Origin of the sequence: Acidovorax sp. Root568 (assembly GCF_001427445.1) — a bacterium.
Taxonomy (GTDB): Bacteria; Pseudomonadota; Gammaproteobacteria; order Burkholderiales; family Burkholderiaceae_C; genus Acidovorax; species Acidovorax delafieldii.
This window is the reverse complement of sequence record NZ_LMGP01000001.1, coordinates 1-223,880: the sequence shown is the minus strand read 5'-3', so window position 1 is coordinate 223,880 and position 223,880 is coordinate 1. Positions and strand designations below refer to the sequence as shown.

Sequence of the window (223,880 nt, the reverse complement as noted above, 5' to 3'; positions counted from 1 at the left end):
GGGCCCACGGCGGGGGGCTCGAACTGTCGCATCAGGATGCCCTCGCGCGCCTCGATGCGCCGCTGCATGGCGGCGCGGGTGCGTTCGGACAGGCCAAACACCTGCGCGAACAGGCGCGTGTATTCGTGCGGCGAGGCGGGCGGCGCCAGCAGCACCAGCCGCTCGGTGGCCAGGCCCCGGCTGGCCGCATGGGCCGCTGCGTTGGCCGCCAGCGAATGGGCCACCACGGCGTGGGGCGCCGAGTCCTGCGCGTGCAGGCGGGCGGTGGCGTATTCGATGGCACGGGCGAACTGCGGCAGGTTGCTCACGCGGCCCCGGCTGCCGCCGTGTGCGGGCAGGTCCACCAGCACCGGGCGCAGGCCGCGGGCGGCCAGGGCGTCGGCCAGCGGCAGCATCTGGCGCGCATGCCCGCCCCAGCCGTGCAGCAGCAGCACCGTGGGGCCGTGCGGCTGGGCCTGGGGCAGGTACAGCGTGATCTCGGCGTCTTCAAACGCCAGGCGCTCCGTGCGCCAGTGGCCCGGTGGCACGGCGCTGCGGCCCGGTTTGCGCAGGGGCAGGGGCGTGCCAAACAAGCGGTAGGCCGCGCGCACGGCCAAGGTGGGCCACAGGCGTTCGGCCGTGCCCAGCGCCACACGCAGCAGGCGCATGCCGGGGTGCTCGCCGTAGAAGCTGGACGTGGCCTGCAGCGCGGCGGATGGGGAGGTGTTCATGGTGGGACTCCAGGAGGGAGATGGGGGTAGATGGGGGAGGTGGACCGGGTGGACGGTCAGTAAAAGATCCAGTCCCGGTTGCTGCGCGGGAGGCTGGTGAGGGTGCTGCGTAGCGACCGGATGGCGCCCACTGCGGCCGCAATGGCGGCAATGCCCAGGATGATCAACATGGTGGTTCCTTTCTTCGCACGGTTGTGCGAAATTGGGACATAAAAAAACAAGAGCACTCCCTGGCACACCACCGCGTATCAAGCGGGGGAGGGGAGGTAACTCTTGACGATGCGCGCCCAGGACGCCTCGGTGCGTGCCACTGCCTGCGGATCGCGCAGGAAGCGAACGTCGTGCAACAAGCCCATGATCAGGCCATAGATCTCGCCCACCAGCTGGTCGGGGGATGTGTCGGCCGCCAGGTGCCCGGCCTCGATGGACTGGATCACGGTGCGGCGCAATGCGGCGCGCCAGCGGGTGATTTCAGCGTGCAGCAGGTCGCGCAGTTCGCCCTCGCGGTCGTCCAGCTCGAAGGCGCCGGCGGTGTAGATGCAGCCCGTGAATGCCTCCACGTCGCGCGTGCGGGCAATCCAGCGGCGCAGGATCTCCTGCAGGCGCGGCAGGCCCTTGGGCTGCTGCATGGCGGGTACGAACACGTCGACCAGAAAGCGGCGGCCAAACTCCTCGATCACTGCTTTTTGCAGCGCCTCGCGCGAGCCGGCCCGCGAGAACACGCCGCTCTTGGACAGGCCCACGCGGTCGGCCACGGCCTGCAGCGTGATCGACTCCAGCCCCTCGGCCGCAGCCAGGTCCAGCGCCGCGCCGACGATGGCGGCGCGGGTGAGTTCGGCTTTCTGGGTTTTGGCGTCCATGGCTGCAATTTAGCACGATTGTGCGAAACAAGGCAATCCCCGCGCTGTCAACCGGGCGACGGGTGTGGCTGGCCTCTGCCGGGCGCCGCTGGTACGCTGCGTCGCCATGGAGACAACACACAACACCCCGCCCTACATTCCCCAGATCCGCCTGTACCAGAACTGGCTGCGCGACCAGCGCGGTCTGCAGTTCGACAGCTACGACGCGCTGTGGCGCTGGTCCACCACCGACCTCGACGCCTTCTGGCAGAGCATCTGGGACTACTTCCAGCTGCAGTCGCCCACGCCCCACACGGCTGTGCTGGCGAAGAACACCATGCCCGGCGCGTTGTGGTTCCCCGGTGCGCAGGTCAACTACGCACGCCAGGCGCTGCGGCATGTGGATGCCGCCCACGCGGCGGACCTGCCCGCCATCATCAGCCGCAACGAAAAGGGCCAGCACCGCGAACTGAGCTGGCCCGAGTTGCGCCGCCAGGTCGCGTCGCTGGCGCTGCACCTCAAGGCCCAGGGCATCCAGCCCGGCGACCGCGTGGCTGCCTACCTGCCCAACGTGCCCGAGGCCATGATCGCCTTCCTGGCCACGGTGAGCATCGGCGGCGTGTGGAGCATCTGCGCGCCGGACATGGGCACGCATGCGGTGCTCGACCGCTTCCGCCAGATCGAGCCCAAGGTGCTGATCGGCGTGGACGGCGTGAGCTATGGCGGCCGCGACCACGACCGCCGCCCCGTGCTGGCCGAGCTGCGCGAGGCCCTGCCCAGCGTGCAGCACGCGGTGCTGCTGGGCAATCTGGATGCTTCTGTTTCGATAGCAGGCTGGGCAAGCTGGACTAGCGCTACCGCCCAAAACGATGCAGAAACGGCTGCCTTCGAGCCGATGTGGCTCCCGTTTGACCACCCGCTGTGGATCGTCTACTCCAGCGGCACCACCGGCCTGCCCAAGCCCATCGTGCACGGCCATGGCGGCACGGTGCTGGTGGCGCTGCAGCTCAAGGTGCTGCACAACGACATCGGCTGCAGCTACGAGGCCAACAGCTTTGGCGAGCGCTACCACTGGTACAGCTCCACCGGCTGGGTGATGTGGAATGCGCAGCTCAGCGGCCTGCTGTCAGGCACCACCTGCGTGATCTACGACGGAAACCCGGGCGGCAGCAAGGAGCACCCGGACTGGGGCGTGCTGTGGCGCTTTGCGGCCGAGACGGGCGTGACCTTCTTCGGCGCGGGCGCGGCGTTCTTTGCCAACTGCATGAAGGCGGGCATCACGCTCACCGACTACGGCGACCTCACGCGTGTCCGCGCGCTGGGCACCACGGGCTCGCCGCTGTCGCCCGAGGTGCAGCAGTGGGGCACGGCGCAGTTCGAGGCCATTGGCACGCGCGACATCTGGTGGAACAACATATCCGGGGGCACCGACTTTTGCGGCGCCTTCATCGGCGGCAACCGCGAGATGCCCCAGGTGCCCGGCGAGATGCAATGCCGCATGCTGGGCGCGGCCGTGGAGTCCTGGGACGCCGAGGGCCGCCCCGTGCAGGACGCGGTGGGCGAGCTGGTTTGCGCGCAGCCCATCCCGTCGATGCCTTTGTTTCTGTGGGGCGACAAGGACGGCAGCCGCTACCTGTCGAGCTATTTCGACATGTACCCCGCAGGCCACGGCCGCCAGCCCGGCGGTGGCGATGGCCCCGCGAGCATGGGCGCGGTCTGGCGACATGGCGACTGGCTCAAGATCGGCGCCAACGGCGGTTGCGTGATCTATGGCCGCTCTGACGCCACCATCAACCGCCACGGCCTGCGCATGGGCACGAGCGAGATCTACAGCGCGGTCGAATCGTTGCCCGAAGTGCTCGACAGCCTGGTGGTGGACCTGGAGTACCTGGGCCGCGAGAGCTACATGCCGCTGTTTGTGGTGCTGCGCCCCGGCAGCGTGCTCGATGATGCCCTGCGCGCCCGCATCAACGGCGCGGTGCGCATCGCTTTAAGCCCGCGTTTTGTGCCCGACGACATCTTTGCCGTGGCCGAGGTGCCGCGCACGCTGAGCGGCAAGAAGCAGGAGCTGCCCATCAAGAAACTGCTGCTGGGCCAGCCCATCGAAAAGGTGGTCAACAAGGACGCGATGGCCAACCCGGGGTGTCTGGACTGGTATGTGGCGTTTGCGGCGCAGCGGGCGAGTGCGCTCCAAAAATAATAGCTGCTAGCGCTTATTCAATAAGCGCTAGCGCCTTGTTTGGATACAAGGTTGAGTGCGACACCGAGGCGGGCTGCGCCCCAGGGGGTCAGTCCAGCTTTGCCCCCGATGCCTTGATCAGCCGCTCCCACACCGGGCGCTCCTTGTTCATGGCCGTGGTGAACAAAGCCGGTGAGCTTTTTTGCACGTCAAAGCCCATGGCTGTGATGCGCTGGGCCACATCGGGATGCTCGGTGGCTTTGCGGACCTCGGCCGCAACGCGCTCCAGGATGGCGGGCGGTGTGCCTGCGGGGGCTCCAAACGCCAGCCAGCCCGCCACGCGGTAGGCCTCGTCGTTCAGGCCCTGTTCGCCCAGCGTGGGCACGTTGGGCAGCGTGCCCATGCGGCGCTCGCCGCTCACGCCAATGGCCTTGAGCTTGCCGGCGTCGATGTGTGCCTTGACCTGCAGTGCGCTCGCAAAAGCAATCTGGATCTGCCCACCCAGCAGGTCCTGCACCATGGGCGCCTCGCCCCGGTAGGCCACATGGCTCATGTCGGCGTTCTGCGACTGGCTCATGTACGCGCCGGCCAGGTGCGGGTAGGCACCCGTGCCGTACGAACCATAGGCCACCTTGCCTTTGTTGGCGGCGATGTATTTCAGCAGCTCAGGCCCCGTGGCCACCGGCACGCTGGGGTGGGCCACCAGCACCAGGGGCGCGATGGCGATCTGGTAGATGGGCGCGATGTCCTTCTCGGGGCTGTACGGCAGCTTGGTGTACAGGAACTGGTTGGTGAGCATGGAGTTGCTCAGCGCCAGCAGCAGGGTGTAGCCGTCCGGTGCGGCCTTGGCCACCGCGTCGGTGCCGATGATGCCGGCCGCGCCGGGCTTGTTGTCGATGACCATGGGCTGGCCCAGGCCCACGGCCATCTTCTCGGCCAGCACGCGCGCCAGCACGTCGGTGGCGCCGCCGGGGGCGAAGGGCACCACCACCTTGATGGGCTTGTTGGGATAGGCGGCCTGCGCCCAGGCGGCGGTGCCGGTGCAGGCGGTGGCAGCGGCCAGCGCGGCGGCGCCGAGCCAGGAACGGCGGGTCAGGGCGTGGAAGGGCATGGGTTTGTCTCCTGTCATGGTTATAAAAATCACTCAGCGGGCTCCGCGATGCATGGTGGCGGGCCGGGGCCTGGCTGTCACGCCATGGGCCTATGCGGTCTGGGGGCTCCCTGGGGCGGGGCCGGTGGTGACGTGCACGGTGAGGGGCAGGGGCGCGAGCACTTCGCGCAGGCGGGTCTGCAGCGCGTCGGCGTCGGGGCCCGGGGCCACGGTCACGCGCACGGTGTTGTCGCCCTCGGGCTGTACCTGGGGGCAGGGGCTGCCTGGGGCTTGTCCGCACACGCCATCGACCAGCGCTTGCACCGTGTGGCAGGCCGCGCGCTGGCGCAGCTCGGGCTTGTAGATCTTGCCCACGTTGGTCACGGGCATGGTCTGCAGCACCTGCACCCAGCGCGGGCGGGCCACGGCCTCGTCCACGCGTTCGGCGGTGAAGGCCAGCAGTTCGGCCTCGGTCACCGCCGGTGCACCGGGCACCAGCGTGGCGTAGACCACGGGCAGCTCGCCCGCATAGGCATCGGGGGCGCCCACGGCGGCGCACAGCTGCACGGCGGGGTGGGCGCCCAGCGCGTCCTCGATCACCTTGGGGTCGATGTTGTGGCCGCTGCGGATGATGAGGTCCTTGGAGCGGCCACTCAGGTGCAGGCGGCCTTGCTCGTCCACAAAGCCCAGGTCGCCGGTGGCCAGCCAGCCGTCCTGCGTGAACGCCTTGGCCGTGTCGGCTGCGTCGAGAAAGCCCGAGAACAGGTTGGGCGACTGGAACAGCACCATGCCCGGCTGGCCGGGCGGCAGGTCCTGGTCGGACGCGTTGCCCTGCGCATCGAGCGCTACCACGCGCAGCTGGGTGTACGGCAGCCGCCAGCCCACGCAGCCTGCGGGCGCGTTGACGCCCGGTGGGGTGATGGTGGAGATGCCCGCCATTTCCGTCATGCCCAGGCTTTCGTGGATGTGCAGGCCAAACAGACGCTCAAACCGCGCCGCCAGCTCGGGCGCCAGGATGGCCGCGCCGGTGCGGCAGTAGCGCAGCGTGGCAATGTCGGCCCCATCCAGCGGCACGTTGGCCAGCGCCGCCAGCACCGTGGGCACGGCCGAGAGGTAGGTGCAGCGGTAGCGCTCCACGAGCCGCCAGTAGTTCGCAATCACCTCGCGGTTGCGGAACAGGCCGGTGGTGGGGATGATGGTCTCCACCCCTGCCGACAGCGCCGCCAGCGAGCCGGGCAGCACGCCCGCCACATGGAACAGCGGGTAGCCGTTGATGCCCACGTCCTCGGGCCGTATGCCCTGCATCTGCACGCTGCCCCAGGCGGTGAACACCTGTGCGCCGTGGCTGTGGCGCGCCAGCTTGGGCGCACCCGTGGTGCCGCCGGTGTGAAAGTACGCGGCGATGTCAGTGGCCACAATGCGGCGGCCGCTTACCAGGTGGTCGCCCGGTTGCTGGTGGCGCGCGGCCAGGTCGAGCACGCCTGGGGGCAGGGCGGGCGTGGTACCCGTTGCCTCATCGTGCGGAGCAACGCGCAGCACCGTGGTCAGGGTGGGTACCAGGGCGCGCAGGCGCAGGGCCTTGCTCCAGTAGCCCAGGTCGCCCTCGCCGCCGTAGGCAATCAGCACCTTGGCCCGGGCCAAGGTCATCATGGCCGCGATCTTCTCGTCGGTGAGCATGGGGTTGAGCGGCTGCACGATGCCCGCCGCCTCGCCGCCCCACAGGGCCAGGTGGTATTCGAGGCAGCCGGGCAGCAGCACGGCCACGGCGTCCTGCGGGCCCACGCCCAGGTGGTGCAGCAGGTTGGCCGTCTGGTGGATGCCGGTGAGCAGCTGCGCATACGACCAGCGGATGGGCTCGGCAGCCGGGTCGGCGGTGGGCAAAAAGGCCAGCGCCGTCTTGTCGCCAAACGCCGCCGCCGAATTCACAAAAATTTCGTAGGTGCTTTGCACCGGTAGCGCCTCGGCCAGGGGGCGGGCTTCGAGCCGTTCCACATCCTGCAGGCTGCGCACCGGGGCGCCCGGGGCAAAAGGACTGTGCAGGGGGGGCAACGAGGGGTGGCGCATGGGGTTGTCTCGGGTCTTGTGGGGAATCAGGTCGGTCACCGACGGTGCACATATGCGGCGTCGTCCTACCTGGCGGCGACCGCCGCTTGCCCACAGTCTGTCCGTGTGCCAGCGCAAAAGCAGTCACGCAGATGTCAGGGCAGGTTTTCAGGGCATACAGGCGATCCGCTGCGCGATGGACAACAGGCTCTTGACGCGCTGGTGGCGCTGCAGCACACCCATAATGGACCTTGTTGATTTCCACTGCGCGCCCCGCTGCGCGCCTTTACTTCATGAACACACCGCAGCCGCCCAAACGTTTTTCGATGATCCGTGAGTTCCACCTGGCCGACTGGTTCACGCTGGGCAACGCGGTCTGCGGCGTGGGCGCGCTGTTCTCGGTCATGTCGTACCTGGAGACCAGCAATGTGGTGCATGTGTACTTTGCATGTGCCCTGGTGCTGGCCGCGCTGATCTTTGATGTGCTGGACGGCCGCATCGCCCGCTGGCGCCAGAAAAGCTCGGCCATGGGCCGCGAGCTGGACTCGCTGGCGGATGTGATCTCGTTCGGCGTGGCCCCGGCCATCATTGCCTATGGCTGCGGCATGCAAGGCCTGTACGACCGCATCGTGCTGGCCTACTTTGTGGCCTGCGGCGTGTCGCGCCTGGCACGCTACAACGTCACGGCCGAAACGCTGTCGGGCGACGATGGCAAGGTCAAATACTTCGAGGGCACCCCCATCCCCACCTCCATCGTGCTGGTGGGCCTGCTGGCCCTGGCCGCCTGGCTGGGCGCAGTGCGCGAGAACCTGTGGTTTGGCAAGCTGCTGATCGGCGGCTTCACGCTGCACCCGCTGGTGCTGCTGTTTGCGGTGTCGGGGTCGCTGATGATCAGCCGGATTCGCATTCCGAAGCTCTGAGCCGCTGGCTAGCGCGTCCTTTCTTTGTGGATGTTGAACACCATGGCACTCCAAAAAATCGCAGCGTTCTCCGACGGCACCCAGGGCGGCAACCCCGCCGGTGTATGGATCGGTGACGCGTTGCCCAGCCCCGCAGACATGCAGCGCATCGCCGCTGAGGTCGGTTTTTCTGAAACCGCGTTCGCCGCCCCGCTGGGCGATGGCCGCTGGCGGGTGCGCTACTTTGCGCCCGAGAGCGAGGTGCCCTTTTGTGGCCACGCCACGATTGCCCTGGGCGCCGCGCTCGCGCAGCGCGAGGGCGACGGCGTGTTTGCGCTGTCGCTGAGCCAGGCCGAGATCACGGTCGAAGGCCGCCGCGCGGGCGATCTGGTGCAGGCGGCGCTGCAGTCGCCCCCCACGCGCAGCGGGCCTGTGCCTGCGGCGCTGCTGGCCGATGCGCTGGCCCTGTTTGGCCTCAGTGCGGTCGATCTGGACCCGCGCATTCCGCCCGCGCTCATCCACGGCGGTGCGGACCACCTGGTGCTGGCGCTGCGCAGTCGCGAGGCTCTGGCGGCCATGCACTACGCGCTGGACGTTGGCCGCACGCTGATGGTGAACGCCAAGCTGGTCACCATTGTGCTGGTGTGGGTGGAGTCCGACCGGCTGCTGCACACCCGCAATGCCTTTGCGTCGGGCGGCGTGCTGGAAGACCCGGCCACGGGTGCCGCCACGGCCGCGCTGGCGGGCTACCTGCGCGACCTGGGCTGGCCGCACGGCGGTGCCATTGACGTGGTGCAGGGCGAAGACATGGGCATGCGCTCGCGCCTGCGGGCCGAGATCGGGCCGGTGGCTGGCAGCTCCATCCGCGTGTCGGGAACGGCGCGGTGGATGGGCGATGGCGAATGATTTTTGCTATTGAAAATATAGCTGCTGGCACATAATTCACTAGCGCTACCGCCCGATTTGTGCAGAAAGCGGGCCAGCCGAGCACGTGGGGCTCTGTGCGCCCTGCCCGGTCTCCCGCTCAGGCGCTGATCTCGTCCTGGAGCCACTGCACAAAACGCAGCGTCTCCGGTGACGGGTCCGGCGCCATGCCCAGGTAGTGCCGCGTGAGCGGCAGCCGCAAGCTGGGCAGCGGCGATACCAGCCGCCCCGAGGCCAGATCGTGGGTGATCAACGACACCGGGGCCACCGCAAAACCCAGCCCATCCACGGCGGCCTGCAGCACAAAGTGCAGGTGGTCAAACTGCAGACAGCTGGCGGGCTGGAGCCTTGGCGCGTTCACCAGCCTCTTCCAGCTTTCCCAGTCCTTGCTGCGCGATTTGGACAGCAGCAGCACATGGGCCGACAGCGCCTCGGGCTGCGCCACCGGGCGCTGGGCGAACAGGGCAGGCGCGCCCACCACCAGCGCCTCGTCCTCCAGAAACGGCTGCACCTGCATGCCCGGCGGCCAACCGCGTGGGCCGCGCCGCAGGGCCAGGTCGAAGGTCTCGGTGGCATGGTCCGGCGCCAGCGTGCTGGTGATGACCTGGGGCTCAATGTCCGGATGCTGGGCCACAAAACCCGGCAGCCGAGGGATCAGCCACCGCACCGCAAAGCTGGGCCGCACATTGATCTTCACGCTGCGCAGCCCGGCATCGCCCCGCAGCGACTGGGCGGCAGCGCCGATCTGCGCGAGTGCTGGCCCGACCTGTGCGTGGAACTGGTGGCCCGCCGCGGTGAGGAGCACCTGCCGGGTCTTGCGCTCGAACAGGTCCACGCCCAGGTGGGCCTCCAGCGCCTTGATCTGGCGACTGATGGCGCTGTGGGTGACGTGCAGCTCCAGCGCGGCGTGGGTAAAGCTCTGGTGCCGCGCCGCCGCCACAAAGGCGCGGACGGCGTTCAGCGGGGGCAGGCGGGGTGGCATGCGTGCAATTTTGTCACGCATGGCGCGCAGCAATATCGTTTGTCGCGCCCGGCACTGCCGCGCACCATGCGGGCCATGCCACAGCCTTCAGACCACACCTTGGCCTCAGACCACCACTCGCGCCGCGCTGCCTTGGCGCTCGGCCTTGCACTGCCTGGGGACACGGTGCTCTACCTGCTGCTGCCGATGTTTGCCCCAGCGTTTGGCGTCACCCTGTTCGAGGCGGGCATTCTGCTGGCCGCAAACCGCCTTGTGCGCATTGCGGGCTACAGGGCGGTGGCGCGGTTTTATGCCCGCCATGGCGAGCGTCTCACCTGCTCGCTGGCCGTGCTGGCCGCCGCCGCGTGTGCGCTGGGGTACGCCACCCTCAGGGGCTTCATCGCCCTGTTGGGCCTGCGGCTGCTGTGGGGCCTGGCCTTTGCGGCGCTGAACCTCGCGACGCAGGCGCTGGCCACGGGCGAGCCTGTGGGCGCAGCGCGACGCGCCGGGCAGTCGCGCGCCTTTGCAGCGCTGGGGCCCATGCTGGCCCTGCCTGCGGGGGGTGTCTGCGCCCTGTGGTGGGAGCCCCGGGCGATCTTCTGGGTGTTTGCCGCCGTCGCGTTGTGCGCCTTGCTGGCCACGCGGCATTTGCCCGCCCAGCCGCATGCTCTGCCGCCACCGCCAAAGCGCTGGGGCAAGTTGCCGGATCGCCTGGACCGCTTTTCGTTCGTTGAGGGGTTGGTGCTGGACGGCCTGTTCATCATCGGCCTGTCGTACCTGGGCCGCGATGTGCTGCCAGGCCATCCGGTGGTTGTGGCGGGGATGCTGCTGTCGGTCCGCTATCTGGCCGAGATCGCGCTGAGTGTGGTGGGTGGCGACCTGGCCGAGCGCTATGGCGCCGAAGTGCTGCTCGTGGGTTTTGCGGTGCTCACGTCGCTGGCCCTGGTGGGTTTTGGCCTGGGGTGGCTGTGGACCAGCGCACTGGCCATCGTGATTTTGCGAGCCCTGCTGCTGCCGCTGTTGCCACCACTTGTGGCGCGCCGCACACCGGGGCCCGGGCGCATCCGGGCCCTGGCAACGCGGTCGGTCTGGCGGGACCTGGGCGCTGGTGCAGGCCCGGTGCTGGCGGGTGTGCTGCTGCCCATTGCGCCGTCCGCCTGGGTGTATGGCGTCGCAGCCTTGCTGCTGTCGGCCACGGCCATCGCCTGCTGGGCGCCGCGCGGCGATTGATCGTCTGCGCATCGACCATCGCTTTTTCTCACAAATCCTCTTTTTTTGGAGAACTCCCCTTGGACATCCACACCACCCTGATCCGCTGTGCCGGTGGCACGGTCGACCTGCCCGTGCGGCCCATGAACCACCGCAGCGATGGCGGGCATGTGCTGGTCCACCCGCCGCGCCCCGTCTGGGAACGCAGCGAGCTGACGCCCGAAGAGCTGGGGCATTGGTCGTGCCTGGTGGCTGCTACGGGTCGGGCCATGCTCGACACCTTGCCGCAGCTCGCCGGTGGCTGCCTGAACTACTGGGAGGCGGGCAACAACGCGCTGAACCCGCTGGCCCATCCCCAGGGGCCCAAAACGCCCGCACTGCACCGCAAGATGCACCTGCATGTATTTGGGCGAAGCCCCCGGGCCGCCCACCCGGACTGGCTGTGGGGCGAACCACCCCGGTTCCCGAATTTTGCGCAGTCTGAGGCCTGGACCGCGCAGTTCACACGGCTGGAGGACGATGAAGGCGCCGCGCTGGGTGCGCGCATTCAAGTGTTGCTGGATACGCGGTACGCACTGAGTCGGGTTGGCTGACAACACACGTCTGCAAAAGAATTGCTATCAAAATGGCAGCATTGAGCGCCTGTTGGTAAAGCGCTAGGCCGTGTTTTTATGAAAACTCTTTTGTCACGGGTACTACGCGACCACAGGCCGCCGGTTCACCAGCACGATGCCTGCCGCCACCAGCACCAGCGCTGCCACCAGCCCGGGCGTCACGGGCTCACCCAGCCACAGCGCGCCAAACAGCAGCGCAAACACCGGCGTGAGGAACACAAACACCGAGATCTTGGTGGCCGGGTAGTGCGCCAGCATCCACATCCAGGCGAGGTAGCTCACAAACGCACCCACCAGCGCCTGCACCAGCAGCGAACCCCAGGCAAAGCCGCTGAACTGCCAGACCCAGGCCTCACCCAGGCCCAGCGATAGCACTGGCAATACCGCCGTGCTCACCGCCACTTGATAGAAAAGCTGCTTGGCAGGCGCCACGCGTGCCAGGGGCGTTGTGCGGATGACCACCGTGGTCAGCGCCCACATCAGGCCCGCAGCCAGTCCCAGAAGATCTCCCAGCCAGCCTTTGGGCAGCGCCGTGCTGGCATGGCCCAGCAGCCCGTCGCCCAGCGCCAGCCCCACGCCCACAAACGCAGCGGCCAGTCCAAGCCACTGCCAGCCCTGCAGGCGCTCACCGGGGATGAAACGCGGCAGCAGCAATGCCACCCAGAAGGGCGACGCATACAAAAACACTGTGAGCCGCGAGGCGGTGGTGTACTGCAGCCCCAGATAGATGCACGCGAACTCGCCCGCAAAAAGCGCCCCCGCCAACAGCCCGGCACGCGTGGCCCCGGCGGGCTCGCCCGCGCCGGAAAGGCCTACACCACGCCACAAGCACCAGGCCGCTACCGCGACCGTGGCCAGCGCAAAGCGCACAAAGGCCTGGAACACGGGCGCCACCTCAGCCACCGTGGCCTTGACCAACACCTGCTGGAAGCCCCAGAACATGCAGCAGGCGAGCAGCAGGGAGATGGCGAGGGCGTCGAGATGGGGCTTGCGGTCATGGTGCATGGTGCGGTGTTTCGCGGATCACGCGGTTAAGGGCAGGTCCAGGTGCCGCCGCTGCGGGTGAATTGCGCGTTGCCGTAGAACAGGGCGTTGCCGTCGCGAGCCAGTGCCCAGGTGCCGCTCAGGCCGCGGGACACGGCGGTCTGTCGCTGCCAGGCACCACCGCTGCGGGAGTACAGCCCGATGTACCAGCCGTCCGCAGCCAGGCCCGGGCAGGTCAAATCGGACGGCTTGAGGTCGAGCTCGGTGGTGGGATGTCCCGGCACGTTGCTCGCGTGCACGGCCAGGGTGCTGCCATCGCTGGACAGCGCGAGGTTGCTGTACACCAGGCCCGTGATATCAGTGCTGCTCACGATACCGGCCGTCAGGCGCGCCTGCTGGGTCCAGGTGCCATTGCTCTGCTGGGCAAACACCCGCACCGCCGGAGTGCTGGCGGTTCTCAGGTCGCCGAGACGCCACCCGTCTTCGTTCATGGCCAGGGTACTGCCGTCGCTCGACAGGGCCATGGACGACACGAACTTGCCTCCCGACTCCACCAAGGCCTGGGGCGTCCAGGCACCTGCATTGCGGGTGTAGGTGGCCACGCCTGACGCCGTGCTGAAGCTCACAGATGCGGCCAGCAGGTTACCGTCTGCTGACAGGGCCAAGAGGCTGGCAAAACTGCTGCTGCAGGGCTGCGCGCAGGCCGCCGGGGCGCTGGGAGCTTCGACCTGGGCCTGAAGGTTCCAGGTGCTGCCGCTGCGCTGGTAGAGGTACACGACCGCTTTGGTGGCGCTGCTGCCGCTGCCCGTCGGCCCGCTGACCTGCACTGCCAGTGTGCCGCCATCGGCCGACAACGCGATCTGGCCCCCAAAATTGGGTTGGTCGTTGCGCAAGACAGCGTGCTGCTGCCACGGCTGCGCACTGCTGCCGCGCGTGAACACGTACACCACGGAATCTGCGGCGTTAATGCTCGGGGAGCTGATGGCGAGCGTGAGCGCATCCTGGGATAGTCTGGGGACAAAATCGGCGCCCAGCGACGACCTCAAAGGCACCCGTCCAGAGGCGAATTCGTGGCTGACGCCGTTGACGATGTCCAGCGACTGGGGCGTGGAAAAGGCGCCACATCCATTGGCGTCGCAGGCGCGCAGCCGGTAGCTCGCGTTGAGGCGCGCCGTCAGGCTGAGCACATCGCGGCCGTAGATGGTGCCCTGCACTTCTGAAGCTCCGACGGCAACGTATTGAAAGCCGGTTCCCGTGGCAGGGTTGTAGTCGGCCAGCTTGGCTTCGGTCAGCGGCCCCGAGCCGTCGGGGTCTGCATGCAGTTCGTAGCGGGTGGCGCCGGGCGTGGCGTCCCAGCGCAGGTATTCGAGGCTGCCGAGCCTGACTTCGAAGTTTGTCGGGGCGGCCAGGGGGGTTGGGGGAGGCGCGTCGGATGACGACCCGCCTCCACAGCCTGCCAAGGCCAGTGCTGCACCGCCTAGTGCCAATGCGGTGCGCACGGTGCGCATGGTTCGAGCGCCCCGTCGGTAGGCGCCTTCCCGGGCAAGGGTCAAGGTGTTGTCATGCATACATGCTCCTTCTTGGAAGTGTGAAGTCGTGTTCTCGTATTCGTAGCGGGAGATTGCAACCTTTGTGAAGGTCTTTCCCCGCTTGCGGGTGCCAGATAGTTTTGTACCTCTGACTATCAAAAGGATAGCTGTGAGTGCCGAACAAATAAGTGCTGCAGTACAGTTTGATACAAATATCGGCCCGTCGTGTCGGTGGATCAGCCCGACCTCCCTGCCTTCAGCGACTGTCCCAGCAGCGAGCCCTGGGCAAAGTCGCTGAACTGTCAGCTCCAGGCATCATCCAAGCCCAGCGATGGCACCGGCAGTAGCTGCGTGCTTTCGCCCACTTGGCCGGGCAGTGTTTTGGCGAGGCTCAGCAGCTAGCCAACCAGGAAACGACGAGGAAGTCGCTGTGTGTTTTCGGGTGGAGGGCGTTGAAACCATCCAAGGGACGCTGCGTGCGTGCGTGCGTGCGGTCCCGGTGCGGTGCCGCCAGGCCACTGCCAGAGGAGGTTGAACAGGCGCTTACACCTACCCACGGTACACTTTGCGCCTTCTGAAACAGGTTACCGCGCTCCTTTTTCCTATCCCCCCTCATGGCCCTTACGACGGCGGCGCAGTCCCGCTCCAGCTTTGACCTCAAGAGCGCCTCGCTGCCAGTGGTGGCGGTGTTGCTCAAGACCACTGACGCCGCCCAGTTCGTAGCCGATCTGGCCGAGCGCGTGGCCGACGCCCCGGGATTTTTTGACAACGACCCCGTATTGATCGACCTGGCGCCCGTGCGTGAGGCCGAAGCACCCATCGACTTTGCCGCCATCGCAGCCGCGCTGCGCCAGCACAACACCCTGCCCGTGGCCGTGCGCGGCGGCAGCACTGCCCAGATGGAGGCTGCGCGCGCCGCGGGGCTGGCCGCCGCACCCGACGCGCCTCCCGCGCGTGCCGAGGCGCCAGCGCCGGTGCAGGAGGTGGTGCGTGAAGTGATCCGCGAGGTTGAGGTGGAAGTGGTCCGCGAAGTGCCCATGCCCGGCCCCGGCACCGTGGTGGTGGACAAGCCCTTGCGTTCTGGCCAGCAGGTCTATGCGCGCGGCGCCGATCTGGTGGTGATGGCCGTGGTGAGCTTTGGCGCCGAGGTGATTGCCGACGGCAACATCCACGTATATGCCCCGCTGCGTGGCCGCGCAATTGCCGGTGCGCGGGGCAACACTGAAGCCCGCATCTTTTCGACCTGCCTGGAGCCCCAGCTGGTCTCCATTGCAGGCATCTACCGCACCACCGAGACCGAGCTGCCTGCCGATGTGCGCGGCAAGCCGGCCCAGGTGCGGCTGGAAGGCGAGAAGCTCCTCATCGAGCCGCTGGCCTGACCCCTTCATTCCCCATTCGTACCAACCCCACAGAGAATCAGCAACACATGGCCAAAATCGTCGTCGTGACCTCCGGCAAAGGTGGCGTGGGCAAGACCACCACCAGCGCCAGCTTTGCCACCGGCCTCGCCCTGCGCGGCCACAAGACCGCCGTGATCGACTTTGACGTCGGCCTGCGCAACCTGGACCTCATCATGGGCTGCGAACGCCGCGTGGTGTACGACCTCATCAACGTCATCCATGGCGAGGCCAACCTGAACCAGGCGCTCATCAAGGACAAGCAGTGCGACAACCTGTTTGTGCTGGCCGCCAGCCAGACACGCGACAAGGATGCGCTCACGCAAGATGGCGTCGAGAAGGTCCTCAAGGACCTGGCCGCGATGGACTTTGAATACATCGTCTGCGACTCGCCTGCCGGCATTGAAAGTGGCGCCCTGATGGCCATGCACTTCGCCGACGAGGCGCTGCTGGTGACCAACCCCGAGGTGTCTTCGGTGCGCGACTCCGACCGTATCCTGGGCATGCTGGGCAGCAAGACCAAGCGTGCGATTGACGGCGGCGAGCCCATCAAGGAACACCTGCTCATCACGCGCTACAACCCCAGCCGCGTGCAGGACGGCCAGATGCTGAGCCTGGAAGACATCCAGGACATCCTGCGCATCAAACTGATCGGCGTGATTCCCGAGTCGGAAGTGGTGTTGCAGTCGTCCAACCAGGGCACGCCCGCCATCCATGCGCAGGGCAGCGATGTGAGCGAGGCATACAAGGACGTGATCGACCGCTTCCTGGGGCAGGACAAGCCGCTGCGTTTCATTGACGCCGAAAAGCCCGGCTTCTTCAAACGCCTGTTCGGGAGCAAATAGCCATGGCTTCTTTTCTGTCCTTCCTGCTCGGCGAGAAGAAAAAAACCGCCAGCGTTGCCAAGGAGCGGCTGCAGATCATCCTGGCGCACGAGCGCAACGGCCGCAATGCGTCCGAGCCCGACTACCTGCCCGCGCTGCAGCGCGAGCTGGTGGCGGTGATCTCCAAGTACGTCAAGATCAACCCCGACGACCTCAAGGTGCACCTGGAACGCCAGGACAACCTGGAAGTGCTGGAAGTCAAGATCGAGCTGCCCGATACCGTGCGTTAGGCAGCCAATGCCACCGGGCCACGCACTCCCATCGCGCCCCGGTATCGCCCCAGACCCTGCCCCGCAACCCTGCGCGGCAGGGTTTCTTTTTGGGCCGGCGTGGCCTGATTTGGCCTGACAATTGCTAGATGTACTAGGGTAATCCCTAATCTCTCGGCAACAAGGCTCCTGTGGACACAACCTGGAAACTCAGCTGGCAGCGTGCACGCAACCACGAAGGCGTCACGCGCGGCGCGCGTGCCTTGGTGGCCCTGGCCGCCGTGCTGGCCTATGGCTGGTGGGCCGACTGGCAGGCCGAGTTGATGCCGGTGCTGCTGGGCGTGATCGCCAGCGCGCTCACCGAAACCGACGACAGCTGGCGCGGGCGCCTGCGTGCGCAGTGCCTGGCGCTGGCGTGTTTTGGCCTCATGGCGGGGGCCGTCTGGGCGGCGGTGTCGTGGCCCTGGGTGCTGATGGGGGTGATGGCGCTGCTGGCCTTCGGCATCACCATGCTGGGGGCGCTGAGCGAGCGCTACCGCGCCATTGCCTTTGGTTCGCTCATCCTGTTCATCTATGCGGGGCTGGCCGCCCACAGCAGCCGTGCGGGTGCGGGTGACGCCATCCCCCGCATGCTGGCGGGTGCGGTCTGGTACGGCGTGGTGTCGGTGCTGTGGCATGCCGTGCTGCCGCGTGCACCGGTGCGCTACCGCCTGGCCAAGCTCTACGCCATGCTGGGCGAATACCTGCGCCTGAAGGCGCTGTTGCTGGAGCCGGTGCGGGATGTGGACCTGGAGCGCCGCCGCATGGCGCTGGCACTGCACAACGGCCGCGTGGTAGACGCCCTCAACGCCACCAAGGAGAGCCTGATCAGCCGCATGGGTGCGGGCGCACCCCCGCTGTGGCTGCAAACGGCCATGCACCAGTACCTGGCTGCGCAGGACGTGCACGAGCGCGTGAGTTCGTCCCACGAGCATTACGACCTGCTTGCCCAGTCGTTCTTTCACAGCGACGTGCTGTACCGCTGCCAGCGCGTGCTCACGCTGCTGGGCGAACAGGCGCTCAAGCTGTCGGTGGCCATCGAGGCGCAGTCGGTGCCCCAGCACTGGGGCGTGACGGCCCGTGCCATCGAGGACATGCAGGCCGCCGTGGCGCACCTGCAGTCCCAGGCGCAGCCCGCCGGTGCCGCGTCCCTTCCCGCCCAGTCCCGGGCGTTGCGGTCACTGCATGCGTTGGCCGACAACCTGACCGCGCTGGCCGGGGTGTTTGCCGGTGCGCTGGCGCTGCCAGCTGGCAACGCCGAAGTGGCGGTGGACCACGCACTGTTTGACCGCGAGCCCCGCAGCCTGCGCGATGCCTGGACACGCCTGCGATCGCATTGGCAGCTGCAGTCTCCCTGGCTGCGCCACAGCCTGCGGCTGAGCCTGTCCCTCATGGTGGGCTTTGCCCTCATGCAGGCCACGGCCGATCCGCACGGATACTGGATCTTGCTGACCATCGTGTTCGTGAGCCAGCCGCAGTACGCGGCCACGCAGACGCGGCTGATGGAGCGCGCCAAGGGCACTGCCATGGGGCTTGCACTGGGGTGGGCGGTGATCCAGCTGTTTCCGGGCGAGCTGGTGCAGGCCGCCTTGCTGGTGCTGGGGGGCGCGGTGTTTTTTGGGGCGCGGCACACCCGCTATACCTTGGCTACGGCGGCTGTCACCACCTTGTTGCTGCTCAGCTTTCACCAGATGGGCGCGGCCAGCGGCGTGATCTCCGCGCGCCTGCTCGATACCGTGGTCGGCTGCGTGATCGCCGCCGTCGCCTCATGGCTGGTGCTGCCGTCGTGGCAGTCGCGCCACTGGCCCCGGCTGGCCGCCCAGGTGCTGCAGACCCAGGCGTTGTACCTGCGGGAGATTCTGGCGCAGTACCAGGGTGGCAAGTGCGACCATCTGGCCTACCGCCTGGCCCGGCGCAATGCCCACAATGCGGATGCCGCACTGTCCAACTCGTACAGCGCCATGCTCAAGGAGCCCTTGCATGTACGTGGCAACGCCGAGGTGGTGGGGCATTTCCTGTGCCTGTCGCACACCCAGCTCAACTACCTGTCGGCCCTGGGTGCCCAGCGCGGTGGTGCGGCGGCCCAGCCCATGGACGAGGCCACGCGTGAGCTGGCGCAAAGCCTGCTGGCGTCCCTGCAGCAACTGGCGCTGGAGCTGGGGCGCGCGCAGCAGTCAGGCCGGGTGCGCAAGTCCCACAGCGCCCCGGCAGTGGCCCAGGTGCTGCGCGAGTGGGGCACGGTACCGGCAGCGCCCAGTGCGCACAGCCTCATGGCGGCGCAGCTGCAGCTGGTGGGCAAGGTGTTCCCGCAGCTGCAGGCGCAGGCGCGCCAGCTGGTGACCACGGAATAACCTGGGTGGAGTGCGGCGCGCGAATGCTGCCGCAGCCGGGTCAGCGTGCGTGCTTGGCGAACTTGCCCGCAAATGCCTGGGCAATGCTCAGCCCGCGTTGCCCCGAGACCAGCGTGGCGGTCTGCCCGGCGACGATGGTGCCAGGCCGGTCCACCGCCAGGTAGTAGCCGCAGCAGCCCGCCACCGCCATGGCGCGGCCGGCCTGGGCAAAACCCATCACGGCATTGAACTTGAAGCAGGGCTCGCGGGGGGCCGTCACGCGCAGCACGCAGTCCGGGAAATGCCACTCGTCGCCCACAAACACCTCATGCTCCAGCGGTCCGTCAATGGTGAGGTTCTCGCCCATGAAGCCTGGTGGCAGCGCCTCGTCGAACAGGCTCACGCCCCGCTCGCGGCGTTGGGCCTGCCAGAACGCATAGTGCGCAGCGGGGTAGGCATACACCGCCTTGGCCAGACCGCCGTGCACGCTCAGGTCGGCCTGCTCGTCGCCCGCCAGCCCCAGTGGGCCCACAGCCACGGGGTCGGTGACGGATGTTTTGCCGATGGCGGTGAGCACCGACCGCTCGCCCACCTTCAGGCGGCGGGCGGAGCCGACGTTCACGTGGCGTACGACGATGAAGGGCGCCGTCACAGCGGGTGCTCGGTGTAGAACTTGCCGCCGTGGTACAGCAGGGGCGACGCGCCCTCGCGGTGCTCGCAGCGCTCCACCTCGCCCACGAAGATGGTGTGGTCACCCTCCTTGTACTGGCTGCGGTTGAAGCACTCGAACGTGGCGGCGGCACCGGCCAGCAGCGGCGCGCCGCTGATACCGGGGCGGTGCTCCAGGCCGGCCCAGCGGTCGATGCCGCGGGTGGCGAACCGTTCGGCCAGGTCTTTCTGGTCCGCTGCCAGCACATGGATGGCGTAGTGTGAGCCGTTGGCAAACGCCGGCATGGTGCTGGCGCCATGCGACAGGCTCCACAGCACCAGCGGGGGCTCCAGCGACACCGAATTGAACGAGCTGGCCGTGAGCCCCACCAGTTCACCCGCGGCATTGCGGGCGGTCACGATGGTCACACCCGTGGCGAACATGCCCAGCGCATTGCGGAATTCGCGGGTCGAAAAGCTCGGCGGCAGGGCGAGGGCGGGGCGGGGGAGCGATGGGTTCACAAAAGCGGCGCCAGCGGTGGCGGCGTGGGGGCAAGCAACAGGACCTATTATCAGGCGCCACCCTCCGCCGCGCTGTTGCGGGGTTTACTTCTGCTTTTCACCGCATGGCTGCACTGCTCCCTACCTTCACCACCCTCGGCTCCGGCCCCACCGTGCTCATGCTGCACGATGCCGACGGCGACCACCTCACCTTTGCGCCCCAGGTGGAGACCCTGGCCACCGCTGGCTACCGGGCTGTGGCCTGGGACATGCCAGGTTATGGCCGCAGTGCGCCCGTGGAGCCCTACACCTTCAAGGCACTGGCACAAAGCTGCCTGGCGCTGATCGATGCGCTGCGCTGCGGCCCCGTCACGCTGGTCGGCCACGGTATGGGCGCCATGGTGGCGCTGGAGGCCGCCGTGCGGGACGTGTCCAAGGTGCGCCGCATGGTGCTGTGCGCGGGCGGTCCGGCGCTGGATGCCCAGGCCGTGCAAGACTGGGTGGCACCGCGCGAGCAGGCCCTCAAGGCCCTGGATGCGGGTGGCAGCATGGAACAACTGGCCCAGACCCTGGTGCCGCAGTGCATCGGCACCGGCGCCTTGCCTGAAGGTGTGCGGCTGGCGGGCCATGCGCTGGGCCAGGTGTTCCCGGGCGCTTACCGCCGCGCCCTGGAGGCCCTGCCCACGTTTGACCGGGGTGTCGCCGCGCTGGCGCACCTGGCCATGCCGGTGCTGCTGGTGGGCGGTGATCAGGACCGGTGCACACCCCCCGCAGCCTTGCAGGCGCTGGCCCAGGTGTTGCCCGATGCGCAGACGTTGCTGCTGCCGCATGTGGGGCATTGGCCCCAGCTGGAAGACCCCGAGGGGTTTGACGCTGCGCTGCTCGATTTTCTGGCCCACCGGCGCACGCTGCACTGACCCTTTTGATCTTGGCTCGCCTGGCCGCCGCGCCCGGGCATGAACGCTGCCTTCTTTCTCCATGTTGTTTGCCCTCAAGAAAATTCTGTCTGCGCTGCTGTTGCCGCCGGTGTCCAGCATCGTGCTGGCGCTGTTTGGTCTGTGGCTGGCGCGGTACCACCGTCGCACTGGCAACACGCTGGTGGTGCTGTCGCTGTTGTCGGTGCTGGTGTTGTCCTGGCCGCCGGTGTCGGACGCGCTGGTAAGCAGCCTCGAGCGCTACCCCGCCGTCACGCCGCGCCAGTTGCCCGAGGCGAAGGTGCAGGCCATCGTGGTACTGGGTGGCGGCGCCGACACCGTGGCGCCCGAATACGGGGTGGACGTGCTCAGCCGCGGCGCACGCGAGCGGGTTCGCTATGCCGCCTACCTGCAGCAGCAGACCGGCCTGCCCATTCTGGCCACGGGGGGCTCGACGGGCGGCACACGGGCCGAGGCCCTGGTGATGAAGGATGTGGTGGAGCGGGAGTTCAAGGGCCGCGTGCGCTGGACCGAGGTGGAGTCCCTCGACACCCGCAACAACGCCGAAAAATCGGCTGTCCTGCTCAAGGCCTCGGGCATCGAGCGCATTGCGCTCGTCACCCACGGCTGGCACATGGTTCGGGCGGCGAAGGACTTTGAACACGCCGGGCTGCAGGTGCTGCCTGCGCCCATGGGCTTCAAAGGGGGGCAGTCACGCAAGCTCTATCGCGTGCTGCCCCGCGCCTCGGCCCTGTCCGACAGCAGCCTGGCGCTGCACGAGTGGCTGGGCATAGTGGCCCAGCGTGCTTCGCTGGACCGCTGAGAGCTCGTTGACGATCCCCTGCGAGATCGTCCACAGGCTCTCAGATCAGCCTGCAGCGGGTGTGACCAGGAAGCGGCTGGCCGCCTCCACCGCCTGCGCATCGGCCTGCACGGCGCCCGGGGGGCCGCCCTTGCCCCACACGGCGCCGCCCCAGGTCATGGACAGGAACTGCGCACACAGCGCCACCGAATCGATCATGGGCTGGGCCTTGGTGCGGTCGCCGCTGGTGGTGATGAGCGACAGCGTCTTGCGGCCCATGGCGTCCTTGAAGTCCACGCCTGGCACACGCATCCAGGCACTCCAGTGGTCGAGGTAGGTTTTGAGCGGCGAGGGGATGCTGTACCAATACACCGGCGCCACCCAAACGATGTGGCTGGCGGCCAGCGTGGCGTCCAGCAGGGTTTTCATGTCGCCCTCGGGGGGGGCGTAGGTGCCGCTGGTGTGGCGCTGGTCCACAAAGGGCGGCAACTGCATGCGCGCGAGGTGGTGCCAGGTTTGCTCCGTGCCCGCGGGCAGGGCGGCGGCGGCCTGCCGCGCCAGCCATTCGGTGTTGCCGAGGTGGCCGGGTTCGCGGGTGGAGGTGGTGAGGAAGAGGTAATGGGGTGCAGACATGGCCGGCATCGTAGCGGCACCGGCCCGTGTCTGCAGGCGCAAGGTGGGCGCCGCCCCTCAGGCCGGGACCACAGCGCGCGGCGCGCGCACGGCTTCGGCACCCAGAAAACCAAAGTTCATCGCGGGCTGCTCGCCGCTGATCAGCTCGGCCAGAGCCTTGCCCGAGCCCGCACCGTGCGTCCAGCCCAGCGTGCCGTGGCCCGCGTTGACCCAGAGCTTGCCCACGCGGGTGCGACCGATGAACGGGATGTTGGTGGGCGTGGCGGGGCGCAGGCCGGTCCAGTACTGCGGGTTGCCGCCTTCCTCGGGCGTGCGGGTGTCGCACACGCCGGGCAGGATGGCCTCGATGCGGCGCGAGAGCATGTGGCAGCGGGCGCGGGCCAGCGAGCTATCGAGGGTCAGGTCCCAGCCATTCAGTTCAATGGTGCCCGCCACGCGCAGGTGGTTGCCCAGGCGGCTCATGGCGATCTTCTTGCCGTCGTCGATGGTGGAGACCATGGGCGCGCCCTCGGGCTTGAGCAGCGGGAACGTGGCGCTGTAGCCCTTGCCAGGGTAGATCGGCAGGTCCACTCCCACGCTGCGCAGCAACGGTGCGCTGTACGAGCCGCAGGCCACCACGATGGCGTCCGCCTTCAATATGAAGTCTTTTTTGCCGCTTGCGCTAGTGGAATTTGGCATGACTGCTACTGAATCAATAGCATTACCAATCTTGTTCAGCCGCAGCACATCGTGGCCGTACAGGAACTGCACGCCACGCGCTGCGCAGCGGCGGGCCAGCTCCTGGGTGAAGACCCGTGCATCGCCGCTCTCGTCGGTGCTGGTGTAGGTGCCGCCGGTGATCTTGTCGCCATAGGCCTTGAAGGCCGGTTCGATCTGCAGCAGCTCGTCGCGGCTCACCAGGCGGCGCTGTACGCCGTGCTTGCGCATCAGTTCGACCGCATGGCCTGCGGCGTCGAAGGATTTCTGGTCGGTGTAGAAGTGGGCAATGCCGCGTTCGAGCCGGTTGTATTCGATGCCCGTGGTTTTCACCAGGTCCTTCAGAGCCGCATGGCTGTAGGCGCCCAGCGCCACAATCTGCTGCACATTGCGCTCGAACGCCGCGTCGTTGCACTGCGCCAGGAACTGCAGGCCCCAGCGCCATTGCTGCCAGTCCATCTGCGGGCGAAACAGCAGCGGCGCTTCCTTGTCGAACATCCACTTGAGCGCCTTGAGCGGCGCCTCGCGGTTGGCCCAGGGCTCGCAGTAGCTCACCGAGATCTGCGCCGCGTTGGCAAAACTGGTTTCGAGTGCTGCATCGGGCTGGCGGTCGATCACGATGACTTCGTGACCGCGTTCCAGCAGGTGCCACGCCGTGCTGATGCCGATGATGCCGGCGCCGAGAACAATGGTTTTCATATGCGGAATGCCTTGTGAGCCTTTGCGTGCCACACGCCCCAGTGCGGGACACGATGTGGCGCAGTGTGCGCGACATTGCATTCAACTAAAAGCAAAATTAAACTTACTCCAAAAACATCAGCGCACCTAATGAATAGCGCTGCGGAGACAACCCTCTTTTGTTCGAGTCCGAGACCATGAGCACCTACGATCCCGCCGCCCTGGAATGCCTTGCCGCCATCGTCGAAGAGGGCGGCTTCGAGCGCGCCGCGCAGCGCCTGAACGTCACGCAGTCGGCCGTCTCGCAGCGCCTGCGCGCGCTGGAGGCGCAGGTGGGCTCGGTGCTCATCGTGCGCAGCCGCCCGCTGCGGCCCACCTCGGCCGGGCAGCTGCTGCTCAAGCACACCAAGCAGATGCGCCTGTTGCGCGCCGACCTGGAGCGCGACCTGCAGGAGCTGGCGCCCAGCGCGCCGGGGGGCTCGCGCGAAGACGAGCGCATCTCGATCGCCATCAACGCCGACAGCATCGCCACCTGGGCCATGGGCGCGCTGCACGACCTGGTGCGCCAGCGCCTGCCGCTCGAAATCATCGTGGACGACCAGGATTTCACGCAGGAATGGCTGCGCTCGGGCCAGGTGCTGGGCTGTGTGACCACGCTCAAGCAGGCGCTGCGTGGTTGCAAGATGGTGCCGCTCGGCGCCATGCCCTATGTGGCGGTGGCGTCGGCCAGTTACGCGCAGCAGTATCTGCCGCAAGGGCTGACGCCCCACAACTTCCGCGACGTGTCGTTTCTGTCGTTCAACCGCAAGGACGACATGGCGGCCGAGTTTGTGGCCCGTGCGTTCGGGCTCAAGCGCGTGGCGCTCAACCACCTGTTTGTGCCGGGCTCTGAGGCGCAGATGCGTGCGGTGGCCGCTGGCTGGGCCGTGGGGGTGATGCCCGAGCTGATGGCGCGGCAGGCGCTGGCCGACGGCAGCATGGTGGACCTGGCCCCAGGCCGCTCACTGCCGATCCAGCTCTATTGGCATTGCTGGAACCTGGAGTCCGAGCTGCTGGATGCATTGTCGGCAGCGCTGACGGGCGCCGCGGCCCAGGCGCTGGTGTCCTGACACGGCCTTGCTGTTCGCCACATGCGGGGCGCAAGGCACGGTTTGTGCTGTCAAAAACGTGAACGACGTAGTTGCATTGCAACTTAGTCATTTATTTTTTTACTGCAATGTATAAAATGGACGCCATGCAAACGCCGCAACCCAAAGTCTCTTTCAAGGAGCAGATGCATCAGGCCCGCGAGGATGCCATCCTCCAGTCCGCCTGCCGCCTGCTGGGCGAAAAAGCCTTCGACGCCATGACCATGGACGACGTGGCCAACGCCGTCGGTATCGCCAAGGCCAGCCTGTACAAGCATTTCTGCAGCAAGGAAGAGCTGTGCAGCGCCGCCATGGTGCAGATCCTGGGGCGCGTACAGGCTTATCTGGCAGGGTTGCCGGCCGACATGCCCCCGCTGGAAAAGCTGCATGCGCTGGTGCGCTGGTCGCTGGAGCGCCTGCTGACCAACGAGATGCCCCTGCTGCCCAGCCGCAACTCCACGCTGCGTGCGGTGCTCATGGCCAACAAGGACTACCTGAACGGACTGGTGGCCGTGAGCGACCAGATCGGTGAATGGATCACCGAGGCCCAGGCCCAGGGGGTGATCAGCCCCACGCTGCCACCGCTGGTGGTGCTGTACACCCTGTATGCGCGTGCGTGCGACCCGGTGGTGAGCTTCCTCAAGGAAGGCGGGCAGTACTCGGACGCCGAAATCGTGGACCTGGTGGTGCGCACCTGTTTTGACGGCCTGGCGGCGCGTTGAGCCGGGCGGCTTCATAGGCCACACAGCAAAAAGCCCGGCACGCCGGGCTTTTTGCTGTGTGGGTGCTGCGCCGGTGGGGCCGCGCAGCACCTGGGGCCCTGTCACTTCGGCAGGATCACCTTGTCCACCACGTGGATCACTCCATTGCTGGTGAACACGTCGGTGGCCACAATGCTGCTGGTGCGCATGTTCTGGTCGGTGATCACCAAGCTGGAGTTGATGGTGAAGGTCTGGCCCTGGACGGTGGTGATGGCGGTGTTCACAGGCACTTCGGCCTTGAGCACGCGCGCGGGCACCACGTGGTAGGTCAGCACCTGGGTCAGCAGGGTCTTGCTGGCCAGCAGCGCGTCCTTGGTCACGCCCAGCTCGGTCAGCAGCGCCGCAAACGCCGCGTTGGTGGGGGCAAACACGGTGAAGGGGCCAGCGCCTTGCAATGTGCTCACCAGCCCGGCGGCCACCACGGCCTCGACGAGGATGCTGAAGTCAGGCAGGGCCGAGGCCGTGGCCACGATGTCCTTGTCGGCAGGCAGCAGCACCTTGTCCACCAGATGCACCACGCCGTTGCTGGCCTGGATGTCGGTGCTGGTGATGGTGCTCACGCGGTTGCGGCCGTCGGTGATCTTCAGGCCGTTGTTCGACTCGATCTTGAAGAAGCCGCCCGACACCGGCGTGATCGCCTTGCCCAGAGGCACATCAGCCCGCATCACCTTGCTGCCCAGCACGTGGTAGGTCAGCACGGCGGTCAGCAGGGGCTTGTTGGCCAGCAGCGCTTCCTTGGTCACGCCCAGTTCGGTCAGCAACGCCGCAAACGCCGCGTTGGTGGGCGCGAACACGGTGAGCGTGCCTGTGCTCAGCGTGGGCGCCAGGCCGGCTGCGACCACGGCTTCGACCAGGATGCTCAGCTCGGGGGTGTTTTGCGCCAGTTCGACGATGTTGCGCTGGGGTTCGTCGTCGCTGCCCCCGCAGGCCTGCAACAGGGTGGTGCTGGCGCCCAGGGCGGCGGCCATCAGGACGGTGCGGCGATTGAATACGGTGTTCATGGCGGCTTCTCCTCGTGAATGGATGGTGGGTGAAAAGAGCGGTGGTGCCAGTGGCTTACTTGGGCATCAGCACCGTGTCGATCGCATGGATCACGCCGTTGCTGGCGGCCACGTCGGCGGCGATGACCTTGGACTGGTCCACCATCACGCCCATGTTGGTGGTGACGGTGAGTTCCTGGCCTTGCACGGTCTTGACCTTGCCCGCCTTCACATCCTTGGCCATGACCTTGCCGGGCACCACGTGGTAGGTCAGCACCTTGGTCAGTGCGGCCTTGTCAGCCAGCAGGCCGTCCAGCGTGGCCTTGGGGATCTTGGCGAACGCTTCGTCGGTGGGGGCAAACACTGTGAACGGGCCGGGGCCCTTGAGGGTGTCCACCAGACCGGCGGCCTGCACGGCGGCTACCAGGGTCTTGAAGTTGCCCGCCTTCACGGCGGTATCGACGATGTCTTGCGCCATGGCGCTGAAGGTGGCGCCAGCGGTCAAAGCGAGTGCAATCAGGGTCTTCTTCATGGGTCGTTCCTCTCGGTTTCGATGGAAATGACACGCCAAGATGGGCGTGGCGCGAATGTATAACCATTTGGTACGAAAGTAAACTAATTGGTTATTCAATAACCATTCAGTCGTAACGAGATGAAAAAAAGCCCTGCACGGCAGGGCTTTGGGGTGGGCGTTGCGCCGTTGCGCGCTGTGGACCTGTGCGTTCAGCGAACGATCAGCAGCGGCACCTTGCTGTGGGCCAGCACCTGGGTGGTCACCGAACCCATCACCAGCGTGGCGATGGCGCCATGGCCGTGCGAGCCCATGACCAGCAGGTCGAACTTGCCGGTGTCTGCCACCTTGGCAATGGTCTCGCCCACCGCGCCGACCTTGACGCTGCGCTTGGCATCCACCCCGTGGCGGCCCAGGAACTTGCACACCGGGGCGAGGATTTTTTCGGCTTCTTCAGCGTGGTAGTTGTCGACCACTTCCTTGCCCAGCGCGGCGCGTGCACGGGGAGGCAGCGGGGCCTGCACCGTCAGCACGGTGTAGGTGTGGGTGCCGCCCAGCAGTTCTTCGTGGGTGGCCAAGTAGGCCAGCATTTTCTTGGTGTAGGCGCTGCCATCGACAGCAAGCAGGATGTTCATGGTGTTCTCCGAAAAAGGATGAAGCAGACTACTCTGCGCGGGTGCCTGTTGTCTTGACCTGGGTCATGTTGTTCTGTTCGGCGCGTGGCGGATTCGTACGAACCGCGCACCGATCATACGGTGACCATGCAGCGCGGCTGAAACGCTATCTGCTCGCCCTTGCGCGCATAACCCAGCGGGTTGGCCACCACCCGGCACTGCCAGGCGGAGCCATCGCTGTGCGTGCCCTGGGCGGTGTAGTCGCTGGGCGCATGCAGGTGGCCGTGCAGCCACAGCGGGGTGTACATCAGCAGGTCGTCCAGCGCGTTGCAAAACCCCGCCGTGCCAGGCACCAGGCCGTAGCGGGGGTCGGCGCTGCGCAGGCTGGGCGCAAAGTGGGTGACAACCACGGTGGCACCGTCAAATGGCTGCTGCAGCGCATCGCGCAGCCACTGCTGGCAGACCAGCGCCTGATCGCGCATGGGTTCGGCCAGAAACGGCTCCGCGTGGCGCGTGCCGCCGGTCTTGCGCAGGTAGAAGTTGGCCGCGCGAAAGGCCTTGTCGCGCAGCTTGAGCCGGCGCGTGAGGTCGGTGGTGCCCTCATGGTCGGCCAGCGCGTCGAAATCGCTCCAGAGCGTCGTGCCGACAAAGCGCACGCCTTGCAGCACCAGGGTTTCACGTTCGAGCCACGCAATGCCCAGGCGGTCGCAGGTCCGGCGCAGCCGCAGGTGCGCGGCATCGAAGTCCTGGGCGTCGTACTCATGGTTGCCGGGCACAAACAGCACGGGGGTCGGCCAACCTGCATATTGGGACAATGGCGAAAACCGGGCCAGGCCGAAGTCGTCGTCGTCCAGTTGAGAGCCCTGCTGGTAGGAGCCCACGTCCCCCGCCAGCACCAGCACATCCGCGCCAAGGGCGGGCTCGGGCACAAAGTGGGGGTGTGCCTCCAGATGGAGGTCGGACAAAAGCTGGATATTCATCAGCCGTGCAGTCTAAGGCGTGCCGTGCAGGTCCTGCCCCGGAAAGGTGCGCCGTGCTGACCGTGCAAGCGCCTGCAGCAGCCAGGTCATTGCAGCCTGCTGGGGGCCGCGCCGGCGCCACAGGGCATCCACGTGCACGGCGGGCACGTCCAGCGGCAAAGCCCGTTGCACCAAGGCGTCGGCGATGCCGGTCACTGGCACAAAGTGGCGCGGCAGCACGGTCAGCAGGTCCGAGCCCGACACCACCCGACCGGCCGTGAAGAATTGGTTGACCGTGATCACCACCTTGCGCTCGCGGCCCAGCGACGCCAGGGCTTCGTCGATGAAACCAAAGGGCCGGCCCGAAAAACTCACCAGCATGTGCCGCGCAGCGCAGTAGGTGTCCAGTGTCAGGGGCGCGTCGGCCAGAGGGTGGCCCTGGCGCATCACGCACACGTATTCGCCGTCGTACAGCCGGCGGCTTTCAAAGGCGACCACGCCGCCTGATTGCGCCCGCGCGGTGAGGTCGGCCAGTGCCGCTGGAAAGTAACCCACAGCCATGTCGGCCGCCTCTTCTTCGAGCAGACGCCGGGGGTCGCGCGTGGTCAGCGGCAGCACGCGGATGGAGATGCCGGGGGCTTCGCGCTCGATGATCTCCACCAGGGCCGGCACCAGCGTCGCCGCCGTGGCATCGGCCATCGCCAGCACAAAGGTGGACTCCGCCGTTGCCGGGTCAAAGTGCCCCGGCGCCAGGGACTCCTGCAAATGGGCCAGCGCCTCGCGCACGGGCGGCCACAGGGCCAGCGCACGTGGTGTGGGCTCCACCCCCTGGCCGCTGCGCACCACCAGTTCATCGCCCACCACATCGCGCAGGCGCCGCATGGCATTGCTGACGGCCGGCTGGGTGATAGACAGCTTGTGCGCAGCCCGGGTGAGGCTGCGCTCTGCCATCACCTCGTCAAAGACGCGCAGCAGGTTCAGGTCCAGGGAGCGGAAGTTCAAGGGAATCATGGTCACCCGAGAGCATATTCATCACTGATATGAATATCAATGATTCAAAATATAAACTTGAACATGCAAAGGGTAAACCCTAATATCACCCCATCGCCCGGCAATCTCGCCACAAGCGTTAGAAAAGGGAAACCGAAATGACCGCCTTTGCACACGTTGAGTACCCCACCGAACACCCCGGCGTTGTCCGCGCCGAAAACGCAGCCGCCGCTCTGAAGAGCGCTGCCGCCCATTTTGACGGCGCGCGTGGCGCAGCCTCCCTGCTGTTGGCCGCCGTGGTCTCCGCGCTGCTGGTGGTGGCCAACCAAGTCATCGACACCTGGACCGAAGGCCACCTGCTGGCTGCCTGGATGGTGCTGTGGCTCGTGGCCTTTGCGGCCCTGGCGCTCCTGACCAGCCCCGCCCGCCGCGCCGGTGTTGCGCTGCGCGGCACTGCGCTGGCATGGGCTGAAAGCCGCCGCCGCGCTGCTGAAGATCAGCGCACCTGGCAAGTCGCCCTGAAGGACCCACGGATCATGGCTGAACTGAACCATGCCATGGGCATTCCCACGGTGAACAGCATCCGCAAGTACTACTGAAGCATTTGCGCGGCGCACGCTGCGCAGAGACTCCCATTCAAAGCCGTGGCCAACGCCACGGCTTTTTTTATGCCCCGTTGCGCCCCGCGTGCAGTCTGTTCTTGCAGTGTCCGCACGAAAAAAAAGCCGCCCCGCAAGGGCGGGACGGCTTTGAATGGTCAGCTTCCTTGACTGAACGTCGCAGCGTCAGGCTGCCAAACGCTTTTGCAGTTGCGCCTTGGTATCGAGCAGCGCCTTTGGCAGGTGGTAAGCCAGCTGTTCGAAGTGCGCATCGTGCAGCTTGAACTCTTCGGCCCAGGCCGCCTTGTCGATGCTGGTCACGGCGTCAAACTTCTGGGCGCTGAAGTCCAGGCCCGTCCAGTTGATCTCTGCGTACTGCGGGGCCATGCCGAACATGGTTTCCTGGCCTTGGGCCTGGCCTTCGATGCGGTCAATCATCCACTTGAGCACGCGCATGTTGTCGCCATAACCGGGCCAGACGAACTTGCCAGCCTCGTCCTTGCGGAACCAGTTCACGCAGAACACCTTGGGCAGCGCCTTGCCGGTGGCGGCAATCTTGCCTTCCATGTTGAGCCAGTGCTGGAAGTAGTCGCTCATGTTGTAGCCGCAGAACGGCAGCATGGCGAACGGGTCGCGGCGCACCACGCCCTGGGCGCCAAACGCAGCGGCAGTGGTCTCGGAGCCCATGGTGGCAGCCATGTACACACCTTCGGTCCAGCTACGGGCTTCGGTCACCAGCGGCACCGTGGTCGAGCGACGGCCGCCGAAGATGAAGGCATCGATGGCCACGCCATTGGCGTCGTCCCACTGGGCGTCCAGTGCGGGGTTGTTGGTGGCAGCCACCGTGAAGCGCGAGTTGGGATGGGCGGCCTTGGCGCCGGTTTCCTTGGCGATCTGGGGCGTCCAGTCCTTGCCTTGCCAGTCGATCAGGTGGTCGGGCAGCTTGCCCGTGTCCTTTTCCATGCCTTCCCACCACACGTCGCCGTCGTCTGTCAGGGCCACGTTGGTGAAGATCACGTCCTTGTCCAGGCTGCGCATGCAGTTGGGGTTGGTGTGCATGTTGGTGCCGGGAGCCACGCCGAAGTAGCCAGCCTCGGGGTTGATGGCGTACATCTTGCCGTCGGCATGGGGCTTGATCCAGGCGATGTCATCACCGATGGTGGTGACCTTCCAGCCGGCAAAGCCCGCCTCGGGCGGCACCAGCATGGAGAAGTTGGTCTTGCCGCAGGCGCTGGGGAAGGCTGCTGCCACGTGGTACTTCTTGCCTTGGGGGTTGGTCACGCCCAAGATGAGCATGTGCTCGGCCAGCCAGCCCTGGTCGCGGCCCATGGTGGATGCGATGCGCAGGGCCAGGCACTTCTTGCCCAGCAGCGCGTTGCCGCCGTAGCCCGAGCCATAGGACCAGATCTCGCGCGTTTCGGGGTAGTGCACGATGTACTTGACCTTGGGGTTGCAAGGCCAGCTGGTCGTGTCCTTCTCGCCTTCGGCCAGGGGCGCGCCCACGGTGTGCATGCAGGGCACGAACTCGCCTTCCACACCCAGCACGTCGTACACGGCCTTGCCCATGCGGGTCATCAGGCGCTGGTTCACGGCCACGTAGGCGCTGTCGGTCAGCTCCACGCCGATGTGGGCGATGTGGCTGCCCAGTGGGCCCATGCTGAACGGCACCACGTACATGGTGCGGCCCTTCATGCAGCCGTCAAACAGTGGCTGCAGCGTGGCGCGCATTTCAGCGGGAGCCATCCAGTTGTTGGTGGGGCCGGCGTCTTCCTTGGCGGCCGAGCAAATGTAGGTACGGTCTTCCACACGGGCCACGTCCGATGGATCGGACCAGGCCAAGAAGCTGCCGGGGCGCTTGGCGGGGTTCAGCTTCTTGAATGTGCCAGCATCGACCAGCTGCTGGCACAGGCGGTCGTACTCTTCCTTGGAGCCATCGCACCAGTAAATGGTGTCGGGTTTGCACAGGGCGGCCATGTCGGCCACCCAGGCGAGCAGCCGGGCGTTTTTGACGTAAGCGGGGGCGTTGAGATTCAGGCCCTGCATCGTGGGTGCGTTCATCGGGGAGCTTCCTAAGTTGAAAAAACGTTTTTTCAAAGGAAGCGGACCGGGCGGGTCACGGCGAGGCCTGGCGCAGTTGCGGTGCTGAGCGCTGCCTTTGAAAAAACGGCTTTCGTGCTCAGTCGGCGGGCGGGAGCGTGTGTCAGCCCCACGGGTGGAGGCTAGTTCCACGGATTCCGCGGGTCGGCTGGGATGTCAATTTTATGAATCTGCCGCCGGTTTGTCTGTCAGACAGGGGTCAAAACCATGCAAAAATAACATAGGTTTATGCATGGTTCTTGCCCCCATCTTCGTGGACTTTGGGACTAGGCGGTCGTGGCACCGCTCCAGTGCTCATAGCCGCTTTTGCGCAGCGCGCAGGCCGGGCAGGTGCCGCAGCCGTAGCCCCACGCATGCAGCGTGTCGCGCACGCCGTGGTAGCAGGTGTGCGAGTCGTTCACGATCAGATCGACCAGTGCCTGCCCACCGAGGGCCCGGGCCAGTTCCCAGGTCTCGGCCTTGTCCAGCCACATCAGCGGGGTATCGAAGGTGAAACGCTGTCCCATGCCCAGCGACACGGCCACTTGCAGCGCCTTGAGCGTGTCGTCACGGCAGTCGGGGTAGCCCGAAAAGTCGGTCTCGCACATGCCGCCCACCAGGGTGTGCAGGCCACGCCGGTAGCCCACGGCGGCCGCCAGCTGGAAGAACAGCAGGTTGCGCCCGGGCACAAAAGTGTTGGGCAGGCCGGCGGCGGTCATCTGGATCTCGGTGTCGCTCGTCAGCGCCGTGTCGCTGATGTGGCCCAGGACCGCCAGGTCCAGCATGTGGTCATCGCCCAGCCGGGCGTTCCACTGTGGAAACTGTGCGCGCAGCGATGACAGCACGGTCTGCCGCGCCTGCAGTTCGATATGGTGGCGTTGGCCATAGTCAAAGCCGATGGTTTCGACATGGGCAAAGTTCTCCAGGGCCCAGGCCAGGCAGGTGGTGGAGTCTTGGCCTCCGGAAAAGAGGACGAGTGCGTGTCCGGGTCTCATGGGGGTTCTCCAGGTCAAACGAGGATGAGAGTGGGGGCTGGACGAAAAAAAGCCCCGCACTGCGGGGCTGTGGGTTATGCCTGCCGGAGCGGTCAGGCCATCATCACGGCGATGAACGCCAGCAGGAACATCATGATGCCGCCCACCACCGGCAGCACCACGGGGACCACGTGAACGACGTTTTCCACAGGGTCGTTCGATGGTGTTGCGGGGGCGTGCGAGGTGTTGTGGTCAGACATGGTGGGCTCCAGATGCTTAAAACTTGCGCAATTCTAGCCGCGAGAACCTGCGTGGGGCGCAAAACCCTGTGGTCTCAGATCAGGTCGGCCTGCATGCCCGCCGTGCGGAGCTGTCCCAGCACCTCATCCACATGGGGCTTGCCCCGGGTTTGCAGCACCAGTTCGATCTCCACGTTCTGCGCGGCCAGCATGGTGAAGGCGCGCTGGTGGTGCACTTCCTCGATGTTGGCGCCCGCATCGGCCACGGTGGCGGTGATGCGCGCCAGCACGCCCGGAATATCGCGTGCGCTGACCTTGATGCGCGCCAAGCGCCCCGAGCGCACCATGCCGCGCTCGATGATGGCCGCCAGCAGCAGCGGGTCGATGTTGCCGCCACACAGCACCAGGCCCACGCGCTTGCCCTGGAAGCGTTCGGGGTAGCGCACCAGCGCCGCCAGGCCGGCGGCGCCTGCGCCTTCGACCAGGGTCTTTTCGATCTCCAGCAGCATCAGCACCGCTTGCTCAATGTCGCCTTCATCCACCAGCACCAGGTCGTCCACCAGGCGCTTGACGATCTCCTGCGTGATCTTGCCCGGCGTGCCCACGGCAATGCCCTCGGCTATTGTTGATGTGCCCTGCGGGTGGTGCGTGCCCTTGACCGCGTTGACCATGGCCGGGAAGCGCATGGTCTGCACGCCGATGACCTCGATGCCGGGCTTGATCGCCTTGGCCGCCGTCGCCACACCCGAGATCAGCCCGCCGCCGCCCACGGCAATCACCAGGGTGTCCAGGTCGGGCACGGCCTGCAGCATCTCCAGGCCCAGCGTGCCCTGGCCCGCAGCCACTCCCTCGTCGTCGTAGGGGTGGACAAAGGTCAGGCCTTGCGCATCGGCCAGCGCGTAGGCGTGGGCGCGGGCTTCTTCCAGCGTGTCGCCATGCAACACCACCTCGGCACCAAACCCGCGCGTGCGCTCCACCTTCACGCCGGGCGTGAAGCGCGGCATCACGATGACTGCGCGCAGGCCCAGGCGCTGCGCGTGGTAGGCCACGCCCTGGGCATGGTTGCCGGCGCTCATGGCCACCACACCCCGCGCACGCTCCTCGTCCGTCAGCAGCGTGAGCCGGTTGCAGGCGCCGCGCTCCTTGAAGGACGCGGTGAACTGCAGGTTCTCGAACTTGAGGAAGACCTGCGCGCCCACGATCTGCGAGAGCGTCTTGGATTCCACACAGGGGGTGTCCAGCACCTGGCCTTGCAGGCGGGTGGCGGCGTCGCGGATGTCTTGGAGGGTCAGCATGGGCCGATTGTGGCGCAACGCGGGCCGGTGGAGCACTGTGGCGGGTGCCGGGCAAGAAATTGAATGAAAAGTGCCGCAAGCGCTAGAAATTCATGCACTGTTTGCTATCAATTTTGATTCTCTATTTGAGGCCCAGCCTGCTCGCCAGTTTGTGCAGGTTGCTCGCGTCCACCTCCAGCGCACGCGCGGCCTGGGCCCAGTTGCCCTGGTGGCGCGCCAGGGCCTGCGTGATGGCGAGCCGCTGGCAGGCATCCACCGCGTCGCGCAGCGGGCCTTCGGCGGTGGCGGGGGGCGGCGGCGTGGTGGCCGCAGCGGGGGTGCTGGCGTCCAGGGGCGCGTGGGCCACGCTGGCGGCGTCGGCGTCCAGGTCGAGCAGCGCGGGCTCCAGCGTCACGATGTCGGCGCGGTTCACGCCCCGGCTCAGGGCCTTGAGGGCGGCGCGGCTGACCACATGCTCCAGCTCGCGGATGTTGCCGGGCCAGGGGTAGCGGCGCAGTGCCGCCTGTGCCGAGGTGGACAGCCGCAGGCTGCGCAGGCCCAGGCGCGCGCGGTTGAGTTCCAGAAAACGGCCCGCGATCAGCAGCACATCGTTGCCCCGTTCGCGCAGCGGCGGGATGGGCACGGGGTACACCGACAGCCGGTGGTACAGGTCGGCGCGGAACGCGCCGTCGCGCACCTGGTCGCGCAGGTTGCGGTTGGTGGCGGCGATCACGCGCACGTCCACGCGGCGCGGTCGGTCGGCGCCCAGGCGCTGGATCTCGCCGTTCTGCAGCGTGCGCAGCAGCTTCGCCTGCACGGCCAGCGGCAGCTCGCCCACCTCATCAAGGAACAGCGTGCCGCCCTCGGCCGCCTCGAAGCGCCCCGGCCGGTCGGCCACTGCGCCGGAGAACGCACCGCGCACGTGGCCAAAGAGTTCGCTCTCGGCCAGGGACTCGGGCAGCGCCGCGCAGTTCACGTGCACCAGGGGCTTGGTGCGGCGCGTGGATTGGCGGTGCAGCAGGCGCGCGAACAGCTCCTTGCCCACGCCGGTTTCACCCAGCAACAACACGGGCAGGTCCGAGCCCGCCACCACCTCCAGCTCGTGCAGCAGGCGTAGCAAGGGTTCGCTCTGGCCAACGATCTCCATGTCGCCATCGCCCGCGCGGGGGGTGCGCTCGTCGTCGGCGCTGCGGGTGTGGGGGGCGCTGCGCAGCGCCTGCACCTCGCGCTCCAGCCGCGAGATGCGCACAGCCGCCTCCACCAGCACCTTGCAGTCGGCCAGCGCGGCGCGTGCGGCCTCGCCGAAGGTGCCGGTCTGCAATGCGTCCAGCGTCAGCACGCCCCAGGGCTGGCCGTCCACCCACAGGCTCGCGCCCATGCAGTCGTGCACGGGCAGGGGCTCGCCCACCAGGGTGTCGAGCAAGCCGTCGTAGGGGTCGGGCAGGGTGCTGTCGTGGTCGAAGCAGGTCACCTCGCGCCGCGCCAGGATGGCCGCGAGCCGGGGGTGCTGGCTGACCACAAAGCGCCGGCCCAGCGCCTCGCGCACCAGGCCTTCCACGGCCATGGGGCGCAGGTGGTCTTCCTCCAGCTGCAGCAGCGCCACCGCGCCGGAATGAAAGCGCTCCCGCAAGTGGGCGACTAGGCGCTGCAGGCGCACGGCCTGGGGCAGATCGGTGGCCAGGTCGGCCAGCAGGGGGCGGTGGTCCATGGTGATATTTACCTTTAATGGGTGGATTAGACCCTATTTGAAAATGGTAAAAAAGACCACGACTGGTGTAAGTGGTTGATTTGATAGGCCTACAGCCCTGGCCCGGCGCTTGCAATGTGGGCAGTGACACCGATTCACTCGTTCCAAAAAGCCATGACCACAAGACCCCGACCCCATGCCGCCAGCGCACGCTGGCGCCGCCCCTTCGTTGTTGTTCTGTTGAGGCAGGAGGCCCGCCATGGGTAACTACCGCAAGCTCTGGTTCACGCTGATCGGCGTGCTCATCGTCACCTTCAGCCTGTTGGGCTATTACGGCGCCGAGGTCTACCGCACCGCGCCGCCCATTCCCGACAAGATCGCCACCGCCGGAGGCGAAGTTCTCTACACCCACGACAGCATCCTGGACGGCCAGACCGCCTGGCAGTCGGTGGGCGGCATGCAGCTGGGTTCCATCTGGGGCCACGGCGCCTACCAAGCCCCCGACTGGACGGCCGACTGGCTGCACCGCGAACTGCTCAACTGGCTTGACGTCGCCGCCGAGCGTGCGCACGGCAAGCCCTTTGCCGAGCTCGACGCCGCCGCCCAGGCCGTGCTGCGCGACCGCATGAAGACCGAGTACCGCACCAACACCTACAGCCCCGAGACGGGCGTGGCCACGGTGTCCTCGGTGCGGGCCGACGCGATCGCGATGACCGCGCTGTACTACGACCAGCTTTTCAGCGACGTGCCTGCGCTGCACAAGACCCGCGAGCACTTCGCCATGAAGGAGAACACCCTGCCCAGCGCCGAGCGGCGCGCGCAGATGACGGGTTTCTTCTTCTGGACGGCCTGGGCCGCCGCCACCGAGCGTCCCGGCACCACGGCCACGTACACCAACAACTGGCCGCACGAGCCACTCATAGGCAACAAGCCCACGGCCGAGAACATGGTCTGGTCGGTGATGAGCGTGGTCGTGATGATGGCGGGCGTGGGCTTCCTCGTGTGGGGCTGGTCCTTCCTGCGCAAGCACGACGAGGTGGAACCCACGCCACCCCAGCACGACCCGCTCTCGCGTGTGCCGCTCACACCGTCGCAGCGCGGGCTGGGCAAGTATTTGTTCCTCATCGTTGCGCTGTTCAGCTTCCAGGTGCTGCTGGGCGGCTTCACGGCCCACTACACGGTGGAAGGCCAGCAGTTCTACGGCATCAACGTGTCGCAGTGGTTCCCCTATTCGCTGGTGCGCACCTGGCACATCCAGAGCGCGCTGTTCTGGATCGCCACGGGCTTCCTGGCGGCGGGGCTGTTCCTCGCGCCGCTGATCAACGGTGGCAAGGACCCGGCCTGGCAGAAGCTGGGCGTGGACATCCTGTTCTGGGCGCTGGTCGTGGTGGTCGTGGGCTCGTTTGTCGGCAACTACCTGGCCATCGCGCAGATCATGCCGCCCGAGTGGAACTTCTGGCTGGGCCACCAGGGCTATGAATACGTGGACCTGGGCCGCCTGTGGCAGATCGGCAAGTTCACCGGTATCGCCTTCTGGCTGGTGCTCATGCTGCGCGGCATCGTGCCGGCGCTGCGCACCCCCGGCGGCGACAAGAACCTGCTGGCGCTGCTGACGGCGTCGGTGGTAGCCATCGGCCTGTTCTACGGCGCGGGTTTCTTCTACGGCGAACGCACCCACCTGTCAGTGATGGAGTACTGGCGCTGGTGGGTGGTGCACCTGTGGGTGGAGGGCTTCTTCGAAGTCTTCGCCACCACGGCGCTCGCCTTCATCTTCTCGACGCTGGGGCTCGTGTCGGTGCGCATGGCCACCACTGCCAGCCTGGCCTCTGCCTCGCTGTTCATGCTGGGTGGTGTGCCCGGCACCTTCCACCACCTGTACTTTGCAGGCACTACCACCCCGGTGATGGCCGTGGGCGCAGCCTTCAGCGCGCTCGAAGTGGTGCCGCTGGTCGTGCTCGGCCACGAGGCCTGGGAACACTGGCGCCTGCAGCACCGCACGCCCTGGATGGCCCGCCTGCGCTGGCCGCTGATGTGTTTCGTGGCCGTGGCCTTCTGGAACATGCTGGGCGCGGGTGTCTTCGGCTTCATGATCAACCCGCCCATCTCGCTGTACTACGTGCAGGGCCTGAACACCACGCCGGTGCATGCCCACGCCGCGCTGTTCGGGGTGTATGGCTTCCTGGCGCTGGGGTTCACGCTGCTGGTGCTGCGCTACATCCGGCCGCAGTTGGTGTTCAGTGAGCGGCTCATGACGACGGGCTTCTGGTGGCTCAATGCCGGCCTGGTGCTGATGATCGCCACCAGCCTGCTGCCCATCGGCTTGTTCCAGTTCCACGCCAGCGTGAGCGAAGGCCTGTGGTACGCCCGGGGTGAGGCCTTCATGCAGCAGCCTTTCATCCAGACGCTGCGCTGGGTGCGCACCTTCGGCGACGTGGTCTTCATTGTCGGCGCGCTGGCCATGGCCTGGCAGGTAGTAAGCGGCGTGTTTGGCTCGCGGGCCCCTGCTGCCAACGCTGGCGCCTACCTCGCGGAGACCCGCCGCTGATACGCCACCGACCTGCGCCGCGCGCCACCACCCCCCTCGGCGGCAGCGCAGGTCCTTCATTCATCCCACAAGGACTGTCCATGAACCTCGAAAAATTCAAGCACCAGCACACCGACATCCTGCGCAGCATCGCCACCTTGCGCGCCCTGGCCCACGCAGGCGTGGAGGCCAACGCCACGGCCATCGCCCAGGGCATTGTGGCGATGAGCGGCACCATCAAGCTGCACTTGGCCGTGGAAGACCAGGTGCTGTATCCCGCGCTGCAGCGTGGCGGCGATGTGGAACTGGCGCGCCTGGGCCGCCAGTACCAGAGCGAGATGGCCTCGATTGCCAGCGCCTACGACGCCTTCGCGCGCCGCTGGAACACGGCCGAGAACGTGCGCCGCGATGCGCAGGATTTCCGCAATGAGGCCAACGTGGTGCTGCGCCGGGTGTTCGAGCGCATGCAGCGCGAAGACCATGACTTCTATCCCCGCATCGAGGAGGAAGAAACCGCCGCCTGCCATTGAGCACCAACGAGAGCGCCCCCCTGCCGCAGCGGTGTAGCCCCTGCAGCCCACCAAGAAAGACACCCACCTTTTCCACGCACACCCCCTTGTGCTCCAGCGTGCCACAACACGCACCCCCATCCATCGGTAGGGCCTGACGGCACCTTCCTTTTGCCGGCCTTTGTGCCGGCATTTTTTTACCCCTGCTTACCGCCTCGATTGTGTTGGGTCAAACTACCTATAGTGTTTGATGGGTATCGTGGACACCATAGGTAGTGTTTTTAAACCGTTCCATAGATTGGTCGAACCCATGGTGCCCACCCTTGTGACCCTGCCCCGCGATGTTGTGTTGCGCAGCGGCCAGCGCGTTCCTTTTGATGCCGAACGCATCCGCGCTGCGCTGGCCAGTGCAGGCCAGGCCTCGGGCGAATATGGCGCCGAAGAAGCCGCGTTGCTCACCGCGCAGGTCACCAAGGTGCTGATCCACCGCTTCCATGGCGACGCGCCCACCGTCGAGCAGATCCAGGACGTGGCCGAGCAGACCCTCATCGCCGCCAACCACCTGGCCACGGCACGGGCCTACATCGTCTACCGCGAGCAACACGCCACACTGCGCATCGACAAACAGACGCTGGTCGATGTGGAAAGCTCCATCAACGAATACCTCACGCGCGCCGACTGGCGCGTGAACGCCAACGCCAACCAGGGCTACTCGCTGGGCGGGCTGATCCTGAACGTGGCAGGGAAGGTCACGGCCAACTACTGGCTGTCGCACGTCTACACGCCCGAGATCGGCGAGGCGCACAGGAGCGGCGACCTGCACATCCACGACCTCGACATGCTCAGCGGTTACTGCGCTGGCTGGTCGCTGCGCACGCTGCTGCACGAGGGGCTCAACGGCGTGCCGGGCAAGGTGGAGGCGGGGCCGTCCAAACACATGAGTTCCGCCGTGGGGCAGATCGTGAACTTTCTGGGCACGCTGCAGAACGAGTGGGCGGGCGCGCAGGCGTTCTCGTCGTTCGACACCTACATGGCGCCGTTTGTGCGCATCGATGCCATGGACTACGCCGCCGTGCGCCAGTGCATCCAGGAGCTGGTCTACAACCTCAACGTGCCCTCGCGCTGGGGCACGCAGACGCCGTTCACCAACCTCACCTTCGACTGGACCTGCCCCGAAGACCTGCGCGAGCAGGTGCCCGTGATCGCGGGCCAAGAGATGCCGTTCAGCTACGGCGACCTGCAGGTGGAGATGGACCTCATCAACCGCGCCTACATCGACGTGATGACCACGGGCGACGCCAAGGGCCGCGTGTTCACCTTCCCCATCCCCACATACAACATCACCAAGGACTTCCCGTGGGAGAGCGAGAACGCGCAGCGCCTGTTCGACATGACGGCCAAGTACGGCCTGCCGTACTTCCAGAATTTCATCAACTCCGAGCTGGAGCCGAACATGGTGCGCTCCATGTGCTGCCGCCTGCAGCTCGATTTGCGTGAATTGCTCAAGCGCGGCAACGGCCTGTTCGGCAGCGCCGAGCAGACGGGCAGCCTGGGCGTGGTCACCATCAACTGTGCGCGGCTGGGCTACCAGCATGCCGGGGATGAAGCGGGCTTGCTCGCCGCGCTCGACCGCCTGATGGAGCTGGGCAAACAAAGCCTGGAGACCAAGCGCAAGCTGATCCAGCGCCTGATGGACCAAGGACTGTTCCCCTACACCAAGCGCTACCTTGGCACCTTGCGCAACCACTTTTCCACGCTGGGCGTGAACGGCATCAACGAGATGGTGCGCAACTTCACGGCGGACCAGCACGACATCACCAGCGAATGGGGGCATGCGTTTGCCGTGCGCCTACTCGACCATGTGCGCGAGCGCATGACGGCCTTCCAGGAGGAAACCGGCCACCTCTACAACCTGGAGGCCACGCCTGCCGAAGGCACCACCTACCGCTTTGCCAAGGAAGACAAAAAGCGCTGGCCTGCCATCTTGCAGGCGGGCACGGCCGAGCAGCCGTACTACACCAACTCGTCGCAGCTGCCCGTGGGCTTCACGGACGACCCGTTCGAGGCCCTGATGCGCCAGGAGGCGCTGCAAGCCAAATACACCGGCGGCACCGTGCTGCATCTGTACATGGGCGAGCGCTTGTCCAGCGGCGCGGCCTGCCGCGACCTGGTGCGGCGCGCGCTCACACGGTTTCGCCTGCCCTACATCACCGTCACGCCGACGTTCTCGATCTGCCCCAGCCACGGCTATCTGGCGGGCGAGCACCCGTTTTGCCCGCGTTGCGATGAAGAACGCCTGGCCGCCAAGCGTGCGGCACGGGCGGCCTGAACGCAGGGTTGCTGCGCATTGACGTCAAACAGCCCGTTGGTGCCAGTTTTATAAGCACAGACAGCTATTGATTTCATAGTGAATCAATGGGGCAGGCAGAACCCCGTTCAACCTTTGCCCCGTTGCCCTCGGCGGCGCAGCACCCGCTGCGGCACGCCCGTTTATTGACCCCAAGGAGCACACACCCATGAGCCACTTTTCCGCCACCGAACACACCGCCGTTGCTGACATCCAGCTCACCGACGCCGAGCGCCAGCCCTGCGAGGTCTGGACCCGCGTGATGGGCTACCACCGTCCGGTGGCGAGCTTCAACGTCGGCAAGCAGGGCGAGCACCACGAGCGCCGTTTTTTCTCTGAGCAGTCGCGTGGTTGCAGCAACATCTGCTGAGGCGCTGCGTGTGGGGGGCCTCACGCCGCTCACCACCATCGACTTCCCGGGCCGGCTCGCGGCGGTGGTGTATTGCCAGGGCTGTCCCTGGCGCTGCAGCTACTGCCACAACCCCGAACTGCTGGACGCCACGGCACCCGCCGCGATGCCGTGGCCGCAGGTGCGGGTGTTTCTCGAAAGCCGCCGGGGTCTGCTCGACGGTGTGGTGTTTTCTGGCGGCGAGCCCACCTTGCAGGCCGCGCTGCCCGCAGCCCTGGCGGAAGTTCGCGCCATGGGTTTTGCTACCGGTCTGCACACCGGGGGCATGTACCCCGAACGACTGGCCGGTTTGCTGCCGTTGCTGGATTGGGTGGGGCTGGACATCAAGGGGCCCCAACATCGGTACGACGCCATCACGGGTGTGCCGGGCAGCGGGGGCCGTGCATGGGAGTCGCTGGGTCTTCTGGTGGCCAGTGGCGTGGCGCACGAGTGCCGCACCACCTGGCATGCCGGGCTGTTCCCGACCGAGGAACTGCAGGTGCTGGGCAACACGCTGGCCAACGCGGGGGCCGCGCGGTGGAAGGTGCAGCCCTGCAACGTTGGGGGTGACCCCACGGCGGCGCGCCCGCAGAAAAGCGAACAGGGCAGCCACGTCGTGTCGTAGGCCGCCCTGGTCGCGTCGGCTCAGCGCTGGTTTCAGCTGCGGCCGGGCACCCAGCCGAGCAGGCCCGGTTCCTTGCGCCATGCATCGGCAAAAACGACCAGGGAGGCCACGGCCCAGAACACCAGGTATTCCACCCCGGACTTGTTCCAGTACCAGCCCACACCGTTGACGATCATGATCGCACCCGCAGCCATGACCATCAGGCCGGCGGACAGGAGCGCCGCGTACTTGGTGAACACGCCCACAAGCAGCGCCACCCCCACCGCGAGTTCCATGCAACCGGACAACACCACAAACACCTCCGGCGGCTGGAAGCCGGCCTTGCCGAAGAACACCACGGTGCCTGCAAAGCCGACGATCTTGGACAGCACATGGGGCAGGTAGAAAAAGCCCACAAGCATGCGCAGGACGCGCATCAGGGGATCGTTCGCCTCACGGGAGGCGAACGAGGAAGCAGTGAGCGGGAGCGATGACATGATGACCTACCTCGACAACGGTGCACCTTCCACGTGCGAGGCGGCGAAACCTTTTGGGCCTTTGCCTGGCAACCCCGTTCGTACAGAAGATGAGGTCAGTGTATTGGTCGAGAATTTGTTAATAAATCAGGCAATACGGGACACACTGGTGCGCCATTGGTGCTGATATTGCGCCCAATGATTGATGCATATCAAGCACGGCGGGCGCGTGTTGCGCTGGTGTTTTGGGGCCTCCACGGCAAGGCATACAAACTGCTCTCCCCCGGCTACCCCACCCAGCCGGGCTAGGTGCTTGTGCACACCCTCAACACCTCCGCCCCATACGCCTCCAGCTTCTTCGCTCCCATGCCGCTGATGCCTTGCAAGTCATCCAGCGACCCTGGGTTGCGCTCGGCAATCGCCGCCAGGGTGGCGTCATGAAAGATCACATACGCGGGCAGGTTGTGCTCGCGTGCCACTTCGGCGCGCCAGGCCTTGAGGTTGATGAAGCGCACCTGTGCGTCGGGTCCCAGATTGGCGGCAGCGGCGGGCGGTGCGCTGCCCTTGCGGGTGCGCTTGGCGGGGGCGGACGACACCGATTCGCGCAGCTGCACCGGCACCTCGCCCTTGAGCACCGCACGCGAGCCCTCGGTGAGGCACAGGGTGTCAAAGCTGTGACCGCTGTCCAGCATCACCTTCTGCAGGCCCAGTGCGCCCGTGGCGATCAGCTGGCGCAGCACGCCGCGCAGCTGGGGCTCGGTCAGGTCTGCGCCAATGCCGAAGGTGGAGATTTTTTCGTGCCCGAACTGCGCGACCTTCTCGGTCTTCTTGCCGCGCAGGATGTCCATGATGTGCCCCGTGCCAAAACTGATGCCGCTGGCTTGGTTCACGCGGTAGATGGTGGACAGCAGCTTGCGGGCGGCATCGGTCGCATCCCACACAGCGGGCGGGCTGATGCAGTTGTCGCAGTTACCGCACGGCGTGGACTGCTCGCCAAAGTAGGCCAGCAGCCGCACGCGGCGGCAGTCGGTGGCCTCGGCCAGCGCCAGCAGCGCATCGAGCTTGCCGCGCAGCGCCTGCTTGAACTCCTCGCCCGCGGGGCTCTCGTCGATCATGCGGCGCTGGTTGACCACGTCGTTCAGGCCATAGGCCATCCAGGCATCGGCGTTCAGGCCGTCGCGGCCGGCGCGGCCGGTCTCCTGGTAGTAGCCCTCGATGTTCTTGGGCATGTCCACGTGCGCCACAAAGCGCACGTCGGGCTTGTCGATGCCCATGCCGAACGCGATGGTGGCCACCATTACGATGCCCTCCTCGCGCAGAAAGCGGTCCTGGTTCTTCTGGCGCACTTTGGTGTCCAGCCCCGCGTGGTAGGGCAGGGCTGTGATGCCCGCGTCGCTCAGGGTGGAAGCCAGCTCCTCCACGCGCTTGCGCGACTGGCAATACACCACGCCCGCCTCGCCCGCGTGCTCGCGCTCGATGAAGCGCAGCAGCTGGGTGGTGGCGTCCTTCTTCTCGACGATGGTGTAGCGGATGTTGGGCCGGTCAAAGCTGCTGATGAACAGGCGTGCGTCTTCGAGCTGCAGGCGCTCGATGATGTCCGCCCGGGTGAGCGCATCCGCCGTGGCCGTGAGCGCAATGCGTGGCACGCCCGCATAGCGCTCGTGCAGCACCGTGAGCGCGCGGTATTCGGGGCGAAAGTCGTGGCCCCACTGGCTCACGCAGTGCGCCTCGTCGATGGCAAACAGCGAGAGGTGGCCGCCTTCGTACAGGCTATCGAGCAGGCCCAGAAAACGCGGCGTGTTCAGCCGCTCGGGCGCGGCGTACAGCAGGGTGATGTCGCCAGTCTGCAGGCGCAGCTCCACATCCTGCGCCTCGTCAAAACTCAGCGTGGAGTTTAAAAAGGCGGCATCCACCCCCGCCTCGTGCAGCGCGCCCACCTGGTCGTGCATCAGTGCGATCAGCGGAGAGACCACGATGGTCACCCCGCGCCCCTGTCGCTGGCGCACGATGGCCGGCACCTGGTAACACAGGCTCTTGCCGCCGCCGGTGGGCATGAGCACCAGCGCATCGCCACCGGCGATCACGTGCTCAACAATGGCCTGCTGCGGGCCGCGAAACTGCTCGTAGCCAAAAACGTCCTGCAAAACGGCATGGGCAGGGGACAGCGCGGGAGACGGGCGAGAGGACAAGCGGATACTCTGAAATTAATAGCATTTATCGCTTGCTGATTAAGCGATAACGGTCGGTTCGACCCATATTCTGGCGACGGGAGTGCTCGCTAGCGAGCGCGCCTATTGTGCGCTGGGTGGGAGGCCTAGCGCATGGAACCGTACGACGGATGCCCCGCCAAATCGCTGAAAAAGTCCAAGCTTTGCGGTCACTTCGCCGGAGGGCCTGTCGTTCCCAGCGCCTTGATTACTTGATTGGTGATGTCCACCTTGGGGCCGACCAGAAGGGCATCCTGGAGGATCAGGTCGTACTTCTCTTCCCGGAAGATCCGCCGGATGGCGATGTAGGCCTGTGAATCCAAACCGGCACGTTCCTCGTTGACGCGTTGGGCAAAATCTTCATTGAACTCACGGCGCTTGCGCGCCAGGTTCCGATCTTGCTCGAGCAGTTCCCGCTGTCGGCGTCCGCGCTCGGACTCGGGCAGTGTGGGGGCGATCTTGTCCAGCTCTTCGGCCGCGGCTCGCAGACGCGCTTCCTGCTCCCCCAGCTCCGTCTCTCGCTTGCTGAATTCGGCGTGCAGTTTGGCTTCTATCGTTTTGGCAGGGAGTGATTCGACCCTCACGCGTTCGCGGTCCACGTAGCCGATCTTCAGGTCCTGGGCCCGAGCCGACAGTGGGCTCAGCGAAAGCACGCAGGCCGCAACCGTGCAGGTAACGATGACAGCAGCCCGGCAAGCTATTTCCCGACGGTTCGCTGAGAAAGCAGTCAGATGGAATGTGTTCATGAGAATGCCTACTTGAACGCGCACGAATGGGATGGTATCCGTGATAAACAAAAAGCCCTCCCCGGGCACAGACACTGCTAAACCCTCAGAGATCAACATCCGCAGGTTCTCTCGCGTCCGCAGAGGAGGAGCGGAAGGCCATGTGCGGAAACCTAAAGATAAGGTCAGGGATTCCGGCGAGTGATTGCTTTGAGATAACACCTCCCCTGTGGCTTGCGTTGTGCAGCGCATGCGCGCTCGTCTTGCGGAGCGCCAGCTTTCTACAATAGGGGCCTATGCAAGCCCTCCACTACACGCGCGCTGCGCAACTGCCCGACATCCTCGCCCAACGCATCGTCATCCTCGACGGCGCCATGGGCACCATGATCCAGCGCTTCAAGCTGGGCGAGGCGCAGTATCGGGGCGAGGGCTACACCGGGCCGGATGGCGCGGGGGACCGGTTCAAGGACTTTGCGTACGACGTGAAGGGCAACAACGAGCTGCTCAGCATCACCCGGCCCGACGTGATCCGCGATATCCACGAGCGGTATCTGGCCGCTGGCGCCGACCTCATCGAGACCAACACCTTCGGCGCAACCACTGTGGCGCAGGAGGACTACCACATGGCCGAGCTGGCGCGCGAGATGAACCTGCGCTCGGCCCAGCTGGCGCGCGCGGCTTGCGACAAATACAGCACGCCCGACAAGCCCCGCTTCGTGGCCGGCGCCCTCGGCCCCACGCCCAAGACGGCCAGCATCAGCCCCGATGTGAACGACCCCGGTGCGCGCAACATCGACTTTGAAACCCTGCGCGCTGCCTACTACGAGCAGACCGAGGCGCTGGTCGAAGGCGGCGCCGACGTGCTGCTGGTCGAGACCATCTTCGACACCCTGAACGCCAAGGCGGCGCTGTTCGCGATTGACGAGTTCTTTGAAAAGAGCGGCGAGCGCCTGCCGCTCATCATCAGCGGCACCGTGACCGACGCCTCGGGCCGCATCCTGTCGGGCCAGACCGTCACCGCCTTCTGGCACAGCGTGCGCCACTCGCGCCCGCTGGCCATTGGCCTGAACTGCGCCCTGGGCGCCACACTGATGCGCCCCTACATCCAGGAGCTGAACCGGGTGGCCGAGGACACCTTCATCAGCTGCTACCCCAACGCCGGCCTGCCCAACCCCATGAGCGACACCGGCTTTGACGAAACGCCCGAGATCACCAGCCGCCTGGTGCACGAGTTTGCGGCCGAGGGGCTGGTCAACATCCTGGGCGGCTGCTGCGGCACCACGCCAGACCACATTGGCGCCATTGCCAGGGCGGTGGCCGATGTGCCCACGCGCAAGATGTTCTACCCCGCAGAAGCCTGAATTTGAGTCGAATTGGCTGCTAGCGCCTGTTCCATATGTGCTGGTAGCTATAAAAATAGTAGTCAATGCCGTACCAGCGCAGTGCGGCAGCCCATTGCAAGGCGCCGCTGGGTGCGGCAACCTTGCAATCCCCCCTTCATTGCGCCATCCCGTTTCGCCGTCTGGTCCGTCCATTCCATGCTTGATACCGCCACCCCGCCCGCCTCTTCCTTTGTGGAGGGCGACGACGCTGCCGCAGCGGCTGCCAAAGCCGCCGCCCACGCCGCGCTCAAGCTCGAAAAGCGCCTGGTGCGCCAGGTCAGCCAGGCCATCACCGACTTCGGCCTCATCGAAGACGGCGACAAGGTCATGGTCTGCGTCTCGGGTGGCAAGGACAGCTACGCCATGCTGGACGTGCTGCGTTTGCTGCAGCAGCGCAACGGCAACAGGTTCGAGCTGATCGCCGTCAACCTCGACCAGAAGCAGCCGGGTTTTCCGGCCCATGTGTTGCCCGAGTATTTGACGAAGGTGGGTGTGCCCTTCCACGTTGAAACGCAGGACACCTACAGCGTCGTCAAGGAGCACATCCCTGAAGGTAAGACGATGTGCAGCCTGTGCAGCCGCCTGCGCCGGGGCATTTTGTACCGCGTGGCCGACGAGCTGGGCTGCACCAAGATCGCCCTGGGCCACCACCGCGACGACATGCTGCAGACGTTCTTTCTGAACATGTTCTTCGGCGGCAAGCTCAAGGGCATGCCGCCCAAAGTGCAGAGCGACCGGGGCGACCACCTCATCATCCGCCCGCTGGCCTATGTGGCCGAGGATGACCTCACCCGCTGGGCCGAGGTTCGCAACTTCCCCATCATCCCTTGCACCCTGTGTGGCAGCCAGGAGAACCTGCAACGCAAGCAGATCGGCCATATGCTGCGCGACTGGCAGCAGCTCTACCCCGGCCGCATCGAAAACATGGCCGTGGCGCTGCGTAACCTGGTGCCCTCGCACTTCGTGGACCCGCGCCAGTTCGACTTCAAGGGGTTGGTACCCAATGGCGTGGCGGATGCCGATGGCGACAAGGCCTTTGATGCCGAAGAACTGCCTGCGCAGGCCGTCGGCATGCTTGCGGGCTTGCCGCTGATGCCTGCCGCGCCCCGCTGAACCTGACCCCGACGATTTTTAGATTGGGCCACCCCATGACCACCCTCAAAGCCCCCGAACTGCTCCTGCCCGCCGGCTCGCTCGACAAGATGCGCGCCGCCTACGACTTTGGCGCCGACGCGGTGTACGCAGGCCAGCCGCGCTACAGCCTGCGCGCGCGCAACAACGAGTTCCGTCTGGAGCAGATCAAGCAGGGCATTGACGAGGCCCACGCACGCGGCAAGAAGTTCTTTGTGACCAGCAACCTGATTGCGCACAACGACAAGATCCGCACCTACCTGCGCGACATCGAGCCCGTGATCGACTGCCAGCCCGACGCGTTGATCATGGCCGACGCGGGCCTGATCATGATGGTCAAGGAAAAGTGGCCCGAGCAGGTGGTGCACCTCTCGGTGCAGGCCAACACCACCAACTGGGCGGCGGTGAAGTTCTGGCAGAAGATGGGCGTGGAGCGCGTCATCCTCTCGCGCGAACTGAGCCTGGACGAGATCGAGAAAATCCGCCAGGAATGCCCCGACATGGAGCTGGAAGTGTTCGTGCACGGCGCGCTGTGCATTGCGTATTCGGGCCGCTGTTTGCTCAGCGGCTACTTCAACCACCGAGACCCCAACCAGGGCACCTGCACCAACGCCTGCCGCTGGAACTACGCCACGCACGACGCGGACATCGACCCCACCACGGGCGAGGCCATCGCGCAAAAGATGGAAGGCGACTTCAACTTCGAGGCCGCGCAGCAGAAGGCCGAACAATCGTTTGCCTCCACCACCGGCAACGGCGAGCGCCACCCCAAGGCCGACAAGGTCTACCTGATCGAAGAGGCCGGCCGCCCTGGGCAGATGATGCCCATCATGGAAGACGAGCACGGCACGTACATCATGAACAGCAAGGACCTGCGTGCGGTGGAGCATGTGGCGCGCCTGGCGCAGATCGGCGTGGACTCGCTCAAGATCGAAGGCCGCACCAAGAGCCTGTACTACGTGGCCCGCACTGCCCAGGTGTACCGCCGCGCCATCGACGACGCCGTGGCGGGCCGCCCCTTCAACCCCGAGCTGCTGATCGAGCTGGAAGGCCTGTCCAACCGGGGCTACACCGGCGGCCTTCTGGAGCGCCGCCCCAGCAACGACTACCAGAACTACCTCAGCGGCCACTCGGCCACGCAGCGCAGCCAGTATGTGGGCGAGGTGCTGGGTGCCGAAGGACAGGCCAATGTGGGCCTGTCAGGAGATTGGGTACAGGTCGAAACCAAGAACCACTTTGCCGTGGGCGACCTGGTCGAGGTCGTGCACGCCAGCGGCAACACCACCGTGCGCCTGCAAGAGATGCGCAACGTGGAAGGCCAGCCCGTACAGGTCGCCCAGGGCAGCCCGGTGCGCGTGTGGATCCCGCTGCCCGGGCGCTACAGCGGCGCGCTGCTGGCGCGGGTGATTGAATCGCAACCGCCTGCTGCAGCGGCAGAGCCTGCATTGGCGGTGTAACTCTCTCGCAGGGGCTGGAGCATGAAGACCTTGGTGCACGCCACACGGCCTCGCCACTGGACCATGGCTGCTTTGCTGGGCGCAGTTCTCGTAGGCCCGGTCAATGCCCAGACGCCGGCTGTGGCGCCCGCCAAGCAGCGTTATGTGCAGGGCTCGTGGGTCAACCTGCGCGAGTCGGCCCAGTCGCAGGCGCGCGTGGTGGCCCAGGTGCCCGCCAACACCGTGCTGCAGCAGATCACCGAGCGCGACGGCTGGTGCGCCGTGCTCTACACGGGCGATGCGCGCCTGGGCCCGCCTTTGCCTGAGCCCCTGCAAGCCCATGTGGCCTGCAACCTGCTGGCCGACCAGCCCCTCACCCTGGCCCAGGCGGGCAAGGACGCCGCCCGCGCCTTCTGGGTGGCGCCGTCCGCCAACCGCATGCGGGCCTATGGCAACGCCCTGCCGCGCCCCGCTGCATTGCAGTTGCCCGCGTTGGCTCAAAGCCACACGCCCCAGATGCCCGTGCAGTACCCCCTGCGCCCCGAATGGGAGGCTGCCAAAAAGCTCATGCGCGGCGGCGTGTTGCTGCGGCCCGAGCAGGAGATCGACCGGGGCCGTCCCGTCAACCCGCTGGACAACTTGAAGCTGGCCACCCGCGCCGTGGACCATATCCCGGCCGTGGCGCCCCTGGCATCCGCCCCCACGCTGCCTGCCGTTGCCCCGTCGTACTTCCGCAGCCACACCCGCGTGGCCCTGCTGCACGAGACCGAGGCCGACGGCATCGCGGCCGTGGCGGGCAGCCGCATTGCCGTGGAGCCCACCGCTGTGCCCTACGGCAGCTTCAACCGCCACAGCGGACCCGAGATCGAGTTCGTGACTGGCTTCTGGGACGTGGGCGGTGCCGATCTGGCCTTTGCCCCGGCGCTCACGCTGTACGCGATCACGCACCAGGGCCTGGTGGGCGCCCGCACCATGGGGCGGCGGTATTGGGACATCAGCAATGCAGACCACTATTGCGGCGGCCACTACCCGGGCAAGGGCTTTGACGACCCGCGCAACGACGAGACCACTGCCGTGCGCGGCTATGCCAAGGTGTCAGATTCCGCTGAAGTGCTGGTGCGCCTGGTGGTGCCTGGCAGGCTGCCGCCCGATGCGGTGAAGGTGCGCTCCAGGCGCTACGCCACCAGCTGGATGATGCCTGCCGACCCGCCCATCCGCGACAAGCCCCAGCGAAAAAACACCGCCGTGATGGTGCACGAGATCGACCTGGACCGCGACGGTGTGGCGGACATCCTGCGCATCGACACCCCTTCGCCAGGGGGTATGAGCTTTGAGCCCATTTTTGAATGGCGCTGGTACCTCAATATCAACGGTCAATGGTTTCCGGCGGGGTATTGGGTGGATCAGGAGTGCACGTGAGGGGATGCAGTTGGACTGCTTTGGGTCAGGATCGGCAGCGCTTAAGCCGTAGCCCCCCGCGCCGGTTGCATGACAATTCGCCTATGACGCTTTAAAAGGTGTCACTGCATGCTTTACTGGAAGCACTCATGGCGGAAAAACTGAATCCGGACGGCTGGCTTGACCTGCGGCTGTATCACGCGGTCTTTTTCGATCACATCATTTCCGACATCAAGTTCTGCCTTGAGAACAAGCGTATGGCCGCTGGAGCGCAGCTGCTGATGAGCGCCATCGACATAGCATCCGGAATCGAGCGACCACGCGAGAAAATGGATACAGACCGGGAGGACTTCATCTCCTGGGCAGACCGCTACTTAACCTTGTCTGGGCCAGAGTACACACTCCGTGGCGTTGATTTGTACGCTGCGCGATGCGGTCTCCTTCACGGCTACACATCGCAGGCCAAGCTCATCCGGCAGGGTAGGGCAGTGATGCTCGGATGGCTTGACGATATGCTGCCGCCCGTCCGCGCCAATGAGGACCAGTCACTGGTTCTTGCAAGTCTGGCCGCCCTGTTCGTGGCCTTCAATCATGGCTTGGCAGATAGCATTGGCCGCATTAACAGAAACGAGAAGCTTGCCGTTGTCGTCAATGAGCGCCTGGCGTTCATGTTCCAGACTTCCGACATTGACGCTGACCTCAAGACATCGATGGGGCAAGCAGCTGAGAAGTGGCACGAGGCTTTGAAGGCCAAAAAAAAACCGCGGAATGAATAACGCTCCTGTGAGCGGAGCGTATTTCGTCGTCAAGCCTTCACTCCGTTCGCTTCTTATCGCAACCCCGGCTGACGCAACAACGCCCCCAGCACCAGCGCCTCAGCCACCACTTCCAGCCCTTCTTCCAGCGTGGCCAGAAGGGCGGGCAGCTCGGGCAGACTGGGCCAGCGCGCTTGTACTTCGGGCCATTGGTCCACACCAATCGCCAGCCAGCCCACAGCCAGGCCCGCCCACAGCAGGGCGCGGGTGCCGGTGTGTAGCAAGGCGCGGTGCAGCCAGGCCATGGTCAGCAGGCCCACCACCGCCACGGCGAGCATGGGGGCTTCGCGCACGGGAGCCCAGCGGCAGGCGTCCGTCCATTCATGGCAGCGGAACTTCCACAGCTCGTGCAGCATGAACTGCTCGTCCAGCGCCAGTACAAAAAACGAGAGCGCCAGCCAGGCACCCAGCCGCCGGGGCAGGGCGCGGTCCCCCACCATCCGCAGGGCCGTGATGCTGAGCGCCAGCAGCAGCGCACTCGACAGCCACGACACCGGCGAGCCGTCCGAGCGGAAGGCGCGCTCCCACTGCGGCGCATACATCCACCCACTGAACAGCAGGAAGCCCAGCACGGCCATCAGCAGTGCAGGCGCAACCCCGGTGTGGGGTGTGGGGTGGCGATCAACAAGGCGCGAGCGGGCGGTGGTGTGCGGGGGCATGGCGGGGAGGTGGCTGCGCACTGAGAGGCAAGGCGGCGGGCGGTGGAACCGGATTGTGGGCAAAAAGTGCCGGTAGCGCCGGACTTTATTGCACCTTTTGCTATGTAGTTGATAGCTGATGCGGGCAACAGGTTTGCCCGCACCATGGCCTGTTCACGCTGGACGAATCACTACAGAATCGGGCATCCATTCCCCAGGCAACCCGGCATGACCCTCCCGATCGATCCGTCCCGCACGGCACTGCCGCCCGTGGCCCAGTTCCTGGCCGAGGCGGCGCTGCAGCGGCAGACGGCGTTGCTGGGGCTGGACAAACCCAAACCCAAACCCGCTGTACCCGCCGCACCCTCGCCGTTGCCCACGGCAGACCCCAGCGCGCCGCCGCCCTCGGTCACCTCACCCAGCCCGCCCGGCGGGCCGTTGCCTGCACCGGCGGACCTGGCCAGCATCTCGCCCCAGGCGCGCGAACAGTTGGCGGCGGGCTTCGACCCGCGCCGGGCGGGCGGGGCCGATGGCAGCTTGCCGGGCGCAAGGGGTGAGGGGGCCGCGCGGGCTGCCCCCCCGGGGGCATCGGCGCTGCCTCGTGGCGCAACCCTGGGTACGTCTGGCAATGTGGCGGCGTCCGCTGCCTCCGCCACAAGTGGCACGGCCTGGCCTGCGTCGGGCCTCAGCGCACCGCTGCTGCGGATGGTGAGTGCCCTGGTGGCACAGGTCACCGCCCAGGCCGGGGTGCCGCAGCGCGTGGTGGCCGCGCAGCCCTGGCCCATCGGCATGGCGCAGGCGCTGGAGAGCGGGGCGCTGGATGCCGACCAGCCGCCGCTGCAAACCTGGCTGGTGCGCCAGGGCGTGGTGTCGACGCCCGAGGGGCCGCGCGGGCTGGCGCTCACCTTGCGTGCCCCGGTGCCGTGGCTGGCGGCCCAGGCGTCACCTGCCGCTGTGGGCGCTGCGGCGGCGCAAGGCAGCGCAAGCCTGGGCGCGGGCGCCAGTGCTGCGGGTGGCGCGCTGCAGGTGCCTTTTGCGGGCGGGGGCCAGGCGTTGCAATCGGGGGTGATGGCCTTGGTGTTGCAGGGCATGGATGCTGCCGCGCCGCGCACCAGTGCGCTGCTGGTGCTGGACCTGCAGCCGCAACTGGCCGCCACCGTATACGGCCGCGACATGCTGCAGCAGGCCACCGGCCGCCTGGACCCCTGGACGCAGATGGCCGTGCTGCAGGCCAGCGGCCAGGTGCCGCGCGAGGACGCGCGGGCGCGCAACGGGGATTCGGGCCTGTGCGAGACCGTGGGCTGCCCGTATGCAGCGCGCGCTGAGTGTGCGCAGCCCTTCTGTCTGGCGCTGCGCGGCGTGTTGCCGCCCGAACCGGTCGGGCCAGCGCCGTCTGCCTGAGGGCGCTCCCGGATGTTCTCTAACGACTGTGTGCGAAGTCGTGCCCACCACCGGGCAGGGTGCGTGAGGGCTCCCACGCAGGGCGGGTGGTGTGTTCGCTCTGGCGCACAGGGGTTGCGGCCACTGCTGCCGCACTGGCCGTCTCCGCCGGGGCGGCAGCGCCCACGCTGCGCACCAGGTCTGCATGGCGGGCGCGGGTGATGGGGTAGGCCATCAGCAGCGGGATGGCCAGCACCAGGCACAGCGCCGGCAGCAGGCCCGTCATGGCCGTGATGCCTTGCAGCGCCTGGGCCGACTGGGCCACGTTGGGCACATACCCGGTCAGCTCCAGCATGCCGGCCACCAGCACCGTGGCCAGGGTGCGAGCCAGCTTGTCGACCAGGCCATACAGACCGTAGTACATGCCGGTCTGCCGCTCGCCCGCTTGCATGTGGCCGTGGTCGATGGTGTCGGGCACCATGGCAAACGGCACGATCCAGTGCGCGCCCATGCCAATGCCCACCACCACCAGGATGCCAGTCACCAGGGCCTGCTGGCCTGGGCCCACCCAGTACAGCGCTAGCAGCCCCGCACAGCAAAACACCAGCCCGAGGATGTAGGCCCGGTTCTTCTCCCAGCGGTCCACCACGCGCTTCCAGACGAACAGCGAGACGCCCACCACCGCGAGCAGGATGCCCATGAAGCGTGGCAGATCGCCCTTGTCGCCCTGCAGCTGGTAGATGACGAAATAAGCGAGCGAGGCCTGCACCAGCGTGAGGCCCAGCCGCACCAGCCCGGCTGCGCTCACCAGCATCACAAACGGGCGGTTGCGCAGCGTGGCCAGCAGGGTGCTGCGCACCGACGCCCAGCCGGGTGTGGCTGCTGGAGGGTTTGGTGCGGCAGGCGATAAGTCGCCGGTGGTGGCGGGCTCGCGCACGCGCCAGGCCACCACGGCCACAGCGACCCCGGCGGCCAGGCCGAAACAGGCGCCTGCCAGTGCGTAGCCCGTGCGCGCATCGGGCGCGGCCCGCACCAGCAGGGGCATGAACACGCTGCCCGCAAAAAACCCCAGCAGGGCACCCAGGGATGCAAAAGCCGTGAGGCTGGTGCGCTCGTCGTAGTCCTGCGTCATGTTGGCGGCCATGGCCTGGTAGGGCAGCTGCACCAGCGTCATCACGGTGTCGAACAAGGTGTAGGTGACGGCGATCCACACAAACGCTGCCCAGGGGCTCAGGCCTGGCGGCACCATCCACACGGCGGCGGCCACCACCGACAGCGGCAGGGCGCCATAGATCAGGTACACGCGGTGGCGGCCGTGGCGCGAGCGCGTGCGGTCGGTCAGCCAGCCAAACAGCGGGTCGTTGATGGTGTCCCACACCTTGCCCACCAGCAGCGCCGCACCGGCCACGGCCGGAGGCACCAAGGCCACATCGGTGTAGAAGATCATGAGCAGGAAGCTCATGGCCGCAATCAGCATCTGCAGGCCGACGTTGCCCACGGCGTAGCCGAGCTTGGTGCCCAGGCTCAGCCGGATGTGTGGGGTGTGCTGCATGTTCATGGGGGCTGTCATGGGTGTGCGTATGCCATTGCTTCGGCCTGGGGAGCAGTCGACATCGAGCCCGCCACAGGGTCTGCGCGCGCCGTGTGCGCCGCGCTGCTGCGCGGCGGCATGGCCTCCAGCATCAGGCGCACCTCGCGCCGCAGCATCTTGTTGAGGAAGCTGCGCGGAATTTCGGTGACCAGGCGCACATCGTCGGGCCGCATCTCGGGCGGCAGGTGTTGCACCAGGAACTCCGCCAGGTCGTGCTCCAGGGCCTGGGTGCCCCGGTCGTTGCGCCAGCTCTGCCGCAGGCTGGCCACCAGCACGGCGGCGGTGCCATGCTGCACCAGACAGGCCTCTTTGACGGCCGGGTGGCAGTGCGCCACTTCCTCGATCTCGCGCGGGTTGAGTGCCTGGCCGTGGCGCACCACGCGGTCGGCGCTGCGACCCAGCACATGCAGATAGCCCGCAGCATCGAAATAGCCCAGGTCGCCCATCACCACCCAGCCGTCGCGCAGGGTCTCGCTGGTCTTTTCCGGGTCCAGCCAGTAGCCATCAAACCGCACCGGCGTCTGCACGGTGATCAGGCCCATCTGGCCCAGCGGCAGCGGCGCAAACTGCTCGTCGCGGATGACCACGTCCACGCCCGGCATCACGCGGCCCACGGTGGAGAGGATGTCGTTGCCCAGCGGGTTGCCTTGCGCGTCCACATGCTCGTGGGGCAGCAGCCAGGTGATGGGAGGCAGGGCCTCCAGGCAGCCGTAGCCCTGCTGGAAGATGGGCCCGAAGCGGCGGATGGCCTCGGCGATCTTGGGCGCGGGCATCATCTCCGAGCCGTAGGGCACATGGGTCAGCGACGACAGGTCGTACTGGCCCAGCGTGGGCTCGTCCAGCAGGTCGATGATGGCCGAGGGCGAAAGGAAAGCGCGCGACACGCGGTGCTTCTGGATCAGCCCGGCCAGCGTGGTGGCGCGGAAGTCCTCGGGCATCACCAGCGCCGCACCCGCCAGCAGCGTGGGCAGCACCAGGCCCGAGCCCGGGCCGGTGAGCGGCAGGCCCAGCATGTTCACGTCCGGCCCGTTGGCGGGCGGCTTGAAGTCGATGGCGCGGGAGATCAGGCGCACGCTGTCCAGGTACTTGCGGTTGCTGTAGCCAATGGACTTGGGCAGGCCCGTGGTGCCCGAGGTCATGTGCAGCGCGAACACATCGTCCTCGTGCACGTCGGCCGTTCCCGCAGAGGGGGTCTGCTGCGCCAGGGCGCGCTCGTATTCATCCCCCAGCGCCAGCACGCGCAAGCCGGGCAACTGCTCGCGCACGGCCTGCAGGATGGGCGCGCTCAGCAGCGGGTCGTGGATGAACACCGTGGGCTTGACGCGGCCCATGGTGGTGAGCGCTGCCTCGGCCGGCAGGTGCTTGTGAAAGCTGGCAAAGATGGTGCCGTTCTCGAACGTGGCCAGGCGGGTTTCGTACTGCTCACCGGTCTCGGGCAGCCAGGTGAAGACCACATCGCCTTTCTTCACGCCCTGGGCCTGCATCCAGGCCTGCAGGCGGTACACGCGATCCTGCAACTGCGCATAGGTGAGGGTGCCGCGCCGGTCGATGAGCGCGGGTTTGTGGGGATTCAGGCGGTACGCCAGACGGGCCACGGAGCGCGCGGTGCGCAGGCGGCTGAGCAGAAAGCGCGCCAGCAGGCTGCGCAGGGATGGAAGGGCCACCAGAATCTCCCGAAGACGGCGTGAGTGCGAAGTCCAGGCAGTTTTTCACGCAAGGTCCGGTGGAAAGATCACCATTTGTATGTGTGCGTATCTTTTGGTTTCTGCGGCGGCTGCGCGGTCGTTCTGGGGCCTTGAACGGCCGTTGCGCGCGCTTGCTGCGTCGCCACGGCGCAACAGCCGCGGTGGCTGCGCAAGGCCTGGGCAAAGAAAAACCGCCAGGGCTGGATCGCAGCGGCTGGCGGTGGTGTGACGGCCTGCCCCGGGTAAGGGGCGGGCCGGTGGGGCGGGCGAGGGCTTATGGATACAGGCCGCGCATTTCGCGGGCGTGCAGGATGCGCTGGCAGGCCACGATGAAGGTGGCAGTGCGCAGGCTCACCTTGTGCTCTTGCGCCACTTGCCAGATGCCCGCAAAGGCCTCTTGCATGATGCGCACCAGGCGGGCGTTGATCTCGTCCTCGCTCCAGAAGAAGCTGGAGAAGTCCTGCACCCACTCGAAATAGCTCACCGTCACGCCGCCGGCGTTGGCGATCACATCGGGCAGCACCAGCACGCCCTTGTCGTGCAGGATGTCGTCGGCCTCGGTGGTCGTGGGGCCGTTGGCGCCTTCGATCACGAGCTTGGCCTTGATCTGGCCCGCGTTGTCTTTGGTGATCTGCCCTTCCAGCGCGGCAGGGATCAGGATCTCGCAATCCACGCCCCAGAACTCTTCGGCCTTCATCACATCGGCGCCGGCAAAGCCGCCCACGCCACCACGGGTCTTTACATGCGCCAGCAGTGCGGGCACATCCACGCCCTTGCTGTTGAAGATGGTGCCGGTGTGGTCTTGCACTGCCACCACCTTGGCACCCGCCTCGGCAAACAGCTTGGCGGCAATGCCACCCACATTGCCAAAGCCCTGCACGGCCACGCGGGCACCGTCGAGCGCCAGGCCGGTCAGCTTGGCGGCTTCCACGCCCACGGTGAACACGCCACGGCCGGTGGCTTCCACACGGCCCAGCGAGCCACCCAGGTCCACGGGCTTGCCGGTGACCACGCCGGTGGCGGTGGCGCCCACGTTCATGGAGTAGGTGTCCATCATCCAGGCCATGATCTGGCCGTTGGTGTTCACGTCGGGTGCGGGGATGTCTTTGGACGGGCCGATCAGCAGGCCGATTTCGCTGGTGTAGCGGCGCGTCAGGCGCTCCAGCTCACCCATCGACAGCTTCTTGGGGTCCACGCGGATGCCGCCCTTGGCACCGCCGTAGGGCACGTTCACCGCGGCGTTCTTCACCGACATCCAGGCCGACAGGGCCATCACTTCCGACAGCGTCACGTCCTGGTGGAAGCGCACGCCACCCTTGCCGGGGCCGCGGCTCAGGTTGTGCTGCACGCGGTAGCCTTCGTAGTGGGCGATGGTGCCGTTGTCCAGCTCAATCGGCACGTCCACGATCAGGATGCGCTTGGGGCGCTTGAGCGTTTCCACCCAACGCGCCAGGCTGCCCAGGTAAGGGGTGACGCGGTCCACCTGCTGCAGGTAGTTGCCCCAGGGGCCGAGGTGGTCGGCCTGCAGGTACGAGGGCAGGGGGTGGGATTGTGCGGCGGGGGCGCCGACGGGGTTTGACATGGTGAATTTCCTTGTGGGATCAGTTCAGACTGCGAAGCTTATGCCTCGGCCCGGGCACTGTCCAAGGCCGGTGTGTTTGTGGGTTATGCATTTGATGCATAGTTTGGCGTAACCCAATCCCATGCTGCAGTGCGGCAATCTACCGGCGGGGCAGCGGCCCGTGGGCCCGGACCTTGCCGGGCGGCCCGTTGCGCCTAGACTCGGCCAGCCCGGCGCAGAACCAGGCGCTGCACCGGGCACACACCGGACGCACCGGACCGCCGGGCCCATGAAAAAAGAGAGGGAAATCCCATGAGCGTGACCTACACCGCCTGCCCGCAGTGCCAGGCGCCCAACCACCCTACGGCGCGTTGGTGCGTGAAGTGCGCCCACCCCCTGGAGGCAGAGGCCAACCTCGCCACCCCCGCTGCCCCGGCGCCGATGGAGTTTGTGTTCGATGACGACGAGCACCCTGCTGCGGGCCCGGCGCGCCAGCGACCGGCCATGGCCTACGCAGGCGCCGCAGTGGCCCTGCTGGTGGTGGCGGGCGCCGCGGCCTGGTACCTGCGGGGCCGGCCCGATGCCGTGCCGCCCCCGCAGCAGGCCCCGGCCGTCGCAGCCCCTGCCGCCGTGCCCGTCATCGCAGGCACTGCGGAGTCTGCACCTGCCCGCGCCGAGCCGGTGGAGGAAATCATTGAATCCGAACGCGCACGCCCGGCAGCCGCTGCGTCCGCACCAGGCAGTACCGCTGCTGCACCGCCGTCTGCATCTGCGGCCTTTGCGCCGCCTTTCACGCCTGTCACCGCGCCCCGCGTGGCCGATGCGGCATCGCTGCCTGCCACCGGCAAGCCACGCACAGTGGCACCGGTCGACAACGCACCGTGGCCGCCGCCCGCAGCGCCCGCGCCGTCGCCCGGCGACAGCCTGGCCCGCTTGCGCGGCGCGCTGGCCCAGTGCGCGGCCATGAGCAACGAGCTGTCGCGCGCAAGCTGCCTCACCCGCACACGGCAGAACTTCTGCGGCGACGCCTGGGGCCGCATCCCCGAATGCCCGCCGGGCCAGTGATGGCATGCGCAGCCTGTCTCCGCGCCGCCCGCTGCCGTGTCCGCAGCGGTGCGGGGCCTATTCGATGCGGATCTTCTGCAGCGCCGGGTCGCCCGGCGGGTAGCGCAGGTCCAGGCCGGTGAGCACTTCGCGCACCAGCGTGGCGATCATCAGGTTGCGGTGGGTCTTGGAGTTGGCAGGCACGATGGTCCACGGCGCCCAGGGCGTGTGCGTGGCGGCCAGCAGCATTTCGTAGGCCTTCTGGTACTGGCTCCACTGCTTGCGTGCCTCGATGTCGCTCATCGAGAACTTCCAGTGCTTGGCCGGGTCGTCCAGGCGCTCCTGCAGGCGTTCGCGCTGCTCGTCAGCGCTGATGTGCAGCATGAACTTGAGCACGATGGTGCCGGTGTGCGTGAGCATGCGCTCGAAGTCGTTGATGTGGCCAAAGCGCTGGTGGTGCTGCTCGGGGGTGATCCATCCGTTCACGGCGGGCACCAGCACATCCTCGTAGTGGCTGCGGTTGAACACCGTGATCTCGCCCGCGCCGGGCACCTTCTGGTGGATGCGCCACAGGTAGTCGTGGGCACGTTCGGCCTCGGTGGGGGCGCTCCAGCCCACGGCGTGCACGCCCAGCGCGCTCATGCGGCCAAATACGCCCCGGATGGTGCCGTCCTTGCCGGCCGTGTCCGTGCCCTGCAGGATCACCAGCAGTTTGTAGCGCTTGTCGGCGTAGAACAGGTTCTGCAGCGCGTCCAGCTCCTGCGCAATCGACTCGGTGGCGGCCTTGTCCTTGAGCTTGTCGCCCAGCGAAAACGGCTTGGCCGACGGATCAAAGTCCTTGAGCGCCACCGTGCGGCGGTGTTTTCCGGCCTTGCGCCGCTCGGGCTGGCCGTCGAGCCGCTTCTCGTCGTCGTGCTGCGGCGCGTCCGGCTGCCACTGCGACCAGCGCTGGGCCACGTCTTTGTTGCTGCTGTGAAACGGGTGGTTCATGCGGGCTCCTCGATGGGCCATCGTACGTCAGCAGTGGGGGCGCGGTCTCATCTTCTACGAAAACATGATGCTATCAAGTAGATAGCTGATTGCGCATGATTCACTGGCGCTTGGGGCAGATCGGGCTTGAAAATTGGCGCAGGAGCCGTTTAGGGACCCTCTGCACAAATCACCGCGCCGTGTGCAGCTGCGGTCTCGGGCGGTCTGCGGCGTTGCAAATACTCGCAATAGCTGCGGCTATTGCTGCGTTTTGCGCCTTGCAGCCCATCCCGATCCGCAGCGCCCACTTGCCGCTCGATTCGTGCAGAGGATCCCTTAGCGCGCGCCATGTGCCATGCGGTAGGCCAGCGGCGTCTGCCCCGTGGCCTGGCGGAACGCGCGGTGCAGCCCGGCCTCGCTGGCAAATCCCAGGTCTTCGGCAATGCGCTTGAGCGGCAGCGGCGTGTCGCACAGCGCCTCGCTGGCCTGGCGCAGCTTGATGCGGCGCATCCACAGCGCCGCCGTCAGGCCCGTGTGGGCCTGCACCCGCCGCGCCAGCGTGCGGGGCGAGAGGCCCAGCGCCTGGGCCAGCGCGGGCAGTCGAAGATCGGTGGCGGGGCTGCGCTGCACCCACAGCATGGCGCGGCGCAGGTCGGCGTCGGCCAGCGTCATCAGGTCATGCCCGGCAAATGCGGGGTGCGCCGTGCGGGGGCGGGGCAGCATCAGCAGCTCCTGCAGGTCGGTCAATGCCTGGGGCGGCAGGCGGGCGGACAGCGCGTGCAGCATCAGCGGCAGATAGCCGTTGGCCCCGGCGGCCGTGGTGGCAGTGGGGCCGGCCACCAGCGGCTCGTCAAAGCGCCAGTCCACCGGCGCAAACTGCTGCTCCAGCGCCGCACGCAACCACCAGGTGGCTGTGGCGCCCTGGCCGCGCAGCCGCCCGCTGGCAGCCGCCAGCACCACGCCCGCGCAGTAGCTCCACACCTTGGTGCGCCGAGGCAGCGCGCGCAAGGCCTGCACCACCGGGGCCAGCTGCTGCAGCGGCCCCTGCAGCTGGTCAGGCGACGAGAGCCACAGGCCCGGCACCAGCACCACATCGGCCTGGGCATGCTGCAGCGCCACGGTGGGGGCCAGCGCGGGGCCTTGCCAGGTGGGCACCGGCAGCAGGTCCACCCCCGCCCAGCAGATGTCCATCACGCTGGCCTGCGCACGCAGGTTGGCGGCGCGTGCCATGTCCGCCGCAGCAAACAGGCCGGCGGGCATGCAGCCCGGGTAGAGCAGCAGCGCCACGCGCAGGGGCGGCTGGGGTGGAGAGGTCGGTGAAACCATGGGTGGCTTAAAAAGGAAAGAAATTGTCAATCTGCGCCATTTTCGGGGGAGGCCTGCTTTTCAACAATGGCAACACCCCTTCCCACTGAAAGCACCCCATGCTCATCACCCAATTGCGCAACGCCACCGTCCTGCTGGAGTTCCAGCACGCGGGCCGCCCTGTCGGCCTGCTGGTGGACCCCATGCTCGCGCCCCGGGGCAGCCTGCCTGCGCTGCGCTACCTGGGCACCCGGCGCCAGCGCAACCCCCTGGTGGATTTGCCCGCCGAGGCCGACGCGGCGCTGCAGCGCGTGACCCACGCGCTCATCACCCATTGCCAGCGTGGGCACTTTGACCACCTGGACCGCGCGGGCAAGCGGTTTTTGCGGGAGCGCCAGATTCCCGTCCTGTGCATGCCGCGCGACGCCGCCTACCTGGCGCAGCGCGGCCTGCAGGTGCTTCCGCTGGCGGGCGAGGGCCGCCAGCCCTTTGCGCTGGGCGGGCAGGTCACGCCCGTGGCTTGCACCCACGGCCGGGGCTGGGTGGCGCGCTTCATGGAGCACGGCCACGGCTACCTGCTGGAGCTGCCGGGCGAGCCCAGCGTGTACCTGGCGGGCGACACGGTGCTGACGCCCCCAGTGCGCGACTGCCTGCAGCGTCTGCAGCCCGGTGTGGCCGTGTTGCCCGCAGGTGGCGCCCGGTTCGACCTGGGCGCGGACATCCTGATGGACGCCGCCGAGGTCGCACAGGCTGCCGCGCTGACGACGGGCGCCGTGGTGGTCAACCACCTGGAGGCGCTGGACCACTGCCCCACCACCCGTGCTCAGGTGCGCGCCCTGGCGCAGCGCGGCGGGTGGGCGCACCGCCTGTGGGTGCCCGAGGACGGCGAGTGCCGTGAATACCCCGGACCCATCGCCCAAAAAAATGCTATGAATTTGATAGCTGTTACGGCATGATCGACTAACGCTACCGCCCAAAAGGGCCATAAATCACGCCAGCTCGGTCTCCAGCGCCCGCTGGTCCCGCATCAGCGCCACAAACCGCGCAGCGCCCAGGCCCAGCGGCCGCTCCTTGGACCACACCACGTCCACCCACAGCGCGGTGCCGTTGCTCAGGTTCTCGAACGGCATTTCCACCAGCCGCCCTGCCTCGATGCGCGACTGCACCAGCGCGCGCGGCTGCCAGCCCCAGCCCAGGCCGGCTTCGATGAGGCCCAGCGCGGCCAGGTGGTTGTCGGTGCGCCAGTGGTGGCGGGCAAACACAAAGCGCGGGTCGGTCTGTGCCAGGTCGCGGCTGGCCACCACGATCTGGCGCGTGGTGGTCAGGTGCTCTTCGCGCAACATGGCGTCCTCGGGCGGGGCGCCGCGCGCCTGGGCGGCGGCGCGGGCGGCCACCAGCACCGGGTGCTGCGGCGCCATCACCGCCACCAGGGTTTCGGTGCCCACTTCCTGAAAGCCCTCGCGCCCATCGATGCTGGGCCGCTCGAACACCAGCGCCAGCTGCGCGCGGCCGCTGTGCAGCAGCGCCAGCGCATCCACCTGCGGCGCGGCCAGCACCTCGATCTGCAGCAGCGGGTGTTCTTGCGCCAGTGCCGCCAGCGCCTCCGTCCAGCGCGAGGCCAGCAGCTCGGGCGCAATGGCCAGCGTGAGCCGCTCCTCCAGCCCCTGGGTGAGCGCCAGCGCCTGGGCGTTGAGCTGCTGCAGCTGTCCCGCCAGCAGCCGGGCCTGCGGCTCCAGCGCGCGGGCGGCGGCGGTGGGGCGGGGCTCGCGTCCGCTGCGGTCAAACAGCTGCACATCCAACTCGGCCTCCAGGTGGGCGATGGTCATGCTCACGGCCGACGGCACACGCGACAAGGCCCGCGCGGCGGCCGAGAACGAGCCGTGGTCGAGCACGGTCAGAAACACCTGCACGCTGTCAGAGTTGAAGGCCATGGCGGTTTGATCTGTCAATAAAACTGAAATAAGCTGACTTTATATGTCAGTACGGTGAATATAAAGTACCGCCCATGGACAAGACACCCACTCTTTTTGGCCTGCAAGGCGTCAAACGCCGCGTGATCTACGTGACCCTGTACGAGCTGATCGCCATCGGCGCCGCCACGGTGGGCCTGGCGCTGCTCACGGGCCAGGGCGCGGGGCATTCGAGCGTGGTGGCGGTGGCAGCCTCGGTGATCGCCATCGTCTGGAACATCGTCTTCAACTGGGCGTTCGAGCGCTGGGAGGCACGCCAGCCCGTGCGCGGGCGCAGCGTGGCGCGGCGCGTGGCGCACGCCATCGGGTTTGAGGGCGGCCTGGTGTTCACGCTGGTGCCGCTGTTTGCCTGGTGGTTTGGCGTGAGCCTGTGGCACGCGTTCGTGATGGACCTGGGGCTCATCGTGTTCTTCCTTTGCTACACCTTTGTCTTCAACTGGGTGTTTGACCACCTGTTCGGCCTGCCCGCATCGGCCATGGCGGCGTCGTAGCAACAGCCCAGGGCGCGCTTCTTCAAACAATGTCAACCGCCGTTCGCCGGCGGGCTGGGGCGCTCAGCGGCCACCCATAATCGGCCCCATGCGTAGGCCGTTTTTATTGCTGCTGCGGGGGGTGCGGGGTCGGTGGGCTGGCGTGGCGGCCTGCTGCGTGCTGGCAGGCTGTGCCAGCAACGCCCCCACGCCGCGCGGCGAGGTGAAGGGGGCGCCCACCCATGCCGCCGAACTGGCCCAGTCCGACGCCAATCGCATGGCCACCCTGGCCATGCAAGAGAACCTGGACGGCCTGCTGCGCCTGGCCGACAAGCTGTACCGCCGCAACCCCGCCGAATGGCGCAAGGGCGCCGCCACCGGCCGCGAGCAGGCGCTGGAGCAGCTACGCACCGCCGTGCTGCAGCGCCAGCCCTGGGCCCCACTGCAGGGCCGCCGTGACATCGCCGCCATGGCGCTGGCCCTGGCGCCCGAGTTCTCAGGCGACCGCGTGGCGGCCTTCATTTACGCCACGGCCGACATGATCATCACGGCCCACGGCGGCAAGACCGAGTTCTTCTTGCTCGACGGCATGGATGCCCAGCACCTCTACAACGCCGCGCGCAACGTCGAGACCGCCGTGTGGCTGCTGGCGCAGCGCCGCAACGCCCAAGGCCAGCCCCTGCTACTGGCCGACGAGATCGGCCAGCAGGGCCGCAACCTGAGCTTCGAGCGCGAGTTCGGCAAGATCATCGCGCGGCTGGACCTGCTGGCCGCGTTCACTACCGAAAAGTACCGCCGCGCCGCCATCAGCTATGTGCAGGGCATTGTGGGCGGCACCTTTTTGCAATTCCTGCCGGTGCGTTGAGCCGATACCGGGCCCCGCTGCTGGCCTGCCGCGGGGTGTATGCGAATGCACAACATCCCGTTACACTGCGGCGCTATTCCTATTCAAACCTGAGGGGATCTCGCCATGCTGCAACGTGTTGTGTCCTGGGTGTCTGTGGTCTTTTTCATGATGATGATGGGGGCCACGGCCGCACATGCGCAGTCTTCCGACCTGGCCATCACCAAGACGGACGGCGTGACCACCGCAGTGCCGGGTGGTTCGGTCACCTACACCATCACCGCCAGCAATGCGGGGCCGGATCCCGTGACTGGCGCGACGGTGGCCGACACCTTCCCAGCCGCGCTGACCGCCACCTGGACCTGCGTGGGCGCGGGCGGCGGCACCTGCACAGCCTCGGGCAGCGGCAACATCAACGACACGGTCGATCTGCCGGTCGGCGGGTCGGTGACCTACACCGCCACGGCGTCGATCAGTGCGGCGGCCACGGGAAGTTTGTCCAACACGGCGACGGTGGCACCGCCAGGAGGCGTGACCGACCCCAATCCGGGCAATGAAAGCGCCACGGATACCGATACGCTCGATCCGCAGGCCGACCTGGCCATCACCAAGACTGACGGCGTGACCACCGCAGTGCCGGGGGGGTCTGTCACTTACACCATCGTCGCCAGCAACGCCGGGCCGTCCGACGCCCCGGGCGCCACGGTGGCCGACACCTTCCCGGCCGCACTGACGGCCACCTGGACCTGTGTGGGCGCGGGCGGCGCCACCTGCACGGCCTCGGGCAGCGGCAACATCAGCGACACAGTCAATCTGCCTGCGGGCGGCTCGGTGACCTACACCGTGAGCGCCACGGTGAGTGCGGCGGCAACGGGCACGCTGAGCAACACGGCGACGGTGACGGCGCCTGCGGGCGTGACCGACCCCACCCCGGGCAACAACAGCGCCACGGACACCGACACCATCACGCCCCAGGCCGACCTGGCCATCACCAAGACCGATGGGGTGACCACCGTCACGGCCGGCGGGACGGTGACCTACACCATCACCGCGAGCAACGCCGGCCCCTCCGGTGTGGCGGGTGCGACGGTTTCGGACACCCTGCCTGCTGCGCTCACCGGCGGCACATGGACCTGCGTGGGCGCGAGCGGTGGCACCTGCACGGCCTCCGGCAGCGGCAATATCAGTGACTCGGTCAATCTGCCCGTCGGCGCCTCGGTGATCTACACCGTCACCGCCACGGTCAGCGCTTCGGCCACAGGCACGCTGAGCAATACAGCCACGGTGTCGGCCCCTGGCGGCGTGTCGGACCCCACGCCGGGCAACAACAGCGCCACCGACACGGACACCATCACAGCGGCGCCCAGTGCTATCCCGACGCTGTCCGAATGGGCGCTGCTGGCGCTCGCGGGTCTGGTGCTGCTGGCAGCGGCACGCAGCCGTCGCATGCTGCGCTGATCCCCGGGCTGGCAACTACAATCGCTCCTCGGTCCAAGGAGCGTTGCAGCGGCCCGCCGTGCCTTTCATGGGGTAGGGCGGCCCGTCAGGCTTGGGCCGCGCACGCCCCCGCCTTCCATCGACAACGACGCTCACCTGAACCCCTTGTGCCGCGCAGGTGAGCCTTATGTCCGATTTGTCCATTCCCCCCCTGAAGCTGTCCGGCCTGGAGCCCGTCTCCATCGGTGAGGGCACGCTGTTCGTCAACATCGGCGAGCGCACCAACGTCACCGGCTCCAAGGCGTTTGCGCGCATGATCTTGAACGGCCAGTACGAAGAGGCCCTGGCTGTGGCGCGCCAGCAGGTAGAGAACGGCGCCCAGGTCATCGACATCAACATGGACGAGGCCATGCTCGACAGCAAGGCCGCCATGGTGCGCTTCCTGCAGCTGATCGCCTCCGAGCCCGACATCGCGCGCGTGCCCATCATGGTGGACTCCTCCAAGTGGGAGGTGATCGAAGCCGGTCTGCGTTGCATCCAGGGCAAGGGCATCGTCAACTCCATCAGCATGAAAGAGGGCGTGGAGAAGTTCAAGCACGAGGCGCGCCTGGTCAAGCGCTATGGCGCTGCGGCCGTGGTGATGGCGTTTGACGAAGTGGGCCAGGCCGACACTTACGCGCGCAAGATCGAGATCTGCGAACGTGCCTACCGCGTGCTGGTGGATGAGGTGGGCTTTCCGCCCGAGGACATCATCTTCGACCCCAACATCTTTGCGGTGGCCACCGGCATCGAGGAGCACAACAACTACGCGGTCGACTTCATCGAGGCCGTGCGCTGGATCAAGCAGAACCTGCCGGGCGCCAAGGTGTCGGGCGGTGTGTCGAATGTGTCGTTCAGCTTCCGCGGCAACGACCCGGTGCGCGAGGCCATCCACACCGTGTTCCTGTACCACGCCATCCAGGCGGGCATGGACATGGGCATCGTCAACGCGGGCATGGTGGGCGTGTACGACGACTTGGAGCCCGTGCTGCGTGAGCGTGTGGAAGACGTGGTGCTCAACCGCCGCCCCGACGCGGGTGAGCGCCTGGTGGAGATCGCCGAAACCGCCAAGAGCGGCGCCAAGGACGAGAGCAAGAAGCTCGAATGGCGCGGAACGCCCGAGCACCCCAAGACCGTGGGCGAACGCCTGTCGCACGCGCTGGTGCATGGCATCACCGACTTCATCACCGAAGACACCGAAGAGGCCTACCGCGCCATCCTGGCCAAGGGCGGCCGCCCGCTGCACGTGATCGAAGGCCCGCTCATGGACGGCATGAACGTGGTGGGCGACCTGTTCGGCGCGGGCAAGATGTTCCTGCCCCAGGTGGTGAAAAGCGCGCGCGTGATGAAGCAGGCCGTGGCCCACCTGATCCCCTACATCGAAGAAGAAAAGCGCCAGGACGAGCTGGCCGGCCGCGACGTGCGCAGCAAGGGCAAGATCGTCATCGCCACTGTGAAAGGCGATGTGCACGACATCGGCAAGAACATCGTCACCGTGGTCCTGCAGTGCAACAACTTCGAGGTGGTGAACATGGGCGTGATGGTGCCCTGCCACGAGATTTTGGCGCGCGCCAAGGTCGAGGGGGCCGACATCGTGGGCCTGTCGGGCCTGATCACCCCCAGCCTCGAAGAGATGCAGTACGTGGCCGGCGAGATGCAGAAGGACGACCACTTCCGCATCAAGAAGATCCCGCTGCTCATCGGTGGCGCCACCACCAGCCGCGTGCACACCGCCGTCAAGATCGCTCCGCATTACGAAGGCCCTGTGGTCTACGTGCCCGATGCGTCCCGCAGCGTGAGCGTGGCGCAAAGCCTGCTGGGCGACGGCGTGCAGAACTACGTGGACGAGCTCAACGCGGACTACGACAAGGTGCGCACCCAGCACGCCAACAAAAAGGCCACACCCCTGTGGCCCTTGGCCAAGATCCGCGCCAATAAGACGCCGATCGACTGGTCGGCCTACCAGCCCGCCGTGCCCCGCGCGCTGGGCCGCCGCGTGTTCAAGAACTTCGACCTGGCCGAGCTGGCCAAGTACATCGACTGGGGCCCGTTCTTCCAGACCTGGGACCTGGCCGGCCCGTACCCCGCCATCCTCACCGACGAGATCGTGGGCGTGGAAGCCACGCGTGTGTTTGCCGATGGGCAGGCCATGCTTAAGAAGATCATCGAAGGCCGGTGGCTCACGGCCAGCGGCGTGATTGCCCTGCTGCCCGCCAACAGCGTGAACGATGACGACATCGAGTTCTATACCGACGACACCCGCACCGAAGTGGCCATGACCTGGTACGGCCTGCGCCAGCAGGCCGAGAAACACACCATCGACGGCGTGACCCGCCCCAGCCGTTGCCTGGCCGACTTTGTGGCGCCTAAGTCCAGCGGCATTGCCGACTACGCCGGTATGTTTGCCGTGACGGCGGGCCTGGGCATCGAGAAGAAGGAAAAAGCCTTCATCGACGCGCTGGACGACTACTCCGCCATCATGTTCAAGAGCCTGGCCGACCGCCTGGCCGAAGCCTTTGCCGAAGCCCTGCACCACCGCGTGCGCACCGACCTGTGGGGCTACGCTGCCGGTGAAGCGCTGAGTAACGACGACATGATTGCCGAGAAGTACCAGGGCATCCGCCCCGCGCCCGGCTACCCCGCCTGCCCGGACCACAGCGCCAAGACCGACCTGTTCCGCGTGCTGCAGGCTGGCGAGATCGGCATGTCGCTCACCGAAAGCCTGGCCATGATGCCCGCCGCCAGCGTGAGCGGCTTCTACATCGGCCACCCCGACAGCGTGTACTTCAACGTCGGCAAGATTGGCGAAGACCAACTGCACGACATGGCCCAGCGCCGGGGCATGGAGGAGAGGGTGCTGGAGCGGCTGCTGGCGCCGAACCTGTGATGCTATGAATTGAATAGCTTCCAGCGCTTTTTCGATAAGCGCTGGAAGCCTGTTTGATTCAAATGTTCCGGCCCATCAGCCCTTATAGCCAGGCAGCTTCGCGATCACCTTGATCTCGAACTGGAACCCGTACAGCCAGGTCACCCCGATGCCGGTGAGCGTGGGGTAGGGCGCCTCCCCCCAGAACTCGGGCACGACGCCCCAGACGGTCTCGAAGTTCGCCTCCGGGTTGACCACGAACATCGTCACGTCCACCACGTCATCAAACGTGCAGCCTGCAGCGTGCAGCACGGCGTTGAGGTTGCTGAACGCCAGGCGCACCTGGGCTTTCAGGTCGGGCTCGGGCGAGCCGTCCTCGCGGCTGCCCACCTGGCCCGAGACAAACAAAAAACCGTTGGCGCGCACGGCGGGCGAATAGCGGTTGCGCTCGTACAGCGCCTGGCGGCCTGCGGGGAAGACAACATCACGGTGGGGCATGGGATTCCTTTCGTTCTGCAGGGCAGATGATTGCGATGAAGGCACTGTAGAAGCGCGCGTTGTTCCGATAAACCGGCTAATCTGTGCACCACTGTTCCTGATCGCCAAACAATGGCGGGCATGCCGCCCCTTCGGCACGCCTCAACTACCTGTACGCCATGGACCGTTTTGACGCCCTGCAGGCCTTTGCCCGCGTTGTGGAATCCGGCAGCTTCACCAAGGCTGCCCTCACCCTGCACCTGAGCCGCACCACCGTCACGCAGCTGGTGCAGCAGCTCGAAGCGCGCCTGCGCGTGAAGCTCCTGCACCGCACCACCCGGCGCGTGCAGGTCACGCCCGATGGTGCTGCCTACTACGAGCGCGTGGTGCGCCTGCTGGCCGACCTGGACGATGCCGATGCCAGCGTTTCCACCGCCGCCGCCGCGCCCCGGGGCCGCCTGCGGGTGGACGTGCCCAGCCCCCTTGCGCGCCTGGTCCTCATCCCCGCGCTGCCCGCGTTCCACGCGCAGTACCCCGACATCCTCCTGCACATGGGCGTGAGCGACCGCCCAGTGGACATGGTGGGCGACAACGTGGACTGCGTGGTGCGCGGCGGCGCCCTCACCAACCCGGCGCTCGTCGCACGCCATGTGGGCGACCTGCAATTGCGCGTGTACGCCGCCCCCAGCTACCTGCAGCGCGCGGGCACGCCCGAGCACCCGCAGGCGCTGGAAGGACCTCACCATCGCACCGTGGGTTTTCTGTGGGCGCGCACCGGCCAGCCTCTGCCTTTCGAGATGCGCCGCGGCACCGAACATGTGCACGCCCAGGGCCACGACATCTGCGCTGTGGACGACGGCAACGCCTACCTGGCCGCAGGCCTGGCGGGCCTGGGCGTGCTCTGGCTGCCCGACTACATGGCCCGCCCCCACGTGGCCACAGGCGAGCTGGTGCCCCTGCTGCAGGACTGGACGCTGGAGCCGATGCCGCTGTACGTGGCCTACCCACCCCAACGGCATGTGAGCGCCAAGGTGCGGGTGTTCATTGAATGGGTGGCAGGGTTGATGGCGCTGCATGCGCCGGTGATGGGGCGCAGCAGGTAAATTGCTATTGAATAAATAGCTAAAAGAGATTACTGGACAGGCGCAAGGCAGGGTTTTGAGTCAAAAATTCACCACACCAAGTGAAAAATCTGCGGCACCGCCATCACCCAAGTCACCCACGCCACGCCGCCTCAATGGCCGCCACATCAATCTTGCGCATGCCCATCATCGCGTCAAAGGCCCGCTTGGCTGCCGCGCGGTCCGGGTCATCGATGGCCTGCGTCAGCACCCGTGGCGTAATTTGCCACGACAGCCCCCACCGGTCCTTGCACCAGCCGCAGGCGCTCTCCTGCCCGCCGTTCCCCACAATCGCGTTCCACAGCCGGTCGGTTTCAGCCTGATCGTCCGTCGCGATCTGGAACGAAAACGCCTCGCTGTGCGTGAAGGCCGGGCCGCCATTCAGCCCCAGGCATGGGATGCCCAGCACCGTGAACTCCACCGTCAGTACGTCACCCTGCTGGCCTGCGGGGTAGTCGCCGGGCGCATGCATCACCCGCCCCACGGCGCTGTCGGGAAAGGTGGCTGCGTAGAACGTCGCCGCCTCCAGTGCCGTGCCGTTGAACCAGAGGCAGAGGGTGGTTTTGGGGGACATGGGGTGCTCCTGTTGGGAACCGGAGGATGATCGGGCTGAGCGGGATGGAGCCGAGATTTTGGCAGTTTGTGCGGTGTCGAATAGCTCTTTGAGATTGGGATGGAATGGGCCCGAAGCCGACGGTGGGCTTTGGTTCCCCAAAGCGGTCTGTGATTCAGGTTGCCTTGTAAATCAACCGCAACTGAGAGTTACTATAAAAATGCGTCAATGAACAACCCCGATTACCGCGCGGCTGTCTTCGCAGCAACAGCCAACGATTACGCTGCTGCCAGAGTAGGCTTTGAGAAGCTCATCGCTCAATCGCGAGATGCAGGCGACAACGAATCTTTGGGGTTCCTGCTACACAACCTTGGCGAAGTGGAGGCTCGTGCTGGTTACCCTGACAAAGCACACCAGCTGTACCGAGAAGCGGCTTTGCTTGATCCGTTTAGTCCGCAACCACTGCTCTTCTATGCACAGAGTTTGATCAAGGCATTTGCAGCGCCAAATTTAGTTGAGAGCGTGCTTCAAGAAGCTGAGCAACGTCTAAATTCACCGGCCTTTGACATTCAGCAAGAGCTTCCACGCTCCTACTACGTGCGCCAGTTTGAGCTGCTTCGCGAAGAGCTACGCCGTGCGGCGCCGGCCCCCTGAGCATCAATTGCTGAGTGAATGCTTATCCGTGATGCAACCGACGGCTCTTGGCCGTTGTCTGCCGTTGGTTGTCTGAACCGATAGGCCTTTAACCGTGCTTGGAGCCGCAAATTGTCTTGCCCTTCAGCGCGACCCCGTCCCACTCGCACTCTCCGCCATCTCCAACTGCATCATCACCATGTTGACCAGCGTGTGCACCGAAGGCCGTCCGGTTTCGATCACGTAGTGGGCGGTCTCGCGGTACAGGTGATCGCGCTGGGCGTAGAGGTCGCGCAGCTTGTCCATGGGGTTACCGCCTTGCAGCAGGGGGCGGGTCTTGTCGTGTTTGACGCGCTTGAAGATTTCTTCGGGCGAGGCGCGCAGGTACAGCACGTTGCCGAACTGGCGCAGCACCTCGCGGTTCTCGGGGCGCAGCACGGCGCCGCCGCCGGTGGACAGCACCATGCCGCCGGGCTGCTGGGCCACGTCGGCCAGCACCTGGGATTCGATGTCGCGAAAGCGGGCTTCGCCTTCGGCCTCGAAGAAGCTGCGGATGGTGGTGCCCAGGGTCTGTTCCAGCCGGTGGTCCAGGTCGATGAAGGGCACACCCGCCCGGTGGGCCAGTTGCCTGCCAACGGTGGATTTGCCCGAGCCGGGCATGCCGACCAGTGCGCAGCGAATCTGCATAGGTTCAAAAAAGAGATCTGGGGGACGGGTTTGCGTGCTGCGGGTGGCGCTGCGCCGCGTGCCGTGACTGGACGCCGAGTGTAAGCCGGGGCCTCTGTTGCCATGCGCAGCGGTTGGAACTGGCGCTGCCCCCGCCAGAGACGCCGAGCAAGGGCCGCCCCGCAGCGAGGGCGTCGTCCCCCTGCCCGCGCGCAGCGCGAGAGCGGGGGGAAGCGGCAAAGCCGCTCAGGGGGGTGTCCGAATCACAGTGCGGCGTACACCAGCGCCGGGTACAGCTCGCACAGATACCGCAGCTGGCCGGGCGCCTGGGTGAGCAGGATCGCGAACAGGTCTTCCGCAGGGTCCACAAAAAAGAAGGTGCCGCCCAGGCCGCTCCAGCTGTAGTGCCCGGCCGATCCGGGGCGCGTGGCCTGGCCGGTGGCGGTGCGCACCGCCACGCCCAGGCCAAAACCGTAGCCGGTGGGCAGGATGTCGCCCGCCACGGGCAGGCTGCCCAGGTGGTCGGAGGTCATGAAGTCCACGGTGGCGCGGCCCAGCAGGCGCACGGGGGCGCCAAGGCCGTCGGGCCCGGGGGCGGTGCCCCGGCCCAGCATGAGCTGCAGGAAGCGCGCGTAGTCGCTGGCGGTAGACACCAACCCGCCACCGGCCGATTCGAACATGGGCGGTGCGGTCACGTCGATCAAGGGCATGCCGAGCCCGGTCTGCGGGTCGCGCTCAAAGGCTTCGGCCAGGCGGTGCTGCTGCGCGGCGGGCACCGCAAAGCCCGTGTCGTGCATGCCCAGCGGGCCGAACACGCGGCGTTGCAGGATGGCGCCCAGGCTTTCGCCCTCGATCACCTCCAGCACCGCGCCCAGCACATCGGTGGCCCGGCTGTATTCCCAGCGGGTGCCTGGCTGGTGGACCAGGGGCAAAGGGCCCAGCGCCGCGACCAGATCCGCATTGCTATGGCGGCGCGAGCCGACGCGGGCGGCGCGGTAGGCGTCTGGCACGGTGCCGGCCTCCCACGCGTAGCTCAGGCCGGCGGTGTGGCGCAGCAGGTCGTGCACTGTGGCCTCGCGCTGCACGGGGGCGGTGGTGCCGGTGGCTTCGTCGTACACGCGCTGGCCTGCAAACGCGGGCAGGTAGTGCGCCACGGGGTGCGACAGCAGCAGGCGGCCTTCTTCCATCAGCATCATCGCCACCAGCGAGGCGATGGGCTTGGTCATGGAGTAGATGCGGAACACCGTGTCGGGCGCCATGGCGGGCACCGCCGATGCGGCGCTGGGCGGGCGCTGGTGGCCCACCGCCGTGTGCAGCACGGTGTGGCCCTGGTGATGGACAAGGGCCACGGCACCGGGCAGCAGGCCCTGGTCCACATGGGTTTGCAGCACGGAGCGCAGGCGGGCGAGGGCAGAGGGGTTCATGGCGGCTGGAGGAGGGATTTGAGGCAATTTGGGCCGGTAGCGCTAGTGCATATTGCGCTGGAAGCTATCAAAAAGAGAGCGCACGGGGTAGGCCTTTAATGGGGCTCAGGACGTCGTGCCAGCGGCATGGCTGCGTTCTTGCTCCTGCAGCTCGCGCCACTGCACCTTGCCCGTGCCGGACTTGGGCAGGCTGTCCACCAGCTGCACGATGCGTGGGCTTTTGTAGGCGGCCATGTGTTCGTGGCTCCAGTCGATGATGGACTGCTCGCTCACTTGGCCCTTGAAGGCGTCGCGCAGCACGACCAGGGCCTTCACCGTCTCGCCCCGGCGCTCGTCGTGGGCGGCGATCACGCACACCTCCTGGATCGCAGGGTGGGCGTACATCATGGCCTCGACCTCGGCGGGCCAGACCTTGAAGCCCGAGGCGTTGATCATGCGCTTGAGTCGGTCCACCATGAAGAAGTAGCCGTCCTCGTCCACCTGCGCCAGGTCACCCGTGCGCAGAAAGCGCTTGCCGTCCAGCGTGATAAAGCTGTCGGCGGTGGCCTGTGGGTTGTTCCAGTAGCCCAGCATGACCTGCGGGCCATGCACCACGATCTCGCCAATCTCGCCCGGGGGCAGTTCGGCGAACGTGGCCGGGTCCACCACGCGCGCATCCACATCGAACACCGGGATGCCCAGGCACTGCGGCTTGGGGCGGTGGGGCGGGTTGATGTGGGTGGCGGCCATGGTTTCAGACATGCCGTAGCCCTCCACATAGTCGAGCCCGGTCAGGTCCTTCAGCTGCTGCGCCACGGCCTTGGGCATGGCCGCGCCGCCGCCACGTATGGCCTGGATGCTGCTGATGTCGTAGTCGGCAATGCGCGGGTTGGCCAGAAAGTCCACCACCATGGTCGAGATGGCCTGCCAGATGGTGACCCGGTAACGCTGGATGAGCTGGGCGGCGGCATCGCGGTCCCAGCGCGGCAGTACGACCACGGTGGCGCCCACAAACAGCGGCCCGTTCATGCTGCCCGACATGCCGGTGACGTGGAACAGCGGCAGCACCGTGAGGTAGGTTGAATCCTGCGTGCGCGCAAACCACTGCACGCCGCCCACCAGCGTGCTCATCGCACTGCGGTGCGTGTGCATGCAGCCCTTGGGATGGCCCGTGGTGCCCGAGGTGTAGGGCATCACGCACAGGTCGTCCGGCCCGGTGGTGATGGGGCCGGGGGTGCGCTGCTGCGCGAGCATGTCGCTCCACAGCGTGACGCCCGGGGCATCAATGGCCTGGCGCGGTGCCGACACGAAAGCGGGCACGGACAGGTCGGTGGGCACCTGCAGGTAGTCGCTGTACGCGGCCACGATGAGGTGCTGGAGCTTGCCCTCACCAGACTTCTCGCCCGCCACATCCACCAGCGGCTGGGCCTGTGCATGCAGGTCCTGCGGCACAAAGGCCACGGTGGCGCCGCTGTCGTGCACATAGTGGCGCAGCTCGTCGGTGCGGTTCATGGGGTTCACCGGCACCACCACCGCGTTGGCGCGCAGGATGCCGTAGAACGCCAGAATCCACTGCGGGCTGTTCTGCATGTACAGCAGCACGCGGTCGCCCGCCTTCACGCCACACACCTGCTGCAAGTAGGCCGCAATGTGCTCGGCCTGTTGCTGGAACTGGCGGAAGGTCACCAGCGTGTCGTAGAACACCAGAAAAGGCTTGTCCGGGTAGCGCGCGGCCGACACCTCGGCGTTGTGGAACAGATGGGTCTGCGGCAGCGTGAGGTGGCGCGACAGGCCGGGCGGCCAATGGGCGAGGTGGCGGTCGGACATGGTGACGGAACTCTGGGTTGGTTCGTGCAGGGTACAGGCCGGGCAAAACAGGGCGTAACCCAGGCGAGGGACGGCCAGCAAGGGCCGCCCCGCAGCAAAGGCCGTCGTCCTCCTGAGGGGGAAGGCGCCCAGCGCCTCAGGGGGCTCAGATCAAACTGGCACCACCGTCCACCACGATGCTTTCACCCGTGATGTGCCGCGAGGCGTTGGACGCCAGGAACACCACCGCGCCCTTGAGGTCCTCTTCGCCGCCAATGCGGCGCAGGGGCGTGCGCTCGATCATCGCAGGGCCCAGCTTTTCAATCAGGCCGCTGGCCATTTTGCTGGGGAAGAAGCCGGGGCAGATCGCATTGACGCGAACGCCGTAGTGCCCCCATTCGGACGCCAGCGTGCGCGCAAAGTGCAGCGCGGCGGCTTTGGAGGTGTTGTAGGCAATGGTGTTCATGCCCGGGGGCGTGCCCTTGAGCGCGGCCACCGAGGCCGTGACGATGATCGAGCCCTTGCCGCGCGGGATCATGCAGCGCTTGCCCACTTCGCGCGACAGGAAGAACGGCGCGCTCACGTTCAAGTCCATCACCTTGTGCCAGGCGGCGTCGGGGTAGTCCTCGGCCTTGGCGCCCCAGGTGGCGCCCGCGTTGTTGACCAGGATGTCAATGGTGCCAAAGCGCTCGACCACCTGGTCCACCAGGCCGGGGATGTCCTCGGTCTTTTGGAGGTCGTTCACCACGGTCAGCACCTCGTAACCCTGCGCCTCCAGGTGCTTCTTGGCCTCGGCCAACTCATCGGCCTTGCGCGCGGTGATGGCGAGTTTGGCGCCCATTTCGCCCAGGGCCTCGGCCATCTGCAGGCCGAGGCCGCGCGAGCCGCCGGTGACCAGGGCGACCTGGCCGGTGAGATCGAAGAGTTGCTTGACGCTCATGGAAAAAACGCTTTCGTGCAGAGAGGGGTGAGTTGAGTGAATGCCAAGACCAGCCCGGCGGCTTGTGGCCCGCAGGCTGGGTGAGGAGGTGCGGCTGGGGCGGCGGTGGCCGCTGTGTCAATGGCGGTCGAGTCAACCGACAGCGCCCCATGCTAGCCCTGCCCAGGCACCGTGTAAAACCGGTGCTGTCACCTTTGAAACTCTGTGCGATGCATCCGGCACGGTGCGTGTGGGACAGCGCCTACCCCGCCTCGCGGCTGCGGCGGATGGATGGGGCCGCCGCCAGGCCTTACGCTCGCGGGGATGACCGCGCCCCCTCCGTCCCTGATGGCGACTTCGCTTGCCCGCATCGCCCAGCCCCTGTTGCCCCTGTGGCGCCTGGTGCAGCCGTTCTGGCGCGCCGCGCAGATGTGGCTGGACGCCGATGGGCTGCGCATGAGCGCGGCCATGTCGTTCTACGGCATGCTCAGCCTGGCGCCCCTCCTGCTGCTGTTGGTGGGCGTGCTGGGCTGGTGGGTGGACCGCAGCTACCTGGAGAGCAGCCTGGTCGCCCAGGTGCAGTCGGTGATGGGCCAGCAGGTGGCCGATGTGGTGCGCCAGGCCATGGCCAGCGCCCAGGCCCCGTCCGAGGGGCGACTGGCATCGGCCATCGGGTTTGTGGTGCTGGTCTCGGGCGCCACCGGGGTGTTTGTGGAGTTGCAGTCGGCGCTGGAGCGGCTGTGGCGCCGGGATGGCTACACACCTCCCCAGCGGGCCGCGTGGTGGCGCATGGCGTCGCTGCGGCTGCGGGGGCTGGCCTATGTGCTGGCGCTGGGCTTTTTGCTCATGGTGTCGCTGGCGCTGTCCACGCTGATCCACCTGTTGGCGGGCTGGGCGGGAGAGCGGCTGACCGTGGCACACCTGCCCACCTTGGCGCCCCTGGCACCGTTGCTGCAGGTCGTCAACGAAGCCATTGCCTTCGGGTTTGCGGTGGCCCTGTTTGTGGGGCTCATGCGCATCGGCGCGGGCCCCAAGCCGTCGCTGCGCTACCTGGTGATGGGCGCCGTGGTGGGGGCCACGCTGTTCACGGTGGGCAAGCAGCTGCTGGCGTGGTACCTGTCCACGGCAGCCGTGGTGTCGGCCTACGGTGCGGCGGGCTCGCTGGTGGTGCTGCTCATGTGGATCTATTTTTCATCGGCCATCCTGCTGTTTTCTGCCAGCTGCGCCCAGGCGCTGGAGCAGGCCTTGCACCCCGGGCCGCGCCGACCGGTGGGCTGGGCCCGGTGGACGGCCGCAGCCCGCGCGCGGGTGCAGGAGCTGTAAATGTTGGCAACAGCGCACAACAAGCGGGGGCCAGCGCGGCGCCCGGGTCGTTCGGGCCGCTGCGATGGTGCCCGTTGCGCTGCTGGGCTGTGCGGGCAGGGGTCATACGCGGGGCCTGGCGCCGCAAGTGCTGGCCAAGGTGGTTTACCGCTGCTTACTGCCGCTTACAAACCGGCCACACCGCAGCGCCCCCCGCTGTGTACCTTTGCACCATCCAGGCCGTTGAAACACCACGGCCCCATTCCGTAGCGGGCGTGCAGCGCACATCTACCTGCCGCCCCGTGCGGATTTCTCCGACATGAACAAGGACATGACCATGAACCTGACTGTTTCTTCTCCTGCCTCGCCCGTACCCGCAGCAGCCCCCGCCGGACCAGCCCTGAAATGGATGTGGGCGGCCATTGGCGCGCTGGGCGTGAGCGTGCTGGCCTTGGGCGCCACCCTGGTGATGCAAAACCGTACGCCCTCGGCAGCAGCCGATGCGACAGCCCCCGCCACCCTGGCGGCGGCCCCCCGCACGCCCGAATCCGAGATCATTGAAGAAAAACGGGCCCAAGCGCCGGTTGTACCTGCCCAAAGTGCTATGAATAGCGGAGCAAACTACCGTCCGCAGACCGGCGGCAGCGCAGGCCGATCCGGTGACGTGGCGGGTGGCATGGCCCCAGGGGGCGCTGCGCAGCCCGTGCGCGCTGCAGCCCCTGTGTGCCGCAGCTGCGGCCGTGTCGAATCGGTGCAGGCCGTCCAACAAGCCGCCCCCGCCACGGGCGTAGGGGCCGTGGCCGGTGGTGTGCTGGGCGCCGTTGTGGGCAACCAGATCGGCAAGGGCAGCGGCCGCACCGCTGCCACCGTGCTGGGCGCTGTGGGCGGTGGTTATGTGGGCCACAAGGTGGAAGAGCGCACGCGCACGACCACCGTGTACCAGGTCGCCGTGCGAATGGAGGATGGCTCGCTGCGCCACTTCCAGCGCGCTGAACCCACCGCCGTGGGCACGCCCGTGGTGCTTCAGGGCAAGGGCTTCCGCGTGGACCAGGGCGGCTCGGCCCGTGCTGCAGACCCCTATGCACAACCGCAGCCCCAGCCGGGTGCGGTGCGGGTGTCGGACACCTACTGAGCCCGGCAGTCGCTTCCCCCAAAAAAAAGCCCGCAAACGCGGGCTTTTGTTTTGTTCAGCCGTTGGCTGAGTGCCGCTTGGTGGGCGGGCTACAGCACCACCGGGATCTCGGTCGCAGGCGGGGTGTTGCGGCTGCGTCCACAGCGCACCAGGCCGTCGATCATCACCATGCCAATGCCCGGGATGTCGCCCAGCTGCACGCTCTCCAGCAGCGTGGCGCCGGCGGTGTGCTGGGCGCGGTCCATGAACACAAAGTCCGCCGCGCGGCCCACCTCGATCAGGCCGCAGTTCAGGTTGCGGATCCGCGCCGTGTTGCCCGTAGCAAAGCAGAACACCAGTTCGGCGGGGATGTCGGCAAAGCTCGATATCAGCGCAATCATGCGCAGCATGCCCAGCGGCTGCACGCCCGATCCCGCCGGGCCGTCGGTGCCCAAAATCACGCGGTGCGGGCACTTGAGTTCGATGGCCGCCCGCGCGGCCTGGATGGCAATCTTCTCGTTGCCGTTGTGCACCAGCTCGATCGCGCGGGACGACTTCTCGCACAGCTCGCACACATGCTTCCAGGGCAGCGAGGTGTGGCCGCCGTTGATGTGGCCGATCACGTCGGCATCGGCCTCCAGCACCACGTCCTTGTCGATCAGGCCCGAGCCTGGGATGGACGGTCCGCCCGTGTGGATGGTGCTCTGGATGCCGTGCTTGCGCGCCCAGGCCACCATCTGCTGGGCCTCGTAGCCCGCCTTGACGGAGCCCAGGCCCACTTCGCCCAGCAGCGTCACGCCGGCGTCGGCCAGGTCCTTGAAGTCCTGCTCGGTCATGCCTTTCTCGATGACCGGGGCGCCTGCAATCACCTTCACGCCGCCGGGGCGGAAGTTGTCGAACGAGCGCTGCGCGGTGATGGCCAGCGCCTTCAGGCCCACGATGTCCTTGGGCCGGCCGGGCAGGTGCACTTCACCGGCCGAGACCATGGTGGTCACGCCGCCGTTCATGGTCGAGTCGATCCAGCCGATCTGGTTCTGGCGCGGCGTCCAGTCGCCAAACACGGGGTGCACATGGCTGTCGATCAGGCCCGGCGCCACACAGGTCTGGCGTGCGTCGATCACGGTGTTGGCGTGGTCGGTATCGCAGTCCTTGTAGTGGCCCACGGCCACGATGAGGCCGTCATTCACCACGATGGTGTCGGCGTCGAGGATGGGCCTGTCCAGGTCGCCCGACAACAAAAGACCGATGTTCTGGATGACGACCTTGCCCGATTTGCCGCCTGCTGCTGCTTCTGCCATGGATTCTCCTTGTGGGGTGGTGGGCGGGGCACCACGCGGCACCCCGCAGGGAAAAATCTCTTGTTGATTCAGGCCGCTGCCCTGCCCTTGGGCAGGCTGGGGCCGGGTGCCACGGTGCGTAGCACGCTGTCGATGACAAACGATTCCCAGTGCGCCAGCGCGTCGGGCGTCTCCAGGTCTTCGCCCAGAAAGGCCGACAGCGTGTGCCGGTTGGACATGTAGAAGTAGCCCGTGGCGGCGATCAGCAGGTACACGTCGCGCGCCGACACGTCCTTGCGGAACAGCCCTTGCGCCTGGCCGCTCTCCAGCACGCGGCGGATCACCTCGATGGCGGGTGACGAGTATTCGCGGGCGCGCATCGACTTGGAGATGTGCTTGCCCTTGTGCAGGTTCTCGGTGTTGAGCAGCGTGATGAACTCGGGGTTCTTGCGGTAGTAGCCCACCACAAAGCGGATCACCGCCTGCAGCGCCTCGACCGGCTTGGCGGTGTCCAGGTCCAGTTTGGATTCCGCGTCGTTCATGCGCCGGTAGGTTTCCTCCAGCACTTCGATGAACAGGCCTTCCTTGCTGCCGAAGTAGTAATAGATCATCCGGTCGAAGGACTTGGCCGCCTTGGAGATCTTCTCCACGCTGCCGCCTTCGTAGCCGTAGCGGGCGAACACCTTGGTCGCCGCCTTCAGGATGTTGTCGCGCGTGGTCTGTGCGGCCTGCTCGCGCACGCCCGTCTTGCGGGCAGAGGCTGCGCGGGGGGACGCGGTCCGGGTCTTGGTGGGAGTGGCAGACATGGCGGGTCCTGGTGGATGAGGCGGGCCCCCGGTAAGGGGGCCGCCGGGGGATCACTGCTCTGCGAACGCGCGCTCGATCACGAAGTCGCCGGGCTTCGTGGTGTTGCCTTCCTTGAAGCCACGCTCTTCCATCATGTGCTTGAGGTCGCGCAGCATTTCGGGGCTGCCGCAGATCATCACGCGATCTTCGGTGGGGTTGAGTGCGGGCAGGCCCAGGTCGCGGGCCATCTGGCCGTTTTCGATCACGGTGGTCACACGGCCCTGGTGCTTGAAAGGCTCGCGCGTCACGGTGGGGTAGTACTTGAGCTGCTTGGTGACCATCTCGCCCAGGAACTCGTGTTGTGGCAGCTCCTGCGTGATGTAGTCGTGGTAGGCCAGCTCCTTCACCTCGCGCACGCCGTGCACCAAGATGACTTCCTCGAACTTCTCATAAGTCTCGGGGTCGCGGATCAAGCTCAGGAACGGGGCCACGCCCGTGCCGGTGGAGAGCATGTACAGCCGCTTGGCGGGCAGCAGGTAGTCGATCAGCAGGGTGCCTGTGGGCTTCTTGCCGACCACGATGGTGTCGCCCACCTTGATGTGCTGCAGGCGCGAGGTCAGCGGGCCGTCGGGCACCTTGATGGAGAGGAACTCCAGGTGCTCTTCGTAGTTGGGGCTCACGATGCTGTAGGCGCGCAGCAGGGGTTTGCCGTTTTCGCCGCGCAGGCCAATCATCGTGAAATGGCCGTTGGAGAAGCGCAGCGCGGTGTCGCGCGTGGTGGTGAAGGAGAAAAGGCGGTCCGTCCAGTGGTGGACCGTCAGGACGCGTTCGTCAAGAAAGGCGCTCATGGTGCGTTAGATGGAAAAGTTGGAAGCAAATAAGGAATTTGGCTGAAGAGCAGGGCCCCGTGCGCTCTACAGCGCAATGTTCAGGCCTGAAAGCTTGTGGCTCACAACCCTCCATTGTTCCGCATCTGGCAAAGCCGCTTTTCTTTTGGTGATTGTGGGGAGTGTGGGCGCCAGCTTTTTGTTGAACTGCAGAAAGATTTCCATGCCTTCGGGCAGGTCGTCTTCGGCATAGATGGCGTTGGCCGGGCACTCCGGAATGCACACCGCGCAGTCGATGCATTCGTCCGGGTCAATGACCAGGTATTCCGGCCCTTCCTTGAAGCAATCGACAGGGCACACATCGACGCAGTCGGTGTACTTGCACCGAATGCAGGCGTCTGTCACAACGTGCGTCATTTTGGGGCTCCTCATGCACCATTTTTGGGGGCGCAAAAACACCATTGCAGAGTCTGGTTGATTCCGCTACATTGACATCGAATGTAGTGTTCACAACATTTAAGTTAAGTGAATGCTACACAAAATGCAATGCGCGTACAAGCACTTGCCACAATGCAATGAATGGGCCGCCACGATGACTGAACACACCAAGACCGACGGGCTACCTGGCATGGATGCGCCGGATCTGCCGCAGGTGCTCGAGCGCGCCCGGCCCCGCAACGAGCGCATGAACGCTGCCAAGGTCGAGTGCAATGCGTGTCCGGTGCTGTGCCAGATTTCCGAAGGCCGCGCAGGGGCCTGCGACCGTTATGCCAACCACGCGGGCGTGCTTGTGCGGCTGGACCCGGTGGTGCTGCTGCGCAAGACCCTGGAGGCGGGCGAGGCCACGCTGGTGCCGTTTGCGGGCCGCGCCCCGGCTGCACAAGACGCTGAGACCGCAGTGGCTTCAGAACCCGCATGGAACGGCGACCTGCTGCTGTCTGAAGAGGTGTTCGTGACGGGCGTGGGCTCGTCCACCACCTACCCCGACTACAAGCCGGCGCCCTTCATCGTGGGTTCCCAGACCGATGGCGTGGACATGGTCACCGTGGTCACCGAGGGCATCTTCAGCTACTGCAGCTTCAAGGTGAAGATCGACACCGACCGCTTCCTCGGCTCCGAGCAGGCCAACGTGCGCTGCAAGGGCGAGGTGGTGGGCCATGTGACCACGGCAGAGTACGGCTCGCAGATGCTGTCGCTGGGCGGTGTGCACCACCTCACGGGTGGCACCAAGAAAGAAGGCCGCATCACCGCCGAGATGATGCAGGCGCTGGGCAACAAGCAGGCGGTGGAGTTCACCATCGACGGCGGCTCGCAGCTCGTGATCCAGGCGGGGCGTGCGCCCATCGTCAACGGTGTGGCCGAGCAGCGCATGCGCGTCGGCTGCGGCTCTGCGGCCATTGGCATCTTTGCGCGCCAGTTCTTCGGCCATGCGGACGAGGTGGTGGTGGTGGACGACCACATCACCGGCGTGCTCACCGAGCACCAGGCGGGTCGTTGCCTCGACATGAAGCCTTCGGGCATTCAGATGCGCGGGCGCAAGTCCACACCGGGCCGTTACTTTCAGGTGGCCAACCCGGGCACCGGCTGGGGCGGCACCGACATTGCCGACCCGCTGTCCATAATTGAGGGCTGGGACGAATCCGTGGCCTGGCCGGGGCTGCGCTTGTTGATGACCTCCACCACCGGCGAGCATGCCTCCTGGTACGTGCTGGACGAGCAACTCCATCCGGTCGAAGCCGAAATGCCTGCCGAGGTGCGCCGTATCGTGGACCGCATCGGCGAAAACTGCGAGCCCTCGCTGGCGTCTGTGCTGTTCCTTGGCGGAGCCGGCGGCAGCCTGCGCGCGGGGGTCACCGAGAACCCGGTGCTGCTCACGCGCTCCATCAAAAACGCGCTGGTCAACGTGACCTGTGGCGGTGCCCCTGCCTATGTATGGCCGGGCGGCGGTATTACCGTGATGGCCGACGTGCTGCGCATGCCGGACAACAGCTTTGGCACCGTGCCCACCCCCGCTATCGTGGCGCCCATCGAGTTCAGCATGCGCCGTGCGGACTACGAAGCGCTGGGCGGGCACACCGAACAGATTCGCAGCCTGCGCGACGTGCTGGAGCGCGGTGCGTGGCACAACGATGGTGCACCGCAGGCGCGCGTGTGGCAGACCTTGCCCGCCGCCAATCCGTGGCCGCTGGGTCGCCCACCTCTGCTGGGTTGATATGAAACACCCCCTTAGTCGCTTCGCGCCTTCCCCCTCCAGGGGGACGACACCCTCGCTGCGGGGCGGCCCTTGCTCGGCGTCTCTGGCGGGGGCCGCGCCGGTGTTTACGGCTGCCGGCGGTGCGCCCTGCGGTGAGTACTGAAACGCACATGCAAGCCGCTCGCAAGCTCCTGTCCGATCGCCGCTGGCATTTCCAGCATGGTCCGATGGACCTCATCCTCCAGGCCGAAGGGGCGCGCGACGCCGTGGCCCAGGCGCACGAACGCGCGTGGCAACGTTTTGAAGGGCTGCTGCAGGAATTGGTTAATGAGCTCCCCAGCCTGCGCGCGCCAGTGGGTGCGCGCTGCACGTTGCAGGGCGTGGTGGCGCGTCGCATGTGGGCCGCCTGCAGTCCCTACCGCGCAGGCTTCATCACATCGATGGCGGCGGTGGCGGGTGCAGTGGCGCAGGAGATTCTGGCCTGCTACGAGCAGCCGGGCATAGACCGCGCCTGGGTCAACAACGGCGGCGACATTGCGCTGCACCTGGCGCCCGGCCAGTCGGTCACGGTGGGGGTGTACGCTGACATCGCCGCACTGAATGCGGCACAGTTGCGCAACGGTTTGGTGCTGGATGGGCAGATTCGCATCGACAGCGCCATGCCGGTGCGCGGTGTGGCCACCAGCGGCTGGCGGGGGCGCAGCCAGTCGCTGGGCATTGCGGACAGCGTGACGGTGCTGGCGCGTACGGCGGCGCAGGCCGATGCGGCGGCAACCATCGTGGCCAACGCGGTGGATGTGGCCGATGCGCGGATTGTGCGCAGGCCCGCGTGGCAGGTGCGGGACGACAGTGACCTGGGGGCCATTCCAGTCACCGTGGAGGTCCCTGCCTTGCCCAGGGAGCTGGTGGCCCGGGCATTGCACCAGGGGCTGCAAAAAGCGCAAGAATTGCAGTCCAGCGGCCTGCTGTGGTTTGCGCTGCTGGCGTGCCAGGGGCAGTTCGTGGCGACCTCGGCGCCCCAGGCGCTGGCGGATGTGGTGTGGCCCCGGGATCCGGCGGTGGAATCGGAAGTTGGTTCAGTATTTGCTTAACGAAATGCACAGGTCTCCAGAATGATCCAGATACGACGCGTTTTCACCCATCTTGAGGAAATCCGGCACGAATTCGGGCCGGTGGCCGACGTGCCGCTGCTGCGCGGCGCCATCGGCGCGGTGCTGACCAACCCGTTTGCGGGGCGGTACGAGCCCGACATCCTCCCCATGATGGACGCGCTGCAGGACGTGGGGCTGGACATGGCCCTGCGCCTGCTCAAGGCCATGGCGGTGCCTGCCGAGCGCATCGAGACCTATGGCAAAGGTGCCATCGTGGGCGCGGCCGGTGAGCTGGAACACGGCGCGCTGTGGCATGTGCCCGGCGGCTACGCCATGCGCGAACTGCTGGGCTGGAAGGGCGACCGCAACGCCTACGCCAAGGGCCAGGCCGAAGAGAAGACGGGGCAGCCCGCGAATGCGCTGTCCATCGTGCCCTCCACCAAGAAAGTGGGCGGCCCCGGTGCAGCGCTGGATGTGCCGCTGACCCATATCAACGCCAGCTACGTACGCAGCCATTTCGACGCGATCGAAGTGCGTGTTCCTGGCGCGCCATCCGCTGATGAGATCGTGTTCATACTTGCCATGACAACGGGCCCGCGCATCCACGCCCGCGTCGGAGGGCTCAAGGCGGCAGACATCAGCCAGTGGAACGGCCTGCGCTGAGCCGCCCGCCGACCCGCACACCATCGAACAAGACAAGATCCCAAGGAGCCAAAAAATGCCAGCCAAGATTCGAAAGATCATCGTCCAGACCGACGAGGTCCGCGTGGAAATGGGGCGTGACGTTCAGCCCCCGGTGCGCAAGGCGCTGGCCATGGCCGTGATCGAGAACCCCTTTGCCGGACGTTATGTGGAAAACCTCGACGAACTCATCGCCATCGGTGAGGAGCTGGGAGGCCTTCTGGGCGCCCGCTGCGTGCAGGCCCTGGGCATTGCCCCGGGCGATGCGCACAGCTACGGCAAGGCCGCCATCGTGGGCGAGGCGGGCGAGCTGGAGCACGCCGCCGCCATCCTCCACCCCAAGCTGGGCGCACCACTGCGTGTGGCTGTCGAGAAGGGCGCCGCGTTGGTCCCATCCAGCAAGAAGATGGGCGGCCTCGGCACGGCCATCGACGTGCCCCTGGGCCACAAGGATGCGGCTTACGTGCGCAGCCATTTCGACGCCATGGAAGCCCGTGTAGCCGATGCACCGCGGGCCAATGAAATCGTGGTGGCCGTTGTCGTGACCGACAGCGGGCGGCCATTGCCACGTGTCGGCGGCCTCACGGTCTCTGAAATAAAAGGCGTTGACGGCCTGCGCTGAGCCCGGGGCGCGTACAACACACACCTGTTCTGTCTCACCCCCGTTCGATCTCTCTCCAACCATCCTTCAGGAGTCTCCCCATGACGATGCGACGAAACCTCATGCGTGCCACGGCTGCGGCTGCATTGGCCCTTACCCTGGCCCCTGTTTTTGCCCAGGGCGTGATCAAGATTGGCGAGGTCAACAGCTACAAGGCGCAGCCCGCTTTCCTGGAGCCCTACAAGAAAGGCATGGAGCTGGCGGTCGATGAGATCAACGCTGCGGGCGGCGTCAATGGCAAGAAGATCGAACTGATCACGCGCGACGACAACGCCAACCCCGGCGACGCCGTTCGTGTGGCCGAAGAGCTGGTGTCGCGCGAGAAGGTCGATGTGCTGGCTGGCACCTTCCTGTCGAACACCGGCCTCGCAGTGGCCGACTTTGCCAAGCAGAAGAAGTTCTTCTTTCTCGCAGGCGAGCCTCTGTCCGACAAGATGACCTGGCAGGGTGGCAACCAGTACACCTTCCGCCTGCGTCCCGGCACCTACATGCAGGCCGCCATGCTGGTACCCGAGGCCGCCAAGATGAAGAAAAAGCGCTGGGCCGTGGTCTACCCCAACTATGAATACGGGCAGTCTGCCGTGGCGGCGTTCAAGCAACTGCTCAAGGCCGCCCAGCCTGATGTGGAGTTTGTGGCTGAACAAGCCACGCCACTGGGCCGGGTGGACGCCGGCAGCGTGGTGCAAGCGCTGTCGGATGCCAAGCCCGACGCCGTCTTCAACGTACTGTTTGGCGCAGACTTGTCGAAGTTCGTACGCGAAGGCAACACGCGCGGCCTCTTCAAGGGCATCGAGGTGGTCAGCGTGCTGACGGGCGAACCCGAATACCTGGACCCCCTGAAAGACGAGGCCCCCAACGGCTGGCTGGTGACCGGCTATCCCTGGTACGGCATCAACACCCCCGCACACAAGGCGTTCGAGCAGGCGTACCAGGCCAAGTTCAAGGACTACCCGCGCCTGGGGTCGGTGGTGGGCTACAGCATGATCAAGTCGGCTGCAGCCGGTATTGCCAAAGCCAAGAGCACTGACACCGACAAGCTGGTCGCAGCCTTCAAGGGTCTGCAGGTAGACACCCCGTTCGGCAAGATCACCTACCGTCCTGAAGACCACCAGGCCACCATGGGCGCGTTTGTTGGCCGCACCAAGAACGAAGGCGGCAAGGGCGTGATGGTGGACTACGTCTACCTGGATGGCGCCGATGCCAAGTACCAGCCGTCCGCTGCCGACGTGAAGAAGTCACGAAGCGCTGATTGATTCCCCTAGGAGTCTGAGGCGCCTGCTGCGCCTCGGTCCCAGCAGACGCTACCGGCAGTCCGGCACAGCCGGATTTCTGGTGGCGCTGGCGGGGGCGCGCCTGGCTTCTTTCATGTGCTGCGAGCGATGCGCAACACGGGTGGTGATGACTTGAGGGTTTTTCGAACATGAGTTTTTCGGGTTTCATCGTCCAGCTCATCAACGGGCTGGCGAGCGCGTCGTCGCTGTTCCTCGTGGCGGCGGGTCTGTCGCTGATCTTTGGCGTCACCCGCATCGTGAACTTTGCCCATGGCTCGTTCTTCATGGTGGGCATCTACGTCGCGTACTCGCTGGTCGAGCGTCTGAGCGGTGCGCTGGGCTTCTGGGTGGCCTTGCCGCTGGCCGCGCTGATCGTTGGCGTGCTGGGGGCGCTGATCGAGGTGGTGCTGCTGCGCCGCATCTACAAGGCGCCCGAGCTGTTCCAGCTGCTGGCCACGTTTGCCCTGGTGCTGGTCATCAAGGACGCGGTGCTGTGGCTCTGGGGCCCCGACGAACTGCTGGGCCCGCGCGCGCCGGGCCTTTCGGGTTCCGTGAACCTGCTGGGGCGGCAGTTCCCCAGCTACGACCTGTTCCTCATCGTGGTCGGTCCGCTGGTGCTGGGCGCGGTCTGGCTGCTCCTCACGCGCACCCGGTTTGGCACGCTGGTGCGTGCCGCCACACAAGACCGCGAGATGGTGAGCGCCCTGGGCGTCAACCAGGCCTGGTTGTTCACGGCCGTGTTTGCGCTGGGCGCGATGCTGGCCGGGCTGGGTGGCGCACTGCAACTGCCGCGCGAGCCCGCGACGCTGGAGATGGACCTGCACACCATCGGTGCCGCCTTCGTGGTGGTGGTGGTGGGTGGCATGGGCTCCATTCCGGGCGCGTACGCCGCCGCCCTGCTGATCTCCGAGATCAAGGCCATCTGCATCTGGCTGGGTGTGGTCGATGTGTTTGGCCTGAGTGTGTCGTTTTCCAAGCTGACTCTCGTGGTGGATTTTCTGGTGATGGCGGTGGTGCTGGTCTGGCGCCCGTGGGGCCTGTTCGGCAGGCCGCAGGCGCCCAGCCGCTACGTGGGCATGCAGGAGGAGCCGCTGCGTCGGCCTGGCAGGGCCTACCTGGTGGCGGCCGCCGTGCTGGGCCTGCTGCTGGCGGCAGCCCCGCTGCTGACCGCGCAGTCGCCGTACACCACGGTGTTGCTGATTGACCTGCTGATCGCAGCGCTGTTTGCGGCCAGCCTTCACTTCATCATGGGGCCTGCGGGCATGCACTCCTTCGGCCATGCCGCCTACTTCGGGCTGGGCGCCTATGGCGCGGCCCTGCTGGTGCGCTCGCTCGGGCTACCGATGGAGGTCGCACTGGTGGTGGCGCCGCTGGTGGCGGCGGCCGGGGCGTTTGTCTACGGGTGGTTCGCAGTGCGGCTGTCGGGTGTGTACCTGGCCATGCTGACGCTGGCCTTCGCCCAGATCACCTGGGCCATCACGTACCAGTGGGACAGTTTCACGGGTGGCAGCAACGGCCTGACCGGTGTCTGGCCTGCGGCGTGGCTGGCAGACAAGCGCATGTATTACTGGCTCACGCTGGCACTGGTGGGGGCAGGGGTGTGGTGGCTGCGCCGCGTGCTGTTCTCGCCGTTTGGCTATGCGCTGCGCGCGGGGCGCGACTCTGTGCTGCGCGCCGACGCCATCGGCATCGACGTCAAGCGCATGCAGTGGGCGGCGTTTGTGGTGGCGGGCACGGCTGCAGGGCTGGCAGGGGCGCTGTATGCGTTCTCCAAGGGCAGCATTTCGCCGGAGTCGCTGGCCGTGGGCAAATCGGTGGACGGGCTGGTGATGGTGCTGCTCGGCGGCATCCAGACGCTGGCGGGCCCCGTGGTGGGCGCGGTCACCTTCACCTGGCTGCACGACACCGTGGCGCGCAACACCGACTACTGGCGCGCCATGCTGGGCGCCATCATCCTGATCCTGGTGCTGCTGTTTCCGCAGGGCATCGCTGGCACCATCAAACAGATTTTTGACAACATGCGCGACGCCAAGAACACCAAGGAGGGCGCAGCATGAGCCTCCTCAAAGTCACCGGTCTGGGCAAATCGTTTGGCGGCGTCAAGGCGGTGGATGGCATCCACTTCGAACTGGCGGCTGGCGAGCTGCTGGCGCTGATTGGGCCCAACGGCGCGGGCAAGTCCACCACCTTCAACATGGTCAACGGCCAGCTGCCTGCCGATGCAGGCTCCATACAGCTCAACGGCCAGGAGCTGGTGGGCCGCAAGCCCCGCGACATCTGGCGCATGGGGGTGGGCCGCACCTTCCAGATCGCTGAAACCTTTGCATCGCTGACGGTGGTGGAGAACGTGCAGATGGCACTGATCTCCAACGACGGTCTGCTGTTCTCCCTATGGCGCAGGGCTGCCGACCACAAACGCGAAGAAGCCCTGGCGTTGCTCGACCAAGTGGGCATGAAGTCGCAGGCCGACCGGCCCTGCAGCGTGCTGGCCTATGGCGATGTGAAGCGTGTGGAGCTGGCGATTGCCATGGCCAACGCTCCCAAGCTGCTGCTCATGGACGAGCCCACCGCCGGCATGGCGCCCAAGGAGCGCAACGAACTCATGGCGCTGACCAAACAGCTGGTGATCGACCGCAATATGGCGGTGTTGTTCACCGAGCACAGCATGGACGTGGTGTTTGCCTATGCCGACCGGATGATCGTGCTGGCGCGCGGGCGGCTGATTGCCGAGGGCAAGCCGCTGGAGTTGCGCGACCACCCCAAGGTGCAGGAGGTCTACTTCGGCACCGGCAAGACGTTTGAGAAGAAAGCCGCAGCCAATGCGGAGGCGGCATGACCATGACGACCCACAACCCCAAAGAACTGCTGCTCCAGGCTAAGGGCCTGCAGGCCTGGTACGGTGCCGCGCAAATCCTGTACGACGTGGATCTGGACGTGCGCCGGGGCGAAGTCGTGGCCTTGATGGGCCGCAACGGCGCAGGCAAGTCCACCACGCTCAAGACGCTGATGGGCATGCTGGCCAAGCGCAAGGGCAGTATCCAGTTCATGGGCAAGGACCTGTCCAGAACCGACCCGCACGACGCTGCCCGCCTGGGCTTGGGCTTTGTGCCGGAAGACCGCCGCGTGTTCACCGACCTCACGGTGATGGAGAACCTGGAAGTGGGCCGCCAACCCGCCCGCACCTGGCCCGATGGCACAGCCGCCCCGGTGTGGACGCCCGAGCGCCTGTTCAAGCTCTTCCCCAACCTGGGTGAGATGCCCCAGCGCCCGGGCGGCCGCATGAGCGGCGGCGAACAGCAAATGCTCACCGTGGCCCGCACGCTCATGGGCAACCCCTATCTGGTGCTGCTGGACGAGCCCTCTGAAGGTGTGGCGCCTGTCATCGTGGAGCAGATGGCGCACATGATCCTGGAGCTGAAAGAGCAGGGTGTGAGCATCCTGCTGTCGGAGCAGAACATGCACTTTGCCGAGTTGGTCTCCGACCGCGCCTATGTGCTCGAAAAGGGCCAGATCCGTTACCAGGCGAGCATGGAAGAGCTGGCCGCCAACGAAGAGGTGCGGCGCGCCTACCTCAGCGTGTGAAGCAGAAGTTCCCCGGCCCTGGTCCTACCGGGCCATGGCCGATGTGTCAGTGCGTTCCCAACCGGAGTGTTCACCATGCAAACTGCGCAACGTCGTCGCTTTCTTCTTCAATCGGCCGCGCTTACCGTGGCCGGGGCCAGCTTCCCCGCCAGCTGGGCGGCAGGCAAGATCAAACCCGGTGAGCGAGCGGCGCTCATCGTGGTCGATGTGCAGAACTGTTTTGTCCCGGGCGGCACGCTGCCCGTGGCCAAGGGGGATGAGGTGGTGCCCGTCATCAACCGCATTGCTACAGCGTTTGAAAACGTGGTGGTCACGCAGGACTGGCACACCCAGGGCCACGCCTCTTTTGCCAGTGCTCACGCGGGCAAGAAGCCGTTTGAAACCACCAAGCTGAGTTACGGCCAGCAGGTGCTGTGGCCCGACCATTGCGTGCAGGGCACCGACGATGCCGCCCTGCACAAGGACCTCCAGGTGCCCAAGGCCCAGGTCATCCTGCGCAAGGGCTTTCACCAGCATGTGGACAGCTACTCGGCCTTTGAAGAGGCCGACCGCAAGACCTCTACCGGCCTGGCGGGCTACCTCAAGCAGCGTGGCATCAAGACCGTGTTTGTCACGGGCCTGGCCACCGACTTCTGCGTGGCGTGGACGGCGCTCGACGCCAAACGCCTGGGCTTCGAAACCTATGTGGTCGAAGATGCGACCCGCGCCATCGACCTCAACGGATCGCTCGACGCTGCCTGGAAAAACATGAAGGCCAAGGGCGTCAAACGCATCCAGTCCAGCGACATCGATGTCGCCTGACGGCGCACCGCCCCGGTGCTTCGGCGCCGGGGTTTGACGGATTCACAACACCCCGCAGAAATGGTTGCGCAGCCGCTCCGCTTGCAGGGAAACTTGCGCCTTTGATGTAAGGAGCGTTTCATGAAATGTCGTGGGATGGAGGAGGGCAGCATCGACCGCCGTGTGGTGCTGACGGCCCTGGCCGCCGCTGCTCTGGGGGCCGCGGGCCCGGCTGCTGCCGAGACCGGGGTGACGGACACCCGCATCAAGGTGGGGCAGTCGGCCGTGTTCACCGGCCCGGCCAAGGATTTCGGGGTGGACTACAAGGCGGGCATTGCGCTGGCGTTCGACAAGGTGAACAAGACCGGCGGCGTGCAGGGGCGCACGCTGGAGCTGGTGTCGCACGATGACGCGTACGAGCCCAAGAAGACCGCCGAGAACACGGCCAAGCTCATTGACGAAGACAAGGTCTTCGCCCTGATCGGCTATGTGGCCACCGGCAATCTTATCGCCGCCATGCCCCTGGCAGAGAAGGCGGGCGTGCCCATGTTCGCGCCGCTGGTGGGCACCACCTCGTTTCGCACCACGCACAACCGCTACCTGTTCCACGTGCGCGCCAGCTACGAGACCGAGCTGCGCAAGATCGTGGGCCACCTCGCCACGCTGGGCATCAACAACATCGCTGTCATCTACCAGAACAGCGCGTTTGGCAAATCCAACCTCGACACCTGCCTGCAGATCGCCCAGGGCCTGAAGGTCAAGGTGGTCGATTCCGTGCCCATGGAGATCGCAGCCACCGACGCCAAGCCCCAGGTGGCGCAGCTCACCAAGGCCCAGCCGGGCGCGGTGGTGATGATCATGGCGGGCAAGATGGTGGAGGTGTTCCTGCGGGACTACCGGGCGGCGGGCGCGGCGTCGCCGCTGTACACCATCTCGGTGGGCATCACCGATGCACCGGGGTCTGCCCAGCGCCTGAACGGCGGCATCGAAGGGCTGGTCACGGCCAGCATCGTGCCCTCGCCGCAGGCCAGCCGCCTGGCCATCGTGGCCGACTACCGCAAGGACCGCGCGGATGCAGGCGAAAAGATCGACAGCTACACCATGCTGGAGGGCTATATCGCCGCGCGCGTGTTTGTGGAGGGCCTCAAGCGTGCAGGCAAAGCGCTCACGCGTGAAGGCTTCATCAAGGCCATGGAAGACATGGGCACCACCAAGATCGGCGACTTTCCGCTGCAGTACGGCCCGAACAACCACAATGGCTCCAACTTTGTGGACCTGGAGATGTACACGCGCAGCGGGTCGCTGCGACGCTGACTGAGAACAACCCACCGAGACATGCACGCGCCCGCTTCACCCTCCCCGGTCGTCGTCAATGGCCAGCCGTTTGCCCTGCCGCAAAGCACTTTGGCCAGCGCCACGTTGCTGCACGTGCTGCGCAACGACCTGTCGCTCAACGGCCCCAAGTACGGCTGTGGCCTGGGGCAGTGCGGGGCGTGCACGGTGCTGGTGGATGGGATTGCCGCGCGGGCCTGCGTGATCCCGGCGCATGGCGTGGCGGGCCGCGAGGTGACCACGCTGGAAGGGCTGCCCGGGCGCTGCAGCCGCACCGCAGGACTTCACCCGGTGCAGCAGGCCTTTGTGGATGAACAGGCCGCGCAATGCGGCTATTGCCTGAGCGGCATGGTGATGATGGCCGTGGCCTTGCTGGAGCGCAATCCTGACCCCGACGAAGCGGCCGTGCGCCGCGAGCTGTCGGGCAACCTGTGCCGCTGCGGCACGCATGTCGAAATCATCCGCGCCGTGCTGCGCGCGGCAGTGCTGATGCGCGAGGCCCAGGCATGAACACGCCTCCATCCCTGCGCGCCCACAGCCCGCTCACCCGCGCCGACTTCCGTGCCGCCCAGGGCGTGCTGCTGGTGGTGCGCAACCCACCGCCCGCACCACCGCCCGTCAAGGGCCAGCCCGCGCTCGTGGCGGGCAACCCGGCCGAGGGCGTGGAGATACTGATCGCCGTGTGGGACGACGGCAGCGTGACCGCACTCAACGGCCATGTGGACCTGGGCACGGGCATCCGCACCGCACTCGCGCAGATCGTGGCCGAAGAGCTGGACGTGCCGCTGGCGCAGGTGAACATGGTGCTGGGCGACACCACGCGCGCGCCCAACCAGGGCGCCACCATCGCGAGTGCGTCCATCCAGATCCACGCCAAGCCCCTGCGCACCGCTGCCGCGCAGGCGCGCCACTGGCTGGCGGCCCAGGCCGCAGAGCGATTGGGCGTGCCGGTGGATCAATTGCAGGTGCGTGCCGGTGTGGTGCAGGTCACTGCAGACCCGTCGCGCCAAGTGGCCTACGGCGCGCTGCTGGCGGGCGCACACACCACGCTGGAGCTGGTGGATGCCACGACCACCAAGGCCGCCGCCGATTACACCGTGGTCGGCCAGTCCGTGCCGCGCGTGGACATCCCCGCCAAGGTCAGCGGCGAGCTGGTGTTTGTGCACGACATGCGCGTGCCCGGCATGCTGCACGGCCGCGTGGTGCGCCCGCCGTATGCGGGGGCCGACCATGGCGACTTCATCGGCAACACGCTCGAATCGGTGGACCAGCAGTCCATCGCCCACATCCCCGGCATCCGCGCCGTGGTGGTGATCCGCGACTTTGTGGGCATCGTCGCCGAGCGCGAGGAACAGGCCGAGCAGGCGCTGCGCGAGCTGAAAGTGCGCTGGAAGGACTGGCCAGGCTTCCCGCGCCAGGACAGCGCCGAGGCGCTGGAACAAGCCATCCGCGCCAACCCCGCCACGCGGCGCCGCCTGGTGGACGAAGGCGATGTGGAGGGCGCCTTGGCCGCGCTGTCTGCCGACGGCCAGCCCATGCCGCGCACCTATATGTGGCCGTACCAGATGCATGGCTCCATCGGCCCGTCGTGCGCGGTGGCCGAATGGCGCAGTGATGACAGCACAGGCCGCCCGCGCATGGCGGTGTGGGCGGGCACGCAGAACCCCCATGTGCTGCGCGCCGACCTGGCCCGCCTGATGGGCTTGGCCGATGTGGACATCGACCTCATCCGCATGGAGGCCGCAGGCTGCTATGGCCGCAACGGTGCCGACGATGTGGCGGCAGATGCCGCGCTGCTGTCGCGCGCCGTGGGCGCCCCGGTGCGCGTGCAGCTCACGCGCGAGCAGGAGCATTTGTGGGAGCCCAAGGGCACGGCGCAGCTCATGCAGGTGCGCGGCGGGCTCAAGGCCGATGGCTCCGTAGCGGCGTACGACTTTGAAACGTCCTACCCCTCCAACGGCGCCCCCACGCTGGCCCTGCTGCTCACCCGCACCATCGAGCCCGTGGCCCAGGCCTATGAGATGGGCGACCGCACCGCGCGCCCGCCCTACCAGTACGACAACCTGCGCGTGGCCGTCAACGACATGCCGCCCATCGTGCGCGCGTCGTGGCTGCGCGGCGTGTCGGCCCTGCCCAACTCGTTTGCGCACGAGTCGTATGTGGACGAACTGGCTACTGCTGCGGGTGTGGACCCGGTGCAGTTTCGCCTGCAGCTGCTGAACGACCCGCGCGCCGCCGAGCTGGTGCAGGCCACGGCCGAAAAGGCGGGCTGGATTCGCCGCACCGGCCCCCAGCAGCGCCCCTTGGATGGGGATTGGGTGCAAGGCCAGGGCTTTGCCTATGCCCGCTACATCCACAGCAAATGGCCCGGCTTTGGCGCCGCCTGGGCCGCCTGGGTGGCCGATGTGGAGGTCAACAAGAAGACCGGCGAGGTGCATGTGCGCCGCGTGGTCGTGGGGCACGATGCGGGCCTGATGGTGAACCCCGCCGGTGTGGAGCAGCAGGTGCACGGCAACGTGCTGCAGACCACCAGCCGCGCGCTCAAGGAGCAGGTGACGTTCGAGCCCGTCAAGCAGGCCGTGGACAACCGCGAGTGGGGCAGCTACCCCATCCTGAGCTTCCGCGAGGTGCCGGTCATCGAGGTCATGCACATGCCCCGGCAGGACGAGGCGCCGCTGGGCTCCGGCGAGTCGTCGTCTGTGCCGGGCACGGCGGCCATTGCCAATGCAATTTTTGACGCCACGGGCGTGCGCTTTCGCGCGCCGCCGTTCACGCCCGAGGTGGTGCGTGCCGGGCTCAACCCCTTGCCCGGTGGCGCAGGCGAGGCGGCTGCAGGCAGCACCGCACCCACTGAGCAGGCCGAGGTATTGCCCACGCTGGAGCTGCCCGCACCCACCGTGCCCGCCAGCGCCACATGGCCCACCCAGCGCAGCCCCTGGGCGCGCGCCCTGGCTCTCGTCGCCGGTGGCATCGCCATGGGCGCGGCGCTGCTGGGTTGGCGCCCCTCCATCGCGCCCGTGGTGCAGACGGCAGGGGCCTCGGTCTACAACGCTGCCACCATCGAGCGGGGCCGCCTGCTGGCCGCTGCGGGCGACTGCGTGGTGTGCCACACCGCCCCGGGCGGCACGCCCAACACGGGTGGCCGCGCCATGGAAACGCCATTCGGCAAGGTCTACACCACCAACCTCACGCCCGACGCCGAGACCGGCATCGGCCAGTGGTCCTTCAGCGCCTTCCAGCGCGCCATGCGCGAAGGCATCTCGCGCGACGGCAAGCACCTGTACCCCGCGTTCCCCTACACCTCGTTCGCCAAGATGAGCGACGACGACCTCACCGCGCTGTACGCCTACCTCATGGCGCAGCCCGCCGTGCGGGCCGAGGTGCCGAAGACAGAGCTGGCCTTCCCGTTCAGCGTGCGCCCGCTCATGGCGGGCTGGAACGCGCTGTTCCACGACGCGACCCCGTTCAAGCCCGACCCGACCCGCCCGCCCGAATGGAATCGGGGCGCCTACCTGGTGCAGGGCGTGGGCCACTGCGGCGCCTGCCACACGCCGCGCAATGCGCTGGGGGCCGAGCTGGGCGGGGCTGTGTTCCTCTCGGGCACCATGGTGGATGGCTGGGAGGCGCCTGCGCTCACCGGCCTGTCGAAGGCGCCCGTGCCCTGGACGGCCGATGCGTTGTATGGCTACCTGCGCCACGGCCACAGCCCGCAGCACGGCAGCGCCTCCGGCCCCATGGCGCCTGTGGTGCGCGAGCTGGCCCACTTGCCGGACGAAGACATCCGCGCCATGGCGGGCTACCTGGCCTCGTTCACCGCGACGGATGCGGCTACCCAGCCAGCCACCCTGCCTGTGCCTGACCCCCAGCAGCGCGCCCAAGCCGCTGTGGCCCAGGCCGCTGCGCTGGCCCCGCAGCCCGGCCAGGCCCAGCGCCTGTTCGACGGTGCCTGCGCCGCCTGCCACCACGACGGCGATGGGCCGCGCCTGCTGGGCGTGAACGTGCCCCTGGCGCTCAACAGCAACCTGCACAGCGACCGGCCCGACAACCTGCTGCAGGTCATCGTGCACGGCATCCGCGAGCCCGCCGCGCGGGACATCGGCTTCATGCCCGGCTTTGGCCACGCGCTCAGCGACGCGCAGATCACCGAGCTGGCGGGCTACATGCGCCAGCGCTACGCCCCCGGCCGCCCGGCGTGGCGCGATGTGCCCGAGGCGCTGGCCCGCGTGCGGGCGGGGCCTGCACATCCGTAGACTGGCGATCTCGCAGACCCCCTCTGGGCGATCGTCAACACGGTTTTGGAGCCTTTTGGTGCTGAGGCGCTAGTGGAATATGCACAAGCCGCTATCAAAAATAGAGCGACCGTAGGTGCAGTGTTCGGCCCGACAATCGGGCTGCACCACCGCCCTGACACCATGACAGCTGCCGCTCCCTTGCCATCGCACAGCGCTTTGCGCACCCCGCACCGGCGCGTGCAGCGCATCGGCGGCGCCGCAACGCTGGCCCTGTGTTGCCTGGCCCTCACGGCCTGCGGGCCGGATGTGCAGGGGTCGCCCAAGCCGCCCCCGGCGTTTGGCCCTGTGCAGAGCAGCTGGTTCGGCTGCCCGTCCCTGCAAGGGGTGTACGCCTGGCCGCCGGTGGAGCCTGCGGGTGTGCGGGGCAGCCTGCCGTTTTTCACCGGCTCGGCCGAGATGCAGGTCTGGGTGCAGCAGCAGCGCGGCGAAACCACCCTGCGCACGCGCACCGTCAACCGCGCGCGCAACGTGCGCACCTCGCTCACCCGGCAGTGGAGCCTGGTCACCTACGGCGGCGCGCAGGCCCGCTGCAGCTCCGGCATGCTCGACCTGGTCCCGCAGACCGTGTCGCCGGACAAAGAGCCTGGGGCCTCGGGCGTGCTGCAAGGGTTCAGGCTGGCGCTGCTCAAGGATGGCGGGCTGGCCGTGGGCAAGCGCACCGTCAGCACGGGCAACAAGGGCTCGTACTTCTCGTGGGGCGGGCAGTCCTACGGCAGCTACGACGCACCTGATGTGGAGACCTGGACCTGGTTCAAGCTGGCCCGCACCGCTGCGGGGGACAGCGAGCCGCCGGTCATTGACGCCTACGTGCCCGGAGCCACCTCGCCTTAGGCTTTTTGGCTGCAGAGCGGCGTGCCAAAAAGCCCGCGAACTTCCCCGTTTATTGCGCTACCGCCTGCGCCGCCTCCTCGGCACAGTGGCATCGGGGCTTGGTCCATGGTGGGGCAGGCCCGGTCGCCCGCCTCTTTTTGTCGTGGCTGGCGCCCATGTCATCGGCCAGCCCCTGCGGCGGCCGCCCACTGTTGCCGTTCAAGGAGAAAACCATGCCCGCTAGCGAAATTGAAATCCACGCGATCGTGCTGCGACTGCTGCGTGAAGGCTATACCGCCCTGACCGCCGCCCAACGCCGGGTGGTGGACACACTGATGGCGGTGTGCTGACAGCTGCCCGCGGGCTGTTCGGAGGCCCCACGGGGCTGTTCGCGATCCGTTTGAAGCCTTTTGGGCCGGATGCGCTAGTGCTGATTGCCTGAATAGCTATCAAAAATGTAGTAACTGCAGTTCGGCCTGCATCGCCTGCGCAATCAGGCGCATGTCGTGGTCGCTCACGGCAAACAGCCCAAACCGGAACTTGCTGCCCCAGCGCTGGCGGTCGTCCACAAACTCCAGCGCGTCCAGCAGCGGCGCAATCGCCGCCTCGCGCGTAGGCACATAGGCCACGTCCCGCCGCGACGGCACAAACCCGCCGCCCATGTCAAACGCATACGGCGCTCCCGGCAACACGATGCCGATGGAGACAAACGCCTGCAGCCGGTCCTTGCCCCCCATGGTCACCGTCGGCGCGTAGTACGCCACGCGGTCTCCGGGGCGTATGCGCTGCAGCGGCGCCACCTTGCCATGGCACACCTGCATGTAGCCCGCGCCTGGCGTGGCACAGCCCCGGCGGGCATGCTGGGCGCAGGCCACGGCGATCCAGTTGCGGCGCGTGGCGGCCGCAGAGGTCGCTGCCGACAGGGGCATGTCGTTGCGCGCAGGCTCGGCATCCGGCCAAAGAGGGTGTTGCAGCACGGCGTCGGTCATGAGAAAAGCTCCGGATCAAAGAAGCCACCGATGGTGCGGGCGTGCTGCTGACACCGCAGTGTCAGTACCTTTGCAGCATCCCTGTCAGCAGCGCGCGGGTTCTCAGACCAGCTGCCCCCACTGCCACAGTGCAAACCCGCCCAGCAGCAGGGCCGAGGCCCGGTTGATGCGCTGCCGCCAGGCGGGCGTGAAGCGCTGGCGCTGGTAGGCAATCGCGCCGGTCAGCAGCAGCCACCAGGCGGCAGAGCCCACCAGCACGCCCGCCACCATCCACAGCGGCGACGGCAGGCTGGGCCGGCCGCCACCCAGCGAGCCAAACACCGCAATGAACGACACGATGGTGGCCGGGTTGGCCAGCGTCAGCGCGAACGTGCCCGCCGCCAGGCCCAGCAGCCCCCGCGCGTCGCGGGCCGGGGCGGCGTTGTGGGCCACCGGCGCGTGCCAGGTGCGCCAGGCCAGCACCAGCAGCAGTGCGCCGCCGCCCAGTGCCAGCGGCGTCTTGGCCTGCGTCAGCCCGTCGATGAGCCAGCGCACGCTGAAAGCGCCCACGGCGCCATACACCGCATCGGCCGCAGCGGCGCCCAGGCCCGTGGCCAGCCCGGCTGCCAGGCCCCGCTCCAGGGTGCGTTGCATGGTCAACAGGCCGATGGGGCCCACGGGGGCCGCAATGAGCACGCCGATGACGGCGGCTTGCAGAAACACGGTGATTGAAGTGAAGTCCATGCACCGATGCTAGGGCGGCGGTGGGCGGTAGAAAATGCAGAAAATTCGGCGAATTCCGCATTGGGTTTCGCTTTTTTCTGTGCCAATCGATAAAGGCTTGTATGGATATCGATGACAAAGCCTGGCGCCTGATCAGCGCGCTGCAGGCCGATGGCCGCGCTTCGCTCAAGGAACTGGCCGAGGCCGTGGGCCTGTCGGTGCCCGCCACGCTGGAGCGCCTGCGCCGCCTGCAAGACGCGGGCGTGGTGCGCGGCGTGCATGCTGACATCGACCCCGCCAAGGTCGGCTACGGCGTGCGCGCCGTGGTGGGGATCAACGTGCCGCAGCCCGGCAAGAAGGCGCTGATCGACAAGCTGCGCCAGTCGCCCCAGGTGCTCGAATGCCACCACGTCAGCGGCAACGACTCGTACGTGATGCAGGTCGTAGCGCGCGACCTGCCCGATCTGGAGCGCTTTCTGGGCGACATCAACGGCTATGGCGAAACGCGCACGTCCATCGTGTTCTCCACGCCCATCCCGCTGCGCGGCCTGACCCGCCCGGAGGCGGGCTGATTCACATGTTCAGAACGTGATCTTCACCGACGCCGCACTGCGCTGCGCGTCGCCATGGAACACGGCCTCGATGTTGTTGCCATCCGGGTCCAGCACAAACGCGGCGTAGTAGCCGGGGTGGTAGGCGCGTTCACCCGGTGCGCCGTTGTCCTTGCCGCCATGGGCCAGGGCCGCCTTGTAGAACGCATCCACCATCGCCCGGTCCTGCGCCTGAAAGGCCAGGTGGTGCCGGCCTGTCAGGTGCCCCTGCGCGGCCACGCTGTCGGCGGTGGAGACAAACAGCTCATCCGCCCAGAAGTAGTCCTCGGTAGTGCCGCCCATGGGCACGTTCAGTGCGTCGAACACGGCCGCGTAGAACCTGCGGCTGGCGGCGAGGTCGCGCACGACGAGCTGGATGTGGTCGATCAGCCGGCCTCGGTGCAGTTCCTGTGTTTCCATGGGGGCTCCTTTTGGTGAGAGGGATCGGTGCCAGGGCTCAATCGGGCGCATGCAGCCCGACACGGTTGCCATCCAGGTCATGGATGTGCGCAAAGAACCCCATGCCCGGCGGCAGCGCCTGGCGCGGCAGGGCCACGCGGCCGCCTTGGGCCACCGCGCGCTCCAGCGCTGCGTCGAGCGAGGGCGATGCGTCCAGGTACACCAGCGTGCCGTTGCCCGACACCTGGGGCGCCGTGGGGCCCATCATCAGCGCACCGCCCGCGCCATCGGCTTCGGGGTCGTAGGCAAACACGGCGCCTTCGCTCGGGCCCATGTTCTCGCGGCGCATGGGCTGGCCCAGCACGGCCTCGTAAAAGGCCTGGGCGCGGTCCAGCTGGGTGGTGGGGATTTCAAACCAGGCGATGGCGTTTTTCATGAAAGGCTCCTTGTCGTTTAACGGGTGATGGAAAGAAAGAAGCCCCGATGGTGAGCGGGGGCTGCTGACAGCGGCGTGTCAGCAGCCTGTCACCCCGCATCACATTGCCGGAGCGGGCGCCGACGCCGCCACCTGCGCCCGAAACGCACGCGGTGACAGCCCCGCATCGCGCGTGAAGGCGCGGGTGAAGTACGCCGGGTCGGCATAGCCCAGCGTGTAGGCAATGGTGGCCACGCCCAGGTGGGTGTAGGCCAGGTTGCGCCGCGCCTCGCGCATCAGCCGCGCCTCAATCAGCCGCTGGGCCGACACGCCCGTGGCAGCCCGCGCCAGGCGGCTCAGGTGCGTGGGCGACACGGCCAGCGCCCGCGCGTAGTCGGCCACCTGCCAGTGCTCCAGAAAATGCGCCTCGATCAGCGCCTCCAGCCGCTGCACCAGGCTGGACTCTGGCGCGTGGGTGTCGTCCGGGCTGTGGTCTTCCATCGCGCGCGCCACCCAGCCCAGCAGCGTGGCGCTCAGGCCCCGCAGCACCAGCGCACGCGCCTTGGCACGGCCCGAGAACTCCTGCCAGACCTGGCCCATGGCCTGGTGCAGCTGTGGCGGCGCAGGCGCCACGGCGGGTCGCGCCAGGTCGCGGCGCACATCGCCCACGCGCACAAAAATCTCGTCCATCAATTCATCCGCCAGCGTGGCCACCCAGCCCTGCGTGTGCTGCGTGAAGCGGAATGCGTGCACATGCCCCTGCGGCACGTTGATGAGCGCGCCTGCAAACAGCGCAATCCGCTCGCCATCCAGGTGCGCCACGCCCCCGCCCGAGGTGATCAGCAGCACCTGGTGCAGCCGCGTGTGCCGGTGCGGTGCCAGCTCCCAGTCGTGCAGCGCCGATCGCTCGGCAATCGTCTCGCAGTGCAGCACATCGGGCAGGTGCTGCGACTCGCCGAACAGGCTGTACGAGTGGATGGTTCCGATGTTCGAAAAGTGCATGTTCTGGCTCCATCCGTCCATTCAACGCGGCGACTGTGCCACGTATCTTTGGGTGGTCCGTTTGACCCATGTCATGAACACACCAACCACTACTGGAGACGCTATGAAAACCCAGGTTTGCATCATTGGCGGAGGCCCCTCGGGCCTCATGCTCTCGCAGCTCTTGCACCTCAAGGGCATCGACACCATCGTGCTGGAGCGCCAAAGCCGCGAGTACGTGCTGGGCCGCATTCGCGCCGGCGTGCTGGAGCACGGCTTTGCCGCACTCATGCGCGAGGCCCAATGCGGCGAGCGCATGGACCGTGAAGGCGAGATCCACGACGGCTTCATCATTGCCCACGACGGCAAGATGGACCGGGTCGATTTGCACAAGTACAGCGGCGGCAGCTCCGTAGTGGTCTACGGCCAGACCGAGCTGACGCGCGACCTGTATGAAGCGCGCGACCGCATGAAGGGCGTCGTCATCCACAACGCCGAAGACGTGCAGCCGCACGACCTGAAAAGCGCCAACCCGTATGTGACCTACCGCAGTGGCGACGAGGTGGTGCGCATCGACTGCGACTTCGTCATCGGCGCCGACGGCTTCCACGGCGTGAGCCGCAAGTCCATCCCGCGCGACGTGCTCAAGGAGTATGAAAAGGTCTACCCCTTCGGCTGGCTGGGCGTGCTCTCGCGCACCAAGCCCGTCTCGCCCGAGCTGATCTACGCCAAGCACGAACGCGGCTTTGCGCTGTGCTCGCTGCGCTCGCAAGTGCTGAGCCGCTACTACATCCAGGTGCCGCTGACCGACAACGTGGAAGACTGGTCTGACGAAGCCTTCTGGGCCGAGCTGAAACGCCGCCTGCCCGCCGAGGTGGCCGCACAGCTCACCACCGGCCCATCCATCGAAAAGTCCATCGCCCCCCTGCGCTCCTTCGTGGCTGAGCCCATGCGCTACGGCAACCTGTTCCTGGCGGGTGACGCCGCCCACATCGTGCCGCCCACCGGCGCACGGGGCCTGAACAGCGCGGCGTCCGACATCTACTACCTGTACCACGCCATGGTGGCGCACTACAAGGATGGCGACAGCACCGGCCTCGACAAATACTCCGAAAAAGCCCTGGCCCGCGTGTGGAAGGCCCAGCGCTTCTCGTGGTGGATGACGACCATGCTGCACACCTTCCCGGATTCGATTGCCTACGACCAGAAGCTGCAGGACACGGATCTGGCGTACCTGTTCTCGTCCGAGAAGGCACTGGGGTCGCTGGCGGAGAACTATGTGGGGTTGCCGTTCTAGTCACCCAGCAATAGCACTGACACCCAATCAAAGGCCTGCATGGGGTTCTCTCATGCAGGCCTTTTTTGTATGTGCCCGGTCGGCGTTGTGTGCAAGCGGCGCTCCGTCTGCTCACGCGGCGCGCCCTACGGCCTGCGCACTGCGGCTCCATGCGAACCTCATTCCAACGCCGCTTTTCATGCAGCCGCCCTGCACGGCAATATTCATCTGCTACGCAAAATTTAGGCAGAACTGATGCTTACGCCCGCACGGCGGGGCCGATAGCATCGCATCAAGTTTTCAGATCATTGGCCCAGTGGTGTCGGTGTGCAAATCGACGATGGCTTGAACACGATGAAGCTGCCGACGCAGCGTTTTGAGGCAGTGCACTTCATGCCCGACAGTGCCAACCAACAGCCAGGAAAATCTTAAAAATGGATTGGGTCCCAATAGTCTTCATCACCTTCAAGGTGCTCGTGTTTGGCACTTGCATGTTCTACGCCATCAAGTGGCATCACGACCAAGGGAAGAAGGCGAAAGAAGAGGCGAGCAGATTGCAGACGGCGGCTGAACGCAAGCCGGGTGCGTCAGAGTAGGCAGCTGATTCCCTGCTATGGTGTGTGGGCCATCAGGACCTATATCTACCTGCACTACGCTTTGGTGGCCTGGCTCGCTACCGAAACGGCAACAGCGCCAAGCTTGAAAATATTCCGAGAAAGCTCTGGCCCTAGTAGTAAAGGCTAACGCTCATTGTGTTGAATGGTGATCGTGCTACGTAGCTTCCCGAGTCTCTTTTCTACGATCAGAAACTGCGGGGCAGTGACTTGTCATATCTGTTCTCCTGCGAGACGGCTCTGAGTGGATGCATGGCCTATCACTTCAGCACGCAGCGCGGCAGGTTCTCCAGCAGCTCCTACCCTGCCCATGGAGGGCCGAGCCAGCTTGAACTCCTTCAATAGTATGCGGGTTCTGTCTGTCGGGCCAGGCGCAGACAACCGTTCGACATCTGGCCTCGGCGCGGCGTCGCTGTAGCAATGTGAATCTGAAACACCGTGTACGATCTTTGTTGCATCATGATTCACAATTGGTTGTACTTAGAGTGCGGGAGGGATTCGAGATGACCGGACAAGTGGAGGCAGCAACGTTGGACGCATTAACGCCTATGGTCGAGCGCGCCGAAAAGCTGAGCCTGCTGCTTTTGCTTATCGAACGAGCAACAAGCATTGCGGTCGTCCGTGATTTTTTGAAGAGCCGAGGGCTTCAGCATTCGGCAGGCTCTTGGGAGGAGTTGCGCACGAAACGTGTACTGCCGGCATATGACGAAGGCAAAATTTCTCTTGCCGATTTGCAGGAATTACTTCGTCGTACCGAAGGTTTCGGTCGTCAACACGTATTCCTTTTCAAGTGTCCCGCGGATCGGGCAGCGCTGCTGATTGCAGACGACCGCATTCAGCGGGTACTGGCTGAGAACAATATTTCGGAGGTCGGGTTTGACCCGTTGGTGGTAGACCTGCCTGAACAGCCAACCTTTGTTGATGTAAGAACAGCAGTGATCGACGGTGTGAAGTCAGTCTCCATCAAGGAGATTGAAAAGCGTACTTCCAAGAAATTAACCTCGCAGGTGGATGACACTGCGGCTATGACGCTCACGAAGGTGTACCGTTACGAGCATCAAAGAGCCATCAATGTCGCAAGGCTTTGGGCAGACGGTTTGCTGGAAGTCCGGATTGCTTCTCGCGATAACTCGACCCAGTACAAGGATGATCTGGCCCAACTCTTCTATCGGTTGCGATCAATTTTTCCGCGTTCTGAGTTTAAAGATGTCTCTTTGGGTGACCTTAAGAAGAATCTCTGGGAGAAACGAGCGGAACTTCAAGGCCTAGTGAAGTTTTCGACCTACACCCTTCGAGACGACGAAGGGATGACACTTCGTGCTAACACAGCAGTTAACACTGATGATTTGGCGGGTAGCGAACGCATCGCAAAAAGCTTGGCCGAATTCGACGCTGACAACGCCTATTGTTCCGATTCGAACGTGTACTTCAAGATCGTGGAAGGGGAAGAAACCTTGAAGGAAATTCACGTACTTCTGAACGGAGAAGACAATGAGTTTGCAGTTACTGCAGCAATAACTGAAGAGGAGTACGAATTTGTTCTCCGCCAAGTTCTTGAACATAACTGAGCAAATCCCCTCCAATGCCAAGGCGTTGCGCTTGGTGGAGAAGTATTTGGAAGATGCTGCCTCACAACAGCGTCTGGGCAAACTTCGACTGGAGCCCCGGTTCATCCAAAAGATTAGTCAGATCGACTCAAGTCACGAGCTCGCTGTACTGATTTCGTTGCTCCTATCGGAGCACATCCTACGTAGAGTTATCGTTGTTGAGTCGCCTGCTGGAGGCGGCGTTGCCGAGTTTGCGTCGATCGACGAAGTGCCAGAACGGCTGCACGACCATCATCGCGACATTTGGATGGATGTGACTCCAGACGTCCTCCGTACGTACTACGTTGCAGAGTCGCCATGAAGCCAGAAGACTTACTTCAAAGACTCAAAGAATTTCTCTCCGGTATTCCAGACAACGAGGTGGTGAGTGCTTTTCGTGGGTACAAGGCTGCACATCCCAAAGAGCAACACTCAATACTTGATGTGGGCTTCGACCTGTTCTGTAACGGCTTGGACCTTGCAGCGACTGCGGCCAAGCTAACTGTCGTCGCGCTACTTCACGGCATTCGAACCGCTGCAGGTTGGCAAGAAAAGGCGCGTGCTGCCTTGGAGGCGCCGAATTCTGTCAAGGTCGTACCCATTGGATACCGCTATATGGATGTGGTTCGATTCCTCGGCCCGTGGCGAGGCCATGCGGTAGAGCGCGTTACGCGCGAACTCCGGGATTTGCAGAGACTGAACCCCGGCTGTGAGCTGGTCGTCATGGCTCACAGCTTTGGTACCTATGTCATCTCGAGGATTCTCAAAGACTCCCCTGACATTCGAATCCAACGCTTATTGCTATGTGGTTCGATCATTCCCGCAGCTTATCGGTGGGACCAATTGCCGCACGAATTCACAGATAAGACATGCGTAAACGAAGTTGGAACCCGTGACGTTTGGCCCGTGTTCGCTCGTGTCGCATCATGGGGTTATGGGGAGAGCGGCTCCTTCGGATTTAAGACGGCTCGCGTTACCGACCGATTCTTTGACTACGGGCATAGTGATTTTTTTACAGACGAGCACTTTGAGAGGTTCTGGAAACCATTCATCGCGCACGGGCATGTCACCCCGTCTCCATGGGACTCAGCTCGTCCAACTCCTCCGTGGCTTTTGTCCGTGCTCGGCGGCTTGCCTTTGATTAAGGGAGTATTGTTTTTTCTTGTGGCCGGAGCGGTCATTTTCGCACTCCGGCTGTTGGGTCTTTTTTGATTCAGCAGTCTCTGAATCGACCCTCTTCTACTCAATTGCGCAATCTCTGATCAAGGTTCGTCAGCTGGTGCAACCGCATAGAGCAGCGTTTCCAGTCATCCCCTCATGCAAAGAGCTCGGCACCCGCCGGGCTTCTCACTTTGAGTCTGTCATCAATCGCAACCAAAGCTACTCGCACTCTCCGCATCCCCCGCACCGTTGTAACGTGCCACCTTGGGATACACACAGCGGCGGGGTGCGGTTGGCGGACTAGTTGGTAGGCAGTTCGGCATTCCCCAAGTTGGCCCCCGTGCCGGTCTCTTGGCGGTCGCGCTATCGAGTGCCTTGCCTTATTCCACCCAGATGACCACGGAGACGTCCGCATCCATTTCTTCAGCATCTGTCACAGCACCCTCACGTCACACGTCTTGTGAGCAGGAGGCCGATATCGCCCTCCGCCCAACATTCAACGTAAAGGAACCGCTGTATGAATCGCGCTGTTTGGTTCAACGTATCGCCCGAGGGTGCCAAGGCCGTGGGGACGCTGCACCACTTCATCACCCAGGGCACGGGCCTGCCCAGCTTGCTGACGCACCTGGTCTTCCTGCGCGTGTCACAGATCAACGGGTGCGCGCACTGCATCGACATCCACACGCGCGACCTGCTGGCCGAAGGCATGTCTGTGGAGAAGGTGGTGCTGGTTCCTGTCTGGCATGAGGCGGCGTATCTGTTCTCCGAGCAGGAGCGCGCTGCGCTGGCCTGGGCCGAGGAAGTGACCCGCGTGAGCGAGACGCATGCCTCCGATGAAGCCTATGCGGCCGCACTGGCCGTGTTTGGTGAGAAGGACCTGGTGGACCTGACGCTCACGATTGCCACCATGAATGCGATCAACCGCATGGGTGTCAGCTTTCGCATGAAGCCTCGCGCCAAGGCGTAAAAAGAAAAAAGGGAAGCCCGGCTTGCGCCGGGCTTCCCGCTTTTCAAGCGCTGAACTGATTACTTGCAGCTGAAACTGCTTGCGCTCTCCACATCCCCCGTGCCGTTGTAGCGCGCCACCTTCGGGTACACACACAGCGGCCGGGTGCGGTTGGCGGACCAGCTGGCGGGCAGCTCGGCGTTGACCACATTGGCGCCCGCGCCGCGCACTTTCGCCGTCACGCTGTCGGGTGCCTTGCCTTGTTCTACCCAGGCCACCAGCGGGGCCAGCATGTCGAACTGGTCGGTGGCGGGGCCGCCGGAGCAGTGGTTCATGCCGGGCACCAGGAACAGGCGGGCAAAGGCGTCGGCCTTGCCGCTGTGGTTGGCCTGCAGGCGGTCCATCCAGTTGGCGGTGTCCATGGGCGAGAACACGCCGTCGGCCACGCCGTGGAAGACGATCATCTTGGCGCCCCGGTTCTTCAGGGTGCTCAGGTCCGTCTCGTTGGGCGGGGTCATGTACGACCAGGGCGACTCGGTGTAGGTGGTGTTGGTGGCGAACATCTTGGGGTAGTCCGTCTCCATGCTGAAGTTCAGCGCGTACTGCATGCCGGGGATGGCGGTGAATGCGGCCACGCTGGATGGGGGCGAGGTGAAGATGAAGGCCACTGCACCGGCGTCACGCGTGGCGGGGGCGCCAAAGTGCCACGACGCAAAGTTGGCGCCGGCAATGCCGGGGTCCCACCAAGTGCCGGCGTACTGCGCTTCGCCCTTGCTGTTCTTGGGACCCGCAAAGATGCTGGCCAGCACGCCCTTTTGCTCGCTGGTGATGCAGCTGCCGTCGCGGGCGCCGGTGCAGGTGGGCACGTCGGTCTGCAGGTTGAAGGCGGCCTGGCAGGCGGCCACGTCATTGACCTGGCCGTCGGCCACGCCGTCCAGCGCGTCGCACTTGGCGACGATCTTGCTGCTGATGAGTTTGAACTCGGCCGGGCTCACGGCGGTGGTCAGGTCGGGCAGGCCGCTGGCGTCCTTGGTGGATACCTTGGCGTATTGCTGCGCCTTCCACAGCTGGGTGGTGGCTGCCTTGGGCAGGTGAAAGCCGGGGTTGCCCGCCAGGATGCCGTCGTACTGCTCGGCATAGCGCGACGCGCCCACCATGGCGTGGCGGCCGCCGTTGGAGCAGCCGGCCAGGTACGAGCGGTCGGGCGCCCTGCCGTAGGCGCTCTTGATGAGGTTCTTGGCCATGGGGGTGAGGGTGCCCACGGCCTGGTAGCCGTAGTCCAGCCGGGCCTGCGGGTCCACGCCAAAGAAGGGCGTGGGTGCGCTGTGGCCTGCGTCAGAGCTGAGCACCGCAAAGCCCTGCACCAGGGCGGGCGCCACGGGGGCGCCGCCGCTCACCGAGCCCAGCGCGGTGACCACGCTGCCGTCCAGGCCGCCGTTGGCCTGGTGCAGAAAGCGGCCGTTCCACTCCACGGGCAGGCGCATTTCAAACCCGATGGCGTAGCTGGCGCCGTCCACGGGGCCGGTGCGCTCTTTCATCTTGCCTTTGACGAGGCAGTGCGCGGGCGCCTGGGTGGTCACGCCCTGCACGGTGATTGGGCCTGCGGGCACCTGTTCGGCCGAGGTGATGCGCGTGTCGGGCAACGCCAGGCTGCTGGCCAGCGTGGCGCACGACTGCAGGGTGGCCGGTGTGGCGGCGGAGAGCTGGGGCAGGGCGGCGTCGGACGAGCCGCCACAGCCCATGAGCAAGGCAGCAGCCGCCGCCGAGATCGCCAGGGGGTGGTGGGCACGCATCCGGTTTCTTCTCATCTTCAAGCGCATGGTGTTGTCTCCAGTGGTTTTTTTGAGGCGCAGGGAACCCCGCAACGTGGCCTCAACACGCTGTGGGTGGGAGATGGATGAAGCTTGTGTTTTGCTACTGAATCAGGAGCTGCTGGTGCATATGAATCATGCGCTTGCGGCCTCCTGCGGCCTGAATTCAAATGCCTGGGCAATGCGCTGGCGCAGGATGGTGGTGCGCAGGTCGAATTCGGGCAGCACCCACTGGGCGAAGGCCTGGGCGGGTGGGGTCCAGCGGTCTGTAGCGGCGGTGGACTGCTCGGTGCGGTGGGGGCGGGCGGCGCCGATCTGGGCCCAGGCCCATTCCAGCAGCACCAGTGCCACGGCGCGCAGGTAGTCGTCGGCCACCCAGTAGGGCAGTTCGGGGTCGGACTGGGCGGCAATCGCCAGGGTCTGCGTGATCTCCACCAGGGCATGGCGGCGCGCGCTGGCGGCGGCGCTGGGGGCTGCGCCGGGCAGTGTGGTCAGCAGCGTTGCCAGGCCTTGGCCGCCATCGGCCAGCACCTTGCGCACCAGCAGGTCGATGGCCTGGATCTCGTTGGTGCCCTCGTAGATCATGGCCACACGCGCGTCGCGCACGATCTGCTCGATGCCCCATTCACGCACATAGCCGTGGCCGCCAAACACCTGCAGGCAGGCGCTGGCGCCGTGAAAGGCCTGGTCGGTGAGCGCGGCCTTGAGCACGGGCGTGACCAGCGCGCACCAGCGCTGCGCGGCGGCACGTTCGCCGGCGTCGGTGCTGTGTTTGGCCACATCGAGCTGCAGGGCCGTGTGGTAGGCCAGCACGCGGCCGCCGTCGATCCAGGCGCGCTGTGTGTGCAGGATGCGGCGTATGGCGGGGTGGTCTTGAATCAGGCTGGTGTCCTTGGCGCCGGGCGCGCGCATCTGGCGGCGCTCGGCCGCATAGGTGCTGGCCTTTTGCCACGCGGCTTCCAGCAGGCCGATGCCTTGCAGGCCCACGTGCAGGCGGGCGGCGTTCATCATCACGAACATGGCGTTCAGGCCCTTGTTGGGCTCGCCCACCAGCCAGCCGGTGGCGTCGTCAAAGCGCATCACGCAGGTGGGGCTGCCGTGCAGGCCCATCTTTTCTTCGATGCGTTCGCAGACCACGGCATTGCGTGTTCCATCCTGAAGCACCTTAGGCACCAGGAACAGCGACAGGCCCTTGGGCCCCGCAGGCGCATCGGGCAGGCGCGCCAGCACCAGATGCACGATGTTGTCCGTCAGGTCGTGCTCGCCGCCGGAGATGAAAATCTTGCTGCCGTTCACCCGGGCGCTGCCGTCGGGCTGGGGCACGCCGCGTGTGCGCACCATGCCCAGGTCGCTGCCTGCGTGGGCTTCGGTCAGGCACATGGTGGCCAGCCATTCGCCGGTGGCGACCTTCTCCAGGTACTGCGCCTTGAGTTCGTCGCTGGCGTGGTGCTTGATGCATTCGTACGCGCCGTGCAGCAGGCCGGGGGCCATGGTCCAGCCGTGGTTGGCGCCGGCCAGCCATTCAAACAGCACACACTCCAGCACCGCAGGCAGGCCCTGGCCGCCATCGTCGGGCGCGCAAGACAGCGACGGCCAGCCCGCTTGCCAAAAGGCCTGGTACGCATCGCGAAAACCTGCGGGGGTGTGCACGCGTCCACCGTCAAAGCGGCAGCCTTCTTCGTCGCCGCTGCGCTGCAGCGGGGCGATGGCGCTGTCCACAAACTTGGCCGCCTCGTCGAGCACCTGGGCCGCCAGGTCGCCATCGGTATCCGCAAACGGCGCCAGGCCCTGCCAGCGCGTGGGCGCCTTCAGCACGGTGGTCAGCAGGTGCTGGATGTCGGCAAGGGTCTGGCGGGCTTGCATGGTTTGCTCTCTTATTGGTAGCTGTCTGCGCTTGTTGAATGGGCGCTAGCGGCTGATTTCTTGTATTTTTTGCCATGCGGCAGCCCGGACTGGGGTGCCAGTCCGGACCTGCGGCGCAGGGGAAATCAGGACTCTGCGGTAAAGCCGATCTTCTTGATCAGCGGGCCCCAGCTGTCGTACTCGGCCTTTTGCCAGCGGGCCTGTTCTTCAGGGGTGGAGCCATGGGGCATCAGGCCCACGATGGCCAGGCTGTCGATGACCGACTTTTCCTTCAGCGCAGCGTTGATGGCAGCGTTGGCAGCGGCAATCACCGGCTTGGGCGTGGCGGCCGGGGCGTAGAAGCCAAACCATTCTTCAGTGGTCAGCTCAGGGAAGCCCTGTTCGGCAAACGTGGGCACATCCGGCACGTAGATGGAGCGCTTGGGGCCCGAGGTGGCCAGGATGCGCAGCTTGCCGGCCTTGTAATTGGCGATGAAGTCACCGTGCGGCGTGACCATGGCAGCCACCTGGCCGCCCACCACGTCCGTCACGCCAGGGATGGAGCCACGGTAGGGCACGTGGCGCAGGTCCACACCGCTGTTGATGCCCAGCAGCGCGCCCAGGAAGTGGGGCGTGGAGCCCGCGCCGGGCGAGCCGTAGCTGGCGTCCTTGGGGTTGGCCTTGGCCCAGGCCAGGAAGTCCTTCACGTTCTTCACGCTGGCGGGCACCATGGGGCCCACGGCCAGGCCGTGGTGCATGATGGCTGCGATCGACACGGGCGCGAAGTCCTTGTCGGTGTAGTTCATCTTGCTGTAGATGTGCGGGTAGTTGGCCAGGGCCGATACCTGCGCCACGGCCAGCACCGAGCCGTCTGCTGGCGCAGCTTTGAGCGTCTCCAGCGCAATGCGGCCGCCCGCGCCGGGCTTGTTTTCCACCACGCCAGGGTTCTTGCTGAACGCGCTGCCAGCCCACTTCTCGGCCACGCGGCGGGCCACGGTGTCGCCCGAGCTGCCGGCGGGGAAGCCGAAGTACACCTTCACCTGGTCCACCTGGGCATGGGCGGCAAAGGGGTGGAAGGCGCCCAGCGCGGCGCTGGCGCCAAGGGCCTGAACAAATTGACGGCGGGTGGTGGTCATGCTGATGTCTCCTGGTGTGTGTCTGACGGAAATCTCGGGGGTCAAGCTGGAGCGCTTTCGCGCCCTCTTGTTATTTACTGATGTGTGGCGCTGATCGTTTACCGGGGCGCCATGCGCAGGGCGCCATCCAGGCGAATGACTTCGCCGTTCAGGTGGCCGTTGGTCACGATATGGCAAGCCAGCTCGGCAAACTCTTCGGGTTTGCCCAGGCGTGGGGGGAAGGGGATGCTGGCCGCCAGCGACTGTTGCACGGCTTCGGGCAGCTCTTTCATCAGCGGCGTGGCAAACAGGCCCGGCGCCACGGTGCACACGCGGATGGCGTGCTGCGCCAGGTCGCGCGCCATGGGCAGCGTCATGCCGGCCAGACCCGCCTTGGAGGCGCTGTAGGCCTGCTGGCCCACCTGGCCATCAAAGGCGGCGACGGAGGCGGTGAACATCATCACGCCGCGCTCGCCATTGTCCAGCGTGGGCAGCTTGCTGCAGGCGGCGGCAAACAGGCGGCTCACGTTGTAGCTGCCGATGAGGTTGATGTTGATCACGCGCACAAAGTCTTCCAGCGGCGCGGCGCTGCCGTCGCGTTGCACCACGCGCTTGGCGCTGCCAATGCCGGCCACGTTCATGAGGATACGGGCGGGGCCATGGGCGGCGGCAGCCTTCTCCAGCGCGGCGGTCACGCTGGCGGCGTCGGTGATGTCGCAGGGGCAGGCAACGCCGCCAATGTCGGCGGCGACCTTTTCGGCCAGCTCGGCATTGCGGTCGAGCACGGCCACTTTGGCGCCCAGGCGGGCCAGTTCGCGTGCGGTGGCCTCGCCGAGGCCCGATGCGCCGCCGGTCACGAGGGCGGCTTGTCCTTGAATCTGCATGGTGGGTCTGTCCTGTTCGGGGTGGGGTTCAGGCGCCGGGCTTCAGGATGCCCGGTGCCGTGTCGTCGTGCAAGGCCGTGACGAGCGCATCGCGGTGCTTGAGCACGGCACGCTGGTTGACGGAGCCCTTGTCGGTGATTTCGCCCTTGTCGATGGAGGGCGGCTCTGCCATCAGCAGCGCACGGGCCACGCGGCTGGCGCTGCCGGTGGCTTCGCGGGCCAGCCCGTCCAGCACCGCCTCGATGCGCTGGCGCACGGCGGGGTGGGCCACCACGTCGGCCCAGGGGGCGTCCGGGCCCAGGCCCGCCACTTCGCGGCAGGCGGGGGAGGGGAACAGCAGGGCGCCGACTTCTTTCATGTTCAGGCCGGTGAGCACCACGTCCTGGATGTAGGGCGCGCCCGCCACGATGATCTTGGCGCGCATGGGGCCCACGCTCACGAAGGTGCCGGTGGAGAGCTTGAAGTCTTCGGCAATGCGGCCGTCAAACGCCAGGCCCCGGTGGATGTTGTTCTCGTCGATCCACTTCACGGCGTCGCCGGTGCACAGGTAGCCTTCGTCGTCAAACGCGTCGCGCGTGGCGGCGTCGGAGCGCCAGTAGCCGGGCGTGACGTTGGGGCCGCGGTAGCGCACCTCGGTCTTGCCGTCCACCTCCACCAGTTTGAGCACCATGCCGGGCACGGGCGCGCCGATGTGGCCGGAGCGCACGTCGGGGCTGTTGCAGAACATGGCCGAGGGGGCGGATTCCGTCATCCCCAGGCCCGTGCACATCACGATGCGCTCGCCAATGGCGGCTTCCTGCGTGGCGTGCAGGCTGTCCCACACGGGCTGGGCCAGGCCGGCGCCCGAGTAGAAGAACAGGCGCACGCGCGACAGCAGGTTGGCGCGCAGTTGCGCGTCGGTCTTCATGGCCTCGGCAATCATTTCAAAGCCGGTGGGCACGTTGAAGTACACCGTGGGTGCGATCTCGCGCAGGTTGCGCAGGGTCTCGCCAATCAGTGCGGCCGTCGGCTTGCCGTCGTCGATGTACAGCGTGCCGCCATGCATCATCGTGAGGCCGAAGTTGTGGTTGCTGCCGAAGGTGTGGTTCCACGGCAGCCAGTCCACCAGCACGGGCGGGGCCTCGGCCAGCACCGGCAGCGACAGCGAGATCTGCTGCAGGTTGGCGCACCACATGCGCTGGGTGTTGATGACCGGCTTGGGCATCTTGGTGGAGCCGCTGGTGAACAGGAACTTCACGATGGTGCCGGGGCCGGTGGAGTGCATGGCCGCGTCCACCGCCGGGGTGGCGGTGGTGTGGCGCAGGCTCTGGAAGGTGCCCGCCTTGCGGCCCTCCAGCGCGCCCTGGGCCAGGATCACTTCGACATCGGCCGCCACGGTGGCTGCGATGGCCTTGCCGTAGCGTGCGCCGTCGGCGGCAAACACCAAGCCGGGGGTGAGGGTGTCGATGACGTGGCGCAGCTTGTCGTAGTCCTGGCTCACGGTGGCGTAGGCGGGCGACACGGGGCAGTAGGGCACACCGGCGTAGATGCAGCCCAGTGCCAGCAGGGCGTGCTCGACAGTGTTCTCGCTCAGCACCACCACCGGGCGCTCTGCGTTCAGGCCCCGATCCAGCAGGGCCTGGCCGATGCTGCGCGCGGCATCCAGCGCCTGGGCGTAGCTCACATGCTGCCAGTCACCCGTCTTGCCACCGGGCAGCTGCTCGCGGCGTGCCAGAAAGCTGTGGTCGGGCGTGGTCTCCGCCCAGTGCACCAGGTAGTCCGTCACGCGGCGGGCAAAGGCGCCCAGGGGCAGGTCCGCCTGCAGGTAACGCACGCCCGGTGCACCGTCACGCAGGCTGACGCGGGTCACGCCGAAGGTCACGGGGCGGTAGCGGGCCGGGGCGAGGGGGGTGGAGAGGTCGCTCATAGGGGGTTCCAGCAGGGGCAAGGGGTGACTGGGGGCGGGCTCAGTCCTTGCGGACCTTGGCGGCGCGGCCTTCCAGGAAGTCGGCGAGGCGGGACTTGGCTTCAGGGGCGCTCTGGGCGATGGCGGCCATCATGGCTTCGGTGAAGAAGCCCTGGTCGGCGGGCTGCTCGGCAATGCGGGGCAGGGCGTGCATCAGCGCGTAGTTGGTCAGCGGCGCGTTCTGCGCCACGCGCACGGCCAGTTCGAAGGCCTTGTCAAAGGCCTGGCCTTCGGGCACGAGGTACTGGGCAAAGCCGACCTTCTCGCCGTCCTGCGCGTTGTAGACGCGGCCGGTGAGCATCATGTCCGTCATGCGTGCGGCGCCGATGAGCTTGGGGATGCGCACCGCGCCGCCGCCGCCCACGAAGATGCCGCGCGAGCCTTCGGGCAGCGCGTAGAAGGTGGACTCGTCGGCCACGCGGATGTGGCAGGCGCTGGCCAGCTCCAGCCCGCCGCCCACCACGGCGCCATGCAGCGCAGCGATGACCGGCACGGGGCCGTACTGCACACGCTCCAGCGCGGCGTGCCACATGCGCGAGTGGTGCAGGCCCTGGCCGGCGTCGCGCTCTTTGAGCTCCGACAGGTCCAGGCCGGCGCAGAAATGGGGGCCGTCGCCATCGATGACGGCCGCGCGCACGGTGCTGGGCATTTTCTCGAACAGGTCGCGCAGCGCGAGGATCAGGCCGTCGTTCAGCGCGTTGCGCTTGGCCGCGCGGGTCAGGCGGATCACGGCCACTTCCTGGTGGTCGCCGCGCAGCTCGAAATGGATGTCTGGATGGGTCATAGAGGCTTTCGTGTTGGTTGAATTGTGGTTATAGTTCATAACCAATTCAAGCAAGCCAAGCCCGTTTTTTATTGGTGTTTACCCTTGATCTGCGTCACGCGCCGTGGCGCATGCTGGGGGTTTGACGCTGCACCGGCGGGCGCCAACCCAGGAGACACGCATGGACCACGCCAATCTGATCGCCATCGACATCCACACCCACGCCGAGGTGAGCTGCTGGAACCCGTTTGACAACTACGGCGAGGAGTACGACCGCGCCGCCGACAAGTACTTCAAGAACGGCCGCCGCCCCACCATTGCCGAGACGGTGGCCTACTACCGCGAGCAGAAGATTGGCCTGGTGATGTTCACGGTGGACGCCGAGTCCAAGATGGGCCGCCGTCGCATCCCCAACGAAGAGATCGCCGAGGCCGCCAAGGCCAACAGCGACATGATGACGGCCTTCGCCAGCATCGACCCCCACAAGGGCAAGATGGGCGCGCGCGAAGCCCGCCGCCTGATCGAGGAGTTCGGCATCAAGGGCTTCAAGTTCCATCCCACGGTGCAGGCCTACCACCCCTACGACAAGATGGCCTGGCCTATCTATGAGGTGATCGCCGAATACGGCATGCCCGCCATCTTTCACACCGGTCACAGCGGCATCGGCAGCGGCATGCGCTGCGGCGGCGGCCTGCGGCTGGAGTACAGCAACCCCATGCACCTGGACGATGTGGCCATCGACTTCCCCGACATGCAGATTGTCATGGCCCACCCCAGCTTTCCGTGGCAGGACGAGGCGCTGTCGGTCGCCACGCACAAGCCCAATGTCTGGATCGACCTGTCGGGCTGGAGTCCCAAGTATTTTCCGAAGCAGCTGGTGCAGTACGCCAACACGCTGCTGAAAGACCGCGTGCTGTTCGGCAGCGACTACCCGCTGATCACGCCCGAGCGCTGGATGAAGGACTTCCAGGAAGCGGGCTTCAAGCCCGAGGTGATGCCCGGCATCCTGAAGGGCAACGCGGTGCGCTTACTGGGTCTGGACAAGGCCCCGGCAGCGCCGGCCGCCTGATACCCATCCAGGCCTCTTGCGGCCTGCTGAGCAGCCGCTGGATCAGTCGTAGACTTTTTGCAGCAGCCGGATCAGTGTCTTGCGCTCGGCCGCCGTCAGGCGGTTGGTGGCGTCTTCTTCCAGTTGCGCGGCCGTCTGCTCGGCCTGCGCCGTCAGTTCCACCCCGGCGGGCGTCAGGTGCACGCCCATGGCGCGCCCATCGCTCGGGTGCGGGCGCCGCTCGATCAGGCCGCGCCGTTCCAGCGCCGCAATCAAGCCCACCATGTTGGGCGGCAGCACGCTGAGCGTGGCGCACAGCTGGCGCGAGGTGATGCCCGGGTTGTGCGCCACCAGTGACAGCACCGAGAAATCCACCACCTTCAGGTCGTACACGGCCATGCGTTCCATGAACACGGCAATGATGGACAGCGCCGCGCGCCGCGTGTTGTAGCCCACCAGCGTGCGCAAAAAGCCGGTGTCCACGGGCTCGTTGGCGGGGGCTGCGGTGTCTGTGGGGGCGGGGACCGACGGGGATTTCTTGGGGGAGCGGACGCTGGACATGGGGGGAGATTGTGCCGGGCGCCCGGGCCCCTGCGGCCGGTGCGCAGCGCCCGCTGGGTGCTGCGCACCCTCTTTTTGATCAAAATCAGCCGCAGGCGCTAGTGATACATGCTCCAGGTGCTATCAATTTGATATCTGCCTCGGTCAAGGTGCTGATGTGCCTCAAGGGCCGCCAGCGCCCCTCACACCGTGCTGCGCAGTACGCGGCGGTATTGCACGGCCTCGGCGACATGGCTGACCTCGGTGGTGGGCGCGCCGGCCAGGTCGGCGATGGTGCGCGCCACCTTCAGCGCCCGGTGCGTGCTGCGTGCCGACCAGCCCAGGCGCGCGGCAGCGGTGTTGAGGAACTTGGCGGCCGCATCGTCCAGGTGCAGGTGGGCGTCGATGGCCTGCCCCTGCAGCGCCTGGTTGGTGCTGCCCTGGCGCGCCAGCGCCTTGGCGCGGGCCTGCTCCACCCGGGCGCGGATGCTGGCGGTGGACTCGCCCGCAGCCGCCTGCACCAGCTGCTCGGCGGGCAGGGCGGGCACCTCCACATGCAGGTCGATGCGGTCCAGCAGCGGGCCGCTGAGCTTGGCCTGGTAGCGGTGCACCTGGTCGGGCGTGCAGCGGCAGGCGCGCTGCGTGGAGCCCAGAAAGCCGCAGGGGCACGGATTCATCGCCGCGATCATCTGACACAATGCTTAATAAGTATGAACCACCGTAATGCAATTTCCTACGCCCGCTTTAGTTCGGGAAGTCAGGCCAAGGGGAGTTCTATCGTTCGCCAAAGGGACGCGTTCAAGGCATGGCTTGAGAGAAACCCCCAGTTCGTTCCGTCTGCGTACTCGCGCATGGACGAAGGCGTGTCAGGCTACACAAGTGCCAACCTGGGAGAAGGGAAGGGGCTTCATTCAATCATTCAGCTCATTCAAGAGAAGAAGATTGTGGCGGGTGATGCTCTGGTGGTCGAGGCCATTGATCGTCTCGGAAGAGCCGACTTTCTCACCATGGTCGATGTTATCGGTCGAATTTTGACGGCTGGTGTGTCAATTATTACGCTTGAGGATGAACAGGAATACACCGAAGCAAGCGTAAACACTGGTGCAGTATTCAATCTTGTCGTAAAAATTCAGGCCGCACATGAGTACAGTAACCGCCTTGGAATCCGTGTTTCCGCTGCATATGACAGAAAGAGGGCTGATGCACGGCAAGGCAAGACGGTAAAAGTGTCTAGACCTTTTTGGCTGAAATCAGGAGGCGCGATTGATTCCGAAGCGGGGGCTATTGTTAGGCTTGCAATAGAGATGTATCTAAACGGGAAAGGTACAAGACATATCGCCAAGCATATTTCACCAATGCATGAACGGTTGAAAAATTTAAATCCCTCAACATTAAAACGTTGGTTCAGTAGCCGTGCCCTGATAGGCGAATGGAAGAACAAAGGGGATGCGATTGGCAAAGTGTTTGAACGGCTGCTTGAAGATAGCGAATTCTATAAATTACAAGCTGAACTAAAGCGGCGTGCCAAAACACAGGGTCCAGCGGATAAATATATCCTGAGTGGCATGGTTTTCTGCGAGCGCTGCGGGGCGAAATTCCAGACGAGACGGCAATATCCTAAGCCGACCCTCGCGGCTCCATTGGGATCGCAGGAATATAAGGATAAGCCCGTTATTCTTTATTCCAACTGCAAAGCGTACCTTCAAAAGGGTAGTTGCAATAACTCTGCGACTTGGCCATACGAAGTATTGGAATTTATATATCGTCGCGCCGCATCAGGCGCGCTAAGTGATGTAGCCGAGGGCATCGCGATGGATTCACGCAGCGATGAATTAGATGCCCTTGTTGCTTCTATTGCCCTAGCTGAAGAATACAGCGAAACACAAGAAAATCTATATCAAGCTTCGAAAAAGCCAAAGTACCTTGACGAAGTGGCAAAATCACGAAAAGAAATTGAGGAGTTGCAGGCTAAAGCAGATCAGTTGCGCTTGAGTATCTCGCGCCAGGTTGCTATGGATGCAGTAGATGTAGTACAGACATTTGAAGAAAATGAGAATTTTAATGTGTCTCACGCTCAGCAGGTACAAAGCGCTCTTGACGAGCTAAGTGCCCGACCTGCAGACGAGATAGCAAATATTCTTAAACGATACTTGCGTATAAAAATTGATGGCAAAAAGGCTTATTCACCCTACGATCAACAATCTTATTTGTTAATTAGGCGAAGCCAAAAGCATGCCTGTTATTTTCTGGAATCAAGCCATCCTGACGATACGGTGGAAGATCGCACTGCTGAGCCGATCTACATGTACCATGCCGTAACTAAGGGGGCGCGTAGCATCCAATCCGCGAGGTCGTTAGCGGAATTAGAAGAAAAATTGGCATAGCTGCTTGACTAGGTTGCCTGCGCCGGTGACGGTTAATGGCTGGATATCCAAAATATCTAGATGTTATTGCCCTGCACAGTATCGCTTAACGGTTGCCGTGCTTACAGTAAAGTGTTTGGCTGTTGCTGCGATGCTAGCCTTATTGTTCGCCCTCCACTCGCGAACCATGGCGGGATTTGCTGCCTCCGGTCGCCCCAAACTGGTCTTGCCGTTCTGGGTCTTGCCCGTAGTTGCAATTAATTCTCTTGCTCGTTCCCTGCCTTGACTAGTTCTTTCAACAATCCTTTGGCGCTCCATGTCCGCTATCTGCGCCAGGACTGCAAGAATCAACTCCCCAACCCCTGCAGCAATTCGCCCTAGGCCGTGCACTTCTAAGGCCACGCCTTTCGCAAGTAGTGCTCTCACGGTCGATTGCACATCTATGGCATCTCGCCCAAGACGATCAATCGCGTAAACATGCAAGACGTCTCCTCTGCGAATGTAGGCGAACAGTTCGCGGAAGGCAGGACGATCCATGGCGGGCACAGCACCTGATACGCCGACGTCCGCATACTCCGCATCAAAGGCCCCCCCAAGTGCGTGCCGCTGGCTCTCTACGGTCTGATCATGCGTGCTGACTCGGTAGTAATGAATTCGCTCACTCATTTGACAGTATCAAAAGTTACGTCTGAATTGTGAGCCTAGATCAAAAACAAGTCAACTAAGTTTTGATCCTAATTTAAGGTTCCGTAGCTGGCTAGCTCGAAACTTACACCTATTAAGCCATCTGGCTTCTTCAGGCGCTACGCGATAGCATGGTACAGATTGTTAAAAGAGAAGTGGATTTGTTCATGTATCTGCCACGAAAAGTGAAGTCGATGGGTCTTGTTGCGTCAGGCTTTGGTGTAATGGCGATAGCCATCCTTTTACCTGATTACATAGAAAACATCCGCACAGGATCTATTAGTGTGGTGGAAGGGATTTGGGTATTCCTACTTTGGCTCGCGTGCATCGTTTCTTTTGTGCTAATTATTCTTAGCAAGCCTTCAGCGTCAAAGCGTGGGAGCCAGCTTGAAGGCAAGATTGCAACTGTAGCCGTCAAGCCGATGTTTATACAGAGTGAAGAGGGTAATCTTCTTTCGGAGTTACAAACACTGAGTGGTCACAAGCCAATTGCTTGCACATATCTTGGGGGAAGCGGCATTGCCGTCAAAGAGAACTCAGAAGTGCTATTGGTGAGACTTTCAGATAGTCTCGTTGTAATTGCGAGTGGCTCAGTGGAAAAGCATGTGATACCGTTTAGCCGCCTTTCCGCATTAGAAATCTCAGGGCCCGGCACGGAGATTACTGACGCCGGTATGTCCGGTGGTGGTTTTGGCGTGGAAGGTTTATTGAAGGGTGTACTTGTTGCCGCAACAATCAATGCTCTTACAAAAAGAAGCACCACTAATACGTTCTTGAGGGTGCTAAGTACAGATGCTGAAGCATATTTTCATACCTCAGTCATAGAGCCTTCTCAACTGAAAATTCTTTTATCTCCAGCGGTAGTCGCAATCGAAGCCCACAAGAACCGACGCGGTAGCAGCAATGCTGGCGATAAGTCTATCGCAATCGAAATTTCCAGGCTAAACGAAATGCTGAAAGAGGGTGTAATCGATGTGGAAGAGTTTGCGCTTGCTAAGAAGCGTGTTCTGAAAATCACAGAATAGATGACTACTTTGCTGAAAAATCTGGCTATTGCGGGGTATCGTAGCTTTGGTGAAAGTCCTCAGTACTTCGAGAATTTTGAAAAGATAAATTTATTTATCGGGCAAAATAACGCGGGCAAGTCTAATGTGTTGCGGTTTATTAGCGAAATTTTGGGTAATGCTAATAATAAACCTAAGATTCTTGAAGACAGGCTAGCGAGGCATTTGCCATCGATGCCGGAAGTGCTCGTTGGCAGCATAGAAGAATTTGCAATGGTAGGCACTTCTCCAAAGCTTGAAAAAGAGCATAGGTTATTGAAAGGGATGCCGTTAGATTCTGGATGGTCAAAGACGATGGCGAAGCTATTACATGCAAAAGCCAAACTCGATGAGTTGCCACACGCTTGGAATTTCGTAAACGTGCTGCGACCGGATCAGTCACATGCGCCTTGGCTAGCAGCGATTCAAGTACTTAGTGACAGTGAGCTTTTAATGCTCTGGCAAGCGATTACCAAGCGGCAGGGCGGAGGTCGACGCAACTGGGCAAGCGAGCTTGGGCAAGTGCTGATCCCGAGTCTTCCAAAGCATTCTGTAGTTCTCATCCCAGCGATTCGCCAAATCGGATCGGAAGGTACTACCTCGGAAAATTTTGATGGTCTTGGAATAATTGATCGGCTCGCGAAACTTCAAGATCCAGATGTGCATAGCCAAGATGCCAGGATTAAATTTGAAGAGATAACCAAATTCGTCCAAACTGTGTTGGATAGTCCCGCAATTAAAATTAGTATTCCGTATAAAAGAGATACAATTCTAATTCATATGAGCGGCAAGGTTTTGCCTATCGAGTCGCTGGGATCTGGAGTTCACGAAGTCATAATTTTGGCGGCAGCTGCTACGGTATTGTCTAATACTATAGTGTGTATCGAGGAGCCCGAAATACATTTAAACCCAGTGCTGCAGAAGAAGCTTCTTAATTATCTATCGAGCAAAACAGAAAATCAATATTTCATAACAACGCATTCTGCTGCATTGATGGACACCAAGGGTGCTGAGGTATATCACATAACTCAAAAAGACGGTACTTCAAGAGTTGCTCGTGTTACATCAAATAGACATCTATCCGATGTATGTGAGGATCTGGGATATCGACCATCTGATATTTTACAAGCAAACTGTGTTATTTGGGTCGAGGGGCCGTCTGATCGAATATATCTGAAATATTGGCTTGCAGCATTGAAGCCTGTATTGATTGAAGGTGTGCACTACAGCATAATGTTCTACGGTGGCAGGCTCGCTGCCCATGTATCCAATCTCGATCTCGATGAAGAAATTGAAGATTTCATTTCTTTGAAGAGGCTCAATCAGCGGGGTGCGATTTTAATTGATAGTGATAAGGCCTCAGCAAGCGCACCTATAAATTCAACCAAAAGCAGACTTAAGAAAGAGTTCGATAGTGGTGTTGGTTGTGCTTGGATAACTCAAGGGCGAGAGGTTGAAAACTACATCCCATCTAATCATATTATTAGCGCATTAGCCAGCGTGCATCCAAATAGTAAGCATGTCGGAGGTGTTGGTAAGTTTGATAATGTTCTTACCATTCAATCTAAGAAGCTTACGAGTCAGGCTAGTAAGGTTAAAATTGCAAAATATATAACCGAAAATTATCAACCTGACTTAAGCGTTCACGATCTAAAAAAGCGGCTGGATGAGCTAATTAGATTTATATCAAATTCAAATCAAACTCAAATTCTTGAATGAGTCTGTGTTTGGGTGTTCGTTTGATAGTTATTTAATCCTGGCGCGACGTTCTGATGGCTATATATTGACTTGGTGTTATTCCATCTTGATAGCTCAATTAACCTGCTTTGACAGTGTATTGGGGTGACGTTCATGCTTTCGCAGGCAAAGTAGGTGTCAAGAGGTGATAGAACTGTTTGCAGATCCAACGGAAAATCGTCACGTGCTGGATGGGAAAATACGTCTAGTACATATCTCTCAGCGCTAAATGAGGGATGGCGCTTTTGGTGTAGTAAGTCTAGAGCGTGTAAGAATAGTCTTTGTAATTGACCTTCAATTCCGTCGGTTCTGAGTCGAATAATATTATTTCGACCAAGCAATCTACCTGCGATCTGATAAATTGCCCAGAATACAGGCCCATTGTGTAGCTCAAATCGACGTAGCTCATGCTCCAGAACTAAAACTAAAGGTGCTGGCTTACCGCGTGGAACGTGGACTTGCTTTCCCAGTCTCGATTTCATCGCCTTTAGTGTTTCAATGTCTGTAGACTCGTCAATAGATGGGCTGTATTTCCTTACCTCATCAAGTAGTTTCGCATGAATGCCAGGTGTGAACTTGTTATTCAGCAAGAACGTCTCAAATTGATTTCCAAGCAGCCTTTTTATAAGTTGTATTATCTTGGACGGAGGAGTGTTCTTGTCGCATTTGTAAACGGATCTCAGCGCACTCCTGGGTAAGCAGTCTCCTCGCCCATCAACTGCTTCTTCGCAGTTTAGCCTACTGAAGTTGTATCCAGCTGGACAGATTACTAAGTTTGTGGATTTTAGTAGTCCAATACTATGCTGATTGCCTTTTGCACTAAATATGTGGCTTAAATGATATGCCCTTGAAGGGGCTCCTTTTTCAAAACCCGAAAAACTAGTTGCCGCTTTCTTAAGATCAAATAGCTCCTGAAGGTCTGCTGCATTCATTCCTTGTAGTATTTGAACGGTCCCTTGAGATTTGATGGTTGAAATTAGCCACCTACCAAATGATGATCTTTGGAATGCCGTCAGTTTCTTCTTTAGTTTTTCAGATTTAGAAATTGTTTTTGTTCTTGTCTTCCTTGATGCAGCTTGTTGCTTATTCTTGCAATTACGATTGCAATACTTCTGATCGCTCCGTGATGGTGTGAATGGCGAACTGCAATGGTTACATATAAATGCCTTATTCATAAAATAATGATCTCCTGATTTTTCTAGTGGTGACTCCTAGGGTGATTTGAACTAAAACATACAAAATAACTCCGAACACATCCAATGGATAAACCAAGGAATAGTGGAGTTGAATTCGTAGGTTAGATGGGGGCGGAATAAATCAATAGAATCAAGCAGTTAGGAGCTGAGCCCACTGCAAACCGCTGCTGCGGCTAATTTCTAAAGATTCTTCAATCGCTAGATTTGCGACCGAATTTGCCTATTATATCAGTTGAATAGCGATTGTCAATTGCTGCTGATGTGCTGCAGCCGGATTGCTAATCTCTAAAGATATTGTCAAAGGATGTGCACGTAGAGACGGCAAAAAGAGCAAGAACGTACATGCGGCACTAAAACAACAAGCGCATACAGGTTCATGCTTAGTATGCGTTCATCTGGAACCGGGCCGGAAACTCCGCGCGTTGCGCTGCCCGGGCGATGGTGATGTGGCCGGTCTCCAGCGGCTCGCGCAGAGCCTCCAATGCGGCGCGCGGGAATTCCGGGAGTTCATCAAGGAAGAGCACGCCCTGGTGGGCCAGCGAGATCTCGCCCGGCCGGGGTGGCGAGCCACCGCCCACCAGCGCCACCGCGCTGGCCGTGTGGTGGGGCTGGCCGGTGGGGCGCACGCCAAAAGCCTCGGGCCGAAAGCGCCCCGCCAGGCTGGCAATGGCGGCGCTCTCCAGCGCTTCGTCCACCGTCATCGCGGGCAGCAGCCCGGCAAAACGCTGCGCCAGCATCGACTTGCCCGAGCCAGGTGGCCCGGCCATCAGCAGGCTGTGGCCGCCAGCCGCTGCAATCTCCAGCGCGCGCTTGGCACCCGCCTGGCCCTTCACGTCGGCCATGTCGGGCCCGGTGGTGCTGGCGGTGAGCGCGGTGGCCTGCAGGCGGGTCCAGCCGTCGTTGGCCACGTCGGCATCGCCACCGGCCGTGCTGCCGGGTGGCAGGAACGCCCGCACCACATCCAGCAGGTGGCGCGCACGCACCACGCGCGCGGCGGGCACCAGGGCGGCCTCTTCGGCGCTGCCGGGCGGCAGCACCAGCTGAGCGTCAATCTGCTGGGTCTGCAGGGCCAGGCTGGTGGCCAGCGCGCCGCGCACGGGGCGCAGCTCGCCGGACAGCGACAGCTCGCCCGCAAACTCGTAGCCTGCCAGGCGGCTGGCATCCACCTGACCGCTGGCGGCGAGGATGCCCAGCGCAATCGGCAGATCGAAGCGGCCCGAATCCTTGGGCAGGTCGGCGGGGGCAAGGTTGACGGTGATGCGCTTGTTCGAGGGGAACTCCAACCCCGCGTTCTGCAGCGCGGAGCGCACGCGCTCGCGGGCTTCTTTCACCTCCACCTCGGCCAGCCCGACCAGCGTGAAGCTGGGCAAACCGTTGGCCAGATGCACTTCGACGGTGACTGCAGGCGCCTGCAGCCCCAGAAGGGCGCGGCTTTGCACCAAAGCAAGACTCATGAAGCGATTTCTCCCCAGATGGGTGCGTTTTGTGGTTTTTTAGCGCGGCCTGTTGGGTGTCTGCACCAGTTGGGTGCAACATGCCGGACGCGGTCACCGCCACTGTACTGGGGATTGTTGTAACGCAACGCAACCGTGCAGCGCGCCGTGCACCTTGGTGTGGCACGGTCCGTGCTTAAAGCGCTTGTCCCTACTTTGTCCAACCGGAGGAAACATGACCCGCGCCATCATCAAGACCCTGGGCGTTGCCCTTGTTGCAACCCTTCCCATGCTGGCCAGCGCCCAGCTCACCGCCAACGTCAGCCTGACCACGAACTACAAGTTCCGTGGCCAGGACCAGGACACGTCCAAGGTCAAGGCCGTCAAACCCGCACTGCAAGGCGGCTTTGACTACACCTTCGGCGAAACCGGCTTCTACGTGGGCAACTGGAACTCCAGCGTCAACTGGCTGTCCGGCAACTCGCTCGAATCCGACATCTACGGCGGCTACAAGTTCAAGGCCGGTGACGTGGACCTGGACGTGGGCCTGCTGACCTACATCTACCCCGGCAACAGCGCGGGCAACACCACCGAAGTCTATGGCGCTGCCACCTTCGGCCCCGTGACGGCCAAGTATTCGCACACCCTGTCCAAGGACTACTTTGCCTACGCAGGTCCTGGCATGAAGGGCCGCAACACCGGCTACCTGAACCTGGCGTTTGCCCAGGAAGTGGCCCCCAGCACCACGCTGAAGGCGTCGGTCGGCTTCACCCGCTTTGGTGGTGACATCACAGCCCCCAACTTCATGGACTACAGCCTGGGCGGTTCGTACGACTTCGGCGGCGGCGTGTCCCTCGGCGCTGCCGTGGTTGGCGCCACCAAGAAGGCCTTCTACGGCCCGGTCAACAAGTCGCGCGTGATCGTCACGCTCACCAAAACCCTGTAAGTCTCAATGGGCGCCGGTGGCGCCCATTCCGGAGGAACTGAAAATGAAAATGGTGACAGCCATCATCAAGCCCTTCAAGCTCGACGAAGTGCGCGAAGCGCTCTCCGACATCGGCGTGCAAGGCATCACGGTGACCGAAGTCAAGGGCTTTGGCCGCCAAAAGGGCCACACCGAGCTGTACCGCGGTGCAGAGTATGTGGTGGACTTTCTTCCCAAGGTCAAGATCGAGGCCGCCGTGGCCGACGACCTGGTGGACCGCGTGATCGAGTCCATCGAGACCGCAGCGCGCACCGGCAAGATCGGTGACGGCAAGATTTTCGTGACCCACCTGGAGCAGGTGGTGCGCATCCGCACTGGCGAAACCGGCAAGGAAGCCCTGTAAGGGCGAGGCCGCATCCCATCCAAGAAGAGAAACGCCATGAAAAAACTGCTTGCTTCCTTCATTCTGGGGCTGAGTCTGCTATCCGGCGGATCGGCTGTCCTCGCCCAGGCGCCCGCCACGGCAGAGGCCTCGGCACCCGCTGCGGCTGCACCAGCGGCTGAAGCCCCTGCCCCTGCCGCAGCGGCTGCACCGGCTGCTGCTGCCGCCGCTGCGCCTGCAGCGCCCGCCGCAGAAGCGCCTGCTCCTGTCCCCAACAAGGGTGACACCGCGTGGATGATGACTTCCACCATCCTCGTGATCCTGATGGTCCTGCCTGGCCTGGCGCTGTTCTACGGCGGCCTGGTGCGCAGCAAGAACATGCTGTCCGTGCTGATGCAGGTGATGGTCACGTTCTCGCTGATCGTGGTGCTGTGGTTCATCTACGGCTACAGCCTGGCCTTCACCGAAGGCGGTGCCTTCATCGGTGGTTTCGACCGGCTGTTCATGAAGGGCATCTGGGACAACGCCGCAGGCACGTTTGCCAACGCTGCCACGTTCAGCAAGGGTGTCGTGATTCCGGAAGTGGTGTTTGCCGCCTTCCAGGCCACGTTCGCCGGCATCACCTGCGCCCTGATCGTCGGTGCGTTCGCAGAGCGCATCAAGTTCAGCGCCGTCATGCTGTTCATGGTCCTGTGGTTCACGTTCAGCTACCTGCCGATCGCCCACATGGTGTGGTTCTGGATGGGTCCTGATGCCTACGCCTCCAAGGAAGTGGCCGACGCCATGACCAGCAAGGCCGGCCAGATCTGGCAGTGGGGTGCTCTGGACTTCGCTGGCGGTACCGTGGTGCACATCAACGCCGCTGTGGCGGGCCTGGTGGGTGCGTTCATGGTGGGCAAGCGCATTGGTTACGGCAAGGAAGCCATGGCGCCTCACAGCCTGACGCTGACCATGGTCGGTGCCTCGCTGCTGTGGGTGGGCTGGTTCGGCTTCAACGCCGGCTCTGCCCTGGAAGCCAACGGTTTTGCAGCCCTGGCCTTCATCAACACGCTGGTGGCTACCGCTGCTGCCGTGCTGGCATGGTGCATGGGTGAAGCGCTGATGCGCGGCAAGGCTTCGATGCTGGGTGCAGCGTCGGGTGCTGTGGCGGGCTTGGTGGCCATCACGCCGGCTGCCGGCAACGTCGGTATCGGCGGTGCGCTGGTCATCGGTCTGGTGGGTGGTTTTGCCTGCCTGTGGGGTGTCAACGGCCTCAAGAAGCTGCTGGGTGCGGACGACTCGCTCGACGTGTTCGGCGTGCACGGCATCGGCGGTATCGTGGGTGCGCTGCTGACCGGCGTGTTCAACTCCCCCAGCCTGGGTGGCCCCGGCTTCGTGGCGGACTGGGTGACGGCGACCGGTGTGACGGCTGCTGACTACTCCATCGCTGCCCAGGTGTGGACACAGGCCAAGGCCGTGCTGCTGACCATCGTGTGGTCAGGCGTGGTGTCCTTCGTGGCCTACAAGGTGGTTGACCTGACGGTGGGCCTGCGTGTCTCGGAAGAAGACGAACGCGAAGGTCTGGACATCACCTCGCACGGCGAAACGGCATACAACCGCTGATCGCTCTGCGCCCTACGCGCCGCGGTGTCTGGTGGCACCGTGGCGTCGCAATAAGAACAAGCGAGTTACTCCTCTGGTTACTTCAGCCCGCCGACCACCGGCGGGCTTTTTTCGTACCGGTGGGTGACGCGTGTGGGACTGGCGCGCCAGGGGGCCAAAGGCCCTATGGCATCCGCCAGTCCTTTGCACGTCCGCTGTTCAAAAAATTCACGCCTCCTGCATGCCGTGCGGCGGACCGCTGCCGCTACGATGCACGGATGGACTTTTCCCTCGCCCCGATCACTGAGCGCGTGCGCGCTGCCGCCGCCGACCAGACCCCGTTGCGCATCCGTGGCGGGGGCACCAAGGACTTCCATGGCCTGGCGCTGCACGGCGAGGTGCTGGACACCCGGGTGCTGCGCGGCATCGTGAGCTACGAGCCCAGCGAGCTGGTCGTCACCGTGCGGGCCGGCACCCCGCTGGCCGAGCTGGAGGCCGCGCTCGCCGAGCAGGGCCAGTGCCTGCCTTTTGAACCCCCGCATTTCGCCAAGCCCCCTTCGGGCGCTGCCACCGTGGGCGGCATGGTGGCGGCCGGCCTGTCGGGCCCGGCGCGCGCCAGCGTGGGGGCGGTGCGTGACTATCTGTTGGGCGTGACCCTGCTCAACGGCAAGGCCGAGCTGCTCACCTTCGGCGGCCAGGTCATGAAGAACGTGGCGGGCTATGACGTGGCGCGCCTCATGGCCGGTGCCTGGGGCACGCTGGGGCTGCTGACCGAAGTGAGCCTCAAGGTGCTGCCCGTGGCACCCGGCGAGGCCACACTCCGGTTCGAGGGCATCAACCAGGCCGATGCGTTGCGCAAGCTGCACGCCTGGGGCGGCCAGCCGCTACCCCTCGACGCCAGTTGCTGGGTGCAGGACGAAGGCGCAGGCACCCTGTATGTGCGCCTGCGCGGCGCCGTGGCGGCGGTGGAGGCCGCGTGCAAGACCATGGGTGGCACGCGCATGGACAACGCCACCGTGGCCGCTGACTGGACCGCCTGCCGCGAGCAGACCCTGCCGTGGTTCACCGACCGGGCCACGCGCCCCGACCACGCCCTGTGGCGCCTGTCGGTGCCCGCCACCGCGCCGGTGCTGGCTTTGCCCGGCGGCGTGCAGCCACTGGTGGAATGGCATGGGGCGTTGCGGTGGGTGCAGGGCCCCGAGTCCGCCGGCGACGCGCTGCGCGAAGCCGCCCGGGCGGTGGGTGGGAGTGCTTCTCTTTTTGTAGCTGCCGAGGCAAATAAACCTGGCGCCAGCGGTGCTTTTGACTTGCAATCCAAGGCGCTGGAGCAAATCCACGCCCGCCTCAAGCACAGCTTTGACCCTGCCGGCATCTTCAACCCCGGCCGCATGGCGCGGGCCTGGTAGGCAAGCCAACCCCCCCTCACAGCCACCACCGCCACCCTGGCCATGCGACGCCTTTTTCACCTCACCGGACACCACCGCACGGTTGCGAGCAACCAGGTGCTGGGCCTGCTGCTGGCGTTCAACGCCGGGGCGGTGAATGCCGGGGGGTTTCTGGTGGTGCACCTCTACACCTCGCACATGACGGGTTTCCTGTCGTCGCTGGCCGACAACCTGGTGCTGGGGCAGATGAAGCTGGTGCTGGGCGCCGTGGGCGCGCTCTGGGCCTTCATGTCGGGGGCGGGCACCACGGCCATCATGGTCAACTGGGCGCGCCAGCGCCGGCTGCGCAGCACCTACGCGCTGCCGCTGCTGCTGGAGTCCGTGCTCATGCTGCTGTTTGGCCTGGTGGGCGCCATCACCCTCAGCTGGCCCACGCCTTTTGCGGTGCCACTCACGGTGCTGCTGCTGTCCTTCATCATGGGACTGCAGAACGCCACCGTGACCAAGATGTCCTCGTCCCAGATCCGCACCACCCACATGACGGGCGTGGTGACCGACCTGGGCATCGAGATGGGCAAGATGCTCTACTGGAACCGCACGGGCACCGCGCCCGAATCGCAGGTGCGTGCCAACCAGGCCCGGCTGCGGCTGTTTGCCGGGCTGGTGGGCATGTTTCTGGTGGGCGGCATTGCGGGGGCTGCGGGCTTCAAGCACGTGGGCTTTGTGTTTGTGGTGCCGCTGGCGCTGGTGCTGCTGGCCCTGTCGCTGCCCCCGCTATGGGCGGATCGTGCCCGGCTGCGCCAGCCCTGGCGCAAGGCGCTGGCGCTGCAGGCGCCGCACGATCCGCCGCTGGACCCGCCGACAGCGCGCTGAACCGGCCCCCTCTTTTTTGTTCCTTCGCCCAGGCATGCCCGATGCAAACCCAGCTCTCCCCTGAATACCGCGCCCGCGCCGATGGCCTGGAGGCCGAATCCATCCTGCGCAAATGTGTGCACTGCGGCTTTTGCACCGCCACCTGCCCCACCTACCAGCTGCTGGGGGACGAGCTGGATGGCCCGCGCGGCCGCATCTACCTCATCAAGCAGGTGCTCGAAGGCGCCGAGCCCACGCGCAAGACCCAGATGCACCTGGACCGGTGCCTCACCTGCCGCAACTGCGAAAGCACTTGCCCGAGTGGCGTGCAATACGGCCACCTGGTGGACATCGGTCGCAAGATCGTCGATGAAAAAGTGCCCCGCCCCGTGAGCGAAAAAGCCCTGCGCTGGGCACTGAAGGAGGGCCTGCCTTCGCCGCTGTTCGCCCCTGCCATGAAGGCAGGGCAAATGTTGCGCGGCCTGCTGCCCGAGGCGCTGAAGGCCAAGGTGCCCGCACCGCAGGACGCCGGCGCCTGGCCCACGCGTGAACAGGCGCGCAAGGTTCTCATGCTGGCGGGCTGCGTGCAACCGGCCATGATGCCGAACATCAACACGGCCACCGCCCGAGTGCTTGACGCCGTGGGCATCCAGACCGTGATCGCATCCAAGGCGGGCTGCTGCGGCGCCGTCAAATTCCACCTCAACGACCAGGCTGGCGGCATGGCAGAGATGCGCGCCAACATCGACGCCTGGTGGCCGCTGGTGGACGCAGGTGGGGTCGAGGCCATCGTCATGAACGCCTCGGGCTGCGGCGTCACCGTCAAGGAATACGGCCACATCCTGAAGGACGATGCGGCATACGCGGGCAAGGCTGAGCGCATCAGCAGCCTCACGCGCGACCTGTCGGAGCTGCTGCCCGCCCTGCTGCCCGAGCTGGCCGCCAAGCTGCAGGGCCGTGTGAACCAGCCGGACACCCTGTACGCCTACCACCCCCCTTGCACGCTCCAGCACGGCCAGAAGCTGCGCGGCGGGGTGGAGGCGCACCTGAACCAGCTGGGCTTCAAGCTGCGCACCGCGCGCAACGATGCCCACCTGTGCTGTGGCTCGGCAGGCACCTATTCGGTGCTCAACCCCGACCTGTCCTACCAGCTGCGCGACCGCAAGCTCGGCGTGCTCGGCGAGGCCTTCGGCAACCAGCCGCCCGACATGATCCTGTCGGCCAACATCGGCTGCATCACCCATCTGCAAAGCGGCACGGGGACGCCTGTGCGGCACTGGGTGGAGGTGCTGGACGAGGCCCTGCGCACGGGTTGACGGCGCGTTGGGCGAGACGCGGGGCGCTCACGGCGTGCGCCGGAATCTGGCCCATTTGGTGCCTGTAGCCCCGAGGCTGGCATGATCGAGGGTTTTGTCGCCTCTCATTTGCCCCCGAACTGCACCGCCATGACCGACTCCGTGTCCGCACAAGAACAACCCCAAACCGCACCCGTAGCGCCTGCCGCTCCCCAGGCAGCGCCTGTGCCGACCGAGGCTGCTGCGGTCGCCGTGGCGGCCTCTGAACCTGCTGCGTTGGCCGAAGCCGGCGCGCCCCAGCGGCGCCAGGACGGCTCGCGCCGGGGTGGCCGTAACCGCCGCAAACCCGAAGTGCGCCAGGCGCCGCAGGGCCGTGCAAGCGCCGACGGTGCGGCAGACGCTGCAGCGCCCGCAGGTGGCCCGGGTGCAGGCGCGCGCGCGCCGCAACGCGTGCACCCCGCGCTGGAGCAGCTGGCAGGGCTCTACCCCCACCTGTTCGGCGCCGTGTTCCGTCCGCTCAAGCGCGGCATCTTCCAGGACATTCTGGCGGCCCACCCCGAGCTGTTCGAGCGCGAGGCGCTCAAGGTGGCGCTGGGCCTGCACACCCGCTCCACGCGCTATCTGCAAAGCGTGGCGGCAGGCGATAAGCGCCACGACCTGCAGGGCCAGCCTGTGGAAGACATGGCCTCCGAGCATGTGCACCATGCGCTGCTGGAGGTCTACCGCCGCAAGAAGGCGCGTGCCACCGAAGACCTGTTGCCCAAGCTGCGCAACCGCATGATGGCTGCGTTCGAGGCCTCGGGCCTCACGCGCGAGGCATATACCCAACTGGTGTTGAGCCGCGACGAAGCTGCCAACGCCATCCTCGAAGAAGCCTTTGCTGAATGGTCGGCCCGCAACGCCAAGGATGAGGCCTTGCTGCGCGCCTTTGAGGCCAGCGGCCAGACCCTGGACGCCTTTGCCGATATGTACGGCATGGTGCCCCGCACGGTGGGGCAGCAGCTGGAGCGCGCCCGCCGGCGGGCGGCTGCAGCTGCGGCTGCGGTATCTGCTGCTCCCGCCGTGGAGCCTGGCGAATCCGCCGCCGCAGCCTGACCGGCCCGTGCTGAGCGGGGGCGGTACAACGCTCCCTCTGCCCTCGCTGGTCATGGCGTGCTGGCAGCGGCTTCCGTCATCGGCTCGTCGGCCGAGAGAGGGCCCTGCGGTGTGGCTCCGTCTGCGTCGGCGCGTGTCACGGCTTGTTGCAATGCTGCAGACAGGCTACTGACACCATGTTGTCAGCAGCCGGGCTGCACCATGCCGGGCCCGACACAGAGAGGAGCTTGACCATGACAACAACCCCTACCATGACCCCGGTTGCCGCGTTTCATGTCACTGGACTGACGGTACGCACCCGCAACCGCGACGAGATGGACCCCGCCACCGCCCGCATTGGAGGTCTCTGGGACCGCTTTTTCAGCCAGAGCTGGGAGCGCAACCTGCCCGGCCGTGGTGAGGATGGCCGCATCTTCGGCGTCTACAGCGGCTACGAATCCGACGAACATGGCGCCTTTGATGTCACCGCTGGCGTGGCCGTGCCACCGCCCGTCACCTCGGTGCCAGGGGCTGTGCAGATCGCGGTGCAGGCGGGCGACTATCTGGTGTTCCACGGCCACGGCACAATGCCGCAGATGGTGATCGATGCCTGGGGCGAGGTCTGGCGCTACTTTGCGGCCCACCCGCAAGTGCCACGGCGCTTTGGCACCGATTTCGAGCTGTATGAAGGCCCGGACCGCGTGGCCATTCATATCGGTATCGCCCCCAGTGCGCCCCGCGCATGACCTGAACGAACCAGGAGCCTCCATGAACACATCTTCTGCCGCCCTGACGTTCTACACCCATCCCATGTCCCGAGGCCGTACCGCGCGCTGGATGCTGGAAGAGTGTGGTGTGCCCTACGACACCGTGCTGCTTGAATACGGCACCACCATGAAGGCTCCCGACTACCTGGCCATCAACCCCATGGGCAAGGTGCCTGCACTGCGGCATGGGCAGGTGGTGGTCACCGAGGTGGCGGCCATCTGCGCCTATCTGGCCGACCTGTTCCCCGACAAATCGTTAGCCCCCCCTGTGGGGACACCTGCCCGCGCTGCGTACTACCGCTGGCTGTTCTTTTGCGCCGGCCCGCTGGAGAGCGCCGCCACCGCCAAGGCGCTGAACCTGCTGGCACCCGCCGAACGGGCGGCCATGGTGGGCTACGGCAGCTACGCCGATGTGATGAACACCCTGGAGCAGGCCGTGAGCCAGGGCCCGCATCTGTGCGGCGACCACTTCACGGCCGTCGACCTGTATGTGGGCGCGCACCTGATCTGGGGGATGCAGTTCGGCACCATAGAACGCCGCCCCGCGTTCGAGCAGTTTGTGCAACCGTTCAGGCAGCGCCCCGCGTTTGTGCGCGCCTCCCAGATCGACGACGCGCTGGCGCAGCAGAGCAAAGGCCATGGCTGAGTTCTGCGTCCTGACACTGCCCATCTGGTCGGCTGCAGCTCGCCCCGGGGGGCACGCTCATGCGCCGCGCTGACCGCCTGTTCCAGATCGTCCAGCTCATCCGGGGGCGGCGCCTGTCCACCGCCGCCTTCCTGGCCGAGCGGCTTGAAGTCTCGGCCCGCACCATCTACCGCGACGTGGCGGACCTCCAGCACCAGGGCGTGCCCATTGAGGGCGAAGCCGGTGTGGGCTACCGCCTGGGCGCGGGCTTCGATCTGCCGCCGCTGATGTTCAGCCAGGGTGAAGCCAATGCGCTGGTAGCTGCCGCCCGTCTGGCCCAAACCTGGCTGGATGCCGGGCTGGCCCGAGAGGTGGAAGGCGCCCTGGGCAAGATCCTGTCCGTGCTGCCCCCCGCCGCGCGCGTCGCGGCCGAGGCCCAGGCCCTGTATGCCCCGCCCGTCGGTCTGGACCCGCGCGCCCAGGCCACCCTGCAAGCCCTGCGCGAGGCCGTGCACAGCCGCCACGTGGTGCAGGTGGACTACGCCGACGTCAACGGCCGCCCCAGCCTGCGCCGCCTGCGCCCGCTGGGCTGCTTTTACTGGGGCAAGGTCTGGACACTGTCGGCCTGGTGCGAGCTGCGCAATGACTTCCGGGGTTTTCGCATCGACCGAATTTCTTCCATCACCGTGCTGGACGAGCAGTTCCGGCAGGAGCCAGGCAAGACCTTGGCGGACTTGCTGCGCAAGGTGGAGGGGGAGATGGAAGGGCGAGCGGTGGAGGGGGCGGCTGCGCCGGGGCCGCAGTAGATTCCTGAGGAGTCAAGCGCCGGAAGGCGGCTGCGGGCCCAAAGCGGAAGTAGGTATCTTTGAATATCGGGCGTTTACCTACAGCGCCGCAGCCAAAAAACCTATGGAAGCAGTCTTTGGCTAACCCGCCTGGAAGCGATCCCAGTTATCCCAATGGCGTACTTGCGAGCCTTTGTCGGGGCATGCTTTTTCCCAGCTGGCGAGTTGCACTGGGGCTTTGTATCGAGCTTCCAGCTCCGTCTGGAACTGAATGATTTTGGCAGGCGGTGTATGTGTGCAGAACAAGATCAAAACCCGCGTCGGGCCTTGGCGCACGACCTCATCCACTGCGGGTGTCGCAAGCTTCCACTTGACGCCTCCGACTTCATAGCCATCAGGGGTGATGACTACGCCGACCATCTGAGCAACGCACGCAGAACTGGCTAGCGTCAACATCGCGAGCAGCGTGAAACTGCGAAGAAATCTCATAGTAGTTTCCAGTGAACGATAGTCCCGTACTCAAGTTTTATCGCTTTGCACAAGGAGGCTTTCTGAAGGTCGGCTCCTTGCCCCAAACAGCCGTTGCGCCCGGATGGGTACAAATGCCGAGGATGGCCAGCGCCGCATCGCTCCGTTACTGAAGCGGCGTTGCTGGGCAGTTTGTCTCAGCCTGCCAGCGCCGCCTCAATATCCCCCCCCAGCTTCTTCGGCGCGTCCTGCGGCGCATAGCGGCGGATCACGCGGCCGTCCTTGCCGACGAGGAACTTGGTGAAGTTCCACTTGATGGCCTTGCTGCCCAGCAGGCCCGGGGCTTCGGCGGTGAGCCACTGGTACAGGGGCGAGGCGTTGGCGCCGTTCACGTCGATCTTGGCCATCATCGGAAAGCTCACGCCGTAGTTGAGCTGGCAGAAGCTGGCGATCTCGTCGTTGCTGCCGGGGTCCTGGGCGCCGAACTGGTTGCAGGGGAAGCCCAGCACGACGAGGCCTTGGTCTGCGTATTCCTTGTGCAGTTCTTCCAGCCCGCCGAACTGGGGCGTGAAGCCGCAGGCGCTGGCGGTGTTCACGATGAGCAATACCTTGCCGCGGTATTGCGACAGGGGCACGGCCTGGCCGTTCATCTGCAGGGCTTCAAAGTCGTAGATGCTGGTGGACATGCGGGTTCTCCGGGTGGGGATGACGGGCCATCGTAGCCCCAGCCGCAGAGGCCTGTGCGCAGGCGGGTCAATCCATCAATGAGGGTCTGCAGCGCCCGGTCGGCGGAACTGCAGCGCCGCCAGCAGCGAAGCCAGCAGGATCAGCGCCCCGCCCAGCACAGTGCGCGTGTTCAGCGTGGCCGCGCCCAGCAGGGCCGACGATACGCTGGCAAACATCACCTCCGACAGCATCACCAGCGCCGTGGTGCCCGCCGCCAGGCGGGCGGCGCCAAATTGCAGCGCCCAGTTGCCCAGCATCAGCACCCCGGCCAGCAGCAGGCCGGTGACGACCCAGGTGGCATTGACGGCAGGGAAGGGTTCCACTACGCCCACTTGCAGGCCAATGCCGGCCACGGCCAGCGCCATGAGCATACAGCCGCCAAACATCGAGAACATGCGCGCGGGCCCCGGCACGGTGTGCAGGCGGCGCAGTGTTACGTTGGTGAGCGCGAACATGAAACCGCCCAGCAACGCCAGAGCGTCGGCCAGCGACAGGTTCTGCAGCAGGCGCGATGCAGGCGCGCCCTCGGGCAGCAGCACCAGCACCACGCCGCAGAAAGCCAGCGCCAGGCGCAGCAGCGCCGCAGGGGTAGGGCGCTCGCCCAGCACCTTCCAGGCCAGCAGCACGGCCCAGGCGGGCATCAGATAGAACAGCAGGATCACGCGCACCACGTCGCCAATGGTCACGGCCCAGTTGAAGGCCACGTTGTTCAGCCCCGAGGCCAGCGCCAGCAGCCACAGCTGCGGATGCGCGCGCACCTGCTGCAGGATGCCGGGGCGCCACGCCAGCAGGGCCAGTAGCACCACCGCATACATGCAGGCCGTGGCCCACAAGGGGTGCAGCCCCGCCTGGTGCATGTGCTGGAACGGCCACCACGCCAGGCCCCAGACAAAGGCGTTGAATAAGAGTGCGGCGAAGGGGAGGGGAGAGTGCATTGAAGGGAAAAACAGGCGGTAGCGCTAGTGGAATATGCGCTGAAAGCTATAAATTATGTAGCAGGTGGTTCCATGCTGCACAGCCAGCTAAAACTGGCACGCTCCAAGGCCAGTGCACCCGTGGAACTGGCTTTGCCAGGCCACTGGGTGCGTCCCCCTCCCGCGCAGCGAGAGAGGGGGAAGACGCGCAGCGGCTCAGGGGGAGCCTTCAATAGCTCCAGGCCTCCGGGTGCGTCCCCCTCGGGGGAAGCGGCGAAGCCGCACAGGGGGGGCTTCGCAATCAGGAGTCAATGGTGCGTATCGTGCCGCGCGATGTCCAGCAGGTGGTTCACTTCGTCGCGGTGGTTCACGCAGTTGCGCTGGTGCCAGCGGCGGATGACCCACATGATGCCCGCCACCACCAGCCCGAAGGTGGTGATGGCACCAAACACCGACAGGCCGAGCTTGAGCGACAGGCTGTAGAAAGCCCCCAGGCCCAGGATGCAGGCCTGCTCGTTGAAGTTCTGCACGGCAATCGACCGGCCCGCGCCCATGAGGTTGTGGCCCCGGTGCTGCAGCAGGGCGTTCATGGGCACCACCAGGTAGCCGCCCAGGCCACCCAGCACGATGAGGAACGGAATGGCCAGCCAGATGTTGCTGATGAACACCATCAGGATCAGCAGCAAGCCCATCGCAATGCCCAGCGGGATCACGCGGGTGGCCACGTCCAGGCGCATGCGCATCGATGCCACCACGGCGCCCACGGCGGTGCCGATGGCCACCACGCCGGTCAGGGCCGAGGCCTGGGTGGTGTTGTAGCCCAGGGCCACGGCGGCCCAGGCCAGCACGATGAACTTGAGGTTGCCACCGGCGCCCCAGAACAGGGTGGTGGTGGCCAGCGAGATCTGGCCCAGCTTGTCGCGCCACAGGCGGCTGTTGCAGGCCCAGAAGTCGGGCAGCAGGTTGAGCGCGTTGGCCACCACGCTGCGTGACGGGTCGGCGCGCAGGGGGCGCATCTCCACCCCGGTGTGCGGGATGCGGGTGTTGAACCAGGCAGCCAGCGCATAGACAGCGATCAGCGCTGCAATGGCGGCCTCGGCGGGGGTGTCCACGCCGGTGTCGATCACGGGGAAGTCAAAGCCCAGCAGCATGCCCGACAGCTGCTGCCCCACCAGCTGGCCGCCCAGCAGCACGCCCAGGATGATTGATGCAATGGTCAGGCCCTCGATCCAGCCGTTGGCCTTGACGAGCTGGGACGCGGGCAGCAGTTCGGTCAGGATGCCGTACTTGGCGGGCGAGTAGGCCGCAGCACCCAGCCCCACCACGGCGTAGGCCATGAGCGGGTGCGAGCCAAACAGCATCATCAGGCAACCCGCCACCTTGATGGCGTTGCTGACAAACATGACCTTGCCCTTGGGCAGCGCATCGGCAAAGGCGCCGACGAAGGGCGCCAGCACCACATAGAACAATGCGAACATGGGCACCAGGGCCGCGCGCTGCCACTCGGGGGCGCCTCCGGTGCGCAGGAGTTCCACAGCGGCTACGAAGAGTGCGTTGTCGGCCAGCGAGCTGAAAAACTGCGCCGACATGATGGTGTAAAAACCGCGCTTCATCGAATGGCTGGTGAGAGCATCAGTTGGGCTGATGCCCTGGTAAATGTGAAGAATCGTAGCGAGGGACAGGCGGTTATATCACGCGGATAAACGGCCACAGTGCCAGAATCCGGCGCTGGTCCCCCGGTAAATCCCTCGCTCCATCAGGTCTGTCCCATGCCCCGTCCCATTGCTGCCACCATCCACACCACGGCCCTGCACCACAACCTCGCGCGCGTGCGCCAGTCGGTGCCTGACGCCAAGGTGTGGGCGGTGGTCAAGGCCAATGCCTATGGCCACGGCATCGAGCGGGTGTACGAGGGCCTGCGCGGCGCCGACGGTTTTGCGCTGCTGGACCTGGCCGAGGCCGAGCGCGTGCGCCACCTGGGCTGGCGCGGCCCCATCCTGCTGCTCGAAGGCGTGTTCGAGCCGCGCGACCTGGAGCTGTGCTCGCGCCTGGGCCTGTGGCATGCGGTGCATTGCGACGAGCAGATCGACATGCTGGCCGCGCACAAGACGCAGGTGCCGCACCGGGTGTTCCTCAAGATGAATTCGGGCATGAACCGCCTGGGCTTCACGCCCGAGCGCTACCGCGCCGCGTGGGCCCGGCTCAATGCGCTGCCGCAGGTGGACGAGATTTCGTTCATGACCCACTTCAGCGACGCCGACGGCCCGCGTGGCATTGCGCACCAGATGGCGGCCTTCAACGCCGCCGCGCAGGACCTGCCTGGCGAGCGCAGTCTGAGCAACAGTGCCGCCACGCTGCGCCACGCGCAGGATGCGGGTGTGCGCGCCGACTGGGTGCGCGCGGGCATCGTGGTCTATGGCAGCGCGCCGGACTTCCCCGAGCACCATGCCGACCACTGGGGGTTGCAACCCACCATGACGCTGTCCACGCGTCTCATCGCCACCCAGCAACTGCAGGGGGGCGACACCGTGGGCTATGGCTCGCGCTTCATGGCCGACGGCCCGCTCACCATTGGCATCGCCGCCTGTGGCTACGCCGACGGCTACCCCCGCCACTGCGACACCGGCACGCCGGTGCTGGTGAACGGCGTGCGCACGCGCCTGGTGGGGCGGGTGAGCATGGACATGGTGACTGTGGACCTCACGCCCCTGCAGCAGGCGGGTGTGGAGGTGGGCTTTGGCAGCGAGGTCACGCTCTGGGGCCGCGCCAGCAATGGCGTGGTGTTGCCCATCGACGAGGTGGCGCAGGCGGCAGGCACCGTGGGCTACGAGCTGATGTGTGCACTGGCCCAGCGCGTGCCGGTGGTGGTGGACGGCGTGGCCTGACGTCCTCCCTCTGTGCCCTTGCGGTTCGCGCAGAAGTTCACGCTGCGGGGTGCGGGCTGAGCGAGGGGTGGCCTGAAACTGGTGTGAAATGGCGCCGTCTGTTTGCCGCCGCGCGCAGCGCGCTCCTTCCATGGCCACACCCCGCAGCAACTCCTCCAGTTCCAAGAAAAAAGGCAGCTCCACCTGGCGCTCGGTGCGCATGCCGCACCACGGCGTGGTGGCGCGCACCCTGCAGCAGCGCTACAGCCTGCGCTGGCACGGGCTGCTGATCGGCAGTTTCACGCTGCTGCTGATGTGGGCCACCTCGCACCTGCAGATGGTGCTGGGCGTGGATTCACTGGCACTGCGGTACTTGATTACGCTTTCGGTGGGCTACGTCGGCTATCTGCTGGTGCTGCGCGCCTGGGCAGCGCGGCTGGTGCGGCGGGACGGGTCGTCGGGCGACGGCAGCAGTGTGGAATTGCCCGACATCTCGTGGCCCAGTGGCAATGGCCCCTCCGGTGGAGGCCAGGTGCCCTTGCCCCGCACCGGCGGTGGCAACTTTGGCGGCGGTGGCGCATCGGGGGACTTTGGGGGCGGGTGGACGCAGGGCCTGTCCAGCGGGGGTTCCGGCAGCGACTCCAGCGTGCTGGGCGATATTGCCGGGGGCACGGCCGATGCGCTGGGCAGCGCCGACGAGGGCGCCGTGGTGGTCGTGCCCGTGGTGGCCATCTTTCTCATCGGCGCAGCGCTGATCCTGGGTGCGGGGTCGCTCGCCATGCTGTTTTTTGGCTGGGATGTGCTGCTCACGGTGGCGGTGGAGATCGCCTTTTCAGTGGCCACGGCCCGCGCCGCCGTGGGGGTGGAGCGCGAGGGCTGGCTCAGCGCCGCCGTGCGCCTGACCTGGAAGCCGCTGTTGGGCGCGCTGGTCTGCGCCGTGCTGCTGGGCGCCACCATCGACCACTTCCTGCCCCATGTGCATTCGCTGCCCGAGGCGCTGCGCGTGATCCAGGGGCGCTGATTTGCTCTTTATTTGATAGCTGCCAGGGTATATTGCACTAGCGCTTGGGGCAAAAATCCCTTCAAAAGCGTTGGAAACCCCCTGTGGGGCCCTTAACGGGAGGACCGGCCCTTGCCATGGCCACAGTCCTCGCCAGTCTCCAGGGGCGGCAGCGCATCCAGGTTGGCCCGCACCTGCGCCAGCAGGGCCAGCAACTGAGCCTGGGTGTCGTCGTCGCAGCCCGCCAGCACCTGGGCCGACAGGGTCTGCCGCGCGGCCTGCAGCGCCTGGTAAAGCGCCTGGCCCTCAGCGCTGAGTGTGAGACACAGGCTGCGCCGGTCCTCGGCGTGGGGGTGGCGCTCCAGCCAACCCTTGTCCTGCAATAGGCCCAGCATGCGTGCCACCTGGGCCTTGTCGGCGCCGCTGTGGCGCACCAGCTCTTTCTGCGTGGCGCCGGGGTGGCGGCCGATGAAGTTCAGCGCGCGCACTTCATTGAAGGTCAGGTCCGGATGCACGGAGGTCATCGCGCGCACCATGCGCGCCCGGTAGGCGTGCATCAGGTCGTGCAGGGCTTCAAACACATCGGGGCGGGCGCGTGGGGGCATGGCGTGGCTATCGGTTGACAAAGTCAACTGAATGGCGGATGATTTGGTTGATTAAATCAACATTTTACGCCATGAACGCTTCCTTGCCCCTGGCCGCCACGGCCCCCTCCCTCGCCATCGAGCGCATTCGCCATCCCCTGCAGGGCCGCCATCTCCAGGTGGTGCGCCGCACCCAGGTCAGCCCCGGCTTTGTGCGGCTGACCCTGGCCGGCCCCGAGCTGGCGGGCTTTGTGAGCGCCGGGTTCGACGACCACCTCAAGCTCATCCTTCCCTCGCCCGGGCAGGACCGCCCCACCTTGCCCATGATGCAGGACGGCCGCCCCGTGTTCGACGGCCCCCGCCCCGTGCTGCGCGACTACACCCCCGCGCGTTTTGACGCCGCAGCGGGCGAGCTGGACATCGAGGTCGCCCTGCACGACGCGGGCCCCGCCACCGACTGGGCCGCCAGCGCCACCGTGGGCCAGTGGGTGGGCATTGCCGGGCCGCGCGGCAGCATGGTGGTGCCCACAGGCTTCGACTGGCACTGGCTGCTGGGCGACGAAACCGCGCTGCCCGCCATCGCCCGCCGCCTGGCGGAGCTGCCCGCCAGCGCGGTGGCCACCGTGCGCGTCCAGCTGAGCAACCCGGCCGACCAGCGCACGCTGGCGAGCGCGGCGCAGGTGGATCTGCAGTGGGTGAGCGCGCTGCCTGCCGCTGTGGAAGCGCTGCCGCTGCCCGCCGGCGCGGGCTTTGTCTGGGCTGCGGGCGAACACAGCGACATGGCCGCCGTGCGCCGCGTCGTGATGGCCAAGCCGGGCGTGGACCCGAAACGCATGCGCATCTCCGCCTACTGGAAGCGCGGCGCTGCGGATCACCACGAGGACCTGGCGAGCGCTGTGTAGTCGGCCCCTGCTTGCTACATCACTCGCTACTTTCCTCTCAGCGCAGCAGCGTCAGCGCCGCCGCCTTTTGCACCGCCTGCGTCACGTGCTGCAGCGCCTGCACATTCAGGCGCCAGCACTGCCAGTACAGCGGCACATCAACGGGCTTGTTCGCAATCAGCTCGACCAGGGCACCGGTTGCCAGGTCGTCCTCCACCAGCGGGTCGGGGGTCATGCCCCAGCCCAGGCTGGCGCGCGTGGCTTTGACGAAGGCATGCGCCTCGGGCAGCCAGTGCACGGGCGGTGCGAGCTTGCGGCGCGTGATGCGGCTCACAAAACGCGCCTGCAGCGCATCCTTGCGGTTGAACACCAGCATGGGTGCCTGCGCCAGTGTGGTGGCGTTCACGCCCTGCGCAAAGTGGCGCTCCATGAACGCAGGGCTTGCGAGCGCGCGGTAGCGCAGCGTGCCCAGCGGCAGCACCTGGCAGCCCTGCACGGGCTGCGGGTCGGCCGTCACGGCGGCCATCACGCGGCCCTCGCGCAGCAGGTTGGCCGAGTGGTCCTGGTCTTCCACATGGATGTCGAAAGTGATGGCCTGCCCCTCGGCCGCCTGCGCCATGGCCTGGGGGAACCAGGTGGCCAGCGAGTCGGCATTCACGCCAATCGCCAGCCGCGTGGTGCTGTGCTGCCCGCCGCCAATGGTGGCCAGCGCGTCGGCCTCGCTCAGCGCCACCTCACGCGCATGGCGGTACAGCGCCTGCCCGGACTCGGTGGGCGTGCAGGGCGTGGCGCGGCGCACCAGCACCTGGCCCACGCGCTCTTCCAGCAGCTTGATGCGCTGCGACACCGCTGAGCGCGTGACATGCAGCACGGTCGCCGCCCGCTCGAAGCTGCCCTCATCGATCACCGTGGCAAAGGCGTTGAGCTGGGCGGAGTCGAGTTGCATGGGTGGTTAGTTATTCTGACGGATCGTTAAAAAGTATAGCTTGCGTCAACGCAGGCCCTTGGCCAGAATCCGTGCCCATGGTCTCCACTGCCTTCGTTCACGGTTTCACATCCACCGCCATGCTCATCATGGCCATTGGCGCGCAAAACGCATTTGTGCTGCGCCAGGGTCTGCGGCGCGAGCATGTGATGCCCGTGGTGCTGGTGTGTGCGCTGTCGGACGCGGCGCTGCTGCAGGTGGGCGTGTGGGGCATGGGCGGCGTGCTGCTGGCCCGGCCTGAATGGGCGCAGTTCATGCGCTGGGCGGGGGCGCTGTTCCTGTTGATGTATGCGGCACAGACGGCCGCGCGGGCGCTGCGCCCCGGCCAGTTGCTGGTCGCCACCAGCGGCCCCGGCGCCAGCCTGCGCACCACGCTGGCCACGGTGGTGGCGCTCACCTGGCTCAACCCGCATGTGTACCTGGACACCGTGGTGCTGCTGGGCACCATGGCCACACCCTACCCGGCCTGGGGCCGTGCGCTGTTTGCGGCGGGTGGCTCGCTGGCCAGCGCGCTGTGGTTCTTGCTCATCGGCCTGGGCGCCCGCTGGCTGGCGCCGTTGTTTGCCACCCCGGCGGCGTGGCGGATGCTGGACGGGGTGACGGCCACCACCATGCTGGTGCTGGCAGGGGTGATGGCTCTAAGCTAAGAAGAATAAGTTCGTTTTCTAAAAGCGCCGCTTGGGGGATAGTCTGGCCATTCAGCATTTTTTGGCGTTTATGCCTATCCTCCCGTCCATGCGCTTCAAACACCTTCTCCTGGCCGCCGCCGTTGTTGCGGCCCTGCCCCTGGCCGCACAGTCCGCCACGTTCCGCTGGTCCCGCTCGGTGGACATTTCCACCTGGGACATCCACACCCAGAACGTGGGCGTGAACAACACCATGCACGGCGCGGTGTACGACACGCTGGTCGAATACAACAGCAAGACCTTCAAGCCCGAGCCCTCGCTCGCCACCGAGTGGAAGCTCATCAAGCCCACGCAGCTGCGCCTGACCTTGCGCAAGGGCGTGAAGTTCAGCGACGGCAGCGAGTTCACCGCCGACGACGCCAAGTTCTCGCTGGAGCGCGCCAAGGCCAAAAGCTCCAACTTCGCCGTCTACACCCAGGGCATTGACCGTGTGGAAAAAGTCGATGCATACACCATCGACATCCACTCCGACCTGCCCAACCCGGTGCTAGTGAACCAGCTGACCGAGCTGCGCATCATGAGCAAGGCCTGGGCCGAAAAGAACAAGTCGGTCGAGCCCAAGGACATCAAGACCAAGGACGAGAACTTTGCCCACCGCAATGCGCTGGGCACCGGCCCCTACCAGCTCAAGCAGTGGACGCCTGACCAGCGCGTGGTGCTGGAGCCCAACCCCCACTGGTGGGGCAAGGGCAAGTACCCCACCAACCTGACCGAGATCGTCTACACCCCCATCAAGGCCGACGCTACGCGCACAGCGGCGCTGCTGTCGGGTGAGGTGGATTTTGTGATCGACCCGAGCCTGCAGGACCTGGCGCGCATCAAGCAGACGCCCAACCTGCAGGTGCTCGAAGGGCCCGAGTACCGCACCATCTTCCTGGGGCTGGACCAGTTCCGTGACGAGCTGCCCGGCTCGGATGTGAAGGGCAAGAACCCGCTCAAGGACCTGCGCGTGCGCAAGGCGCTGTACCAGGCCATCGACATCCAGTCCATCCAGCGCGTGGTGCTGCGTGGCTTGGCCCAGCCCACGGGCACACTCATCGCCAACCAGGTCAACGGCTGGACCAAGAAGGCCGATGTGCGCTACCCCTACGACCCCAAGGCCGCGCAAAAGCTGCTGGCCGATGCGGGCTACCCCAACGGGTTTGAGGTGGACTTTGCCTGCAGCGCGGGCCGCTACATCAACGACGAGCAGCTGTGCCAGGCCATCACGTCACATTGGGCCAAGGTGGGCGTGAAGGCCAAGCTGCGCTCGCTGCCGTTTGCCACCTACTTTCCGATGATCCAGCGCAACGAAGCCAGCATCTACCTGCTGGGCTGGGGTGTGCCCACGTTCGATGCGTTCTACAGCCTGCAGTCGCTGGTGCGTACGACGGGCGCGGGTGGGGACGGCAACTTCAACCTGGGCCGGTTCTCCGACCCGCAGATGGACGCGCTGATCGAGCGTGTGAAGAAGGAAACGGACACCGCCACGCGCAACGGCCTGATCGAGCAGGCGCTGATCAAGGAGCATGAGCTGGTGTCGCACATTCCCCTGTACAACCAGGTGATCCCGTGGGCGGGGACGAAGAAGGTGGAGACCATTCACCGCGCCGATAACCGCATCGACTGGCGTTATCTCAAAGTCAACTGATCCTGGGCGCCTACAAAAAAGCCCTGGTGCTCTGAAGGCACCGGGGCCTTTTTTTTGTCCGCAGGCGGCGTATCAGGCCAGTGCGCGCTGCACGGCCGGGCGCTGCAGCATGCGCTGCGTGTGTGCAAACACCTTCGGGAACTGGGCAATGTCCACGCCGTCGCTGTGCAGCCAGGTGCCGATGGTGAACAGGTAGCCGTCGGCCACGGTGTACTGCTCGCCCATCACCCAGGGGCCCTGGTCCGCCTGCGGCAGGTAGTGGCTTTCGATGAGGTTGAAGCACTCCGTCATGTTCTGCGGCACCTTGCGCTGCATCGCCGCCTGGGCTTCGGGCTCGTCGGCCCAGCGGCTGGCGCGGGGGCGGTGGGCATGGGCGATGTGCACGGTGGACGCGAGGTAGCTGTGGAACTCTTGCAGGCGCGCAAAGCCATGCGCGTCGGCGGGCGCCAGGCGCGCCTCTGGAAAGCTCTGCGCCACGTAGGCCAGCAGCGCCGGGGTTTCGGTCAGCGTGCCGTGCGGCGTGGCCAGCGCGGGCACGCGGCCCTTGGGGTTCACTGCCAGGTATTCGGGCGTGCGTTGCTGGCCGGCGGCGAAGTCCACGCGCACCAGGTCGTAGGGGGCGCCCGCTTCTTCCAAAGCGATGCGAACGGCCTGCGCGCAGGTGCCGGGGGTGTAGTACAGCGTGAGTTGGGTCATGGTTGGTTTGCTATGAATTAAATAGCTGTTGACGCATATTCCACTAGCGCCTGCAGCCGATTTTGCTTGAAATGACTCAGTACAGGCCCCGCGTGCGCGCCATCAGCCGCGTGAGGCCCAGCAGGGCGTCGGTGTGCGGCGTGGGCGTGTGGGTGATCTGCCCCAGCTCGCGCACCGCGCCCACCAGGGCGTCGATCTCCATGGGCTTGCCCGCCTCCACATCCTGCAGCATCGAGGTCTTGAATGCACCCAGCTTGCGCGTGACGGCGTGGCGGTCCTCGGGCTGCTGGTCGATGGGCAGGCCCAACTGGTCGCCGATGGCCTTTGCTTCCAGCATCACCGCGCTGACAAAGCCGCGCACCAGCTCGTCGTCCAGGATGCGGTCGGTGGTGGCGCCGGTGAGGGCGCTGATGGGGTTCATGGTGAGGTTGCCCCAGAGCTTGAACCAGATGTCCTTCTGGATGCAGTCGCTCACTTCCACATCGATGCCGCCGCGCTGCAGCGTGTCGGCCAGGGTCTGCAGCCGCTCGCTGCGGCTGCCATCGGGCTCGCCCACGATGAGGCGGTTGCCAAAGTGCTGGCGGACGAAACCCGGCGCCTCCAGCGAGCAGCTGGTGTGCACCACACTGCCCACTACGTTGCGCGCCGGGACGGCCTGGGCAATCACGCCCCCCGCGTCCACGGATTCAAGGGCACGCCCTTGCGCCGCGCCGCCAAAGCCGTCGAGGAACCACCACGGCACGCCGTTCATGGCGGTCAGCACGATGGTGTCGGGCCCGAGCAAGGGCGCCATGGCGCGCGCCACGTCGGGCAGACCGGGGGCCTTGACGGCGACCACCACCAGGTCTTGCACGCCGAGTGCGGCCGGGTCGCTGTGGGCCGTGACGGGCACCTGCGCCAGCGAGCCGTCGGCGCGCCGCATGCGCAGCCCATCGGCCTGCAGGGCGCGCAGCGTGTCGCCACGAGCCACCATGCTGACCGAGTGGCCCGCTTGCGCCAGGGCCACGCCCAGCCAGCCGCCGATGGCGCCGGCGCCGTAAATACATGCTTTCATGGATGTCTGTCCTTGGATCTGAAAGAAGAAAAGTTCAGTAGCCTGCGGGCCGGGTGGGGGCGGCGTCGGTCGCGCTGCGGTAGCGTGCCAGCAGCTCCTGCGCAGCACTCGCCAGCAGCATGGTGTCCACGCCCACGGCCACAAACAGCGCGCCGGCCGCCAGCCACTGGCGCGCCTGCGACTCGGTGGTGGCCAGGATGCCCGGCGCCTTGCCTGCGCGCAGGATGCGCGCAATGCCGTCATGGATGGTGGCCTGGACGTCAGGGTGCCCTGGGTTGCCGGGGTGGCCCATGGAGGCCGACAGATCGGCCGGGCCGATGAACACGCCGTCCACGCCGGGCGTTGCGGCAATGGCATCGAGGTGGGCCATGGCTTCCACCGTTTCTGCCTGCACCAGCAGGCAGATCTGCTGGTTGGCCTCGTGCACATACTGCGGGTACGCCTGCCAGCGCGACGAACGGGCCAGCGCGCTGCCCATGCCGCGCACGCCCTCGGGCGCGTAGCGTGTGGCGCGCACCAGCTGCTGGGCCTGCTCGGGCGTATCGACCATGGGCACCAGCAGGGTCTGGGCGCCGATGTCCAGGTACTGCTTGATCAATGCCGTGTCACCCACCGGCACCCGGGCGATGGGGTGGGGCGCCTGCACGCCTGGCGGCAGGGCGCTGGTGGCGCTGGCGATGGCCTGCAGCTGGTGCAGGATGGAGCGCAGGTCGTTGGGCGCATGTTCGCCATCGACCAGCAGCCAGTCGTAGCCGGTGCCTGCGAGGATTTCGGCGCTGTAGCCGTTGGCCAGCCCGAGCCAGAGGCCGATTTGCGCCTGGCCTTGGGCCATGGCCTGTTTGAAGCGGTTGGTGGGTGTCTGCAATGTCAACTCCGTGCGGTGCCAGGCCCGCCATCGTACGGGCTGCGGCGGATCGATGTGGGCGTGGCCGCTATAGTCGGCTGCCCCTGCATCGGGGCGCCTCACCGACACCTGCCATGGCCAAAGAAAAAACCACGTTCACCTGCACCGAGTGCGGCGGCACCAGCCCGCGCTGGCTGGGCAAATGCCCGTCCTGCGGCGCCTGGAACACGCTGATCGAGCAGGTGGCCGAGGCCGGGCCGGGCAAGAACCGCCTGAGCACGCCGCAAGGCTACGCGGGCCTGGCCAACGCGCAGCCCGTCCTGCCGCTGGCCGCCATCGAGGCCCAGGACGTGGCCCGCACCCCCAGCGGCATCGACGAGCTGGACCGTGTGCTGGGCGGCGGCATTGTGGAAGGCGGCGTGGTGCTCATCGGGGGCGACCCGGGCATCGGCAAATCGACCCTGCTGCTGCAGGCCATGGACGCGCTGCAGCGCGCGGGCCTGCCCACGCTGTATGTGACGGGTGAGGAGAGCGGAGCGCAGGTGGCGCTGCGTTCGCGGCGCCTGGGCATCGACGGCAGCCAGGTACAGCTGCTGGCCGAGATCCAGCTCGAAAAGATCCTGGCGACCGTGGAGGCCACGCAGCCCGCCGTGGTGGTCATCGACTCCATCCAGACCACCTACTCCGACCAGCTCACCAGCGCGCCGGGCTCCGTCGCCCAGGTGCGGGAATGCGCAGCGCACCTCACGCGCATGGCCAAGGGCACGGGCATTGCTGTCATTCTGGTGGGCCATGTGACCAAGGAAGGTGCGCTGGCGGGGCCGCGCGTGCTGGAGCACATGGTGGACACGGTGCTGTACTTCGAAGGCGACACGCACAGCCAGTTCCGCCTGGTGCGCGCCATCAAGAACCGCTTCGGCGCGGTCAACGAAATTGGCGTGTTCGCCATGACCGAGAAGGGCCTCAAGGGCGTGAGCAACCCGAGCGCCATCTTCTTGAGCCAGCATTCCGAGCCCGTGCCCGGCAGCTGCGTGATGGTGACGCTGGAGGGCACACGCCCGCTGCTGGTGGAGATCCAGGCCCTGGTGGACAGTGGCGGCCCCAGCCCCCGGCGCCTGTCGGTGGGCCTGGACAAGGACCGCCTGGCCATGCTGCTGGCCGTGCTGCACCGCCATGCGGGAGTGGCCTGCATGGACCAGGACGTGTTTGTGAATGCGGTGGGGGGCGTGCGCATCAGCGAACCGGCCGCCGACCTGGCGGTGATGTTGTCCATCACCTCCAGCCTGCGGGGCAAGGCGCTGCCGCGCGGCTTTCTGGCGTTTGGCGAAGTGGGGCTGGCCGGTGAGGTGCGGCCTGCGCCCCGGGGGCAGGAGCGCCTGAAGGAAGCCGCCAAGCTGGGTTTCAGCGTGGCCGTGGTGCCCAAGGCCAATGCGCCCAAAAAACCCATCGAAGGGCTGACCATCCATGCCGTCGAGCGGGTGGAAGAGGCCATGAACGTGGTGCGCGGTCTGTAAGCAATGCCCACAGCGCCATGTCCATGGCGCCATAAGACAATCTCGACCTATGAACTTGCGCAATATCCTGGTGCCCCTGGGGGCGGTGGCCCTGATCGGGTTTGGTTTTTATGCCTACGGCTGGGCCGGGGTGGCTGCCGTGGCCGGTGGGCTGCTCATGTGGGGCCTGCTGCACTTCACGCGGCTGATGAGCGTGATGCAAAAGGCCGCCAAGCGCCCCATCGGGTATGTGGGCAGCGCCGTGATGCTCAACGCCCGGCTGACGAAGGGCGTGAACCTCATGCACGTGGTGGCCATGACCCAGGCGCTGGGAGAGCGCGTTTCGGCCGAAAACGTGCAGCCCGAGGTCTACCGCTGGACCGACGGCACCCGCTCGCACGTCACCTGCGAGTTCCAGCAGGGCAAGCTGGTGGTGTGGACTCTGGTCCGCCCCCAGGACAACCCTGCCGCTGATGGAGAAGGCGCGCCGCCCGCCGCCCCGTAAAATCCTGGTTTTGCGACCCACAGCAACCAAAGGACACCCATGAGCCCCGTAGTTCCCTCGATGGCCGACCGTGACGGCAAGATCTGGATGGACGGCCAGATGGTCGATTGGCGCGACGCCAAGATCCACGTGCTGACCCACACCCTGCATTACGGCTGCGGCGCCTTCGAAGGCGTGCGCGCCTACAACACCGCCAATGGCACGGCGATCTTCCGCCTGGAAGAGCATACCGACCGCCTCTTCAACAGCGCCAAGATCCTGCGCATGAAGATCCCGTTCACCAAGGAAGAGGTGAATGAGGCCCAGAAAGCCGTGGTGCGCGAAAACAAGCTCGAATCCTGCTATCTGCGTCCATTGACCTGGATCGGCTCGCAAAAGCTGGGTGTTTCGCCCAAGGGCAACCAGATTCATCTGATGGTCGCTGCCTGGGCCTGGGGCGCCTATCTGGGCGAGGAAGGCCTCAAGCGCGGCATCCGCGTCAAGACCAGCAGCTACACCCGCCACCACGTCAACATCACCATGACGCAGGCCAAGGCGGTGAGCAACTACACCAACTCCATCCTCGCCAACATGGAAGCCACGGACGATGGCTACGACGAAGCCCTGCTGCTGGACAGCTCGGGTTTTGTGTCCGAAGGCGCGGGCGAAAACATCTTTGTGATCAAGAACGGCGTGATCTACACGCCCGACCTGTCGGCCGGTGCCCTGAACGGCATCACCCGCAACACCGTGTTCCACATCGCCAAGGACCTGGGCCTGGAGATCGTGCAAAAGCGCATCACGCGCGACGAGGTGTACATCGCCGATGAGGCCTTCTTCACCGGCACGGCCGCTGAAGTCACGCCCATCCGCGAACTCGACCGCATCGAGCTGGGCAGCGGATCGCGCGGCCCGATCACCGAAAAAATCCAAAGCGCCTTCTTCGACATCGTCGGTGGCCGCAATCCGAAATACGCCCACTGGCTGAGCAAGGTCTGAAGAACATGTCGCAAGCAACCGTTGAACTCCTGGCCAAAGACCTGAACGCCCAAGGCGGCGTTTTCTGTCCCAGCCCCAAGGCCGACATGAAGCTGTGGAACAGCCACCCCAAGGTGTACCTGGACGTGGCCCGCACGGGTGAAGCCAAGTGCCCTTACTGTGGCACGGTGTACCGCCTGAAGGCCGGTGAGCACGTACACGCTGGTCACTGATTGATGCCGGTTGCAGTCGGCGGCGCTACGCCGCCGCCCACGTTGACCGTGGCGGTGCTGACCCTCAACGAGGCGCACCGCATCGAAGCCTGCCTGCAAAGCGCTGCGTTTGCCGACCAGTTGCTGGTGGTGGACAGCGGTAGCACAGACGACACCGTGGCCATCGCCCAGCGCCTGGGCGCCGAAGTCCACAACTATCCCGACTGGAACGGCTTTGCCGTGCAGCGCAACCGGCTGCTGGCCCATGCGCGGGGCGACTACATCTTCTTTCTGGACGCCGACGAGGTGATGACGCCTGCGTTCGCCCAGGAGCTGCAGGCCATCGTGCGCTCTGGCGCGCAGGCCGTGTGGAGCATCCGCTGGCGCATGGTGGCCTACGGGCACGAACTCAAGTACTTTCGCTCGCAATCGCAGATCGAGCGCCTGTTCGTGCGCGCCATGGTCCGCGAGTTCACGGGCGTGGTGCACGAGCAGGCCGAACTGTTGCCTCCACCGGGCGGTGGCGCCGTGCCGCGCCGCCTGATCGAAGCGCGGCTGCTGCACTACTCGCGCACCACGGTGCGCGGCAGCTTGGAAAAGCTCACCCAGTACGCGATGCTCGGTGCCGCCAAGCGGGCGGCAGCGGGCAAGCAGGGCGGCGTGGTGCGGGGCCTGGCCTCGGGCTCCAGCATGTTCCTGCGCCTGTATGTGTTTCGGCTGGGTTTTTTGTGTGGCGGGGCGGGTTTTCTGTATTGTCTGTTTGTGGCACTGGAGGCGTTCTTCCGGTACGCCGCTCTGGAGTACGACCACCAGCAACTGAGCGAGAGCGTGCGCCGTTGACCAAAGCTGACGAAATTTTTGTGCGCCTGTCGGGCGCGGCGGCCTTCATGGTGCCGGGTATGGCGCTGTGGGTGCGCTCGGGCTATTCCTGGGGGGCGGTGGTGCTGCTGTTGTGCAGCCTGGCCACCGCCGGGGTGTGGCTGCGGCGCCGGCCGGGGCGCGATGCCTGGCTGCTCTTGGCCTCCATCGTGGCGATGGGCACGGTCTGGGCCCTCGACTTTGACCCGGCCCAGGGCAGCTGGTCCAACCTGGATCGGCCTGCCAAGTACCTGCTGGCGCTGCCGTGCCTGCTGTATGTGCTGGCCTATCCCCCGCGGGTGCGCTGGCTCTGGGCCGGTATCGCCGTCGGCGCTTGCGGCGCGGGGCTGATCGGTTTGTACCAGGCCATGGTGCTGCACCTGCCGCGCGCCAATGGTTTTACCAACGCCATCCAGTACGGCGGGCTCAGCCTGCTGCTGGGGCTGATGTGTTCGGTCGCGCTGCTGGTGCTGTGGGACCGCTGGAAGCCCTGGCAGCGTGCAGGCTGGGCGGTGGGCATTCTGCTGGGCCTGGAGGGATCGCTGCTGTCCGAGTCGCGCGGGGGCTGGGTGGTGTTGCCGCTGGCGTTGCTGCTGTGCGCCTGGCTGCAGGCCCGCTGTGGCCAGCGCAAGCTGGCCCTTGTGGGCGGCGTGTTGGTCGTGGCGGGTGCGGCCGGGCTGATGGCCTTCAAGGCCAACGAGGTGCGCCTGCGCGTGGATGAGGCGCGGCAGGAGATCACGCAGTACGAGTCGCGGGGCGACGCGGCCAGCTCGGTGGGCCAGCGCCTGGCGCACTGGGGCCTGGCCTGGCGCATGGGCCTGGACCGCCCCTGGACCGGCTGGGGCCGCTACGGCTACGAGGCCGAGAAGCAGCGGCGGGTGGCTGCCGGCGAGGCCCACCCGATTGTTTTGCAGTTCAGCCACGCCCACAACGAGGTGCTGGACATCTTTGCCAAGCGCGGCATCCCCGGCGTGGTGGTCTTGCTGTTTTTCTATGGTGTGCCCCTGGTGCTGTTCTGGCCCACGCGGCGGCGCGTGTTCCCGGGGAGTGCGGGCGTGCTGGATACCGAGGGCCTGTGCCTGCGCATGATCGGGGTGCTGCTGCCCGTGTCCTACATGGGCTTTGGCACGACCCAGGTGTTTTTGGGGCACAACAGCGGCACCATGTTCTACCTGTTCATGGGCATGCTGGTGCTGGCCATCCTGCAAGGCCGCGAGCGCCAGCGGCTGCAGGCACCCGGGCAGGCCGTCGCTCTTTCCTGAAGGACCTCTGCCATGCACATCCTGCTGGTCAACAACTCCCCCATCCCGGTGTATGGCTACGGCGGCACCGAGCGCGTGATCTGGGACCTGGGCAAGACGCTGGTGCAGCAAGGCCACCGCGTGAGCTACCTGGTGCCTGAGGGCTCGACCTGCGACTTCGGCCAGGTGCTGCCCATCCGGCCCGACGAGCCCTGGGAGGGGCAGATCCCGGCCGACGTGGACATCACGCATTTCCAGTTCAACCCACGCTCCGAGCTGTCCAAACCCTACCTGGTGACCGAGCACGGCAACGCCCGCAAGCCCAAGCCGCTTCCGCGCAACACGGTGTTCCTGTCGCGCGACCACGCGGCGCGCTATGGCTCCAGCGAATTCGTCTACAACGGGCTGGACTGGGCGGGTTATGGCCCGGTGGACTTTGACCGCCCGCGCTCGCACTACCACTTCCTGGGCAAGGCGGCCTGGGGCGTGAAGAACGTGCGCGGCGCCATCAAGGTGGCCAAGATGGCCGGGGTGGAGCTGGACGTGCTGGGCGGCAACCGCATCAATTTCAAGCGCGGCTTTCGCTGGACGCTGTCGCGCAAGATCCACTTTCACGGCATGGTGGGCGGCACGCAGAAGACGGGCCTGCTCAACGCCTCGCGCGGGCTGATCTTTCCGGTGCGCTGGCACGAGCCGTTCGGGTTGGCCGTGATCGAGAGCCTGTACTTTGGCTGCCCCGTGTTCTCCACCCCCTACGGCGCCTTGCCGGAGCTGGTGCCCGTGCACTGCGGTGTGCTGTCCGACCAGGCCTCGGTGCTGGCCGAGGCGGTGCGGGGCAACCGCTTTGACCCGCGCGCCTGCCACCAGCATGTGGTCGAGCACTTTGGCGCCGAGCGCATGGCCCGCAACTACCTGCGCATGTACGAACGGGTGCTGGCGGGCGAAACCCTCAATGCCCAGCCGCCCGTGATCCAGGGCCCTGCGCGCGAACTGCCCTGGAGGCAGTGAGGCACCCCCTGAGGTGCTTCGCACCTTCCCCCTCTCCTGCGGGAGGGGGACGCCACCCGTGGCCTGGCAAAGCCAGCTCCACGGCGGCACGGGTTTCACGGCGCGCCAGTTTTTAACGCCCTGCTCATATCGGGGAGGCTACTGCGCGGGTTCTGGGGCATTTTTGGCCGCAAGCGCTAGTTCAACATGCCTCTAATGCTATAGAAATAATAGCTATTGGTGGCCGACAGTGGAGTTTCCACGCGGCGCGGTGGCCTGCTGCCACTCCTGGGCCAGTAACGCCACCAGCTGCGCCGCTGGCATGGGCCGCACCTGGGCCACCCCCTGGCCCGCCCACAGCGACAGGCAGTCGGCCTGGCCCGCCTGGGCGGCCGCGCGGCGCAGCGCGCCCGTCAGTGCGTTCTGCACGGGGTAGGGCGGCACGGTGGCCTCGTCGGCCTGCAGGGCTTGCATCATGCGGTTGACGATGCCGCGTGCCGGCCGGCCCGAGAAGATGCGGGTGGTGCGCGTGTCGGTGGCCTGGGCGCGTGCCAGGGCCTCGCGGTACGCCGGGCCAATCGCCGACTCGGGGCAGGTCAGAAAGGCCGTGCCCATCTGCACCGCCTGGGCGCCCAGCGCCAGCGCACCCGCAATGCCGCGCCCGTCCATGATGCCGCCCGCAGCGATCACCGGAATGGACAGGGCCTGCACGCACTGCACCACCAGCGGCAGCGTACCCACCATGCTGGCCGCAAAGTCGGCCAGCGACGGCGCCGCACCGGTGGCGCCGGGCTGCGTAGGGGTGAGAAAGGTGCCCCGGTGCCCCCCGGCTTCCATGCCGGAGGCGCAGACGGCATCCGCGCCCACGCTGGCCCAGGCCTGCGCCTCGGCCAGCGTGGTGGCGGTGCCCACCACCGTGCTGCCCACCGCTTTCAGCCGTGCCACCTGCGCCGCCGTGAGGATGCCGAAGGTAAAACTGGCCACGGCCGGGCGTGCGGCCACCAGGGCGTCGAACTGGGCCGCGAAGTCCTCACACCACTTTGCGGGCCGCTCGGGCACCAGGCCGAACTCCGCATAGAACGGCGCCAGGCGCTGCAGTGCGGCTTGCACCGTGGCGTCGTCCGGCGTGGGCGTGGCCTGCACAAACAGGTTCATGCCAAAGGGCCGGTCGGTGCGGCGGCGCACCTCGGCGGCGGCCTCGGCCATGGTAGCGGGCGAGCGCATGCCGCAGCCCAGCATGCCCAGGCCGCCGGCCTCGGACACGGCGGCGGCCAGTGCGGGCGTGTCCGACCCGGTCATCGGGCCCTGGATGATGGGCAGCGCAAGGCGCAGGTGGGTGGTGAAGGCGGCTGGCATGAGGGCTCCTTGTGCGATCTGTGGGAGAGGGGGTCAGGTCGATGTCGCGGGGCGGTGCGCTTCGCCGGAGGTCAGTGCGGTCTGTAGCGCGTCCAGCGCAGGCGACTGGTAGCCGCGCCGGTGCACCAGCACCGTGTCGCAGGTGGCCAAAGGCACCAGGCGCAGCGCAGGCGGCTCGCGCATCAGGTCGATCACGGCCTGGGGCACCACGCCCGCGCAGCGACCGGTGGCCACACAGGCCAGGATGGCGTGGTACGAGGCCAGCTCCAGCACGCGCGGCGGGCTGCCGTCCTTTTGCTGCATGAAGGCCTCGCCCATGCGGCGGTAGGTGCAGCCGGGGCTGAAGGCGGCCAGGGTGTCCAGCTGCAGGTCCTGGGGCGTGTGCACGGGCGGGTGGTCGGCGGGCAGGGCCAGCAGCAGGGCCTCGGCAAACACGGCGGTGCGCTCCACCGGCGCCTCGGCGTCGATGCCCGGCGGCGGCCAGGCCACCAGTGCGCAGTCGATGGTGTGGGCCAGCACCTGCTCCACCAGCTGGCGCGAGGGGGCGGTGGACAGTTCCAGCACCAGATCCGGCCACTGTGCATGCAGCCGGGCCAGCGGCTGCGGCAGGCGTGCGGCGGCCGTGCTTTCCATGGCGCCCAGGCGCAACCGGCCGCCGGGCTGGCCGGGGTGCACCGACTGGCGAGCCTCTTCGGCCAGCGCCAGCAGGCGGTCGGCATAGCCGCGCAGTGCCTCCCCGGCAGGCGTCAGCACCATGCGTTTGCCCTCGCGCAGGAACAGCGTGGCGCCCAGTTGCTCTTCCAGCTGTTGCACGCGCGTGGTCACGTTGGACTGCACGCGGCCCAGCCGTTCGGCCGCGCGGGTCACGCTGCCTTCCAGCGCGACGGCGCGGAATATTTCGAGCGCTGCCAGATCCATAAATATTCTTGTTATGAGATGATTAATAAAAAATAAATCTCAAAACAGAATCATAGACTGGAAACCGCCTGCATGGAACCGCGCACCGCCCCCCAAGACCGTCCCCTGGCTGTAGCACTGGCGGGCATGGCCGCACTGGCGGTGGCGATGGGCGTGGGCCGGTTTGCCTTCACCCCGCTGCTGCCCATGATGCTGCACGACGGCGTGGTCACCTTGGCGGGCGGCAGCTGGCTGGCCACAGCCAACTACCTTGGGTACCTGATCGGGGCGCTGGCGTGCATGGCGCTGCCCTGGGTGGCGCCCCGTGCGCGGCAGCGATGGCATGCGGCGCGGCTGGCACGCTGGGGGCTCGCGGCCACGGTGCTGCTCACCTTGGGCATGGCGCTGCCGCTGCCGGGCGCCTGGCCCGCGCTGCGGTTTGCAGCGGGGGTTGCCAGTGCGCTGGTGTTCTTGAACGTCTCGGTGTGGTGCATGTTGCGGCTGGTGGCGCTGGGCCAGCCCGCGCTGGGTGGGTTGATCTTTTGTGGCCCGGGGCTGGGCATCGTGCTCACCGGCCTGTCGGCCAGTGCCATGGTGGCGCTGCAGTGGCCCGCCGCAGCGGGCTGGGCGGTGTTCGGGCTGCTGAGTGTGGGGCTGTGCGCTGCCATCTGGCCCGTGCTGCGGGGTGTGGCGATGCCCGGGTCGGCCGCAGCCTCCGGCCCGGTGGTGGACGGCTCCACCCCCGGCCACGGGTTCTGGGCGCGCACGGGGCTCACGCTGGCCTATGGGCTCGCAGGGCTGGGCTACATCGTCACGGCCACCTTTTTGCCCGTGATTGCGCGCGCTGCCTTGCCTGCGGGGTCGCCTTGGCCCGACCTGTTCTGGCCGCTGTTTGGTGCTGGCGTGGCGCTGGGCGCGGCGTTGTCCACCCGCACCCCGGCCGCGTGGGACCGGCGCTGGCTGCTGATGGCAGCCTACGTCGTGCAGGCCGGGGCCATCGCGCTCAGCCTGGTGTGGCCGGGGCCTGCGGGCTTTGCGCTGGGCAGCCTGCTGTTGGGCTTGCCGTTCACTGCCATCACCTTCTACGCCCTGCAGGAGGCGCGGCGCGTGTGGCCTGCGGCGGGCGACAGTTTTCCGGGGCTGCTCACGGCGGCCTACGGCATCGGTCAGATCGTGGGCCCGCCCATGGTGGCGTGGATGCTGCACCACGCGGCCACGCAGGGGCAGGGCTTTGTCTACGGGCTGGCTGTGGCCGCCGCAGCGCTCGGGGTGGGTGCGGTGCTGTATGCCGCCATGGCCTGGCGCTGGCCCCTGGCGCCCCGCCCGGCAGCGCGCTGAGCACACGCGGATGCAGGCGCCGATCAGTGCGTGGATGGTGCCAGCGGCAGCGCCAGCACAAAACACGCGCCGCTGTCGCCGTCAGCACGGTCCTGGCAGTGCACGGTGCCGTTGTGGCGGCCGGCAATCGACCGCACCAGCGCCAGCCCCAGGCCCACGCCGCCCGCGCGCTCGCTGGCGCCCGGCAGTCGGTAGAAGGGCTCGAAGATGCGCTCGCGCTGGCCGGGTGGTACGCCCGGGCCGTGGTCACACACATGCACCTCGGCGCGGCCCTGGCGGCGGTGCACCACCACGGTGATCTCGCCGGTGCTGTAGCGCCGTGCGTTTTCCAGCAGGTTGCGGATCGCCCGGCGCAGCAGCTTCGCCACGCCGCGCACCTCCAGCGAATCGGGGCTCGCGCTCACGTCCAGGTCGGCGTCCACCCGCGCGCATTCCTCGGCGGCCAGGCCAATCAGGTCCACCAGTTCCACGGTGCCCACGTCGGCCTCGCGCGCGTCGAGCCGGCTGGCCAGGAGGATCTCGTCCACCAGCTGGTCCAGCTCGGCGATGTTGCGCAGGATTTCTTCGCGGAAGGCGGGGGAAGGCTGCTGGCCACCCATCAGCTCCAGCCCCATGCGGATGCGGGTCAGGGGCGAGCGCAGCTCGTGCGAGGCATTGGCCAGCAGCGACTTGTGCGACTTGACCAGGGTTTCCACACGCTCTGCCGCTGCGTTGAACTGGCGCGCCAGATCGGCCACCTCGTCCTGGCCCTGCTCGGGCACCCGCACCGACAGGTCGCCCTCGCCAAATTTCTTCACGCTGCGCTGCAAGGCCTCCAGCCGCTGCGTGAGGCGGCGGATGATGGGGTACACGCCCACCGCCACCGCCAGACCCACGATGCCCAGCAGCCACAAGAAGCCGAAGGGCGGACGGGTCCAGAAAGCCGCCTCGTCCTGGCCGGGCCCCCCGGGCCGGCCGCCGTTGCGGCCCATGCGGGGCTGGCGGGGCGCCATCTGCAGGGTGTAGATCTGGCCGCTTTCTGCCTCGATGTGGAATTCCACCACCTCGCCCGGCTCGGACGGCTGGCGCGTGGCCATGCCGCGCAGCACCAGGTTGCCCGCCGGGTCGCGCACCGCCATCTCGCGCGAGGGCGGCACAAACGGCTGGTTGTTCTGGGCCTTTTGTTCCTCGGCAATGCGCCAGGCCCAGCCCACGGTGAGCGTCAGCACCGCCATGCCGCCGACCACGGCGAGCCAGATGCGCAGATAAAGGCGGCGGGAAAAAGGGTTGGACAAGGACATGCGTGGGGCGACAGCGCAGGCAGCGGGGGCTGCGTCAGCGGTCAATCTTGCTGCTTGGCAAACACATAACCGACACCGCGCACCGTGAGGATGCGGCGCGGGTTCTTGGCGTCGGCCTCGATGGCCGCGCGGATGCGGCCCATGTGCACGTCGATGCTGCGGTCAAACGCCTCCAGCTCGCGGCCGCGCACGGCTTCCATGATCTGGTCGCGCGTGAGCACCCGGCCTGCGCGCTCGGCTAGGGCCACCAGCAGGTCGAACTGGTAAGAGGTGAGGTCCGCCGCCTGCCCCGCCACCGTCACAGTGCGCGCGTCGCGGTCGATCTCCAGCGTGCCAAAGCGCAGCACCTGGGTGGCAGCGGCCGCGCCGCCACCATCCGTGCGCCGGCGCAGGATGGCGCGGATGCGGGCCAGCAGCTCGCGGGGCTCAAAGGGCTTGGGCAGGTAATCGTCAGCACCGAGCTCCAGCCCGATGATGCGGTCCATGGGGTCGCCCTTGGCCGTGAGCATGAGCACCGGCACCTGCGCCGCGTTGCCCTGCAGCGAGCGAATGCGGCGGCACACTTCCAGTCCATCCATGTCGGGCAGCATCAGGTCCAGGATCACCAGGTCGGGCAGCGGCCCGGCATCAGGGCCCTGCAACTGCGCCAGGCCACTTTTGCCATCGGCACGGTGCGTGACCTGCAGGCCCGACTGGCCCAGATACTCGCCCACCATCTGCGCGAGGCGGGCGTCGTCTTCGATCATCAGCAGTTGGGAGCTCATGGGGGCAGTGTAGTAGCGAGGCTTTGAAACTGTCTTCATGGTCCGGCCCAGCCGTCTCCCCGTGTTGAAGCCCCCGTAAAGTTCCGGTAAACCGGGTGGCGAGAGGCTTCAGAAATTGCTATCGATTTAGTAGCTGTCTGGACATATGAATCAGGCGCCACCGACCTTCTTAATGCGCGATGCCAGCCACACCAGCACCAGCACCGGCAGCCCCAGTAGCGCCGTGGAGGTGAAGAACTGGGCGTAGCCAAACGCATCCACATAGTCGCCCGAGAAGCCCGCCACGAACTTCGGCAGCAGCAGCATCATCGAGCTGAACAGCGCGTACTGCGTGGCCGAGTAGCTCACGTTGGTCAGGCTCGACAGGTAGGCGATGAACGCGGCCGAGGCAATGCCGCTGGCCAGGTTGTCGGCCGACACCACGGCAATCAGCGCCGTCACGTCGTGCCCGTGGCCCGCCAGCCAGGCAAACAGCAGGTTGCTGGCGGCGCTCAGGATGGCGCCCAGCATCAGGATGCGCATCACGCCAAAGCGCATGGACAACACGCCGCCCACGAAGGCGCCAGCGAGCGTCATGATCACACCGTAGATCTTGGTCACGGCGGCCACTTCGTCCTTGGTGTAGCCCATGTCCACGTAGAACGGGTTGGCCATGATGCCCATCACCACATCGCTGATGCGGTACACGGCAATCAGCGCCAGGATGAGCGCCGCATGCCAGCCGTAGCGGCGCAGGAAGTCGGCAAACGGGGCCACCAGTGCGCCCTGGACCCACTCGGCAGCGTTCTTGGCGGGGGGCAGCGCCACGGGCGCGGGCTCACGCGAAAACAACACGGTGACCACGCCCACGGCCATCGACGCCGCCATGGCCAGATAGGCCGCCTGCCAGGCGCCGTTCTGGTACGCGGCGGCACCCAGGGCCACGGCCTGGCCGACCGCGGGCGCGACCTCGGAGCGCGCGGCAATCCACAGCACACCGGCTCCGGCCCAGATCATCGCGAGGCGGTAGCCCGTCTGGTACGACGCCGCCAGCGCGGCCTGGTGGTTGGCGTCGGCCGATTCGATGCGGAAGGCATCGAGCGCAATGTCCTGCGTGGCCGAGCCAAACGCCACGGCCAGCGCGCACCACACGATGGGGCCCAGTGTGAGGCGCGGGTCGGCCAGCGCCATGCCGATGAGTCCCGCCACCACCACCAGCTGTGCCAGCAGCAGCCAGCTGCGCCGCCGCCCGAGCAGCCGCGTGAGCACCGGGATGGGCATGCGGTCCACCAGCGGCGCCCACACCCACTTGAAGCCGTAGGCCAGGCCCACCCAGCTCAGGTAGCCGATGGTGCTGCGGTCGATGCCCGCCTCGCGCAGGCGAAAGCTCAGCGTGCCCAGCACCAGCAGCAGCGGCAGCCCGGCCGAAAAACCCAGCGTCAGCATGCGCAGGCTGGCGGGCTCCAGGTACACGCGCAGGGTTTGCAGCCAGGGAGTGCGCGGGGGCTTGTCCGGGGCGGTAGCGGGAGCGAGGCTGGGGGTGGAAGATGTGGAGGTGTCTGACATGGGCGAGCGGGGGTTTTGTCTATCATCGCCGACGCACCCTTGTAGCCATCCTGTCAGCCTCCATCTGCGCGGCAGGCTCTGGTGTGTTGTGTGCCAGCGCTGCTCATTATTCCTTCTGGGATTGCCTTGTATGTGTCTTTTCTGCCCCGCTCCCTCCGTCGCGCCGTCGTCCCCCTGGTCCGCACGCCGCGCGTTCCTGCTGGCGGCGGGCGCCGCTGCGGCCACGCCGGTGCTGGCGCAGGTGGACGTGGGCTCGGCATCCAGCCTGCGCAAGCTCGTGCCCGCCGAGACGCTGGAGCAGTCTGCCGCCCAGCAGTACCGCCAGATGCTGGAGCAGGCCCGCGCCAAGCGCGCGCTGGCGCCCGACAACCACCCCCAACTGCAGCGCCTGCACGCCATCGCCAAGCGGCTGATCCCGTACGCCACGCCCTGGAACGACCGCGCCCGCCAGTGGCGGTGGGAGGTCAACCTGATCGGCAGCTCGCAGATCAATGCGTTTTGCATGCCCGGCGGCAAGATTGCGTTCTACACCGGCATCCTCGACCAGCTCAAGCTCACCGACGACGAGGCCGCGATGATCATGGGCCACGAGATGGCCCATGCGCTGCGTGAGCACGCACGCGAGCGCATCGCCAAGACGCAGGGCACCAACCTGGCGCTGCGACTGGGCTCGCAGCTGCTGGGGCTGGGCGACCTGGGGCAGGCGGCCGCCGGTCTGGGCGGGCAGTTGCTCACGCTGCAGTTCAGCCGCTCGGACGAAAGCGAAGCCGACCTGGTGGGGCTGGAGCTGGCCGCGCGCGCGGGCTACCAGCCGTCGGCCGCCGTGAGCCTGTGGCAGAAGATGGGCAATGCCAGCGGCAGCAAACAAGGCGGGCTGGCGTTTTTGTCCACCCACCCATCGGGCCCCGCGCGCATTCGCGAGCTGGAGCAGAACGTGCCCAAGGTGCAAGGCCTGTACGAGGCCGCGCGCCGCAACGGTTGACCTGCGAGATTCCGCAGGCCCTCAGCCTCTAAGACTGAGCCGCCAGGGTGCTTCTGGCGGCGTCTTCCCCCGCGAGCTGCACCCGGTTGCGCCCCGCGTGTTTGGCGGCATAGAGCGCCTGGTCTGCGCGGGCAATGGCGGCCTGCAGGTCGTCGGGCCCGTGCACCAGGGCCACGCCAAACGACAGCGTCAGGGCCAAGGGCTCGGGGCCGACGGGCAGCGGTGCCCGGGCGACAGCGGCACGGATGCGCTCGGCCGTGGCGCTGGCAGCGTCCAGCGGGCTGGCGGGCATCAGTGCCAGAAACTCTTCGCCACCCCAGCGCGCCAGCACATCGCCCTCGCGCAGGTTGTCGGCCAGCACCTGGCCCATGGCCACCAGCACCTGGTCGCCCACGGCGTGGCCGTACTGGTCGTTCACTCGCTTGAAGTGGTCCACATCGCACAGCAGCAGCGTCACCGGCGCGCCGCTGCGCCGGCTGCGCTCCAGCGCCTCGGTGGCCTGCGCGTCAAAGTGGCTGCGGTTGGCCAGGCCGGTCAGCGGGTCGCGCGTGGCCTGCTTGCGCAGGCGCGCCTCGGCAATGAGGATGGTGCGGCGGTAGAACGCCGACAGCGCTGCCGACATGGCAAACACCACGCAGATGTGCACCCAGTTCACGATCTTCACGCTGTGCGCGGGCAGCGGGTCCAGCGGCCCCACGGCGTCGCTCAGCATGTGCAGGCCCAGGTAGTAGGCCAGCAGGGCCAGCACCATGGGCGCGGCATAGCCGCGCGTGTTGGCGATCACGATGGCGGGGATGAACATCAGCAGGTAGTAGTGAAAGCCGCTCTCCCAGCCGATGAGCAGCGAGCCCAGGGCCGAGTGCCCAATCACCTCCAGCCAGATCAGGGCCAGTGCAGCGGTGTTGTAGCGCTTCTGGATGAGCCGGTAGGCGCCCAGGTACATGGCGATGCTCAGCACATTCACGGCCGCCAGCGGCATCGATCCCAGCCACAGAAACAGCAGGATGTAGCCCGCGTCGATGGCAGCGGCCGTCAGCGCGACCCGCTGCACCATGGCCCAGTAGGCCTTGCCCGCGAGGCTGGAGCCGCGCTGGGGTTCAAGCGGGGGGCGCGGCGCGTTGGATGGGGTCATGGCACGGGGGCACGGGCGGCCTGCAGAGGTGGCAAACCGCTCCATCGTAGCCCCCGGCGGTGTCGGGGGTGCGGCGAACTGGCTGGTATCCCGGGGTCTGATCGCCGCTGGGCACCCGGCGGCGCGGAGCAAGCGACCAGGGCCTGTGACGGCCTCCGGTAACCCATTTCAAGCCCAATCAGCTGGATGCGCTAGTGGAATATGCCTGGTGTGCTATGAATAAAAGAGCATTGATGGTCTATGCTCAGGTCCCGCCCACGTAGGGATTGCTTTGCCGCTCGCGCCCGAAGGTGCTCTCGGGCCCGTGGCCGGGAATGAACACCGTCTGGTTGCCCATGGGCCACAGCCGCTGCGTGATGCTGTCGATGAGCTGCTGGTGGTTGCCCTGGGGAAAGTCCGTGCGGCCAATGCTGCCCGCAAACAGCACGTCGCCTACAAACGCGCGGTCGATCTGCGGCGCGTGGAACACCACATGGCCGGGCGTGTGGCCGGGGCAGTGGCGCACGGCCAGCGTCTCGTTGCCGATCTGCACGGTGTCGCCGTCGTGCAGCCAGCGCGTGGGGGTGAAGTGCTGCGCGGGCGGAAAGCCGAACATGGCGCTTTGCTGCGGCAGCCCGTCGATCCAGAACTGGTCGCCCGGGTGGGGGCCCACGATGGGCAGCGACAGGCGCTGCGCCAGCTCGCCCGTGCCGCCGGCGTGGTCAATGTGCGCGTGGGTGAGCCAGATCTGCGACAGCGTCAGCCCGTGTTCTTCCACCGCTGCCAGCAAGGTGTCCAGGTCTCCGCCCGGGTCGATCACAGCGGCCTGCTGGGTGGCGTCGCACCAGACGATGGAGGCGTTCTGCTGGAAAGGAGTGACGGGGACGGTGAGGTAGCGGAGCATGGGATGGAGGCAGTAAACCCATCGCCCATCGGGCCAGGGCTGCTTTCTCCCAGGGGGCGATAGCGGGCTGGCGCGGCGGCGGCAGGGCCGGAAGGCAACAGCCGCGAGTTTCGCACAGGGCCTGTGCAGCGCCCGCCGTCCCTTGGCGGCCGCTTGGGGCCTCAGTCTGCGTCCACAGGCCGGCCCAGCAGCCGGTTCACGGCGGTGCGCAGGCCCTCGAGCGACGTGGTGTTGAGCACGAACACCACAAAGCCCTCGATCTGGCTGCTCAGCAGCTCAAAGCGGATGTGCAGGAACACCACCAGGTGGTTCTGGATGCGGGTGCCCAGGATGGTGCGGCTGTCGCCCATGCCGAACCGTGGCGGGCTCAGTTCGAACTCGTGGCCCAGCAGGTCGGACAAGGCGGCGATGCAGGCGTTGAGCATCACGTTGCCCACCTCGGTCAGCGCATCCTGCTCGATGGCGCTCAGGTCTTCGCTGGGCACGTTCTGCCCGGCGACGATGCGCACGATCTCCAGGCTGCGGTGGCCTGGAAAGATCAGCAGGGCATCGCCGTTGAGCACGCCGCGAAACGGCTGGCGCACGCCATACATGGGGTGGCCCTGGGCGCCCAGTTGCTGCGCCGCCTCGCTCACGGTGAACACGCTGACATGCGGCACCGACAGCAGCACCTCGTCGCGCAGCAGGCTGCCCATGGCGGCGGCGGCCTTGCCCACGCCGATGTTGAAGATCTCGCTCAGTGCATCGATCTGTTCGGCGTCTAGCTGGATGGGCATGTCAGGCTCCTGCGAGGGCGATGAGCTGTTGGGCGGCTTGGGCGGTGATGGGCTTGGCAATGAACACCATACCCGCTTCCTCGATGCGCTCCTGCACGGCGTTCTGCACATTGGCTGTGAGGATGGCAATGGGCACCCGGGGCAGCAACTGGCGCAACGCCAGTGCGGCATCCAGGCCGTTCATGCCGTGCATGTTGAAGTCCATGGAAACCAGGTCCACGGGGTTCTCGCGCGCCAGCTGCAAGGCTTCTTCGCCGCTGCTGGCATGCACGATGGTCCAGTCGGGGTGGGCCTGTTGCACCAGGCCCTGCAGGATCAGGCGGGACATGCGGCTGTCATCCACAATCAAAAGGCGCAGGCTCATGGTTGTTGTGTCGTTGGTTAAGGTCAGAGTTCGGGGTGCGCCGCCTCGTGGGTCAGCACCCGGTTGCGGCCGGCGGCCTTGGCGCGGTAGAGCGCCGCGTCGGCATCGGCCATCAGCGGCTCGATGCCTGTGTGGTGGCGCTCGCTGGCAGCCATGCCGATGGAAATGGTGAACGTGACCGGGTGCCCTGCAGGCGACGCCAGGCCCAGCTGTGCGATGGCGCCCCGGATGCGCTCGGCCACCTGGCCTGCGCTGTCGGCTCTGGCATGGGGCAGCAGCGCGGCAAATTCCTCCCCGCCCAGGCGGCCGAGCAGGTCGGCCTCGCGCAGGGCCTGGCCGATGGCCTCGGCACAGGCGCGGATGGCGGTGTCGCCCATCTGGTGGCCGTACCGGTCGTTGATGCGCTTGAAGTGGTCGATGTCGATCATCAGCACGGTGCAAGGTTGTCCATGGCGGCGGCAGTGGTCGAACAGGGCGGTGCTGCGCTCCATGAAGGCCCGGCGGTTCAGCAGGCCGCTCAGCGCATCGCGCGTGGCCAGTTCGCGCAGCTGGGCCTCCAGGGCCTTGTGGGTGCTGATGTCAAAGCCCCACAGCAGGTGGGCCAGCTGGCCCTCGACGTCGATGAGGCGGGCCGACAGCGAACTCCAGCGCGGGGCATGGGTGCCGATCTGCGCCTCCATGGCATCGACCTGCCCGTACTGGTCCAGGGTTTGCATGAAGCGCTGGCGTGTGTCGGGGTCGTGCAGCAGGTCGGGCAGAAACAGGGTCTGAGGAGCGGTTTTGAGCCCCAGGCGCTCGGTCAGCCGGTGGTTGATGAAATGCACGCGACCGCTCTCGACCTCGGCCAGCAGCACGTCGCTGGGGCTGGTGTCCAGGATGAAGCCCAGCAGCGCGCGGCTTTCTTCGAGCTTGCGCGTGCGCCGGGCCACGCGGTCTTCCAGCTCCCGGTTGGTTTGCGCCAGCTGCCGCGATGCGGCTTTGGCGGCGCGTGCATCCTGCACCAGCCGGGCAATCAGCAGCGTGGTGCCCACGAGCAGAGCGCTCAGCACCACGCTGAGCACGATGAAGCGCTGGTGCAACTGCTGGCGCGCCTGGTCTGTCTGCTGGGTGCTGAACAGGTGCACGGTGGCCACTGCCTGGCGCAGGCGCTCCAGCAGCGCGTCGGACTGGCGGGTGATGTCTTCGGCCACGCGCAGCGCCTGTGTGGGTGTGGCCGTCGCCTGCGTGCGCCGCGCCGCGGTGCTGCCGGGCTCGTTGGCGTTGGCCTGCGACGACCAGCGCTCCACCTGAGTGCGCAACCCGTCCAGGCCCTGTGCGGTGTCCGGCAGTGCCTCGCGCAGCTGGGTGCTCACGCGCGGTCCGCGACCGCTGGTGTCGAGGGTGCTGTACAGCACGTCCAGCCGGTCGACCAGGTCTTGCGCGCTGGCCTCCCAGGCCCGCAGCTGGCGCGCCAGCAGACTCACCCGCGCCAGTTCGTTGTGCACGCTGGCGATGTACCAGAGGTCGTTTTGCTGGTGGGGCTGCGCAAGGTCCTGGGCCTGGCGCAGCGTCCACCACAGGGCCGCAGAGGTGCCCAAAGCCATGGCCACCACCAGGGCCAGCAGCCGGTGGGTGGTGCGTGTGTTGCTGGCGGCGGGCTGCTGCTTAGCGGATGGAGACAGCATGGACCTGCCAGATGGTGCGGTTGACGTAGTCCTGGCCCTGCTGCAGAGCGGGGTGGGCATCAAACGGGTAGATCAGGATCAGTGGCCCCTTGTCGCGGATGCCCATGCGCTGGCCGTCGCGCCGGTAGGCCAGCACGGGGTTGTAGCGAAGCAGGTCGCTCCAGGGGATCACGACGGCATAGTCGTTCAGGGCCATCAGCACGATGCGGCTGCGTTCGCCGCCCCCGAGCTGCTCCACCAGGTGGCGCAGCGGAACACCAGTCCAGCGGTGTGTACCCGCCATGCCCAGCGCGGGGGGCAGGGCGGTGGTGATGTCTAGCGCTGGCAGTCGCTCCAGGGCCTGCAGGTCGCAGGCCTGCGCCTGGCCGTCGCCGGCAGGCTGCAGTTGCAGCACGCTGCGGCCCTGGGGGGCTGGGCACAGCGGGGCGGGGTGGGCCCACAGCGGCAGGCACAGGCTCAAAGGTCCGAGCAGGGCCACCAGGGTGGCGTCTGTGCGGGCCCGCAGGGCAGCCAGGAATCGGAACAACATCGTCACCACTTTCACATCCAGCCAGCGCGCCGGGGACCTGGAATGGCTCCAGGTGCGGCAGCTGGCACGGCTTGACTATGCCCGTGAAAGCAGGAAAACCGACTGCCGTCCAACGGAAAATTGCCGCGAGATGGGTGGTTTTGACAATTGTTGACGGTTTTTGGGGGCTTGTGGGTGACTGCCGGGGCTGAAGGCTACAGGTTGGTCGCCGCCACCACTTCGCTCATGTCGGTCAGGCCCTGCAACACCTTTTCGATGCCGTCCTGGCGCAGGGTGAGCATGCCGGCGGCGAGCGCAGAGTGCCGGATGTCCGAAGCCGGGGCCCGGTGGCGGATGTGCTGGCGAATGGCTTCGTCGCTCATCATCAGCTCGTGGATGCCCAGGCGACCGTGGTAGCCGTGGCCTTCGCATTTGGCGCACCCCACGGGGCGCCACATCCGCAGCTCGCCCTGGGCGCCGCCGTATTGCTGGCGCCAGCGTGCGATCTGCGCCTGGCGCGCCTCGGCGGTGTTGTGGGTGCCACTCTCCAGGTACTGCGACGCCAGGCCCGCCAGCATGTCGTCGTCGGTCACACGCGGCTCGCGGCAGGCGGTGCACAGGCGCCGCACCAGGCGCTGCGCCAGGATGGCCAGCAGCGAGTCCGAGAAGTTGAAGGGGTCGAGGCCAATTTCGAGCAGGCGCGCAATGCTCTCGGGCGCGGAGTTGGTGTGCAGGGTGGACAGCACCAGGTGCCCGGTGAGCGAGGCCTCGATGGCGATGCGTGCCGTCTCCTCGTCGCGCATCTCGCCGATCATGATCACGTCCGGATCAGCGCGCAAAAAGGTCCGCATGGCGGCAGCAAAGGTCCAGCCGATGCGTGGGTTCACCTGCACCTGGCGCAGGCCCTCCTGCGTGATCTCGATGGGGTCTTCGGCCGTCCAGATCTTGCGGCCTGCGGTGTTGATGTCGCGCACCACCGAGTGCAGCGTGGTCGTCTTGCCGCAGCCCGTGGGGCCACACACCAGCACCAGGCCATAGCTTTTTTGCACCACCGCACGCAGCGCCAGCAGGTTGGGCTGGCTCAGGCCGATGTTCTCCAGTGGCAGGGGCTTGGCGCCTGCCAGCAGGCGCAGCACCACGTCCTCCAGTCCGCGCGAGGTGGGCACCGTGACCACCCGCAGCTCCACCGGAGGGCCGCCAAAGCGGGCAAAGTCGATCTTGCCGTCCTGCGGTTTGCGGTGCTCCGAGATGTCCATGCTGGCCATGATCTTGATGCGTGCCACCATCGCAAAGCGGTAGCGCGCGGGCAGCTCCAGGTAGGGCACCAGGTCGCCATCGATGCGCAGGCGCACGCGCACGTTGTGCGGGGCGGGCTCGGTCTCGATGTGGATGTCCGACGCACGGTGGCTGATGGCTTCGTCAATCACCGAGTTGATGAGCCGCACCAGGGTGTTGTCCGACTCGCTGATCACGTCGGCCTGCTCGGTGTCTGCGTCTGGCGACGCAGTGGCCAGGTTGGTCAGCAACTCCTGCGAGGTGGCGCGTGCGCCGGCTGCCGCGCCGCCCGCGTCGGCAGGGCGGGTGCGGTAGGCCTTGTGGATGGCGGGCATCAGCGTGCCGGGCGCTGCGCGCAGCGGGATCAGCCGCCGCTGGGTCAGAAAGCGGATCTCGTCGATCAGCACGCGGTCCCAGGGGTCCGCCATCAGCAGCACCAGCGCGTCCTCGCGTGCGATCAGGGGCAGCACGGATTCGCGCTCGGCCACGGCACGGGGGATGAGTGCCAGGGCCGGCGCTTCGGGCGTGATGTCGCCGGGGTGCACGGTGTATTCACCCAGCCAGGTGGCAATCACGCTGCGCAACTGGTCCTGGGTGAGTGCCCCCCGGTCCACCAGGATCTGGCCGATGGGCCGCTGCACGCCATTGCCGCGCTCCTCCTGCTGCGCCTGCAGGCCCTCTGCCAGGTCCGGCGTGGACAGCAGCCCCGCGTGGACCAGCGCCTCGCCCAGGTGCCGGGCCTTGCCCACCGTGGGGTGGGGGGTGGAGATCTGACGCCACAGCGCTTCGGCGCTCTGGGGGCGAAAACTGTGGGCGGGAGGCGGGGCGGAGGTGCTGGCGTCGGTCATCGGGGCAGAGGGGCTGGGGCAGGGCTCAGAGGGTCAGTGCGTAGTCCACCGTGATGGGTGCGTGGTCCGAGAACTTTTCGCCCTTGTAGATATGTTCAGCACGCGCCAGCGCCGCGATTGCAGGGGTGGCCAGGTGGTAGTCCAGCCGCCAACCCACGTTGTTGGCATAGGCCTGGCCGCGGTTGCTCCACCAGGTGTAGGCGGTGTCGGTGGCGGTAGGTTGTAACTGACGGTAAACGTCTATGATGCCGCCGCCTTCATCAGTTGTGTGCAACAACTTTGTCATCCAGGCGCGTTCTTCGGGCAAAAAACCACTGTTCTTCTGGTTGCTGCGCCAGTTTTTGAGGTCGATTTGCTGGTGCGCAATGTTGATGTCGCCACACAGGATGAAGTCGCGCTCGGCCTTCAGGCGCATGAGGTGGGGGTGGAACTCCGCCAGAAAGCGGAATTTGGCCTGCTGCCGCTCTTCGCCCGACGAGCCGCTGGGAAAGTACGCACTGATGATCGACAGCTTGCGGGCGGGCGTGTCAAAACGCAGTTCGACATATCGGCCTTCTGCATCGAACTCGGTCGATCCATAGCCAATGACTACATCCGACGGCACGTGCCGCGTGTAGATGCCGACGCCCGAATAGCCCTTTTTCTGGGCAAAGTGGAAGTGCCCCTGCAGGTCGGCCAGGCGCTCGAAGCGGTTGGCCATGTCGGCGGCCTGGGCCTTGACTTCCTGCACACAAATACAATCCGGCCGCGTGGCTGCCATCCAGCTTTCCACGCCTTTGCTGGTGGCCGAGCGGATGCCATTGAGATTGAGGCTGGTTAACTTGAACAAGGATTTCCCCATGGTGGATGTTGGCGTGCAAACCCCCGAACAGGGCCAGCTGGCGCAGGATTTCGTCCGTTTTGCCGTCGAGTCGGGCGTGCTGCGGTTTGGCGAATTCAAGACCAAAGCCGGGCGCCTGAGCCCCTATTTTTTCAACGCCGGACTGTTTGACGACGGCCGCAAGATCGGCCGGCTCGCGGAATTCTATGCAAAAGCCCTGCTGGCCAGCGGCATCGAATTCGACATGGTGTTTGGCCCCGCGTACAAAGGCATTCCGCTGGCTGCCACCGTGGCGGTGGAGCTGGCGCGCCTGGGCCGCAACGTGCCCTTTGCCTACAACCGCAAGGAGGCCAAGGACCACGGCGAAGGTGGGACCCTGGTGGGTGCGCCCCTTAAGGGCCGGGTGCTCATCGTCGACGATGTGATGTCGGCCGGCACGGCCGCCCGCGAGTCCATCGCCATCATCCGCGCCGCCGGCGCCACGCCCCACGCAGTGGCCATTGCGCTGGACCGCCAGGAGAAAGCCACCGAGAATGGCCAGGACGTGGACCACAGCGCCGTGCAGTACGTGCGCAACCAACTGGGCATGCAGGTGTGTGCCATTTCACGGCTGGCAGACTTATTGCTCTTTCTTGAGCAGAATGGGGAAGAGGGGATGCGTTCCCACCACGAAAAGGTGCTGGCCTACCGCCAGCGTTACGGCGTCAACGAGGGGTAGATGGTTTGAGCAAATCGGCGTGGATCATGGGCGGGGTTCTGTTGGCCACCCTGGGCGCCGATTGGGCGCGGGCGCAAGCCCCCGGGACATCCAGCGGCATCTACACCTGCGTGGACCGCAATGGCCGGCGCCTGACGGCCGACCGTCCGATCGCTGAATGCCTGGACCGCGAGCAGCGGGAACTCGGGCCCTCGGGCATCGTACGGCGGCAAATTGGCCCCTCGCTGACCGAGCAGGAACGAGCCGCGCAAGAGGCGCAGCGCCGCAAAGAGGCCGAAGCCCGTGCCCGCGAGCTGGAAGAGCGCCGCCGCGAGCGCGCGCTGACGGCCCGCTATCCCGACAAGGCCACGCACGATGTGGAGCGCGCTGCGGCCATTCAGCTCGTCGATGACGTGACCGCCACCGCCGAAAAGCGCCTGGTCGAACTGGCCCAGCAGCGCAAAGCCTTCGATGTGGAGATGGAGTTCTACAAAAAGGACCCCAACAAAGCCCCCATGGCACTGCGCCGCAAGATTGCCGAGAACGAAGACAGCATTGCCGAGCAGCAGCGCTTCATTGCTGGGCAGGACCAGGAAAAGCGCCGCGTGCACCAGCGCTTTGACGTGGAGCTGGCCCAGCTGCGCAAACTGTGGGATGCGCAGCGCATGCCACTGCCGGGCACAACGCCTGCCAGCGACGCCTCCGCTCCAGCCGCCACGCGGTGAGGCCCGCGGGGGGGGGGGCACTTCACCTGCCATTGGCCTGCGACGTCCGCCACCCCATTGAGAAGATCCAAACAACAAAGGGCCTCGCGGCCCTTTGTTGTTGGTGTTGTTGCCAGTCGGCGTGCGTCAGTCCGCAAGCTTGGCGCGCAACAGTTCGTTGACCTGCGTCGGATTGGCCTTGCCCTTGCTGGCCTTCATGATCTGGCCGACCAGCGCGTTGAAGGCCTTGTCCTTGCCCGCGCGGAACTGCGCCACGTTGTCGGGGTTGGCGGCAATCACCTCGTCGATGATCTTCTCCAGCGCGCCGGAGTCGTTCATCTGCTTGAGGCCCTTGGATTCGATGACGGCATCCACTTCGGTCGACTCTCCGGTCCACAGCGCATCAAACACCTGTTTGGCGGCGTTGTTGGAGATCGTGCCGTCGGCAATGCGGCCGATCAATGCGGCCAGCTGCGCTGCAGTCACAGGAGCTTGCTCGATACCGGTCTCCGCCATATTCAGGCGGCGCGACACCTCTCCCATGATCCAGTTGCTGGCCAGCTTGGGCTGGCTGCAGGCTTTGGCCGCCGCTTCAAAGTAGGCCGCCATGGCCTTGCTCTGCGTGAGCGTGGTGGCGTCGTACTCGGGCAGGCCATAGTCCGCCACAAAACGGGCGGCCATGGTGCGAGGCAATTCAGCCATCTGCGCACGTTCATCCTGCACCCACTGCTCCGAAATGTGTAGCGGAGGCAGGTCGGGGTCCGGAAAGTAGCGGTAGTCCGCCGCGTCTTCCTTGGTGCGCATCGCGCGGGTTTCGCCCGTGTCGGGGTCGAACAGCACGGTGGCTTGCTGGATTGCATCACCGTCTTCGATCTGCTCGATCTGCCAGCGAATTTCGTAGTCGATGGCCTGCTGCATGAACTTGAACGAGTTCAGGTTTTTGATCTCGCGGCGCGTGCCCAGTGGCTGGCCAGGCTTGCGTACGGACACGTTGGCATCGCAGCGGAAGCTGCCCTCCTGCATGTTGCCGTCGCAGATACCGATCCAGGTGACGATCTTGTGCAGCTCTTTCGCGTAGGCCACGGCCTCTTCGGACGAGCGCATGTCGGGTTCGGTCACGATCTCCAGGAGCGGCGTGCCCGCGCGGTTCAGGTCGATACCACTCTGGCCGATGAAGTCTTCATGCAGCGATTTGCCTGCGTCTTCTTCGAGGTGGGCGCGCACCAGGCGCACGGTCTTCTTCTCGTCGCCCAGAAAGAACTCGACCTCGCCGCCCTGCACCACCGGGATCTCGAACTGGCTGATCTGGTAACCCTTGGGCAGGTCAGGGTAGAAGTAGTTCTTGCGCGCGAAAATGCTCACGGGCGCAATGTGGGAGCCGAGGGCCAGTCCCAATTTGATAGCGCAGGCCACGGCTTCGCGGTTCATCACCGGCAAGGTGCCGGGCAGGGCCAGGTCCACGGCGCACGCCTGGGTGTTGGGCTCGGCGCCAAAGGCGGTGGGAGCGCGGCTGAAGATCTTGCTCTGGGTGGCGAGCTGGGTGTGGGTTTCGAAGCCGATGACAACTTCGTAGCCATGGATCAGTTTGGCGGTCATGTCAGAAGCCCTCCGGACGGCGGAGGTGGAAGTCGGTGGCTTGCTGCAGGCGGTGCGCAGCGTTCAGAAGGCGGGCTTCCTGGAAGTAGTTGCCCAGCAGCTGCAGGCCGACGGGCATGCCGCCCTCGCCAAAACCGGCGGGCACGCTCATGCCGGGCAGGCCGGCCAGCGAGCCGGGCAGGGTGAAGATGTCGGCCAGGTAATCGGCCAGCGGGTCGTTGCCGTGGTCGCCCAGCTTCCAGGCCACCGTGGGGGCCACGGGGCCGGCGATGACATCGCATTCCTTGAACGCGTTTTGGAAGTCGTCGGCGATCATGCGGCGGATCTTCTGCGCCTGCAGGTAGTAGGCGTCGTAGTAGCCATGGCTCAGCACATAGGCACCGATCATGATGCGGCGCTTGACCTCGTCGCCAAAACCTTCGGCGCGAGTCTTCTTGTACATGTCCACCAGGTCGGTGTAGTCCTTGGCGCGGTGGCCAAACTTCACGCCGTCAAAGCGGGAGAGGTTGGACGACGCCTCGGCCGGAGCAATGATGTAGTAGACCGGAATGGACAGCTGCGTGCGCGGCAGGCTGATGGGCACGAGCTTGGCGCCGAGCTTCTCGTATTCCTTCAGGGCACCATCTACGGCGGCGCGCACGTCGGGCGCCAGGCCTTCGCCAAAGAACTCGGCGGGGATGCCGATGCGCAGGCCGTCGATGCTGTCGTTGAGCTTGGCGCTGAAATTCTCGGCGGGCACGTCCAGGCTGGTGGAGTCGCGGTCCGGGTCCGGGCCGCACATGGCGGACAGCAACAGTGCGCAGTCTTCGGCCGAGCGGGCCATGGGGCCTGCCTGGTCGAGGCTGGAAGCGAACGCGATCATCCCGTAACGGCTGGCGCGGCCATAGGTGGGCTTGATGCCGGTGATGCCACAGAACGACGCGGGCTGGCGGATGGAGCCGCCGGTGTCGGTGCCGGTGACGGCCGGGGCCAGGCGCGCGGCCACGGCCACGGCGCTGCCGCCGGACGAGCCGCCGGGGATACGGTCCGTGGCCCAGGGGTTGCGCACCGGGGCGGGGGCGTCAAAGCCCACGGGGGCGACGGCGGAGTTCTCGTTGGCCGAGCCCATGGCGAACTCGTCGCAGTTGAGCTTGCCCAGCGTCACGGCGCCCGCGTCGGCCAGCTTGGTGACCACGGTGGCATCAAAGGGCGACTGGTAGCCCGCGAGCATCTTCGAGCCTGCGGTGCTGGGGAAACCTTTGGTGACAAAGATGTCCTTGTGCGCGATTGGCACGCCCGCCAGCGGGCCGGCGGTGCCTGCGGCAATGGCGGCGTCCTGGGCGCGGGCCTGGGCCAGGGTGATGTCCGGGTTCACGGCCACGTAGGCGCCCAGGTTCTGGTGGGCCTGCGCGCGGGCGAGGAAATGCTGGGCGGCCTCGACGGCCGAGACGCGGCGCTCGCGCAGCTCGGCGGCCAGCTGGGCCACGCCCAGGTCATGCAATGCGGTGGAAGTCATGCGGCGGGGCTCTTACTCGATCACTTTGGGCACGAGGAACAGGCCTCGTTCGACGGCGGGGGCGCTTTGCTGGTTGGCTTCGCGCTGGTTGGGCTCGCTGGCCACGTCGTCGCGCAGCCGCAGGGCCACGTCCTGGATAGCTGCGACGGGGTGGGCCAGGGGCGTGACGCCCGAGGTATCCACAGCCCGCATCTGTTCCACGATGTCAAAGAAGCCATTGAGCTGCGTGAGCATGCGCTCACTTTCGGAGGGCGTCAGCTCAAGCCGCGCCAAGTTGGCAATGCGGCCGATGTCCTGGGGGGTCAGTGCCATAGGGAGGAGAATCTAGAGAAACCAGAAGTAAAGCTGTGATCCGGGCTGCGCCGGAGGGAGTTATTCACAGGGGATGGGGTATTATCCCGGCTTTGCCGCAAAGCTCCTGGAATGGGAGTCAATTGCGTGAAAAAAGCCCATAAACACCCCCCTGAATACCTGGCGATGGCAGGCCGACGCGCATGCCGTGCCCGAGAGGATTTTTGAATGTTCGGAGCTTTCCGTCGGTATTTCTCCACCGACCTGGCCATTGACCTTGGCACAGCCAACACCCTCATCTTCGCCCGCGACAAAGGCATCGTGCTCGACGAGCCCTCCGTTGTCGCCATCCGCCACGAAGGCGGGCCCCATGGCAAGAAAGTCATCCAGGCCGTAGGCCACGAGGCCAAGGCCATGCTGGGCAAGGTGCCCGGCAACATCGAAGCCATCCGCCCGATGAAGGACGGCGTGATCGCCGACTTCGTGATCACCGAGCAGATGATCAAGCAGTTCATCAAGATGGTGCACCCGCGCACGCTGTTCACCCCCAGCCCGCGCATCATCATCTGCGTGCCCTGCGGCTCCACCCAGGTCGAGCGCCGCGCCATCAAGGATGCGGCCGAGGCCGCGGGCGCCACGGCGGTCTACCTGATCGAAGAGCCCATGGCCGCCGGTATTGGCGCGGGCCTGCCGGTGTCGGAAGCCAGCGGCTCCATGGTGGTGGACATCGGCGGCGGCACCACCGAAGTCGGCGTGATCTCGCTGGGCGGCATGGTCTACAAGGGCAGTGTGCGCGTCGGTGGCGACAAGTTCGACGAGGCCATCATCAGCTACATCCGCCGCAACTACGGCATGCTGATCGGCGAGCCCACCGCCGAAGCCATCAAGAAGAACATTGGCTCGGCCTTCCCGGGCTCTGAGGTGCGCGAGATGGAAGTCAAGGGCCGCAACCTGTCCGAAGGCGTGCCACGCAGCTTCACCATTTCTTCTAACGAAGTGCTGGAAGCCCTGACCGACCCGCTGAACCAGATCGTCTCGGCCGTGAAGAACGCGCTGGAACAAACCCCCCCCGAGCTGGGCGCCGACATTGCCGACCGCGGCATGATGCTCACCGGCGGCGGCGCGCTGCTGCGCGACCTGGACCGCCTGCTGGCCGAAGAAACCGGCCTGCCCGTGCTGGTGGCCGAAGACCCGCTGACTTGCGTGGTGCGCGGCTGCGGTATCGCCCTGGAGCGCATGGACCGCCTGGGCAGCATTTTCACGAGCGAGTAAGTCGGCAGGCCTGTATGCTGCAGGCACTTTTTTTGCGCTCTGAATTGCATGACTGCACCTGCTCCAATGCTTGTTTCTGAGCACCCGCCCGTGGAGCCCGCTCCCCGCGGCAGATCCTGACCGCTGCGCACCATGCCCCTGGGTACTCTGGAGCGCAGCGCTCCCCCTTTCTTCAAACAGGGCCCTTCGGCCCTGTCGCGTTTGGCCGTGTTCAGTGCGCTGGCGCTGTTCCTCATGGTGGCCGACGCACGCTTTCAGATTACCGGCCCCTTCCGTCAGGCCGTGGCCACGGTGCTGTACCCGGTGCAGTGGCTCATGCTGCAGCCGGTGGAGTTCGCGAGCCACGGGCGCAGTTATTTCCAGTCGCTGCAAACCGCGCAGGAAGACCTGGATGCCGCCCGCAAGAAGATGACCGTGATGGGCCAGCGCGCCAACCAGGCCGACCAGCTGGCCATGGAAAACCAGCGGCTGCGCAAACTGCTGGAGCTGCGCGACCGGCTCCAGACCCCTGCACAGGCGGCCGAAGTCATCTATGACACCGCAGACCCCTACACGCGCCGCGTGGTGCTGGACCGGGGGCAGCTGGGCGGCGTGGAGCTGGGCGCTCCGGTGATGGACGAGGCCGGTGTGCTGGGCCAGGTCACCCGCGTGTTTCCGCTGGTCAGCGAAGTCACGCTGCTGGTGGACCGTGACCAGGCGATTCCGGTGCTGAACATCCGCACCGGCGTGCGCGGCGTGGCCTATGGCGATCCGGTGGCGGGCCATGGTGGTGGCATGGAGCTGCGCTTCATGCCTGCCAACGCGGACATCCGCGAAGACGACCTGCTGACCACCAGCGGCGTGGACGGCCTGTATGCGCCGGGCCTGCCCGTGGCGCGCGTGGTGAAGGTGGAGCGCCGTGCCGACTCCGCGTTTGCGCGCATCTACTGCGTGCCTTTGGCGCAGGTGCAGGGTGCGCGCCATGTGGTGGTGCTCAAGCCCCTGGCCGACAACGAATTGCCCCGCCCGGATGCGGCCCCCGCCGCGCCCGCGAACAAACGCGGGGGCCGCAAATGAGCCGCCGCCTTGCCCCGATGACCCCGACACAAGGAGGCCCGCGATGATCATGCCGCGGGGTGAGCCCCTGCTGATGCCGGTGAACCCGGTGTTCATCTGGGCCAGTCTGGCTGCGGGTCTGGCCATCAACATGCTGCCGCTGGGCCGCGTGGTGTGGATGCCTGATCTGCTGATGGTGCTGCTGGTGTTCTGGGGCGTGCACCAGCCGCTGCGCATTGGCATGGGCGCGGCCTTTGTGCTGGGCCTGTGCATGGACGTGAGCCAGTCTGCGCTGCTGGGCCAGCATGCGCTGTCCTACACCGTGCTGTCGTTCGGAGCCATCGCCATCCACCGCCGTTTGCTGTGGTTCAGTGTGCCGTCGCAGGCGCTGCAGGTGTTTCCGCTGTTTGCCGTTGCCCATGCCATCGAGCTGCTGCTGCGCATGGCGGCGGGCGGAATTTTCCCGGGGTTCTGGAGCTTTCTGGCCCCGTTCCTGGAGGCGCTGCTGTGGCCCCTGGCCAGCTGGGTGCTGCTGGCGCCCCAGCGCCGCCCGCCCGACAAAGACCAGAACCGGCCGTTGTGAACATGAGGCAACAACCCCCTGAGCGGCCGCGCTGCGTCCCCCTTCTCTCGCAGTGCAGTGCGCTGCGGGAAGGTCGGCGACGCGCTCGCGGCGGGGCGACCCTTGCTCGGCGTCCCCTGGCCTGGGCCGCGCCAGTCACACAGGCAGCCAGCTTCTGGGCCGTGTTTTCAGGGGTGAGGCCATGACCGAGGTGCGCAACAGCGAAGCCGACGCCTCGCGGTTCCGGGTGCGCGCCGTGGTGGTGGGCCTGGTGGTGATGGCGGCGTTCTGCCTGGTGGCGGCGCGCCTGGTGTACCTGCAGGTGGTGCGCCATGAGGACCTGGCAGCCCAGGCGGAGAGCAACCGCACGGCCGTGGTGCCCATCGTGCCCAACCGGGGGCTCATCCTGGACCGCAACGGCGTGGTGCTGGCTACCAACTATTCGGCCTACACGCTGGAGATCACGCCCTCGCGTGCCGGCGTGCTGGACGAGACCATCGATGCTCTGTCCAAGGTGGTGGACATCCAGGCGCGTGACCGCCGCCGCTTCAAGCGGCTCATGGAAGAGTCGCGCAACTTCGAATCCCTGCCCATCCGCACCCGCCTGACGGATCAGGAGGTGGCGCGTTTCACCGCCCAGCGCTACCGCTTTCCGGGTGTGGACATCAAGGCGCGGCTGTTTCGCAACTACCCGCTGGGCGACGTGGCCAGCCATGCGATTGGCTACATCGGGCGCATCAACCAGACCGAGAAGTCCCGCATCCAGGACTCGGAGGACGAGGCCAACTACCGGGGCACGGAGTACATCGGCAAGCTCGGCATCGAGCACAGCTTCGAGTCGGCCCTGCATGGCGCGACCGGTGTGGAGCAGATGGAAACCTCGGCGGGTGGCCGCGCCGTGCGCAAGCTTTCCAGCCACGCCGCCACCCCCGGCGACAGCGTGATGCTGTCCATCGACATCAAGCTACAAAAACTCATCGAAGAGCTGTATGGCAGCCGCCGCGGAGCGCTGGTGGCGATCGACCCGCGCAATGGCGAAATCCTGGCGCTGGTGAGCAAGCCCACCTTCGACCCCAACCTGTTTGTCGAAGGCATTGATGCCGAAAACTGGGCCGCGCTCAATGAGTCCATCGACAAGCCGCTGCTCAACCGCGCCCTGCGCGGCACCTACCCGCCCGGCTCCACCTACAAGCCCTTCATGGCGCTGGCGGCGTTGCAGCTGAACAAGCGCTCGCCCAGCCTGGTGGTGAACGACCCCGGCTTCTACACCTTCGGCGGCCACACCTTCCGCAGCCACGAGGGCGGGCTGGGGGGCGTGGACATGCACCGTGCCATCCAGTTCTCCAGCAACACCTACTTTTATTCGCTGGCCGTGGACATGGGTGTGGATGCCATCCACGACTTCATGAAGCCGCTGGGTTTCGGCCAGTCTACGGGCATCGACCTCAACGGCGAAGTGCGGGGCACGCTGCCCAGCACCGAGTGGAAGCGCAACACCTATAAGCGCGCCGACATGAAGCGCTGGTTCCCGGGCGAAACGGTGTCGCTGGGCATTGGGCAGGGCTACAACAATTTCACGATGCTGCAGCTGGCACTGGCCGAGGCCACGCTGGCCAACGGGGGCATCCGCTATCGCCCCCACATGGCCAAGGCGGTGAAGAATGCGGTCACCGGCGCCATCACCGAGATCGTGCAGCCCCCTGGCATCAACCTGGGTTACCAGGCCAAAAACGTGGAGCTGGTGCGCAATGCCCTGGTGGCGGTGAACAAGGGCGGCACGGGCACGCGGGTGTTCATGGGCGCGCCCTACACCTCGGCCGGCAAGACGGGCACCGCCCAGGCCGTGACCATGGGCCAGAACGTGAAGTACAACGCCAAGGCGCTGGAGGAGCACCAGCGCGATCACTCGCTGTTTGCGGCCTTTGCCCCGGCAGAGAACCCTACCATCGCCCTGGCGGCCATTGTGGAGAACGCAGGCTTTGGGGCTGCCCACGCCGCCCCGATTGCGCGGCGCGTGTTTGACTATTGGCTGCTGGGCGAATACCCCAGTGAAGAAGACATCGCCGCCGTACAAAAGGGCCTGGCCAGTGCGCCCATGGGCAAGCCCCGCAAGGCCAGCGAGGTGCCGTTGGTCGCTCCTTGATCTGGCACTGGATTGCTATTGAATTAATAGCTGTTGACGCAATATCGACTAGCGCTACAAGCTATTTTCGCTTCAAAATCGCCTGCTAGGCACCGGCGGCGCGCGGTGACGGCTGGAGCTGGCTGAACACCAGCGCTGCCACAATCAGCGCCGCCCCGCTCAGCCCGGCCCAGCCCAGCTGCTCGCCCAGCAACATCCACGCCGTGAGTGCGGCAAACACCGGCTCCAGCCCGAACACGATGGCGCTGCGCATGGCATCCACGCGCTGCTGGCCCCAGGCCTGCAGCGTCACCACCACCACGCTGGCCAGCAGGCCCAGGTACAGCAAGGCCAGCAAGGCGTCCACCGGCAGGTGGGCGGCCGAGTGCAGCCAGTCCATGTTGCCGCTTTGCACCAGCAACAGCGCAGTGGAGGCCAGTGCCATCACTGTGGTCTGTGCGGCGGCCATGCGGGTGGCACGCAGGGGCTGTGCGACCGTGCGGCGCGCGCATTCTTCCAGCGCCAGGATGTACAGCGCATAGAACACGGTGCTGGCCAGCGTCAGCGTATCGCCCAGGTTCCAGGGCTCGTTCTCGTGGAACATCAGCGCCATGCCTGCCAGCGCCATCACGCAGGCGCCCCACAGGCGCCAGCCGTAGCGCCGCCCCAGCGCTGCCATCGCGATCAGCGGCACCACCAGCACGTTGAGCCCGGTGACAAAGGCATTGCGGTTGCTGCTGGTGCGTGCGAGGCCCTCGATCTGCAGCCAGAACGCCAGGAACAGCAGCAACCCCAGCGCGCAGCCCCAGCGCCGCTCGTGGCGGAGCATGCCGCGCCACAGCGGCGCCAGCACCAGCAGTGCGATCACAAACCGCAGCCAGATGATCTGCAGTGCGTCGAGGTGCGCCGAGAGCAGTTTCATCGCCGGGAAGGTGGTGCCCCACACCACGGTCACAGCCAGCAGGGCCATCAGGCCCCAGCGTTCAGTACGCATCGACAAATTCCTAAATACCAAAAAGAAAAAGGGCCACCGGTTGCCCGGTGGCCTCTGCTTTGCAGAGTGTGCAGCGTGCCCGTTCAGTGGCTGACCTGGCCCAGGAACGCGCGGATGCGGTCGTTGGCCGGGTTGCTGAAGAACTCCTGCGGCGGGGCATCGTGCGCGATACGACCCTGGTCGAAGAACATGACCCGGTCGGCCACCTCGCGCGCAAAGCCCATTTCGTGGGTCACCACGATCATGGTCATGCCACCACGGGCCAGGCCGCGCATCACGTCCAGCACTTCCTTGACCATCTCGGGGTCGAGGGCCGAGGTGGGCTCGTCGAACAGCATCACCTTGGGTTGCATGGCCAGTGCGCGGGCAATGGCCACCCGCTGCTGCTGCCCGCCCGACAGCTGCCAGGGGTACTTGTGCGCATGGTCCTGCATGCCCACGCGGCGCAGCAGCTGCATGGCCTCGTCGTTGGCCTGGGTGCGCGGGGTGCGGCGAATGCGGCGGGGCGCCAGCGTCACGTTGTCCAGCACGCTCATGTGGCCGAACAGGTTGAACTGCTGAAACACCATGCCCACCTCGCAGCGCTGGCGCTGCAGGGTGGTGAGGTCGTCGCACACCTCCACGCCATCGATGGTGATGCGCCCGCTGTCGTGGGGCTCCAGGCGGTTGATGGCGCGCAGCAGGGTGCTCTTGCCCGAGCCCGAGGCGCCAATGATCACCGTCACCTCGCCGGTGTGGAACACGGTGGACACGTCCTTGAGCACTTGGTGCGCGCCAAACGACTTGCACACGCGCTCGGCCACGATGTAGGGCTTGGGTGGAACGTTGGAGTTCATTGGTTGCGGCCCTCCACGTCAAAGCGGTACTCGACGGCGTTGGAGATCTGTGTGACCAGTGTGGTCAGCAGCAGGTAGGTGATGGCCACCGTGGTCAGCGTGGCGATGGGCTGGAACGTGGCCGACTGGATGCGGTTGCCCACGTTGGTCAGCTCCACCACGCCGATCGCGTAGGCCAGCGAAGAGTCCTTGAGCAGCGCCACAAAGTTGCTCACCAGCGGCGGCAATGATATCTTGAACGCCTGCGGAAACACCACGTCCATGAACACATGCATGCGGCCCAGGCCCAGCGCCCGGGCGGCCTCGGTCTGACCGCGTGGCACGGCCAGTAGGCCCGCGCGCAGCGCTTCGGCGTTGTAGGCGCCCACATTGAGTCCCAACGCCACGACGGCGGCGGCAAAGTCGGGCAGGTTCAGCCCTGGCACCAGCACCGGCAGCGCAAAGTACACAAACAGGATCTGCACCAAGAGCGGTGTGCCGCGAATGGCCCAGATGTACACGCCAGCAATCCAGCGCACGGGCGTCCAGCGGGCGGTGCGGGCCAGCGCCGCAGCTGTGCCCAGCACCAGGCCCACGGCACCGCTGACCAGCGTGAGCCACAGCGTGGTGCGCGCACCTTCAGAAAACGCCTGGGCATTGGGGCCGATGGGGTCAGGGAAGAACGACAGCAATTGGCCTAGCAACGAGAGGGCCAGCACCATCACCACCAGTGCAGCGACCAGCGTGGCATTGCTGCGCTGCTGTCGGGACCAGCTTTGTGGCCAAAGAGCGAGAAGCATGGATCAGACGACCAGAAGGTCTTGGTTGGAAATCGGACTGGGGCAGGGCGATCATGCACCCGCCACCAGAAACGGCAAAGGGTGCGCAGCAGGCCCGAGCCCTCTGCGCACCCCATGTGCCATCACATCAGTTGCAGCGCACGTCTTCGTTGAAATACTTCTTGGAGACGGCGGCGTAGCTGCCATCGGCCAGCACTTCGGTGAACGCCTTGTTCCAGGCATCGGCCAGGCCGGTGTTGCCCTTGGCCATGGCGGGGGCGATGCGCTCGATGAACAGCATGTCGCCCAGCTTGAAGCCGGCTTTGGCGTTCTTGGCAGCGGCTTCCTTGGCCACGAACTTGTCGCTGACCCAGGCGTCCACGCGCTTGGAGATCAGGGCACGCTGGGCGTCGGTGTCTTGCGGGAAGTTCTTCACTTCCTTCACGCCGCTGACCTTCTTGACCTGCTCCAGGTAGCTGGTGCCGGTTTGCACGGCCACGACCTTGCCGGTCAGGTCCTTGGCGTTGCGGATCTTGTCGTCCATGGCCACGATGATGCCGCCCGAGCAGTAATGGGGGTTGGCAAAGGTCACGGCCTTGGAGCGCTCGTCGGTCACACCGTGGGAGGCAATCACGGCGTCCCAGCGGTTCTGGCCCAGGCCGGTCAGCAGGGCGTCAAAGCCCAGGGTCTTCCATTCGAGCTTCAGGCCCATCTTCTTGACCACCAGCTCCGCCACTTCCACCTCAAAACCCGTCAGCTTGGTGCCTTCGAAGTAGTTGAAGGGAGCGAACTGGCCCTCGGTGGCCACGATGATCTTGCCGTCCTTCTTGACTTCGTCCAGCGTGCGGGCCTGGACGGCGAGGGCAGCGCACAGCGCCACGGCGGTGACAACGGCAGACTTGAAAAATTGCATGACAGGTTCCTGTGGGGGTGGTTCAGGTACAAAAAATCCGGCCTGCGGGTAGGCAGGCCGGAGCGGGTGGATGCGGACATCGCCATTGGCGATGGGCCTCGTCATCAAACGGAAACGTGCGGAAATTATAGGACGCGCGTTCACATTCGGGCCATGCAGGGCAACCCCGATGACCTCGGAGCGCCCTGGTGGTAGGCCTTGCAGGGCGTTGCAAGTTGGGTGCCACCCTGGCAACCGACACCTGGTGGGTGAAGTGCAGGCCTACCGCAGAAAGGCGTCGTACCCCGTCTTCAGGATCAGGGTGCTCACCACCACGATGAAGATGCCCCGCACAAAGCCGGTGCCATGCTTGAGCGCCATGTGGGTGCCGAGCAGGCTGCCCAGCACGTTGGCCACGGCCAGCGTCACCGCAAAGTGCCACCACACATGGCCCTTGGCGGCAAACAGCGCAATGGCGGCGACGTTGGTGGCGCAGTTGAGCAGCTTGGCCGACGCCGAGGCATTGAGAAAGTCGTAGCCCAGCAGCCGCACGAACAAAAAGACGAAGAAGCTGCCGGTGCCCGGGCCAAAGAACCCGTCATAAAAACCGATGAGCACACCAATCAGGCAGGCGGCGATCACCTCGGCCCGGCCCGCGAACCGGGGGGTGTGGTGCCGCCCCAGCTCCTTCTTGGCCAGGGTGTAGAGCAACACGCCCAGCAGCACCAGGGGCAGCAGCTTGCGCAGGAAGTCGGCCGACACCACGGTGACGGCCCAGGCGCCCACGAACGAGCCGGCAAAACCGGCGGCTGCAGCCGGCAGCATGGCCGACCAGCGAATCTGCACCTTGCGGCTGTATTGCCAGGTGGCCATGGCGGTGCCCCAGACCGAGGCCGCCTTGTTGGTGCCCAGCAGGGTGGCTGGGGGCGCCCCCGGAAAAGCTGCAAACAGCGCGGGCACCATCACCAGTCCACCGCCCCCCACGATCGCATCCACAAAGCCCGCGAGCAGCGAGGCCAGGGTCATCAAAATCCATTCCATCGCAGGATTGTCGCACCGGGCCTGCTATCGATTCAGGACCGCTCAGGATCGAGCGGGCAAGAAAAAGGCGCTGGGATCGCCAGCGCCTGAAAGGGTTCACACCTCGTTGGGTGTTTTGAATGTGGTTCTTGGTAGAAAGGTTGTCTCCTCGGGCCCCTCGCTTGGCACACCGAAGCGCGCTTTCGAGTGCCGTGACTGTAACGGCTGCACCCCGCTGGTGCATTGGGGGTTTCCCGCCCCCCGTTGTTGGGCGCCGGACGGCTTGCGGGGACGCTCTGTGCCCCGATTCGGGGGCATCTGGCTGGCATGGCTCGTGCAATGCGCTTGTAACAAATTGCGAAAGGGAGCGTGCATGCGTGCAGTCAACCACCGGGTGTTTGCGGTCGTGTCGTTGTGTCTGGGGCTGTGCACCTGCGCGCTGGCCCAGGGCGTGCCAGAGGCTCCTGCAGTCGCGGCGCCTCTCACGCGCCCCGCCCTGGTGGCCCAGGACACGGTAAATGCGGCCCATACCGGCTGGATGATGACTTCCACCGCCCTGGTGCTGCTGATGACGCTGCCAGGCATTGCGCTGTTTTACGCAGGCATGGTGCGCAGGAAGAACGTGCTCAACACCATGGCCAGCGTGGTGGCCATTGCAGCGCTGGTCAGCCTGCTGTGGTTTGCGGCGGGGTATTCACTGGCCTTCACACCGGGCAGCGCCTGGCTCGGCGGCTGGGACCGTGCTGGCTTTGCCGGGCTCGACTTTCAGCTGGAGGCGGGCAAGCTGGCCGTGAGCCACATTGCGCCGCTGATCCCGGAGTCGGTGTACGCGATGTTCCAGCTCACCTTTGCCATCATCACGGCCGCGCTGCTGGTGGGCGCGTTTGTGGAGCGCATGCGGTTTTCGGCCATGCTCGTCTTCATCAGCCTGTGGACACTGGTGGTCTATGCGCCCGTGGCGCACTGGGTGTGGGAGCCGGGTGGCTGGCTGGCGCAGATGGGCGCGCTGGATTTTGCGGGCGGCTCGGTGGTGCACGTGAACGCGGGCGTGGCGGGGCTGGTGTGCGCCTTGTTTCTGGGCCGCCGCGCTGGGTATGGGCGCGAGCCGTTTGAACCCTACAACCTGGGGCTCACCATGGCGGGCGCGGGCATGCTGTGGGTGGGCTGGTTTGGCTTCAACGCGGGCTCTGCGGTCGCGGCCGATGGGCGTGCCGGGCTGGCCATGGCAGTGACGCACCTGGCCGCTGCGGCCGGTGCGCTGTCGTGGATGCTGGGTGAGTGGGTGGTGCGCGGGCGCCCGTCGCTGCTGGGGCTGTGCTCCGGCCTGGTGGCGGGGCTGGTGGCCATCACACCTGCCGCCGGTTTTGTCACGCTGCGCTCGGCCGTGGTGATTGGGCTGGTGGCCGGGCTGGCCTGCTACTGGGGCGCCACGGGGCTCAAGCGGCTGCTGCGGGTGGATGACTCGCTCGACGTATTTGGCGTGCATGGCGTTGGCGGCATCGTGGGGTCACTGCTCACCGGTGTGCTGGCCAGCAAGACCGTGGGCGGGGTGGCGGGCAGCCTGCTGACCCAGGCCATCGGCGTGGGCGCCGTGGCGGCCTACAGCCTGGTGGTGACGGCCGCGCTGCTGTGGGTCATCAACTTTGCGATGGGCCTGCGGGTGGACGAACAGAGCGAACAGACGGGGCTGGACATTGCCCAGCACCGCGAGCGCCTGGGCGGCTGAATGAGCCCCGAGAGACCCGGCAGGCCTTCCCCGCTCCCGCATCGTTGTGCAACGCGGGCCAGCGGGTGCAGTCCGATGGATGACCCCAATGCATTAAGGAGCCGACCATGTCCGATTCCGACAAGCTGGCAATTGCCGCCCACCTGCATGTGCTGTTGCGGCGCAAAACGGGTCGCGTGACCGATACCGAATGGATGGCGGTCAACGCCGACTATGCGCAGGAGATCGTGCGGTTCGCGCGCCAGCGCGCTGTAGACGACAACGCGCCCGATCTGGCTGAGTGGGCCGACCGCCTGGAGCACGCCCTGCACGCCACTCCCCTTGCAGCGCCGCGCCGTCCGCTGCTGGACGTGGCGGCGCAGGCTGTGCGCTCGCGCCCCGCACCGCCCCCCGAGCCCGCCCCCGAGGTGCCGCGCTATGTGGGCGGCATCCGCTGAACGCTGCAGCGACCTGGGCGCCAGGGCTTGCAAAGATCAGTGGGGCGCAGTGCCTTGCGTGAACAGCCCGGCCGTGGGCAGCAGCCCGGTCAGCTGGTTGTCGCCGTAGGTGCGCAGCACCTGCGCAATCACCTCCTGGTAGCCGTTGAGCCACTGCGCCTGCGCGGCCTTGGCCTTCAGGTGCGCGGGGTGTTGCATCAGTGTTTGCAGCGCTTCCAGCGACTGCCAGTAGTACACGTTGGACACCAGGCCGTTGCCCGTGTCCGTCCAGGACTCCTCGCCCAGGTAGCCGTCGATGGAACGGGCGGCGGTGGCAATCGCCTCGTCCAGGCGGTGAAAGGCGTCGTCGAATTGAGAACCTGTTCAAGCTATGTTCGGGGATCGCGTTGGAGTGCAATCGGGATGAGTGGATGCTTCGGGTGCGCCGCATGGGCTCGTGCCCATGCAAGCAGCCGGGGCGTTCAATCACCCGATTTCACTCCAACCCTTCGGGCAAGTGCCTTGCCGGGCGGTCTGCGGTGTTGCGGCGCTTGTGGATAGCCAAGCTATCCACCGCGCACCGCGCCTAGCACCCCATCCCGGCAAAGCGCTTGCGCGACCCCGAACATAGCTTGAACAGGTTCTTCGTCGCAAAGATGAAAGTGGAGGAGTACATCGGCGCGATGGTACTCACGCCGCCCGCCTTGCCTGGATGATCCACTCCGCCGCCTTCTCCGCCATCATCAGCGTGGGCGAGTTGGTGTTGCCGCTGGTGATGGTGGGCATGGCGCCCGCATCCACCACGCGCAGGCCGGCCACCACGCTGCCGCGCCCATTGCGCACGCGCAGTTGAGCATCCAGCACGGCCATGGGGTCGCCGTCGCGGCCCATCTTGGTGGTGCCCACGGGGTGGAAGATGGTGGTGGCAATGTCACCCGCCAGGCGCGCCAGGTCTTCGTCGCTTTCAAACTGCACGCCGGGCTTCCACTCCTGCGGCTGGTACTTGGCCAGCGCGGGCTGGGCCACGATGCGGCGCGTGACGCGCAGGCTGTCGGCGGCCACCTGGCGGTCTTCGGGCGTGCTGAGGTAGTTGGGCGCGATGGCGGGCGCGGCCTTGAAGTCGGCGCTCTTGATGTTCACCGTGCCCCGGCTGGTGGGGTTGAGGTTGCACACGCTGGCGGTGAAGGCCGGAAAGCTGTGCAGCGGCTCGCCAAACGCATCGAGCGACAGGGGCTGCACGTGGTACTCGATGTTGGGATAGGGCTGGTCTGGGCTGCTGCGGGTGAACGCACCGAGCTGCGAAGGCGCCATGCTCATGGGCCCGCTGCGCTTGAGCGCATATTCGAGCCCGATCTTGGCCTTGCCGACCAGCGAGTTGGCCATGGTGTTGAGCGTCTGCACCCCTTGCACCTTGAACACCGCGCGGATCTGCAGATGGTCCTGCAGGTTGGCGCCCACGCCGGGCAGGTCCACCGCCACATCGATGCCGTGGTTGCGCAGCAGTGCGGCGGGGCCGATGCCCGACAGCTGCAGCAGCTGGGGCGAGTTGACGGCGCCTGCGCTCAGGATCACCTCGCCCGCCGCGCGGGCCGTGACCATCTCGTGGCCGTCCCACACCAGCACGCCGGTGCAGCGCTGGCTGCCATCGGGCTGGGTTTCGAGGATGAGCTTGGACGCCTGCGCGCTGGTCCACATCTCGAAGTTGGGCCGGCCGTAGCAGGTGGGGCGCAAAAAGGCCTTGGCGGTGTTCCAGCGCCAGCCGCTTTTCTGGTTGACCTCGAAATAGCCCACGCCTTCGTTGCTGCCGCTGTTGAAGTCGTCGGTGGCGGGGATGCCGGCCTGCTGCGCGGCGTGGGCAAAGGCGTCGAGCACGTCCCAGCGCAGGCGTTGCTTTTCCACCCGCCACTCGCCGGTGCTGCCGGTGGCCTTGTTGCCGTGCAGGCGTTTGAAATTTTCGTTCACGCCTCCGGGCTGGTCCAGGCGCCAGTGGTCTTCGTGGCGGCGGAAGTAGGGCAGGGCGTTGTCCCAGCGCCAGCTGGCGTCGCCCGTCAGTTCGGCCCACTGGTCATAGTCGCGCGCCTGGCCGCGCATGTAGATCATGCCGTTGATGCTGCTGCAGCCGCCCAGCGTCTTGCCGCGTGGGTAGCGCAGGGTGCGGCCGTTCAGGCCCGCGTCGGGCTCGGTGTTGTAGAGCCAGTCGGTGCGTGGGTTGCCGATGCAGTACAGGTAGCCCACGGGGATGTGGATCCAGTGGTAGTCGTCCTTGCGGCCGGCCTCGATCAGCAGCACGCGGTGGCGGCCGTCGGCGCTCAGGCGGTTGGCGAGCAAGGCACCGGCTGTGCCTCCGCCGATGATGATGGTGTCAAACGTGGTGTCGCTCATGGAGGAGGGGCGGTGCCGATCAAAGGTGGTAACGGTGGGCCATTGTGCGGATGGGGCAGGCCCTGTCGATAGGGTGTGTGCCTATTGCTACACTTTTGGTAGCTGCTGATGCTTGAATTGATTGCGCTTGGCGCTGATTTGATAATAATTACACGCTTCGCCGCCTGTCTGTGCTTGACAGGCTCGTGTCCGACAGCGTGTGCAGGATTCGCTCCGCTACCATGCACGCTCTTCCTTGCTGCTTCTTGACGACCCCACCCCTGCGGCTGCCCTGGCGGCCAGACCCATGACCGACCACGCTCCCCACATCGTCCGCGCCGATACGCCCCAAGGGCCGTGTGCGCAGCTGCGTGGGCGCTGGGGTGCGGCCGAGCTGGGCAACGCGGCGCAGTGGGAGGCCGTGTCGGACCAGCTGCGCGGCGCACCCCCCGCACCCACCCTAGGCTGGGACCTGCGGGAGCTGCAGTGGCTGGACCATGTGGGCGCGCAACTGCTGTGGAACCACTGGCAGCACGCCTGGCCCGCACACCTGGCCTGCACCGACAGCCAGCGCACCATGCTGGCTCGGGTGGCGCAGTTCACCTGTGTTGCACCGCCGCCTGAGCCTTGGCGCCTGGGCGAGCAGGTCGATCACCTGGGCGTGCTGGTGCTGCACGGTGTGGACCATGCCCGCCACCTGCTGGAGATGGTGGGCCAGCTGGTGCTGGATCTGGGGCGCCTGGCGCGCGCACCGCGCAAGGGGCCGTGGCGTGATGTGTCCGGCCATCTGTACCGCATGGGCGCCACGGCGCTGCCCATCACAGCGCTGGTGGGGTTCCTCATTGGTGTGGTGCTGGCCTACCTGATGAGCCTGCAGCTGCGGCAGTTTGGTGCCGAGTCATTCATCGTCAACATCCTGGGCATCTCGCTGATCCGCGAGCTGGGGCCCATGCTGGCGGCCATCCTGGTGGCGGGCCGCTCCGGCTCGTCCATCACCGCACAGATCGGTGTGATGCGCGTGACCGAGGAGCTGGACGCCATGCGCGTGATGGGCATCCCGCACGGGTTCCGGCTGGTGATGCCGCGCACCTTGGCGCTGGCGCTGGCGATGCCGCTCATCAGCGTGTGGACCACGCTGGCGGCGTTGGCGGGCGGCATGCTGGCGGCCGACATCTCCATGGACATCTCGCCGTCGTACTTTGTGCAGGCACTGCCCGCAGCGGTAAAGATCGGCAACCTGGGCCTGGCCATGGCCAAGTCGGTGGTGTTTGGCGCGTTCATTGCGCTGATCGGTTGCCACTGGGGCCTGCGCGTCAAGCCCAACACCCAGAGCCTGGGCGAAGGCACGACGGCGTCGGTGGTGTCGTCCATCACCATGGTGATCATCGTGGACGCGTTGTTTGCCATAGCGTTCAAGAACATCGGCATATGACTGAGCGCATCGCCAAGCCCGAACACATCGCCGTCGCGCCCGGTGAGCCGCCCATCGTGGATGTGCAAGGCCTCTGGACGCAGTTTGGCAAGGGCGATGAAGCCTTCACCGTGCACCAGGACCTGAACTTCACCGTGCAGCGCGGCGAGATGCTGTCGCTGGTAGGCGGGTCGGGCACGGGCAAGACGGTGTTGCTGCGCCAGATCCTGGGCCTGGCCCGGCCCACGCGCGGGCAGGTCACCGTGCTGGGCCGGCCCGCGTCCGAGATGGGGCGCGAGGGGGCTGCCAGCCGGGTGGGCATGCTGTTCCAGCACGGTGCGCTGTTCTCGGCCTTCAACGTGCTCGACAACGTGGCCTTTGCGCTGCGCGAGCAGGGCACGCTACCGCCCGAGCTGGTGCGCGATGCCGCGCTGGTCAAGCTGCAGATGGTGGGCCTGCAGCCCGAACACGCCACGCGCATGCCGGCGGACCTGTCGGGGGGCATGGTCAAGCGCGTGGCGCTGGCCCGCGCGCTCATCATGGACCCGCCGCTGCTTCTGCTCGACGAACCCACGGCGGGCCTGGACCCGAGCAGCTCTGACGATTTTTGCGCGCTGCTGCGCGAGCTGCGCGCAGCGCTGGGGCTGACGGTGATCATGGTCACGCACGACCTGGATACGCTGTTCGCACTCAGCACCCGCGTGGCCGTGCTGGCCGATAAAAAGGTCATCGTCACCGGCCCGCCGCACGAGGTGGCGCACTTTTCGCACCCGTTCATCGAGCACTTCTTCATGGGCGAACGTGGCCAGCGGGCCATGGCCCCCGTGCCCCCTGTGCAGCAGGCCCCGGTGCAGACCGCCGCCGGGCCTGCACCCGACAAGGAACATCCCTGATGGAAAACAAATCCCACGCCCTCGCCGCAGGCATCTTTGTGCTGGTGGTGGCCGCCATGCTGGCAGGCCTGGCCATCTGGCTCACGCGCGACAACGCCAACTACGAGCAGTACGAACTCTCCACCCGCGACGGCGTGAGTGGCCTGCAGCCCCAGGCCACCGTGCGCTACAAGGGCGTGGCCGTGGGCAAGGTCACGCGCATCGGGTTCGACCCCCAGGTGAGCGGCAACGTGCTGATCCGTATTGCGGTCAACGAACAGGCGCCCATCAGCCCCACCACCTTTGCGGTGCTGGGCTACCAGGGCGTCACCGGCCTGGCACATGTGCAACTGGACGATGCCGAGAAGCCCTACCCCGAGCTGCCCCCCGGCCCCAGCGGCCTGCCGCGCCTGCCGCTCAAGCCCTCGCCCTTTGGCAAGCTGGCCGAACAGGCGCCCGCCATCCTCGGCCAGGTCGAAGAGGCCACGCGCCGCATCAACCAGCTGCTGGGCGACAACAACCAACAAAAGCTCACCGAGGCGCTGTCCAGCATCGGCCAGGCCGCCGGCAGCATCAACACCCTGACCCAGCGGCTCGATGCCACCGTGGCCCAGCGCCTGGACCCGGCCCTGGCCGCGCTGCCGCCCCTGGCCAGCGATGCGCGCCAGACCCTGCAGTCATTGCAGCAGGCGGGCGCCAGTGTGTCGGCCCTGGCGGTGGACTTGGGCAAGACCAACCAGCGGCTCAACGCCGACGGCGGCCCTATCGACCAGATCACCGCTGGCACCCAGTCGCTGGCGCGCGCAGCGGACCAGTTCAGCACCGCGACGCTGCCCCGAGTGAACCGCGCCGCCGACGACACGGCCCGCGCCGCCCGCCAGATGGGCCGCGCGGCGGGGGGCATCAGCGACAACCCGCAGTTGTTCATCTATGGCTCAGGGCGCATCCCGCCCGGGCCGGGTGAGCCAGGGTTTGGCAGCGCCCCGTGAGCTGGACCCCCTCCCGCGCTGCATTGGTGGCGCATGCCCTCTGTGAGGAGTGAACATGAATACTATTAAAAATATAGCAATCAAGGCATATTCATCTAGCGCTACAGCGCTGTGGGGCTGTGGTTTGGCGGCGGTGCTGCTGCTCACGGGCTGCTCGGCCCTGCCAGCGCCCCCGGCCCGCCCCGTGCTGTATGACTTTGGCCCCGGCCCGCTGGCCACCGTGCCCACCGACCGCCGTGCGCCCCTGCCTCCGCTGGCGATGGCCGACATGGACGCCCCCGGCCTGCCCGAGGGGGGGAACGCCGTGCTGTACCGCCTGGCCTATGCCGACGCCCAGCAGCTGCGTCCCTACAGCCAGGCCCGCTGGAGCCAGCCGCCTGCACAGCTGCTGCAGCAGCGCCTGCGCGAGCAACTGGGCCAGCGCCGCGCCGTGCTCAAGGCCGACGACGGCGCCGCCCAGGCCCGCGAGCCCGCCCAGGGCAACAAGTTGCCCCTGGTGCTGCGCACCGAGCTGGAGGAGTTCAGCCACCTGTTCACCAGTCCCAGCGACAGCGCCGGGGTGGTGCGCCTGCGCGCCACGGTGGTCGAGCTGACCCCGGCGGGCGAATCGCTGCGCGGCCAGCGCGTGTTCATCGTGCAGCAGCCCGCCAAGTCGGCCGATGCGGCGGGCGGCGTGGCCGCTCTGGCAGCGGCGTCGGGCCAGCTGGCCAGTGAGCTGGCAGCGTGGGTGGAGCAGGTGGGGCAGTAACGCAACAGATATTTGTGGCGAGAGCCTGCAGGCAAGGCGCTGGCTTTGGCCGTTGCGCCACGCAGCGCGCGTGGCCGTCAGGTGCCCGGCGGTGTCGGGGACGGGGGCGCGGTCTCATGGCGTTCAATGCCCGTCACCACCCGCGCATAGCGTGCAAAGCTCCAGTACGCCCAGGCCCAGTCCAGCAGCACCACCAGCCGGTTGCGAAAGCCGATCAGGAAGTACACGTGCGCAAACAGCCAGAACAGCCACGCAAAGTAGCCTGAGAACCGCACTGGCCCGGCGGGCGATGTGAGGTCCACCACGGCGGAGTTGCGGCCGATGGTGGCCAGGTTGCCGTAGTCGCGGTAGCGAAACGGCTGGGTGGGCTGGCCCGCCAGGCGGCGCAGGATGTTGGCCGCCGTGGCGCGGCCCATCTGCTTGGCGCCCGGCGACACGCCGGGCACGGGCGTGGGCTCATGGCCTGCCACGTGGCTCTTGGCTGCCGCCAGGTCGCCGATCACGCTGATCTCGGGGTGGCCAGACAAGGTCAGGTCGGGCTCCACCACCACGCGGCCCGCGCGGTCGGTGCTGGCACCGGTGGCATCCGCCAGGTGGCGGCCCAGGGGTGACGCAGCTACACCCGCTGCCCATACAATGCATTTGCTATTTATTTGATAGCTGATTGCGCTTGATGTACTAGCGCTTGCAGGCGATTCGACCTTCAAGCCATCGCTGTCGATGGCGGTGACGCGGGCGCCCAGGCGCACGTCCACGCCCAGCTTTTCCAGTTGTTCCTTGGCGCGCTGGCTCAGGGCCTCAGGCATGGCCTGCAGCACGCGTGCACCGCCTTCGAGCAGGATGATCTTCGCGCTCGCGGGGTCGATGTGGCGGAACTCGCCAGGCAGCGTGTGGCGCGCAATCTCTGCCAGCGTGCCGGCCATCTCCACGCCCGTGGGGCCTGCGCCCACGACCACAAAGTTGAGCCAGTCTGCGCGGCGTACGGGGTCGGGCTCCTTCTCGGCCGCCTCGAACGCCAGCAGGACGCGGCGGCGGATCTCGAACGCGTCGTCCAGCGTCTTGAGCCCGGGCGCATAGGCCGCCCACTCATCGCGGCCAAAGTAGCTGTGCGTGGCGCCGGCGGCCACGATGAGGTGGTCATACGGCAGCGTGGCGCCGTCTGCCAGATGCACGGACTGCTGGCCCACGTCGATGCGGATGACCTCGCCCAGCAAGGTGGTCACGTTGCGCTGCTGCCGGAACAGGTGCCGAATGGGCGCCGCAATGGCCGGGGCCGACAGCCCGGCCGTGGCCACCTGGTAGAGCAGGGGCTGGAAGAGGTGGTGGTTGGTCTTGTCCACCAGGGTCACATCCACCGCCGCGCTTTTGAGAGCCCGGGCGGCTTCAAGGCCGCCGAATCCGCAGCCGATGATGACCACGCGGGGGCGAAGCGGGGAAGCAGAGGGAGTCGTCATGCTGCCATTATTGGGGAGCCGGGGAGGCCCCAGGCCCTTGCCGTGGTTGCGACCTGCAGGCCCCCGGGTCACGGGGGCTCCATCGAGTTACAGGAACCCCAGGTCCACCGGGTAGTCTGGTCGCCCCGCCGCTGTGCCAAAGTGCGTGATGTTGGGCAGCACTCCCGCCATCTCGTTGTCGGCCACACCAAACCACTTGGCCAGGGTGGCCGCGTACTGGTCCACCGAGGTGGATGGCAGCAGGCGGCCCTGGCCCACGTGCCACTGGTCTTCGGGGGCTGCGGTGCTGCCCACACTCACCGGCGGCGCGCTGCCGTAAAAGGCCTTGCCCTTGACCGCGCCGCCCACCATCAGGTGGTGGCTGCCCCAACCGTGGTCTGAGCCGTCGCCATTGGAGCTGAGCGTGCGGCCAAAGTCGGAGGCGGTGAACGCCGTGACTTTGTCGGCCACTCCCAACTCCACGGTGGCGTTGTAGAACGCCGTCATGGCCTCGCTCACACGCTGCAGCAGGCCGGGCTGTTGCGCGATGAGGTTGTCGTGCAGGTCAAAGCCGCCCAGTGACACCATGAATACTTGGCGCTTGCTGCCCAGGGTGCTGCGCGCACCAATGAGGCGCGCCACCATCTTGAGCTGGTTGGCCAGGGAGTTGTTGCTGGGGAAGGTGGTAGCCAGCGTCACGCCGGCGAGACCGTTGGTGATCTGGCTTTCGGCCGCCACGGCACGCGTGGTCACCCGGTTGTACTCGTTCTCCAGCGTCTGCGCGCGTGGCTGCTGGATCAGCGAAGTCAGTGCGCTCTGCACGGCAGATGACCCGTAGACCCGGTTCTTCACACCATTGATGGCCACGGCCCCATTGGTGCTGACCTGGTACTGCAGCGCCGAGTCGCCCGACAGGAACACCGCATTGCCCGTGACCGAGATGCAGGTGAACAGCGAATTGCCGTTGGAGGACAGCGCCAGGTCGCCAATGTTGCCACCCCAGCCCACGGTGGAGCCCTCGGGCGAGGACGATTGCCATACCGACTGCTGGTCGTTGTGCGAGAACAGCTTGGGCGGCACCGGGTAGGTGGCGCGGTCGGCACTGTTGTACTGGGCGCGCGTCAGCGGTACCACCAGCGGGCCCACGTTGAGCTGCACGGCCGCCTTGCCGCTGTTGAACAGGCCGGCCAGCCCCGTCATGGCCGGGTGCAGCGCGTACTGGCGGCCGCCGGGCAGGGGGACGGTGGGCGTCAGCAGCGTGGGGGTGAGGTCCGCTTTGGCGAGCGCGATTCCGCCAGCGCTCTGACCCGCCCCACCGCCCCGGATGGCGCTGTAGCGTGTGTAGCTGTCGTCGTCATAGGTGATGACGGTGTTGGCATAGTCGTTGCCGCCGTACAGGAATACGCAGACCAGCGCCTTGTAGTCCGTGGCGTTGAAGGCTGCCGCCTCTCCCATGGCAGCCAGGTTGAGCGCAAAGGGCAGGGCTGTGCCCGCAAGGCCCAGCTGGGTGGAGCGGCGCAGAAACGCGCGGCGGGTGTGGAGTTCGGGTTGAAGCAGGTGCATGGCAGGGCTTACTTTTGAACGAGGTATTCGGCCGAGGCCATCACCAGAAAAATGGCGGCTGCTACACGGTCGAGCTTGACGGCGTCGGTGCTGGCGGCGGTGACGGGCGTTGCCTTCAGCGCGTCCGTAATGAGCTTGACGGTGGCTGCGGACAACTGGCCTGCGCACATCAGCAGGTTGATGCGTGCGACCAGTGCGTCCGCATCCGCCACGATGGCCAGCTCGTTGGTGTAGCTGGCCTTGATGTCGTATCCGTTGTTGGCGGTGCTGCCGTTGTTGGGCAGTTCGGGGGCATTCACGTAGATGCCGTTGCGGATCACGCCCTGCATGTAGTTGAGGTAGCCCCCCACGCTGCTCTCATTGACCAGCTGGAATTCGGGGGCTACAGCGCCTGCGGTAGCCAATGCCGTGGACGGCGGCACATAGCCGGGCCGGAAGAAATTGAACACGGAGGGAGATCGCAGTGGGCTTTGGCCCAAACGGGACCCCAGATCGCTCAGGTCGCCAATCTTCCAGGTGCCTCGGGCGGAGTTCAATCCAAAGGTGCGGCCCCATTGCACAAAACGCAGCATGGGCTCGCGCAGCTTGCCGAAGGTCGGCTGAGTAAGCCCTGCCGGTGAGCGGGCCTCGTCGTCCAGCAGGATAGCCATGATCACCGCACGCATGTCGCCGCGCACCCCCGCCCCGTTGTTGTTGAACACTGATGCCACTCGCGCCACATAGCCAGGCGATGGGTTGCTGGTGACCAGGCGCTGGATGAGCTGCTTGCCAATGAACGGGCCCACGTTGGGGTGGTTGAAAAGCGTATCCAGTGCGCTCTTGAGGGCGGCTGCGCCCGGCGTGTTGGCGGGTATGGTGGCGCCCAGGAAAGTGGCCGCCAGGGTGGAGTGGCGAGACGCATTGAGCGCCATCGGAAGGCGCGTATAGGTGGTGTTCGGGACCACGCGCGTCGTACCTGGAACCGTGATCGGAACGTTTTGTGACTGGTCGTAGTCGTAGCCTGTGAACACCCGTGCCAGGTTGGTCACATCATTCATGGTGTAGCTATCGATGGGTTTGCCGTTGCCGTCCAGTCTGGGCGTGCCATCAAGATTCAGCTCTACCAGCCCGATGGACATGAGCTGCATCACCTCACGCGCGTAGTTCTCGTCGGGCTGTCGGCCGGTGGCAGCGTTTTCCTTCTGGTTGCCGCGGGTGTTGAGGTAGTAGCCCATGGCGGCGTTCAGCGTCACGTTTTCCAGCACGGAGCGGTAGTTGCCAAACGCGTTGTTCACCAACTGGTCCCAGTACCAGGCCATCGCATGGCAGCGCCAATTGATATCCACGCCATTGGTGGAGACCACGCAGATCTCCGAGAGTGCGAGCGCAACGCGCTTTCGCAGGCCATCGGTTGACTTCATGAGCTGATACCAGATCATGTAATCGGCGGGGTAGGAGTTGTCGTAGTAAGCCGTGTCGTTGCTAACAGCTGCATAGCCGCGATCATTCAGCCAGTCCCAGCCGCTGGCGCCCGGGTGTCCATTGAATTGTCTGCTCAGCCAATCGGCGTATGTGCTCGAGCGCAGCGCCGCTATCTCTTCCGTGGATGCCGAAAACTGGGCCTGCAGGAGAAACCGGGCAGCCTCGCTGTCGGTGGTCGGAGCGGGATAAGAAAACCCATCGGATATGGGCCGTGGCATGACCCCTCCGTCCAGCGCGCGCGTGGTGTTGTTGTCGGCACTTCCGCCTCCGCAGGCGGTCACTGCGCTGGCTGTCGCTAGTGCCGCTAAAAACGGCGCCGAACTACCTGAACGCTGGGCAGGAACGGAATCGGGGATGAAGGCGGCGCCCTCTGTTGTCTCTGCGACCTCGGTCGTCAGAGTTTCCGCGTATGAATTGGTCATGGTGATTGAGATGGAAACCCGCGCAAAGCAGAGTGCGCAGGCACCACTTAATCACATGCCGCGACCACTTGCAAACACAAGTGTTACCAAGAGAAACATTGCTGGAGGTTCCTTGAGAAGCAGGGCATCTGGTGATGGGCGGTTGCAACACTTTGTACCCCTGGTGAGCCCTTGTTGGGCATCCGCCAGAGGGCGGGCACCGTCGCATCGGCGATGTCCGTCACGCCCGTAGTCCTGTGCTGACGTGTGCTGCGTGGCATGGACTACGGCGCCGTCGCCAGATCATTTTTACAGTGAATTCCATCGCATCACGCAAAGGTTCCACGCACTCCGAGTGGATGGCTGAAGCGAAGTTTTTTGAGGAGTGACATCATGAATGAAGACACCATCAAGGGCAACTGGAAGCAGTTCAAGGGCAAGATGATCGAGCAGTGGGGCAAGCTCACGAACGACGACTTCGATGTCATCGACGGCAAGCGCGAACAGTTCCTGGGCAAGCTGCAAGAGCGCCAGGGCATCGCCCGCGACGTGGCCGAAAAGCAGCTCAAGGAATGGCAGGACCGCCATCCCGACTTCCGCTTCAACGACTGATAGCGCGACCGCGCTGCGGGGCTTTCGCCCCGCCCCCGCCAGGCCACCCCTGGCGCACCGCCCCTACAAGATTCACACCCATTGCATTCAATTTCATCGAGGAGAAAACCATGACATTCCAACGCACCCTGATCGCCGCCTGCGCCGCCGGTCTGATGGCTACCACCGCTTTTGCCATGACCCCTGCGGAACACAAGGCCGCCAAGGACAGCATCTCGGCGGACTACAAGATGAACAAGCAAAAATGCGATGCCCTCAAGGCCAACGCCAAGGACATCTGTATGAAGGAAGCCAAGGGCACCGAAGACGTGGCCAAGGCCGAGCTCGAAGCCCAGTACAAGCCCAGCGCCAAGGCCAGCCAGAAGGTGGCTGAAGCCCGTGCCGACGCCGCCTACGCTGTCGCCAAGGAAAAGTGCGACGACCTGACCGGCAACGCCAAGGACGTGTGCGTGAAGGATGCCAAGGCCGAACATGTGAAGGCCAAGGAAAACGCCAAGGTGGCCGCGGCCCAGGCCAAGCCTGCAGACACAGCGGCCGAGAAGGCCGCCAACATGGCCGAGGCGCGCAAGGACGCCACCGCCGAGAAGAATGAAGCCAACTACAAGGCTGCCAAGGAGCGCTGCGAGACGATGACTGGCGACCTCAAGTCCAAGTGTGTGGACGACGCCAAGCGCATGTACGGCCAGAGCTGATGGGGCGGGCGCTGGGCGCCCAAGTCCCTTGCACCACCAGGCCCTGACCGCCGCACGCGGTGCAGGGCCTGGCTGCGTATGGCGTTGCCATGACCTGCATCAACACCCGGCCGGGCTGGGGCTTCTAAGCTCGCACCTTCGTTTAATCTGCCCGCCCAAGGAGTCCCATGGCCCACCTCGAATGGTCTGATGCGTTGAACCTCGACCTGCCCCTGATGGATGACACCCACCGGGAGTTTGTCGACTTGCTGGCCGCCGTGGACCAGGCCGGTGACGCGGACCTGCTGCCCCGCTGGCGCGCGCTGGTGGAGCATACCGAGGAGCATTTCGGGCAGGAAGACGACTGGATGGCCTCCACCCGATTTGCATCGGGCAACTGCCACAGCATGCAGCACAAGGTGGTGCTGCAGGTGATGCGTGAAGGCACGGCCCGCGCCGAACAGGGCGACCTGAAGGTGCTGCGCGTCATGGCCAGCGAGCTGGCGCTGTGGTTTCCGCAGCATGCGCAGAGCATGGATGCCTCGCTGGCCCTGCACCTGCGCCGTGTGGGGTTTGACCCTGTGACCGGCGTGGTGCACGCTCCCGGTGCGTTGCCGGGTGCGTTGATTCACGGTTGCGGTGGGGCCACGTGTTCGGACGCCGACGCCCCGGGTGCCAGCGAGCCCGCTGCCCAACGCGATATCGCGCCCGCTGTGGCTGCCTGACCGCGACACAGCTGCGCTGTCCGCCCGCAGCGGCAAGCGCCAGCAGACGCTGAACGAACAAACGAGAGGCAGGCACTGCAGGGCCAGAGCACCACTCTGGCGTGACCCAGGGGCCATCGGGCTTCCACCCGTGCAGCCGTCCTGCTTGTGTGGCATGCTGCCCCATCTCAAGGCAATTGGGGGCGGCGCGGCCGCTTCGCATCATGGCCGACACCACCCCTCCCGACGACCCCTGCGACGACACGGCCCGTCTCCAGGCCCTGCAGCGCTACGGCATTCTCGACACGCCCATGGAGCCCGCCTACGACGAGCTGGCCGACCTGGCGGGCTACGTGTGCGAAGCGCCCGTGGCATTGATCAGCCTGCTGGACAGCCAGCGCCAGTGGTTCAAGGCCGCCCGTGGGTTTGCGCTGCGGGAAACCCCGCTGAGCGAGTCGGTGTGCCGCTATGCCATCCGCCAGTCCGGCGTCTTCATCGTGCCCGACCTGGCACAAGACCCGCGCTTTGCGCACTATGCGATCGTCACGCAGAAGAATCCCCTGCGCTTTTACGCCGGGGCGCCGCTGGTCACGCCCGATGGTTTTGTGCTGGGCACGCTGTGCGTGCTGGACCACCGGCCGCGCGAGCTGTCTGCCAAGGTGCAGGACCTGCTCAGTGCCCTGGCGCGCCAGGTGATCCGGCTGCTGGAACTCAAGCGCGCCAACGACCGTCAGGGCCAGATGCTGATGGAGCTGGAGGCGGCCCGCCACCAGATGGACGTGCTCGCCCACACCGATGTGCTGACCGGCCTGGCCAACCGCCGCTCGTTCACCGATCGCCTGCGCCAGGAATGGGCACTGCTGCAGCGCGGCAATGAGCCAGCCAGCCTGTTGATGATGGACCTGGACCACTTCAAGCGCGTGAACGATGTGTACGGCCACCATGTGGGTGACCAGGCGCTGCAGCTGTTTGCCACCCTGTGCCGCGATGTCTTCCGCGCCGCCGATGTGCTGGGGCGCTGGGGGGGCGAGGAGTTTCTGGCCCTGTTGCCCGCCACCGGGCTCGACCAGGCACAGGTGGTGGCCGAGCGTGTGCATGCGACGCTGGCCGCCCACCCGCTGCCCGGCATCGAGCCGGCGCTGGTGCTGTCGGTCAGCATGGGGCTTACCCTGTTCGACCCGCTGCGCCCGCTGGACATCACCCTGCGCCTGCTGGACTCTGCGCTCTACACCGCCAAGCGCGAGGGGCGCAGCCGCACCGTGGTGGTGTAGCTGCTCTGCTTTTGATAGCTGCTGGCGCATATTGCACTAGCGCTACCCCCCATTTTTACTAAAAACTGTGCCCCAGGGGCCTGCGCACGGCCCTTGGGGCACCTTCAGAACTCCGGCCGGCGCGGCAACAGCAAGGCCGCTGTGCGCCACGCCAGGTCGCGCAGCGCCCGGCGCAGGGCGGGCGAATCTGCAGCGCCGCTTGCAGGCCCTCCGTGGCTGTGGTCCGCCTCGGCACGGTGGGGGCAAAAGGCTGCGTCCAGCACCTGCTGCTTGGCGCAGTGCAAGGCCAGCCGGTCCTGCGACCGCAGGGCCGCCATCAACTGGTCGCGGTGGCGCTGCACGCGGGCCGATTCGGCGGCGGTCAGCGCAGGGCCCCTTGCGGGGCCGGTGCTGGCGGGCGGCGTCAGGGCCTGGGCCTGCGCCAGGTACTGGGCCCAGCGGGTGGTCTGCGCGGCGGCGTTCATGCAGCCTCCGCGCGGGGGGCTGCGGGGCGCTGCATGGGCGGCATGGTGGGGCGCGGGGGCGTGCCGCCTTGCGACAGGCCGTACCAGTTCACCTTGCGCGTCAGCACCATCACCGCTGCCAGCACCAGGAAGAGCGCAATCGCACCCACCACCAGCGCTGTCTGCTCGAGCTGCAGCAGTACGTATAGCAGGCCATACAGCAGCGCAATGCCCGCCCCCAGTGGCACACCGCGCGTGAGCCCGCCCAGCATGTGGCTGGCGTAATAGGCCAGCAGCAGCACACACGCGCTCGCGGCCACCGCGTACGAAATGCCAAACGTCAGGTGCTCCGACAGGCTCACCAGCAGCAGGAAGAAGCTGCACAGCGCGCTGCCCACCAGCAGGTACTGCACCGGGTGCACGCGCAGCTTTTTCATCAGCTCGAACAGGCCCACGGCCACGAAGGTGAGGGCGATGAACAGCACACCGTACTTGGTCGCGCGGTCCGACAGGGAATAGGGATTCACCGGATCGATGAAGGCCACGCTGAAGCTGTCGGCGCAGTCGCCCGGCGTGGCCCCGCTGTGTGCATAGTCGCTGCCCTCATCCGCGCCCAGGCAGATGCGCTTGCCGTTCGCAATGTCGGCCTGCGCCGTGGTGGCCAGCGACGACAGGCGCCACTGGGCCGAAAAGCCGGTCTTCTTGACCTCGCGTTCCGAAGGCAGAAAGCGCCCGGCGAACGACGGGTGGGGCCAGCTGCTGGTCATCAGCACCTCGGTGTTGCCCCCCAGCGGCACGATGGCCAGGCGCTCGGTGCCCACCAGTTCCAGGTCCAGCGTGGCGGTCAGGCCATCGGCCTTGCCACGCACGGATTCGGGCAGCACCGCGTGCAGGCCCCGGCTGTAGGTGGGGTGGAAGGTGCCGGGCTTGAGCGCAAGCGCCTGGCTGCCCATGGTGAACTGCGCGGTGCGGATGCCGCGCGCGTCGCCTACGGCCATCATCACGATGGGCGCGCCGCAGTGCATGCGCGAATTCTTCATGCTGTTCTGCGGCAGCAGGCTGGCCAGCGAACCCCATTGCGCCGTCACGTTGGCCTTGAGGTTGTAGGTGTTCACCTTGTGCAGCCCGCGTGCGCGTTCCTCCATCGCGGCGCCGGTGGTGAGCTTGAGCTGCTCGGGCATGGCGGTCAGGATGAACTCGCGGCGCCTTTCGACCATGCGGCGCTCCTCGCCCTTGCCGACTTCTTCATCCCAGCTTTCCACGCAGGCGCTGTGGATCATGGGGCCCATCAGCGTCTGCGGCCCGGCCAGGCTCTCGGCCACGCTTTGTGCGGTGATGCTGCGGTAGCGCAGCCGGTCGCGCACCACGTCTTCGATCAGGCCCAGGCCAAAGAGCAGCAACACGGTGATGGCGGTCAGCGCCGCCAGCTTGGTGAACAAGGGGTGTTTGAACAAAAGATCCTCCACAAGTGACTGTTGTGGAGGCAGTGTTGTGGCGCGCTGTGAGGGCGCTATGAAGTTTGTGAGGCCAGTGTGAAGTGGGGATCGCTGGCGGTGGCTTTCGCTGCTCAGGCGGCGCGGTACACCAGCTCCACCCGTAGCCCCGGTGCCGTGTTGCGCGCCACCATCTGCCCGCCGTGCAGCGCCATCACGCGCTGCACAATCGCCAGCCCCAGGCCCGATCCGCTGCGCTCGCCGCCCGGTCTTGCGGTGGTGAAGAAGCGCTCGCCCAGGCGCGGCAGCGCGTAGTCGGGCACGCCGGGGCCGCTGTCTTGCACGGCCACCGTGGCGCCGTCCAGTTCCACCCGCACCGTGCTGCCTGCGGGCGCAAAGTCGATCGCGTTGTCCAGCAGGTTGGTCAGCGCCAGCGTCACCAGTTCGGCCTCCCACGGGCCGCTGGTGCCGTGGCCGCTCAGCGCCAGGGTGATGCCGCGCTGCCCGGCGCGGGCGCGGGTCTGGGCAATGGCGGCCTCGGCGCAGTCGTGCAGTGCCACGGGCGCGCGGCCTTCGGCGTGCTGGCGCTGCTCCAGCTTGGACAGCTCCAGCAGCCGGTCGATGATGCGCTGCAGGCGTTCGCTTTGCTGCACCACCTGGGTCGCAAACTCGGCGCGGTCGGCGGCGGGCAGCTCGTCCTGCAGCAGCTCGCCCGCGCCCCGGATGGCGGCCACGGGGCTTTTGAGCTCGTGCGTGAGCGCGCGTACATAGCCCTCGATGTAGTCGCGCCCCTCCAGCCGCGCGCGCATGCGGTCCATGGCGCGGGCCAGGTCGCCCAGCTCGCCGGGCACCTCGGGCACGGCCAGGGCCGTGGGGGGCGGAAGGTTCGGGTCGTGGCGTTCGCCGTCGGCCGGGCCCTGCACGCTCAGTGCGTAGTCGCGCAGGCGGCGCACGTTCCACACCATCCACAGCGTCACTGCCACCCCCACGGCGGCCGACAGCGCCAGCAGCAACAGCCCGCCCATGAACACCTTGCGCTCGGCCCGGTCGATGAAGCGCTGCACCGTGCGCGTGGGCTTGGCCACGGTGAGTACACCCGCGATCTGGCTTTTGACGTAGATGGGCGCGGCCACATGCATCACGCCGCTGGTGTCGTCATCTTCCACATCGCGCGTAGAGCGCGCGCCGTACTCGCCGCGCAGCGTGCGGGCTACGTCGCGCCACTGCGAATAATCGGCACCGATGGCGCGGTTTTCGGAGTCGAACAGCACGCGCCCCGTGGTGTCGGTCACATAGATGCGGTAGTCGAGCGACTGCTTGGAAAAGCCCCAGATCGCCGCGTCGATGGGCCGCGTGGCGTAGCGGCGCACGTGCTGGGCAAACGGACTGGTGCTGCTGTTGTTGGCCTGTGCTGCCAGCCGCCCGGCGGCCAGGTCTTCGCTGGCCAGCTCGGCCAGGATGTTGGCCGTGTCCACCATCATGTCTTCCATCACCTCGCGCACGCTGGGCTTGATCTCGGCCATGAACACGCGCAGCACAAAGAACGCGGCGATGCCGTTGATGAGGAAGAAGGCGAACAGCAGGCGGATGCCGAGGCGCATGGTGCGTTACTTCAAAAACAATAGCTGTCAGCGCTTTTCGGATGGGCGCTGGCAGCCAATTTGGCTTCAGATGTCCAGGCAGTAACCCATGCCCCGGTGGGTACTGATGTACTCGCGCGCCGGGTCCAGCTCGCGCAGCTTGGCGCGCAGGGTTTTGATGTGGGTGTCCACCGTGCGGTCGGTGCTTTCGCTGTCGTCGCCCCAGGCGGCGGCCAGCAAGGCGTCGCGCGAATGGATGCGGCCTGCGCCGCGCAGCAGGTGGGACAGCAGGCGGTACTCGCGCCGCGTCAGCGGCAGGGCCTGGCCGCGCAGGCTGATGCGCTGGCCCGTCTCGTCGTCGTGGAACAGCGCGGCGGCCGTGGCGGCGGGCGCTGCCGGGTGGCCGTTGCCGTTGCCGTTGCCGTGGCCCGCGCGGCGCAGCAGCGCCTTCACGCGCGCGGCCAGTTCGCGCGGGCTGAAGGGTTTGGTGAGGTAGTCGTCGGCGCCCAGTTCCAGGCCCAGCACGCGGTCGATTTCTTCGCCGTGGGCGCTGAGCATCAGCACGGGCAGGGCGGCGGTGGGCGCGGTGTTGCGCACATCGCGCAGCAGGTCCAGGCCGCTGCCGTCGGGCAGGCCCACGTCCAGCACCAGCAGGTCAAACCGTGCGCTCTGCAGCTGCTGGCGCGCGTCGTGCACCAGCAGGCTGTGCGTGACGGTCAGGCCATCGCGCTCCAGCGCATAGGCCACCGTGCGGGCGATGGCAGGGTCGTCTTCGAGCAGCAGCAGGCGGGCGGACATGGAGGGTCAGCGTGCGACGAGGATGGGGAACAGCTTGCCCAGCCCGTCGGCCATCACTTCCACGGCCAGCGCAGCCAGGATGAGGCCCATGAGGCGGGTCATCACATTGATGCCGGTCTTGCCCAGCACGCGCGCAATGGGGTCGGCCAGCGCAAAGCACACGGCCGTGGCCAGCGCGATGACCACGCCGTAGCCCACCAGCGCGGCGTGTTGCCAGAAGGTCTGGGCGCGGTCGGCATAAATCACCACGGTGGACATGCTGGCCGGGCCGGTGAGCAGCGGAATGGTGAGCGGCACCACGGCAATGCTGCTGCCGGCGGCGGCCTTTTCGGCGCCTTCTTCATATTCGTTGGTGCTGGGCTTGGCCTCGGCGGGCTGGGCGTTGAGCATATTCATCGCGCTGATGAGCAGCAACATGCCGCCGCCCACCTGGAAGCTCTGCAGCGAGATGTTGAAGAAGTCGAGGATCTGCAGGCCCAGCAGCGCACAGGCGGCAATCACGCAGAACACGCTGAAGCTGGCTACCTGGATGGTGCGGCGCCGCTGCGGGTACGAGAAGCCCTGCGTGTAGTGGATGAAGAACGGCACGATGGCCAGCGGGTTCACGATGGCCAGCAGGGTGATCAGGGGTTTGAGGTCCATCAGGGCGCTCCCAAGGGCAAGTGGGCAGGGTGGTTCTTCGGGGGGCTCAGGCCAACGACAGATGAGGGTGGCGCAGCCCGGGCTGTGCGCGAGTATGCGGTGTTTTCTGCGCCGTTTGGCGGCCAAGCATGCTGCATTGCAGCGTGCCTGCCACGGGTGGCTCCGGGCCTTCTCTCCTAGCGCCCGCCCGACACATCCATCAAGGTGGCGGTGGTGTAGCTCGCTGCGGGTGACATCAGCCAGACGATGGCCTCGGCCACCTCGTCGGCCGTGCCGCCGCGCAACATGGGCACCTGGTGCGAGAGGTCGCGCACGCGGTCGGGCAGCCCGCCGCTGGCGTGGATGTCGGTCTCGATCAGGCCCGGGCGCACGGCGTTCACGCGGATGCCCTCGGCCGCCACCTCGCGCGCCAGGCCGATGGTGAAGGTGTCGATGGCGCCCTTGGCGGCCGCGTAGTCCACATACTGGTGGGCCGAGCCCAGTCGCGAGGCGGCGCTGGACACATTGACGATGGCACCGCCGCTGCCGCCGTGGCGCGTGCTCATGCGCCGCACGGCCTCGCGGGCGCAGACGATGCTGCCGATCACGTTGGTGTCGAACATGCGGCGCAGGCGTTCGGTGCTCATTTCGTCCACCCGGGCGGTCACGTCCACCACGCCGGCGTTGTTGACCAGGGCGCTGATGCGGCCCAGCTGCGTGTCCACGGCCTGGAACATGGCCAGGATGTCGGCTTCGTTCGCCACGTCGCCCTGCACCGCGATGGCGGTGCCGCCGTTTGCCCGGATGGCATCGACCACGGCCTGCGCAGCGGCCTCGTTGGCGAGGTAGTTGACGGCCACGGCCCAGCCATGTTTTGCGGCCAGTCGTGCGGTGGCGGCGCCAATGCCCCGGCTGGCGCCAGTGATTAGTGCGATCTTCTCCATGGGGTGGGGTCTCCTGCAAGAATGGCGCATTGGAACAGGTTCTGCCCCCCGCAGCGCAGCGCCCGCACCCATAGCGCGGACCCTCTGCGCACCATACGTACCAAATCCAAGGAGCATTCAGCATGGGACAGTTTGTCGATCTGACGTCGAGTGACGGTTTTGTGGCCCCCGCCTGGGTCGCCAGGCCCGAGGGCAGCCCCCGTGGCGCCGTGGTGGTGCTGCAAGAAATTTTTGGCGTGAACTCGCACATCCGTTCGGTGGCCGACCGCTACGCAGCCAGCGGCTACCTGGCCGTGGCGCCGTCCACCTTCCACCGCGTCAAGCAAGGGGTGGAGCTGGGCTACACCGGTGACGACATGCAGGCCGGCATGGGCCTGAAGGCCGCGGTCGAGGCCCTGCCTGCCCCGGGCGTGCTGCCCGACATCCAGGCCGCCATCGATTACGCCGCGCAGCAAAGCGGCGGCAAGGTGGGCATCGTGGGCTACTGCTGGGGCGGCCTGCTGACCTGGCGCTCGGCCTGCCAGCTGCAGGGCCTGTCGGCCGCTGTGCCGTACTACGGCGGCGGCGTGACCACGCCGGAAGAAGTGGCCCGCACCCCTAAGGTGCCGGTGCTGGCCCACTTTGGCGAGCGCGACCACTGGATTCCGCTCGATAGCGTGCAGGCCTTCGGCAAGGCCCACCCGGAGGTCGAAGTGCATGTGTACGCCGCCGACCACGGCTTCAACTGCGACCAGCGCGGCAGCTACGACGAGGCCGCCGCCAACACGGCGCGCGAGCGCACCTTGGCCTTCTTTGCCAAGCACCTGGGCTGAACCGCCCCAGTGACAGAGACGGCGACACGATAGCGAACGACAAATGGGGGTGGTCATGGCGGATTTCAGGCGTTTTTGGTCCCAAGCGCTAGTCCGTTATGCGCTGGCAGCTTTGGGTTTGATAGCGTTGAGCGCCACCACCCACGCGGCCGACTACACCGGCCCCTTGTTCGACGCCCACCTGCACTACAACGAGGAAGCCTGGGATGGCCGCTCCGGCCCGCACCCACCCGCCGATGTGCTGGCGCGCATGAAGGCCAGCGGCGTGCGCGCCATCGTGGCCAACTCGCGGCCCAATGCCGGGTCGCTCACCCTGGCGGGCCTGCCGCAGACCCGTGAGGCCGGTGTGGCGGTGGTGCCGTTTGTGCGGCTGTACCGCAACCGCGCCGACTACACCGGCTGGTTTGCCGACGACACCATCTACGACATGGTGCAGACGGAACTGGCCCGGGGCACACCGGCCGGCCCGTACCGGGGCCTGGGCGAATTCCACCTGTACGACAGCGCCAACGCCAACGGCCCCGTCGCCAAAAAGCTCATGGCCCTGGCCGAGCAGCGGGACCTGATGGTGCTGGCCCATGTGGACGACACCGCCATCGACCTGCTGATGGCCAACACCCCGTCCCAAGGCCAGAAGGCCCGGCTGATCTGGGCCCACACCGGCATTGGCGGCGCGCCTGTGGAGCGGGTGGACGCCCTGATGGCCCGCTACCCGGGCCTGGTGGGCGAACTCTCGTACCGTCCCGGCCTGGTGTGCGACGACAACCAGCTGTGCCCCGCCTGGCGAGTGCTGCTGCTCAAGTACCCCACGCGCTTCGTGATCGGCTCGGACACCTGGGTCAACCAGCGCTGGCAACACTACGAAAGCCTGATGCAGGGCTACCGCCAGTGGCTGGGCGGCCTGCCCGCCGATGTGGCGCGCAAGGTGGCGTGGGATAACGCGGCGGGGCTGTTTGGGGTGGCCAGGCCATAAGGCACTGGAACGCATGACCCTTCCTGTTTTTGGGTGACGCACGCTGATACGGGCGCTGACCCAAGCCAGGGATGCCAAGCAAGGGCCGCCCCGCAGCGAGGGCATCGTCCCCCTTCCCGGCGAAGCCGAGAGAAGGGGGAAGGCCCGAAGGGCCTCAGGGGGATGTTCCTATCTTGTCCTCGCCAGATACCGCTTGCGCCAGAACAGCAGCACCAGCGACACCGCGATGAACACCATCGACCCCATGGCCCACCAGAAGCCATCGGCCTTGTGCACCAGTGGAATGAACTCGAAGTTCATCCCGAAAATGCCCGCGATCAGGTTCAGCGGCAAAAACACGGCCGTGAGCGCCGTGAGGGTGCGCATGATGTCGTTGGTGCGGTTGCTCTGCACCGAAAAGTGCATCTGCACGGCGGTTTCGGTGCTCTGCTCCAGGCGCCGCACGTGGTGCACCACGCGCTCGATGTGCTCCAGCACGTCGCGGCTGCGCACCTTGAGCAGGTCCAGCTCGCGCAGGCCCGCCGGCGTGTCGGGCAGGGCCCAGGTTTCCAGCGCGTCGATCCAGTCCTGCACGGCGGTGCGCTGGTCTTCGCAGATCTCGTCGAGCATGTGCAGCGACAGGCGCGCTTCGAGCAGCGAGGTCCAGTTCACGTACCGCGCGCGGGGCTTGAGCAGTTCGGTCTGCCAGTGGTCCAGCTGGCGGGTGAGCTCGCGGCGCAGGTCCAGGTAGCCGTCCACCATCTGGTTGACCACGCGCAGCATCAGGTCGGCGGGGCTGGTGGGCAGGCGTGCGCCCGAGATCGGGCTGCTGCGGCCCTCGCCCATGCCGGGGCTGGCGTGGGCGTTGCCGTGAGCGTGGCTGGCATTGTTGGCGCTGCTGGTTCCGTTGCCGATTCCATTGCTGTTGGCCGGGGTGGCCGCCAGCAGCCGCGTCGCGTAGGCATCGCGCACCGCGCAGTCGGTGGGGTGCACGGTCAGCAGCAGCTGGTCGAACACCGCAAACCCCACGGGGCTGGTGTCGATGCGCCGCAGCACGGGCGGGCCGCTGCGCTTGACGGGGGCGTTGGGGTTGTTGTCAGGCTCGGCGGCAACGGCCGGTGTGGCGGGGGCAGCAGGCCCAGGCTGCCCGGCCTGCGCAGCATCGCCCTGCACCGTTGCCAGGCGGCGGAACACCAGCAGGTCGTACTGCGAGGTGTAGTCGTAGTGCGAGGGCAGCTGGGCGTTGAGCAGGTCGGACACATGCAGGTCCACCAGCTGCAGCCCGATGAGCGCCTGCAGGCGGCCCTGGATCTCGGCGAGCCGCGCCTGAAAGGCCGGACGCGCGCAGGCGATCCAGAGGAAACCCTGCGCCGGCATCTGGGCGGGCAGGGCTGTCAGCTCCTGCACGCCGCTGCTGTGGATGTGAAAGATGCGCATGGACACCGTGGTTTCAGTCAAAAGCGCCGGTAGCGCTAGTGGAATATGCGCTGACAGCTATTATTTTTGTAGCTTGCGTGCCACGTCGCGCGCAAAGTAGGTCAGCACGCCGTCGGCGCCTGCGCGCTTGAAGGCCAGCAGGCTTTCCATCATCACGGCGTCGTGGTCCAGCCAGCCGTTGGCGGCAGCGGCCTTGATCATGGCGTACTCGCCGCTCACCTGGTAGGCAAAGGTGGGCACGTGGAACTCGTCCTTCACGCGGCGCACGATGTCCAGGTAGGGCATGCCGGGTTTCACCATCACCATGTCGGCGCCTTCGGCGATGTCGATGGCCACTTCGCGCAGGGCCTCGTCGCTGTTGCCGGGGTCCATCTGATACACGTTCTTGTCGGCCTTGCCCAGGGCGCCGCGCGTGCCCACCGCGTCGCGGAACGGGCCGTAGAAGGCGCTGGCGTATTTGGCGCTGTAGGCCATGATGCGGGTGTGGATGTGGCCCTGCACCTCCAGCGCCTCGCGGATCGCGCCAATGCGGCCGTCCATCATGTCGCTGGGGGCGACGATGTCCACGCCCGCCTCGGCATGCGTGAGCGCCTGGCCAGTGAGGATCTCCACCGTCTCGTCGTTGATGATGTAGCCGGTCTCGTCCAGCACGCCGTCCTGGCCGTGGCTGGTGTAGGGGTCCAGCGCCACGTCGGTCATCACGCCCAGGTCGGGAAACTCCTTCTTCAGCGCCCGCACCACGCGCGGGATCAGGCCGTCGGGGTTCAGGGCTTCCTTGCCATCCGGTGTCTTGAGCGACGGGTCAATCGCCGGGAACAGCGCCAGCACCGGGATGCCCAGCTTCACGCAGTCCGCGGCCACGGGCAGCAACAGGTCCAGGCTCAGGCGGTCCACGCCGGGCATGGAGGTCACGGCCTCGCTGCGGTTCGTGCCCTCGTGCACGAACACGGGGTAGATCAGGTCGTCGGCGGTGACCACGTTCTCGCGCACCAGGCGGCGGGTGAAGGCATCGCGGCGCAGGCGGCGGGGGCGGTTCTGGGGGAAGGGGGCAGGGCTTTGGAGGTGCATCATCGGATTATGAAGCCCCCCTGTGGCGCTGCGCGCCTTCCCCCTGGAGGGGCGCCACCCCTGGACCGGCAAAGCCGGATCCACGGTGGCACTGGCAGGGGTCGGTGGCGGTGGTTGGCGCTCTGTGGAAAAGCCGCTTGTAACCGCCCATGCCCAGTGCTAGATTGGTGCCGGGCGGCTTGCCGCCCCCCGCTTTTCCTCCCTGAGCGGGACTTGGGCTGCAGCGATGCGGCACAGGCTTTCCCGGCCCGGCGGATCTGCCGGGCTTTTTTTTGGGGTTGTCCCGTCGGAGTGGCGTAGGCCCGTAAACTGCCCCCATGCTCTGGGTCAAAGCCTTTCACATCGTTTTCGTGGCCAGCTGGTTTGCGGGCCTGTTCTACCTGCCGCGCATCTTCGTCAACCTGGCGATGGTGGCGCCCGGCTCGGCCGCCGAGCGCGACCGCCTGCTGCTCATGGCACGCAAGCTGATGCGCTTCACCACCCTGCTGGCCGTGCCCGCCATCGCACTGGGGCTGTGGCTGTGGCTGGGCTACGGCATCGGCCGGGGCCCCGGCAATGGCTGGATGCACGCCAAGCTGGCCGTGGTGGTGCTGGTCATCGGCTACCACCATGCGTGTAGCGTGCTGCTGCGCAAGCTGGCCGACGGCACCAGCCGCCGCAGCCATGTGTGGTTCCGCTGGTTCAACGAAGCGCCGGTGCTGCTGCTGCTGGTGGCCGTGGTGCTGGTGGTGGTCAAACCCTTCTGACGGAGACGCAGAGGGCGCATGCACAAAACCTCTGCCTGGCCGCTCGCGCTGACGTACACGGCGCTGATCGTTTTTGCCAGCCTGTTCCCGTTTGACGGGTGGCGCGAACAGGGCATCGACCCCCTGGTCTTTTTGTTTGCACGGATCCCCCCGCCTTACTGGACGGGGTTTGACGTGGCCACCAACCTCGTGGGCTACGCGCCCCTGGGCTTTTTGCTGGTGCTGGGCCTGTTGCGCTCGGGCTGGCGGCGTGTGCTGTGGGCGGTGGCGCTGGCCACGCTGGTGGGCACGCTGCTGTCGCTGTGCATGGAGTTTCTGCAGATCTACCTGCCCCGGCGCGTGCCCTCCAACCTGGACTTGGCGCTCAACGCGCTGGGCACGCTGGCCGGTGCGCTGAGCGCCGCGCTGCTGGAGCGGCTGGGGGCGCTGGACCGCTGGAGCGACTTCCGGGCGCGCTGGTTTGTGTCCGACGCTTCGGGCGGCATGGTGCTGCTGGCGCTGTGGCCGCTGGCGCTGCTGTTTCCGGCAGCGGTGCCCTTTGGCCTGGGCCAGGTGCTGGAGCGGCTGGAGGCCGCGCTCATCGACCTGCTGGCCGATACGCCGTTCCTGGAGTGGCTGCCGCTGCGCGAGACCGAGCTGGACCCGCTGTCACCCAGCGGCGAGCTGCTGTGCGTCACCCTGGGGCTGCTCATCCCCTGTCTGCTGGGGTATTGCGTGATCCGCCAGATGGGGCGGCGCGCCCTGTTTGCGCTCGCGGTGGTGGGGGTGGGCATTGTGCTGACCGCGCTGTCCGCCGCACTGAGCTGGGGCCCCGTGCACGCCTGGGAGTGGATGGACCTGCCCGTGCGCGTGGGCGTGTGGGCGGCGCTGGCGTTGGCCCTGCTGATGCTGGCCCTGCCGCGCCGTGCCTGCGCTGCCGTGCTGCTGCTGGCGCTCACCTGGCACCTAGCGCTGCTGAACCAGGCGCCCACCAGTGCCTACTTTGCCCAGACGCTGCAGATCTGGGAGCAGGGCCGTTTCATCCGCTTTTATGGTCTGGGCCAGTGGCTGGGCTGGCTGTGGCCCTACCTGACGCTGCTGTATGTGGTGTTTCGGGTGTCCCGGCGAGAGGGCGGGGCCTGAGTCGCAGGGCGATGGCCTCCGGCTTTCTGTGTGGCAGGACAGGGGCTTGGGGCGTGGCCTCGCCCGCTGGGAGAGGCAGGGGTCCTTAAAATGCAGGGATGAGCGACACCCCTTCCGCACCGGCCGCAGCGCCCGGTTACTACCAGCGCCACATCTTCTTCTGCCTCAACGAGCGCACCAACGGGGAAGACAGCTGCGCGCACCACAACGCACAGGCGGGTTTTGACCGCTGCAAGGCCCAGGTCAAGGCCGCCGGGCTGGCGGGTGCCGGCAAGGTGCGTGTGAACAAGGCCGGTTGCCTGGACCGTTGCGCGGGTGGCCCCGTGGCGGTGGTCTACCCCGAGGGCACCTGGTACACCTATGTGGATGCGGCGGACATCGACGAAATCGTCGAATCGCACCTCAAGAACGGCCAGGTGGTGGAACGTCTGGTCACGCCAGCGGAACTTGGCCGCTGAGCGCGGCTCCATCCCTGTCTTGGAACGATTTTGGCAGCAGGCGCTAGTGGATCATGCCCCTGTTGCTATTGATTGAGTAGCAAATCCGTGAATGCCCAGACCGAACGCCTGACCCTGTCCGGCCCCGCAGGCGCCATCGAGGCCGTGCGCGACAGCGCCACCCTGGCCGATGGCGCGGCGCCCCGTGGCGTCGCCATCATCGCCCACCCGCATCCGCTGTTTGGCGGCACCATGGACAACAAGGTGGTGCAGACCCTGGCGCGCGCGTTTGTGCAGTGTGGCTGGACGGCGGTGCGCTTCAACTTCCGCGGCGTGGGCGCCACGGCCGGCGTGTACGACGAAGGCCGGGGCGAGTTGCAGGACCTGCTGGCGGTGGTAGAGCAGGTGGCTCCCGCCGCCGAGGGGCAACCCCTGGCGCTTGCGGGGTTTTCTTTCGGTGCGTTTGTCACCAGCCATGCGCTGGAGGCACTGTGGCCCACGCAGCGCGTGCAGAAGGCCGTGCTGGTCGGCACGGCCGCCAGCCGCTTCACGGTGGCCCCGGTGCCGCCCGATGCCCACCTGCGCACGCTGGTCGTGCACGGCGAGCAGGACGACACCGTGCCGCTGTCCGCTGTGATGGACTGGGCCCGGCCCCAGATACTGCCTGTCACAGTCGTCCCCGCAGGCGGTCATTTCTTTCACGGACAATTGCCGCTTCTGAAGAACCTGGTGGTCCGCCACCTGCAATCGGGCGCCTGAGGGGCGCCGCCCGGACCGGCTCCGGCCGTCCGTCGTCTTCCCTCTCCCGCCGTCTCTCCCACCCTTTTTTCGAGCCTCTCCAGCCCCCTCCTGCCCCATGAAACGAATCCTGTCTGCGTTGCGATCCCTGGCCGTCTTTGCTGCGGTGGCCCCGGCTGCCTTTGGCGCCTTGGCCCAGGCACCCCAGCCCCCCGAAATCGCCGCGCGCACCTACCTGCTGGTGGATGTCACCGCCAACCAGGTGCTGGCCGCCAAGGACATCGACGCGCCGGTGGAGCAGGCCTCGCTCACCAAGCTCATGACGGGCTACCTGGTGTTCGACGCCCTGCGCTCCAAGAAGATCGCGCTGGACCAGAAGCTGCCCGTGAGCGTGCGCGCCTGGAAGATGCCCGGCTCGCGCATGTTCATCGACCCCAAGATGCAGGTGCCGGTCGAAGACCTCATCAAGGGCATGATCGTGCAGTCCGGCAACGACGCCACCATGGCCCTGGCCGAAGGCGTGGGCGGCACGGCTGAGAACTTCGTCAAGCTCATGAACGACCAGGCGCAGGCGCTGGGCATGAAGGGCACGAGCTACAAGAACCCCGAAGGCCTGACGGAGCCCGGCCACACCACCACGGCGCGCGACCTCTCCGTGCTGGCCATGCGGCTGATGAAGGACTTCCCGGAGTACATGCACTACTACTCCACCAAGCAGTACAGCTACCCGGGCACTCCGGCATCGAACGGCAGCAACCGCAATTCGCTGCTGTTCCGCGACCCCACGGTGGATGGCCTCAAGACCGGCCACACCGCTGCGGCGGGCTACTGCCTGGTGGCCACGTCCAAGCGTGAATTCCCCGGCGTGGGCCAGCGCCGTCTGCTGTCCATCGTGCTGGGTGCCGCGAGCGAAAACGCGCGCGCGAACGAAAGCCAGAAGCTGCTGAACTGGGGTTACACCGCGTTCGAGGCGGTCAAGTTGTTTGACGCAGGCAAGCCGGTGGCGACCCCTGCCGTCTGGAAGGGCAAGGACAGCGTGCTGAAGATCGGCCGCGAGGAGGCCATCGTGGTCGCCGTGCCCGCCGGCAGCGCTGGCAAGGTCACCACCCAGATCGCCCGCCCCGACCCGTTGGTGGCGCCTTACACCAAGGGTCAGGCCATTGGCACCCTCAAGGTCATGCTGGGCGACCAGTCCATCGGCGAAGTGCCCCTGGTGGCGCTGGAGGCGGTGGAGCAGGCCGGCATCCTGGGCCGTGCCTGGGATGCCATTCGCCTCTGGATCAAGTGACGCTGCCTTGCAGAAGGTGGCGAACCACTTCTGAAACCATAGCTGGCTGCGCAGGTCCGGCATATGTCGGGCCTGTTTTTCGCTCCTTTTGCGGCCAGTTCCTGTCAGATCACCGGGATGGCTGCAGGTGTCAGAAACTGCTGCAAGCCGCAGTGGGCTTGCCTTTCAGGGGGCATCCTGCTACATTAGAAGGCTTTTCGGAATTTCCGAAGGGATTCACGTTTTCGCTTTCACGAAGCAAATTCACGTTTAGGGACGTATTTCATGCCAACCATTAATCAACTGGTCCGTCAGGGGCGCGAGGTCGAAAAGACCAAGTCCAAGAGCCCTGCGATGGAAAACTCTCCACAGCGCCGTGGCGTGTGCACCCGTGTGTACACCACGACGCCTAAGAAGCCTAACTCCGCTCTGCGTAAGGTCGCCAAGGTGCGCCTGACCAACGGTTTTGAGGTGATCTCCTACATCGGCGGTGAAGGCCACAACCTGCAGGAACACAGCGTGGTGCTGGTTCGCGGCGGTCGTGTGAAGGACTTGCCCGGTGTGCGTTACCACATCGTGCGTGGCTCGCTGGACTTGCAAGGCGTGAAAGACCGCAAGCAAGCCCGCTCCAAGTACGGCGCGAAGAAGCCAAAGGCCAAGTAAGCCCTGGCCCTTTCGGTCTGAAGAATTTTCGGTGCTGTTTTTCCGCGTGGCGCGGAAGTGCAGCGTAGTGACCCCAAACGCAGGTGTTCTGCGCGGGTCGAGTAAGTGGGAGTCCAGAGATTGGCTCTCGCGGTGTCTGAAAAGATGCCAACTGAAGCAAAGATAGAGGTAAAAAATGCCACGTCGTCGCGAAGTCCCCAAACGTGAAATCCTGCCGGATCCCAAGTTCGGCAATGTAGAGCTGTCCAAATTCATGAACGTGATCATGGAAGGCGGCAAGAAGGCAGTTGCAGAGCGCATCATTTACGGCGCCCTGGAACTGATCGAGAAGAAGCACCCCGATAAGGACCCTCTGGAAGCCTTTACCGTTGCCATCAACAACGTGAAGCCCATGGTGGAAGTGAAGTCCCGCCGCGTGGGCGGTGCCAACTACCAAGTGCCCGTGGAAGTGCGCCCTGTCCGTCGTTTGGCCCTGTCCATGCGCTGGATCAAGGAAGCCGCCCGCAAGCGTGGTGAAAAGTCGATGGCCCAACGCCTGGCCAACGAACTGCTGGAAGCCACCGAAGGCCGTGGCGGCGCCATGAAGAAGCGTGACGAAGTGCACCGTATGGCCGAAGCCAACAAGGCATTCAGCCACTTCCGCTTCTAAATCGACGACCTTTCCTCGTCGCCAGACGCAAGGCTGCAAGCATTTTTGCCTGCAGCCTTGTGGCGATTGAGGTGGTCACAAAATTGACGGGTTGCAGCGCCACAATGGTCGCCCCGTCCCCCGAATAACACGACCCATCCAAGGATCCACCATGGCTCGCAAGACTCCCATCGAGCGCTACCGCAATATCGGTATCTCGGCCCACATTGACGCTGGCAAGACCACGACCACCGAACGTATCCTGTTCTACACGGGCGTGAGCCACAAGATTGGTGAAGTGCACGATGGCGCTGCCACCATGGACTGGATGGAGCAGGAACAAGAGCGTGGCATCACGATCACGTCCGCTGCCACGACCTGCTTCTGGAAAGGCATGGACAACTCTTACGAAGAGCACCGCTTCAACATCATCGACACCCCCGGCCACGTGGACTTCACGATCGAAGTGGAGCGTTCGATGCGCGTGCTCGACGGCGCCTGCATGGTGTATTGCGCTGTGGGTGGCGTGCAGCCCCAGTCGGAAACCGTTTGGCGCCAGGCCAACAAGTACAAGGTGCCTCGTCTGGCCTTTGTGAACAAGATGGACCGTACCGGTGCCAACTTCTTCAAGGTCTATGACCAGATGAAGCTGCGCCTGAAGGCCAACCCCGTGCCCGTGGTGATCCCGATCGGTGCCGAAGACAAGTTCACCGGCGTGGTCGATCTGCTCAAGATGAAGGCCATCCTGTGGGATGAAGCGTCGCAGGGCATGAAGTTCAGCTACGAAGAAATCCCGGCTGACCTGGTGGAATCCGCCAAGGAATGGCGTGAAAAGATGGTGGAAGCTGCTGCCGAAGCCTCTGAAGAGCTGATGAACAAGTACCTGGAAGAGGGCGACCTCTCCGAAGCCGAAATCAAGTTCGGCCTGCGTACGCGCACCATCGCCACGGAAATCCATCCCATGCTGTGTGGCACCGCGTTCAAGAACAAGGGCGTGCAGCGCATGCTGGACGCCGTGATTGACTACCTGCCAGCACCGACGGACATTCCTGATGTGACGGGCACGGACGAAGACGAAAACCCAGTCACCCGCAAGGCGGATGACAACGAGAAGTTCTCGGCCCTGGCATTCAAGCTGATGACTGACCCCTTCGTGGGCCAGTTGACCTTCGTGCGCGTGTACTCCGGCGTGCTGAGCAAGGGTGACACCGTTTACAACCCGATCAAGGGCAAGAAAGAACGTATCGGCCGTATCGTGCAGATGCACGCCAACGAGCGTCAGGAAGTCGAAGAAATCCGCGCTGGCGACATTGCTGCCTGTGTGGGCCTGAAGGACGTGACCACCGGTGAAACGCTGAGTGATCTCGATTCCCAGATCATTCTGGAGCGCATGGTGTTCCCTGAGCCTGTGATCACCCAGGCCGTGGAACCCAAGACCAAGGCCGACCAGGAAAAGATGGGCATCGCTCTGCAGCGCCTGGCTGCAGAAGATCCATCGTTCCGCGTGAAGACCGATGAAGAATCGGGCCAGACGCTGATCGCCGGCATGGGCGAGCTGCACCTGGAAATCATCGTGGACCGCATGAAGCGTGAATTCGGCGTGGAAGCCAACGTGGGCAAGCCCCAGGTTGCTTACCGCGAAACCATCCGCAAGACGGTGGAAGAAGCCGAAGGCAAGTTCGTGCGCCAGTCTGGCGGTAAGGGCCAATACGGCCACGTTGTGCTCAAGATCGAACCCAACGAAGCCGGCAAGGGCAACGAGTTCGTCGATGCCATCAAGGGCGGTGTGGTGCCTCGTGAATTCATCCCGGCCGTGGAAAAGGGTTTCAACGAAGCCGTCACGCAAGGCGTGCTGGCCGGTTACCCCGTGGTGGACGTCAAGGTCACGCTGCACTTCGGTTCGTACCACGATGTGGACTCGAACGAACTGGCGTTCAAGATGGCTGCCATCTTCGGCTTCAAGGAAGGCTGCAAGAAGGCCGGTCCGGTCATTCTGGAACCCATGATGGCCGTGGAAGTGGAAACGCCTGAAGACTACGCCGGCAACGTGATGGGCGACCTGTCCAGCCGCCGCGGCATGGTGCAGGGCATGGACGACATCCCAGGCGGTGGCAAGGCCATCAAGGCCGAAGTGCCCCTGTCCGAAATGTTCGGCTACTCCACGACCCTGCGCTCCATGTCGCAAGGTCGCGCTACCTACACGATGGAATTCAAGCACTACAGCGAAGCCCCTCGCAACGTGTCTGAAGCCATCATGGCCGCGCGCGCCAAGTAAGTAAGCACTTCGCCCGGGCCCTCGTGGTCCGGGCTTTGTTTTGTCTGCGATCCGGTGCCACTCTGTTCCCTGTGCGGAGTGAATCAGCAACCAGATGCAGACGTAAAACCACTACACAGGGATTGCTCTTTGGAGAATTGAAATGGCAAAAGGTAAGTTTGAACGCACCAAGCCCCACGTGAACGTGGGCACGATCGGTCACGTGGACCATGGCAAGACGACGCTGACGGCAGCTATCGCTACCGTGCTGTCCGCCAAGTTCGGGACCAAGCCCCACGTGAACGTGGGCACGATCGGTCACGTGGACCATGGCAAGACGACGCTGACGGCAGCTATCGCTACCGTGCTGTCCGCCAAGTTCGGCGGCGAAGCCAAGGCCTACGACCAGATCGACGCTGCGCCCGAAGAAAAGGCCCGCGGTATCACGATCAACACCGCCCACGTGGAATACGAAACGGCCAACCGCCACTACGCTCACGTGGACTGCCCCGGTCACGCCGACTATGTGAAGAACATGATCACCGGTGCTGCCCAGATGGACGGCGCTATCCTGGTCTGCTCCGCTGCTGACGGCCCAATGCCCCAGACCCGCGAGCACATCCTGCTGGCTCGCCAAGTGGGCGTGCCTTACATCATCGTGTTCCTGAACAAGTGCGACATGGTGGACGACGAAGAACTGCTGGAACTCGTCGAAATGGAAGTGCGTGAACTCCTGGACAAGTACGACTTCCCAGGCGACGACACCCCCATCATCCGTGGCTCCGCCAAGCTCGCCCTGGAAGGCGACAAGGGCAAGCTGGGTGAAGAAGCCATCATGAAGCTGGCCGAAGCTCTGGACACCTACATCCCCACGCCAGAGCGCGCTGTGGACGGTGCCTTCCTGATGCCCGTGGAAGACGTGTTCTCCATCTCCGGCCGCGGCACCGTGGTGACCGGTCGCGTGGAACGCGGCATCATCAAGGTCGGCGAAGAAATCGAAATCGTGGGTATCCGCGACACGCAAAAGACCATCTGCACCGGCGTGGAAATGTTCCGCAAGCTGCTGGACCAAGGCCAAGCTGGCGACAACGTCGGCCTGCTGCTGCGCGGTACCAAGCGCGAAGACGTGGAGCGTGGCCAAGTGCTGTGCAAGCCCGGCTCGATCAAGCCCCACACCCACTTCACGGCTGAGGTGTATGTGTTGAGCAAGGACGAAGGCGGTCGCCACACTCCTTTCTTCAACAACTACCGTCCCCAGTTCTACTTCCGCACGACCGACGTGACTGGCGCCATCGAGCTGCCAGCCGACAAGGAAATGGTCATGCCTGGTGACAACGTGTCGATCACTGTGAAGCTGATCAACCCCATCGCCATGGAAGAAGGTCTGCGCTTCGCTATCCGCGAAGGCGGCCGTACCGTGGGCGCTGGCGTCGTGGCCAAGATCATTGCTTAAT

The 223,880-nt window shown here is 65.9% G+C and carries 207 protein-coding genes, 2 pseudogenes and 1 riboswitch (1 of these 210 running past the window's edge); of the genes and pseudogenes, 109 read left to right on the top strand and 100 right to left on the bottom strand.

What is annotated here, in order from left to right:
- Positions 1 to 710: the 5' portion of an alpha/beta fold hydrolase gene (locus ASD75_RS01020; RefSeq protein WP_056742372.1), read on the bottom strand. Its footprint begins 187 nt before the window's first position; the window shows 710 of its 897 coding nt (coding positions 1–710); its start codon is at positions 708 to 710; its stop codon lies beyond the left edge, outside the window.
- Between the two features lie 248 nt (positions 711 to 958).
- Positions 959 to 1,570: a TetR/AcrR family transcriptional regulator gene (locus tag ASD75_RS01015; RefSeq protein WP_056742369.1), complete on the bottom strand. Its 612-nt coding sequence runs from the start codon at positions 1,568 to 1,570 to the stop codon at positions 959 to 961.
- A gap of 106 nt (positions 1,571 to 1,676) precedes the next feature.
- Here ASD75_RS01015 and ASD75_RS01010 point away from each other — a divergent pair, with 106 nt between their 5' ends.
- On the top strand, positions 1,677 to 3,749 hold the full coding sequence (locus ASD75_RS01010) for an acetoacetate--CoA ligase (protein WP_056742367.1): 2,073 nt from the start codon (positions 1,677 to 1,679) through the stop codon (positions 3,747 to 3,749).
- An 88-nt stretch (positions 3,750 to 3,837) separates the two neighbouring features.
- Here ASD75_RS01010 and ASD75_RS01005 read toward each other — a convergent pair whose 3' ends face one another.
- Together ASD75_RS01005 and ASD75_RS01000 are read right to left on the bottom strand one after the other, a co-directional pair.
- Complete coding sequence (locus ASD75_RS01005; protein ID WP_056742365.1) at positions 3,838 to 4,839, bottom strand: tripartite tricarboxylate transporter substrate binding protein; 1,002 nt, start codon at positions 4,837 to 4,839, stop codon at positions 3,838 to 3,840.
- 90 nt (positions 4,840 to 4,929) lie between these two features.
- On the bottom strand, positions 4,930 to 6,882 hold the full coding sequence (locus tag ASD75_RS01000; RefSeq protein WP_056743141.1) for an acyl-CoA synthetase: 1,953 nt from the start codon (positions 6,880 to 6,882) through the stop codon (positions 4,930 to 4,932).
- Positions 6,883 to 7,154: 272 nt separating this feature from the next.
- Here ASD75_RS01000 and pssA point away from each other — a divergent pair, with 272 nt between their 5' ends.
- On the top strand, positions 7,155 to 7,781 hold the full coding sequence (gene pssA / locus ASD75_RS00995) for a CDP-diacylglycerol--serine O-phosphatidyltransferase (protein ID WP_056057700.1): 627 nt from the start codon (positions 7,155 to 7,157) through the stop codon (positions 7,779 to 7,781).
- Positions 7,782 to 7,823: 42 nt separating this feature from the next.
- The gene (locus tag ASD75_RS00990; RefSeq protein WP_056743138.1) at positions 7,824 to 8,666 is read left to right on the top strand and encodes a PhzF family phenazine biosynthesis protein; all 843 of its coding nucleotides are present in this window, start codon (positions 7,824 to 7,826) and stop codon (positions 8,664 to 8,666) included.
- A 118-nt stretch (positions 8,667 to 8,784) separates the two neighbouring features.
- On the opposite strand, the gene ASD75_RS00985 is transcribed toward ASD75_RS00990, so the two are convergent.
- Positions 8,785 to 9,666, bottom strand: a complete 882-nt coding sequence (locus ASD75_RS00985) for a LysR substrate-binding domain-containing protein (RefSeq protein ID WP_056743136.1) — start codon at positions 9,664 to 9,666, stop codon at positions 8,785 to 8,787.
- 66 nt (positions 9,667 to 9,732) lie between these two features.
- Between ASD75_RS00985 and ASD75_RS00980 the strand changes: the two genes are divergently transcribed.
- Both ASD75_RS00980 and ASD75_RS00975 read left to right on the top strand, forming a co-directional pair.
- On the top strand, positions 9,733 to 10,875 hold the full coding sequence (locus ASD75_RS00980) for an MFS transporter (protein WP_056743133.1): 1,143 nt from the start codon (positions 9,733 to 9,735) through the stop codon (positions 10,873 to 10,875).
- 59 nt (positions 10,876 to 10,934) lie between these two features.
- Positions 10,935 to 11,447, top strand: coding sequence for a hypothetical protein (locus tag ASD75_RS00975; protein WP_056742363.1), 513 nt, complete (start codon positions 10,935 to 10,937; stop codon positions 11,445 to 11,447).
- Between the two features lie 102 nt (positions 11,448 to 11,549).
- Here ASD75_RS00975 and ASD75_RS00970 read toward each other — a convergent pair whose 3' ends face one another.
- Both ASD75_RS00970 and ASD75_RS00965 read right to left on the bottom strand, forming a co-directional pair.
- Positions 11,550 to 12,473, bottom strand: a complete 924-nt coding sequence (locus tag ASD75_RS00970; RefSeq protein ID WP_056742361.1) for a DMT family transporter — start codon at positions 12,471 to 12,473, stop codon at positions 11,550 to 11,552.
- A gap of 26 nt (positions 12,474 to 12,499) precedes the next feature.
- Positions 12,500 to 14,020: a hypothetical protein gene (locus ASD75_RS00965; protein ID WP_156400921.1), complete on the bottom strand. Its 1,521-nt coding sequence runs from the start codon at positions 14,018 to 14,020 to the stop codon at positions 12,500 to 12,502.
- 575 nt (positions 14,021 to 14,595) lie between these two features.
- Between ASD75_RS00965 and minC the strand changes: the two genes are divergently transcribed.
- The 4 genes from minC (at position 14,596) to yccS (ending at position 18,861) form a co-directional block, all read left to right on the top strand.
- Positions 14,596 to 15,360, top strand: a complete 765-nt coding sequence (minC, locus tag ASD75_RS00960; RefSeq protein WP_056057065.1) for a septum site-determining protein MinC — start codon at positions 14,596 to 14,598, stop codon at positions 15,358 to 15,360.
- A 47-nt stretch (positions 15,361 to 15,407) separates the two neighbouring features.
- Positions 15,408 to 16,223, top strand: a complete 816-nt coding sequence (minD, locus tag ASD75_RS00955; RefSeq protein WP_056057067.1) for a septum site-determining protein MinD — start codon at positions 15,408 to 15,410, stop codon at positions 16,221 to 16,223.
- A 2-nt stretch (positions 16,224 to 16,225) separates the two neighbouring features.
- Positions 16,226 to 16,492: a cell division topological specificity factor MinE gene (gene minE / locus ASD75_RS00950; protein ID WP_015011987.1), complete on the top strand. Its 267-nt coding sequence runs from the start codon at positions 16,226 to 16,228 to the stop codon at positions 16,490 to 16,492.
- A gap of 170 nt (positions 16,493 to 16,662) precedes the next feature.
- On the top strand, positions 16,663 to 18,861 hold the full coding sequence (gene yccS / locus ASD75_RS00945) for a YccS family putative transporter (protein WP_056742358.1): 2,199 nt from the start codon (positions 16,663 to 16,665) through the stop codon (positions 18,859 to 18,861).
- A 40-nt stretch (positions 18,862 to 18,901) separates the two neighbouring features.
- On the opposite strand, the gene ASD75_RS00940 is transcribed toward yccS, so the two are convergent.
- Both ASD75_RS00940 and ASD75_RS00935 read right to left on the bottom strand, forming a co-directional pair.
- Positions 18,902 to 19,492, bottom strand: coding sequence for an MOSC domain-containing protein (locus tag ASD75_RS00940; RefSeq protein ID WP_056742356.1), 591 nt, complete (start codon positions 19,490 to 19,492; stop codon positions 18,902 to 18,904).
- Entirely contained in the window at positions 19,489 to 20,010 is a 522-nt protein-coding gene (locus ASD75_RS00935) for a flavin reductase family protein (RefSeq protein ID WP_015011990.1), read from the bottom strand. The genes ASD75_RS00940 and ASD75_RS00935 overlap by 4 nt, the downstream gene beginning before the upstream one ends.
- Positions 20,011 to 20,114: 104 nt before the next feature.
- On the opposite strand from ASD75_RS00935, the gene ASD75_RS00930 reads away from it, so the two are divergent.
- The gene (locus ASD75_RS00930; RefSeq protein ID WP_056742354.1) at positions 20,115 to 20,906 is read left to right on the top strand and encodes an alpha/beta fold hydrolase; all 792 of its coding nucleotides are present in this window, start codon (positions 20,115 to 20,117) and stop codon (positions 20,904 to 20,906) included.
- A 61-nt stretch (positions 20,907 to 20,967) separates the two neighbouring features.
- The gene (locus tag ASD75_RS00925) at positions 20,968 to 21,726 is read left to right on the top strand and encodes a YdcF family protein (protein WP_056742352.1); all 759 of its coding nucleotides are present in this window, start codon (positions 20,968 to 20,970) and stop codon (positions 21,724 to 21,726) included.
- 45 nt (positions 21,727 to 21,771) lie between these two features.
- On the opposite strand, the gene ASD75_RS00920 is transcribed toward ASD75_RS00925, so the two are convergent.
- Positions 21,772 to 22,347 carry a flavodoxin family protein gene (locus ASD75_RS00920; protein ID WP_056742350.1) on the bottom strand — a complete coding sequence of 192 codons (576 nt, stop codon included), beginning with the start codon at positions 22,345 to 22,347 and terminating at the stop codon, positions 21,772 to 21,774.
- 48 nt (positions 22,348 to 22,395) lie between these two features.
- Positions 22,396 to 23,733, bottom strand: a complete 1,338-nt coding sequence (locus ASD75_RS00915) for a D-amino acid dehydrogenase (protein ID WP_056742348.1) — start codon at positions 23,731 to 23,733, stop codon at positions 22,396 to 22,398.
- A gap of 176 nt (positions 23,734 to 23,909) precedes the next feature.
- Between ASD75_RS00915 and ASD75_RS00910 the strand changes: the two genes are divergently transcribed.
- Positions 23,910 to 24,821, top strand: coding sequence for a LysR family transcriptional regulator ArgP (locus tag ASD75_RS00910; RefSeq protein ID WP_056057711.1), 912 nt, complete (start codon positions 23,910 to 23,912; stop codon positions 24,819 to 24,821).
- A gap of 116 nt (positions 24,822 to 24,937) precedes the next feature.
- Positions 24,938 to 25,561: a TetR/AcrR family transcriptional regulator gene (locus tag ASD75_RS00905; protein ID WP_082564834.1), complete on the top strand. Its 624-nt coding sequence runs from the start codon at positions 24,938 to 24,940 to the stop codon at positions 25,559 to 25,561.
- A 101-nt stretch (positions 25,562 to 25,662) separates the two neighbouring features.
- On the opposite strand, the gene ASD75_RS00900 is transcribed toward ASD75_RS00905, so the two are convergent.
- The 5 genes from ASD75_RS00900 to ASD75_RS00880 all read right to left on the bottom strand — a co-directional run bounded on the left by ASD75_RS00900 (position 25,663) and on the right by ASD75_RS00880 (position 29,675).
- Positions 25,663 to 26,601 carry a fasciclin domain-containing protein gene (locus ASD75_RS00900; RefSeq protein ID WP_056742346.1) on the bottom strand — a complete coding sequence of 313 codons (939 nt, stop codon included), beginning with the start codon at positions 26,599 to 26,601 and terminating at the stop codon, positions 25,663 to 25,665.
- Between the two features lie 55 nt (positions 26,602 to 26,656).
- A complete protein-coding gene (locus ASD75_RS00895) occupies positions 26,657 to 27,112 on the bottom strand; it encodes a fasciclin domain-containing protein (RefSeq protein WP_056057084.1) in 456 nt (151 codons plus the stop codon).
- A gap of 191 nt (positions 27,113 to 27,303) precedes the next feature.
- Positions 27,304 to 27,726 (bottom strand): universal stress protein, encoded by a 423-nt coding sequence (locus tag ASD75_RS00890; protein WP_015011999.1) that lies wholly within the window; start codon positions 27,724 to 27,726, stop codon positions 27,304 to 27,306.
- Between the two features lie 113 nt (positions 27,727 to 27,839).
- Positions 27,840 to 28,685 (bottom strand): metallophosphoesterase, encoded by an 846-nt coding sequence (locus ASD75_RS00885; protein ID WP_056742343.1) that lies wholly within the window; start codon positions 28,683 to 28,685, stop codon positions 27,840 to 27,842.
- A 12-nt stretch (positions 28,686 to 28,697) separates the two neighbouring features.
- A complete protein-coding gene (locus ASD75_RS00880; RefSeq protein WP_056742341.1) occupies positions 28,698 to 29,675 on the bottom strand; it encodes a LysR family transcriptional regulator in 978 nt (325 codons plus the stop codon).
- A gap of 137 nt (positions 29,676 to 29,812) precedes the next feature.
- On the opposite strand from ASD75_RS00880, the gene ASD75_RS00875 reads away from it, so the two are divergent.
- Positions 29,813 to 30,253 carry a hypothetical protein gene (locus ASD75_RS00875; RefSeq protein WP_056057089.1) on the top strand — a complete coding sequence of 147 codons (441 nt, stop codon included), beginning with the start codon at positions 29,813 to 29,815 and terminating at the stop codon, positions 30,251 to 30,253.
- Between the two features lie 186 nt (positions 30,254 to 30,439).
- Here ASD75_RS00875 and ASD75_RS00870 read toward each other — a convergent pair whose 3' ends face one another.
- The 5 genes from ASD75_RS00870 to norR all read right to left on the bottom strand — a co-directional run bounded on the left by ASD75_RS00870 (position 30,440) and on the right by norR (position 36,524).
- Positions 30,440 to 32,311: a phosphoenolpyruvate carboxykinase (GTP) gene (locus ASD75_RS00870; RefSeq protein WP_056742339.1), complete on the bottom strand. Its 1,872-nt coding sequence runs from the start codon at positions 32,309 to 32,311 to the stop codon at positions 30,440 to 30,442.
- Positions 32,312 to 32,616: 305 nt separating this feature from the next.
- The gene (gene queC, locus ASD75_RS00865) at positions 32,617 to 33,324 is read right to left on the bottom strand and encodes a 7-cyano-7-deazaguanine synthase QueC (RefSeq protein WP_056742337.1); all 708 of its coding nucleotides are present in this window, start codon (positions 33,322 to 33,324) and stop codon (positions 32,617 to 32,619) included.
- Between the two features lie 92 nt (positions 33,325 to 33,416).
- Positions 33,417 to 33,563, bottom strand: a complete 147-nt coding sequence (locus ASD75_RS23875) for a hypothetical protein (protein WP_165836532.1) — start codon at positions 33,561 to 33,563, stop codon at positions 33,417 to 33,419.
- A 74-nt stretch (positions 33,564 to 33,637) separates the two neighbouring features.
- The gene (locus ASD75_RS00860; RefSeq protein WP_056742335.1) at positions 33,638 to 34,837 is read right to left on the bottom strand and encodes a threonine ammonia-lyase; all 1,200 of its coding nucleotides are present in this window, start codon (positions 34,835 to 34,837) and stop codon (positions 33,638 to 33,640) included.
- Positions 34,838 to 34,958: 121 nt separating this feature from the next.
- Positions 34,959 to 36,524, bottom strand: a complete 1,566-nt coding sequence (gene norR, locus ASD75_RS00855; protein WP_056742333.1) for a nitric oxide reductase transcriptional regulator NorR — start codon at positions 36,522 to 36,524, stop codon at positions 34,959 to 34,961.
- Positions 36,525 to 36,762: 238 nt separating this feature from the next.
- Between norR and ASD75_RS00850 the strand changes: the two genes are divergently transcribed.
- The 5 genes from ASD75_RS00850 (at position 36,763) to ASD75_RS00830 (ending at position 42,896) form a co-directional block, all read left to right on the top strand.
- Positions 36,763 to 39,048, top strand: coding sequence for a nitric-oxide reductase large subunit (locus ASD75_RS00850; protein ID WP_056742332.1), 2,286 nt, complete (start codon positions 36,763 to 36,765; stop codon positions 39,046 to 39,048).
- Between the two features lie 80 nt (positions 39,049 to 39,128).
- Positions 39,129 to 39,557: a hemerythrin domain-containing protein gene (locus ASD75_RS00845; RefSeq protein ID WP_056742330.1), complete on the top strand. Its 429-nt coding sequence runs from the start codon at positions 39,129 to 39,131 to the stop codon at positions 39,555 to 39,557.
- Between the two features lie 289 nt (positions 39,558 to 39,846).
- A complete protein-coding gene (locus tag ASD75_RS00840) occupies positions 39,847 to 41,865 on the top strand; it encodes a ribonucleoside triphosphate reductase (RefSeq protein WP_056743130.1) in 2,019 nt (672 codons plus the stop codon).
- Between the two features lie 187 nt (positions 41,866 to 42,052).
- Positions 42,053 to 42,253 (top strand): anaerobic ribonucleoside-triphosphate reductase, encoded by a 201-nt coding sequence (gene nrdD, locus ASD75_RS00835; RefSeq protein WP_056742328.1) that lies wholly within the window; start codon positions 42,053 to 42,055, stop codon positions 42,251 to 42,253.
- On the top strand, positions 42,231 to 42,896 hold the full coding sequence (locus tag ASD75_RS00830) for an anaerobic ribonucleoside-triphosphate reductase activating protein (protein ID WP_056742326.1): 666 nt from the start codon (positions 42,231 to 42,233) through the stop codon (positions 42,894 to 42,896). Before nrdD ends, ASD75_RS00830 begins: the two co-directional genes overlap by 23 nt.
- A gap of 32 nt (positions 42,897 to 42,928) precedes the next feature.
- Here ASD75_RS00830 and ASD75_RS00825 read toward each other — a convergent pair whose 3' ends face one another.
- The 3 genes from ASD75_RS00825 to ASD75_RS00815 all read right to left on the bottom strand — a co-directional run bounded on the left by ASD75_RS00825 (position 42,929) and on the right by ASD75_RS00815 (position 46,304).
- A complete protein-coding gene (locus ASD75_RS00825; RefSeq protein ID WP_200947544.1) occupies positions 42,929 to 43,312 on the bottom strand; it encodes a DoxX family protein in 384 nt (127 codons plus the stop codon).
- 344 nt (positions 43,313 to 43,656) lie between these two features.
- Positions 43,657 to 45,516, bottom strand: a complete 1,860-nt coding sequence (recQ, locus tag ASD75_RS00820; RefSeq protein WP_056743128.1) for a DNA helicase RecQ — start codon at positions 45,514 to 45,516, stop codon at positions 43,657 to 43,659.
- A 212-nt stretch (positions 45,517 to 45,728) separates the two neighbouring features.
- Positions 45,729 to 46,304, bottom strand: coding sequence for an OmpH family outer membrane protein (locus ASD75_RS00815; RefSeq protein ID WP_082564868.1), 576 nt, complete (start codon positions 46,302 to 46,304; stop codon positions 45,729 to 45,731).
- A 275-nt stretch (positions 46,305 to 46,579) separates the two neighbouring features.
- Between ASD75_RS00815 and ASD75_RS00810 the strand changes: the two genes are divergently transcribed.
- The 5 genes from ASD75_RS00810 to ASD75_RS00790 all read left to right on the top strand — a co-directional run bounded on the left by ASD75_RS00810 (position 46,580) and on the right by ASD75_RS00790 (position 52,406).
- Positions 46,580 to 47,644 carry a homocysteine S-methyltransferase family protein gene (locus tag ASD75_RS00810; protein ID WP_056742322.1) on the top strand — a complete coding sequence of 355 codons (1,065 nt, stop codon included), beginning with the start codon at positions 46,580 to 46,582 and terminating at the stop codon, positions 47,642 to 47,644.
- A 177-nt stretch (positions 47,645 to 47,821) separates the two neighbouring features.
- Complete coding sequence (ttcA, locus tag ASD75_RS00805) at positions 47,822 to 48,778, top strand: tRNA 2-thiocytidine(32) synthetase TtcA (protein ID WP_056742320.1); 957 nt, start codon at positions 47,822 to 47,824, stop codon at positions 48,776 to 48,778.
- A 35-nt stretch (positions 48,779 to 48,813) separates the two neighbouring features.
- Positions 48,814 to 50,253, top strand: a complete 1,440-nt coding sequence (yegQ, locus tag ASD75_RS00800) for a tRNA 5-hydroxyuridine modification protein YegQ (protein ID WP_056742318.1) — start codon at positions 48,814 to 48,816, stop codon at positions 50,251 to 50,253.
- A 21-nt stretch (positions 50,254 to 50,274) separates the two neighbouring features.
- Positions 50,275 to 51,651: an SH3 domain-containing protein gene (locus ASD75_RS00795; RefSeq protein ID WP_235511511.1), complete on the top strand. Its 1,377-nt coding sequence runs from the start codon at positions 50,275 to 50,277 to the stop codon at positions 51,649 to 51,651.
- A 128-nt stretch (positions 51,652 to 51,779) separates the two neighbouring features.
- Complete coding sequence (locus ASD75_RS00790) at positions 51,780 to 52,406, top strand: hypothetical protein (protein ID WP_056742315.1); 627 nt, start codon at positions 51,780 to 51,782, stop codon at positions 52,404 to 52,406.
- A gap of 53 nt (positions 52,407 to 52,459) precedes the next feature.
- On the opposite strand, the gene ASD75_RS00785 is transcribed toward ASD75_RS00790, so the two are convergent.
- A complete protein-coding gene (locus ASD75_RS00785; RefSeq protein ID WP_056742313.1) occupies positions 52,460 to 53,104 on the bottom strand; it encodes a hypothetical protein in 645 nt (214 codons plus the stop codon).
- Positions 53,105 to 53,311: 207 nt separating this feature from the next.
- On the opposite strand from ASD75_RS00785, the gene ASD75_RS00780 reads away from it, so the two are divergent.
- Positions 53,312 to 54,484 carry a hypothetical protein gene (locus ASD75_RS00780; RefSeq protein WP_056742311.1) on the top strand — a complete coding sequence of 391 codons (1,173 nt, stop codon included), beginning with the start codon at positions 53,312 to 53,314 and terminating at the stop codon, positions 54,482 to 54,484.
- 19 nt (positions 54,485 to 54,503) lie between these two features.
- Here ASD75_RS00780 and ASD75_RS00775 read toward each other — a convergent pair whose 3' ends face one another.
- The 3 genes from ASD75_RS00775 to ASD75_RS00765 all read right to left on the bottom strand — a co-directional run bounded on the left by ASD75_RS00775 (position 54,504) and on the right by ASD75_RS00765 (position 59,321).
- Positions 54,504 to 56,021 carry an MFS transporter gene (locus ASD75_RS00775; RefSeq protein ID WP_056742308.1) on the bottom strand — a complete coding sequence of 506 codons (1,518 nt, stop codon included), beginning with the start codon at positions 56,019 to 56,021 and terminating at the stop codon, positions 54,504 to 54,506.
- A gap of 8 nt (positions 56,022 to 56,029) precedes the next feature.
- A complete protein-coding gene (locus ASD75_RS00770; protein WP_056742307.1) occupies positions 56,030 to 57,718 on the bottom strand; it encodes a class I adenylate-forming enzyme family protein in 1,689 nt (562 codons plus the stop codon).
- Between the two features lie 295 nt (positions 57,719 to 58,013).
- A complete protein-coding gene (locus ASD75_RS00765; RefSeq protein ID WP_056057120.1) occupies positions 58,014 to 59,321 on the bottom strand; it encodes a Glu/Leu/Phe/Val dehydrogenase in 1,308 nt (435 codons plus the stop codon).
- A gap of 291 nt (positions 59,322 to 59,612) precedes the next feature.
- On the opposite strand from ASD75_RS00765, the gene ASD75_RS00760 reads away from it, so the two are divergent.
- A complete protein-coding gene (locus tag ASD75_RS00760; protein ID WP_056742305.1) occupies positions 59,613 to 60,365 on the top strand; it encodes a hypothetical protein in 753 nt (250 codons plus the stop codon).
- Positions 60,366 to 60,422: 57 nt separating this feature from the next.
- On the opposite strand, the gene ASD75_RS00755 is transcribed toward ASD75_RS00760, so the two are convergent.
- A complete protein-coding gene (locus ASD75_RS00755) occupies positions 60,423 to 61,334 on the bottom strand; it encodes a PPK2 family polyphosphate kinase (RefSeq protein ID WP_056742303.1) in 912 nt (303 codons plus the stop codon).
- A gap of 315 nt (positions 61,335 to 61,649) precedes the next feature.
- Entirely contained in the window at positions 61,650 to 62,639 is a 990-nt protein-coding gene (locus tag ASD75_RS00750; protein ID WP_056742301.1) for a GlxA family transcriptional regulator, read from the bottom strand.
- A 98-nt stretch (positions 62,640 to 62,737) separates the two neighbouring features.
- Between ASD75_RS00750 and ASD75_RS00745 the strand changes: the two genes are divergently transcribed.
- The gene (locus tag ASD75_RS00745; RefSeq protein ID WP_056742300.1) at positions 62,738 to 63,574 is read left to right on the top strand and encodes an MBL fold metallo-hydrolase; all 837 of its coding nucleotides are present in this window, start codon (positions 62,738 to 62,740) and stop codon (positions 63,572 to 63,574) included.
- A 33-nt stretch (positions 63,575 to 63,607) separates the two neighbouring features.
- Here the strand turns inward: ASD75_RS00745 and ASD75_RS00740 are convergent, their stop codons facing one another.
- Complete coding sequence (locus tag ASD75_RS00740) at positions 63,608 to 64,549, bottom strand: LysR family transcriptional regulator (RefSeq protein WP_056742298.1); 942 nt, start codon at positions 64,547 to 64,549, stop codon at positions 63,608 to 63,610.
- Between the two features lie 74 nt (positions 64,550 to 64,623).
- Between ASD75_RS00740 and ASD75_RS00735 the strand changes: the two genes are divergently transcribed.
- From ASD75_RS00735 to metH, 4 genes are all read left to right on the top strand, one after another.
- Positions 64,624 to 65,079 carry a PACE efflux transporter gene (locus tag ASD75_RS00735; RefSeq protein ID WP_056057131.1) on the top strand — a complete coding sequence of 152 codons (456 nt, stop codon included), beginning with the start codon at positions 64,624 to 64,626 and terminating at the stop codon, positions 65,077 to 65,079.
- Between the two features lie 88 nt (positions 65,080 to 65,167).
- The gene (locus tag ASD75_RS00730; protein WP_056742296.1) at positions 65,168 to 65,923 is read left to right on the top strand and encodes a hypothetical protein; all 756 of its coding nucleotides are present in this window, start codon (positions 65,168 to 65,170) and stop codon (positions 65,921 to 65,923) included.
- Between the two features lie 105 nt (positions 65,924 to 66,028).
- Positions 66,029 to 67,360: a DUF11 domain-containing protein gene (locus ASD75_RS00725; RefSeq protein WP_056742294.1), complete on the top strand. Its 1,332-nt coding sequence runs from the start codon at positions 66,029 to 66,031 to the stop codon at positions 67,358 to 67,360.
- 29 nt (positions 67,361 to 67,389) lie between these two features.
- Positions 67,390 to 67,500: riboswitch (S-adenosyl-L-homocysteine riboswitch) on the top strand.
- Positions 67,501 to 67,526: 26 nt separating this feature from the next.
- Positions 67,527 to 70,265: a methionine synthase gene (metH, locus tag ASD75_RS00720; RefSeq protein ID WP_082564833.1), complete on the top strand. Its 2,739-nt coding sequence runs from the start codon at positions 67,527 to 67,529 to the stop codon at positions 70,263 to 70,265.
- Between the two features lie 75 nt (positions 70,266 to 70,340).
- Here the strand turns inward: metH and ASD75_RS00715 are convergent, their stop codons facing one another.
- Complete coding sequence (locus tag ASD75_RS00715; protein ID WP_056742291.1) at positions 70,341 to 70,742, bottom strand: RidA family protein; 402 nt, start codon at positions 70,740 to 70,742, stop codon at positions 70,341 to 70,343.
- 158 nt (positions 70,743 to 70,900) lie between these two features.
- Here ASD75_RS00715 and ASD75_RS00710 point away from each other — a divergent pair, with 158 nt between their 5' ends.
- On the top strand, positions 70,901 to 71,824 hold the full coding sequence (locus ASD75_RS00710; RefSeq protein WP_056742290.1) for a LysR family transcriptional regulator: 924 nt from the start codon (positions 70,901 to 70,903) through the stop codon (positions 71,822 to 71,824).
- A gap of 112 nt (positions 71,825 to 71,936) precedes the next feature.
- On the opposite strand, the gene ASD75_RS00705 is transcribed toward ASD75_RS00710, so the two are convergent.
- Positions 71,937 to 72,416: a VOC family protein gene (locus ASD75_RS00705; RefSeq protein ID WP_056742287.1), complete on the bottom strand. Its 480-nt coding sequence runs from the start codon at positions 72,414 to 72,416 to the stop codon at positions 71,937 to 71,939.
- A 207-nt stretch (positions 72,417 to 72,623) separates the two neighbouring features.
- Here ASD75_RS00705 and ASD75_RS23570 point away from each other — a divergent pair, with 207 nt between their 5' ends.
- Positions 72,624 to 73,049, top strand: a complete 426-nt coding sequence (locus ASD75_RS23570; protein WP_143227305.1) for a hypothetical protein — start codon at positions 72,624 to 72,626, stop codon at positions 73,047 to 73,049.
- Positions 73,050 to 73,172: 123 nt separating this feature from the next.
- Here the strand turns inward: ASD75_RS23570 and ASD75_RS00700 are convergent, their stop codons facing one another.
- From ASD75_RS00700 to ASD75_RS00685, 4 genes are all read right to left on the bottom strand, one after another.
- On the bottom strand, positions 73,173 to 73,715 hold the full coding sequence (locus ASD75_RS00700) for a shikimate kinase (protein WP_056742285.1): 543 nt from the start codon (positions 73,713 to 73,715) through the stop codon (positions 73,173 to 73,175).
- 242 nt (positions 73,716 to 73,957) lie between these two features.
- Positions 73,958 to 75,118, bottom strand: coding sequence for a serine hydrolase (locus tag ASD75_RS00695; RefSeq protein WP_056742283.1), 1,161 nt, complete (start codon positions 75,116 to 75,118; stop codon positions 73,958 to 73,960).
- A gap of 105 nt (positions 75,119 to 75,223) precedes the next feature.
- Complete coding sequence (locus ASD75_RS00690) at positions 75,224 to 76,924, bottom strand: long-chain fatty acid--CoA ligase (protein ID WP_056742281.1); 1,701 nt, start codon at positions 76,922 to 76,924, stop codon at positions 75,224 to 75,226.
- 145 nt (positions 76,925 to 77,069) lie between these two features.
- A complete protein-coding gene (locus tag ASD75_RS00685; RefSeq protein ID WP_056742279.1) occupies positions 77,070 to 77,843 on the bottom strand; it encodes an SDR family oxidoreductase in 774 nt (257 codons plus the stop codon).
- A 327-nt stretch (positions 77,844 to 78,170) separates the two neighbouring features.
- On the opposite strand from ASD75_RS00685, the gene ASD75_RS00680 reads away from it, so the two are divergent.
- Both ASD75_RS00680 and ASD75_RS00675 read left to right on the top strand, forming a co-directional pair.
- Positions 78,171 to 79,145 (top strand): YihY/virulence factor BrkB family protein, encoded by a 975-nt coding sequence (locus tag ASD75_RS00680; protein WP_109790948.1) that lies wholly within the window; start codon positions 78,171 to 78,173, stop codon positions 79,143 to 79,145.
- A gap of 316 nt (positions 79,146 to 79,461) precedes the next feature.
- Positions 79,462 to 80,256, top strand: a complete 795-nt coding sequence (locus ASD75_RS00675) for a glycine zipper 2TM domain-containing protein (RefSeq protein ID WP_056743123.1) — start codon at positions 79,462 to 79,464, stop codon at positions 80,254 to 80,256.
- Between the two features lie 89 nt (positions 80,257 to 80,345).
- Here ASD75_RS00675 and ASD75_RS00670 read toward each other — a convergent pair whose 3' ends face one another.
- From ASD75_RS00670 to fdxA, 4 genes are all read right to left on the bottom strand, one after another.
- Positions 80,346 to 81,533, bottom strand: a complete 1,188-nt coding sequence (locus ASD75_RS00670; RefSeq protein ID WP_056742277.1) for an amidohydrolase family protein — start codon at positions 81,531 to 81,533, stop codon at positions 80,346 to 80,348.
- Between the two features lie 68 nt (positions 81,534 to 81,601).
- A complete protein-coding gene (locus tag ASD75_RS00665) occupies positions 81,602 to 82,318 on the bottom strand; it encodes a TetR/AcrR family transcriptional regulator (protein WP_056742275.1) in 717 nt (238 codons plus the stop codon).
- Positions 82,319 to 82,369: 51 nt separating this feature from the next.
- On the bottom strand, positions 82,370 to 83,146 hold the full coding sequence (locus ASD75_RS00660; protein WP_056742273.1) for a ferredoxin--NADP reductase: 777 nt from the start codon (positions 83,144 to 83,146) through the stop codon (positions 82,370 to 82,372).
- A 66-nt stretch (positions 83,147 to 83,212) separates the two neighbouring features.
- A complete protein-coding gene (gene fdxA / locus ASD75_RS00655) occupies positions 83,213 to 83,542 on the bottom strand; it encodes a ferredoxin FdxA (RefSeq protein ID WP_056057161.1) in 330 nt (109 codons plus the stop codon).
- Positions 83,543 to 83,717: 175 nt separating this feature from the next.
- Here fdxA and ASD75_RS00650 point away from each other — a divergent pair, with 175 nt between their 5' ends.
- The 13 genes from ASD75_RS00650 to ASD75_RS00590 all read left to right on the top strand — a co-directional run bounded on the left by ASD75_RS00650 (position 83,718) and on the right by ASD75_RS00590 (position 99,840).
- Positions 83,718 to 85,337 (top strand): hypothetical protein, encoded by a 1,620-nt coding sequence (locus tag ASD75_RS00650; RefSeq protein WP_056742271.1) that lies wholly within the window; start codon positions 83,718 to 83,720, stop codon positions 85,335 to 85,337.
- Positions 85,338 to 85,489: 152 nt separating this feature from the next.
- Complete coding sequence (locus ASD75_RS00645; RefSeq protein ID WP_056742268.1) at positions 85,490 to 86,410, top strand: UPF0280 family protein; 921 nt, start codon at positions 85,490 to 85,492, stop codon at positions 86,408 to 86,410.
- A 21-nt stretch (positions 86,411 to 86,431) separates the two neighbouring features.
- Complete coding sequence (locus ASD75_RS00640; protein ID WP_056742266.1) at positions 86,432 to 87,073, top strand: amino acid synthesis family protein; 642 nt, start codon at positions 86,432 to 86,434, stop codon at positions 87,071 to 87,073.
- Between the two features lie 55 nt (positions 87,074 to 87,128).
- Positions 87,129 to 87,713 (top strand): amino acid synthesis family protein, encoded by a 585-nt coding sequence (locus ASD75_RS00635; RefSeq protein ID WP_056742264.1) that lies wholly within the window; start codon positions 87,129 to 87,131, stop codon positions 87,711 to 87,713.
- Positions 87,714 to 87,793: 80 nt separating this feature from the next.
- Complete coding sequence (locus ASD75_RS00630) at positions 87,794 to 89,005, top strand: ABC transporter substrate-binding protein (protein ID WP_056742262.1); 1,212 nt, start codon at positions 87,794 to 87,796, stop codon at positions 89,003 to 89,005.
- Between the two features lie 167 nt (positions 89,006 to 89,172).
- Positions 89,173 to 91,080 (top strand): ABC transporter permease, encoded by a 1,908-nt coding sequence (locus tag ASD75_RS00625; protein ID WP_056742260.1) that lies wholly within the window; start codon positions 89,173 to 89,175, stop codon positions 91,078 to 91,080.
- Positions 91,077 to 91,859: an ABC transporter ATP-binding protein gene (locus ASD75_RS00620; protein ID WP_056742258.1), complete on the top strand. Its 783-nt coding sequence runs from the start codon at positions 91,077 to 91,079 to the stop codon at positions 91,857 to 91,859. The genes ASD75_RS00625 and ASD75_RS00620 overlap by 4 nt, the downstream gene beginning before the upstream one ends.
- Positions 91,860 to 91,861: 2 nt before the next feature.
- The gene (locus ASD75_RS00615; protein ID WP_056743121.1) at positions 91,862 to 92,605 is read left to right on the top strand and encodes an ABC transporter ATP-binding protein; all 744 of its coding nucleotides are present in this window, start codon (positions 91,862 to 91,864) and stop codon (positions 92,603 to 92,605) included.
- 75 nt (positions 92,606 to 92,680) lie between these two features.
- Positions 92,681 to 93,406 (top strand): bifunctional nicotinamidase/pyrazinamidase, encoded by a 726-nt coding sequence (pncA, locus tag ASD75_RS00610; RefSeq protein WP_056057733.1) that lies wholly within the window; start codon positions 92,681 to 92,683, stop codon positions 93,404 to 93,406.
- 120 nt (positions 93,407 to 93,526) lie between these two features.
- Positions 93,527 to 94,699 (top strand): ABC transporter substrate-binding protein, encoded by a 1,173-nt coding sequence (locus ASD75_RS00605; RefSeq protein ID WP_082564832.1) that lies wholly within the window; start codon positions 93,527 to 93,529, stop codon positions 94,697 to 94,699.
- A 21-nt stretch (positions 94,700 to 94,720) separates the two neighbouring features.
- Positions 94,721 to 95,227: a (2Fe-2S)-binding protein gene (locus ASD75_RS00600; protein WP_056742254.1), complete on the top strand. Its 507-nt coding sequence runs from the start codon at positions 94,721 to 94,723 to the stop codon at positions 95,225 to 95,227.
- Positions 95,224 to 98,967 carry a molybdopterin cofactor-binding domain-containing protein gene (locus tag ASD75_RS00595; protein ID WP_056742253.1) on the top strand — a complete coding sequence of 1,248 codons (3,744 nt, stop codon included), beginning with the start codon at positions 95,224 to 95,226 and terminating at the stop codon, positions 98,965 to 98,967. The genes ASD75_RS00600 and ASD75_RS00595 overlap by 4 nt, the downstream gene beginning before the upstream one ends.
- 162 nt (positions 98,968 to 99,129) lie before the next feature.
- Entirely contained in the window at positions 99,130 to 99,840 is a 711-nt protein-coding gene (locus ASD75_RS00590) for a hypothetical protein (protein ID WP_235511510.1), read from the top strand.
- Positions 99,841 to 100,268: 428 nt separating this feature from the next.
- Here the strand turns inward: ASD75_RS00590 and ASD75_RS00580 are convergent, their stop codons facing one another.
- Entirely contained in the window at positions 100,269 to 100,808 is a 540-nt protein-coding gene (locus ASD75_RS00580) for an EVE domain-containing protein (RefSeq protein WP_235511509.1), read from the bottom strand.
- A 102-nt stretch (positions 100,809 to 100,910) separates the two neighbouring features.
- Positions 100,911 to 101,531, bottom strand: coding sequence for a LysE family translocator (locus ASD75_RS00575; RefSeq protein WP_056742247.1), 621 nt, complete (start codon positions 101,529 to 101,531; stop codon positions 100,911 to 100,913).
- 101 nt (positions 101,532 to 101,632) lie between these two features.
- Here ASD75_RS00575 and ASD75_RS00570 point away from each other — a divergent pair, with 101 nt between their 5' ends.
- Complete coding sequence (locus tag ASD75_RS00570; RefSeq protein ID WP_056742245.1) at positions 101,633 to 102,082, top strand: Lrp/AsnC family transcriptional regulator; 450 nt, start codon at positions 101,633 to 101,635, stop codon at positions 102,080 to 102,082.
- A 9-nt stretch (positions 102,083 to 102,091) separates the two neighbouring features.
- Here the strand turns inward: ASD75_RS00570 and ASD75_RS00565 are convergent, their stop codons facing one another.
- From ASD75_RS00565 to ASD75_RS00555, 3 genes are all read right to left on the bottom strand, one after another.
- Positions 102,092 to 102,520, bottom strand: a complete 429-nt coding sequence (locus ASD75_RS00565) for a VOC family protein (RefSeq protein ID WP_056742242.1) — start codon at positions 102,518 to 102,520, stop codon at positions 102,092 to 102,094.
- Positions 102,521 to 102,557: 37 nt separating this feature from the next.
- Positions 102,558 to 102,935 carry a VOC family protein gene (locus tag ASD75_RS00560; RefSeq protein WP_056742240.1) on the bottom strand — a complete coding sequence of 126 codons (378 nt, stop codon included), beginning with the start codon at positions 102,933 to 102,935 and terminating at the stop codon, positions 102,558 to 102,560.
- Positions 102,936 to 103,034: 99 nt separating this feature from the next.
- Positions 103,035 to 103,916, bottom strand: coding sequence for a helix-turn-helix domain-containing protein (locus ASD75_RS00555; RefSeq protein WP_082564831.1), 882 nt, complete (start codon positions 103,914 to 103,916; stop codon positions 103,035 to 103,037).
- Positions 103,917 to 104,019: 103 nt separating this feature from the next.
- Between ASD75_RS00555 and pobA the strand changes: the two genes are divergently transcribed.
- The 5 genes from pobA (at position 104,020) to ASD75_RS00530 (ending at position 109,499) form a co-directional block, all read left to right on the top strand.
- A complete protein-coding gene (gene pobA, locus ASD75_RS00550; protein ID WP_056742236.1) occupies positions 104,020 to 105,192 on the top strand; it encodes a 4-hydroxybenzoate 3-monooxygenase in 1,173 nt (390 codons plus the stop codon).
- A gap of 1,096 nt (positions 105,193 to 106,288) precedes the next feature.
- On the top strand, positions 106,289 to 107,353 hold the full coding sequence (locus ASD75_RS00545; RefSeq protein ID WP_156400920.1) for a hypothetical protein: 1,065 nt from the start codon (positions 106,289 to 106,291) through the stop codon (positions 107,351 to 107,353).
- Entirely contained in the window at positions 107,322 to 107,693 is a 372-nt protein-coding gene (locus tag ASD75_RS00540) for a hypothetical protein (protein ID WP_156400919.1), read from the top strand. The genes ASD75_RS00545 and ASD75_RS00540 overlap by 32 nt, the downstream gene beginning before the upstream one ends.
- Positions 107,690 to 108,583 carry a hypothetical protein gene (locus ASD75_RS23565; RefSeq protein ID WP_156400918.1) on the top strand — a complete coding sequence of 298 codons (894 nt, stop codon included), beginning with the start codon at positions 107,690 to 107,692 and terminating at the stop codon, positions 108,581 to 108,583. Before ASD75_RS00540 ends, ASD75_RS23565 begins: the two co-directional genes overlap by 4 nt.
- A gap of 466 nt (positions 108,584 to 109,049) precedes the next feature.
- Entirely contained in the window at positions 109,050 to 109,499 is a 450-nt protein-coding gene (locus ASD75_RS00530) for a carboxymuconolactone decarboxylase family protein (protein ID WP_056742227.1), read from the top strand.
- Between the two features lie 59 nt (positions 109,500 to 109,558).
- Here the strand turns inward: ASD75_RS00530 and ASD75_RS00525 are convergent, their stop codons facing one another.
- The 6 genes from ASD75_RS00525 to ASD75_RS00500 form a co-directional block, all read right to left on the bottom strand.
- Positions 109,559 to 111,271, bottom strand: a complete 1,713-nt coding sequence (locus tag ASD75_RS00525; RefSeq protein ID WP_082564830.1) for a tannase/feruloyl esterase family alpha/beta hydrolase — start codon at positions 111,269 to 111,271, stop codon at positions 109,559 to 109,561.
- A 153-nt stretch (positions 111,272 to 111,424) separates the two neighbouring features.
- Positions 111,425 to 113,152, bottom strand: coding sequence for an acyl-CoA dehydrogenase family protein (locus ASD75_RS00520; protein ID WP_056742224.1), 1,728 nt, complete (start codon positions 113,150 to 113,152; stop codon positions 111,425 to 111,427).
- Between the two features lie 125 nt (positions 113,153 to 113,277).
- On the bottom strand, positions 113,278 to 114,267 hold the full coding sequence (locus ASD75_RS00515) for a Bug family tripartite tricarboxylate transporter substrate binding protein (protein ID WP_056057208.1): 990 nt from the start codon (positions 114,265 to 114,267) through the stop codon (positions 113,278 to 113,280).
- A gap of 98 nt (positions 114,268 to 114,365) precedes the next feature.
- Positions 114,366 to 115,130: an SDR family NAD(P)-dependent oxidoreductase gene (locus ASD75_RS00510; protein ID WP_056742222.1), complete on the bottom strand. Its 765-nt coding sequence runs from the start codon at positions 115,128 to 115,130 to the stop codon at positions 114,366 to 114,368.
- Positions 115,131 to 115,158: 28 nt separating this feature from the next.
- Positions 115,159 to 117,036, bottom strand: coding sequence for a feruloyl-CoA synthase (locus ASD75_RS00505; protein WP_056742220.1), 1,878 nt, complete (start codon positions 117,034 to 117,036; stop codon positions 115,159 to 115,161).
- Positions 117,037 to 117,076: 40 nt separating this feature from the next.
- A complete protein-coding gene (locus tag ASD75_RS00500; protein ID WP_056057212.1) occupies positions 117,077 to 117,859 on the bottom strand; it encodes a crotonase/enoyl-CoA hydratase family protein in 783 nt (260 codons plus the stop codon).
- Between the two features lie 160 nt (positions 117,860 to 118,019).
- On the opposite strand from ASD75_RS00500, the gene ASD75_RS00495 reads away from it, so the two are divergent.
- Positions 118,020 to 118,907 carry an amidohydrolase family protein gene (locus tag ASD75_RS00495; protein ID WP_056057215.1) on the top strand — a complete coding sequence of 296 codons (888 nt, stop codon included), beginning with the start codon at positions 118,020 to 118,022 and terminating at the stop codon, positions 118,905 to 118,907.
- A gap of 42 nt (positions 118,908 to 118,949) precedes the next feature.
- On the opposite strand, the gene ASD75_RS00490 is transcribed toward ASD75_RS00495, so the two are convergent.
- The gene (locus ASD75_RS00490; RefSeq protein WP_056057218.1) at positions 118,950 to 119,447 is read right to left on the bottom strand and encodes a MarR family winged helix-turn-helix transcriptional regulator; all 498 of its coding nucleotides are present in this window, start codon (positions 119,445 to 119,447) and stop codon (positions 118,950 to 118,952) included.
- 182 nt (positions 119,448 to 119,629) lie between these two features.
- Positions 119,630 to 120,118: pseudogene (locus tag ASD75_RS00485) on the bottom strand (ATP-binding protein); the annotation flags it as partial.
- Positions 120,119 to 120,136: 18 nt separating this feature from the next.
- Here ASD75_RS00485 and ASD75_RS23025 point away from each other — a divergent pair.
- Positions 120,137 to 121,810, top strand: coding sequence for a recombinase family protein (locus ASD75_RS23025; RefSeq protein WP_082564829.1), 1,674 nt, complete (start codon positions 120,137 to 120,139; stop codon positions 121,808 to 121,810).
- 63 nt (positions 121,811 to 121,873) lie between these two features.
- On the opposite strand, the gene ASD75_RS23020 is transcribed toward ASD75_RS23025, so the two are convergent.
- Positions 121,874 to 122,455 (bottom strand): recombinase family protein, encoded by a 582-nt coding sequence (locus tag ASD75_RS23020; RefSeq protein WP_082564828.1) that lies wholly within the window; start codon positions 122,453 to 122,455, stop codon positions 121,874 to 121,876.
- Between the two features lie 149 nt (positions 122,456 to 122,604).
- On the opposite strand from ASD75_RS23020, the gene ASD75_RS23560 reads away from it, so the two are divergent.
- Both ASD75_RS23560 and ASD75_RS23015 read left to right on the top strand, forming a co-directional pair.
- On the top strand, positions 122,605 to 123,498 hold the full coding sequence (locus ASD75_RS23560; RefSeq protein WP_235511508.1) for a hypothetical protein: 894 nt from the start codon (positions 122,605 to 122,607) through the stop codon (positions 123,496 to 123,498).
- Positions 123,499 to 125,235, top strand: a complete 1,737-nt coding sequence (locus ASD75_RS23015; RefSeq protein WP_082564827.1) for an AAA family ATPase — start codon at positions 123,499 to 123,501, stop codon at positions 125,233 to 125,235.
- Here ASD75_RS23015 and ASD75_RS23555 read toward each other — a convergent pair.
- Both ASD75_RS23555 and ASD75_RS00475 read right to left on the bottom strand, forming a co-directional pair.
- Positions 125,220 to 126,428, bottom strand: coding sequence for a hypothetical protein (locus ASD75_RS23555; protein WP_156400916.1), 1,209 nt, complete (start codon positions 126,426 to 126,428; stop codon positions 125,220 to 125,222). The two genes, ASD75_RS23015 and ASD75_RS23555, sit on opposite strands and share 16 nt — an antisense overlap.
- Positions 126,429 to 126,835: 407 nt before the next feature.
- Positions 126,836 to 127,903 (bottom strand): annotated as a pseudogene (locus tag ASD75_RS00475) (YifB family Mg chelatase-like AAA ATPase); the annotation flags it as partial.
- Positions 127,904 to 128,117: 214 nt separating this feature from the next.
- Between ASD75_RS00475 and ASD75_RS00470 the strand changes: the two are divergent.
- The 10 genes from ASD75_RS00470 to ASD75_RS00425 all read left to right on the top strand — a co-directional run bounded on the left by ASD75_RS00470 (position 128,118) and on the right by ASD75_RS00425 (position 137,574).
- On the top strand, positions 128,118 to 128,828 hold the full coding sequence (locus tag ASD75_RS00470) for a TorF family putative porin (RefSeq protein WP_056057222.1): 711 nt from the start codon (positions 128,118 to 128,120) through the stop codon (positions 128,826 to 128,828).
- 43 nt (positions 128,829 to 128,871) lie between these two features.
- Complete coding sequence (glnK, locus tag ASD75_RS00465) at positions 128,872 to 129,210, top strand: P-II family nitrogen regulator (RefSeq protein WP_015012094.1); 339 nt, start codon at positions 128,872 to 128,874, stop codon at positions 129,208 to 129,210.
- A gap of 36 nt (positions 129,211 to 129,246) precedes the next feature.
- Positions 129,247 to 130,791, top strand: coding sequence for an ammonium transporter (gene amt, locus ASD75_RS00460; protein ID WP_056742214.1), 1,545 nt, complete (start codon positions 129,247 to 129,249; stop codon positions 130,789 to 130,791).
- Positions 130,792 to 131,048: 257 nt separating this feature from the next.
- Complete coding sequence (gene glcE / locus ASD75_RS00455) at positions 131,049 to 132,176, top strand: glycolate oxidase subunit GlcE (RefSeq protein WP_056742212.1); 1,128 nt, start codon at positions 131,049 to 131,051, stop codon at positions 132,174 to 132,176.
- A 42-nt stretch (positions 132,177 to 132,218) separates the two neighbouring features.
- Complete coding sequence (locus ASD75_RS00450; RefSeq protein WP_056742209.1) at positions 132,219 to 133,028, top strand: YoaK family protein; 810 nt, start codon at positions 132,219 to 132,221, stop codon at positions 133,026 to 133,028.
- A 41-nt stretch (positions 133,029 to 133,069) separates the two neighbouring features.
- On the top strand, positions 133,070 to 134,323 hold the full coding sequence (gene glcF, locus ASD75_RS00445) for a glycolate oxidase subunit GlcF (RefSeq protein ID WP_056742208.1): 1,254 nt from the start codon (positions 133,070 to 133,072) through the stop codon (positions 134,321 to 134,323).
- 129 nt (positions 134,324 to 134,452) lie between these two features.
- Complete coding sequence (locus ASD75_RS00440) at positions 134,453 to 135,397, top strand: ProQ/FINO family protein (RefSeq protein ID WP_056742206.1); 945 nt, start codon at positions 134,453 to 134,455, stop codon at positions 135,395 to 135,397.
- A gap of 233 nt (positions 135,398 to 135,630) precedes the next feature.
- A complete protein-coding gene (locus ASD75_RS00435) occupies positions 135,631 to 136,122 on the top strand; it encodes a GyrI-like domain-containing protein (RefSeq protein ID WP_056742204.1) in 492 nt (163 codons plus the stop codon).
- A gap of 22 nt (positions 136,123 to 136,144) precedes the next feature.
- A complete protein-coding gene (locus tag ASD75_RS00430; protein ID WP_056742202.1) occupies positions 136,145 to 136,789 on the top strand; it encodes a glutathione S-transferase family protein in 645 nt (214 codons plus the stop codon).
- Positions 136,790 to 136,848: 59 nt separating this feature from the next.
- Entirely contained in the window at positions 136,849 to 137,574 is a 726-nt protein-coding gene (locus ASD75_RS00425; RefSeq protein ID WP_056742200.1) for a YafY family protein, read from the top strand.
- 120 nt (positions 137,575 to 137,694) lie between these two features.
- Here ASD75_RS00425 and ASD75_RS00420 read toward each other — a convergent pair whose 3' ends face one another.
- From ASD75_RS00420 to lplT, 4 genes are all read right to left on the bottom strand, one after another.
- Positions 137,695 to 138,042 carry a hypothetical protein gene (locus ASD75_RS00420; RefSeq protein ID WP_056742198.1) on the bottom strand — a complete coding sequence of 116 codons (348 nt, stop codon included), beginning with the start codon at positions 138,040 to 138,042 and terminating at the stop codon, positions 137,695 to 137,697.
- A 176-nt stretch (positions 138,043 to 138,218) separates the two neighbouring features.
- Positions 138,219 to 138,707, bottom strand: coding sequence for a glutathione peroxidase (locus ASD75_RS00415; protein WP_056742195.1), 489 nt, complete (start codon positions 138,705 to 138,707; stop codon positions 138,219 to 138,221).
- Positions 138,708 to 138,782: 75 nt separating this feature from the next.
- Entirely contained in the window at positions 138,783 to 139,682 is a 900-nt protein-coding gene (locus tag ASD75_RS00410) for a DMT family transporter (RefSeq protein WP_056742194.1), read from the bottom strand.
- 287 nt (positions 139,683 to 139,969) lie between these two features.
- On the bottom strand, positions 139,970 to 141,274 hold the full coding sequence (lplT, locus tag ASD75_RS00405) for a lysophospholipid transporter LplT (RefSeq protein ID WP_056742191.1): 1,305 nt from the start codon (positions 141,272 to 141,274) through the stop codon (positions 139,970 to 139,972).
- Positions 141,275 to 141,430: 156 nt separating this feature from the next.
- On the opposite strand from lplT, the gene alr reads away from it, so the two are divergent.
- Both alr and ASD75_RS00395 read left to right on the top strand, forming a co-directional pair.
- Complete coding sequence (gene alr, locus ASD75_RS00400; protein ID WP_056742188.1) at positions 141,431 to 142,546, top strand: alanine racemase; 1,116 nt, start codon at positions 141,431 to 141,433, stop codon at positions 142,544 to 142,546.
- A gap of 130 nt (positions 142,547 to 142,676) precedes the next feature.
- The gene (locus tag ASD75_RS00395; RefSeq protein ID WP_056743114.1) at positions 142,677 to 143,546 is read left to right on the top strand and encodes a hypothetical protein; all 870 of its coding nucleotides are present in this window, start codon (positions 142,677 to 142,679) and stop codon (positions 143,544 to 143,546) included.
- A 92-nt stretch (positions 143,547 to 143,638) separates the two neighbouring features.
- Here ASD75_RS00395 and ASD75_RS24225 read toward each other — a convergent pair whose 3' ends face one another.
- A complete protein-coding gene (locus ASD75_RS24225; RefSeq protein ID WP_056057266.1) occupies positions 143,639 to 144,130 on the bottom strand; it encodes a MarR family winged helix-turn-helix transcriptional regulator in 492 nt (163 codons plus the stop codon).
- Between the two features lie 71 nt (positions 144,131 to 144,201).
- Between ASD75_RS24225 and ASD75_RS00385 the strand changes: the two genes are divergently transcribed.
- The gene (locus ASD75_RS00385; RefSeq protein WP_056742187.1) at positions 144,202 to 145,011 is read left to right on the top strand and encodes a siderophore-interacting protein; all 810 of its coding nucleotides are present in this window, start codon (positions 144,202 to 144,204) and stop codon (positions 145,009 to 145,011) included.
- Positions 145,012 to 145,048: 37 nt separating this feature from the next.
- Here the strand turns inward: ASD75_RS00385 and ASD75_RS00380 are convergent, their stop codons facing one another.
- A complete protein-coding gene (locus ASD75_RS00380) occupies positions 145,049 to 145,936 on the bottom strand; it encodes a LysR family transcriptional regulator ArgP (RefSeq protein ID WP_056742184.1) in 888 nt (295 codons plus the stop codon).
- A 77-nt stretch (positions 145,937 to 146,013) separates the two neighbouring features.
- On the opposite strand from ASD75_RS00380, the gene ASD75_RS00375 reads away from it, so the two are divergent.
- Together ASD75_RS00375 and ASD75_RS00370 are read left to right on the top strand one after the other, a co-directional pair.
- Entirely contained in the window at positions 146,014 to 146,622 is a 609-nt protein-coding gene (locus tag ASD75_RS00375; protein ID WP_056742182.1) for a LysE/ArgO family amino acid transporter, read from the top strand.
- Between the two features lie 88 nt (positions 146,623 to 146,710).
- On the top strand, positions 146,711 to 148,291 hold the full coding sequence (locus ASD75_RS00370; protein ID WP_056742181.1) for an ABC transporter substrate-binding protein: 1,581 nt from the start codon (positions 146,711 to 146,713) through the stop codon (positions 148,289 to 148,291).
- 72 nt (positions 148,292 to 148,363) lie between these two features.
- Here the strand turns inward: ASD75_RS00370 and ASD75_RS00365 are convergent, their stop codons facing one another.
- From ASD75_RS00365 to ASD75_RS00355, 3 genes are all read right to left on the bottom strand, one after another.
- Positions 148,364 to 148,987: a glutathione S-transferase family protein gene (locus tag ASD75_RS00365; protein WP_056742179.1), complete on the bottom strand. Its 624-nt coding sequence runs from the start codon at positions 148,985 to 148,987 to the stop codon at positions 148,364 to 148,366.
- A 76-nt stretch (positions 148,988 to 149,063) separates the two neighbouring features.
- On the bottom strand, positions 149,064 to 150,041 hold the full coding sequence (locus ASD75_RS00360) for a 2-dehydropantoate 2-reductase (protein WP_056742176.1): 978 nt from the start codon (positions 150,039 to 150,041) through the stop codon (positions 149,064 to 149,066).
- Between the two features lie 34 nt (positions 150,042 to 150,075).
- Positions 150,076 to 150,906: an aldolase/citrate lyase family protein gene (locus ASD75_RS00355; RefSeq protein WP_056742174.1), complete on the bottom strand. Its 831-nt coding sequence runs from the start codon at positions 150,904 to 150,906 to the stop codon at positions 150,076 to 150,078.
- Between the two features lie 113 nt (positions 150,907 to 151,019).
- On the opposite strand from ASD75_RS00355, the gene radA reads away from it, so the two are divergent.
- From radA to ASD75_RS00320, 7 genes are read left to right on the top strand one after another with little or no spacing between them, the layout of a single operon-like run.
- Positions 151,020 to 152,399, top strand: a complete 1,380-nt coding sequence (radA, locus tag ASD75_RS00350; RefSeq protein ID WP_056057287.1) for a DNA repair protein RadA — start codon at positions 151,020 to 151,022, stop codon at positions 152,397 to 152,399.
- A gap of 49 nt (positions 152,400 to 152,448) precedes the next feature.
- Positions 152,449 to 152,883: a hypothetical protein gene (locus ASD75_RS00345; protein ID WP_056057291.1), complete on the top strand. Its 435-nt coding sequence runs from the start codon at positions 152,449 to 152,451 to the stop codon at positions 152,881 to 152,883.
- 39 nt (positions 152,884 to 152,922) lie between these two features.
- Complete coding sequence (locus ASD75_RS00340) at positions 152,923 to 153,861, top strand: branched-chain amino acid transaminase (RefSeq protein WP_056057294.1); 939 nt, start codon at positions 152,923 to 152,925, stop codon at positions 153,859 to 153,861.
- 5 nt (positions 153,862 to 153,866) lie between these two features.
- Positions 153,867 to 154,073, top strand: coding sequence for a zinc-finger domain-containing protein (locus tag ASD75_RS00335; protein ID WP_056057299.1), 207 nt, complete (start codon positions 153,867 to 153,869; stop codon positions 154,071 to 154,073).
- Between the two features lie 3 nt (positions 154,074 to 154,076).
- Entirely contained in the window at positions 154,077 to 154,892 is an 816-nt protein-coding gene (locus ASD75_RS00330) for a glycosyltransferase family 2 protein (protein WP_056743112.1), read from the top strand.
- On the top strand, positions 154,889 to 156,172 hold the full coding sequence (locus tag ASD75_RS00325; protein ID WP_082564825.1) for an O-antigen ligase: 1,284 nt from the start codon (positions 154,889 to 154,891) through the stop codon (positions 156,170 to 156,172). Before ASD75_RS00330 ends, ASD75_RS00325 begins: the two co-directional genes overlap by 4 nt.
- Positions 156,173 to 156,184: 12 nt before the next feature.
- Positions 156,185 to 157,159, top strand: coding sequence for a glycosyltransferase (locus ASD75_RS00320; RefSeq protein ID WP_056742172.1), 975 nt, complete (start codon positions 156,185 to 156,187; stop codon positions 157,157 to 157,159).
- A gap of 213 nt (positions 157,160 to 157,372) precedes the next feature.
- On the opposite strand, the gene ASD75_RS00315 is transcribed toward ASD75_RS00320, so the two are convergent.
- Together ASD75_RS00315 and ASD75_RS00310 are read right to left on the bottom strand one after the other, a co-directional pair.
- Positions 157,373 to 158,494 (bottom strand): nitronate monooxygenase family protein, encoded by a 1,122-nt coding sequence (locus tag ASD75_RS00315; RefSeq protein WP_056742170.1) that lies wholly within the window; start codon positions 158,492 to 158,494, stop codon positions 157,373 to 157,375.
- 33 nt (positions 158,495 to 158,527) lie between these two features.
- Positions 158,528 to 159,412 (bottom strand): LysR substrate-binding domain-containing protein, encoded by an 885-nt coding sequence (locus tag ASD75_RS00310; RefSeq protein ID WP_056742169.1) that lies wholly within the window; start codon positions 159,410 to 159,412, stop codon positions 158,528 to 158,530.
- 72 nt (positions 159,413 to 159,484) lie between these two features.
- Here ASD75_RS00310 and ASD75_RS00305 point away from each other — a divergent pair, with 72 nt between their 5' ends.
- Complete coding sequence (locus ASD75_RS00305) at positions 159,485 to 160,729, top strand: YbfB/YjiJ family MFS transporter (RefSeq protein ID WP_056742167.1); 1,245 nt, start codon at positions 159,485 to 159,487, stop codon at positions 160,727 to 160,729.
- A 23-nt stretch (positions 160,730 to 160,752) separates the two neighbouring features.
- On the opposite strand, the gene ASD75_RS00300 is transcribed toward ASD75_RS00305, so the two are convergent.
- The 3 genes from ASD75_RS00300 to ASD75_RS00290 all read right to left on the bottom strand — a co-directional run bounded on the left by ASD75_RS00300 (position 160,753) and on the right by ASD75_RS00290 (position 164,318).
- The gene (locus ASD75_RS00300; protein ID WP_056742165.1) at positions 160,753 to 162,009 is read right to left on the bottom strand and encodes an ATP-binding protein; all 1,257 of its coding nucleotides are present in this window, start codon (positions 162,007 to 162,009) and stop codon (positions 160,753 to 160,755) included.
- A 41-nt stretch (positions 162,010 to 162,050) separates the two neighbouring features.
- Positions 162,051 to 162,773: a response regulator gene (locus ASD75_RS00295; protein ID WP_056643106.1), complete on the bottom strand. Its 723-nt coding sequence runs from the start codon at positions 162,771 to 162,773 to the stop codon at positions 162,051 to 162,053.
- Positions 162,774 to 162,923: 150 nt separating this feature from the next.
- Complete coding sequence (locus tag ASD75_RS00290) at positions 162,924 to 164,318, bottom strand: MFS transporter (protein WP_056742164.1); 1,395 nt, start codon at positions 164,316 to 164,318, stop codon at positions 162,924 to 162,926.
- Positions 164,319 to 164,448: 130 nt separating this feature from the next.
- Here ASD75_RS00290 and ASD75_RS00285 point away from each other — a divergent pair, with 130 nt between their 5' ends.
- On the top strand, positions 164,449 to 165,300 hold the full coding sequence (locus ASD75_RS00285; RefSeq protein WP_056742161.1) for a M48 family metallopeptidase: 852 nt from the start codon (positions 164,449 to 164,451) through the stop codon (positions 165,298 to 165,300).
- A 28-nt stretch (positions 165,301 to 165,328) separates the two neighbouring features.
- Here the strand turns inward: ASD75_RS00285 and ASD75_RS00280 are convergent, their stop codons facing one another.
- The 8 genes from ASD75_RS00280 to ASD75_RS00245 all read right to left on the bottom strand — a co-directional run bounded on the left by ASD75_RS00280 (position 165,329) and on the right by ASD75_RS00245 (position 173,579).
- Positions 165,329 to 166,432 carry a GGDEF domain-containing protein gene (locus ASD75_RS00280; protein WP_056742159.1) on the bottom strand — a complete coding sequence of 368 codons (1,104 nt, stop codon included), beginning with the start codon at positions 166,430 to 166,432 and terminating at the stop codon, positions 165,329 to 165,331.
- A gap of 244 nt (positions 166,433 to 166,676) precedes the next feature.
- On the bottom strand, positions 166,677 to 167,315 hold the full coding sequence (locus ASD75_RS00275; protein WP_056742157.1) for an MBL fold metallo-hydrolase: 639 nt from the start codon (positions 167,313 to 167,315) through the stop codon (positions 166,677 to 166,679).
- A gap of 161 nt (positions 167,316 to 167,476) precedes the next feature.
- Entirely contained in the window at positions 167,477 to 168,091 is a 615-nt protein-coding gene (locus ASD75_RS00270; protein ID WP_056742155.1) for a hypothetical protein, read from the bottom strand.
- 1 nt (position 168,092) lies between these two features.
- Positions 168,093 to 168,455 carry a response regulator gene (locus ASD75_RS00265; RefSeq protein WP_225580994.1) on the bottom strand — a complete coding sequence of 121 codons (363 nt, stop codon included), beginning with the start codon at positions 168,453 to 168,455 and terminating at the stop codon, positions 168,093 to 168,095.
- 23 nt (positions 168,456 to 168,478) lie between these two features.
- Positions 168,479 to 170,119 carry a diguanylate cyclase gene (locus tag ASD75_RS00260; RefSeq protein ID WP_056742153.1) on the bottom strand — a complete coding sequence of 547 codons (1,641 nt, stop codon included), beginning with the start codon at positions 170,117 to 170,119 and terminating at the stop codon, positions 168,479 to 168,481.
- A complete protein-coding gene (locus tag ASD75_RS00255; protein WP_143227300.1) occupies positions 170,100 to 170,648 on the bottom strand; it encodes a molybdopterin-dependent oxidoreductase in 549 nt (182 codons plus the stop codon). Before ASD75_RS00255 ends, ASD75_RS00260 begins: the two co-directional genes overlap by 20 nt.
- 194 nt (positions 170,649 to 170,842) lie before the next feature.
- Complete coding sequence (locus tag ASD75_RS00250) at positions 170,843 to 172,750, bottom strand: GspE/PulE family protein (RefSeq protein WP_056742152.1); 1,908 nt, start codon at positions 172,748 to 172,750, stop codon at positions 170,843 to 170,845.
- 25 nt (positions 172,751 to 172,775) lie between these two features.
- Entirely contained in the window at positions 172,776 to 173,579 is an 804-nt protein-coding gene (locus ASD75_RS00245) for an exodeoxyribonuclease III (protein ID WP_056057754.1), read from the bottom strand.
- 10 nt (positions 173,580 to 173,589) lie between these two features.
- On the opposite strand from ASD75_RS00245, the gene pyrE reads away from it, so the two are divergent.
- Positions 173,590 to 174,288: an orotate phosphoribosyltransferase gene (gene pyrE, locus ASD75_RS00240; RefSeq protein ID WP_056742150.1), complete on the top strand. Its 699-nt coding sequence runs from the start codon at positions 173,590 to 173,592 to the stop codon at positions 174,286 to 174,288.
- Positions 174,289 to 174,293: 5 nt separating this feature from the next.
- Positions 174,294 to 174,992, top strand: a complete 699-nt coding sequence (locus tag ASD75_RS00235) for a DUF4124 domain-containing protein (protein WP_116748633.1) — start codon at positions 174,294 to 174,296, stop codon at positions 174,990 to 174,992.
- Positions 174,993 to 175,118: 126 nt separating this feature from the next.
- Here ASD75_RS00235 and gatB read toward each other — a convergent pair whose 3' ends face one another.
- Genes gatB through gatC form a run of 3 tightly spaced genes read right to left on the bottom strand, consistent with a single transcriptional unit; the run spans position 175,119 to position 178,374 of the window.
- Positions 175,119 to 176,567: an Asp-tRNA(Asn)/Glu-tRNA(Gln) amidotransferase subunit GatB gene (gene gatB / locus ASD75_RS00230; RefSeq protein ID WP_056742146.1), complete on the bottom strand. Its 1,449-nt coding sequence runs from the start codon at positions 176,565 to 176,567 to the stop codon at positions 175,119 to 175,121.
- 1 nt (position 176,568) lies between these two features.
- Positions 176,569 to 178,062, bottom strand: a complete 1,494-nt coding sequence (gene gatA, locus ASD75_RS00225) for an Asp-tRNA(Asn)/Glu-tRNA(Gln) amidotransferase subunit GatA (RefSeq protein ID WP_056742145.1) — start codon at positions 178,060 to 178,062, stop codon at positions 176,569 to 176,571.
- 12 nt (positions 178,063 to 178,074) lie between these two features.
- Positions 178,075 to 178,374, bottom strand: coding sequence for an Asp-tRNA(Asn)/Glu-tRNA(Gln) amidotransferase subunit GatC (gatC, locus tag ASD75_RS00220; RefSeq protein WP_056742143.1), 300 nt, complete (start codon positions 178,372 to 178,374; stop codon positions 178,075 to 178,077).
- Positions 178,375 to 178,581: 207 nt separating this feature from the next.
- Here gatC and ASD75_RS00215 point away from each other — a divergent pair, with 207 nt between their 5' ends.
- From ASD75_RS00215 to mrdA, 4 genes are all read left to right on the top strand, one after another.
- Positions 178,582 to 179,625, top strand: coding sequence for a rod shape-determining protein (locus tag ASD75_RS00215; protein WP_008907364.1), 1,044 nt, complete (start codon positions 178,582 to 178,584; stop codon positions 179,623 to 179,625).
- A 132-nt stretch (positions 179,626 to 179,757) separates the two neighbouring features.
- On the top strand, positions 179,758 to 180,681 hold the full coding sequence (gene mreC, locus ASD75_RS00210; protein ID WP_056742141.1) for a rod shape-determining protein MreC: 924 nt from the start codon (positions 179,758 to 179,760) through the stop codon (positions 180,679 to 180,681).
- Between the two features lie 43 nt (positions 180,682 to 180,724).
- Positions 180,725 to 181,243 (top strand): rod shape-determining protein MreD, encoded by a 519-nt coding sequence (mreD, locus tag ASD75_RS00205; protein WP_056057460.1) that lies wholly within the window; start codon positions 180,725 to 180,727, stop codon positions 181,241 to 181,243.
- 181 nt (positions 181,244 to 181,424) lie between these two features.
- On the top strand, positions 181,425 to 183,365 hold the full coding sequence (gene mrdA, locus ASD75_RS00200; protein ID WP_056742139.1) for a penicillin-binding protein 2: 1,941 nt from the start codon (positions 181,425 to 181,427) through the stop codon (positions 183,363 to 183,365).
- An 85-nt stretch (positions 183,366 to 183,450) separates the two neighbouring features.
- On the opposite strand, the gene ASD75_RS00195 is transcribed toward mrdA, so the two are convergent.
- The 5 genes from ASD75_RS00195 to ASD75_RS00175 all read right to left on the bottom strand — a co-directional run bounded on the left by ASD75_RS00195 (position 183,451) and on the right by ASD75_RS00175 (position 187,865).
- The gene (locus tag ASD75_RS00195) at positions 183,451 to 184,338 is read right to left on the bottom strand and encodes a DMT family transporter (RefSeq protein ID WP_056742137.1); all 888 of its coding nucleotides are present in this window, start codon (positions 184,336 to 184,338) and stop codon (positions 183,451 to 183,453) included.
- A gap of 83 nt (positions 184,339 to 184,421) precedes the next feature.
- A complete protein-coding gene (locus ASD75_RS00190; protein ID WP_056057470.1) occupies positions 184,422 to 185,174 on the bottom strand; it encodes an amino acid ABC transporter ATP-binding protein in 753 nt (250 codons plus the stop codon).
- On the bottom strand, positions 185,171 to 185,953 hold the full coding sequence (locus ASD75_RS00185) for an amino acid ABC transporter permease (protein WP_056057473.1): 783 nt from the start codon (positions 185,951 to 185,953) through the stop codon (positions 185,171 to 185,173). The genes ASD75_RS00190 and ASD75_RS00185 overlap by 4 nt, the downstream gene beginning before the upstream one ends.
- Before the next feature lie 127 nt (positions 185,954 to 186,080).
- The gene (locus ASD75_RS00180; RefSeq protein WP_056057476.1) at positions 186,081 to 186,845 is read right to left on the bottom strand and encodes an ABC transporter substrate-binding protein; all 765 of its coding nucleotides are present in this window, start codon (positions 186,843 to 186,845) and stop codon (positions 186,081 to 186,083) included.
- A 261-nt stretch (positions 186,846 to 187,106) separates the two neighbouring features.
- Positions 187,107 to 187,865, bottom strand: a complete 759-nt coding sequence (locus tag ASD75_RS00175; RefSeq protein ID WP_056742136.1) for a TSUP family transporter — start codon at positions 187,863 to 187,865, stop codon at positions 187,107 to 187,109.
- A gap of 352 nt (positions 187,866 to 188,217) precedes the next feature.
- On the opposite strand from ASD75_RS00175, the gene ASD75_RS00170 reads away from it, so the two are divergent.
- Positions 188,218 to 189,570 carry an ammonium transporter gene (locus ASD75_RS00170; protein ID WP_156400915.1) on the top strand — a complete coding sequence of 451 codons (1,353 nt, stop codon included), beginning with the start codon at positions 188,218 to 188,220 and terminating at the stop codon, positions 189,568 to 189,570.
- 107 nt (positions 189,571 to 189,677) lie between these two features.
- Positions 189,678 to 190,007 carry a hypothetical protein gene (locus tag ASD75_RS00165; RefSeq protein WP_056742135.1) on the top strand — a complete coding sequence of 110 codons (330 nt, stop codon included), beginning with the start codon at positions 189,678 to 189,680 and terminating at the stop codon, positions 190,005 to 190,007.
- 36 nt (positions 190,008 to 190,043) lie between these two features.
- Here the strand turns inward: ASD75_RS00165 and ASD75_RS00160 are convergent, their stop codons facing one another.
- On the bottom strand, positions 190,044 to 190,337 hold the full coding sequence (locus ASD75_RS00160; protein ID WP_056742134.1) for an antibiotic biosynthesis monooxygenase: 294 nt from the start codon (positions 190,335 to 190,337) through the stop codon (positions 190,044 to 190,046).
- 339 nt (positions 190,338 to 190,676) lie between these two features.
- Positions 190,677 to 192,368, bottom strand: a complete 1,692-nt coding sequence (locus ASD75_RS00155; protein WP_056742132.1) for a GMC family oxidoreductase — start codon at positions 192,366 to 192,368, stop codon at positions 190,677 to 190,679.
- Between the two features lie 286 nt (positions 192,369 to 192,654).
- On the opposite strand from ASD75_RS00155, the gene ASD75_RS00150 reads away from it, so the two are divergent.
- The 4 genes from ASD75_RS00150 to ASD75_RS00135 are packed head-to-tail and all read left to right on the top strand — an operon-like array spanning position 192,655 to position 196,367.
- On the top strand, positions 192,655 to 193,779 hold the full coding sequence (locus ASD75_RS00150; protein WP_056743106.1) for an ABC transporter permease: 1,125 nt from the start codon (positions 192,655 to 192,657) through the stop codon (positions 193,777 to 193,779).
- Entirely contained in the window at positions 193,776 to 194,651 is an 876-nt protein-coding gene (locus ASD75_RS00145; protein ID WP_056742130.1) for an ABC transporter ATP-binding protein, read from the top strand. Before ASD75_RS00150 ends, ASD75_RS00145 begins: the two co-directional genes overlap by 4 nt.
- Positions 194,651 to 195,619, top strand: coding sequence for an MlaD family protein (locus tag ASD75_RS00140; protein ID WP_056742128.1), 969 nt, complete (start codon positions 194,651 to 194,653; stop codon positions 195,617 to 195,619). Before ASD75_RS00145 ends, ASD75_RS00140 begins: the two co-directional genes overlap by 1 nt.
- Before the next feature lie 55 nt (positions 195,620 to 195,674).
- A complete protein-coding gene (locus ASD75_RS00135; RefSeq protein ID WP_056742126.1) occupies positions 195,675 to 196,367 on the top strand; it encodes an ABC-type transport auxiliary lipoprotein family protein in 693 nt (230 codons plus the stop codon).
- Between the two features lie 77 nt (positions 196,368 to 196,444).
- Here ASD75_RS00135 and ASD75_RS00130 read toward each other — a convergent pair whose 3' ends face one another.
- The 3 genes from ASD75_RS00130 to ASD75_RS00120 form a co-directional block, all read right to left on the bottom strand.
- Entirely contained in the window at positions 196,445 to 197,821 is a 1,377-nt protein-coding gene (locus ASD75_RS00130; RefSeq protein ID WP_056742123.1) for an NAD(P)/FAD-dependent oxidoreductase, read from the bottom strand.
- 87 nt (positions 197,822 to 197,908) lie between these two features.
- Entirely contained in the window at positions 197,909 to 199,363 is a 1,455-nt protein-coding gene (locus ASD75_RS00125) for a DUF1501 domain-containing protein (protein WP_056742121.1), read from the bottom strand.
- An 8-nt stretch (positions 199,364 to 199,371) separates the two neighbouring features.
- Complete coding sequence (locus ASD75_RS00120) at positions 199,372 to 201,246, bottom strand: DUF1800 family protein (RefSeq protein ID WP_056742119.1); 1,875 nt, start codon at positions 201,244 to 201,246, stop codon at positions 199,372 to 199,374.
- Positions 201,247 to 201,618: 372 nt separating this feature from the next.
- On the opposite strand from ASD75_RS00120, the gene ASD75_RS00115 reads away from it, so the two are divergent.
- The 4 genes from ASD75_RS00115 to ASD75_RS00100 all read left to right on the top strand — a co-directional run bounded on the left by ASD75_RS00115 (position 201,619) and on the right by ASD75_RS00100 (position 204,483).
- Positions 201,619 to 201,837: a CsbD family protein gene (locus ASD75_RS00115; RefSeq protein WP_056057504.1), complete on the top strand. Its 219-nt coding sequence runs from the start codon at positions 201,619 to 201,621 to the stop codon at positions 201,835 to 201,837.
- Between the two features lie 110 nt (positions 201,838 to 201,947).
- On the top strand, positions 201,948 to 202,529 hold the full coding sequence (locus ASD75_RS00110; protein WP_056742117.1) for a hypothetical protein: 582 nt from the start codon (positions 201,948 to 201,950) through the stop codon (positions 202,527 to 202,529).
- A 167-nt stretch (positions 202,530 to 202,696) separates the two neighbouring features.
- Positions 202,697 to 203,233, top strand: coding sequence for a hemerythrin domain-containing protein (locus ASD75_RS00105; RefSeq protein ID WP_056742115.1), 537 nt, complete (start codon positions 202,697 to 202,699; stop codon positions 203,231 to 203,233).
- A gap of 203 nt (positions 203,234 to 203,436) precedes the next feature.
- A complete protein-coding gene (locus ASD75_RS00100; protein WP_056742113.1) occupies positions 203,437 to 204,483 on the top strand; it encodes a sensor domain-containing diguanylate cyclase in 1,047 nt (348 codons plus the stop codon).
- Positions 204,484 to 204,587: 104 nt separating this feature from the next.
- On the opposite strand, the gene ASD75_RS00095 is transcribed toward ASD75_RS00100, so the two are convergent.
- From ASD75_RS00095 to ASD75_RS00070, 6 genes are all read right to left on the bottom strand, one after another.
- Positions 204,588 to 204,947 (bottom strand): hypothetical protein, encoded by a 360-nt coding sequence (locus tag ASD75_RS00095; RefSeq protein WP_082564823.1) that lies wholly within the window; start codon positions 204,945 to 204,947, stop codon positions 204,588 to 204,590.
- On the bottom strand, positions 204,944 to 206,380 hold the full coding sequence (gene creD / locus ASD75_RS00090; protein ID WP_056742110.1) for a cell envelope integrity protein CreD: 1,437 nt from the start codon (positions 206,378 to 206,380) through the stop codon (positions 204,944 to 204,946). The genes ASD75_RS00095 and creD overlap by 4 nt, the downstream gene beginning before the upstream one ends.
- Positions 206,381 to 206,493: 113 nt before the next feature.
- Positions 206,494 to 207,960, bottom strand: a complete 1,467-nt coding sequence (gene creC, locus ASD75_RS00085; RefSeq protein ID WP_056742108.1) for a two-component system sensor histidine kinase CreC — start codon at positions 207,958 to 207,960, stop codon at positions 206,494 to 206,496.
- A gap of 66 nt (positions 207,961 to 208,026) precedes the next feature.
- Positions 208,027 to 208,737 carry a winged helix-turn-helix domain-containing protein gene (locus ASD75_RS00080; protein WP_056742105.1) on the bottom strand — a complete coding sequence of 237 codons (711 nt, stop codon included), beginning with the start codon at positions 208,735 to 208,737 and terminating at the stop codon, positions 208,027 to 208,029.
- 6 nt (positions 208,738 to 208,743) lie between these two features.
- Complete coding sequence (locus ASD75_RS00075) at positions 208,744 to 209,379, bottom strand: MarC family protein (protein WP_055402029.1); 636 nt, start codon at positions 209,377 to 209,379, stop codon at positions 208,744 to 208,746.
- 176 nt (positions 209,380 to 209,555) lie between these two features.
- On the bottom strand, positions 209,556 to 210,302 hold the full coding sequence (locus ASD75_RS00070; RefSeq protein ID WP_056742104.1) for an SDR family oxidoreductase: 747 nt from the start codon (positions 210,300 to 210,302) through the stop codon (positions 209,556 to 209,558).
- Positions 210,303 to 210,424: 122 nt separating this feature from the next.
- Here ASD75_RS00070 and ASD75_RS00065 point away from each other — a divergent pair, with 122 nt between their 5' ends.
- Positions 210,425 to 211,114, top strand: coding sequence for a dienelactone hydrolase family protein (locus tag ASD75_RS00065; protein ID WP_056742102.1), 690 nt, complete (start codon positions 210,425 to 210,427; stop codon positions 211,112 to 211,114).
- Between the two features lie 55 nt (positions 211,115 to 211,169).
- Positions 211,170 to 212,087 carry an amidohydrolase family protein gene (locus ASD75_RS00060; protein WP_056743104.1) on the top strand — a complete coding sequence of 306 codons (918 nt, stop codon included), beginning with the start codon at positions 211,170 to 211,172 and terminating at the stop codon, positions 212,085 to 212,087.
- A gap of 168 nt (positions 212,088 to 212,255) precedes the next feature.
- On the opposite strand, the gene ASD75_RS00055 is transcribed toward ASD75_RS00060, so the two are convergent.
- A complete protein-coding gene (locus ASD75_RS00055) occupies positions 212,256 to 213,503 on the bottom strand; it encodes a magnesium transporter CorA family protein (RefSeq protein WP_200947543.1) in 1,248 nt (415 codons plus the stop codon).
- Between the two features lie 60 nt (positions 213,504 to 213,563).
- Positions 213,564 to 214,571 (bottom strand): porphobilinogen synthase, encoded by a 1,008-nt coding sequence (gene hemB / locus ASD75_RS00050; RefSeq protein WP_056057768.1) that lies wholly within the window; start codon positions 214,569 to 214,571, stop codon positions 213,564 to 213,566.
- A 317-nt stretch (positions 214,572 to 214,888) separates the two neighbouring features.
- Here hemB and ASD75_RS00045 point away from each other — a divergent pair, with 317 nt between their 5' ends.
- The 9 genes from ASD75_RS00045 (at position 214,889) to tuf (ending at position 223,879) form a co-directional block, all read left to right on the top strand.
- Positions 214,889 to 215,317 (top strand): CopD family protein, encoded by a 429-nt coding sequence (locus ASD75_RS00045; protein ID WP_015012180.1) that lies wholly within the window; start codon positions 214,889 to 214,891, stop codon positions 215,315 to 215,317.
- An 18-nt stretch (positions 215,318 to 215,335) separates the two neighbouring features.
- Positions 215,336 to 216,439, top strand: coding sequence for a VanZ family protein (locus tag ASD75_RS00040; RefSeq protein ID WP_056742097.1), 1,104 nt, complete (start codon positions 215,336 to 215,338; stop codon positions 216,437 to 216,439).
- A gap of 98 nt (positions 216,440 to 216,537) precedes the next feature.
- A complete protein-coding gene (locus ASD75_RS00035; RefSeq protein ID WP_015012182.1) occupies positions 216,538 to 216,897 on the top strand; it encodes a ferredoxin in 360 nt (119 codons plus the stop codon).
- A gap of 87 nt (positions 216,898 to 216,984) precedes the next feature.
- On the top strand, positions 216,985 to 217,635 hold the full coding sequence (locus ASD75_RS00030) for an alpha/beta hydrolase (protein ID WP_056742095.1): 651 nt from the start codon (positions 216,985 to 216,987) through the stop codon (positions 217,633 to 217,635).
- A 97-nt stretch (positions 217,636 to 217,732) separates the two neighbouring features.
- Positions 217,733 to 218,902 carry a D-alanyl-D-alanine carboxypeptidase family protein gene (locus ASD75_RS00025; protein WP_056057545.1) on the top strand — a complete coding sequence of 390 codons (1,170 nt, stop codon included), beginning with the start codon at positions 217,733 to 217,735 and terminating at the stop codon, positions 218,900 to 218,902.
- Between the two features lie 264 nt (positions 218,903 to 219,166).
- A complete protein-coding gene (gene rpsL / locus ASD75_RS00020; RefSeq protein ID WP_015012185.1) occupies positions 219,167 to 219,544 on the top strand; it encodes a 30S ribosomal protein S12 in 378 nt (125 codons plus the stop codon).
- 175 nt (positions 219,545 to 219,719) lie between these two features.
- Entirely contained in the window at positions 219,720 to 220,193 is a 474-nt protein-coding gene (gene rpsG, locus ASD75_RS00015; RefSeq protein WP_005798541.1) for a 30S ribosomal protein S7, read from the top strand.
- 151 nt (positions 220,194 to 220,344) lie between these two features.
- Positions 220,345 to 222,447 (top strand): elongation factor G, encoded by a 2,103-nt coding sequence (fusA, locus tag ASD75_RS00010; protein ID WP_056742093.1) that lies wholly within the window; start codon positions 220,345 to 220,347, stop codon positions 222,445 to 222,447.
- Between the two features lie 142 nt (positions 222,448 to 222,589).
- Entirely contained in the window at positions 222,590 to 223,879 is a 1,290-nt protein-coding gene (tuf, locus tag ASD75_RS00005) for an elongation factor Tu (RefSeq protein WP_156400913.1), read from the top strand.
- Position 223,880: the final 1 nt, after the last annotated feature.

Bases quoted from the DNA above. Each gene is read 5' to 3' on its own strand.
- ASD75_RS01015 (WP_056742369.1), bottom strand. From the start codon at position 1,570: ATGGACGCCAAAACCCAGAAAGCCGAACTCACCCGCGCCGCCATCGTC.
- ASD75_RS01010 (WP_056742367.1), top strand. From the start codon at position 1,677: ATGGAGACAACACACAACACCCCGCCCTACATTCCCCAGATCCGCCTG.
- ASD75_RS01005 (WP_056742365.1), bottom strand. From the start codon at position 4,839: ATGCCCTTCCACGCCCTGACCCGCCGTTCCTGGCTCGGCGCCGCCGCG.
- ASD75_RS01000 (WP_056743141.1), bottom strand. From the start codon at position 6,882: ATGCGCCACCCCTCGTTGCCCCCCCTGCACAGTCCTTTTGCCCCGGGC.
- pssA (WP_056057700.1), top strand. From the start codon at position 7,155: ATGAACACACCGCAGCCGCCCAAACGTTTTTCGATGATCCGTGAGTTC.
- ASD75_RS00990 (WP_056743138.1), top strand. From the start codon at position 7,824: ATGGCACTCCAAAAAATCGCAGCGTTCTCCGACGGCACCCAGGGCGGC.
- ASD75_RS00985 (WP_056743136.1), bottom strand. From the start codon at position 9,666: ATGCCACCCCGCCTGCCCCCGCTGAACGCCGTCCGCGCCTTTGTGGCG.
- ASD75_RS00980 (WP_056743133.1), top strand. From the start codon at position 9,733: ATGCGGGCCATGCCACAGCCTTCAGACCACACCTTGGCCTCAGACCAC.
- ASD75_RS00970 (WP_056742361.1), bottom strand. From the start codon at position 12,473: ATGCACCATGACCGCAAGCCCCATCTCGACGCCCTCGCCATCTCCCTG.
- ASD75_RS00965 (WP_156400921.1), bottom strand. From the start codon at position 14,020: ATGCATGACAACACCTTGACCCTTGCCCGGGAAGGCGCCTACCGACGG.
- minC (WP_056057065.1), top strand. From the start codon at position 14,596: ATGGCCCTTACGACGGCGGCGCAGTCCCGCTCCAGCTTTGACCTCAAG.
- minD (WP_056057067.1), top strand. From the start codon at position 15,408: ATGGCCAAAATCGTCGTCGTGACCTCCGGCAAAGGTGGCGTGGGCAAG.
- minE (WP_015011987.1), top strand. From the start codon at position 16,226: ATGGCTTCTTTTCTGTCCTTCCTGCTCGGCGAGAAGAAAAAAACCGCC.
- ASD75_RS00930 (WP_056742354.1), top strand. From the start codon at position 20,115: ATGGCTGCACTGCTCCCTACCTTCACCACCCTCGGCTCCGGCCCCACC.
- ASD75_RS00925 (WP_056742352.1), top strand. From the start codon at position 20,968: ATGTTGTTTGCCCTCAAGAAAATTCTGTCTGCGCTGCTGTTGCCGCCG.
- ASD75_RS00920 (WP_056742350.1), bottom strand. From the start codon at position 22,347: ATGCCGGCCATGTCTGCACCCCATTACCTCTTCCTCACCACCTCCACC.
- ASD75_RS00915 (WP_056742348.1), bottom strand. From the start codon at position 23,733: ATGAAAACCATTGTTCTCGGCGCCGGCATCATCGGCATCAGCACGGCG.
- ASD75_RS00910 (WP_056057711.1), top strand. From the start codon at position 23,910: ATGAGCACCTACGATCCCGCCGCCCTGGAATGCCTTGCCGCCATCGTC.
- ASD75_RS00905 (WP_082564834.1), top strand. From the start codon at position 24,938: ATGGACGCCATGCAAACGCCGCAACCCAAAGTCTCTTTCAAGGAGCAG.
- ASD75_RS00900 (WP_056742346.1), bottom strand. From the start codon at position 26,601: ATGAACACCGTATTCAATCGCCGCACCGTCCTGATGGCCGCCGCCCTG.
- ASD75_RS00895 (WP_056057084.1), bottom strand. From the start codon at position 27,112: ATGAAGAAGACCCTGATTGCACTCGCTTTGACCGCTGGCGCCACCTTC.
- ASD75_RS00890 (WP_015011999.1), bottom strand. From the start codon at position 27,726: ATGAACATCCTGCTTGCTGTCGATGGCAGCGCCTACACCAAGAAAATG.
- ASD75_RS00885 (WP_056742343.1), bottom strand. From the start codon at position 28,685: ATGAATATCCAGCTTTTGTCCGACCTCCATCTGGAGGCACACCCCCAC.
- ASD75_RS00880 (WP_056742341.1), bottom strand. From the start codon at position 29,675: ATGATTCCCTTGAACTTCCGCTCCCTGGACCTGAACCTGCTGCGCGTC.
- ASD75_RS00875 (WP_056057089.1), top strand. From the start codon at position 29,813: ATGACCGCCTTTGCACACGTTGAGTACCCCACCGAACACCCCGGCGTT.
- ASD75_RS00870 (WP_056742339.1), bottom strand. From the start codon at position 32,311: ATGAACGCACCCACGATGCAGGGCCTGAATCTCAACGCCCCCGCTTAC.
- queC (WP_056742337.1), bottom strand. From the start codon at position 33,324: ATGAGACCCGGACACGCACTCGTCCTCTTTTCCGGAGGCCAAGACTCC.
- ASD75_RS23875 (WP_165836532.1), bottom strand. From the start codon at position 33,563: ATGTCTGACCACAACACCTCGCACGCCCCCGCAACACCATCGAACGAC.
- ASD75_RS00860 (WP_056742335.1), bottom strand. From the start codon at position 34,837: ATGCTGACCCTCCAAGACATCCGCGACGCCGCCACCCGCCTGCAAGGC.
- norR (WP_056742333.1), bottom strand. From the start codon at position 36,524: ATGGACCACCGCCCCCTGCTGGCCGACCTGGCCACCGATCTGCCCCAG.
- ASD75_RS00850 (WP_056742332.1), top strand. From the start codon at position 36,763: ATGGGTAACTACCGCAAGCTCTGGTTCACGCTGATCGGCGTGCTCATC.
- ASD75_RS00845 (WP_056742330.1), top strand. From the start codon at position 39,129: ATGAACCTCGAAAAATTCAAGCACCAGCACACCGACATCCTGCGCAGC.
- ASD75_RS00840 (WP_056743130.1), top strand. From the start codon at position 39,847: ATGGTGCCCACCCTTGTGACCCTGCCCCGCGATGTTGTGTTGCGCAGC.
- nrdD (WP_056742328.1), top strand. From the start codon at position 42,053: ATGAGCCACTTTTCCGCCACCGAACACACCGCCGTTGCTGACATCCAG.
- ASD75_RS00825 (WP_200947544.1), bottom strand. From the start codon at position 43,312: ATGCGCGTCCTGCGCATGCTTGTGGGCTTTTTCTACCTGCCCCATGTG.
- ASD75_RS00815 (WP_082564868.1), bottom strand. From the start codon at position 46,304: ATGAACACATTCCATCTGACTGCTTTCTCAGCGAACCGTCGGGAAATA.
- ASD75_RS00810 (WP_056742322.1), top strand. From the start codon at position 46,580: ATGCAAGCCCTCCACTACACGCGCGCTGCGCAACTGCCCGACATCCTC.
- ttcA (WP_056742320.1), top strand. From the start codon at position 47,822: ATGCTTGATACCGCCACCCCGCCCGCCTCTTCCTTTGTGGAGGGCGAC.
- yegQ (WP_056742318.1), top strand. From the start codon at position 48,814: ATGACCACCCTCAAAGCCCCCGAACTGCTCCTGCCCGCCGGCTCGCTC.
- ASD75_RS00795 (WP_235511511.1), top strand. From the start codon at position 50,275: ATGAAGACCTTGGTGCACGCCACACGGCCTCGCCACTGGACCATGGCT.
- ASD75_RS00790 (WP_056742315.1), top strand. From the start codon at position 51,780: ATGGCGGAAAAACTGAATCCGGACGGCTGGCTTGACCTGCGGCTGTAT.
- ASD75_RS00785 (WP_056742313.1), bottom strand. From the start codon at position 53,104: ATGCCCCCGCACACCACCGCCCGCTCGCGCCTTGTTGATCGCCACCCC.
- ASD75_RS00780 (WP_056742311.1), top strand. From the start codon at position 53,312: ATGACCCTCCCGATCGATCCGTCCCGCACGGCACTGCCGCCCGTGGCC.
- ASD75_RS00775 (WP_056742308.1), bottom strand. From the start codon at position 56,021: ATGAACATGCAGCACACCCCACACATCCGGCTGAGCCTGGGCACCAAG.
- ASD75_RS00765 (WP_056057120.1), bottom strand. From the start codon at position 59,321: ATGTCAAACCCCGTCGGCGCCCCCGCCGCACAATCCCACCCCCTGCCC.
- ASD75_RS00760 (WP_056742305.1), top strand. From the start codon at position 59,613: ATGAGCGTGACCTACACCGCCTGCCCGCAGTGCCAGGCGCCCAACCAC.
- ASD75_RS00755 (WP_056742303.1), bottom strand. From the start codon at position 61,334: ATGAACCACCCGTTTCACAGCAGCAACAAAGACGTGGCCCAGCGCTGG.
- ASD75_RS00750 (WP_056742301.1), bottom strand. From the start codon at position 62,639: ATGGTTTCACCGACCTCTCCACCCCAGCCGCCCCTGCGCGTGGCGCTG.
- ASD75_RS00745 (WP_056742300.1), top strand. From the start codon at position 62,738: ATGCTCATCACCCAATTGCGCAACGCCACCGTCCTGCTGGAGTTCCAG.
- ASD75_RS00740 (WP_056742298.1), bottom strand. From the start codon at position 64,549: ATGGCCTTCAACTCTGACAGCGTGCAGGTGTTTCTGACCGTGCTCGAC.
- ASD75_RS00735 (WP_056057131.1), top strand. From the start codon at position 64,624: ATGGACAAGACACCCACTCTTTTTGGCCTGCAAGGCGTCAAACGCCGC.
- ASD75_RS00730 (WP_056742296.1), top strand. From the start codon at position 65,168: ATGCGTAGGCCGTTTTTATTGCTGCTGCGGGGGGTGCGGGGTCGGTGG.
- ASD75_RS00725 (WP_056742294.1), top strand. From the start codon at position 66,029: ATGCTGCAACGTGTTGTGTCCTGGGTGTCTGTGGTCTTTTTCATGATG.
- metH (WP_082564833.1), top strand. From the start codon at position 67,527: ATGTCCGATTTGTCCATTCCCCCCCTGAAGCTGTCCGGCCTGGAGCCC.
- ASD75_RS00715 (WP_056742291.1), bottom strand. From the start codon at position 70,742: ATGCCCCACCGTGATGTTGTCTTCCCCGCAGGCCGCCAGGCGCTGTAC.
- ASD75_RS00710 (WP_056742290.1), top strand. From the start codon at position 70,901: ATGGACCGTTTTGACGCCCTGCAGGCCTTTGCCCGCGTTGTGGAATCC.
- ASD75_RS00705 (WP_056742287.1), bottom strand. From the start codon at position 72,416: ATGTCCCCCAAAACCACCCTCTGCCTCTGGTTCAACGGCACGGCACTG.
- ASD75_RS23570 (WP_143227305.1), top strand. From the start codon at position 72,624: ATGAACAACCCCGATTACCGCGCGGCTGTCTTCGCAGCAACAGCCAAC.
- ASD75_RS00700 (WP_056742285.1), bottom strand. From the start codon at position 73,715: ATGCAGATTCGCTGCGCACTGGTCGGCATGCCCGGCTCGGGCAAATCC.
- ASD75_RS00695 (WP_056742283.1), bottom strand. From the start codon at position 75,118: ATGAACCCCTCTGCCCTCGCCCGCCTGCGCTCCGTGCTGCAAACCCAT.
- ASD75_RS00690 (WP_056742281.1), bottom strand. From the start codon at position 76,924: ATGTCCGACCGCCACCTCGCCCATTGGCCGCCCGGCCTGTCGCGCCAC.
- ASD75_RS00685 (WP_056742279.1), bottom strand. From the start codon at position 77,843: ATGAGCGTCAAGCAACTCTTCGATCTCACCGGCCAGGTCGCCCTGGTC.
- ASD75_RS00680 (WP_109790948.1), top strand. From the start codon at position 78,171: ATGGCGACTTCGCTTGCCCGCATCGCCCAGCCCCTGTTGCCCCTGTGG.
- ASD75_RS00675 (WP_056743123.1), top strand. From the start codon at position 79,462: ATGAACCTGACTGTTTCTTCTCCTGCCTCGCCCGTACCCGCAGCAGCC.
- ASD75_RS00670 (WP_056742277.1), bottom strand. From the start codon at position 81,533: ATGGCAGAAGCAGCAGCAGGCGGCAAATCGGGCAAGGTCGTCATCCAG.
- ASD75_RS00665 (WP_056742275.1), bottom strand. From the start codon at position 82,318: ATGTCTGCCACTCCCACCAAGACCCGGACCGCGTCCCCCCGCGCAGCC.
- ASD75_RS00660 (WP_056742273.1), bottom strand. From the start codon at position 83,146: ATGAGCGCCTTTCTTGACGAACGCGTCCTGACGGTCCACCACTGGACG.
- fdxA (WP_056057161.1), bottom strand. From the start codon at position 83,542: ATGACGCACGTTGTGACAGACGCCTGCATTCGGTGCAAGTACACCGAC.
- ASD75_RS00650 (WP_056742271.1), top strand. From the start codon at position 83,718: ATGACTGAACACACCAAGACCGACGGGCTACCTGGCATGGATGCGCCG.
- ASD75_RS00645 (WP_056742268.1), top strand. From the start codon at position 85,490: ATGCAAGCCGCTCGCAAGCTCCTGTCCGATCGCCGCTGGCATTTCCAG.
- ASD75_RS00640 (WP_056742266.1), top strand. From the start codon at position 86,432: ATGATCCAGATACGACGCGTTTTCACCCATCTTGAGGAAATCCGGCAC.
- ASD75_RS00635 (WP_056742264.1), top strand. From the start codon at position 87,129: ATGCCAGCCAAGATTCGAAAGATCATCGTCCAGACCGACGAGGTCCGC.
- ASD75_RS00630 (WP_056742262.1), top strand. From the start codon at position 87,794: ATGACGATGCGACGAAACCTCATGCGTGCCACGGCTGCGGCTGCATTG.
- ASD75_RS00625 (WP_056742260.1), top strand. From the start codon at position 89,173: ATGAGTTTTTCGGGTTTCATCGTCCAGCTCATCAACGGGCTGGCGAGC.
- ASD75_RS00620 (WP_056742258.1), top strand. From the start codon at position 91,077: ATGAGCCTCCTCAAAGTCACCGGTCTGGGCAAATCGTTTGGCGGCGTC.
- ASD75_RS00615 (WP_056743121.1), top strand. From the start codon at position 91,862: ATGACGACCCACAACCCCAAAGAACTGCTGCTCCAGGCTAAGGGCCTG.
- pncA (WP_056057733.1), top strand. From the start codon at position 92,681: ATGCAAACTGCGCAACGTCGTCGCTTTCTTCTTCAATCGGCCGCGCTT.
- ASD75_RS00605 (WP_082564832.1), top strand. From the start codon at position 93,527: ATGAAATGTCGTGGGATGGAGGAGGGCAGCATCGACCGCCGTGTGGTG.
- ASD75_RS00600 (WP_056742254.1), top strand. From the start codon at position 94,721: ATGCACGCGCCCGCTTCACCCTCCCCGGTCGTCGTCAATGGCCAGCCG.
- ASD75_RS00595 (WP_056742253.1), top strand. From the start codon at position 95,224: ATGAACACGCCTCCATCCCTGCGCGCCCACAGCCCGCTCACCCGCGCC.
- ASD75_RS00590 (WP_235511510.1), top strand. From the start codon at position 99,130: ATGACAGCTGCCGCTCCCTTGCCATCGCACAGCGCTTTGCGCACCCCG.
- ASD75_RS00580 (WP_235511509.1), bottom strand. From the start codon at position 100,808: ATGACCGACGCCGTGCTGCAACACCCTCTTTGGCCGGATGCCGAGCCT.
- ASD75_RS00575 (WP_056742247.1), bottom strand. From the start codon at position 101,531: ATGGACTTCACTTCAATCACCGTGTTTCTGCAAGCCGCCGTCATCGGC.
- ASD75_RS00570 (WP_056742245.1), top strand. From the start codon at position 101,633: ATGGATATCGATGACAAAGCCTGGCGCCTGATCAGCGCGCTGCAGGCC.
- ASD75_RS00565 (WP_056742242.1), bottom strand. From the start codon at position 102,520: ATGGAAACACAGGAACTGCACCGAGGCCGGCTGATCGACCACATCCAG.
- ASD75_RS00560 (WP_056742240.1), bottom strand. From the start codon at position 102,935: ATGAAAAACGCCATCGCCTGGTTTGAAATCCCCACCACCCAGCTGGAC.
- ASD75_RS00555 (WP_082564831.1), bottom strand. From the start codon at position 103,916: ATGCACTTTTCGAACATCGGAACCATCCACTCGTACAGCCTGTTCGGC.
- pobA (WP_056742236.1), top strand. From the start codon at position 104,020: ATGAAAACCCAGGTTTGCATCATTGGCGGAGGCCCCTCGGGCCTCATG.
- ASD75_RS00545 (WP_156400920.1), top strand. From the start codon at position 106,289: ATGACCGGACAAGTGGAGGCAGCAACGTTGGACGCATTAACGCCTATG.
- ASD75_RS23565 (WP_156400918.1), top strand. From the start codon at position 107,690: ATGAAGCCAGAAGACTTACTTCAAAGACTCAAAGAATTTCTCTCCGGT.
- ASD75_RS00530 (WP_056742227.1), top strand. From the start codon at position 109,050: ATGAATCGCGCTGTTTGGTTCAACGTATCGCCCGAGGGTGCCAAGGCC.
- ASD75_RS00525 (WP_082564830.1), bottom strand. From the start codon at position 111,271: ATGCGTGCCCACCACCCCCTGGCGATCTCGGCGGCGGCTGCTGCCTTG.
- ASD75_RS00520 (WP_056742224.1), bottom strand. From the start codon at position 113,152: ATGCAAGCCCGCCAGACCCTTGCCGACATCCAGCACCTGCTGACCACC.
- ASD75_RS00515 (WP_056057208.1), bottom strand. From the start codon at position 114,267: ATGACCACCACCCGCCGTCAATTTGTTCAGGCCCTTGGCGCCAGCGCC.
- ASD75_RS00510 (WP_056742222.1), bottom strand. From the start codon at position 115,130: ATGCAGATTCAAGGACAAGCCGCCCTCGTGACCGGCGGCGCATCGGGC.
- ASD75_RS00505 (WP_056742220.1), bottom strand. From the start codon at position 117,036: ATGAGCGACCTCTCCACCCCCCTCGCCCCGGCCCGCTACCGCCCCGTG.
- ASD75_RS00500 (WP_056057212.1), bottom strand. From the start codon at position 117,859: ATGACCCATCCAGACATCCATTTCGAGCTGCGCGGCGACCACCAGGAA.
- ASD75_RS00495 (WP_056057215.1), top strand. From the start codon at position 118,020: ATGGACCACGCCAATCTGATCGCCATCGACATCCACACCCACGCCGAG.
- ASD75_RS00490 (WP_056057218.1), bottom strand. From the start codon at position 119,447: ATGTCCAGCGTCCGCTCCCCCAAGAAATCCCCGTCGGTCCCCGCCCCC.
- ASD75_RS23025 (WP_082564829.1), top strand. From the start codon at position 120,137: ATGAACCACCGTAATGCAATTTCCTACGCCCGCTTTAGTTCGGGAAGT.
- ASD75_RS23020 (WP_082564828.1), bottom strand. From the start codon at position 122,455: ATGAGTGAGCGAATTCATTACTACCGAGTCAGCACGCATGATCAGACC.
- ASD75_RS23560 (WP_235511508.1), top strand. From the start codon at position 122,605: ATGGTACAGATTGTTAAAAGAGAAGTGGATTTGTTCATGTATCTGCCA.
- ASD75_RS23015 (WP_082564827.1), top strand. From the start codon at position 123,499: ATGACTACTTTGCTGAAAAATCTGGCTATTGCGGGGTATCGTAGCTTT.
- ASD75_RS23555 (WP_156400916.1), bottom strand. From the start codon at position 126,428: ATGAATAAGGCATTTATATGTAACCATTGCAGTTCGCCATTCACACCA.
- ASD75_RS00470 (WP_056057222.1), top strand. From the start codon at position 128,118: ATGACCCGCGCCATCATCAAGACCCTGGGCGTTGCCCTTGTTGCAACC.
- glnK (WP_015012094.1), top strand. From the start codon at position 128,872: ATGAAAATGGTGACAGCCATCATCAAGCCCTTCAAGCTCGACGAAGTG.
- amt (WP_056742214.1), top strand. From the start codon at position 129,247: ATGAAAAAACTGCTTGCTTCCTTCATTCTGGGGCTGAGTCTGCTATCC.
- glcE (WP_056742212.1), top strand. From the start codon at position 131,049: ATGGACTTTTCCCTCGCCCCGATCACTGAGCGCGTGCGCGCTGCCGCC.
- ASD75_RS00450 (WP_056742209.1), top strand. From the start codon at position 132,219: ATGCGACGCCTTTTTCACCTCACCGGACACCACCGCACGGTTGCGAGC.
- glcF (WP_056742208.1), top strand. From the start codon at position 133,070: ATGCAAACCCAGCTCTCCCCTGAATACCGCGCCCGCGCCGATGGCCTG.
- ASD75_RS00440 (WP_056742206.1), top strand. From the start codon at position 134,453: ATGACCGACTCCGTGTCCGCACAAGAACAACCCCAAACCGCACCCGTA.
- ASD75_RS00435 (WP_056742204.1), top strand. From the start codon at position 135,631: ATGACAACAACCCCTACCATGACCCCGGTTGCCGCGTTTCATGTCACT.
- ASD75_RS00430 (WP_056742202.1), top strand. From the start codon at position 136,145: ATGAACACATCTTCTGCCGCCCTGACGTTCTACACCCATCCCATGTCC.
- ASD75_RS00425 (WP_056742200.1), top strand. From the start codon at position 136,849: ATGCGCCGCGCTGACCGCCTGTTCCAGATCGTCCAGCTCATCCGGGGG.
- ASD75_RS00420 (WP_056742198.1), bottom strand. From the start codon at position 138,042: ATGAGATTTCTTCGCAGTTTCACGCTGCTCGCGATGTTGACGCTAGCC.
- ASD75_RS00415 (WP_056742195.1), bottom strand. From the start codon at position 138,707: ATGTCCACCAGCATCTACGACTTTGAAGCCCTGCAGATGAACGGCCAG.
- ASD75_RS00410 (WP_056742194.1), bottom strand. From the start codon at position 139,682: ATGCACTCTCCCCTCCCCTTCGCCGCACTCTTATTCAACGCCTTTGTC.
- lplT (WP_056742191.1), bottom strand. From the start codon at position 141,274: ATGAAGCGCGGTTTTTACACCATCATGTCGGCGCAGTTTTTCAGCTCG.
- alr (WP_056742188.1), top strand. From the start codon at position 141,431: ATGCCCCGTCCCATTGCTGCCACCATCCACACCACGGCCCTGCACCAC.
- ASD75_RS00395 (WP_056743114.1), top strand. From the start codon at position 142,677: ATGGCCACACCCCGCAGCAACTCCTCCAGTTCCAAGAAAAAAGGCAGC.
- ASD75_RS24225 (WP_056057266.1), bottom strand. From the start codon at position 144,130: ATGCCCCCACGCGCCCGCCCCGATGTGTTTGAAGCCCTGCACGACCTG.
- ASD75_RS00385 (WP_056742187.1), top strand. From the start codon at position 144,202: ATGAACGCTTCCTTGCCCCTGGCCGCCACGGCCCCCTCCCTCGCCATC.
- ASD75_RS00380 (WP_056742184.1), bottom strand. From the start codon at position 145,936: ATGCAACTCGACTCCGCCCAGCTCAACGCCTTTGCCACGGTGATCGAT.
- ASD75_RS00375 (WP_056742182.1), top strand. From the start codon at position 146,014: ATGGTCTCCACTGCCTTCGTTCACGGTTTCACATCCACCGCCATGCTC.
- ASD75_RS00370 (WP_056742181.1), top strand. From the start codon at position 146,711: ATGCGCTTCAAACACCTTCTCCTGGCCGCCGCCGTTGTTGCGGCCCTG.
- ASD75_RS00365 (WP_056742179.1), bottom strand. From the start codon at position 148,987: ATGACCCAACTCACGCTGTACTACACCCCCGGCACCTGCGCGCAGGCC.
- ASD75_RS00360 (WP_056742176.1), bottom strand. From the start codon at position 150,041: ATGAAAGCATGTATTTACGGCGCCGGCGCCATCGGCGGCTGGCTGGGC.
- radA (WP_056057287.1), top strand. From the start codon at position 151,020: ATGGCCAAAGAAAAAACCACGTTCACCTGCACCGAGTGCGGCGGCACC.
- ASD75_RS00345 (WP_056057291.1), top strand. From the start codon at position 152,449: ATGAACTTGCGCAATATCCTGGTGCCCCTGGGGGCGGTGGCCCTGATC.
- ASD75_RS00340 (WP_056057294.1), top strand. From the start codon at position 152,923: ATGAGCCCCGTAGTTCCCTCGATGGCCGACCGTGACGGCAAGATCTGG.
- ASD75_RS00335 (WP_056057299.1), top strand. From the start codon at position 153,867: ATGTCGCAAGCAACCGTTGAACTCCTGGCCAAAGACCTGAACGCCCAA.
- ASD75_RS00330 (WP_056743112.1), top strand. From the start codon at position 154,077: ATGCCGGTTGCAGTCGGCGGCGCTACGCCGCCGCCCACGTTGACCGTG.
- ASD75_RS00320 (WP_056742172.1), top strand. From the start codon at position 156,185: ATGCACATCCTGCTGGTCAACAACTCCCCCATCCCGGTGTATGGCTAC.
- ASD75_RS00315 (WP_056742170.1), bottom strand. From the start codon at position 158,494: ATGCCAGCCGCCTTCACCACCCACCTGCGCCTTGCGCTGCCCATCATC.
- ASD75_RS00310 (WP_056742169.1), bottom strand. From the start codon at position 159,412: ATGGATCTGGCAGCGCTCGAAATATTCCGCGCCGTCGCGCTGGAAGGC.
- ASD75_RS00305 (WP_056742167.1), top strand. From the start codon at position 159,485: ATGGAACCGCGCACCGCCCCCCAAGACCGTCCCCTGGCTGTAGCACTG.
- ASD75_RS00300 (WP_056742165.1), bottom strand. From the start codon at position 162,009: ATGTCCTTGTCCAACCCTTTTTCCCGCCGCCTTTATCTGCGCATCTGG.
- ASD75_RS00295 (WP_056643106.1), bottom strand. From the start codon at position 162,773: ATGAGCTCCCAACTGCTGATGATCGAAGACGACGCCCGCCTCGCGCAG.
- ASD75_RS00290 (WP_056742164.1), bottom strand. From the start codon at position 164,318: ATGTCAGACACCTCCACATCTTCCACCCCCAGCCTCGCTCCCGCTACC.
- ASD75_RS00285 (WP_056742161.1), top strand. From the start codon at position 164,449: ATGTGTCTTTTCTGCCCCGCTCCCTCCGTCGCGCCGTCGTCCCCCTGG.
- ASD75_RS00280 (WP_056742159.1), bottom strand. From the start codon at position 166,432: ATGACCCCATCCAACGCGCCGCGCCCCCCGCTTGAACCCCAGCGCGGC.
- ASD75_RS00275 (WP_056742157.1), bottom strand. From the start codon at position 167,315: ATGCTCCGCTACCTCACCGTCCCCGTCACTCCTTTCCAGCAGAACGCC.
- ASD75_RS00270 (WP_056742155.1), bottom strand. From the start codon at position 168,091: ATGCCCATCCAGCTAGACGCCGAACAGATCGATGCACTGAGCGAGATC.
- ASD75_RS00265 (WP_225580994.1), bottom strand. From the start codon at position 168,455: ATGAGCCTGCGCCTTTTGATTGTGGATGACAGCCGCATGTCCCGCCTG.
- ASD75_RS00260 (WP_056742153.1), bottom strand. From the start codon at position 170,119: ATGCTGTCTCCATCCGCTAAGCAGCAGCCCGCCGCCAGCAACACACGC.
- ASD75_RS00255 (WP_143227300.1), bottom strand. From the start codon at position 170,648: ATGTTGTTCCGATTCCTGGCTGCCCTGCGGGCCCGCACAGACGCCACC.
- ASD75_RS00250 (WP_056742152.1), bottom strand. From the start codon at position 172,750: ATGACCGACGCCAGCACCTCCGCCCCGCCTCCCGCCCACAGTTTTCGC.
- pyrE (WP_056742150.1), top strand. From the start codon at position 173,590: ATGGTGGATGTTGGCGTGCAAACCCCCGAACAGGGCCAGCTGGCGCAG.
- gatB (WP_056742146.1), bottom strand. From the start codon at position 176,567: ATGACCGCCAAACTGATCCATGGCTACGAAGTTGTCATCGGCTTCGAA.
- gatA (WP_056742145.1), bottom strand. From the start codon at position 178,062: ATGACTTCCACCGCATTGCATGACCTGGGCGTGGCCCAGCTGGCCGCC.
- gatC (WP_056742143.1), bottom strand. From the start codon at position 178,374: ATGGCACTGACCCCCCAGGACATCGGCCGCATTGCCAACTTGGCGCGG.
- ASD75_RS00215 (WP_008907364.1), top strand. From the start codon at position 178,582: ATGTTCGGAGCTTTCCGTCGGTATTTCTCCACCGACCTGGCCATTGAC.
- mreC (WP_056742141.1), top strand. From the start codon at position 179,758: ATGCCCCTGGGTACTCTGGAGCGCAGCGCTCCCCCTTTCTTCAAACAG.
- mreD (WP_056057460.1), top strand. From the start codon at position 180,725: ATGATCATGCCGCGGGGTGAGCCCCTGCTGATGCCGGTGAACCCGGTG.
- mrdA (WP_056742139.1), top strand. From the start codon at position 181,425: ATGACCGAGGTGCGCAACAGCGAAGCCGACGCCTCGCGGTTCCGGGTG.
- ASD75_RS00195 (WP_056742137.1), bottom strand. From the start codon at position 184,338: ATGCGTACTGAACGCTGGGGCCTGATGGCCCTGCTGGCTGTGACCGTG.
- ASD75_RS00190 (WP_056057470.1), bottom strand. From the start codon at position 185,174: ATGAACTCCAACGTTCCACCCAAGCCCTACATCGTGGCCGAGCGCGTG.
- ASD75_RS00185 (WP_056057473.1), bottom strand. From the start codon at position 185,953: ATGCTTCTCGCTCTTTGGCCACAAAGCTGGTCCCGACAGCAGCGCAGC.
- ASD75_RS00180 (WP_056057476.1), bottom strand. From the start codon at position 186,845: ATGCAATTTTTCAAGTCTGCCGTTGTCACCGCCGTGGCGCTGTGCGCT.
- ASD75_RS00175 (WP_056742136.1), bottom strand. From the start codon at position 187,865: ATGGAATGGATTTTGATGACCCTGGCCTCGCTGCTCGCGGGCTTTGTG.
- ASD75_RS00170 (WP_156400915.1), top strand. From the start codon at position 188,218: ATGCGTGCAGTCAACCACCGGGTGTTTGCGGTCGTGTCGTTGTGTCTG.
- ASD75_RS00165 (WP_056742135.1), top strand. From the start codon at position 189,678: ATGTCCGATTCCGACAAGCTGGCAATTGCCGCCCACCTGCATGTGCTG.
- ASD75_RS00155 (WP_056742132.1), bottom strand. From the start codon at position 192,368: ATGAGCGACACCACGTTTGACACCATCATCATCGGCGGAGGCACAGCC.
- ASD75_RS00150 (WP_056743106.1), top strand. From the start codon at position 192,655: ATGACCGACCACGCTCCCCACATCGTCCGCGCCGATACGCCCCAAGGG.
- ASD75_RS00145 (WP_056742130.1), top strand. From the start codon at position 193,776: ATGACTGAGCGCATCGCCAAGCCCGAACACATCGCCGTCGCGCCCGGT.
- ASD75_RS00140 (WP_056742128.1), top strand. From the start codon at position 194,651: ATGGAAAACAAATCCCACGCCCTCGCCGCAGGCATCTTTGTGCTGGTG.
- ASD75_RS00135 (WP_056742126.1), top strand. From the start codon at position 195,675: ATGAATACTATTAAAAATATAGCAATCAAGGCATATTCATCTAGCGCT.
- ASD75_RS00130 (WP_056742123.1), bottom strand. From the start codon at position 197,821: ATGACGACTCCCTCTGCTTCCCCGCTTCGCCCCCGCGTGGTCATCATC.
- ASD75_RS00125 (WP_056742121.1), bottom strand. From the start codon at position 199,363: ATGCACCTGCTTCAACCCGAACTCCACACCCGCCGCGCGTTTCTGCGC.
- ASD75_RS00120 (WP_056742119.1), bottom strand. From the start codon at position 201,246: ATGACCAATTCATACGCGGAAACTCTGACGACCGAGGTCGCAGAGACA.
- ASD75_RS00115 (WP_056057504.1), top strand. From the start codon at position 201,619: ATGAATGAAGACACCATCAAGGGCAACTGGAAGCAGTTCAAGGGCAAG.
- ASD75_RS00110 (WP_056742117.1), top strand. From the start codon at position 201,948: ATGACATTCCAACGCACCCTGATCGCCGCCTGCGCCGCCGGTCTGATG.
- ASD75_RS00105 (WP_056742115.1), top strand. From the start codon at position 202,697: ATGGCCCACCTCGAATGGTCTGATGCGTTGAACCTCGACCTGCCCCTG.
- ASD75_RS00100 (WP_056742113.1), top strand. From the start codon at position 203,437: ATGGCCGACACCACCCCTCCCGACGACCCCTGCGACGACACGGCCCGT.
- ASD75_RS00095 (WP_082564823.1), bottom strand. From the start codon at position 204,947: ATGAACGCCGCCGCGCAGACCACCCGCTGGGCCCAGTACCTGGCGCAG.
- creC (WP_056742108.1), bottom strand. From the start codon at position 207,960: ATGCGCCTCGGCATCCGCCTGCTGTTCGCCTTCTTCCTCATCAACGGC.
- ASD75_RS00080 (WP_056742105.1), bottom strand. From the start codon at position 208,737: ATGTCCGCCCGCCTGCTGCTGCTCGAAGACGACCCTGCCATCGCCCGC.
- ASD75_RS00075 (WP_055402029.1), bottom strand. From the start codon at position 209,379: ATGGACCTCAAACCCCTGATCACCCTGCTGGCCATCGTGAACCCGCTG.
- ASD75_RS00070 (WP_056742104.1), bottom strand. From the start codon at position 210,302: ATGGAGAAGATCGCACTAATCACTGGCGCCAGCCGGGGCATTGGCGCC.
- ASD75_RS00065 (WP_056742102.1), top strand. From the start codon at position 210,425: ATGGGACAGTTTGTCGATCTGACGTCGAGTGACGGTTTTGTGGCCCCC.
- ASD75_RS00060 (WP_056743104.1), top strand. From the start codon at position 211,170: ATGGCGGATTTCAGGCGTTTTTGGTCCCAAGCGCTAGTCCGTTATGCG.
- ASD75_RS00055 (WP_200947543.1), bottom strand. From the start codon at position 213,503: ATGCGCATCTTTCACATCCACAGCAGCGGCGTGCAGGAGCTGACAGCC.
- hemB (WP_056057768.1), bottom strand. From the start codon at position 214,571: ATGCACCTCCAAAGCCCTGCCCCCTTCCCCCAGAACCGCCCCCGCCGC.
- ASD75_RS00045 (WP_015012180.1), top strand. From the start codon at position 214,889: ATGCTCTGGGTCAAAGCCTTTCACATCGTTTTCGTGGCCAGCTGGTTT.
- ASD75_RS00040 (WP_056742097.1), top strand. From the start codon at position 215,336: ATGCACAAAACCTCTGCCTGGCCGCTCGCGCTGACGTACACGGCGCTG.
- ASD75_RS00035 (WP_015012182.1), top strand. From the start codon at position 216,538: ATGAGCGACACCCCTTCCGCACCGGCCGCAGCGCCCGGTTACTACCAG.
- ASD75_RS00025 (WP_056057545.1), top strand. From the start codon at position 217,733: ATGAAACGAATCCTGTCTGCGTTGCGATCCCTGGCCGTCTTTGCTGCG.
- rpsL (WP_015012185.1), top strand. From the start codon at position 219,167: ATGCCAACCATTAATCAACTGGTCCGTCAGGGGCGCGAGGTCGAAAAG.
- rpsG (WP_005798541.1), top strand. From the start codon at position 219,720: ATGCCACGTCGTCGCGAAGTCCCCAAACGTGAAATCCTGCCGGATCCC.
- fusA (WP_056742093.1), top strand. From the start codon at position 220,345: ATGGCTCGCAAGACTCCCATCGAGCGCTACCGCAATATCGGTATCTCG.
- tuf (WP_156400913.1), top strand. From the start codon at position 222,590: ATGGCAAAAGGTAAGTTTGAACGCACCAAGCCCCACGTGAACGTGGGC.